This is a genomic window from Ponticaulis sp., assembly GCF_029210165.1.
GTDB lineage: Bacteria > Pseudomonadota > Alphaproteobacteria > Caulobacterales > Hyphomonadaceae > Ponticaulis.
Genome location: NZ_JARGNT010000001.1, coordinates 764,494 through 991,720 on the forward strand (window position 1 = coordinate 764,494; position 227,227 = coordinate 991,720).

The 227,227-nt window shown below is 55.2% G+C and carries 227 protein-coding genes and 2 tRNA genes (2 of these 229 running past the window's edge); 110 read left to right on the forward strand and 119 right to left on the reverse strand.

The annotated features are described in order from the left end of the window. The 3 genes from P1U45_RS03815 to P1U45_RS03825 all read left to right on the forward strand — a co-directional run. Positions 1 to 122, forward strand: partial view of an Lrp/AsnC family transcriptional regulator gene (locus P1U45_RS03815; protein ID WP_293609267.1) — the 3' end only. 346 nt of this gene lie to the left of the window's left edge; only the last 122 of its 468 coding nucleotides appear in the window; the start codon falls outside the window, past its left edge; the stop codon is at positions 120 to 122. Between the two features lie 112 nt (positions 123 to 234). Beyond that, positions 235 to 522, forward strand: a complete 288-nt coding sequence (locus P1U45_RS03820; RefSeq protein WP_293609266.1) for a DUF1330 domain-containing protein — start codon at positions 235 to 237, stop codon at positions 520 to 522. Positions 523 to 562: 40 nt separating this feature from the next. Beyond that, a complete protein-coding gene (locus P1U45_RS03825) occupies positions 563 to 1,759 on the forward strand; it encodes an NAD(P)/FAD-dependent oxidoreductase (RefSeq protein WP_301057573.1) in 1,197 nt (398 codons plus the stop codon). 108 nt (positions 1,760 to 1,867) lie between these two features. Here P1U45_RS03825 and P1U45_RS03830 read toward each other — a convergent pair whose 3' ends face one another. Genes P1U45_RS03830 through P1U45_RS03840 form a run of 3 tightly spaced genes read right to left on the reverse strand, consistent with a single transcriptional unit; the run spans position 1,868 to position 4,200 of the window. Continuing rightward, complete coding sequence (locus P1U45_RS03830) at positions 1,868 to 2,515, reverse strand: isochorismatase family protein (RefSeq protein ID WP_301057574.1); 648 nt, start codon at positions 2,513 to 2,515, stop codon at positions 1,868 to 1,870. Between the two features lie 6 nt (positions 2,516 to 2,521). Then, positions 2,522 to 3,439 (reverse strand): polysaccharide deacetylase family protein, encoded by a 918-nt coding sequence (locus P1U45_RS03835; protein WP_301057575.1) that lies wholly within the window; start codon positions 3,437 to 3,439, stop codon positions 2,522 to 2,524. Positions 3,440 to 3,453: 14 nt separating this feature from the next. After that, entirely contained in the window at positions 3,454 to 4,200 is a 747-nt protein-coding gene (locus P1U45_RS03840) for a hypothetical protein (RefSeq protein WP_293609262.1), read from the reverse strand. Between the two features lie 227 nt (positions 4,201 to 4,427). Between P1U45_RS03840 and P1U45_RS03845 the strand changes: the two genes are divergently transcribed. From P1U45_RS03845 to P1U45_RS03855, 3 genes are all read left to right on the forward strand, one after another. Then, complete coding sequence (locus tag P1U45_RS03845) at positions 4,428 to 5,945, forward strand: aldehyde dehydrogenase family protein (RefSeq protein WP_301057576.1); 1,518 nt, start codon at positions 4,428 to 4,430, stop codon at positions 5,943 to 5,945. A 12-nt stretch (positions 5,946 to 5,957) separates the two neighbouring features. After that, positions 5,958 to 6,818 carry an isocitrate lyase/PEP mutase family protein gene (locus P1U45_RS03850; protein WP_301057577.1) on the forward strand — a complete coding sequence of 287 codons (861 nt, stop codon included), beginning with the start codon at positions 5,958 to 5,960 and terminating at the stop codon, positions 6,816 to 6,818. Between the two features lie 331 nt (positions 6,819 to 7,149). After that, positions 7,150 to 9,435 carry a TonB-dependent receptor gene (locus tag P1U45_RS03855; protein ID WP_293609259.1) on the forward strand — a complete coding sequence of 762 codons (2,286 nt, stop codon included), beginning with the start codon at positions 7,150 to 7,152 and terminating at the stop codon, positions 9,433 to 9,435. Between the two features lie 146 nt (positions 9,436 to 9,581). Here the strand turns inward: P1U45_RS03855 and P1U45_RS03860 are convergent, their stop codons facing one another. Then, a complete protein-coding gene (locus P1U45_RS03860; RefSeq protein WP_301057578.1) occupies positions 9,582 to 10,805 on the reverse strand; it encodes a serine hydrolase in 1,224 nt (407 codons plus the stop codon). 191 nt (positions 10,806 to 10,996) lie between these two features. Here P1U45_RS03860 and P1U45_RS03865 point away from each other — a divergent pair, with 191 nt between their 5' ends. The 5 genes from P1U45_RS03865 to P1U45_RS03885 all read left to right on the forward strand — a co-directional run bounded on the left by P1U45_RS03865 (position 10,997) and on the right by P1U45_RS03885 (position 15,946). Then, positions 10,997 to 11,938: a hypothetical protein gene (locus tag P1U45_RS03865; protein ID WP_301057579.1), complete on the forward strand. Its 942-nt coding sequence runs from the start codon at positions 10,997 to 10,999 to the stop codon at positions 11,936 to 11,938. Next, the gene (locus tag P1U45_RS03870; protein ID WP_301057580.1) at positions 11,935 to 13,314 is read left to right on the forward strand and encodes an MFS transporter; all 1,380 of its coding nucleotides are present in this window, start codon (positions 11,935 to 11,937) and stop codon (positions 13,312 to 13,314) included. Before P1U45_RS03865 ends, P1U45_RS03870 begins: the two co-directional genes overlap by 4 nt. After that, a complete protein-coding gene (locus tag P1U45_RS03875; protein WP_293609255.1) occupies positions 13,307 to 14,362 on the forward strand; it encodes a class I SAM-dependent methyltransferase in 1,056 nt (351 codons plus the stop codon). Before P1U45_RS03870 ends, P1U45_RS03875 begins: the two co-directional genes overlap by 8 nt. Then, positions 14,359 to 14,646, forward strand: coding sequence for a hypothetical protein (locus tag P1U45_RS03880; RefSeq protein ID WP_293609254.1), 288 nt, complete (start codon positions 14,359 to 14,361; stop codon positions 14,644 to 14,646). Before P1U45_RS03875 ends, P1U45_RS03880 begins: the two co-directional genes overlap by 4 nt. Before the next feature lie 97 nt (positions 14,647 to 14,743). Then, positions 14,744 to 15,946 carry an MFS transporter gene (locus P1U45_RS03885; protein WP_301057581.1) on the forward strand — a complete coding sequence of 401 codons (1,203 nt, stop codon included), beginning with the start codon at positions 14,744 to 14,746 and terminating at the stop codon, positions 15,944 to 15,946. 33 nt (positions 15,947 to 15,979) lie between these two features. Here P1U45_RS03885 and P1U45_RS03890 read toward each other — a convergent pair whose 3' ends face one another. Continuing rightward, positions 15,980 to 17,155 carry a CaiB/BaiF CoA-transferase family protein gene (locus P1U45_RS03890; protein WP_301057582.1) on the reverse strand — a complete coding sequence of 392 codons (1,176 nt, stop codon included), beginning with the start codon at positions 17,153 to 17,155 and terminating at the stop codon, positions 15,980 to 15,982. Between the two features lie 227 nt (positions 17,156 to 17,382). Here P1U45_RS03890 and leuC point away from each other — a divergent pair, with 227 nt between their 5' ends. From leuC to P1U45_RS03920, 6 genes are all read left to right on the forward strand, one after another. Next, complete coding sequence (gene leuC, locus P1U45_RS03895; protein ID WP_301057583.1) at positions 17,383 to 18,801, forward strand: 3-isopropylmalate dehydratase large subunit; 1,419 nt, start codon at positions 17,383 to 17,385, stop codon at positions 18,799 to 18,801. Continuing rightward, on the forward strand, positions 18,798 to 19,403 hold the full coding sequence (leuD, locus tag P1U45_RS03900) for a 3-isopropylmalate dehydratase small subunit (RefSeq protein ID WP_301057584.1): 606 nt from the start codon (positions 18,798 to 18,800) through the stop codon (positions 19,401 to 19,403). Before leuC ends, leuD begins: the two co-directional genes overlap by 4 nt. 1 nt (position 19,404) lies before the next feature. Further along, positions 19,405 to 20,781 (forward strand): FAD-dependent oxidoreductase, encoded by a 1,377-nt coding sequence (locus P1U45_RS03905; protein WP_301057585.1) that lies wholly within the window; start codon positions 19,405 to 19,407, stop codon positions 20,779 to 20,781. A gap of 23 nt (positions 20,782 to 20,804) precedes the next feature. Continuing rightward, the gene (locus tag P1U45_RS03910; protein ID WP_301057586.1) at positions 20,805 to 22,004 is read left to right on the forward strand and encodes a serine hydrolase; all 1,200 of its coding nucleotides are present in this window, start codon (positions 20,805 to 20,807) and stop codon (positions 22,002 to 22,004) included. A gap of 104 nt (positions 22,005 to 22,108) precedes the next feature. Beyond that, positions 22,109 to 23,053, forward strand: a complete 945-nt coding sequence (locus tag P1U45_RS03915; RefSeq protein ID WP_301057587.1) for a hydroxymethylglutaryl-CoA lyase — start codon at positions 22,109 to 22,111, stop codon at positions 23,051 to 23,053. A gap of 22 nt (positions 23,054 to 23,075) precedes the next feature. Continuing rightward, positions 23,076 to 24,488 carry a sodium/proline symporter gene (locus P1U45_RS03920; protein ID WP_301057588.1) on the forward strand — a complete coding sequence of 471 codons (1,413 nt, stop codon included), beginning with the start codon at positions 23,076 to 23,078 and terminating at the stop codon, positions 24,486 to 24,488. Between the two features lie 6 nt (positions 24,489 to 24,494). Here the strand turns inward: P1U45_RS03920 and P1U45_RS03925 are convergent, their stop codons facing one another. The 8 genes from P1U45_RS03925 to P1U45_RS03960 all read right to left on the reverse strand — a co-directional run bounded on the left by P1U45_RS03925 (position 24,495) and on the right by P1U45_RS03960 (position 35,116). After that, entirely contained in the window at positions 24,495 to 25,367 is an 873-nt protein-coding gene (locus P1U45_RS03925) for a helix-turn-helix domain-containing protein (RefSeq protein WP_301057589.1), read from the reverse strand. 204 nt (positions 25,368 to 25,571) lie between these two features. Beyond that, positions 25,572 to 26,345 carry a GntR family transcriptional regulator gene (locus P1U45_RS03930; protein ID WP_293609244.1) on the reverse strand — a complete coding sequence of 258 codons (774 nt, stop codon included), beginning with the start codon at positions 26,343 to 26,345 and terminating at the stop codon, positions 25,572 to 25,574. Positions 26,346 to 26,395: 50 nt separating this feature from the next. Next, a complete protein-coding gene (locus tag P1U45_RS03935; protein ID WP_301057590.1) occupies positions 26,396 to 27,298 on the reverse strand; it encodes a polysaccharide deacetylase family protein in 903 nt (300 codons plus the stop codon). Continuing rightward, entirely contained in the window at positions 27,295 to 28,248 is a 954-nt protein-coding gene (locus P1U45_RS03940) for a polysaccharide deacetylase family protein (RefSeq protein ID WP_301057591.1), read from the reverse strand. Before P1U45_RS03940 ends, P1U45_RS03935 begins: the two co-directional genes overlap by 4 nt. Continuing rightward, positions 28,248 to 28,925 carry an isochorismatase family protein gene (locus P1U45_RS03945; RefSeq protein WP_366144979.1) on the reverse strand — a complete coding sequence of 226 codons (678 nt, stop codon included), beginning with the start codon at positions 28,923 to 28,925 and terminating at the stop codon, positions 28,248 to 28,250. Before P1U45_RS03945 ends, P1U45_RS03940 begins: the two co-directional genes overlap by 1 nt. Before the next feature lie 330 nt (positions 28,926 to 29,255). Further along, positions 29,256 to 30,659 carry a TolC family protein gene (locus P1U45_RS03950; protein ID WP_301057593.1) on the reverse strand — a complete coding sequence of 468 codons (1,404 nt, stop codon included), beginning with the start codon at positions 30,657 to 30,659 and terminating at the stop codon, positions 29,256 to 29,258. Next, positions 30,656 to 33,862 carry a multidrug efflux RND transporter permease subunit gene (locus tag P1U45_RS03955; RefSeq protein ID WP_301057594.1) on the reverse strand — a complete coding sequence of 1,069 codons (3,207 nt, stop codon included), beginning with the start codon at positions 33,860 to 33,862 and terminating at the stop codon, positions 30,656 to 30,658. The genes P1U45_RS03950 and P1U45_RS03955 overlap by 4 nt, the downstream gene beginning before the upstream one ends. 63 nt (positions 33,863 to 33,925) lie before the next feature. Further along, positions 33,926 to 35,116, reverse strand: coding sequence for an efflux RND transporter periplasmic adaptor subunit (locus P1U45_RS03960; RefSeq protein WP_301057595.1), 1,191 nt, complete (start codon positions 35,114 to 35,116; stop codon positions 33,926 to 33,928). Positions 35,117 to 35,253: 137 nt separating this feature from the next. On the opposite strand from P1U45_RS03960, the gene P1U45_RS03965 reads away from it, so the two are divergent. From P1U45_RS03965 to P1U45_RS03985, 5 genes are all read left to right on the forward strand, one after another. Then, a complete protein-coding gene (locus P1U45_RS03965) occupies positions 35,254 to 35,823 on the forward strand; it encodes a TetR/AcrR family transcriptional regulator (protein WP_301057596.1) in 570 nt (189 codons plus the stop codon). A 156-nt stretch (positions 35,824 to 35,979) separates the two neighbouring features. Continuing rightward, complete coding sequence (locus P1U45_RS03970) at positions 35,980 to 37,089, forward strand: YaiO family outer membrane beta-barrel protein (protein ID WP_301057597.1); 1,110 nt, start codon at positions 35,980 to 35,982, stop codon at positions 37,087 to 37,089. Continuing rightward, the gene (locus P1U45_RS03975; protein ID WP_301057598.1) at positions 37,089 to 38,141 is read left to right on the forward strand and encodes a HEAT repeat domain-containing protein; all 1,053 of its coding nucleotides are present in this window, start codon (positions 37,089 to 37,091) and stop codon (positions 38,139 to 38,141) included. The genes P1U45_RS03970 and P1U45_RS03975 overlap by 1 nt, the downstream gene beginning before the upstream one ends. Beyond that, positions 38,141 to 39,559, forward strand: coding sequence for a glycosyltransferase (locus P1U45_RS03980; RefSeq protein ID WP_301057599.1), 1,419 nt, complete (start codon positions 38,141 to 38,143; stop codon positions 39,557 to 39,559). Before P1U45_RS03975 ends, P1U45_RS03980 begins: the two co-directional genes overlap by 1 nt. 163 nt (positions 39,560 to 39,722) lie before the next feature. Further along, positions 39,723 to 40,127, forward strand: coding sequence for a response regulator (locus P1U45_RS03985; RefSeq protein ID WP_301057600.1), 405 nt, complete (start codon positions 39,723 to 39,725; stop codon positions 40,125 to 40,127). A gap of 55 nt (positions 40,128 to 40,182) precedes the next feature. On the opposite strand, the gene P1U45_RS03990 is transcribed toward P1U45_RS03985, so the two are convergent. Beyond that, positions 40,183 to 40,272, reverse strand: a tRNA-Ser gene (locus tag P1U45_RS03990). Positions 40,273 to 40,414: 142 nt separating this feature from the next. Here P1U45_RS03990 and msrA point away from each other — a divergent pair. Beyond that, entirely contained in the window at positions 40,415 to 41,062 is a 648-nt protein-coding gene (gene msrA / locus P1U45_RS03995; RefSeq protein ID WP_301057601.1) for a peptide-methionine (S)-S-oxide reductase MsrA, read from the forward strand. A 6-nt stretch (positions 41,063 to 41,068) separates the two neighbouring features. Here msrA and P1U45_RS04000 read toward each other — a convergent pair whose 3' ends face one another. Further along, positions 41,069 to 42,160 (reverse strand): hypothetical protein, encoded by a 1,092-nt coding sequence (locus tag P1U45_RS04000; RefSeq protein WP_301057602.1) that lies wholly within the window; start codon positions 42,158 to 42,160, stop codon positions 41,069 to 41,071. 147 nt (positions 42,161 to 42,307) lie between these two features. Here P1U45_RS04000 and P1U45_RS04005 point away from each other — a divergent pair, with 147 nt between their 5' ends. Further along, entirely contained in the window at positions 42,308 to 42,871 is a 564-nt protein-coding gene (locus tag P1U45_RS04005; RefSeq protein ID WP_301057604.1) for a carboxymuconolactone decarboxylase family protein, read from the forward strand. Between the two features lie 140 nt (positions 42,872 to 43,011). Beyond that, positions 43,012 to 43,173: a hypothetical protein gene (locus P1U45_RS04010; protein WP_301057605.1), complete on the forward strand. Its 162-nt coding sequence runs from the start codon at positions 43,012 to 43,014 to the stop codon at positions 43,171 to 43,173. 142 nt (positions 43,174 to 43,315) lie between these two features. Here the strand turns inward: P1U45_RS04010 and P1U45_RS04015 are convergent, their stop codons facing one another. Continuing rightward, positions 43,316 to 43,720: a hypothetical protein gene (locus P1U45_RS04015; RefSeq protein WP_293609236.1), complete on the reverse strand. Its 405-nt coding sequence runs from the start codon at positions 43,718 to 43,720 to the stop codon at positions 43,316 to 43,318. A gap of 279 nt (positions 43,721 to 43,999) precedes the next feature. Here P1U45_RS04015 and P1U45_RS04020 point away from each other — a divergent pair, with 279 nt between their 5' ends. Then, positions 44,000 to 45,076 (forward strand): hypothetical protein, encoded by a 1,077-nt coding sequence (locus P1U45_RS04020; protein ID WP_301057606.1) that lies wholly within the window; start codon positions 44,000 to 44,002, stop codon positions 45,074 to 45,076. 138 nt (positions 45,077 to 45,214) lie between these two features. Further along, positions 45,215 to 46,372: an MFS transporter gene (locus P1U45_RS04025; RefSeq protein WP_301057607.1), complete on the forward strand. Its 1,158-nt coding sequence runs from the start codon at positions 45,215 to 45,217 to the stop codon at positions 46,370 to 46,372. A gap of 48 nt (positions 46,373 to 46,420) precedes the next feature. On the opposite strand, the gene P1U45_RS04030 is transcribed toward P1U45_RS04025, so the two are convergent. The 4 genes from P1U45_RS04030 to P1U45_RS04045 form a co-directional block, all read right to left on the reverse strand. After that, on the reverse strand, positions 46,421 to 46,594 hold the full coding sequence (locus P1U45_RS04030) for a hypothetical protein (protein ID WP_293616405.1): 174 nt from the start codon (positions 46,592 to 46,594) through the stop codon (positions 46,421 to 46,423). A 124-nt stretch (positions 46,595 to 46,718) separates the two neighbouring features. Further along, positions 46,719 to 47,777, reverse strand: coding sequence for a hypothetical protein (locus tag P1U45_RS04035; RefSeq protein WP_301057610.1), 1,059 nt, complete (start codon positions 47,775 to 47,777; stop codon positions 46,719 to 46,721). 338 nt (positions 47,778 to 48,115) lie between these two features. Further along, positions 48,116 to 49,186, reverse strand: a complete 1,071-nt coding sequence (locus P1U45_RS04040) for a hypothetical protein (protein ID WP_301057611.1) — start codon at positions 49,184 to 49,186, stop codon at positions 48,116 to 48,118. A 106-nt stretch (positions 49,187 to 49,292) separates the two neighbouring features. Then, complete coding sequence (locus tag P1U45_RS04045; RefSeq protein ID WP_301057612.1) at positions 49,293 to 49,850, reverse strand: hypothetical protein; 558 nt, start codon at positions 49,848 to 49,850, stop codon at positions 49,293 to 49,295. Between the two features lie 221 nt (positions 49,851 to 50,071). Here P1U45_RS04045 and P1U45_RS04050 point away from each other — a divergent pair, with 221 nt between their 5' ends. Further along, on the forward strand, positions 50,072 to 50,464 hold the full coding sequence (locus P1U45_RS04050; protein ID WP_301057613.1) for a hypothetical protein: 393 nt from the start codon (positions 50,072 to 50,074) through the stop codon (positions 50,462 to 50,464). A 67-nt stretch (positions 50,465 to 50,531) separates the two neighbouring features. Next, positions 50,532 to 51,089, forward strand: a complete 558-nt coding sequence (locus tag P1U45_RS04055; RefSeq protein WP_301057614.1) for a hypothetical protein — start codon at positions 50,532 to 50,534, stop codon at positions 51,087 to 51,089. 6 nt (positions 51,090 to 51,095) lie between these two features. Here P1U45_RS04055 and lepA read toward each other — a convergent pair whose 3' ends face one another. Then, positions 51,096 to 52,901 (reverse strand): translation elongation factor 4, encoded by a 1,806-nt coding sequence (gene lepA, locus P1U45_RS04060; RefSeq protein WP_301057615.1) that lies wholly within the window; start codon positions 52,899 to 52,901, stop codon positions 51,096 to 51,098. A gap of 135 nt (positions 52,902 to 53,036) precedes the next feature. On the opposite strand from lepA, the gene P1U45_RS04065 reads away from it, so the two are divergent. Beyond that, a complete protein-coding gene (locus tag P1U45_RS04065) occupies positions 53,037 to 53,897 on the forward strand; it encodes a hypothetical protein (protein WP_301057616.1) in 861 nt (286 codons plus the stop codon). Here the strand turns inward: P1U45_RS04065 and P1U45_RS04070 are convergent. The 11 genes from P1U45_RS04070 to P1U45_RS16640 form a co-directional block, all read right to left on the reverse strand. Beyond that, positions 53,894 to 54,508: a LysE family translocator gene (locus P1U45_RS04070; protein WP_301057617.1), complete on the reverse strand. Its 615-nt coding sequence runs from the start codon at positions 54,506 to 54,508 to the stop codon at positions 53,894 to 53,896. The genes P1U45_RS04065 and P1U45_RS04070 overlap by 4 nt on opposite strands. A 17-nt stretch (positions 54,509 to 54,525) precedes the next feature. Further along, positions 54,526 to 55,362, reverse strand: coding sequence for an ion transporter (locus P1U45_RS04075; protein WP_293609225.1), 837 nt, complete (start codon positions 55,360 to 55,362; stop codon positions 54,526 to 54,528). A 67-nt stretch (positions 55,363 to 55,429) separates the two neighbouring features. Next, entirely contained in the window at positions 55,430 to 57,823 is a 2,394-nt protein-coding gene (gene pheT / locus P1U45_RS04080; protein WP_301057618.1) for a phenylalanine--tRNA ligase subunit beta, read from the reverse strand. Then, positions 57,820 to 58,467, reverse strand: a complete 648-nt coding sequence (locus tag P1U45_RS04085) for a hypothetical protein (protein WP_301057619.1) — start codon at positions 58,465 to 58,467, stop codon at positions 57,820 to 57,822. The genes pheT and P1U45_RS04085 overlap by 4 nt, the downstream gene beginning before the upstream one ends. Before the next feature lie 9 nt (positions 58,468 to 58,476). Further along, positions 58,477 to 58,926, reverse strand: coding sequence for an ASCH domain-containing protein (locus P1U45_RS04090; protein WP_301057621.1), 450 nt, complete (start codon positions 58,924 to 58,926; stop codon positions 58,477 to 58,479). Then, on the reverse strand, positions 58,923 to 59,930 hold the full coding sequence (gene pheS, locus P1U45_RS04095) for a phenylalanine--tRNA ligase subunit alpha (protein WP_301057622.1): 1,008 nt from the start codon (positions 59,928 to 59,930) through the stop codon (positions 58,923 to 58,925). The genes P1U45_RS04090 and pheS overlap by 4 nt, the downstream gene beginning before the upstream one ends. Positions 59,931 to 60,397: 467 nt before the next feature. Next, complete coding sequence (gene rplT / locus P1U45_RS04100) at positions 60,398 to 60,763, reverse strand: 50S ribosomal protein L20 (protein WP_022693633.1); 366 nt, start codon at positions 60,761 to 60,763, stop codon at positions 60,398 to 60,400. Positions 60,764 to 60,790: 27 nt separating this feature from the next. Then, on the reverse strand, positions 60,791 to 60,994 hold the full coding sequence (gene rpmI / locus P1U45_RS04105; RefSeq protein WP_027441417.1) for a 50S ribosomal protein L35: 204 nt from the start codon (positions 60,992 to 60,994) through the stop codon (positions 60,791 to 60,793). A 132-nt stretch (positions 60,995 to 61,126) separates the two neighbouring features. Further along, positions 61,127 to 61,978 carry an acyl-homoserine-lactone synthase gene (locus P1U45_RS04110; RefSeq protein WP_301057623.1) on the reverse strand — a complete coding sequence of 284 codons (852 nt, stop codon included), beginning with the start codon at positions 61,976 to 61,978 and terminating at the stop codon, positions 61,127 to 61,129. Between the two features lie 146 nt (positions 61,979 to 62,124). Then, positions 62,125 to 62,889, reverse strand: coding sequence for an SDR family oxidoreductase (locus tag P1U45_RS04115; protein ID WP_301057624.1), 765 nt, complete (start codon positions 62,887 to 62,889; stop codon positions 62,125 to 62,127). Positions 62,890 to 63,005: 116 nt separating this feature from the next. Beyond that, positions 63,006 to 63,221 carry a DUF465 domain-containing protein gene (locus tag P1U45_RS16640; RefSeq protein ID WP_366144963.1) on the reverse strand — a complete coding sequence of 72 codons (216 nt, stop codon included), beginning with the start codon at positions 63,219 to 63,221 and terminating at the stop codon, positions 63,006 to 63,008. Between the two features lie 139 nt (positions 63,222 to 63,360). Between P1U45_RS16640 and P1U45_RS04120 the strand changes: the two genes are divergently transcribed. Together P1U45_RS04120 and P1U45_RS04125 are read left to right on the forward strand one after the other, a co-directional pair. Then, a complete protein-coding gene (locus tag P1U45_RS04120) occupies positions 63,361 to 63,582 on the forward strand; it encodes a DUF465 domain-containing protein (protein WP_301057625.1) in 222 nt (73 codons plus the stop codon). A gap of 242 nt (positions 63,583 to 63,824) precedes the next feature. Continuing rightward, positions 63,825 to 65,552 carry a hypothetical protein gene (locus tag P1U45_RS04125; RefSeq protein ID WP_301057626.1) on the forward strand — a complete coding sequence of 576 codons (1,728 nt, stop codon included), beginning with the start codon at positions 63,825 to 63,827 and terminating at the stop codon, positions 65,550 to 65,552. A gap of 154 nt (positions 65,553 to 65,706) precedes the next feature. Here the strand turns inward: P1U45_RS04125 and P1U45_RS04130 are convergent. The 5 genes from P1U45_RS04130 to P1U45_RS04150 form a co-directional block, all read right to left on the reverse strand. Next, a tRNA-Gly gene (locus P1U45_RS04130) sits at positions 65,707 to 65,781 on the reverse strand. Between the two features lie 88 nt (positions 65,782 to 65,869). Then, on the reverse strand, positions 65,870 to 66,925 hold the full coding sequence (gene holA, locus P1U45_RS04135; protein WP_301057627.1) for a DNA polymerase III subunit delta: 1,056 nt from the start codon (positions 66,923 to 66,925) through the stop codon (positions 65,870 to 65,872). A gap of 1 nt (position 66,926) precedes the next feature. Continuing rightward, positions 66,927 to 67,430: a hypothetical protein gene (locus tag P1U45_RS04140; RefSeq protein WP_301057628.1), complete on the reverse strand. Its 504-nt coding sequence runs from the start codon at positions 67,428 to 67,430 to the stop codon at positions 66,927 to 66,929. Beyond that, a complete protein-coding gene (gene leuS / locus P1U45_RS04145) occupies positions 67,430 to 70,021 on the reverse strand; it encodes a leucine--tRNA ligase (protein ID WP_301057629.1) in 2,592 nt (863 codons plus the stop codon). The genes P1U45_RS04140 and leuS overlap by 1 nt, the downstream gene beginning before the upstream one ends. Positions 70,022 to 70,055: 34 nt before the next feature. After that, positions 70,056 to 70,481 carry a DUF3576 domain-containing protein gene (locus P1U45_RS04150; RefSeq protein WP_293609203.1) on the reverse strand — a complete coding sequence of 142 codons (426 nt, stop codon included), beginning with the start codon at positions 70,479 to 70,481 and terminating at the stop codon, positions 70,056 to 70,058. A 110-nt stretch (positions 70,482 to 70,591) separates the two neighbouring features. Here P1U45_RS04150 and P1U45_RS04155 point away from each other — a divergent pair, with 110 nt between their 5' ends. Together P1U45_RS04155 and P1U45_RS04160 are read left to right on the forward strand one after the other, a co-directional pair. Further along, entirely contained in the window at positions 70,592 to 71,773 is a 1,182-nt protein-coding gene (locus P1U45_RS04155; protein WP_301057631.1) for a porin, read from the forward strand. Between the two features lie 61 nt (positions 71,774 to 71,834). Then, on the forward strand, positions 71,835 to 72,272 hold the full coding sequence (locus P1U45_RS04160; protein ID WP_301057633.1) for an NtrZ family periplasmic regulatory protein: 438 nt from the start codon (positions 71,835 to 71,837) through the stop codon (positions 72,270 to 72,272). A gap of 9 nt (positions 72,273 to 72,281) precedes the next feature. Here the strand turns inward: P1U45_RS04160 and P1U45_RS04165 are convergent, their stop codons facing one another. The 4 genes from P1U45_RS04165 to rpsO form a co-directional block, all read right to left on the reverse strand. After that, positions 72,282 to 73,031: a uridine kinase gene (locus tag P1U45_RS04165; protein ID WP_301057635.1), complete on the reverse strand. Its 750-nt coding sequence runs from the start codon at positions 73,029 to 73,031 to the stop codon at positions 72,282 to 72,284. Next, a complete protein-coding gene (locus P1U45_RS04170; protein WP_293609199.1) occupies positions 73,012 to 73,941 on the reverse strand; it encodes a CAP domain-containing protein in 930 nt (309 codons plus the stop codon). Before P1U45_RS04170 ends, P1U45_RS04165 begins: the two co-directional genes overlap by 20 nt. Before the next feature lie 24 nt (positions 73,942 to 73,965). Next, a complete protein-coding gene (pnp, locus tag P1U45_RS04175; RefSeq protein WP_301057636.1) occupies positions 73,966 to 76,089 on the reverse strand; it encodes a polyribonucleotide nucleotidyltransferase in 2,124 nt (707 codons plus the stop codon). Between the two features lie 70 nt (positions 76,090 to 76,159). Continuing rightward, a complete protein-coding gene (gene rpsO / locus P1U45_RS04180; RefSeq protein ID WP_301057637.1) occupies positions 76,160 to 76,429 on the reverse strand; it encodes a 30S ribosomal protein S15 in 270 nt (89 codons plus the stop codon). A 294-nt stretch (positions 76,430 to 76,723) separates the two neighbouring features. On the opposite strand from rpsO, the gene P1U45_RS04185 reads away from it, so the two are divergent. Further along, the gene (locus P1U45_RS04185) at positions 76,724 to 78,514 is read left to right on the forward strand and encodes an ATP-binding protein (RefSeq protein ID WP_301057639.1); all 1,791 of its coding nucleotides are present in this window, start codon (positions 76,724 to 76,726) and stop codon (positions 78,512 to 78,514) included. A 274-nt stretch (positions 78,515 to 78,788) separates the two neighbouring features. Beyond that, positions 78,789 to 78,959: a hypothetical protein gene (locus tag P1U45_RS04190; protein WP_301057641.1), complete on the forward strand. Its 171-nt coding sequence runs from the start codon at positions 78,789 to 78,791 to the stop codon at positions 78,957 to 78,959. A gap of 126 nt (positions 78,960 to 79,085) precedes the next feature. Here the strand turns inward: P1U45_RS04190 and truB are convergent, their stop codons facing one another. The 11 genes from truB to P1U45_RS16645 form a co-directional block, all read right to left on the reverse strand. Further along, a complete protein-coding gene (gene truB / locus P1U45_RS04195) occupies positions 79,086 to 80,039 on the reverse strand; it encodes a tRNA pseudouridine(55) synthase TruB (protein ID WP_301057643.1) in 954 nt (317 codons plus the stop codon). 114 nt (positions 80,040 to 80,153) lie between these two features. Next, entirely contained in the window at positions 80,154 to 80,543 is a 390-nt protein-coding gene (locus tag P1U45_RS04200; protein ID WP_301057645.1) for a hypothetical protein, read from the reverse strand. A 12-nt stretch (positions 80,544 to 80,555) separates the two neighbouring features. After that, the gene (locus tag P1U45_RS04205) at positions 80,556 to 81,608 is read right to left on the reverse strand and encodes a glycerophosphodiester phosphodiesterase family protein (protein WP_301057647.1); all 1,053 of its coding nucleotides are present in this window, start codon (positions 81,606 to 81,608) and stop codon (positions 80,556 to 80,558) included. 1 nt (position 81,609) lies between these two features. Beyond that, complete coding sequence (rbfA, locus tag P1U45_RS04210) at positions 81,610 to 82,023, reverse strand: 30S ribosome-binding factor RbfA (protein WP_301057649.1); 414 nt, start codon at positions 82,021 to 82,023, stop codon at positions 81,610 to 81,612. Positions 82,024 to 82,067: 44 nt separating this feature from the next. Beyond that, positions 82,068 to 82,742 (reverse strand): SOS response-associated peptidase, encoded by a 675-nt coding sequence (locus P1U45_RS04215; RefSeq protein ID WP_301057650.1) that lies wholly within the window; start codon positions 82,740 to 82,742, stop codon positions 82,068 to 82,070. Between the two features lie 54 nt (positions 82,743 to 82,796). Beyond that, on the reverse strand, positions 82,797 to 83,408 hold the full coding sequence (locus P1U45_RS04220; protein WP_301057651.1) for a YcxB family protein: 612 nt from the start codon (positions 83,406 to 83,408) through the stop codon (positions 82,797 to 82,799). 72 nt (positions 83,409 to 83,480) lie between these two features. Further along, a complete protein-coding gene (gene infB, locus P1U45_RS04225; RefSeq protein ID WP_301057652.1) occupies positions 83,481 to 86,090 on the reverse strand; it encodes a translation initiation factor IF-2 in 2,610 nt (869 codons plus the stop codon). 57 nt (positions 86,091 to 86,147) lie between these two features. Then, a complete protein-coding gene (locus P1U45_RS04230) occupies positions 86,148 to 86,843 on the reverse strand; it encodes an RNA-binding protein (protein WP_301057653.1) in 696 nt (231 codons plus the stop codon). Beyond that, positions 86,821 to 88,599 carry a transcription termination factor NusA gene (nusA, locus tag P1U45_RS04235; RefSeq protein ID WP_301057654.1) on the reverse strand — a complete coding sequence of 593 codons (1,779 nt, stop codon included), beginning with the start codon at positions 88,597 to 88,599 and terminating at the stop codon, positions 86,821 to 86,823. Before nusA ends, P1U45_RS04230 begins: the two co-directional genes overlap by 23 nt. After that, complete coding sequence (gene rimP, locus P1U45_RS04240; protein ID WP_301057655.1) at positions 88,596 to 89,177, reverse strand: ribosome maturation factor RimP; 582 nt, start codon at positions 89,175 to 89,177, stop codon at positions 88,596 to 88,598. Before rimP ends, nusA begins: the two co-directional genes overlap by 4 nt. 213 nt (positions 89,178 to 89,390) lie before the next feature. After that, a complete protein-coding gene (locus P1U45_RS16645) occupies positions 89,391 to 89,735 on the reverse strand; it encodes an endonuclease domain-containing protein (protein ID WP_366144964.1) in 345 nt (114 codons plus the stop codon). Positions 89,736 to 89,924: 189 nt separating this feature from the next. On the opposite strand from P1U45_RS16645, the gene P1U45_RS04250 reads away from it, so the two are divergent. The 3 genes from P1U45_RS04250 to P1U45_RS04260 all read left to right on the forward strand — a co-directional run bounded on the left by P1U45_RS04250 (position 89,925) and on the right by P1U45_RS04260 (position 93,127). Next, positions 89,925 to 90,716: a Bax inhibitor-1/YccA family protein gene (locus tag P1U45_RS04250; protein ID WP_301057657.1), complete on the forward strand. Its 792-nt coding sequence runs from the start codon at positions 89,925 to 89,927 to the stop codon at positions 90,714 to 90,716. Between the two features lie 132 nt (positions 90,717 to 90,848). After that, positions 90,849 to 91,409: a LemA family protein gene (locus tag P1U45_RS04255; RefSeq protein WP_022693667.1), complete on the forward strand. Its 561-nt coding sequence runs from the start codon at positions 90,849 to 90,851 to the stop codon at positions 91,407 to 91,409. Between the two features lie 5 nt (positions 91,410 to 91,414). After that, the gene (locus tag P1U45_RS04260; RefSeq protein WP_301057658.1) at positions 91,415 to 93,127 is read left to right on the forward strand and encodes a DUF2207 domain-containing protein; all 1,713 of its coding nucleotides are present in this window, start codon (positions 91,415 to 91,417) and stop codon (positions 93,125 to 93,127) included. 64 nt (positions 93,128 to 93,191) lie between these two features. Here the strand turns inward: P1U45_RS04260 and P1U45_RS04265 are convergent, their stop codons facing one another. Beyond that, a complete protein-coding gene (locus P1U45_RS04265) occupies positions 93,192 to 94,565 on the reverse strand; it encodes a M17 family metallopeptidase (RefSeq protein WP_301057659.1) in 1,374 nt (457 codons plus the stop codon). 151 nt (positions 94,566 to 94,716) lie between these two features. Here P1U45_RS04265 and P1U45_RS04270 point away from each other — a divergent pair, with 151 nt between their 5' ends. Then, entirely contained in the window at positions 94,717 to 95,532 is an 816-nt protein-coding gene (locus tag P1U45_RS04270; protein WP_301057660.1) for a tetratricopeptide repeat protein, read from the forward strand. 3 nt (positions 95,533 to 95,535) lie between these two features. Here P1U45_RS04270 and P1U45_RS04275 read toward each other — a convergent pair whose 3' ends face one another. The 10 genes from P1U45_RS04275 to P1U45_RS04320 form a co-directional block, all read right to left on the reverse strand. Beyond that, positions 95,536 to 95,958 (reverse strand): hypothetical protein, encoded by a 423-nt coding sequence (locus P1U45_RS04275; RefSeq protein ID WP_301057661.1) that lies wholly within the window; start codon positions 95,956 to 95,958, stop codon positions 95,536 to 95,538. Between the two features lie 129 nt (positions 95,959 to 96,087). Further along, on the reverse strand, positions 96,088 to 97,062 hold the full coding sequence (locus tag P1U45_RS04280; protein ID WP_022693672.1) for a type II secretion system F family protein: 975 nt from the start codon (positions 97,060 to 97,062) through the stop codon (positions 96,088 to 96,090). 12 nt (positions 97,063 to 97,074) lie between these two features. Continuing rightward, positions 97,075 to 98,091: a type II secretion system F family protein gene (locus tag P1U45_RS04285; RefSeq protein WP_301057662.1), complete on the reverse strand. Its 1,017-nt coding sequence runs from the start codon at positions 98,089 to 98,091 to the stop codon at positions 97,075 to 97,077. A gap of 2 nt (positions 98,092 to 98,093) precedes the next feature. Next, positions 98,094 to 99,575, reverse strand: a complete 1,482-nt coding sequence (locus P1U45_RS04290) for a CpaF family protein (protein WP_301057663.1) — start codon at positions 99,573 to 99,575, stop codon at positions 98,094 to 98,096. A gap of 9 nt (positions 99,576 to 99,584) precedes the next feature. Then, positions 99,585 to 101,024: an AAA family ATPase gene (locus tag P1U45_RS04295; protein WP_301057664.1), complete on the reverse strand. Its 1,440-nt coding sequence runs from the start codon at positions 101,022 to 101,024 to the stop codon at positions 99,585 to 99,587. 21 nt (positions 101,025 to 101,045) lie between these two features. Further along, on the reverse strand, positions 101,046 to 101,732 hold the full coding sequence (locus P1U45_RS04300; protein WP_301057665.1) for a CpaD family pilus assembly lipoprotein: 687 nt from the start codon (positions 101,730 to 101,732) through the stop codon (positions 101,046 to 101,048). Positions 101,733 to 101,746: 14 nt separating this feature from the next. After that, positions 101,747 to 103,393, reverse strand: a complete 1,647-nt coding sequence (locus P1U45_RS04305) for a type II and III secretion system protein family protein (protein WP_293609175.1) — start codon at positions 103,391 to 103,393, stop codon at positions 101,747 to 101,749. Beyond that, positions 103,390 to 104,229, reverse strand: a complete 840-nt coding sequence (gene cpaB, locus P1U45_RS04310) for a Flp pilus assembly protein CpaB (RefSeq protein ID WP_301057666.1) — start codon at positions 104,227 to 104,229, stop codon at positions 103,390 to 103,392. The genes P1U45_RS04305 and cpaB overlap by 4 nt, the downstream gene beginning before the upstream one ends. Positions 104,230 to 104,296: 67 nt before the next feature. Next, entirely contained in the window at positions 104,297 to 104,824 is a 528-nt protein-coding gene (locus tag P1U45_RS04315; protein ID WP_301057667.1) for a prepilin peptidase, read from the reverse strand. Positions 104,825 to 105,018: 194 nt separating this feature from the next. Then, on the reverse strand, positions 105,019 to 105,180 hold the full coding sequence (locus P1U45_RS04320; protein ID WP_022693680.1) for a Flp family type IVb pilin: 162 nt from the start codon (positions 105,178 to 105,180) through the stop codon (positions 105,019 to 105,021). Positions 105,181 to 105,431: 251 nt separating this feature from the next. Between P1U45_RS04320 and P1U45_RS04325 the strand changes: the two genes are divergently transcribed. From P1U45_RS04325 to P1U45_RS04335, 3 genes are all read left to right on the forward strand, one after another. Then, a complete protein-coding gene (locus tag P1U45_RS04325; protein WP_301057668.1) occupies positions 105,432 to 105,899 on the forward strand; it encodes a pilus assembly protein N-terminal domain-containing protein in 468 nt (155 codons plus the stop codon). Between the two features lie 150 nt (positions 105,900 to 106,049). After that, entirely contained in the window at positions 106,050 to 106,562 is a 513-nt protein-coding gene (locus P1U45_RS04330) for a TadE/TadG family type IV pilus assembly protein (RefSeq protein ID WP_301057669.1), read from the forward strand. A 3-nt stretch (positions 106,563 to 106,565) separates the two neighbouring features. Next, positions 106,566 to 107,111 carry a TadE/TadG family type IV pilus assembly protein gene (locus tag P1U45_RS04335; protein ID WP_301057670.1) on the forward strand — a complete coding sequence of 182 codons (546 nt, stop codon included), beginning with the start codon at positions 106,566 to 106,568 and terminating at the stop codon, positions 107,109 to 107,111. Positions 107,112 to 107,114: 3 nt separating this feature from the next. Here P1U45_RS04335 and P1U45_RS04340 read toward each other — a convergent pair whose 3' ends face one another. From P1U45_RS04340 to dnaK, 9 genes are all read right to left on the reverse strand, one after another. After that, entirely contained in the window at positions 107,115 to 108,626 is a 1,512-nt protein-coding gene (locus P1U45_RS04340) for an MFS transporter (RefSeq protein WP_301057671.1), read from the reverse strand. 85 nt (positions 108,627 to 108,711) lie between these two features. After that, on the reverse strand, positions 108,712 to 109,488 hold the full coding sequence (locus tag P1U45_RS04345; protein ID WP_293609167.1) for a tyrosine-protein phosphatase: 777 nt from the start codon (positions 109,486 to 109,488) through the stop codon (positions 108,712 to 108,714). Positions 109,489 to 109,512: 24 nt separating this feature from the next. Further along, entirely contained in the window at positions 109,513 to 110,973 is a 1,461-nt protein-coding gene (locus P1U45_RS04350) for an amidase family protein (RefSeq protein ID WP_293609166.1), read from the reverse strand. Beyond that, complete coding sequence (dapB, locus tag P1U45_RS04355; protein ID WP_301057672.1) at positions 110,970 to 111,788, reverse strand: 4-hydroxy-tetrahydrodipicolinate reductase; 819 nt, start codon at positions 111,786 to 111,788, stop codon at positions 110,970 to 110,972. Before dapB ends, P1U45_RS04350 begins: the two co-directional genes overlap by 4 nt. A gap of 46 nt (positions 111,789 to 111,834) precedes the next feature. Next, on the reverse strand, positions 111,835 to 112,329 hold the full coding sequence (locus tag P1U45_RS04360; protein ID WP_301057673.1) for a TerB family tellurite resistance protein: 495 nt from the start codon (positions 112,327 to 112,329) through the stop codon (positions 111,835 to 111,837). Positions 112,330 to 112,449: 120 nt separating this feature from the next. Continuing rightward, positions 112,450 to 113,394, reverse strand: a complete 945-nt coding sequence (locus P1U45_RS04365; RefSeq protein WP_301057674.1) for an MBL fold metallo-hydrolase — start codon at positions 113,392 to 113,394, stop codon at positions 112,450 to 112,452. Between the two features lie 136 nt (positions 113,395 to 113,530). Beyond that, positions 113,531 to 114,670 carry a molecular chaperone DnaJ gene (gene dnaJ, locus P1U45_RS04370; protein ID WP_301057676.1) on the reverse strand — a complete coding sequence of 380 codons (1,140 nt, stop codon included), beginning with the start codon at positions 114,668 to 114,670 and terminating at the stop codon, positions 113,531 to 113,533. Positions 114,671 to 114,699: 29 nt separating this feature from the next. Next, positions 114,700 to 115,047: a hypothetical protein gene (locus P1U45_RS04375; RefSeq protein WP_301057677.1), complete on the reverse strand. Its 348-nt coding sequence runs from the start codon at positions 115,045 to 115,047 to the stop codon at positions 114,700 to 114,702. A gap of 33 nt (positions 115,048 to 115,080) precedes the next feature. Beyond that, a complete protein-coding gene (gene dnaK, locus P1U45_RS04380) occupies positions 115,081 to 116,997 on the reverse strand; it encodes a molecular chaperone DnaK (RefSeq protein ID WP_301057678.1) in 1,917 nt (638 codons plus the stop codon). 243 nt (positions 116,998 to 117,240) lie between these two features. On the opposite strand from dnaK, the gene P1U45_RS04385 reads away from it, so the two are divergent. The 3 genes from P1U45_RS04385 to P1U45_RS04395 all read left to right on the forward strand — a co-directional run bounded on the left by P1U45_RS04385 (position 117,241) and on the right by P1U45_RS04395 (position 118,818). Further along, on the forward strand, positions 117,241 to 117,846 hold the full coding sequence (locus P1U45_RS04385; RefSeq protein ID WP_301057679.1) for an alpha-ketoglutarate-dependent dioxygenase AlkB: 606 nt from the start codon (positions 117,241 to 117,243) through the stop codon (positions 117,844 to 117,846). Positions 117,847 to 117,930: 84 nt separating this feature from the next. Beyond that, a complete protein-coding gene (locus P1U45_RS04390; protein ID WP_293609159.1) occupies positions 117,931 to 118,143 on the forward strand; it encodes a DUF2061 domain-containing protein in 213 nt (70 codons plus the stop codon). A 54-nt stretch (positions 118,144 to 118,197) separates the two neighbouring features. Beyond that, positions 118,198 to 118,818, forward strand: a complete 621-nt coding sequence (locus tag P1U45_RS04395) for a VanZ family protein (protein ID WP_301057680.1) — start codon at positions 118,198 to 118,200, stop codon at positions 118,816 to 118,818. Here P1U45_RS04395 and P1U45_RS04400 read toward each other — a convergent pair. The 6 genes from P1U45_RS04400 to hrcA all read right to left on the reverse strand — a co-directional run bounded on the left by P1U45_RS04400 (position 118,815) and on the right by hrcA (position 124,695). Then, positions 118,815 to 119,621, reverse strand: coding sequence for a class III extradiol ring-cleavage dioxygenase (locus P1U45_RS04400; RefSeq protein ID WP_301057681.1), 807 nt, complete (start codon positions 119,619 to 119,621; stop codon positions 118,815 to 118,817). The genes P1U45_RS04395 and P1U45_RS04400 overlap by 4 nt on opposite strands. A 78-nt stretch (positions 119,622 to 119,699) precedes the next feature. Further along, positions 119,700 to 121,052, reverse strand: coding sequence for a Na+/H+ antiporter NhaC family protein (locus P1U45_RS04405; RefSeq protein ID WP_301057682.1), 1,353 nt, complete (start codon positions 121,050 to 121,052; stop codon positions 119,700 to 119,702). Positions 121,053 to 121,158: 106 nt separating this feature from the next. Next, on the reverse strand, positions 121,159 to 121,548 hold the full coding sequence (locus tag P1U45_RS04410) for a VOC family protein (protein ID WP_301057683.1): 390 nt from the start codon (positions 121,546 to 121,548) through the stop codon (positions 121,159 to 121,161). 104 nt (positions 121,549 to 121,652) lie between these two features. Beyond that, positions 121,653 to 122,858 carry a hypothetical protein gene (locus P1U45_RS04415; RefSeq protein WP_301057685.1) on the reverse strand — a complete coding sequence of 402 codons (1,206 nt, stop codon included), beginning with the start codon at positions 122,856 to 122,858 and terminating at the stop codon, positions 121,653 to 121,655. A gap of 163 nt (positions 122,859 to 123,021) precedes the next feature. Beyond that, positions 123,022 to 123,627, reverse strand: coding sequence for a nucleotide exchange factor GrpE (locus tag P1U45_RS04420; RefSeq protein ID WP_301057686.1), 606 nt, complete (start codon positions 123,625 to 123,627; stop codon positions 123,022 to 123,024). After that, positions 123,628 to 124,695 carry a heat-inducible transcriptional repressor HrcA gene (hrcA, locus tag P1U45_RS04425; protein ID WP_301057687.1) on the reverse strand — a complete coding sequence of 356 codons (1,068 nt, stop codon included), beginning with the start codon at positions 124,693 to 124,695 and terminating at the stop codon, positions 123,628 to 123,630. Positions 124,696 to 124,841: 146 nt separating this feature from the next. Between hrcA and rph the strand changes: the two genes are divergently transcribed. After that, positions 124,842 to 125,558, forward strand: a complete 717-nt coding sequence (gene rph / locus P1U45_RS04430; protein ID WP_301057688.1) for a ribonuclease PH — start codon at positions 124,842 to 124,844, stop codon at positions 125,556 to 125,558. Between the two features lie 129 nt (positions 125,559 to 125,687). Here the strand turns inward: rph and P1U45_RS04435 are convergent, their stop codons facing one another. From P1U45_RS04435 to P1U45_RS04445, 3 genes are all read right to left on the reverse strand, one after another. Beyond that, positions 125,688 to 126,185, reverse strand: coding sequence for an asparaginase domain-containing protein (locus tag P1U45_RS04435; RefSeq protein WP_301057689.1), 498 nt, complete (start codon positions 126,183 to 126,185; stop codon positions 125,688 to 125,690). Positions 126,186 to 126,306: 121 nt separating this feature from the next. Next, positions 126,307 to 126,546, reverse strand: a complete 240-nt coding sequence (locus P1U45_RS04440) for a helix-turn-helix transcriptional regulator (RefSeq protein ID WP_022693704.1) — start codon at positions 126,544 to 126,546, stop codon at positions 126,307 to 126,309. 6 nt (positions 126,547 to 126,552) lie between these two features. Continuing rightward, a complete protein-coding gene (locus P1U45_RS04445) occupies positions 126,553 to 127,023 on the reverse strand; it encodes a DUF2975 domain-containing protein (RefSeq protein WP_301057690.1) in 471 nt (156 codons plus the stop codon). Positions 127,024 to 127,437: 414 nt separating this feature from the next. Between P1U45_RS04445 and rdgB the strand changes: the two genes are divergently transcribed. Together rdgB and hemW are read left to right on the forward strand one after the other, a co-directional pair. Continuing rightward, the gene (rdgB, locus tag P1U45_RS04450) at positions 127,438 to 128,040 is read left to right on the forward strand and encodes an RdgB/HAM1 family non-canonical purine NTP pyrophosphatase (RefSeq protein WP_301057691.1); all 603 of its coding nucleotides are present in this window, start codon (positions 127,438 to 127,440) and stop codon (positions 128,038 to 128,040) included. Then, the gene (hemW, locus tag P1U45_RS04455) at positions 128,040 to 129,203 is read left to right on the forward strand and encodes a radical SAM family heme chaperone HemW (protein ID WP_301057692.1); all 1,164 of its coding nucleotides are present in this window, start codon (positions 128,040 to 128,042) and stop codon (positions 129,201 to 129,203) included. The genes rdgB and hemW overlap by 1 nt, the downstream gene beginning before the upstream one ends. 2 nt (positions 129,204 to 129,205) lie before the next feature. Here the strand turns inward: hemW and P1U45_RS04460 are convergent, their stop codons facing one another. Continuing rightward, positions 129,206 to 130,516 carry a penicillin-binding protein activator gene (locus P1U45_RS04460; RefSeq protein ID WP_301057693.1) on the reverse strand — a complete coding sequence of 437 codons (1,311 nt, stop codon included), beginning with the start codon at positions 130,514 to 130,516 and terminating at the stop codon, positions 129,206 to 129,208. A gap of 66 nt (positions 130,517 to 130,582) precedes the next feature. Between P1U45_RS04460 and rsmI the strand changes: the two genes are divergently transcribed. The 6 genes from rsmI to gshB all read left to right on the forward strand — a co-directional run bounded on the left by rsmI (position 130,583) and on the right by gshB (position 135,717). Next, a complete protein-coding gene (gene rsmI / locus P1U45_RS04465; RefSeq protein WP_301057694.1) occupies positions 130,583 to 131,464 on the forward strand; it encodes a 16S rRNA (cytidine(1402)-2'-O)-methyltransferase in 882 nt (293 codons plus the stop codon). Beyond that, the gene (locus P1U45_RS04470) at positions 131,464 to 131,847 is read left to right on the forward strand and encodes a YraN family protein (protein WP_301057695.1); all 384 of its coding nucleotides are present in this window, start codon (positions 131,464 to 131,466) and stop codon (positions 131,845 to 131,847) included. The genes rsmI and P1U45_RS04470 overlap by 1 nt, the downstream gene beginning before the upstream one ends. Positions 131,848 to 131,890: 43 nt before the next feature. Next, complete coding sequence (locus P1U45_RS04475; RefSeq protein ID WP_301057697.1) at positions 131,891 to 132,550, forward strand: BON domain-containing protein; 660 nt, start codon at positions 131,891 to 131,893, stop codon at positions 132,548 to 132,550. 97 nt (positions 132,551 to 132,647) lie between these two features. Beyond that, positions 132,648 to 133,613, forward strand: a complete 966-nt coding sequence (locus P1U45_RS04480) for a hypothetical protein (RefSeq protein WP_301057698.1) — start codon at positions 132,648 to 132,650, stop codon at positions 133,611 to 133,613. Positions 133,614 to 133,625: 12 nt separating this feature from the next. After that, entirely contained in the window at positions 133,626 to 134,663 is a 1,038-nt protein-coding gene (locus P1U45_RS04485) for a hypothetical protein (RefSeq protein WP_301057699.1), read from the forward strand. Between the two features lie 100 nt (positions 134,664 to 134,763). Beyond that, the gene (gene gshB / locus P1U45_RS04490; RefSeq protein ID WP_301057700.1) at positions 134,764 to 135,717 is read left to right on the forward strand and encodes a glutathione synthase; all 954 of its coding nucleotides are present in this window, start codon (positions 134,764 to 134,766) and stop codon (positions 135,715 to 135,717) included. Here gshB and P1U45_RS04495 read toward each other — a convergent pair. Both P1U45_RS04495 and P1U45_RS04500 read right to left on the reverse strand, forming a co-directional pair. Beyond that, entirely contained in the window at positions 135,702 to 137,141 is a 1,440-nt protein-coding gene (locus tag P1U45_RS04495) for a hypothetical protein (protein WP_301057701.1), read from the reverse strand. The two genes, gshB and P1U45_RS04495, sit on opposite strands and share 16 nt — an antisense overlap. Then, positions 137,138 to 137,551: a TadE/TadG family type IV pilus assembly protein gene (locus P1U45_RS04500; protein ID WP_301057702.1), complete on the reverse strand. Its 414-nt coding sequence runs from the start codon at positions 137,549 to 137,551 to the stop codon at positions 137,138 to 137,140. The genes P1U45_RS04495 and P1U45_RS04500 overlap by 4 nt, the downstream gene beginning before the upstream one ends. 422 nt (positions 137,552 to 137,973) lie before the next feature. Between P1U45_RS04500 and P1U45_RS04505 the strand changes: the two genes are divergently transcribed. The 3 genes from P1U45_RS04505 to P1U45_RS04515 are packed head-to-tail and all read left to right on the forward strand — an operon-like array spanning position 137,974 to position 142,439. Further along, complete coding sequence (locus P1U45_RS04505; protein ID WP_301057703.1) at positions 137,974 to 139,503, forward strand: YifB family Mg chelatase-like AAA ATPase; 1,530 nt, start codon at positions 137,974 to 137,976, stop codon at positions 139,501 to 139,503. Between the two features lie 54 nt (positions 139,504 to 139,557). Further along, the gene (locus P1U45_RS04510; protein WP_301057704.1) at positions 139,558 to 141,027 is read left to right on the forward strand and encodes a response regulator; all 1,470 of its coding nucleotides are present in this window, start codon (positions 139,558 to 139,560) and stop codon (positions 141,025 to 141,027) included. Beyond that, positions 141,024 to 142,439: an MFS transporter gene (locus P1U45_RS04515; RefSeq protein ID WP_301057705.1), complete on the forward strand. Its 1,416-nt coding sequence runs from the start codon at positions 141,024 to 141,026 to the stop codon at positions 142,437 to 142,439. The genes P1U45_RS04510 and P1U45_RS04515 overlap by 4 nt, the downstream gene beginning before the upstream one ends. 55 nt (positions 142,440 to 142,494) lie before the next feature. Here the strand turns inward: P1U45_RS04515 and P1U45_RS04520 are convergent, their stop codons facing one another. After that, complete coding sequence (locus P1U45_RS04520) at positions 142,495 to 144,792, reverse strand: NADP-dependent malic enzyme (RefSeq protein ID WP_301057706.1); 2,298 nt, start codon at positions 144,790 to 144,792, stop codon at positions 142,495 to 142,497. Between the two features lie 146 nt (positions 144,793 to 144,938). On the opposite strand from P1U45_RS04520, the gene mutS reads away from it, so the two are divergent. From mutS to P1U45_RS04620, 20 genes are all read left to right on the forward strand, one after another. Further along, a complete protein-coding gene (mutS, locus tag P1U45_RS04525; protein ID WP_301057707.1) occupies positions 144,939 to 147,623 on the forward strand; it encodes a DNA mismatch repair protein MutS in 2,685 nt (894 codons plus the stop codon). 49 nt (positions 147,624 to 147,672) lie between these two features. Beyond that, positions 147,673 to 150,528, forward strand: a complete 2,856-nt coding sequence (locus P1U45_RS04530) for a [protein-PII] uridylyltransferase (protein WP_301057708.1) — start codon at positions 147,673 to 147,675, stop codon at positions 150,526 to 150,528. 32 nt (positions 150,529 to 150,560) lie between these two features. After that, positions 150,561 to 152,129 carry a murein biosynthesis integral membrane protein MurJ gene (gene murJ / locus P1U45_RS04535; RefSeq protein ID WP_301057709.1) on the forward strand — a complete coding sequence of 523 codons (1,569 nt, stop codon included), beginning with the start codon at positions 150,561 to 150,563 and terminating at the stop codon, positions 152,127 to 152,129. Positions 152,130 to 152,139: 10 nt separating this feature from the next. Continuing rightward, positions 152,140 to 153,174: a tryptophan--tRNA ligase gene (gene trpS, locus P1U45_RS04540; protein ID WP_301057710.1), complete on the forward strand. Its 1,035-nt coding sequence runs from the start codon at positions 152,140 to 152,142 to the stop codon at positions 153,172 to 153,174. Positions 153,175 to 153,224: 50 nt separating this feature from the next. Beyond that, positions 153,225 to 153,692 (forward strand): copper chaperone PCu(A)C, encoded by a 468-nt coding sequence (locus P1U45_RS04545; protein ID WP_301057712.1) that lies wholly within the window; start codon positions 153,225 to 153,227, stop codon positions 153,690 to 153,692. 112 nt (positions 153,693 to 153,804) lie between these two features. Continuing rightward, positions 153,805 to 154,710, forward strand: coding sequence for a hypothetical protein (locus tag P1U45_RS04550; RefSeq protein WP_301057714.1), 906 nt, complete (start codon positions 153,805 to 153,807; stop codon positions 154,708 to 154,710). Positions 154,711 to 154,757: 47 nt separating this feature from the next. After that, positions 154,758 to 155,333, forward strand: coding sequence for a NifU family protein (locus tag P1U45_RS04555; protein WP_301057716.1), 576 nt, complete (start codon positions 154,758 to 154,760; stop codon positions 155,331 to 155,333). Between the two features lie 14 nt (positions 155,334 to 155,347). After that, entirely contained in the window at positions 155,348 to 155,950 is a 603-nt protein-coding gene (locus P1U45_RS04560) for a malonic semialdehyde reductase (RefSeq protein ID WP_301057718.1), read from the forward strand. A gap of 6 nt (positions 155,951 to 155,956) precedes the next feature. After that, positions 155,957 to 156,610: a tRNA (adenosine(37)-N6)-threonylcarbamoyltransferase complex dimerization subunit type 1 TsaB gene (tsaB, locus tag P1U45_RS04565; protein ID WP_301057720.1), complete on the forward strand. Its 654-nt coding sequence runs from the start codon at positions 155,957 to 155,959 to the stop codon at positions 156,608 to 156,610. Next, positions 156,579 to 157,052, forward strand: coding sequence for a GNAT family N-acetyltransferase (locus tag P1U45_RS04570; protein WP_301057722.1), 474 nt, complete (start codon positions 156,579 to 156,581; stop codon positions 157,050 to 157,052). The genes tsaB and P1U45_RS04570 overlap by 32 nt, the downstream gene beginning before the upstream one ends. A gap of 63 nt (positions 157,053 to 157,115) precedes the next feature. Continuing rightward, the gene (locus P1U45_RS04575) at positions 157,116 to 157,535 is read left to right on the forward strand and encodes a Fur family transcriptional regulator (protein WP_022693740.1); all 420 of its coding nucleotides are present in this window, start codon (positions 157,116 to 157,118) and stop codon (positions 157,533 to 157,535) included. A gap of 14 nt (positions 157,536 to 157,549) precedes the next feature. Beyond that, the gene (miaB, locus tag P1U45_RS04580) at positions 157,550 to 158,911 is read left to right on the forward strand and encodes a tRNA (N6-isopentenyl adenosine(37)-C2)-methylthiotransferase MiaB (RefSeq protein ID WP_301057725.1); all 1,362 of its coding nucleotides are present in this window, start codon (positions 157,550 to 157,552) and stop codon (positions 158,909 to 158,911) included. Then, positions 158,908 to 159,915 (forward strand): PhoH family protein, encoded by a 1,008-nt coding sequence (locus P1U45_RS04585; RefSeq protein WP_293609123.1) that lies wholly within the window; start codon positions 158,908 to 158,910, stop codon positions 159,913 to 159,915. The genes miaB and P1U45_RS04585 overlap by 4 nt, the downstream gene beginning before the upstream one ends. Next, the gene (gene ybeY, locus P1U45_RS04590) at positions 159,905 to 160,387 is read left to right on the forward strand and encodes an rRNA maturation RNase YbeY (RefSeq protein ID WP_301057727.1); all 483 of its coding nucleotides are present in this window, start codon (positions 159,905 to 159,907) and stop codon (positions 160,385 to 160,387) included. Before P1U45_RS04585 ends, ybeY begins: the two co-directional genes overlap by 11 nt. Positions 160,388 to 160,400: 13 nt before the next feature. After that, the gene (locus P1U45_RS04595; RefSeq protein ID WP_293609121.1) at positions 160,401 to 161,288 is read left to right on the forward strand and encodes a hemolysin family protein; all 888 of its coding nucleotides are present in this window, start codon (positions 160,401 to 160,403) and stop codon (positions 161,286 to 161,288) included. A 23-nt stretch (positions 161,289 to 161,311) separates the two neighbouring features. Beyond that, the gene (lnt, locus tag P1U45_RS04600) at positions 161,312 to 162,982 is read left to right on the forward strand and encodes an apolipoprotein N-acyltransferase (RefSeq protein WP_301057729.1); all 1,671 of its coding nucleotides are present in this window, start codon (positions 161,312 to 161,314) and stop codon (positions 162,980 to 162,982) included. Positions 162,983 to 163,072: 90 nt separating this feature from the next. Beyond that, a complete protein-coding gene (locus tag P1U45_RS04605; protein WP_293609119.1) occupies positions 163,073 to 163,525 on the forward strand; it encodes a helix-turn-helix domain-containing protein in 453 nt (150 codons plus the stop codon). 86 nt (positions 163,526 to 163,611) lie between these two features. After that, complete coding sequence (gene metK / locus P1U45_RS04610) at positions 163,612 to 164,784, forward strand: methionine adenosyltransferase (RefSeq protein ID WP_293616510.1); 1,173 nt, start codon at positions 163,612 to 163,614, stop codon at positions 164,782 to 164,784. Positions 164,785 to 164,800: 16 nt separating this feature from the next. Continuing rightward, positions 164,801 to 165,493, forward strand: coding sequence for a tRNA (guanosine(46)-N7)-methyltransferase TrmB (gene trmB, locus P1U45_RS04615; protein ID WP_301057730.1), 693 nt, complete (start codon positions 164,801 to 164,803; stop codon positions 165,491 to 165,493). Between the two features lie 36 nt (positions 165,494 to 165,529). Then, positions 165,530 to 165,955: a hypothetical protein gene (locus tag P1U45_RS04620; protein WP_301057732.1), complete on the forward strand. Its 426-nt coding sequence runs from the start codon at positions 165,530 to 165,532 to the stop codon at positions 165,953 to 165,955. Between the two features lie 3 nt (positions 165,956 to 165,958). Here P1U45_RS04620 and P1U45_RS04625 read toward each other — a convergent pair whose 3' ends face one another. Then, positions 165,959 to 166,741 (reverse strand): 3-hydroxybutyrate dehydrogenase, encoded by a 783-nt coding sequence (locus P1U45_RS04625; RefSeq protein WP_301057734.1) that lies wholly within the window; start codon positions 166,739 to 166,741, stop codon positions 165,959 to 165,961. Positions 166,742 to 166,827: 86 nt separating this feature from the next. On the opposite strand from P1U45_RS04625, the gene P1U45_RS04630 reads away from it, so the two are divergent. From P1U45_RS04630 to P1U45_RS04655, 6 genes are all read left to right on the forward strand, one after another. Next, entirely contained in the window at positions 166,828 to 167,262 is a 435-nt protein-coding gene (locus tag P1U45_RS04630; RefSeq protein WP_301057736.1) for a DUF350 domain-containing protein, read from the forward strand. 11 nt (positions 167,263 to 167,273) lie between these two features. Next, complete coding sequence (locus P1U45_RS04635; RefSeq protein ID WP_301057738.1) at positions 167,274 to 168,101, forward strand: serine protease; 828 nt, start codon at positions 167,274 to 167,276, stop codon at positions 168,099 to 168,101. Between the two features lies 1 nt (position 168,102). After that, entirely contained in the window at positions 168,103 to 168,993 is an 891-nt protein-coding gene (gene pyrF / locus P1U45_RS04640) for an orotidine-5'-phosphate decarboxylase (protein ID WP_301057740.1), read from the forward strand. Positions 168,994 to 169,029: 36 nt separating this feature from the next. After that, positions 169,030 to 169,566 carry a TerB family tellurite resistance protein gene (locus P1U45_RS04645; protein ID WP_301057742.1) on the forward strand — a complete coding sequence of 179 codons (537 nt, stop codon included), beginning with the start codon at positions 169,030 to 169,032 and terminating at the stop codon, positions 169,564 to 169,566. Between the two features lie 133 nt (positions 169,567 to 169,699). Beyond that, entirely contained in the window at positions 169,700 to 170,179 is a 480-nt protein-coding gene (locus P1U45_RS04650; protein WP_301057744.1) for a hypothetical protein, read from the forward strand. Positions 170,180 to 170,251: 72 nt separating this feature from the next. After that, on the forward strand, positions 170,252 to 171,070 hold the full coding sequence (locus tag P1U45_RS04655) for a sulfotransferase domain-containing protein (protein ID WP_301057746.1): 819 nt from the start codon (positions 170,252 to 170,254) through the stop codon (positions 171,068 to 171,070). Here the strand turns inward: P1U45_RS04655 and P1U45_RS04660 are convergent. The 5 genes from P1U45_RS04660 to P1U45_RS04680 are packed head-to-tail and all read right to left on the reverse strand — an operon-like array spanning position 171,067 to position 173,804. Then, positions 171,067 to 171,351 carry a YciI family protein gene (locus tag P1U45_RS04660; RefSeq protein WP_301057747.1) on the reverse strand — a complete coding sequence of 95 codons (285 nt, stop codon included), beginning with the start codon at positions 171,349 to 171,351 and terminating at the stop codon, positions 171,067 to 171,069. The genes P1U45_RS04655 and P1U45_RS04660 overlap by 4 nt on opposite strands. Then, positions 171,351 to 171,815, reverse strand: a complete 465-nt coding sequence (locus P1U45_RS04665; RefSeq protein WP_366144980.1) for a VOC family protein — start codon at positions 171,813 to 171,815, stop codon at positions 171,351 to 171,353. The genes P1U45_RS04660 and P1U45_RS04665 overlap by 1 nt, the downstream gene beginning before the upstream one ends. Before the next feature lie 2 nt (positions 171,816 to 171,817). Next, entirely contained in the window at positions 171,818 to 172,312 is a 495-nt protein-coding gene (locus P1U45_RS04670) for a hypothetical protein (RefSeq protein ID WP_301057749.1), read from the reverse strand. Between the two features lie 26 nt (positions 172,313 to 172,338). Next, the gene (locus tag P1U45_RS04675) at positions 172,339 to 173,244 is read right to left on the reverse strand and encodes a bifunctional helix-turn-helix domain-containing protein/methylated-DNA--[protein]-cysteine S-methyltransferase (RefSeq protein WP_301057751.1); all 906 of its coding nucleotides are present in this window, start codon (positions 173,242 to 173,244) and stop codon (positions 172,339 to 172,341) included. A 56-nt stretch (positions 173,245 to 173,300) separates the two neighbouring features. Then, positions 173,301 to 173,804 (reverse strand): DUF2244 domain-containing protein, encoded by a 504-nt coding sequence (locus tag P1U45_RS04680; protein ID WP_301057752.1) that lies wholly within the window; start codon positions 173,802 to 173,804, stop codon positions 173,301 to 173,303. Positions 173,805 to 173,930: 126 nt separating this feature from the next. Here P1U45_RS04680 and nth point away from each other — a divergent pair, with 126 nt between their 5' ends. Beyond that, the gene (nth, locus tag P1U45_RS04685; RefSeq protein WP_301057754.1) at positions 173,931 to 174,614 is read left to right on the forward strand and encodes an endonuclease III; all 684 of its coding nucleotides are present in this window, start codon (positions 173,931 to 173,933) and stop codon (positions 174,612 to 174,614) included. Here nth and P1U45_RS04690 read toward each other — a convergent pair whose 3' ends face one another. Genes P1U45_RS04690 through P1U45_RS04700 form a run of 3 tightly spaced genes read right to left on the reverse strand, consistent with a single transcriptional unit; the run spans position 174,615 to position 178,645 of the window. Continuing rightward, positions 174,615 to 177,194 (reverse strand): HWE histidine kinase domain-containing protein, encoded by a 2,580-nt coding sequence (locus tag P1U45_RS04690; RefSeq protein WP_301057756.1) that lies wholly within the window; start codon positions 177,192 to 177,194, stop codon positions 174,615 to 174,617. Continuing rightward, entirely contained in the window at positions 177,187 to 177,753 is a 567-nt protein-coding gene (locus P1U45_RS04695; protein WP_301057758.1) for a hypothetical protein, read from the reverse strand. Before P1U45_RS04695 ends, P1U45_RS04690 begins: the two co-directional genes overlap by 8 nt. A gap of 19 nt (positions 177,754 to 177,772) precedes the next feature. After that, on the reverse strand, positions 177,773 to 178,645 hold the full coding sequence (locus P1U45_RS04700) for a hypothetical protein (protein ID WP_301057760.1): 873 nt from the start codon (positions 178,643 to 178,645) through the stop codon (positions 177,773 to 177,775). Positions 178,646 to 178,719: 74 nt separating this feature from the next. Here P1U45_RS04700 and P1U45_RS04705 point away from each other — a divergent pair, with 74 nt between their 5' ends. Continuing rightward, positions 178,720 to 179,715, forward strand: coding sequence for an adenosine kinase (locus P1U45_RS04705; protein ID WP_293609100.1), 996 nt, complete (start codon positions 178,720 to 178,722; stop codon positions 179,713 to 179,715). Here the strand turns inward: P1U45_RS04705 and P1U45_RS04710 are convergent. Then, complete coding sequence (locus tag P1U45_RS04710; RefSeq protein WP_301057761.1) at positions 179,712 to 180,314, reverse strand: 2-hydroxychromene-2-carboxylate isomerase; 603 nt, start codon at positions 180,312 to 180,314, stop codon at positions 179,712 to 179,714. The genes P1U45_RS04705 and P1U45_RS04710 overlap by 4 nt on opposite strands. 122 nt (positions 180,315 to 180,436) lie before the next feature. Between P1U45_RS04710 and P1U45_RS04715 the strand changes: the two genes are divergently transcribed. Beyond that, positions 180,437 to 180,895 (forward strand): MarR family transcriptional regulator, encoded by a 459-nt coding sequence (locus P1U45_RS04715; protein ID WP_301057762.1) that lies wholly within the window; start codon positions 180,437 to 180,439, stop codon positions 180,893 to 180,895. A gap of 363 nt (positions 180,896 to 181,258) precedes the next feature. After that, entirely contained in the window at positions 181,259 to 182,425 is a 1,167-nt protein-coding gene (locus tag P1U45_RS04720) for a PepSY-associated TM helix domain-containing protein (RefSeq protein WP_301057763.1), read from the forward strand. 5 nt (positions 182,426 to 182,430) lie between these two features. Here the strand turns inward: P1U45_RS04720 and hslU are convergent, their stop codons facing one another. The 4 genes from hslU to P1U45_RS04740 all read right to left on the reverse strand — a co-directional run bounded on the left by hslU (position 182,431) and on the right by P1U45_RS04740 (position 187,716). Beyond that, the gene (gene hslU / locus P1U45_RS04725) at positions 182,431 to 183,735 is read right to left on the reverse strand and encodes an ATP-dependent protease ATPase subunit HslU (RefSeq protein ID WP_301057764.1); all 1,305 of its coding nucleotides are present in this window, start codon (positions 183,733 to 183,735) and stop codon (positions 182,431 to 182,433) included. A gap of 123 nt (positions 183,736 to 183,858) precedes the next feature. After that, entirely contained in the window at positions 183,859 to 184,953 is a 1,095-nt protein-coding gene (locus P1U45_RS04730) for a hypothetical protein (RefSeq protein ID WP_301057766.1), read from the reverse strand. A 1-nt stretch (position 184,954) separates the two neighbouring features. Further along, positions 184,955 to 185,515 (reverse strand): ATP-dependent protease subunit HslV, encoded by a 561-nt coding sequence (gene hslV / locus P1U45_RS04735; protein ID WP_027441440.1) that lies wholly within the window; start codon positions 185,513 to 185,515, stop codon positions 184,955 to 184,957. Positions 185,516 to 185,592: 77 nt separating this feature from the next. After that, the gene (locus P1U45_RS04740; protein ID WP_301057768.1) at positions 185,593 to 187,716 is read right to left on the reverse strand and encodes a GGDEF domain-containing phosphodiesterase; all 2,124 of its coding nucleotides are present in this window, start codon (positions 187,714 to 187,716) and stop codon (positions 185,593 to 185,595) included. A gap of 135 nt (positions 187,717 to 187,851) precedes the next feature. On the opposite strand from P1U45_RS04740, the gene hisB reads away from it, so the two are divergent. Genes hisB through P1U45_RS04765 form a run of 5 tightly spaced genes read left to right on the forward strand, consistent with a single transcriptional unit; the run spans position 187,852 to position 190,964 of the window. Further along, complete coding sequence (gene hisB, locus P1U45_RS04745; RefSeq protein ID WP_366144981.1) at positions 187,852 to 188,442, forward strand: imidazoleglycerol-phosphate dehydratase HisB; 591 nt, start codon at positions 187,852 to 187,854, stop codon at positions 188,440 to 188,442. Positions 188,443 to 188,468: 26 nt separating this feature from the next. Then, positions 188,469 to 189,110, forward strand: coding sequence for an imidazole glycerol phosphate synthase subunit HisH (hisH, locus tag P1U45_RS04750; protein WP_301057772.1), 642 nt, complete (start codon positions 188,469 to 188,471; stop codon positions 189,108 to 189,110). Further along, on the forward strand, positions 189,107 to 189,838 hold the full coding sequence (gene hisA / locus P1U45_RS04755) for a 1-(5-phosphoribosyl)-5-[(5-phosphoribosylamino)methylideneamino]imidazole-4-carboxamide isomerase (protein WP_301057774.1): 732 nt from the start codon (positions 189,107 to 189,109) through the stop codon (positions 189,836 to 189,838). Before hisH ends, hisA begins: the two co-directional genes overlap by 4 nt. Beyond that, a complete protein-coding gene (hisF, locus tag P1U45_RS04760; protein WP_301057775.1) occupies positions 189,832 to 190,599 on the forward strand; it encodes an imidazole glycerol phosphate synthase subunit HisF in 768 nt (255 codons plus the stop codon). Before hisA ends, hisF begins: the two co-directional genes overlap by 7 nt. A gap of 2 nt (positions 190,600 to 190,601) precedes the next feature. Beyond that, on the forward strand, positions 190,602 to 190,964 hold the full coding sequence (locus tag P1U45_RS04765) for a phosphoribosyl-ATP diphosphatase (RefSeq protein WP_301057776.1): 363 nt from the start codon (positions 190,602 to 190,604) through the stop codon (positions 190,962 to 190,964). Here the strand turns inward: P1U45_RS04765 and P1U45_RS04770 are convergent. From P1U45_RS04770 to P1U45_RS04805, 8 genes are all read right to left on the reverse strand, one after another. Further along, complete coding sequence (locus P1U45_RS04770) at positions 190,961 to 191,569, reverse strand: Smr/MutS family protein (RefSeq protein WP_301057777.1); 609 nt, start codon at positions 191,567 to 191,569, stop codon at positions 190,961 to 190,963. The two genes, P1U45_RS04765 and P1U45_RS04770, sit on opposite strands and share 4 nt — an antisense overlap. Continuing rightward, complete coding sequence (locus tag P1U45_RS04775; RefSeq protein ID WP_301057778.1) at positions 191,566 to 192,795, reverse strand: MltA domain-containing protein; 1,230 nt, start codon at positions 192,793 to 192,795, stop codon at positions 191,566 to 191,568. Before P1U45_RS04775 ends, P1U45_RS04770 begins: the two co-directional genes overlap by 4 nt. After that, entirely contained in the window at positions 192,765 to 193,352 is a 588-nt protein-coding gene (locus P1U45_RS04780) for a Tim44/TimA family putative adaptor protein (RefSeq protein ID WP_293609086.1), read from the reverse strand. The genes P1U45_RS04775 and P1U45_RS04780 overlap by 31 nt, the downstream gene beginning before the upstream one ends. A 138-nt stretch (positions 193,353 to 193,490) precedes the next feature. Further along, complete coding sequence (gene dnaQ, locus P1U45_RS04785; protein ID WP_301057780.1) at positions 193,491 to 194,210, reverse strand: DNA polymerase III subunit epsilon; 720 nt, start codon at positions 194,208 to 194,210, stop codon at positions 193,491 to 193,493. A 2-nt stretch (positions 194,211 to 194,212) separates the two neighbouring features. Further along, positions 194,213 to 194,815, reverse strand: coding sequence for a dephospho-CoA kinase (coaE, locus tag P1U45_RS04790; RefSeq protein ID WP_301057781.1), 603 nt, complete (start codon positions 194,813 to 194,815; stop codon positions 194,213 to 194,215). A gap of 60 nt (positions 194,816 to 194,875) precedes the next feature. Next, a complete protein-coding gene (locus P1U45_RS04795; RefSeq protein WP_301057782.1) occupies positions 194,876 to 195,715 on the reverse strand; it encodes a shikimate dehydrogenase in 840 nt (279 codons plus the stop codon). After that, the gene (locus P1U45_RS04800; protein ID WP_301057783.1) at positions 195,712 to 196,308 is read right to left on the reverse strand and encodes a Maf family protein; all 597 of its coding nucleotides are present in this window, start codon (positions 196,306 to 196,308) and stop codon (positions 195,712 to 195,714) included. Before P1U45_RS04800 ends, P1U45_RS04795 begins: the two co-directional genes overlap by 4 nt. A gap of 3 nt (positions 196,309 to 196,311) precedes the next feature. Beyond that, complete coding sequence (locus P1U45_RS04805) at positions 196,312 to 197,154, reverse strand: pyruvate, water dikinase regulatory protein (protein ID WP_022693785.1); 843 nt, start codon at positions 197,152 to 197,154, stop codon at positions 196,312 to 196,314. Positions 197,155 to 197,479: 325 nt separating this feature from the next. Here P1U45_RS04805 and hemE point away from each other — a divergent pair, with 325 nt between their 5' ends. From hemE to P1U45_RS04845, 8 genes are all read left to right on the forward strand, one after another. After that, the gene (gene hemE / locus P1U45_RS04810; RefSeq protein WP_301057785.1) at positions 197,480 to 198,526 is read left to right on the forward strand and encodes a uroporphyrinogen decarboxylase; all 1,047 of its coding nucleotides are present in this window, start codon (positions 197,480 to 197,482) and stop codon (positions 198,524 to 198,526) included. A gap of 9 nt (positions 198,527 to 198,535) precedes the next feature. After that, positions 198,536 to 198,964 carry a CopD family protein gene (locus P1U45_RS04815; protein WP_301057786.1) on the forward strand — a complete coding sequence of 143 codons (429 nt, stop codon included), beginning with the start codon at positions 198,536 to 198,538 and terminating at the stop codon, positions 198,962 to 198,964. A gap of 123 nt (positions 198,965 to 199,087) precedes the next feature. Further along, complete coding sequence (rho, locus tag P1U45_RS04820; RefSeq protein WP_301057788.1) at positions 199,088 to 200,374, forward strand: transcription termination factor Rho; 1,287 nt, start codon at positions 199,088 to 199,090, stop codon at positions 200,372 to 200,374. Positions 200,375 to 200,422: 48 nt separating this feature from the next. Then, positions 200,423 to 201,760 (forward strand): tRNA uridine-5-carboxymethylaminomethyl(34) synthesis GTPase MnmE, encoded by a 1,338-nt coding sequence (gene mnmE / locus P1U45_RS04825; protein WP_301057789.1) that lies wholly within the window; start codon positions 200,423 to 200,425, stop codon positions 201,758 to 201,760. Positions 201,761 to 201,781: 21 nt separating this feature from the next. Continuing rightward, complete coding sequence (mnmG, locus tag P1U45_RS04830; protein WP_366144965.1) at positions 201,782 to 203,686, forward strand: tRNA uridine-5-carboxymethylaminomethyl(34) synthesis enzyme MnmG; 1,905 nt, start codon at positions 201,782 to 201,784, stop codon at positions 203,684 to 203,686. Next, positions 203,686 to 204,303 carry a 16S rRNA (guanine(527)-N(7))-methyltransferase RsmG gene (gene rsmG / locus P1U45_RS04835; protein WP_301057792.1) on the forward strand — a complete coding sequence of 206 codons (618 nt, stop codon included), beginning with the start codon at positions 203,686 to 203,688 and terminating at the stop codon, positions 204,301 to 204,303. Before mnmG ends, rsmG begins: the two co-directional genes overlap by 1 nt. Next, entirely contained in the window at positions 204,296 to 205,102 is an 807-nt protein-coding gene (locus tag P1U45_RS04840; RefSeq protein WP_301057793.1) for a ParA family protein, read from the forward strand. The genes rsmG and P1U45_RS04840 overlap by 8 nt, the downstream gene beginning before the upstream one ends. A gap of 1 nt (position 205,103) precedes the next feature. After that, positions 205,104 to 205,994 (forward strand): ParB/RepB/Spo0J family partition protein, encoded by an 891-nt coding sequence (locus tag P1U45_RS04845; protein ID WP_301057795.1) that lies wholly within the window; start codon positions 205,104 to 205,106, stop codon positions 205,992 to 205,994. 11 nt (positions 205,995 to 206,005) lie between these two features. On the opposite strand, the gene P1U45_RS04850 is transcribed toward P1U45_RS04845, so the two are convergent. After that, entirely contained in the window at positions 206,006 to 206,569 is a 564-nt protein-coding gene (locus P1U45_RS04850; protein WP_301057796.1) for a GNAT family N-acetyltransferase, read from the reverse strand. A 2-nt stretch (positions 206,570 to 206,571) separates the two neighbouring features. Beyond that, complete coding sequence (locus P1U45_RS04855) at positions 206,572 to 211,443, reverse strand: NAD-glutamate dehydrogenase (RefSeq protein ID WP_301057797.1); 4,872 nt, start codon at positions 211,441 to 211,443, stop codon at positions 206,572 to 206,574. Between the two features lie 545 nt (positions 211,444 to 211,988). On the opposite strand from P1U45_RS04855, the gene P1U45_RS04860 reads away from it, so the two are divergent. Next, positions 211,989 to 213,497, forward strand: a complete 1,509-nt coding sequence (locus P1U45_RS04860; RefSeq protein ID WP_301057798.1) for a helicase HerA-like domain-containing protein — start codon at positions 211,989 to 211,991, stop codon at positions 213,495 to 213,497. Here the strand turns inward: P1U45_RS04860 and P1U45_RS04865 are convergent. After that, complete coding sequence (locus P1U45_RS04865) at positions 213,451 to 214,338, reverse strand: YihY/virulence factor BrkB family protein (RefSeq protein ID WP_301057800.1); 888 nt, start codon at positions 214,336 to 214,338, stop codon at positions 213,451 to 213,453. The genes P1U45_RS04860 and P1U45_RS04865 overlap by 47 nt on opposite strands. Positions 214,339 to 214,512: 174 nt before the next feature. Continuing rightward, on the reverse strand, positions 214,513 to 215,250 hold the full coding sequence (locus tag P1U45_RS04870; protein ID WP_301057802.1) for a VWA domain-containing protein: 738 nt from the start codon (positions 215,248 to 215,250) through the stop codon (positions 214,513 to 214,515). Between the two features lie 166 nt (positions 215,251 to 215,416). On the opposite strand from P1U45_RS04870, the gene P1U45_RS04875 reads away from it, so the two are divergent. The 6 genes from P1U45_RS04875 (at position 215,417) to mnmD (ending at position 221,323) form a co-directional block, all read left to right on the forward strand. Beyond that, entirely contained in the window at positions 215,417 to 216,643 is a 1,227-nt protein-coding gene (locus P1U45_RS04875; protein WP_301057803.1) for an argininosuccinate synthase, read from the forward strand. A gap of 8 nt (positions 216,644 to 216,651) precedes the next feature. Continuing rightward, positions 216,652 to 217,266 (forward strand): trimeric intracellular cation channel family protein, encoded by a 615-nt coding sequence (locus P1U45_RS04880; protein ID WP_301057805.1) that lies wholly within the window; start codon positions 216,652 to 216,654, stop codon positions 217,264 to 217,266. A gap of 165 nt (positions 217,267 to 217,431) precedes the next feature. Further along, the gene (gene ppa / locus P1U45_RS04885) at positions 217,432 to 217,965 is read left to right on the forward strand and encodes an inorganic diphosphatase (protein WP_293609066.1); all 534 of its coding nucleotides are present in this window, start codon (positions 217,432 to 217,434) and stop codon (positions 217,963 to 217,965) included. A 23-nt stretch (positions 217,966 to 217,988) separates the two neighbouring features. Then, positions 217,989 to 218,645: a LysE family translocator gene (locus P1U45_RS04890; protein ID WP_301057806.1), complete on the forward strand. Its 657-nt coding sequence runs from the start codon at positions 217,989 to 217,991 to the stop codon at positions 218,643 to 218,645. A 139-nt stretch (positions 218,646 to 218,784) separates the two neighbouring features. Next, a complete protein-coding gene (locus P1U45_RS04895) occupies positions 218,785 to 219,390 on the forward strand; it encodes a TetR/AcrR family transcriptional regulator (protein WP_301057808.1) in 606 nt (201 codons plus the stop codon). Between the two features lie 43 nt (positions 219,391 to 219,433). Continuing rightward, complete coding sequence (mnmD, locus tag P1U45_RS04900) at positions 219,434 to 221,323, forward strand: tRNA (5-methylaminomethyl-2-thiouridine)(34)-methyltransferase MnmD (RefSeq protein WP_301057810.1); 1,890 nt, start codon at positions 219,434 to 219,436, stop codon at positions 221,321 to 221,323. Here mnmD and P1U45_RS04905 read toward each other — a convergent pair. The 6 genes from P1U45_RS04905 to P1U45_RS04930 are packed head-to-tail and all read right to left on the reverse strand — an operon-like array spanning position 221,320 to position 223,347. Next, positions 221,320 to 221,559 carry a hypothetical protein gene (locus P1U45_RS04905; protein WP_293609062.1) on the reverse strand — a complete coding sequence of 80 codons (240 nt, stop codon included), beginning with the start codon at positions 221,557 to 221,559 and terminating at the stop codon, positions 221,320 to 221,322. The genes mnmD and P1U45_RS04905 overlap by 4 nt on opposite strands. Positions 221,560 to 221,595: 36 nt before the next feature. Continuing rightward, positions 221,596 to 222,081 (reverse strand): envelope stress response membrane protein PspC, encoded by a 486-nt coding sequence (gene pspC, locus P1U45_RS04910; RefSeq protein WP_293609061.1) that lies wholly within the window; start codon positions 222,079 to 222,081, stop codon positions 221,596 to 221,598. Then, on the reverse strand, positions 222,081 to 222,341 hold the full coding sequence (pspB, locus tag P1U45_RS04915) for an envelope stress response membrane protein PspB (protein ID WP_293609060.1): 261 nt from the start codon (positions 222,339 to 222,341) through the stop codon (positions 222,081 to 222,083). Before pspB ends, pspC begins: the two co-directional genes overlap by 1 nt. Next, on the reverse strand, positions 222,334 to 222,465 hold the full coding sequence (locus tag P1U45_RS04920) for a hypothetical protein (protein ID WP_022693809.1): 132 nt from the start codon (positions 222,463 to 222,465) through the stop codon (positions 222,334 to 222,336). Before P1U45_RS04920 ends, pspB begins: the two co-directional genes overlap by 8 nt. A 5-nt stretch (positions 222,466 to 222,470) precedes the next feature. Beyond that, on the reverse strand, positions 222,471 to 223,172 hold the full coding sequence (gene pspA / locus P1U45_RS04925; RefSeq protein WP_301057813.1) for a phage shock protein PspA: 702 nt from the start codon (positions 223,170 to 223,172) through the stop codon (positions 222,471 to 222,473). Positions 223,173 to 223,197: 25 nt separating this feature from the next. Continuing rightward, a complete protein-coding gene (locus P1U45_RS04930) occupies positions 223,198 to 223,347 on the reverse strand; it encodes a hypothetical protein (protein WP_022693811.1) in 150 nt (49 codons plus the stop codon). Positions 223,348 to 223,548: 201 nt separating this feature from the next. Between P1U45_RS04930 and pspF the strand changes: the two genes are divergently transcribed. Continuing rightward, positions 223,549 to 224,634 (forward strand): phage shock protein operon transcriptional activator, encoded by a 1,086-nt coding sequence (gene pspF, locus P1U45_RS04935; RefSeq protein WP_301057816.1) that lies wholly within the window; start codon positions 223,549 to 223,551, stop codon positions 224,632 to 224,634. 432 nt (positions 224,635 to 225,066) lie between these two features. Then, on the forward strand, positions 225,067 to 225,843 hold the full coding sequence (locus P1U45_RS04940; RefSeq protein ID WP_301057819.1) for a WecB/TagA/CpsF family glycosyltransferase: 777 nt from the start codon (positions 225,067 to 225,069) through the stop codon (positions 225,841 to 225,843). 49 nt (positions 225,844 to 225,892) lie between these two features. Here P1U45_RS04940 and P1U45_RS04945 read toward each other — a convergent pair whose 3' ends face one another. Then, positions 225,893 to 226,225 carry a DUF2853 family protein gene (locus P1U45_RS04945; RefSeq protein WP_293609056.1) on the reverse strand — a complete coding sequence of 111 codons (333 nt, stop codon included), beginning with the start codon at positions 226,223 to 226,225 and terminating at the stop codon, positions 225,893 to 225,895. Positions 226,226 to 226,321: 96 nt separating this feature from the next. Continuing rightward, positions 226,322 to 227,227, reverse strand: the 3' portion of a protein-coding gene (locus P1U45_RS04950; protein WP_301057820.1) for an aldo/keto reductase. It continues 138 nt past the right edge of the window; only the last 906 of its 1,044 coding nucleotides appear in the window; its start codon lies off the right edge, out of view; the stop codon is at positions 226,322 to 226,324.

A 227,227-nucleotide genomic window follows, 5' to 3' on the forward strand; every position in this document is an offset into this window, starting at 1 on the left:
ATTTTGAAAAGCTCCTGATGGAGCAAATCCTCTCTCATAAGAGCGTGGCGTCGGCGACGTCACAGATCGCACTTCGCCAGCACAAATACTCTACAGAGCTTCCCATTCGCGAACACGACTAAATAGCGCCCGGGGCGGCGCTCTATCCACCCACCGAACACTCTTTGATTTATCGCTGAACCGGTTCGCGAGACCCGTAGTGTGCATGGCAAGCACCCACCTACGGAGCCTTTTATGCCAGCATTCATCGTCGCCACCGTCTCCATTTCGGACATGACCGCCTTCAAGGAATATTCGAAGACAATCGAAGGCGTTTCAGAAAAGTATGGCGGTGAGAGCATCGTCAAAGGCTCCATCACGGAAATGCTTGAGGGCAGCGCACCTGACGATCAGCGCGTCGTCGTCAGCAAGTTCCCTGATGCGGACTCTGCAAAAGCCTATGTGAACGATCCGGTCTATCTGGACGGCAAAGCCAAACGCAAAGGCGCTGCTATCGTCGACATGCGCCTGATCGTCGTCTGATCTTCTCCCCGTCACCACTTAAAACAAAGGTCGTTCTGTCGTGACCAAAACTGCAAAAGTCATTGTTGTAGGCGCCGGCCCTGTGGGCAGCGTCGCCGCCTGGCGTCTCGCTGAAATGGGCGTGGACGTCATCCTGCTGGAAGCCCATCCGGATTGCCCGGAAGACCTTCGGGCCTCCACACTGCACCCGCCCACACTCGAAATGCTGAATGAGTTTGGCATTGTAGACGACCTGATCGACATGGGCCTGAAAGCGCCTGTCTATCAGTATCGAAACCGCCAGTCTGGTGAGACTTTCGCCTTTGACCTGACCGAACTTCAGGACATGACGGACTATCCCTACCGGCTTCAGTGCGAGCAATTCAAACTCGCCCGTCTGCTAACCGCGAAACTCGCCGATCATCCAAATGGCGAAGTCCTGTTCTCACGCCGCGTTCTGACAGTCGAGCAGGATGGTTCTGGCGTGACACTGAAGGTGGAAACAACACGCGATATCGAGACATATCGCGCCGACTTCGTCATCGCTTGTGATGGGGCAGGCTCAACCGTACGCAAATGGCTGAATACCGGATTTGAGGGTTTCACCTATCCCGAAAAGTTCGTGACCTTCAGCACGACACGTCCGCTTGAGGACTATTTCGAAAATCTGGCGTTCGTGAACTATGTCGCCGATCCGGATGAATGGATGGTCCTTCTCAAAGTGCCGTCCGTCTGGCGGGTGCTCGTGCCTGCACATGATGGCGATGACGGTTACATCGTCTCGGACGAGAAAAAGCGTGAAGTCTTCCAGCATCTGATCAATGATCCCGAGGTCGTCACTGAACACCGCACGATTTATCGCGTGCACCAGCGCGTCGCCGAAAGCTATTTTACCGACAGGATCATTCTGGCCGGCGATGCCGCACACCTGAACAATCCTCTGGGCGGATTCGGAATGAACTCAGGGATTCATGATGTCTGGAATCTCACCGATAGGCTACGCAACGTCTTGCTGTCGGGCGGTGACCATATTGCCCCGCTTCAGAAATATGAACGCCAGCGTCAGGGCGTCATGCGCGCCTTCGTTCAGGCACAGACCATCAAGAACAAAAAGGCGCTCGAAGACAAAGACGCCGATGGCCAGAAGCGTTACCAGCAGGAACTGACTGATATCCTCGCGGACGATACACGTCGCCGCGACTATCTGCTGGGCCAGGCCATGTTCCAGAGCCGCGCTCTCGAAGCCAGCATCGACTGACCGGCGCTTCACCTCCCCCAACTCCCCACCCCCAATAAGAAAAATGCCGGATCCATCAGGATCCGGCATTTACTGCTAGCGCCGCAGTTTCTTGGGGATAGGGAAACGCTAGCGGGAGGGCCTCTCCGAACTGCCCACCATCAGAGACAATGCCTCTTCCGTGCTGACAATTTCGGCATATTTGGATTTTAGATCGAAGATGTTGGAGGCGTGCGGCCCCTCGGCGCGGTCAGCACAGGCATCCTCGACAACGAAGGGCACAAAGCCGTTTTGCAATGCATCCAGAACGCTGGCGCGCACGCAGCCCGAGGTCGAATATCCCGTAATGAGCAGGGTATCGACATGCATAGCGGTCAGCATTGCCGCCAGCGACGTTCCAAAGAATGCAGACGGATATTGCTTGGTTACCAGAATATCCGCCCCCTCAGGCGTCAGCTCTGGCTGAAACGCAGCCATAGGATGACCGGCGACGAAATGCTTCAGCGCCGGAACCTTTTTGAAGAACAGACCACCATCCACGCCGGATGAATGATACTTCACCTCGGTAAAGATCACCGGCAAGCCAAGCTCGCGTGCACGGTCACGTAAGGCGACATTGTTCTGCAGGGCCGTTTCAGCGTCCGGCCCCGCATAGAGGGGCGACGCCGGATCGACATAGGCACGGCAGACATCAACGATCAGCAGCGCCGGGCTGGAACCAAATTCCAGCCTGCCGCCAAATCCCGCCTTTTTGTAATCATCATCCAGCGCTGACATCTGAGACTAACCCAGCTGACCTGGAATGTGAGTCTCATGGACCTTCATGTAATGATCTGCGATTTCCTCTCGCGTCGCGAACCACACACCCGGAAGAGACTTCGCATGAGCAATGAACTCACGAAGCGCGCGAATGCGGTGAGCGCGGCCAGACACGTGCGGGTGCAGGCCGACATTCATGATGAGGCCTGTTTCCGCGGCTTCAGCATAGAGCACGTTCAGTTCTTCAATGAGAACGTCGCGATATTCTGTCGTCGTATAGCTACGGCGGGACAACAGCGTGAAGTCATTGATCTCGTTTGAGTAAGGAACAGAAACGATTGGACCGGCTTCCGTGCGAATGAGGAATGGCTGATCGTCATTCATGATGTCGCAATAGAATTTGAAGTCGTGCTCTTTCAGAATGCCCGCTGTGTGCAGCGTGCCGCGTAGAGACGAAGACAGCCAGCCTTTAGGCTTCTTACCGACATGCTTCTCATACATCGCAATAGAACGGTCGATGATGTCACGTTCTGCCGGTTCGTCATGCGCGTAGTCTGTCAGCAGCTCGCCCTGCTCCCAGTTGTGAGCCAGAAGCTCCCAACCGCGCTCAAGCACAGCATCTGTCATGTCCTTGCGGCGTTCAAATGTTACCGCATTGGTCGTGCAGCTCGCTGGAATGCCCATCTCGTCAAACAGTTTGATGAGACGCCAGATACCGACACGCTGGCCGTATTCGCGCCAGGTATAGTTCGGATAGTCCGGCTTATTGCCCGGTAGAACGGCCGGAAGGTTTGGCGGACCACCTGCATAATATGGCTCATCGGTATCTTTGATGAGATCCCAGGTTTCCATATTGAAGGTCAGGATCAGCGCGACGCGCGCACCATTTGGCCATTCAAGTTTGCCGCGCTTTGGAAGCGGGACATAATCATATTCCAACATGTCTTGTCTTTCGATCAGCAGTTTTCGAGGAGGTGGCCAAAGCCCGGCATACGGTCATTGATGCCGTTCGTGCGCAGGGCGTGCCAATAAGTGGCGGTGTTGATTGCGATAACCGGCTTTTCCAGCCAGAACTCGGCCATTGTCGCGACCTTGCCAAAGGCGAGGTTTGTGCCAGCCTGAATAATAGCGTCCACACCTTCAGAGACTTCGATCGCAGCATGCTTCAGCTTTTGCGGCGGCTCGTGCGCGATAAGCATAGGAGATGGTGAAGCCAGCCCCTTAATGTGGACCACTTCATAGCCCAGATCTTCAAAGAAGCGTTTTACGTTGGCATCACCAACAGGGGCGTATGGCGTCACGATGCCGAGCTTTTTGATTCCGCCATAAGCCTTGATCGCCGCTTCTACCGCGTGAGAGCCCATAACGACCGGCACGCCGCCTGTCTTTTCTTCCATCTTCTTCTGGAGACGTTCAGCGCCATCCGCGCCATCCCAGAAGGTTTCCGCTGACATGCCCATGACCACGCAGTCCGGGTCCATCGTCATCGCGGTATCAACACTATCCATCGTCGCGTTGCGGATGTTGTTGATCATTTCCATGAAGGAATCGTCGTCGAAAACCTTCGTGTCCGGGATATGAATACGCTCGAAGTGATTGGTCACACCATATGGGCGCATATCATCATATTCAGGCTGAACGCTCGTATTGGTCGACGGCGCGATGACCGCAAACTTTTTTCTGAAACCGAGAGAATCTGTCATCTGCTTGCTCCAATCCTTGCAGACCAATGCCGCTCCATGAAGCGACTTGATTGGCGTCACTATTGCGCTGATCAGACGGGATGTGTGCGGCGAAGCTGAGTTTGTTCGCCAGCTGAATAGCAACGCCGAGAGACGAAATTCGGCAGGCGAACATCGACAGAATCCGGGGCGCTTATCCGCAGAGAAACTGGCTCATTTTGCTTCAAATCGACTGATGAAGGGATGAGATGAGCACCGTGACCAGCATACTGCCCGCCAGCGCGCCAGAAACACCATTCGTATCCGCCCTTCTGGAAAAGCCGCAAACTCAGAAAATGCTGATCAACGGCAATTGGGTCGAAGCCAGCCAGAGCGAAACCATTGACGTACTGGACCCGGCCAACGGCACGACCATCGCTTATCTACAGCGCGGCACAGAAGCTGACGTGAACGAGGCGGTAAACTCTGCACGCGCCGCACTGCCTGTCTGGGGCAAGATGACCCCGCGCCAGAAGGCCGAAGTTCTGCACAAGATCGCCGACCTCATTGATGCAAATATTGAAGAATTGTCGGAGCTTGAAACCCTTGATCAGGGCAAGCCTTATTCCGTTTCCCGCTGGGCCGAGATTCCAAGCGCCGCAAAACAGTTTCGGTTCTTTGCGGGCCTCTGCCATGCGGTAGAAGGCAAGACCATCAACAATTCGGTCGAGTATCAGCCGGAAGGACGCGACGTTCACAGCTGGACTTTGAAAGAGCCGGTCGGCGTTGTCGGCGCAATTGTCCCATGGAACTCGCCACTCGTTCTGACCGCAATGAAAATTGCACCAGCCTTGGCAGCGGGTTGCACAGTTGTTCTGAAACCGTCTGAGGAGACCTCTCTCACAGCTATCAAGCTAGGTGAGATGGCGCTTGAAGCAGGCCTGCCACCGGGCGTTTTGAATGTGGTCACCGGTTATGGCCATGAAGCTGGCTCAGCCCTCGCATCGCATATGGATGTCGACAAGATTGCATTTACCGGCTCCACGCAAACCGGGCGGGCTATTGTTGACGCCAGCAAATCTAATCTGAAACGCATCTCACTGGAACTGGGCGGAAAATCACCCGCTATCGTGATGAAAGATGCAGATCTTGATCTGGCTATCCCCGGCCTTGCAAACGGCATTTTCTTTAATGCCGGTCAGGTCTGCGTCGCTAACTCGCGCGCCTTCATTCACGCTGACATTTATGATCAGGTGATCGAAGGCATCGCCGCTTATGGCGCAGAAATGCAGCTTGGACACGGGCTGAACCGTCAGACGGCTATGGGTCCGGTTGTCTCTCGCAAACAGGCAGACCGGATTGAAGCCTATGTTGAAGGCGCCCGCAGCGATGGCGCACAGATTCTTGGCGGCGGCCGCTGCGGTGATAATGGCACCTTCATAAAGCCAACTGTCGTCGGCAATGTCAGCACCAGCTCACCGATCGCACAGGATGAAGTGTTTGGCCCCGTACTCGTAGCGCAGAAATTCACCGAAATGGACGAGGCTCTGAATTGGGCAAATGACACAAGCTTCGGCCTCGCCTCCAGCATCTGGACACGCGATTTCTCGACGGCGCACAGAGTGTCCCGCCAGTTGCGCGCCGGTACGGTATGGATCAACACACACTCCATGTTTGATGCGGCCCTTCCTATCGGCGGCGTGAAACAATCAGGCTATGGCCGGGATAGCGGCATTACCGCGCTCGATAATTACCTCGAAACCAAAACCGTCTGCGCGGTCGTATAAAAAGAGGCCTCGATGGCAGACCCGATCCTCCGACAGAAAATTTCTGAAAACGACTGTCTTATTGTACCCGGCCTTCAGGACATGATCGCCGCCAAGATCGCCAATAAGGTAGGCTTTCCAGTCGTGTTCGGGTCTGGCTACTGGCTTACCGCCTCTTCCATGGGTTTGCCGGATGCCGGTCTGGCGACATATTCGGACATGTTAAAGAGCATGCAGACGCTCGTTGATGTCTGCGATGGTGCAGTCATTGCGGACGCGGACACCGGATATGGCGGTTTGTTGAATGTTCAGCACACGGTGCGCGGATATGAACGCGCAGGCGTCACCGCCATTCAGCTGGAAGATCAGGAGTTTCCAAAACGCTGCGGCCATACGCCCGGCAAACGCATCGTGCCTGATGCAGATATGGCCGACCGGGTTCGCGTAGCCGCCGACACAAGACATGACAAAGAAAACTTTCTGATCATCGCACGCACCGATGCCCGCCAGATCGAGGGTCTGGATGGCGTGCTCCGCAGGCTGGACGCTTACGCCGAAGCTGGCGCGGATATTCTGTTCGCTGAAGCGCTTCTGGATGAAAAGGAAATGCACAAAGTGTGCGCGACCTTTGATCTGCCCATGATGGTCAATATGGCCAATGGCGGGTCAACGCCGCTGCTGAAAGCGTCCGAACTTCAGGACATCGGATATTCCATCGCTATTTTTCCATCCCTCACCAGTCTGGTTGCCGCGCAGGCAATGGAGCGGGCACTGCAACACTTAAAAGAAACAGGTGACGGAGAGGCTGATGACATTTTCAGCTTCAGGGAATTCGGATCAATGATCGGTTTTGATGACATTCATGCTTTCGAGCGAAAATGGGCCCGTGACTGACAGGAACGCCTGAGCGACAAATCCGGTTCCGCTCGCCTGCATTCAATACCCGGTTTTTAAGTCGTCATGACTGATAGATGATCAGCGCGCTGAACAAATGCGCGCCGAATACTCTGTTTTGAACCTCCACAAGCGTCTCAGCTCGAGAAAATGTTCGCATGTCGATAAAACGAAACATGTCTGCATGCAGTTTCTCAATTTCTGACAGTCTTTTTTCCAGATCACACGATCTCGCCTTCTGTTCTCAAGTAACGGCAAGGCCAACGGGACAAACTTTGTTACAGGGCGAACGTCAATGAAGGAAAGACTAAGTAAAATTTGCCAAAAAGCTATGTTGCTTTCGGCTGCTGCATTGAGCGTAATGGTTGCAATACCTCAGGTTGCTCATGCGCAGGAAAACACAGCTTCCGAGGAAGAAACGCCTCGCCAGATGAACACCATCATGGTGACCACTCGTGCCCGCGCAGAGAGCATTCAGGACGTACCACTGTCCATTACCGCTCTCGATGAAGACGCGCTGGATGCAAAAAGCATTGGAAGCCTTGAAGACGTTGCACGCTTCACGTCCGGCTTTAGCTTCGAGAACTTCTCCGGCGGTTTTGCGACACCGGTCATTCGTGGTCAGGCTCAGACACGTGTCACAGCACTTGAGTCGAACGTCTCCACCTTCTTCGATGGCATTTACATGCCGCGTTCATGGGCAACGGATGTTGGCACATCTTCCATCGCACGGATTGAGGTCGTCAAAGGCCCGCAATCAGCGCGTTATGGTCGCAACGCGTTTGCGGGCGCCATCAACTATGTCCCGCGCAAAGCAGAGCTTGGTCTCGACGCGCCAACGGGCAACATCTTTACGACTATCGGTGATGATGAGCGTTTTGACGTCGGCATGACGGGCATTGTCCCGATTGGCGAGCGTTTCGCGATGGGCGCCTCTATCATTCACTCAGAATATGACGGCTCCTGGGAAAACTCCCACCCGTTTGCTGACGCAGGCATCAGCCCGGGCACAACCGGAAACTCCGGCGGCTGGGACAATGAGTCTGTCTCCTTTACTGCGATTGCTGAGCCGATTGACGGCTGGGTCACAGAATTCGGCTATTACAACTTCACGATCAGCCGCGAAATGGGCGCAAACAACCAGTACGCTGAAAACGCGTTCCAGATGAATTGCGGCGCGACACGTAACTTCCAGGAAAGCCTGCTCTGTGGAGAGCTTCCGGGCCCGACGGACAGTGTTGCTATCGATCCGCGCGCTTACAGCGTTCAGTCAGACACAGACATTTTCCGCTTCCGGACAGCTTACGATCTGACAAATGATCTGGAACTCAGCTACATGTTCGGCCGTGTCGAAGGTGAAGTTGATATCGCCAACATGACCGTGCCAGATCAGACCAATTGTATCGGTCCTTGTACGTTCCAGAACGCACCTATCGGCGCAATTGCCTATGACTCCCACGAGCTGAAGCTGGACTATACTGGCGACTCTTTCCGCGGTGCTCTGGGCGCGTTCTACACAGACGGTACAGATGATTATCTGTTCGAATACGTACTGGTTCCAAATCTCACAGCGGGTTCTACGTTCAGCCTCGGTGAAGACCCGAACGCAGTTCGCTTCCCGCTGACTGACTCCACAACGGAAACAGAGGTCACCTCATTCTTCGCTGAAGGTCAGTATACACTTCCGGGCGGCGCGACACGCGTCGGTGCAGAAGTGCGCTGGTCTGAAACAACTCTGACAGCGACCAACAATGCAAGTGGCCTTCAACTTGAAGAAACCTTCACTGCGGTCACACCACGCTTCACTGTTGAGCATGACCTGACAGACTACTCTCTGGTCTATGCTTCTGCGGCGCGCGGCGCGAAAGCAGGTGGCTTCAACCCGACAGCGGTTGCACCTGAATTCCAGGTCTTCGACGAAGAGTTCAACTGGACTTACGAGCTTGGCGCGAAGAACACCTTTATGGATGGTCGCCTCGTTCTGAACGGCGCCCTGTTCTACACAGACTGGACTGACGTTCAGATCAACTCTCCTGACCCGAGCTCTGCGGATCCGGACGCTGTCTCGATCACGCTGAACCTTGGTAATGCGGAAGTTCTGGGTGTCGAGTTTGACGCTGCGTTCTACGCAACGGACAATCTCAGCTTCGACGGTACATTCTCTCACGCTGACGGCACTTACAGCGATGGCACGATTGATGCGCGCTTCCGCCGTACGCCGTCTCCGTGTGACAATGTTGTCTGTACGTCTGATGGCGACGTTGGTGGCAACGACATTGAACGGACACCGCAGACACAGGCATCCTTCGGCGCACAATGGGAAGACACTCTGCCAATGTGGGGCGGTCCAACCTGGTCTGTTCGCGGCGACCTGACATGGCAGAGCGAATTCTACGCAACGTCTGCCAATCTCGCGACAATTCCAGAACGTACACTGCTTGGTGCACGCGCTGGTCTCGACTGGGATAACGTCAATATCAGCCTCTGGGCGAAGAACCTCACCGACGAGTCTTATGTCTCGAACGCCTATGTGGTTCTCATCCCGTTCGGCAACACATACCAGACGTTCTACGGACCACGTCGTTCCTTCGGCATGACTGCACGCTACTCGTTCTGATACTCCTTCCCCAGGTCATCAGAACAGAAAGCCCGCCTAACATGGCGGGCTTTCTTTTGTCTGCGGTTCAGACCTCCAGCATTTACAGCCAACAAAAAAGCCGCCCCAACGGGCGGCTTTTTCAATTAGATAGCAAGGCTGGAAACTTAGTCCTCAAGGTCGCCAAGAAACAGGTTTGGCAGCACCGCATTATCCCAGCCCGGTTCTTCCGGTGGCCATGAGCCTGTGCGCAAGATCACCAAATTCTCGGACGGCACCATATAGGCCACCTGATTGGAGTTTCCGTCGAAAAAGAAAACGTCGTCACGAAGGAACGGCTCTGACTGAGGCGTACCGTAACCACCTTCTTCAATGTCGGGGCCACCCGGGCTCAGACGCGGCGAATAAGGTGTACCGAGATAAAGACCCATGCCCGCATTCGGAAATCCCGGTCCCGGCGCTTTGATCTCTGCAATAAATTCAGGAGACAATAACGCCTCACCTTCCCATTCTCCGTTCTGAACCAGCAGAACTGCCAATCTCAGATACGTGTCGGCTGGCAGCATCGCACAACAACCGGAGTGTGGAACTCCGCCATCACGGTTGAACCAGATCTCACCGCCTTTTGCGCCCAGCGGCTCGAAGACAGCTTGCGTCAGCCAGTCCGCATAACCCATGCCCGTCGCGCGCTCGATCAGAGGTGCGATGAGATCACCATTGGCATTGGAGTAGGCGTAAACCTCACCCGGCTCGGCCACCATCGGATAATCTTCGATGATTACGCGGTCATGATACGGATGCAGATACGCACGGTTCAGAACATTGTCAGCTTCAAAGGCGGCCGCTTGCGGCAACAGACCGGAATGCATGCCCAACACGTCCCGGATACGGATCGTCTCTTTGGGTGTGCCCTGCCATTCGTGGATGAAGTCCGCCATAGGCTGGTCAAGCGAGGTAATATAACCTTCTTGCAAAGCGCGCCCGACAGCGACCACGCTCAGCGGCTTGGCCAGCGACTTCGACACTAAAAGCGTATCTGCATTCGCATCACCAAAATATGTTTCGGAGACAATGGCACCATCTTTCCAGATGATCAGGGATGATGAGTTGTTTGCCGCAGCATAGCTCGTTGCGGCTTCGAGCGTATCCGACCCGAAAACCGTTTCCGCAGAAGCCCGAGCGAGTGGCTCGAACTCGGCGGCGCCAGCCATTGGTTTCAGATTGTCATAAGCCGGCAAACCGGAGGTGCCCGTTCTGTCGCGTAGCGCATCAAAACGTTGCAGATAGATCGCCTCAGCGGCCTCTTCGCTAAGTCCGGTCTCCGGCTCGACATGTGTCGCACAAGCGCTCGCAATCAGGCAGCTGGCCATCAAAAATCGTTTCAGCGTCATATCGCCTCCTATTCTGTCCAGACCATCAACCTACGCGATCCCGAGGCACCGGACTCATGGGGTAACGGGGGAGTTCGTCAGGCGAATACTCATGAAAAGCACATTCGTATCGCCCGCAGTAATGCGAAGTTGTTGTGAGAATAACAAGGGTCAGGCCTGGCCGGCTCTGTTTACGGTGAAGGAGCAGGAAATTGCAGCGAGCAGGCACCAGTTTGATCGGATGTGCTACGGCTCTACTGCTGGTCACCACCAGCTGCACAGCTCCCGCGTCACCAATTGCCGAGACCGCACAAAGCTCCGCAGGCTACGCCTATCTCGATCGCACTGAGCTGGCGGCAAATGGCCGTGAAATTCCGTATCGGGTATTTCGCCCGACGGCAGACTGCACACCCTGCGACGTCATCGTCTTCTCCCATGGCAATCTTGCAACGTATGACCGATATGACGTGCTGCTCACAGATTGGGCCATTAACGGGTATGTCGTGGTTGCGCCCCAGCATGTTGATTCTGAAGAACATCCGGACCGCGAAGCCTATCTGACAACAGATAGCCAGCCGCTCCGCGTGGAAGATTATCTGGTGCTCTCAAACCGTTTTGCTGAAGACGGCTTCGAATTTGACGGGTTGAATTTTTCGGGACGTCAATTTGCAGCAGGTCACTCCTATGGCGGGCTGATCGCGCTGCTGGCAGGCGGTGCAGAAGCTGCAGATAACGCAAGCAATTTTCCGGAAAATGCCATCGATCCGCTCGCCGTAATTGCGATCTCTCCACCCGGAGAGTTAGATGGCCGCATTGATCAGAACGGATACTCAAAAGTCGACAGGCCGACGCTGTTTGTGACCGGCACCACCGATATTCTTCCCGGCTTCATTGATGCCTGGGAAACCCATCTGGACGCCTTCGAGGTTAGTCAGGAGGGACTCGGATACGCGCTCGTTTTCGAGGGCATGAACCATTACTTCAACGGCGCTTTTGGCCGGATCACGCCCGAGGGCGCCCAGTCGCAAAACGCTGTTCACACGCTGAATACGCAGATTCTTGCGTTTCTGGCTGCCGCCGCTTCAGGCGAAGCCCCCGTCGGCGACGACTGGGCGCAAACAGATAATCCGATTGTAAGGACGCTGACCAAATGACCTCGATCACAGACGATGTACCGATGCAGAGCGACAATCCTTCACCCGTTTCCGACATCACTCGAAAAGTGAAAGTCGGCTGGGCGAGCGGCGCGCTTGGTGTGGCGATCCTAATGAACTCTATCGGTGGTCTGGCGCTGTTCTACATGATCAGCGTTCTGCATATTAATCCGGCTCTCGCCGGCGGCCTGATCTTCGTAACTAAAATCTTCGATGTCCTGTCCGACCCGATTGTCGGGCGCTGGAGTGACTCTCTGCGTTCGGGCAAAAGCCGCCGCCGTCCGTTCCTTCTCTGGGGCGCGCTGATCTCGGCCGGCTCTTTTGCGCTGATCTTCACGACACCGCTATTCGATAGCGAGTGGATGCGTGCAGGCTATGTCTTCATCGCCATGCTGATTTACACGCTCGGCTATACAATCTTCAACGTGCCTTACATGTCCATGCCGTCAGAGATGACCGAGGACTATCACGAGCGGTCCTCCATCCACAGCTACCGGATGATGTTCATCTCGGTTGCCAATCTGGTCGCTGGTGCACTGACGCCCTGGATTCTTGAAAAAATGGGCCGTCTTGAATGGTCTTCATACGCGCTGATCGGCATGGCCGGCGCGATCATCATTCTGCTCAGCATGGTCAACGCATGGCGCACGACAGCAGATGCCAAATTCACAGAAGCAGGCACGCACACACCGCGCATGCTGGACGAATTGAGCCATGTCTGGAGCAACCGCCACTTCATCCGTCTTCTCGGTGTAAAAGCAGCTCAGCTGATTGGTATCGCCTCCGCCGCAGCTGCCGGTATGTTCTTCCTATTGAACGTCCTGCAGAAAGACCTGAACCTGATGGCCCTGACCGGCCTCGTTGTGGGCCCGATGTCGCTGCTGTTTGCACCGGTCGTCGTCTGGATTTCCAAACGTATCGGCAAAAGCCGGACCTATATGCTCGCTGCGGCCAACTATGTCATCATTACTGCAACATGGGTGATCGCCGACGCGAACGAGCCAGACTGGGCATATCTGCTGCGTATGGCGCTCGTATCATTCTCGGCCAGCGGCAACATCATCATGGCCATGTCGATGCTCACTGACATCATCAACCATGATGCCAAGAAAACCGGTGTTCGCCGCGAAGGCGTCTACACAGCTTTTTACAGCTTCACTGAAAAATTCACGTTTGCATTCGGCCCACTGATTGTCGGCCTCGCACTCGGCTTTGCCGGGTTCGACAAGAACATTGCGCCGGAAGCGATGCAAACCGAAGAAATTCGCCAGGCCCTCCTGCTTGGCAACTGCTATATCCCCGTCGTCATGGGCTTCCTCGCGATTTTCCTGCTGTCGGGATATAAACTGAAAGAAGAGGATCTGAAAAATGAGTGAAGAACTGCATGCCCGACTACGGCAGCGCGGCCGCGCTTCTGTAGATTTTCTCGCCAATTTCGGGTTTGGCATGTCAGACCTGCGTGACTCGGTCGAGGAAGAAATCCAGAGGATCGTTCCTGATCCTGACGCCCTGCCGGACGACCTTGACCAGCGCGATGCACGTATGCAGCAGAGCCTCGGCGCCAGCCAGGCCTATCGCGCAACGCAAGCGGTTGGCGAATGGATGGCGACCCATCACGGTCTCGTTGCCAAGCACGCTTTCGAAGAAGTGCGTGAGGAAATGGAACCGATCCTGAAAAAGTTCGAACAAGGTGGTTCTACCGTTGAAGCCAATCCAGACAAAGAAGCACCAGCTTACTGGGACGGCGTAGATTTCCACCGCACCGCAGGTGGTTGGGACGAACACGATTATCAGGGCTATATCCACGCCGATATCGTCCACACACGTCTTGTCGCGAAGACCTTCCCGGGTGGCATTTTTGCCCAGCGCCGCATGGTCGCTGCGCTCCCGCCAAAAGATCACTATGACAAGATCATCGACATGGGCTGCTCTACGGGGCACTTCACCCGTGCGCTGCAGGAAACCTATCCGGATGCAGAAATCTATGGCGTCGACCTGTCTCTGAAAACCATTCAGCAGGCGCAGCGCCTCGGCAATGCAAACGGCTGGAGTTGGAAGCTCTTCCAGCGACCTGGCGAAGACACTGGATTTGAAGACGAAACCTTCGACCTCGCCACGTCTTACATTCTGCTGCACGAAATTCCAGCGGACACGATCAAGGCGCTCTTCAAGGAAGCCTTCCGTGTGCTCAAGCCGGGCGGCGATATGATCATGAGCGACGTGACCCGCTATGCCGATCTCGACAAGCTCGCCCAGTGGCGTGCCGATGCCGGCGCAAAATACGGCGGCGAACCGCACTGGCGTGCCTCAGCCAGCCTCGATCTTGCGCAAATCGCGCGTGATGCAGGGTTTGTCGACGTAACGGCCAAAGCCTTCGATCCATTCAAATACCCTTATGTAGTTCAAGGACACAAACCGGAATGAGCGCCGACCCTAAATCCTACAACAAGCCGCAACGGAACATGCTGCTTGAGACCGACGTAAACGGTCTGGCACAGGCTGTTGTGACACTCACGCAAGAAGTGTGGGTTCTGAACGACCGTCAGATGGTGACCGAAGCGGTTCTGGCAAAGCACGGTATCGATATCGCTGAAGAGATCGACACCTTCACACCAGACGAAACGCTTCAGTCAAAGCTCGATGAGCGTAGCCGTGCCATCATGCAGCGCGTTTTCAATTCGCTCGGTGGAATTTCGTCTGACGAGTAGACGGTAAATCAACCAATCCGAAAGCCGCCATTTTCTGCAAAGAGAATGGCGGCTTTTTTTTGTGCCGCGTTCCATTTTTACAAATCGCGGTGACTTCATGACGTTCAACACCAAAGCTCTGATCGCAATTATTGCCGTCAACTTTGTAACGATTGCAGGGTTTGGCTTCCTCTTTCCCATTTTTGCAGTCTACGGAAAGGCCATTGAGGCGAACGCCACCGAAATCGCGCTCTCAATCGCGTCTTTCTCCCTTGGCAACCTCATCGCCAATCCGATCTGGGGCAAAGCATCCGACCAGTTCGGACGCAAACGCCTTCTGGTCATCAGCCTAGCGGCGGGCGCCGTCATCACCGCGCTGAACGTGCTGGCCGTAACCCCATGGGCGCTGATCTTTGCACGCTTTGTGGCGGGCCTTGCTGCCGGTAGCTTCTCCATCGCATTTGCCGTAGCCGCGGACATCTCAACACCTGAGAACCGCACGCGCGTTATGGGAACAGTTGGCGCCGGTTTCTCGCTTGGCTTCATTATGGGGCCGGCCATTGGCGGCTTCGTTGCAGGCGGTGACCCTGGCCCTGAAGCCTTTGCCCGCGTCTGTTATGCAGGCGCCGCTCTGATGCTGATCGGCGCGGTAATCACCCAGATTTTCCTGCCGGAAACACGACCAGAAGATGACGGCTCGGCTGAGGGCGAGAACGCGCCGCAGCAAATGAGCCGCTGGGCCGTCCTGCGTGACCCTGTACTGGGCATTATTATTCTTCTGTCGCTGGTCTCTTCAATCGCCATGGCCAAGATGGAAGCCACATTTGCCATCTTCGCGGACGATGTGCTGAGCCTCTCCCCGTTCGGGATCGGGCTATACTTCGCCGCTATGGGCGGAATTGGTGTAATCGGTCAGGCGGGTGCCGCGGGCTTCCTGTCGCGTAAAATCGGCGAGCGCGGCATGCTGTTTGTCTCACTGGGGTTTCTGAGCCTCGGCATGTTCGTTCTCGCGACGTCACAGGAGAGAGTTCAGGCCTTTATCGGCATGTGTACGATTGCGATCGGCTTTTCCATGATCACACCAGCCATGTCCGGCCTGACATCGCTCTCCGCGCCGCCGCGTGCGCAAGGCGTCTCTCTCGGGTTAGTCCAGTCATCTGGTAGTCTGGGCCGGGTCATCGGACCGGCGTTTGCAGGAGTCATTTATGACATGGCAGGCCCGCCAGCACCGTTTTACGTCGGTAGCGTTATCCTGCTCATATGCCTGATTGCAATGGGTGTGTGGATGCGCGTTGTACCACCGCTGGCCAAGCCGACCTGATAGAACACCGGTCGGCTCGGCTTTCGGAGGTAATCAGATCACCCCGGAAGCGGCCAGACACTGAATGTCTTTTGAAGACAGTCCCAGCCCATCCAGTAATTCAGTAGTGTGCTCGCCGACTTTCGGCGGGTTGAGACGCAGGCCCGGACGCGCGCCATCCATCTCGACCGGAAGCGCAGGCAGTTTCACCGGCGTTCCGTCAGGCAGTTCCAGATCAAGCAAGCCGCCTTTCGCATTCAGATGCGGATCATCAAACAGGTCTTCGGGCTTAGAGATCGGAGCAAACGGCAAGCCTACCTCTTCAAGAATCACCATCAGGTCATCCTTGGAATAGGTTTCAAAGAGCGCGCGCAGGACAGGCATGATTTCATCACGGCGCGCAACGCGCTCATTGTTCTGCGCCAGAGACTCATCGCCTGCCCATTCGGCAAGACCGAAGGCTTCACAGAACTTGGCCCACTGGCCGTCAGATACCACGCCAACAAACACTTTCTCGCCATCGCGGACATCGAACACGTCGTAAACAGCCCAGGCAGAGATACGCGCAGGCATAGGCGCCGCAGGACTGCCGGTGACTCCATACTGAGCCATATGTTGACCGACCAGAAAGGCGGTTGTCTCGAAGAGTGAGGCCTGCACACGCTGGCCTTTGCCGGTCACGTCACGCTCACGCAGTGCCGCAAGAACCGCGATCGCGCCGAACATGCCACCCGTCACATCAATAACAGACGCACCTGCGCGTAAAGGTCGGCCAGGAGGGCCCGTCATATAGGCCAGCCCGCCCATCATCTGCGCGACCTCATCTAGCGCCGTCCGGTTTTCATACGGACCGGCCAGAAAGCCTTTTTCAGAGCAATAAATCAGCTTCGGGTTCAGCTCACTCAGCGCCTCATATCCAAAGCCCATCTTATCGAGCGATCCGGGACGGAAATTCTCAACAAACACGTCGGCATCTGCGATCAGGCTGCGCGCAATCTCTGCCCCGCGCTCTGATTTCAGATTGAGACAAATGCTCTTTTTATTGCGGTTATACATGGCGAAATAACCAGCGCCCGAACCCTTGAGTTTGCGGGTTTTGTCACCACCAATCGGTTCCACCTTGATGACCTCGGCCCCCATATCGGCCAGCATCAGTCCGACTGTTGGCCCCATAACCATATGGGCAAACTCAACAACTTTAAGTCCCGTCAGGGGTCCGTTCTTCAACACGGTGGCACTCCGATTTTCTCGTTATTCGTCAGAGTAAAACTCGTCGGTTTTGACGGGTTTTTCCTGCCGTGAATCACAGCTGGTCGACTGACGAGCATCCAAAACCGGGGTGAGCCTGAAGTTATTCGTTCCTCGAACAGCTTGGTGAAATCCGATGCGCACAGACCAGCCAACGTGCTCATTTTGAGCTCAAGCCGGATAAACCGCACATCGGGAAAGTTGTGTTTATGGGTAAAACTGCATTCGAGAAGATCTGGGACGCGCACCGTGTTAGCGAGATTGGCGACGGAACAGATCTTATTTTGATCGATCGCATTCTGCTTCATGAACGCACAGGCGGTGTAGCACTGAAAAGCCTTCATGCGTCAGGGCGGCAAGTGAACGATCCGGCGCAGGTTTTTGCGACCATGGACCACATCGTCGATACGCTGCCCGGCCGCTCGGATAACACACTCATGCCAACAGGGCGGGACTTCATCCTTGCGACGCGCGAAGCCTCCAAAGAGGCTGGCATTTCCCTGTTTGATCTGAATGACAGGCGGCAGGGAATTGTACACGTTATCTCGCCAGAGCTGGGCATCATTCTACCCGGTGCCACTCTGGTCTGCCCGGATAGTCATACCTGTTCTCAGGGCGCACTCGGCGGCCTTGCCTGGGGCATTGGGTCATCCGAGGCAGAGCACGCGCTTGCGACCTCCACGCTGCGCGTCAACAAGCCCAAAACCATGCGCATTTCGATAGATGGCGAGCTTGCAGCCGGCGTGACCGCTAAAGATCTGGCGCTTTATATCGTTTCAGAGATCGGCTCGTCTGGCGCCGTCGGCCACATGATCGAGTATGCAGGCAGCGCTGTGACGGCTCTGGATGTTGAAGCCCGCCTGACACTCTGCAATATGGCGACAGAACTTGGCGCTTTTTCAGCGTTCATTGCGCCCGATGAGAAGGTGTACAAATATCTTAAGGGCCGCGATTACGCGCCTAAAGGTGAAGATTGGACGGCCGCACTCGAGCAGTGGAAGACCATTTTCACCGATGCAAACGCGCGCTTTGACAAGGACGTCATGCTGAGCGGCAGTGACGTTCCACCCATGGTTAGCTGGGGCACGAGCCCGCAGCAATCCATGCCGGTTACCGACGACGTGCCGCTTTACTCTGAAGTTTCGAGCCGCGACTCACGTGACAGCTATGATCGCGCCATTGCCTATATGGACCTGGAACCGGGTGAACCGCTGCGATCATTCAGCATAGATGCCGCATTTATCGGCTCCTGCACGAATAGTCGCCTGTCAGACCTGCGACGCGCGGCAGACATACTGATCGGCCAGAAAGTGGCTCCGCATGTCAAAGCCATTTGCGTGCCCGGCTCCACGTCTGTGAAAGCCCTCGCAGAAGCAGAAGGCCTCGACAAAATTTTTCTGGATGCAGGCTTTGAGTGGCGGGAATCAGGGTGCTCCATGTGCTTCTTTGCTGGCGGCGAAAGCTTCGGCGCAGAAGAGCGGGTCATCACCTCCACGAACCGGAATTTCGAGAGCCGACAAGGCCCTAAAACGCGCTCGCATCTCGCCTCTCCGGAAACCGTCGCCATGTCAGCCATCATGGGTCATATTGCAGATGCGCGCATGCTCGCCGGAAAGGAAAGCTTATGAAACCGCTTAAAACCGTCCGGTCTCTGGCGGTACCGCTGATCGTCGATAATATCGATACCGACATCATCATTCCATCGCGCGAAATGAAGTCGGTTTCTAAAACCGGCCTGTCAGACGGACTATTTGCAGGCTGGCGCTATACGGCTGTCGGAAGCCGCGAGATCAATCCTGACTTTGTGCTCAATGACGCAAAGTATGCAGATGCGGAAATTCTGCTCGCAGGCGATAATATGGGCTGCGGCTCCTCGCGCGAACACGCCGCATGGGCACTCGCAGAATATGGCTTTCGCGTCGTTATCGCACGGAGCTTCAACCCGATCTTTCGTGGCAACTGTATCCGCAACGGAATCCTGCCCGTAAAGCTCTCGCCTGAGCCAATTGCGAAAGCTGAAGGGCCGATCACCGTCGATCTCGAAGCCATGATCATCACCTCCGAAGCGGGTGATAGCTGGAGCTTTGAACTTGAAACCGAAGCACGCGAAATGCTGCTTGAAGGGCTGGACCCGATTGATCTCACCCTCAAGCGTGCTGCGGACATCGCAGCCTTTCGTGAAGCTGATCGGGCGCGCCGCCCGTGGATATACAATCTGAAAGCTGGATAAGATGAGCGATATTCTACATTTTCCTGTCATCGTTATTGGCGCAGGTGGCGCGGGCCTGACCGCTGCGCTTGCAGCCTCCGACCTCGGCGCAGACGTACTGGTGCTTGAACGGGATACCGTTCCAATGGGCTCAACGGCTATGTCGACAGGTCTCATCCCTGCCGCGGGTACGCCGGAACAGGCTGAAAAAGGCATTGAGGACAGCCCGGAACGGTTTGCCGCTGACGTCATGGCGAAAACCAAAGGCAAGACCGATCCCGATATCGCACTCAAACTCGGGCAGGAATCTGCCGAGACCATCACCTGGCTTCGCGACAAACATAGCATCCCGCTGAGCCTGATTGGCGGCTTCCTCTATCCGGGCCATACCGCCATGCGCATGTATGGCACACCGCTCAGAACCGGCGGCGAGCTGATGGCTTCGCTTCAGACAGCTTGTGAAGCGGCTGATATTCCAGTCCTCACCGATGCGACGGTCACACGTCTTGCGTCAGAAAAAGGCAAAGTGACACTCGTCGAGTACACAAGGCCTGACGGAGTGACAGAAAGCGTCAGCTGTGACGCAGTTATCCTCGCTTGCTCCGGCTTTGGCGGAAATGCCGACATGGTTCGCGAATGGATCCCTGAAATGGCGGAGGGCTTTTATCATGGCCACCCGGGCAATAAGGGCGATGCGATCCGCTGGGGTCAGGAACTGGGCGCTAAACTCTCCGATATGAGCGCCTATCAGGGACATGGCGGCCTCGCTGCGGGACACGGCATTCCAATCCTCTGGCCACTCATCATGGAAGGCGGCTTTCAGGTAAATCGTGAGGGCAAGCGCTTCTCCAACGAGGCATCCGGCTATTCAGAACAAGCTGCCAAGATTAACGGCCAGCCTGGACAGGTCGCATGGTCTATCTATGACGAACGCCTGCACACGCTGATGCTCGATTTTGACGATTATCAGGATGCGCTGAAAGCAGGTGCGGTACAGTCAGCCCCGACAATTCAGGAGCTGGCAGCCAAAGCCAACCTGCCTGCTGACGCCCTCGAAGCGACGCTCTCGAACGTCATGGCGCTGAATGCCGGCGAAACAACTGACGAGTTCGGTCGCGACTTCACTGGCAAAATCCCGCTCGCCGGGCCTTATTATTGCGCAAAAGTGGTTGGCGCACTCTTCCACACGCAAGGCGGACTATCTGTCGATGGTGACGCCCGCGTCCTTGCTGAGGACGGCTCTCCACTTCCAAACCTTTATGCGGCAGGCGGCGCCGCACGCGGCATTTCCGGCGATGGCGCTGATGGATATCTGGCCGGCAATGGACTGCTGACGGCCACCAGTTTCGGCAAGCTTGCTGGCCGCGCGGCGGCTGAACAGGTTCTGAACGAGAACTGAAACCAATCCTGAAAGAGGCAAACATGAAATTCCACCTGATTTCGGGCGTGGCCCTTATTTGCCTCTCTGGCTGCGCACAAGACCTGACGCCGCCAGCGATCGAAGCCGAGCAACCACCGGAAGCCGCAGCGTCAGACCCTGCGGCCATGCCGACCAATGCCACGATTGTAGAGACGTACTTTCCACGATCACTGGTCGAAGGCGCGCCGGAGCCGCTACCTCAAAATCCTGATGCCCGCCTTGCAGATGCCGACGTTATCTTCGCTGACGCCATCGACTATGCTGAAGAAACAACAAGCTACGCTTTACTCATCTGGCATGATGGCACGCTCCAGCTTGAAACCTATTTCCCGCCGCACACCGAAGAGGTTCGGTCAGAACCGGCCAGCATGCACAAATCTGTGGTCGGTCTTGTTACGGCCAAAGCGATTGCAGACGGCCTCATTGAAAGCGCCGATGCGCCGATTTCGACCTGGCTGCCTGAATGGGAAGACGATCCGCGCGGCGAGATTACACTGCGCCAGCTTCTGACTATGTCGGCCGGACTCGCCCCACTCTCATATGAGGGCGGCGCGGCGTCACCGGCCGTGCGCTTTGCCTCAGGTGAGGATGATACGGTTGAGACCCTGCTCAACCTGCCGCTGGAAGAGGCAAGCGCGCCCCATTTCCATTATCAGAACACAGTCAGCCAGCTTCTGATGCTGGTCATGACCCGCGCACTTGGCGAGCCGTATCAGGACTATCTCTCACGTGAAATCTGGCAGCCGATCGGTGCAGCAGAGGCCTACACCTATGATTTCAACGAAGAAGGCTTCCCACGCGGCTATGCATCCTTTCTGGCGCGCCCGCTGGACTGGCTGCGTCTGGGCCTGCTGATCAAACAGGACGGCGTTTATGACGGCGAACAGATCGTTCCGGCAGAAGCCATTGAAAACATGACTTCACCTTCCGCACTCAACCCGAACTATGGCTGGCAGATCTGGCGCGGTGCGGATTTCGAAGCCGAGCGCTATTATAATTTCGAAGGCATCGGCTTTGCTGCGCTCTCAAGCGAGCCCTACCTCACCGACGACCTCATCTTCTTTGACGGGTTTGGCGGTCAGCGCGTCTATATCAGCCAATCGGAAGACCTTGTGATTGTTCGCCTCGGAGATTCTCAAACCGGCTGGGACGATTCACGCCTTCCGAACGCCGTCATCAGAGCGCTCCACGCGCAGGACTGATCGCACGCCCCATCGTCGCTCTACGGACACTTCCGGAAGACCGAATGTTTTTCGCATCCGGTCGCCCTAGAGAAGATCAAAGTCCAATTTTACGGAGTAAGGGTGTGAGCAGCAAAGTTCTGATCAGCGAAGTCGGGCCAAGAGATGGCCTTCAGAATTGCAAGGCGATCATGCCGACGGCCGAAAAGGAACGCTGGATACGCGCGCTTTATGATGCCGGCATTGAGGAAATCGAAGTCGGTAGTTTCGTCTCCCCAAAACTGTTGCCGCAAATGGCAGATACGGGCGAAATCGTGCGCTTTGCGAAAACCCTTCCTGGTCTGACAGTCGCTGTTCTCGTTCCGAATATGAAAGGCGCGCAGCTGGCGATTGAGGCAGGCGCAGACAAGCTGACCATCCCTCTCTCAGTCAGCGAAACACACTCCATCAAAAATATTCGCCGTACCCATGATCAAGTCATTGAAGAAGCGCAGAATATTGCAGCCCTTGTCGCCGAACAGCCAGAAGGCGCGCGCCCACATCTGGAGGGCTCCCTCTCGACAGCGTTTGGCTGCACAATTGAAGGCGCTATTCCCGAAGCCGTTATTCTGAAACTCGCCACGCGCCTTATGGGGGCTGGCTGCGATGAAGTCGGCCTATCCGACACGACCGGCTATGCAGACCCGGCCTCAATCCGCCAGCTTATCCGCTCGGTCCGCGCTGAAGTCGGCGCAGAGAATCTGACCGGCGTTCACCTTCACAACACGCGCGGGCTGGGTCTTGCGAATGCACTTGCTGCCTATGAAGAAGGCATCACCACTTTTGATGCATCACAGGCGGGTCTTGGTGGATGCCCGACCTCACCGGGCGCGAGCGGTAATATCGTCACCGAGGATATCGTCTTCATGTTCGAATCCATGGGCATTTCAACAGGTGTAGACCTGGAAGCGCTGATGTCGTGCCGTGAAATTCTGGCCGCTTCACTGCCCGATGAAGAACTTTACGGCTTCACACCGCATGCTGGACTTCCACTTGGCTTCAAGCAAGAACCAGTCGCCGCTATTTCCTGATTTCAACTGACGACATACTCACATGGCAAACCTCGACGCCCTGATTACGCTTATCATTTATTCTGCTGGTCTCGTCGGGATCGGTTTCTGGGCCTCTAAAAATGCCCAGTCCGAGGACGCGTTCATTCTCGCCGATCGAAGCCTCGGCTCGGTGGTTGCGGGACTAGCCTATGCGGCCTCAACGTCATCAGCCTGGGTGCTGCTTGGCTTTTCAGGGTTTGTCTATGCAATCGGCCCGTCTGCCATGTGGATGGTGCCGGGCATTCTTGCGGGTTATGCTGTTGTCTGGTTCTGGTCCGGCAGAGTGCTTCAGGAAGATACAGCCGAGCATGACCATCTGACGCTGACAGACTTTGTCTCCCAGCACACAGACTCGCCGACGATTGGAAAACTGATCCGGATCGCGGCCTCGCTGATCATTGCCTTCAGCTTTTCATGGTATATCGCGGCCCAGCTGCAAGGGGCCGGTCAGGCCTTTAACGATCTGTTCGATAGCAGCCTCGCGCTTGGCGTCGTCATCGGGGCGGCATTGATCCTCGTCTACACATTCCTTGGCGGATTTGTGGCTGTCTCTATCGCCGATACGGTTCAAGGCGCGCTTATTGGCATCGTCGCGATCATCCTGCCCACTATCGCCTTCTTCCATGTTGGCGGCTTTTCGGCGTTCTCCGAAATGCTCGCGGAAGCGCCACCATCATTCTCAAGCGCTTTTGGAGATCGCGCAGGTCTGGCGGCGCTCGGATTTGTCGTCGGTCTGTCAGCGACAGGTTTTGGCGCCCTCGGCCAGCCTCACCTTGTGGCATGGATTATGGCTGCACGAGACAAGCGCGCCCGTATTGAAGGCGGCGCCATTGCCTGCGCGTGGGGCGCCGTTGTTTACACCGGCATGGGCGTTCTGGGACTTGCCGCGCGCATCATGTTTGGCGAGAGCGGCGTCAATGAAGGCGTTTTCTTCGGCTCTGCAACCGAGCTTCTTCCCGGTATTTTTGCAGGTATCGTCGCCGCAGCGACCCTGTCAGCTATTATGTCGACGGTAGATAGCCAGCTTCTCGTAGCTGGCGCAGCCCTGAGCCATGATCTGGGTCTTGCGCGGCTGGCACCGAAACGAAAAGTGCTGATCTCGCGGCTGGCCATTATTCTGGTGTGCGTCGCAGCCGTAGGCGTCACGCTGCTTTTGCCGTCCTCGATTTTCGAACGTGTGTTGTTTGCCTGGGTCGCGCTGGGTGCCACATTCGGCCCGATTGTTGTGGCAAGAACGATTGGCTGGACGCCACGTAATGGCTATTTGCTTGCGTCCATGCTCACCGGATTTTTCCTGAGCCTTGCACTCACCTTCCTGCTGGCGAGCGGACCGGGCGGTATCTGGACAACCATCGCCCCATGGGTCGGGTCGTTCGCCATTCTGACATTTGAACGGCTCACGACCCGTAAGTGAGATGGATCAGGCAACCGCGCTGAGGTGCGAACCCGGCTTCTCTGCCGAAGCCGTTTTGCCAGAGAGCGCCTGATTGATCTTATGCTGCGTATCCTGAAGGGCTGGCAGCAGCTGGTTCACAGCTTCCTTGTGGTTCATGGTCGATGCGAAGAAAGCAATCGTTGCGACACCTGCGACGCGGCCATTTCTATGGAGTGGAACAGACACGCAGGATGTTTTGCCCGGTGTCACTGTATGTGGAACGCGTTCAACAACCGCATAGCCCTGACGACGTACCTCTTCGAGGTCATCCAGCGGATCGAGCACACAGTTCGGGTCGCCAGGCACCGGAATACGCGGGCCAAGATTGGTTTTGATCAGCTCCAGCTCTTCTTCAGGCAATGCCGCGAGGAATGCTTTACCATCTGCGCAGTACGCGATTGGCAGGCTGTAGCCAGGATAATAGCGGGCAAAAGTGAGCGACGTCATGGCGTGGGTGCTGTCACGAAGGACCATCTGGTTGCCAATGCGCGTGACAATAGAAACCGGCCAGCCAATCTCGCGTGTCAGATCTTCAATGAACGGGCGCGCGATGCTCACCAGCTCATCATCATCCTGATATCCGTATGACAGCGACTGCACGCTAGGCGCAGGGCGGTAATATTTGCGGCAGGTTTCGCGTTCGATCATGCCTTCATGCACCAGCGTCTGTACGATCCGGCACGCGCTTGGATAAGGTAGGTTCGCTTGCTTTGCGATATCCATCAGACAGATCGAACCAGCTCGATTGATGATCTGAAGAATGTTCAGCGCGCGACTGATCGAGCGGATAGGAATACCTTTCTGAGACTCCTCAGTGTTGGTGGCCTCTGGCTTTTCGACGACAGCAACATTACTCATAACCGGCTCCTAAGATATATTGATATACCAATTGGGGCTCAGAAACGTCTTATCGTCAAGCGCAGTGCCAAATACCTATGGCTCAAAGGGGTTTTGTTTAATTGTCAGGCGAATACAGCCCAGGAGTCGGTCAGGAATCAGGCAGGCCAATCAACCATTCTGGTGCGACTGAACGCGATTTAAACCAGTGAATGCAGTGGTCGCTCAATCAGACCCGGATTTTACATCCGCGTTCTCGATGACCATGTGATACTGATACCGGTCAGCGCGATAATTTGAGATGGTGAACTGAACCGCTTTCTTGTTCGCGTCCCGTAGTACGCGTCGGATGGTGAGCACCGCCGCACCTTCCGCCAGCATAAGCGCCTGCGCAACGGCGCCGCTCACCGAACGCGCCTGAATGGTTTGCTCCGCACTCTCAACCTCATGACCTGCGCCAGCCAGAAGCTCGGTAAACGGTCTGTAGGCGATCTCGGCATCATCAATTTTCGAGGCAACGTCGAGCGGCGTATAATTGCGAATGTGCGAGAACGGCGCATTTTCGAGGTGGCGCACGCGCTCAACATACTGAACTTCCGTGCCTGGCAGGATGCCGAGTTCGGTGGCGACATCAATATTCACCGGCACAATGTCCAGAAATTTGAGTTCAATCTCGGTTTCAAACCCCAGACGCCTCAAATGCTCCATCGATGTCGAAAAGTTACCGAGCACGGGCGGTGTCCGGTTACTATAGGAGACGATTGTACCACGACCGCGAAAGCGTTTCACAAATCCGCTTGCCGCCAGCTCGTTCATGGCACGCTTCACGGTGATACGTGACACACCCAGTTCAACGGCCAGCGTTTCCTCGGCGGGAAGCTTGGAGTTGAACGCAAACACGCCCGTCTCAATCCGCGACCGCAGCAGCGTATAGATCTGCTTGTAAAGCGGCGCTGAATTATGAGAATCGAGATCCTGCGCCTGCAGCTGGGAAGTCAAATTGGTTCGCCCCGTCGAAAAAGCGCCTGAACCTGCCGCGAAGTCCGGCTTCATTTCTGAAGCCAGTCACTCCGGATCAGGGATGGCGTGCTCACCCTAACCTTGTTCAATTTTTCTATCGCGGCAAGGGCTTTGCGGAGCGCATGAATGCGGAATGGCAGGCCGGCAATATAAGGCGTGAGCGTGAAACCCATTACGCGCGGGCCATATGCCTCGGCTTCATCTGCCAGATAATTCGCGCTTTCAACCAGCTGATCGCTCCATTCATCTTCACTCTGGCGCTTGGTGAAGAGGAGATTGAAGTCATTCAGCTCGAAATGGTTTGGCAAACAGGTGAGCGGACCATTTTCGGTATTCATCGCGACCGGCACCTGATCCATTTCCCAATCAAGACAGGTTTCAAAGCCGAACTTTGTCAGCAAATCAGGCGTCCGATAGGACTCATTGCGGGCGGGGCTCATCCATGTCTTTGGTTGGAGGCCTTTTTTCGCAAAGAGTTCACGCGTCTGCTCGATATAGCCTGCCTCATCGGCTTCGCTCAGCCCGTCATAATGGATATGATCGGTCGAGACGCCATGTGCCGCAATTTCGTGACCCGCCTCGGCAATGCGTTCGATCAGCGGCTGGCATCGATCAAGCAGCATCCCATTCACCGGAAAAACCGCGCGCATGCCCGCAGCTTTCAACGCATCCAGAATTCGGAACACGCCGACGCGATTGCCGTAGTCGCGCGTGGAGAAGTGGCGGAGATCAGGATATGGCGTCACCATCGCGCCCGGATGCTTGAATGGCTTGCCGGATGGCGTGAGCGGGAAAAATTCGAGCGGCACGACGATGAACACATCAAGTTTGCCGGGGCCCTCTTTCGGACGCAGCGCGCTATAGGACCAGTCATACCGGTCATGGTCATTGCCATATCGGCGCAGCGGATAATCTGGATATGAGCTGCTCATGCTGTCACCTGCCCTGAAAATCCTGTACCGCCAGTGCTCAGCCCTCGCCGTTCGATATCGGCCACGGTCTGATCCCAGTAATTATCCCGATAATAACCCGCAATTTCGGCGCCCGTCGCAAACCAGACATCGTCGCTATGCGCCGTGATATGCTTCAGAGCTTCTTCGAACGGACGGATACGGTGCGGCTGTGAAACCAGATAAGCGTGGAGCGGAATACACATCACCGTGCCGCTCTTTTCGCCCTCTTCCAGAAGCTGGTCGAAATGGCGCTTCAACACATCGGCATAACGCGACGCCGACTGCGATAGCGATCCGTAAGTGATCACGTCATTGACTTCGAGCGAGTATGGGAGAGAGACGAGCTTGCCTGTTTTCGTCTTCAATGGCTGCGGCTGGTCATCCTGAAACAGGTCGCAGGAATACCAGAAGTCATATTCCGCAATGAGATCAATCGTGTCTTCGGTATGCGTCAGCGCGGGAGCGAGATAACCGCGAATGCGCTGGCCGGTTTGCTTCTCAACGCTGGAAATACAGTCTTCAAGAACCGCGCGCTCTTCGGCTTCGGTCATGCCGTAGGAATATCGCGTATTGTAAATGCCGTGAGAGAAGAACTCCCAATTCCGTTTCACACAGTCCTCAATGATCTCCGGATGGTGATCCAGAAGCGCAATGTTCAAAGAGACCGAACCACGCAGATTGTATTTGTCGAGCAGCTCCATAAGCCGCAAATGCCCGACCCGATTGCCGTAATCGCGCTGGGAAAAGCCGATAATATCCGGATTGCCGCGCGGCCATGGCTGGCGCTGCGCATTCGCCGGCGGCTGAAACTCATAATATTCGATATTTGGCGCGATCCAGAAGGCCAGCTTCTTCCCACCCGGCCAGACAATTTTCGGACGGTCTTCATAGGGCCAGTAGTCGTAGAGGTTAGGGTCTGCGAAGGGCATTATTTCGCCCCCTCATATGCGTCGAGCCATGCGATCACATCGGCGACCTTCACCACGTCTGCATATTTCAGATGCAGGTCGGTGAGGTTCGCAAAGTGATAGCTTTCATGCTTATCCGCAACGCATTCCATCGGCACAATCGTGCGATATCCGCGAGAGAGGCTGTCGACCGCCGTCGCGCGAATACAGCCCGACGTCGAGCCGCCGGTAATCACGACCGTGTCGATCTTGTGCCAGACGAGAAAGCTCTGCAGCGGTGTTTCAAAGAAAGCCGACGGCATGCGTTTTGTGTAGACCGCGTCGACCGATGGATCGATGTTGAGACGATCATCAAACTCTGTACGCTCTGAACCGTATTTGATGTTCTGCAAGCTATCAGGCGTGTCGGTGCGTGTGCCCCAAATGCCCGCATCGGCGGCATTGTCCATATAGGCAACATGGGTCCAGACGACGGGTAGCCCCTTTTCGCGAGCCATGGACGAAATCTGGTCCGTGTATTCCATCTGCTTCGGGTCGGTCACATAGGCCGTATTCGGATAGAGGTCCGGGCGGGTATAGGCTTTTTGCGGATCGACATTCACAATCGCCATCCGCTCGCCAAAGCCAAACGCTTTACGGGTCGGACTGACCATCACATTCTCAAAGATCTCGCGCGCGGTTTTATCTGAAAGAACCATTGTCGAGCCCGTTGGGGCCGTATTCGATGTCATGCTTACCCGTCCTTTGCAGAGCGTCCCTCGACGTCCAGCCAAAACGGGCGGCAAAGCCTCGCCAGAACTGAAGCGTCATGTCTTCAGTTTCGACCTTAAAAGCTGCGCGCGCAGCGTCTCATTGCAATTACAGAGTGTTCGAGGAACGAATAGGATCGTGAACGACTGGCGTCGAACCATGCTCTAAATCAGAGCTTTTTTTTACCACGGCAGCTGACGACTGCCGTCTGTCAAGCGGGTGAAGCCTTCGCCTCACCCATATCCTGCAGTGTCAAAGGCTAGCCCATGACGCGGCGGCTAGTCAGTCCAGCCACCGCCCATCGCCATGAAGACGTTGATCTCCGCACTCGCCTTTGCAGCACCTGACTGTGCAAGCGTTGTACGTGTTTCAATCAGCGTCCGCTCGGCATCGAGTACTGCAAGGAAGTTATCCGCCCCGATCCGATACCGCGTGGTCGCAAGCTCGGCAGCCTGCTCTGCAGCGGCCAGCGAAGCTTCCAGAGCCCCATAGCGTTCCGTCTCGGCGGCATAGTTTGTCAGTGCCGTTTCAGCTTCTTCCAGTGCAGCAAGGAAGGTTTCATCGAAATTAGCCAATGCCGCATCGACACCTGCTTCTGCCGCCCTGAGCTGCGCACGCGATGCGGCGCGGTTTGGAAAATTCCAACTGATCAGCGGCCCGATCCCGAAGCTCAATCCATCACTGTCAACCAGATCACTCATGCCACCAGCAGAGGCTGTGCTGATCGACCCGCCAAGACGGACGGAGGGATAAAGATTTGCCGTCGCGATTCCGACCCGTGCTGCCGCACCGGAAATCTGAATTTCGGCCTGGCGAACGTCCGGACGACGCGCGATCAGCGCTGCGCCTTCACCCGCAGGCAACAAAGACGTGAGCTGTGGCAGATTTGCGCAAGCTGGCATTGACGCGCTCAGCGCTTGTGGCGTCCGGCCGGTCAGGCGGGCGAGACGAAAAACAGCTGAATCGCGTGCTGCGCGCACAATTGGAATATCAGCTTCTGCGCGACGAAGCGCGGCTTCTGCCTGCACGACATCAAGCCGGATACCGCGCCCCGCATCGAACAATGTCTGGGTCAGGTCCAGCGTGTTTCTCTGAAGCTCGAGATTGGACTCAGCGGTATCGAGCAGAAGATTGCCGGAGCAATAGTCGATCCATGCTCGGGTCGTCTCGCCAGCCACCAATAATGAAGCCGCCTGAAATGCCATTTCGGCGGCCGCTGCATCCTGAGCGGCGGCGTCGATGGATGAAGCCACCCGACCGAAGAGATCCACTTCATAGGCCATTTCGAAACCGAGCGAATACATATCGGTTTCGATATCACGAGGCGCGAGGGCAGGGTCTCGAACATACTGTCCACCCGCTGACGCCGTCGTCGATGGCAGCAGGGCTGCGCGAGCTTCAGTGAGCCCTGCGCGTATCTGCTCTAAATTTGCTGCCGCCACAGCAAGGCTTCGATTATTCGCGAGCGCCGATTCAACAAGCGCGTCCAGTTCAGGACTATTATAAAGACGCCACCAGTCTTTCGGAGCCGTCTGATCTGAAACGCCGGCAGCTGCAGCGGAAACAAGCTGTCCTTCAGCCTCCGAGGGAAGCGAGCTGACCGGAACCGTTGGGGCTGTGGCGCACGCGCCAAGCGTCAATGCGACCAGAGCGGTGAGCGTTTTGAACTTAAGATTGGTCATGCCTCGCCTCCTTCGACCGGCATAGAAGATTGATCATCCTGCGTTTTGTGAGGTTCGGGCAAAATCCGGGAGATAAGCCGCCCAATCACATAAAACGCAGGGGTAAAAATGAGGCCGAATACGGTCACACCAATCATGCCCGAGAAAACAGTGATGCCGAGTGATTGACGCATTTCAGCGCCCGCGCCTGTAGCAAATGCCAGAGGCACAACACCGAAGATGAACGCAAACGACGTCATCAGGATTGGTCGCAAACGCATTCGAGCACCCTCAACGGCTGCCTCACGCGGAGACACGCCGGTTTTCTCTTCAGTTTGCTTGGCAAACTCGACCAGCAGAATGGCGTTCTTCGCCGCAAGCGCGACCAGAACAATCAAGCCGACCTGAGCGAGGATATCATTCGCCATACCCGCAATATTGATCCCGATCGTCGCCGCGAGAATACACATTGGAACAATGAAGATCACCGCGAATGGAAGCGTGAAGGCTTCGTACTGGGCCGCGAGCACCAGGAAGACGAAAACAACAGCCATTACAAAAATCAGGGAGCTGGAATTGCCTACGGCTTTCTCCTGATAAGCCATTTCCGTCCACTCAAAGCTGATCCCTTCCGGCAGCACCTGAGCAGCGATCTCTTCCATCGCGATCAACGAGTCACCCGTGGACACACCCATAGGGGTCTGGCCCTGAAGCTCGATAGCGGGGAAGTTGTTGTGTCGAACCATGCGCACCGGGCCTGAGGCATTGATAATCTGTGCCAGCGCAGAAATCGGCACCATTTCACCCGTTGATGACCTCACCTGAAAACGACCAATGTCAGCGGCCGTCTCGCGATATTGTGCATCGGCCTGAGCGGTTACGCGGAAGGTCCGGCCTGCGAAATTGAAGTCATTCACATAAGTGGAGCCGAGGTAGGTGCCCAGCGTCGAGTAGACATCTGCAGGCTCAACACCCAGAAGCTGAGCACGGTCGCGATCAACCTCTACTCTGACGGTTGGCGAGTTGGTATTAAAGGTCGTGTAGACACTGGTGACACGCGGGTCCTGAGCTGCCGCACCCATCATGGCAAATGTCGCCTGCTGGAGCGCTTCAGTACCTGCACCCGAGCGGTCTTGGATCATCATTTTAAAGCCACCACCGGACCCCATGCCCTGTACAGCCGGCGGCGCAATGATGAACGCATTACCCTCAGGCAGGCTGGTCATCAGCTTGCCAGTCAGCGCCTGCGAAATGGCGACCGCTGTGAGATTTGGATTACCGGCACGCTCTTCGAAAGGGTCGAGACGGATAAACATGGTTCCGGCGTTTGATGCGGACGAGAAGCTGGAGCCATCCATACCAACCATAGACGCAACACCAATCACGCCTTCGGCCTGCATCAGCTCTTCACTGATTGACGTCATGACGGCGTCAGTACGGTCAAGCGAAGCACCCGGCGGCAATTGAACCACGCCAATCAGGAAGCCCTGATCCTGCTCCGGAATAAATCCGGTAGGCGTTTCCTGCAGGCGCCATCCGGTCGCCGCGAGCAGCCCCACATAGACCACCATGACAATGACGAGCATGCGGACAAGCTTGGAAACCACACGTCCGTATGTGTTCGACAGCCAGTCGAATCCTGTGTTGAAGATATTGGCCGCAAAGCGGAACGGCGCCATCAAAACACTGCGTTTCTTGTACTCATCTTCTACGTGCGGCTTCAGCAGCAGCGCGCAGAGCGCTGGCGACAATGTCAGAGAGACCAGAAGCGAAATCACCGCAGCAGAGGCGATCGCGACTGCGAACTGCGCATAGAAAATGCCCGGAATGCCACCAATAAAGAGCGTCGGTACGAACACGGACACGAGAACAAGGTTCATGGCAATCAGCGCGCCACCGACCTCTTCCATGGACCTGATCGACGCCTGCATCGGGCTAAGGCCCTCGCGAATGGATCGTTCCACATTCTCCACGACGACAATCGCGTCATCGACCACGATGCCGACAGCCAGAACGAGCGCGAACAAAGACAAAGAGTTGATGGAGTATCCAAGCGCCAGCTGGACGGCGAAGACACCAATGATCGACACAGGAATAGCGATGATCGGCACGATGGCCGCACGCCAGGTCTGCAGAAAGATCATGATGACGATCATCACCAGAAACACAGCTTCAACCAGCGCATGTTCAACAGCCGAGACCGACGCTTCAACAAATTCTGTCGGGTTGTAGGGGATCATATAATCCAGACCATCCGGAAATTCGGCTCTGGCCAGTTCCATTTCTGTCAGCACGTCATGGGCCGCATCAAGCGCATTCGAACCAGGGAGCTGGGAAATCGCGAGCCCGATACCGGGTTGCCCGTCGAAATAGGCGCGCATCAGGTAATTTTCTGCACCCATATCTGCACGCGCAACATCGCGCAGATGAATGACCGAACCATCCTCGCCGCGGCGGATGACGACATCTCCGAACTCGTCTGGTTCAATCAGACGGCCCTGAACCTGCACCGGGATCTGAAAAGCAGGTGAGCCCGCCTGTGCAAAAGGCGGCTGCCCAAGCGTACCGCCCGCAGCCTGAATGTTCTGCGCGCGCAGGGCACCTACAATGTCATCTGCCGTTAGATCGAGTGCAGCAGCGCGCTCCGGATCAATCCAGATACGCATGGAATAATTGCCCCCACCGAACACTTCGATGCCACCAACACCGTTAATACGCAGCAGTCGGTCCTTCAGGTTTGTGGACGCATAGTTCGCCACATAGTCCTGATCGAGCGTTCCCCCCGGTGATGTCAGCGCAACAAGAAGAAGAAAGCCGGATGATTGCTGGCTTACAGACACGCCGGTCTGGCGAACCTGTTCAGGTAAACGTGGCTCGGCACGCGCGACACGGTTCTGAACCTGAACCTGTGCTGTATCCAGATCTGTCCCCGGAGCAAATGTAACCGTCAGCATGACCACACCGTCTGCGGTCGACGACGAGGTCATATAGATCATATTCTCGACGCCATTCACCTCCTGCTCCAGTGGTGCAGCGACCTGGCTGGCGACATCGTTAGCAGATGCGCCGGGATAAGACGCCATCACAACAACCGTTGGAGGCGCAATTTCAGGATATTGCGCAAGTGGCAGACGCGGGAAGGCAAAGGCACCGAGGAGCGTGATGATAATGGAGATCACGGCCGCAAAAATAGGTCGGCGGATGAAGAAATGGGACAAGCGCATGTATTCGTCTCTCTGGGAGGAGCGGCATCAAAAAGATTGGCGGGTAAGGTTTCTCAGCGGACGTCAGTTGATCCGACGTGCCGCCATAGCTGGCCTGCTTTGAACGGCAGCCGGATTTTCGGGCTCGGCCTGATAATCAAGATCCACGGCTGCCGGAGTTACCGGAGTTCCCGGTTGGGCACGAAGCAAGCCGTTGACGATCACGCGGTCGTCCGCGTCAAGTCCTGTCCGGATGACCTGCATATTGCCGCTCACAGGACCTAGCTCCACGGGCGAGGCCTGAACCATGTTCTGATCATTGACGAGCAATAAGGTCCGCCGGGTGCCATCAGTCTGCACCGCTGTCTGCGGAACCATGAGCGCCTGATACGGTGCCGAGCCGTTAGTCCGCACCTCGCCGGTCATGCCGGGACGGATAAATCCATCCGTATTCTCTATAAGCGCACGCACGCGGATTGATCCGGTCGTCTGCCCCATCCGGTTGTCTGCAAACACCACGTCACCCGGGCGCGAAAAACTGATCTCGTCCTGAAGCCGGACATACGCCGCGACCGCGCCGTCGGCCTGCTCGGCACGCATATAGCTCAGATAATCTGCCTCTGAGACATTAAACGTGAAATACAGATGATCATCGCGAACGATTGTTGTCAGAATGTCCCCAGCCGAGTTTCCACCTGCAACGAGATTACCGGGATCGACATTTCGCGCGGACACGCGACCTGAAATCGGGGCAGAGACACGCGTAAAGCTGAGATCGAGCCGCGCGGCTTCTACCCGGGCCTGTGCCGCCTCTACACTCGCGTTCGCGCTTGCGACACGCGTCCGGCTCTGCTCGAGTTCTTCCAGCGAAACCGCACCAGACTCGCGCAGCTCCTGAGATCGGCTCAGATCAGATTCGGCTTGTTCAAATTCCGCCCGGGCCAGTGACAGCTCAGCTTCGGCCTGAGCAAGAACGGCCCGAAACGGACGGGCATCGAGCGTGAAGAGGAGATCGCCGGCCTCGACAAGCGATCCATCCTCGAAGCTGACAGATTCCACATATCCACTGACACGCGCCCGAACATCGACACGCTCGATCGATTCAAAGCGCCCCGTATAATCATTCTGATCGGCGACCTGCGCCGAAATCGGGTTCGCTACTTCGACGTGGGGAGGCGGCATACCACCCTGCTCTTGCGCTTGAGGTGCTCCGCAAGCGGCAATCACGAGTGCCGTCGCCAGAGCGGAAGCGGTGCCAAAATTGCGTACGCGCATTTTTAAATCCTTCACAAACGGGGCGAAATGAGAGAAATTTTACCCTAAGTCATCAGCTGTTGACCCGCATATGCTGCTGCGCAACATATAAGTCAACAGGTGATGACAAAGATAATTTTGTCCGCTAGGGAGGACACATGACCAAGGAACCAAACGTCCGGCGCCGCGATGCTGGCGCGACAAAAGCTGCAATTCTTGAAGCAGCGCACGCACTCTTCGCCCGGGGCGGTTATGAGAATGTAGGGGTACGCGAGATCGCCTCTAAGGCGGGCGTCGATGCTGCGCTGGTCTCACGTTATTTCGGATCAAAGGAAGAGTTGTTCGCAGAAGTTTTGCGTTCCGGCGAACGGGGAGATGATGTCATTGGCTCAGAGCTGGATGGCCTGACCGACCGCGTCGCCGATCTGATGCTGGATCCGGAAGAGAAGAAATCGCTCGACGATATCCTCATCATCCTCAACTCCTGTGCCTCACCAATTGCCGGGCGGGCTGTGCGTGACTCGATCAATGAACGGTTTCACTGTCCGTTTGCGAGCGTGATTGGCGGTGATCACGCCATGGTCAGAGCTCAGTTGCTGGGTGCCATGCTACTTGGCATCTCAATCAGCCAGCAGACGAGCGGCGATTTCAGCGACGATCCTGAAGTTCGTGCCCGGCTTAAGCAAAGAATTGCAGACATTCTCGCCCTCGCGATCAAACCTCTCTGAGAGATAAGATCGACGCAGCGAGGGGCCAGTAAGGCGACCGAATCCAAAAGTTAAGCTGCATTTTCACAGACCGGTTTAACCGGATGTTTCCTGCTCTACTCCACTCTTAGGCGAATAAATTTCAGCCCGACAGTGAGAGTATCAGGCCCGCCACATATGAGCATTCTGTACGCACCGGTTCTACTAATCTCCGCCAGCCTGATCGCTGCCGCGCCTGCATGGGCGCAGGCCGATTTCGAGCAAGGCGTAGAAGCCCGGTACGCAGGCGACACAGCAACGGCGCTACAGATTTTCAATGACTTGCTCGAAGCGGACCCTGAAAACGCTGACGTCTGGGTTCAACTCGGCTTTATCTATCTTGGCATGGAGGCCCGCGAGCAAGCGCGGATTGCTTTTGAAACTGCCCTCTCACTCGCCCCCGATTACAATGATGCAAAGCTCGGCCTTGCGCGGCTTGCCTGGTATGAAGGCGAGCCAGACCGCGCTCTTGAATATCTGAATTCAGCCGGCGGCACAGAGGAAGCTACCGCTCTTCGCGCACAAATCCTGTCCGCGCCGCCACGCGACACGCCACAAAGGTGGCGAACCGATTTCACACTCGCATATCGCGATCTTTCACGGGGCCTGCCGCCCTGGACCGAGACAAATTTTGCGCTCGGATATCGCTTGTCAGACACCACCGCTATCACGGGCGAAATCCAGTATGCGGAACGATTCAACACTTCGAACACCTATGTAAGCGCCACCCTGTCGCGCGGGCTCACCAATGGAGGCGAATTGTTCGGCCTGATCGGCGGCGCGCCTGATGCCACTTTCAGACCGGAAGCGCAGCTTATTTTGGGCGGCGTTTTTCCTCTGACGAACACGACAAATGACGACATACAAATCTGGGGCCGCCTGATCGCCAATGCCTCACGTTATGCGACGGGTAATGTTGAAAGTGCTGCCTTAGGAGGCCAGCTCCGTTTGCTTCAGGATCATGTCCGTATCGGATCGACATGGTCTGTCTTGTCAGACGAGACCGGCAACACACGAACCGGTCTTGCCTTCGACGCCGAATGGCAGGTGCACAATCGGGTAAGGCTGCTGGCCGGTTATTCAGATGCACCAGAAACCTCGGACGGGTTCACTCTGGATGTCCGAAGCATGCAGCTGGGTGCTCGCATTGCGCTCGACCAGATTCAACTCGGCCTGACTGCCGTAAGAGAAGAACGACGCTCCTATGATACCGGCGGCATAGTCCTCAGCGTGACCCGCCGCTTCTGATGATCCATATCGAACTCGCTATCATCTGGTACTCATCACTTGTGCTGGCCGCGTTTTCGATCGCCTGCATGCTGACGCTTATTCTGAACAGGCTGATCACCAACAGACAAACATTGAAGCGACGATCCCGTCAGGCGGTACTGACAGAGTATTTGTTGACCAAAGATACCGATGAAGATGGTGGGCAGGAGCTTCGCGCCTTCACTCAGTCCCCTATTGTTCTGGCGCTGACGATTTCAGAAATCTCAACCATGATGCGCGGTCCTGCATTCGACGGTATTCTCAGTCGCCTTAAAGCTCTAGGCGCGGAGCCCCGGCTGATCAGACTGCTGTCCAGCGGTGCCCCGCAGTCAAGAGTCGTCGCCGCTGAAGCACTCGCCTATTTTCCGAGTGACGCTGTGCGCGCCGCGCTCTGGAAAGCATATGCCAGGCGCGCACCTGCCAGTCAGCGGATCATTATCGCGCAGTCATTGGTTTTGGCCGGCGCACGGCCAGAGCTGGCAGACTTTTTCGCGCATCTCGATCTCACCCGCAGCGAAGATCTGGCAGACATGACGGCGCTGTTCACTTCCATTGCGATGCAAAATCCCGAGCCCGTCATTCGTCGTGCCAAAATCGCTTACGATCCGCCAGAAGTACGCGCCGCACTCTTGCGAACACTGGGCAATTGCGGCGTTGTTGAAGCGATCGAACTGCTGATGCGAGATGCCCGCGACGCCTCGCCGGTTATTCGCGCAGCCGCGCTCGATGCCATTGGCGAGATCGGTTTCCTGCCGGACATATCCGCGCTTTCCGAGGCATTGACCGATGACGCCAGTGAGGTACGCGCTGAAGCTGCCCGTACTGTCGGCTTGTTAGTTGAGCAATCCCATCTGCCGGACCTGATCAGGATGACATCGGATACCGACTGGGAGGTCCGATTCAGGGCGGCTAAGTCAATCGCCGTGTTCGGAGAAGACGGCATCGCTGCATTAAAGCAAATCGCAGCGAAGACAGACAATCACCACGCCGCAGCAACAGCCCAGCTCGCTCTGGACGAGGCAGCCGCCTGATGACAGGGCAAGCCTCAGATATTCTGATAGCCTCCGCTCATTATGTGACGCTCTTCATTATCAGCGTCGGGCTGCTGCAAAACGCAATGTATTTCGCACAGCTCATCCTGTCCGGTCATGAACTGTCCACCAACCCGCCTGTGCGCAGAACGGCTCTCCTTTGGAAGCGCTATGCCGATCTGGCTCCTCCAATCGCCCTGCTCTCGCCGGCATATAACGAAGAACTCACCATTATTGAGAGCGTGCGCTCCATGCTCTCGCTCGAATATCCTTCTTTCGAAATCATCGTGATCAATGACGGTTCAACCGACAAAACGCTTGAACGGCTCAAAGAGGAATTTGATCTCAAACCGGTTTCCCGGGCGTTCCCGCAGACTGTTGATCACGCGCCTGTTCGCGGCATTTATAAATCGGCCCGCCAGTCACGCCTTATCGTGATCGACAAGGAAAATGGCGGCAAGTCAGATGCGCTGAATGCCGGTATCAACATTTCCCGCGCCCCGATTTTCTGCTCCATGGACGCAGACTCAATCCTTGAACCTGATGCGCTACTGCGTGCTGTTGCGCCCTTCGTAGATGACCCGTCTCGCGTGATCGCAGTCGGCGGGACAGTGCGCCTCGCCAATGGCTGCCGCATTGAAAACGGGCGGCTTATTGAGGTCGGCATGCCCCGAAACCCGCTCGCCTTGTTTCAGGTCGTCGAATATTTACGCGCATTCCTGATGGCGCGCCTCGCCTGGAGCAAGCTGGGTGCAATCACCATCATCTCGGGCACGTTCGGCCTGTTCAAACGGAGTAGCGTGCTTGCCGTTGGCGGATACTCCAAAGACACGGTAGGCGAAGATATGGAGCTTGTGATCAAACTCCACCGCCACTTCCAGCGTGCGGATAAACCCTATCGCATCGCCTATGTGCCACAGCCGGTTTGCTGGACGGAGGCGCCAGAGACACTGAAAGTGTTAGGCCGCCAACGCTCTCGCTGGCATCGTGGCTCGCTGGAAACCTTTTTCCGTCATACGGACATGTTTATGAACCCACGCTATGGACGCGTTGGTGTGCTAGGGTTCGGGAACATTTTTTTCGTCGACATATTGGGCCCTTTGGCAGAACTGCTCGGGTACATTCTGATCCCGCTTCTGACTTTCACCGGCCTGCTTTCCATTGACTATCTGCTGGCCTTTCTCGCCGTCAGCTTCACCTTTGGTATCGCCGTCAGTGTCGGGTCTCTGGCGCTGGAGGAGGTCGAGCTGAAACGCTTTCCCCATGCGCGCGATCTGGTGCTCCTCATGTGCATGGCGATCCTCGAAAACTTTGGGTACCGACAACTGAGTAATATCTGGCGTATAGTTGGCACGGTTGAGTTCCTGCGGCGCAAAAAAGGCTGGGGCGTCATGACCCGTAAGGGCTTCAAAAGCTAACGGGTTAACCACACAAACCCGGCGGAAACTGAAATCTCCCGCATATTGCCCTGCAGTTTTTGCAGTGAGACCGCCTAATTCAATAAGATTTCACGTAATCGATTAATGCCAAATTGAGTTCGCAAACCCTATTCTCACTACTAATAGAGGTATGGATACGCTAATGACCAAAGTAATTGTTGCAGATGATGATGAGACGATCCGCATGTTGGTTCGTGTTCTGCTTCAACGCGCCGGTTTCGAGGTAAGCGAAGCGAAGAACGGTCAGGAAGCACTCGCACTTGCCGAAGAGCTTCAGCCAGCCGTCGTCATCGTGGATTCTATGATGCCTGTCATGGACGGTATGGAAACCATCACCCGTCTGCAGGCCAACCCAGCCACTAAAGACATTCCTACGCTCATGTTGAGCGGTCGTCGCGGCTCTGAGGATATTGTCAGCGCGCTCCGTGAAGGCGCGGATGATTATATCACCAAGCCATTCGACCGCGCCGAACTGATCGAACGTGTTCGCCGCCTTGCTGCAACAACCCAGCCGGATATGACAGACGGCGCACGCGCCGTTTCCTGATCACTCGTCACGTCTGACCCAATTGTCCTGAAAATAATTGTCAGAGAGAATTCTCTGGCGGTGAGACAGGGATTCGAACCCTGGAGACAGTTTCCCGCCTACACGCGTTCCAGGCGTGCGCCTTCGACCACTCGGCCACCTCACCGGTCAGAGGTAAGCGCCGGAATATAGTCGGCAATTTCGCAGGCGCAAGTGTTGTTTTGCTTAAAACAACGTGATTTCGCACACCCCTGTTTTTTCGGCCCGAAAGCCCCTATTTTACGGGTCAGCAATTAAGGTGAAACTCCATGTTCCTTTCCAAGCGTCCGACAACGCTGCCAACGCGCGACGAAGCCCTGCCGGGCCGCGCAGAGCCGCTGCCGACAGCCGATAAACACTTCGTCACAGGTGAGCCGATCAAAGGCCCGTATCCTGACGGATTTGAAACCGCCGTTTTTGCACTGGGCTGCTATTGGGGTGCCGAGCGCCGCTTCTGGCAGACACCCGGTGTCTGGGTCACCGCGGTTGGCAATGCTGGCGGCATTACCGAAAACCCGACTTATGAAGAGGTTTGCTCCGGCAAGACAGGCCATGCCGAGAGCGTTCTGGTTGTCTATAACCCCGACATCATCAGCTATGACGTCCTGCTGAAAGTGTTCTGGGAAGCCCATGACCCGACACAGGGCATGCGTCAGGGCAATGATCAGGGCACGCAATACCGCTCCGCCGTGTTCACAACGAATGACGAACAGGCCGCGATCGCGAAAGCGTCACGTGATGCGTATCAAAAGGGTCTCGATGAGGCCGGATACGGTAAAATTACCACGACGATCGAACCGTTGGATGAATTCTACTTCGCAGAAGAGTACCACCAGCAATATCTGGCGAAGAACCCGAGCGGTTATTGCGGCATTGGCGGAACAGGCGTGTCCTGCCCGGTGGGCCTCAACGTATAGAGCGCTTTAAGCGTTCCAGCGAATGGAGAAGCGCCGGCGGCTCTCAAGGATCTGCTCGGCGCGCTTCATGGCCGCAACGCCCATTTCAGCCTGCGCGCGGCCTTCACCGGCCTGACTTGCATTCACGCCATCGCGGATATGCGCCATGGCTTCCTGCAGTTTGGCAGATTCAAACTTCTGTTCGCACTGATAGCACATGGCCCGGCCGAGATCGATTTTCGCCCGCGCCCAGCGCATGAGATTATCTTCCGGATTGAGCACAGAAAGAGCAGTCGCGAGGCGGGCAACCGACTTATCGAGCCATTCGGCATCTTTAAACTGTTCGCCCAGATGTAGCGCGCCTGCCGTGTAATCGCTTTCAATTTCTGTAAGCGCCTGCCCGGTCAGAACGCTGTCGGCGAGCAGGATTTTCTCCATCGCTTCAACGATCGGCGACAGACGGTCAGCACGGAAATCTGCCGGACGGCCAAGTGACGGACGCAGACGACGACCGGCCACATAAGCAATCGCGCGCATTTCGCTTTCGGCCCATTCGGACGGCTTGCCCGTCATGGTCAGCGTAAAGAAGCCCTTCGGATTACCGCCAGCCAGCATGTCGCGTGTACAGAAGCAGATACGCTGCAGCTTTTCCTTCACATCCGCTGCGCCCCAGACGATGAGGTCTGCGCCGGATGTCGCAAAAATCTGCTCCAGATTTTGGAAGTCTGTGCGCGTCAGGGCGAAATCGGCGGCTTCAATCTCTGTCGCCGAATAGCCAAGGTAAAATGGCGAACCGAAATTGAACTCCGGCAGATAGTGCTCCAGCGCATTCGTGACGGCGTGGCGTGTCGCACGTCCATTGGCCCCACGAAAGCGCACCATCATGATCTTATTGCCTGGCGTCGTGTCGGCCGCCATCGCACGGGCCGCAGACACCTGATTGAGGTGCTTCGATGTGATCAGCAGTCCGCGCACGATCAATGCCATAACAACAAGGCCCAACAGGACCAGTGCGACAGCGCCCATCACCGCGAAAAGATCGCGGTCTGGCAGCGAGGCAGCAAACTCTGAGATTGCCGTTCCAAACGCGCCGGTAGTTGAAGTCACTGACTGAGCCATGGATTGATCCATCCAAAAATATCTAAGGTGCTGGCGAGGCCCTGATTTGGCCCGTTATCATTTGGGTTGCAAGCCCATTTCACTCGACGCGCGACCAGAAACGCCTTTTCATGTCGCAATCAGAGTTTTCACAAAGCGGAATCTACCATGTCAGTTTTCCCATCCCTGCCAGACCGGGCAACGCTGGAGCATCTTTTCTCTGCCTTTCCGGCTGGCGCGCAATCGCTGATGAAGCTTCACGACGACCTGCTTCGCACGGATGGCCCTTTGACGGTTGGGCAGAGAGAGCTCATTGCCGCTTACGTGTCATCGCTTAATGCCTGCGAATATTGTTTCGGTGCACACCGGACGATGGCGCTCGCCTTTGGTGTTGATGCCGATCTGATTGATGCGCTGATCCAGGATTTCGACGCAGCGCCGCTCGACCCGCTCATGCGGGCCATTCTGAGCTATGCGCGTAAAGTCACCGTGAGAGACTCTGTGCTGCCATCCGATATCCGCGCCATTATTGAGGCGGGCGGTACAGAAGAGATGGCCAATCAGGCGCTCATGGTGACGGCGCTTTATAACTTCATGAACCGGCTGGTGGATGGCGCAGGCCTTTCCGCAAAACTCTCTTACACTGCGCCCACAAACGCCGATCTGGAGAGAAGACGGAACGGCACATATACTGGTTGGGGAATCGATGCCGGTTTCATTAGCGAATACTGATCAAACTGGCAGAATATTAGCCAGAACAGGTCTTTTCAAACCGAAGGACCGTGCTAGCTTTGCCAAACAAGATCTCGGAAAAGAGACTGTTTGAAGTGCTCGCCTAGTAGCACATGTTTCGGGTAGAAGAGTGGTGTACAGTGTTTGACAATGAGAACAATGACGCGATTGCGTCATCTGAACTGAGCAATTCAGGTCTCAAAGAGCGCGCAATTTTCATTGCAAAGACAGGCTTTCTGGTGATGACAGGTTTTCTGGCCATCCAGATTTTGATGAAAGCCGTCTATTTCGCGCATCTGTAAGCAGATCAATTCTGCAGGCAGAAGGCTGGCGGGTTTCCCAAAATTTCAAAACAAATATGCGCGCGGCTTAGAGGCCAGCGCGCAGTGTTTGTGACTGATGCAAGTATAAGCCCGGCGCATCAGCGTCGGGCTTTTTTTGATGTTATTGGTCGCTGAGTACCGCTGAACACAGAATGTCCAGTTTCTCAGTCGCGCCGCCAGACAGGCGATAATGGATCGTTTCCAGACACTCACGCACAGATGATTGCGTGGTGTATTCAGAGATGGTCTTCCCTATTGCGGATTTCACTTTATCGCGCTGATTAATCAGGCTGTGAGGCGTAATGGCGCCCGTATTTTCCGGAATGGTAATGCCCGCCACATCAATCTTTCGCTCTTCCAGAGCAGATTCGAGGGCACAGCTCATATTGCGCGTTTCGGCGTGGAGTTCACCGAAAATATCCCGCTCGACGCGGTGGATACTATTCTGCACATGAGCAATTGCATTCTCGTGTTGCTTCAACAGACCAAATGCCTCTTCAAGCGATGCGGTACGGGCTACGGTCATAGCGACTTCCTTTCCAGTTACGCTAACAGCCAGTCTGGCCTTGTGTTCCTTAATGAAAACACTAACGCCAGCATATCGTTCCGAATTGGACTGAAAGAGGGCAATAAGTGTGCAGTTCGATGACCCAAGGTGACGATTTTGTGCAGCGCAGCATTTTCATGCGGATCACGAAATTGTTTCACCTTTTAGCAAGCGAATCTGTGATCTGGCCTCTTTACCGGTCTGGCAATCTGATAAACTCTGATGTCAAAACCTGCCCGTTCTGACCGGAATTCCTGAATGTTTGCCCGCCTATTCTGCCTGCTCGCCTGCCTGACAGCCCCGCTCGTTTCGGCAGAAGACCGCATTCTGAACACCGAAATGTGTGGCACATACTTCTTCATCAAAGTCGTTCTCGATCGTGATGATGGCCGCAGCGAAGAAGACCGCACCTTGCGCATGCTGTATGACACGGGCGCGTCTTCCAACTTTGTCGACCAGGCAGCCTTGGCCCGCGCCTCAGGTGTTCAGGTCGCCACAGGTGAGATGGCCCGCATTCACGAAGCAGATGCGGGCGATATCCATTTCAACTTTATTCGTGCCCGCGTGCGTGATCTCAGCCATCTGACGACCTCACTCGGCTACCCGATGGATGGAATTCTCTCTCATGACGCCTTTGAGGACTTTACAATCGTCCTCGATTATCAGGCTGAGACGATCACGCTGACCGAAGCCGCCCTTCCGCACCCTGACGGAGAACGCATTTTCAATACAGCGCGCGGCGATGACCGCCCCTGGCTGAATATGCGCTTTAATGGCCGACAGCGCCGCGTGCTCGTCGATTCCGGTGCCGGCACGACACTCGCGATGAACCGCCTTGGCCGGTATGACACCGTGAGCGACCCCATCCACACCGGCTATGCAACACGCCTCAACCGGCTGGAACCACGCCGCGCCGCGCGGTTTGACGGCGATGTGACCTTCGGCAACATCACCTTCAGCCAGCCAATCCTGACAGAAACCCCGTCTAACCAACTGTTTGGTGGTGCGCTCCTCAGCCAGTTTCGCATTACCTATGACCCGAGCGAAGAACGCATGATGTTCGAGCCATATGAGCCCGGCCCCATCGCTTCGCCGCCCTATACCTCCATCGGCGTTGCCCTTGCCCCGCGGGAGAACGGGCTGGAAGTGATTGCCCGCCTGACGGAGAACGCGCCGGACCTTCAGGAAGGCGATCTGATCACGCATCTGGATGGCATGCCGGTCGGCACACAAGGCTGCCGCGCAACAGGCGATACAAGCCCGCGCGAGATCACCCGCCTGCGCGACGGCGTTATCGAAACGCTGACCGTACCAATTATAGATCTCGTGCCATAAAGGTTTGAGGCTTTCCGTTTACGGAAACAGCGTTATGCTACTCTCATAAACTGGGAGACAATCATTTCTGGCACTGAAGACGAGCCGTCCGCCAAAGCAGCGGACGCGCCAAAGCCTTTATCGGAAACCGGCCTTTTAATGTTTGCGCTCGCTTCGGCGGCGGTGACAGCGAACGCGTATTATATTCATCCGATCATCGCGACGGTCGCAGACCATTTTGGCATTTCCGATGCCATGATTGGCATGGTGCCAAGCTTCAACCAGCTGGCGCTGGCGGTAGGCGTCTTTCTGCTTCTTCCGCTGGGTGACCGGTTTTCAAATCGTACGCTGATCCTGATCTTCGTCGCCTTTCAGGTGGTGAGCCTGCTCGCCATGGCCGTTTCCAGCGAATACTGGATGTTCCTGACGGCCTCGACCGTGCTCGGTTTCTTCACCATCGCGCCTTATCTCCTGCCCGCTTATGTCTCCAAGCGCGTAGCAGCAAACCGGCTGGGACATTCCAACGCCATTCTGACCGCCGGGATTATGTTCGGCATTCTGATCGCTCGCGCTGGCGCAGGCGTGATCGCCGAATGGCTTAACTGGCGCGTGGTCTATTTCATCGCCGCAGGATTCATGCTGGCGGTTACGCTGCTGCTTCTGGCCATTATGGAGAACCGCGCTGAAGAAAAGAGCGATGCCTCGCATCTGCCTTATCCGAAGCTTCTGGCATCCATTTTTCCGATCATTCGCAAAAACCCCGACATCCTGATCGCGGGCTCTATTCAGGGGCTGGGCTTTGGTATTTTCCTCGCCATCTGGATGGGCATCGGCTTACACCTCACAAGCCCTGAAATGGGCTATGGCACAGACACAGTTGGCTACCTCGCCATTCTGACCATCACCAATCTGTTGCTCACACCGTTTCTGGGCCGCGTGGCAGACAGGATGGGCGCACGCCGGGCGCGGTTCTATTTCTCCATCCTCTACGTCTTCGGCATGTCACTTTTCAGTCTGACCGGGCACTCGCTCTGGCTAATGATCATACCGATCTTCCTGACCAACACATTCGGACCGGTGATGGACATCACCAACCGGATGACATTTCTCACCGCGCCGCCAGCAGAACGCACGCGCCTGATGACGGTCTATATCATTTTCATGTTTGTTGGCGGCGGCATTGCCAGCTGGGCCGGCACAGCCGTCTATGATTTTGCGGGCTGGTTCGGCACATCCATGCTGGCGCTCGGTATGGCCCTGATTCTGTTTGCGCTGACCTTTATCGGATGGCGCTGGAAGGGCGATGGCGCCCAATAGAAAAGGCGACCGAAGCCGCCTTTTCCTGCCCGTATAACTTTACGTTATTTAAGCCGAGACTACGCCGCGATACAGCGTTTGCTGGGTGCCGGATTTACGGCAACGCACCATGCGATCTGTGGGCATGAAGGTTACACCACGATAAATTCGCGGCGACTTATCCTGTTTGCCCGTCTTCTTGTCAGCAATGACGTCAAATCCACGATAAATAATCTTCTGCATAATGCCCTCCATCTGCATGCTGCGCCCCGCGCGCAGCCTTCCTTCTCCCTATTCTTGAATGCAAGTTACACGATATGTGTAACTTTGTCAAATTAATTAGGTATACGACTTTGGTCCAGCATGCTTACCAGCGGGTCTCAACGAGCGGCACAAGGCTTTCCAGCTCTGCCTTTGAAACGAAATGGATATCGCCGCCATTGTGAAGGGTGTGGAGGACCACATCGTCCAGTCGTTCCTCGCCGTCCTGATTCACACGGCGCAGGCTGAGATGCTCGTCCGTCGCGCCTTCGTCGGCCATTTCCAGAAGGTCCGATCCGTTCGACATATAAATACTGGCAATACGGCCCTGCTTTGCGGCCTCGGAGAGATCATCGGAATTCATCGGCCTCAGTTGCTGATCATCCGGCAGAGCGCTCGTCTCACCAAACACGCTCGCCAGATCAAGACCGGCGATACCATTACCCGCCTGATGCTGGACGACATTCCAGTCTTCCCGCGGGCTGAGCTTGGAAAAATGGCCCACCGTGCCGCGTTCGCCAACGATATGGACATTCTGCGACTGGGCCGGAATGACATGTTGCAAGGCCGACCAGACGTCCCGGTAATAGGCTTCTTCCGTCCGATCTTCTTCCTCGCTCTTGTCTGTGCCCAGCGAGTGGAATTTAGACTGGCCCACACCGCCGCGCGATGCCGAGTGAAAGAAAACATCATCCATAATCTCGCGGCGCTCGACCACCTCTTCAAATTCGGGCGCGTTCAGGCGCTCTGAAAGATCGTGCACGTTTTGGCCATCATGGAAAAAGAGGCCCGGCGTTTCGCGATTAATCTCGACAATCCAGCCCTGCGCCTTGTTATCAATGTCCGCAATCAGCGGCGATACAAATGCAGCGTCCGGACCGGCAATCATCGCTTTCGGGCGCGCATTCAGGTCAGCGGTACGCAATGTATCGTCTTTCTGGAATGCGGCCTTACCAAGCCCCAGAAAGTCAGACAGTTCCAGACCTTCAAGCCAGGCTTCAATACGGTCTGTGCGGCCCTCAAATTCGGCGAGCTGCTGCTGAAGGTTCTTCTTCAAAATGCGCCATTTTTCACCGTTGGCTTCAATTGCCGGGCGCGGCACATAGAGGCTCACAACGTCTTTATCGAATTCGGTGCTCAGCTTTTTAATGTCCGCAAGGGCCATGTCTGTCTATCTCCCAGTCTTGTGTTTCAGTTGAACAGAAACAACGGACTGGACCGGCGGCATGTTCCGAAACTGTTTGGAGAAGCGCCTGCGACGTAGAGTCATTGAGCTTGCTCGGGTGCGTCGTTCGCTATGCTCACCACCCTGCGCCTGCGCCGTCGCTTGTGCGGGCAACACACGAGCAACGCGATGGCGGGTTTTGTCTGAGTTTGCTCGGGTGCGCTGTTCGCTATGCTCACCACCCTGCGCCCGCGCCGTCGCTTGTGGAGGAGAAGCCACGAGCAACGCGAAGGCGCAGCACCGCCGAGACAAAGTCGAGGCACCGGTGCGAGCAGAAACTAAAGAGACCTGACCCTAGGCGGATCGGGCGGGTCAACGCAGGACAAGTCCGGCAAGCCCGCATAAGGGTCCGGCCTTATGCCATAGCCGATCTCTTCCAGCTTTGCGGCGGCCATATAGTGGATGAAGTTCACATCGCGCCGCTCCACCTCATCATGGGCAGACGCCCATAAATCTTCAGGCGGGCAGAAGTGCGCAAGCGGTTCGTAATAGAGGGGATTGGGAAGCTCATGTTTGTTTTGTTCTCGTGATCCAGTCGGACCACATAGAACGCGCTCAGGGCTGGCTTCACCTGTTTGACCGCCCGCTCGTTCGATTTGTTCCCGCGACCCTGTTGGCTCGCATGGAACGCGCTCAGGGCTGCTCACAGGGATGAGCGAAGGCCGCAAAGCCCGCGCGGCGAGTGACATCGCCATTTTATCCACGCGCGTGAGCACGGACGACAGGCGATTAAACCGCGCCAGAAGATGCCCCGCATCTACCAGCCTCAGACTATCTGGCAGGAAGGTGTAGCTCCGCTTGTAAGACCGGCCGCGCCCCTTACCCTCAACCACCGGCGTCAGAACAGAAAAGCTGTTGAGCCGTGGCAGGTCTCGCAGTTGATCGCGCAGCGTCTCATCCTGCTTCTGGACGAGTGATTTTTCTGCGGGTTTCGCACGCGTGCGCGGCGCAGATGCTGTCACACGGCCAAGCGCAATCAGTTCGCCCGCAAGAAACAGAATGAAGCAACGCAGCACATATTCCAGTCGCTTTACATGCTCCATCATGGCGGTGTGATAGCAATGCTGGATCATTTTGGTTTGTTCTCGTGATCCTCTCGGATCACATAGAACGCGCTCAGGGCTGACTTCACTCGTTTGACCGCCCGCTTGCTTGTTTTGTTCCCGCGGCCCTGTCGGCCCGCATGGAACGCGCTCAGGGCTGCTTGCCCCTTCACTATGACGCACGTTCTGGGCGGGTTCCTCAAAATGAGCTTCAGCCAGAGACGCCGCACGGCAGATATACGCCTTCAGCCGCTGCGCAATATCGCGCGGCTCGTAAGACTGAATTTCGGTGGCGGTCTCTGACATGCTGTCAGGATAGGGTCAGGTGGAGTGAGTTGGATTAAAACCGTCGCCGAAGGGCATACGCAGAGAGATCGTGGAAGCATCTGATGGCCACAATCTCAGAGTGTCGCTATTGCTGGGCCGTCTGGACTTCACGCAGCCCGCCGATGACAGCATGCGCCTGCCTGAGGAGTGCCGAAAGATTGCCAGCATCCCACATATCTTCTTCCACAAACTCTTCAGATCGAAACACGCCGGTACGCCGTACGACGTAGAAATGAGCCATTCCGGCCGATGGGCGGCTCCGTGTGCCGGACTCCGAAAAATGGTTTGCGAACTGGTCTACCATCCCAAGCAGCTGAAAGACTTCAGCCCGAACGAAATCATATTCCCCACCGCCGATCATGCCGCCGCCATCGCTGAAATATATGCTGGTGGTGCCTTCGGCGACCATTATCAGCGTCATCGTTTGACCTTCAATGTCGGTTTCCATGATCACGGCGAGCGGAAGGTCGGCGTCGACGAACGCGTGAAACTCTTCGTTGGTCTCCAGATCGAACACCATGTCCCTAAGACTAAGATAGGCTTCATCCTGCGCCGTCCCGGGCAAAGGGCTCAGGCTCATCAGAAACGCTACGACCGCGGCGCGCACCATGGGAGCAAAATTGAAAAAACGGAACTTAAGCATGAATGACGTCAACTTGCGGAACGGGATTGATGAGGCAATGCTTGCATGAGATTCTCCAGCTCGTCACCCTCCATTGTATGAATGGGCGCGTGGCATCAGCGGATAGCGCGGTGCACCAGTCAAAGAATGTCAGACGTTGCTGAATAAGCGCTTGGATGCCCGAAAGTTCGCGTTTAAGCTGTTTAGCGTACAGAATTCGAAACCTGAGCTTTTTGCCCGTAATGAAAAACCGTCTTGTATATGTCGAACTTAAGTCCGGGTATGGCGACAATGGCCCTGCCTGGATCGGCCGCGCGGGTGCGTCCAAAACAGGCGCGACCGTATATTTCAATGGTCAGGCCTTCAGAACCCTCAAAGGCAGCGGTATTGGCGGGAATTATTTCAACGTCGAGACGGGCGAAGAATACTGGATTTCAGGCATCAAGAAAAACAATCAGGACCGGCACTGGGCGGGTGGCGGCAAGATTGAAATCGACCGGTCTGTGATCCCTGCCTATCTCGAGGAAACGGGCCGAAGGGCTCTCCCACCTAACCTCATTCCAACCGATCTCGCGCCGTCTGAACCAGACGAGAACATTCTCGTTCGCGAGCATGAACGGCTTCCATCTGCATAGCCAGATTATCGTGTCACACGTCAGGTTATGATCAAACAAAAGGGCTGATCGCTCGCGGAGTGCTACATTGCGAATTACGTGGATTCTTCTGGTTGTCTCTCTTGCCTGCACGAGCCCAGCTGCCCGTGCTCAAGAGGACCACAAATCCGATCGGAGTTTCAACGAAGCCGTTGATGTCGTCATCGGCATTAGCTGCCTCGTTCATGCATATGATGGAACGCCATATTCCGCGCTTAGTACAGAAGCGGGTCTCGAGCCGTTTTCGCAGGATGAAACCCAATACTGGCTGGGCGCTTTCAACGGCGGCGCCATTACGCTGCATTCAATCCCGTCCGATCTGCCCAATTGCACGGCTGCAATTTTTGGTATCGAGTCCGATCTCGCGCTCGAGACCATCGACCAGATGATCGCAGGTCCGGATCAGCCGGACTTCATCACTTTTGAACGACAGGCGGACTTTGAAGCCTCGCGCATTTATCATCAGCGAGGCGAGCCATTTCTGGACGCAATTATCTCAACACAGCCCGGCAGTTTTGGTCCCGAACAGCCGTCTGTATTGGTCACGTTTCACTGGGGTGAACGCTCGATTGCCGCGATGAACGACCGCAACAATAACGGAGATTAGGCGCCCCTAATCCCCGTCCATGCGAAGGGCTGCAACAAACGCTTCTTGAGGGATTTCCACCTTACCGAACTGGCGCATACGCTTCTTACCAGCGGCCTGCTTATCCAGAAGCTTACGCTTACGCGTCGCGTCACCGCCGTAACACTTCGCCGTCACGTCTTTGCGGACCGCAGAGATGGTTTCCCGGGCAATAACCTTCGCGCCAATCGCCGCCTGAATCGGAATTTTGAACTGCTGGCGCGGAATAAGCTCTTTCAGGCGTTCGCACATCTGACGGCCACGGCCTTCAGCACGGTCACGGTGAACCAGCATGGCGAGCGCGTCGACCGGCTCGTCATTCACCAGAATGTTCATTTTCACGAGGTTTTCAGCGCGGTGTTCGACAATTTCATAGTCGAAGCTCGCATAGCCGCGTGAGATGGATTTCAGGCGATCATAAAAATCGAACACCACTTCGTTGAGCGGAAGTTCGTATTTGATCATGGCGCGGCCACCCACATAGGTGAGCTCTGTCTGAATACCGCGGCGGTCCTGACACAGCTTCAGGATAGCGCCCAGATACTCATCCGGCGTGTAAATCGTCGCGTTGATCCACGGTTCGCGTACTTCCTTGATCTTCGTGACCTCTGGCATGTCTGCCGGGTTGTGAAGCTCGTAATCGGTTCCGTCCGTCATGGTCAGCTCATAGACCACGCTTGGCGCTGTCGCGATGAGATCGAGGTCAAACTCGCGGGAGAGACGTTCCTGAATGATCTCAAGGTGGAGAAGACCGAGGAAGCCACACCGGAAGCCCATGCCGAGCGCAGCTGAGGTTTCCATTTCCCACGTGAAGGAAGCATCGTTCAGGCGGAGCTTGCCCATAGCGGCGCGAAGATCGTCAAAATCGCCAGCATCGACCGGGAAGAGACCACAGAAGACAACTGGCTGAACGTCTTTATAGCCTTTCAGCGCGGTCGTTGCCGGGTTTTTCTCCGTGGTGATCGTGTCACCGATCGCGCAGTCAGCCACCTCTTTGATGGAGGCAATCATGAAGCCGACTTCGCCCGGGCCAAGCTCGTCTACATAGGTTGGCTTCGGTGCAAACACGCCGACATTATCAAGCTCATATGTTGCGCCGGTGCGCATCATTTTCACTTTTTGCTTCTTCTTCATCACGCCATCAATGATGCGCACGATGACGACGACACCAAGATACGGGTCGTAATAAGCATCAACGAGAGACGCTTTGAGCGGCTTATCGCGGTCGCCATCCTGCGGGGCTGGCAGGCGCGTGACGATGGCTTCGAGGACATCCTCAATGCCAATGCCGGTTTTGGCAGAAATCTGGACCGCATCAGACGCATCAATGCCGATCACATCTTCAATCTGTTCGGAGACGCGCTCAATGTCTGCGGCTGGCAGGTCGATCTTGTTGAGGACCGGAACGATCTCATGGTCCTGATCAATCGCCTGATAGACGTTGGCCAGCGTCTGGGCTTCAACGCCCTGAGAGGCATCAACAACCAGAAGTGAGCCTTCGCACGCCGCAAGGCAGCGCGAGACTTCATAGGCGAAGTCGACGTGGCCCGGTGTGTCCATCAGGTTCAGAACATAATCCTCGCCATCCTTGGCGGTATAGTTCAGGCGAACCGTCTGCGCTTTAATGGTAATGCCACGCTCGCGCTCGATATCCATGGAGTCGAGCACCTGCTCTTTCATCTCACGGTCTGTGAGGCCGCCACACTTCTGAATGAGGCGATCGGCCAGGGTAGATTTACCGTGGTCAATGTGAGCGATGATGGAAAAATTACGGATGTGGGATTTGTCTGTCATTTGAGCGATCTACCACTGGCGAACACAACCGCCAAGCGGCTATACCTGCGAATACGAAAATACAATCTTGAAGATTGTCATACACGGCCAAAATTCAATGTTATGACAGCTTCAGATGACTTCAGGATGGGACATATGACAAAGCTATTCCGACGCGCCGCTCTGGCCAGTGCTTTCGGCCTTACTTTTATGGCTTTGCCGGCCTTTGCGCAGGATGATGCCGACGCGCATTCCGCCGAAGACGTGATGCACGAAGCTGAAATGCATGAAGAAGCTTCTGCCCCGGAAGCTGTAGCCGCTGAAGAAGAGATTTCAGTCGCGGGTCAGGCGGAACTCACCGCCCTCATCTTCGAACATATGTCACGCGGCGTGCTCGCCATGGATGGTGACCGCGATACGGCAGAGCTGCGCCGGGATGTGTCCGTCTGGCTCGATCGTCTGGCAAGCAAGCTGGAAGGTGATGTGAGCGGCGTTCTGCGTTCAGAGGCTGCGCTGGCGACAGCGATTGCCCGTAATGCTGAGGCCCGCACCGAGATGGAAGCCGCGCTCTCCAATACGCTCTCACAAGCTCTGGAAGACCTCGCTGCGGTTCGCGCCGAAGGTGTGCCGGATGAAATGGCGCTGCGCCTTGAAGAGGTTGAAGACCTTCTGGATGCGCTCGAAGAAGCCTCTGCTGATACCGTTCAGATGCGCGAACTGATCATTGATCTGCATTTCGAAGATCCGCTGGAAGAAGATGTGCGCCTTGCACTGGTTGAGCGCCTGATCGCCTTCCAGACCGCCCATGGCGTTGTGCTGGACTTTGACGGCGCAGACCTCTCCCAGAACATCCATCTGGAAGGCGAAGCACCGGTTACGCTCTCCACGCTGGAGCTGCGTACAGCGCTCAACTCCATATACGAAGAGAATATGGATGTGCTGACTCCGGAAGGCGAAGAAGCAGAGCCAATCGTAGACGTGCCGACGCCGACCTTTATCGGCATCACGCTGAATTAATGCACGGACAGATCGGCCAGTAACAGGCCGATCACCGTCAGCACGAGCAAGCCCGCCATAACGAGGCTGAAAATCCGGAAGCGCAGCGGGGTCGACAGAAACCGCTGTATTCCCACGCCGAACAAGACCCAGCCATGCGAGCTCAGCATGCCTGCGGCAAGGATCACCAGTGAGATGACCAGCGGCGGATACCAGAACGGCTCCTGATCCGGCAGCTGCCCCGCAAACGAAATCGCCATGATCCACGCTTTCGGGTTTACCCATTGAAAGGCAGCCGCCTGAAAAAACCCCCAGGGCTTTGAGGCTTTCACCTCATGCGGCGGCTCGAACTTTGATGTGCCGATTTTCCATGACAGCCATAACAGGATCGCCGCGCCGGCCCAGCGCAGCACCTCACGCAGAAGCGGGAACTGAACGAATACGCTGCCAAGGCCAAGGCAGATGGTGAACACCATGAAGGCAAAGCCGATATTCACGCCCATAGAGTGCGGCAGCGTAAGCACCAGCCCGTGGCGCGCGCCTGAATTGGCGAGCAGCGTGTTATTCGGGCCCGGCGTCCATACAAGCGTGGATGCCAGCAGGAACATGCCCAGCAGGAATTCGGTTGTCATGCGTCAGAAGCTTTCAGTCAGGCCGGTGTATTCTCATCGTCATCATCAAGACCGGTGAGCTTTTCGCGAGCCTTTTCTTCGGCTCGTTTCTCACTTTCCTCGCGAATGACGTCTGAAAAGGCACTGGCAAACACGCCCGCAGGCAGCGCGACCAGACCAATACCCGCCAAGGCAATACATGAGGCTGCCACACGGCCAAGCGGCGTGATCGGATAGACGTCGCCATAGCCAACGGTCGTCAGCGTCGCGATGGCCCACCAGATCGCCCGCGGAATAGACCCGAACGCCTCAGGCTGGATTTTACCTTCAATCAGATAGAGCGCGACAGCCGACACATAGACAAGCACCAGCGCCAGAAACAGGCTGGTGAGCAGCTGGCTTCCGGCCTTGCGCAAGGCATCGCCAAGCAGGTTGAACGCAGGGATAAAACGCGCCAGCTTGAACAGGCGGAAAAGACGGAAGGCTTTCAGAACCGCCAATACCTGCGGGTTCACTTTGTCTGCCGCGAAAATCATCAGCAAAAGCTCTGGCAGGAAGGCGGCAAGATCTGCCACTGCATAGAGCGTTGAGGCATATTTCAACCGCCCCATCAGCCCGCGATATTCCGGGTTTTCACCGGCCACCCACAGACGCAGCCCGTATTCAATCGCGAATATGACAACGATAATGACGTTCAGAATGCGCAGAAAAGACTGGGTCTGGCCTTCAATGTCCGGCTCGGTTTCCAGAGCCAGAAGCACAAGGCTGGTAAGCACCAACACCACGAGGATGCGGTTGATCGTGGAAAGCTTTTCCTTCCCACTACTGCCTTTTTCCATCGCCCTGTAGAGACGCGCCCGCACTGCGTTCACCATCTGCCCAACCTCCGTGAAAAGAGGTTAGAGCAGATTGAACCAGTTTGTCAGTCCCCAAATGCGGGGCCTAACCGCGCAGCGTGCCGCCGAGCTTTTCCATGTTTGCGATGATCTTTTTGGAGATCGCATCGATTTCGGCGTCTTTGAGCGTTTTCTCGCCCGGCTGGATGGTCACTTCCAGCGCAATAGACTTATGGCCCTCTTCCACGCCTTTGCCGACATAGACGTCAAAGACGTTCACGGCCGTGATCATCTTCTTGTCAGCGCCCTGCGCGCCCTTGATGAGGTCACCGGCCGCGACTTCGTCTTTCACAACAAATGCAAAGTCACGGCGGATTGGTGTGAGGGCCTGCTTTTCAAGAACAGGCTTGGTCTTCACGCCGACCTTCTTAGGCAGTGGTAGCGCGTCCACATTGACCTCGAAGCCGACCATATTGCTGTCCACGCCAAGTGCTTTCAGAGCGCGCGGGTGCAGCTCACCGAATTCAGCGACGACATTCTTCGGCCCAAGACGCAGCGTTGCAGAGCGGCCCGGATGCCAGTGATCAGACACCGGCTCCATTACCATCAACTTGCTTGCATCATGACCAAGCGCATCAATCAGCGCCATCACGTCAGCTTTGGCTGCGTAAATGTCATACGGCTCGGCCTTACCAACCCAGTTGCGGACCGTTTCAGGGCGCGCAATCGCAGAGATATAGCGGCGCTGGTCTTTCGGGCCGTCACCCAGATAGACAGGTCCAGCTTCAAACAGGCGGATATCGCGCTGGCTGAAGTCTGCGTTTTTCTGTGCAGCCTTGATCAAGTTCGGCAGAATGCTCGGACGCATACAATCAAGCTCGGACGCGACAGGGTTGTCGACGACCATCTCTTTCGCGCCGCCGCCAAAGGCAGTCGCTTCGGCTTTAGAGACGAAGCTCCATGTCACGGCCTCGAAGAAGCCACGTGCCGCCATAACGCGGCGACCTGTACGCATACGGCGCTGCGGCTCTGTCAGCACCTGACGCACACCGCCTTCCGGCTGCGGCATGGATGTGAGCGGAAGCGCGTCATAGCCTTTAATACGGATGATTTCCTCAACCATATCAGCAGACTGTTCCAGATCGCGGCGCCAGCTTGGCGGCGCCACATACCAGGCTTCACCCGCATCTTCGATGTCACCGCCAAGGTCTTTGATGATCTGGCGGATTTCAGCGGTTTTCAGCTCAACGCCGGTGAGGCGCTTCACATCATTCAGATAGAACTGAACCGGCTTTTGTGGTTTCGGGTTTGCGCCAGCCACTGTCACGTCAGACGCTTCGCCGCCGCATGTCTCCAGAATGAGCATGGTTGCAAGCTCAAGACCTTCAAGACAGCTTTGCGTATCAACGCCGCGTTCGAAACGGTAGCGCGCATCAGAAATGATGCCCGTCGCGCGGCCTGTGCGTGCTGTACGGAGCGGGTCAAACCATGCAGACTCGATGAACACATCAACCGTCTCATCAGATACGCCGGTAGACGCGCCGCCCATAACACCGCCAAAGCCGACAACGCCGCTATCGTCAGCGATCACGCACATGTCTTCGGTAGCCGTGTACTCCTTGCCATCGAGCGCGAGGAAGGTTTCGCCTTCGCGGCCAAGGCGCGCGGTCAGCCCGCCCTGAAGCTTGGCAACGTCATAAACGTGCAACGGACGGCAGCGATCGAGCGAGATATAGTTCGTCACATCGACGAGCATGTTCTTTGGCGAGATGCCAACCGCTTTCAGGCGCGCCTGCATCCAGTCTGGTGACGGACCGTTCTTCACGCCTTTAATCACGCGGCCTGCAAACACAGGGCATGCGTCTGGAGACTCAGTTGTCACCGTCACCGGGCAAGGGTGCGTGCCGTTTACCGGCTTCACCTGCATTGGTGCGAACTTGCCGAGACCGGTCGCCGCCAAATCACGCGCGATACCAAGAACGCCCAGCCAGTCCGGACGGTTTGGCGTGACTTCGAAGTCGATGACCGGATCGTCAAGCTTAAGCGCTTCAGCCAGCGGCATGCCAACCTTCACCTTGCCCTGAAGGTCCATAATGCCCTCATTGGCCTCACCCACACCGAGCTCTTTGGCAGAACACATCATGCCATAGCTCTCTACACCTCGGATTTTGCGAGGCTTTTTGTCGAGAGAGAAATCAACGCCCGGAATATACGCGCCGAGCGGTGCGTAAACCGCAAACATGCCCTGACGCACGTTCGGCGCGCCGCAGACAATCTGCTTCTCGCCATCAACCGTGTCGACCGTGCAGACATTCAGCTTGTCCGCGTCAGGGTGTTTCTCGAACGATTTGATCTGCGCCACGGTGAATGTGGACAGCGCCTCAGCCGGATTCTCAACGCTTTCGACCTCAAGGCCGGCGCGCGTCATCGCCGCAAGGATCTCGTCCGTGCTGGCTTTAGTGTGAAGATGGTCCTGGAGCCAGGAAACAGTGAACTTCATGATTGAGACTCTTCGGTCGATGGTGAAATGTGTGTGTGTGGTACGATCTGGTCAACGATGTCTGGCAGAGCTTCGCAGCTGCTTACTTCTATCGGGCGGAGCGCGTGGCCCGCGCTGGTAGAGACCCAGCAATCATCCAGAATGGAACAATAGCAGACGAAAACCTCGGCCGGCTGGCGTGTTCCGTCGAGAAAGCTTTGCACAGCGCTCAGAAAATCACGCTCAAGGCCCTCAGCGCCGGGCCATTCCGCGCCAATGGTGCGAACACTATCGCCCTGACGGATGACACGGCCACGCAGCGCCTGATTGGAATAGGCTGGTAGCCCGTATGTTTCTTCCAGACTGTCAGTGATGAAATAGCGGACCATCTCATCAAACGAGCGTGTGTCTTCGCGGCCCGGAATACGGATCAGATAGTCTTCGATCAGCGCAGGGCCGACGCCCGCGTTCTGAACGTCGAATTCGTAAAGCGCGCCGCCAGCGGGCGTGGAGGTGTTGTGCTGAAGCTGCAGGATCGGCCAGACGTCTGCCTTCTCCTGAGAGCGCATGACGCGCGCCTGATCCCAAGCAATGAAAACCGCCGCAATCGACGATATCACCGCGCAGATAGCGATCAGCATTTCAGCCTTATTACCTTTGCCCATTGCCGCCCCCTAAACCGTTTCGCCAGCGCGTTCGCGGCGAAGATGATCTGCAGCGCCCGCGGCAAAATCATCATCCAGAATAGAGAGAACACGGAAGGTCTCAAACACGACCTCCATATCCTCGGCGAATGTACCCTCACGGGTGAAGTAGGCTTTGTGCGCGTCCTGCCAGTATTTAAGCGACAGATCGCCCTCGCCTTCCAGCGCGGCCATTTCCTGCGTCATCTCGTTATAGCGCAGATGCGTCACTGTTTCGGTTTCCAGCACGGCAACAGGGCGGTCCGCCCCGTCAACCAGAACGCCGCGTTCGCCCGGATGGCTCCACTCATTGTGGACCCTGGCAGAGCACGTACCGGTTTTGACACCCGCCACAATCAATGCAGCGAGCCTGTCTGCCAGTTCAGGACTATCCCCGAATGGCCAACGCGGCAGCGTCTCGATATCCGGGCTTACGCTCAAGAAAGTCCTCCGGAGAGGCTCGGCAGGAGCCAAGGCGTGAAGCCATAGTGTGAGAGCCAGCGGACATCGCTTTCGAAGTAAGGGCGCAGATCGGGCATACCGTATTTCAGCATAGCCAGACGGTCGACACCCATACCAAAGGCAAAGCCCTGATATTCATTCGGGTCGAGGCCGCAATTGCGCAAAACATTCGGGTGCACCATGCCGGAGCCGAGCACCTCAAGCCAGTCTTCACCCTGACCAACCTTCACCGTACCGCCTGAGCGGTCGCATTTCACATCCATCTCAGCGGATGGTTCAGTGAACGGGAAGAAGTGCGGGCGGAAACGGGTTTCTACTTCGTCGACCTCGAAGAAGGCGCGCGCAAAGTCGGTGAGGCAGCCTTTGAGGTGCCCCATATGGCTGACCTTATCAATGACGAGGCCTTCCACCTGGTGGAACATTGGTGTGTGGGTCGCATCCCAGTCATTACGATAGACGCGGCCCGGAATGATCACACGGATTGGCGGCTCCTGGCTCATCATCGTGCGGATCTGCACCGGCGATGTGTGCGTGCGCAGGACTTTGCGCTCACCTTCAGCGTCCGGCGTCATGAAGAATGTGTCGTGATCTTCGCGCGCCGGGTGACCGATCGGGAAGTTCAGCGCGGTGAAGTTGTGGAAGTCATCCTCAATGTCCGGGCCTTCAGCAACGGCAAAGCCCATTGCGCCGAAGATTTCCTCGATCTCTTCAAACACCTGCATGACAGGGTGAAGCGTGCCGGTGCGGTATGGGCGTGGCGGCAGGGTGAGGTCAGCTTTCTCGCTGGCAAGCCGCGCATCGAGCTCTGCATCTTCAAGTTTTTCTTTTTGAAGCTCTACCGCTTGAACCACCATGTTCTTCAGGACATTCAGCTTGGGACCCATTTCTTTCCGAGCTTCCGGGTCCATTTTTCCGAGCGTTTTCATCATGTATGAAATCCGCCCCTTCTTGCCGATCGCGCGCAAACGCAAATCTTCAAGCATTTCGCGGTCTTCTGCTTTGACGATCTGATAACACAGCTCTTTTGCAATCGACTCCGGCTCAGATTGCAACCACGGAAAAACAAATTGTCTTAGCCTATCTTTTTGAGACTCCGTAGAATCTGAATTCCACGACTTCTGTTGAAGCAGAGCCTCAAAATGTCCTTCAACATCGGCCCAAGTCTTACCGCTTTCAATCAGTGCATCTAAATATTTATTTGCTCTCTGTTCGTCCGCTGCATGCATCGCGAATTGCGCAGAACCTGCCGCGAAGCCACCATTCAGCAGTTGAACGAACTCATTGTGATCAATATCGGACATGGGTTCTCTCAGATATCCAGCAAAGTTTAGCTGGCCTTTCATTAGCAATCTCTCTGCGCATTTCCAGAGAAAGTCTTATCCAAATACGAAAACGACCGCTGCTGAAAGGCAACGGTCGCTTTGTAGGAACAGTCCTGTGCGCGGTCTGATTAAGCAGCCAGCGCAGCCTTGGCCTGTTCCATTACAGCTTTAAACGCAGCAGGTTCGTTGATCGCAAGATCAGAAAGAACCTTGCGGTCCATGTCGATGCCAGCCTTGTGAACACCGTCGATGAAACGAGAGTATGTCATCGTATCGTCGAGTTCACGAACAGCAGCGTTCAGACGCTGGATCCAGAGAGAGCGGAAAGTACGCTTCTTCTGCTTACGGCCAACATATGCGTACTGACCAGCCTTCTGGACGGCAGCATTTGCTGTGCGGAAAGTGTTTTTACGGCGGCCATAATAGCCTTTTGCCGCTTTGATGATTTTCTTGTGCCGAGCGTGCGCGGGCACCTTGTTACGGGAGCGTGCCATGTGTCTAAATCCTTCTCAGCTTACGCGTTATTTCGTGCCGTATGGCAGCCAGCTCTTCACACGAGCCTCGTCTGCTTTTGCAGCAACAGATGTGCCGCGGTTCTGGCGGATATATTTCGCGTTGTGGCTGATCAGGCGGTGACGCTTACCAGCAACACCATGCTTGAGCTTGCCCGTAGCAGTGATCTTAAACCGCTTTGCAGCGGCCTTCTTGGTTTTCATCTTCGGCATTTTCATCTCCTTGCGCAAAGCGCATCTGATAGTTTCTCCTGGAGGCAATGCCTTACGCCTCTTTGGAGCAAACAGCGCTTATACGCAAAAAGAGGGGAAATTCAAGTCCGGAATCGGCCCTGAACTCCGCTTTTACGAGGCCCGGCGACCTGCCGCATCTTCACGAATCGGAATGAGGGTTTTGGTGAAGGCCTCAATTGCAGAGATAGAGGCATCCACATTGCCGGTTTCTTTTACCGAATTCAGCTCGTTGACGAGCATATCGGCTGCAGTACGCATACGATCAAGTTCGATCTGATTCATTGGTTGCTCCTTACGCATCGCAGCTTCGCGACGCTTCTTCTCAAGTTCGGTCAATGGAGGTGGTGGCTCGATTTCGAACAGGACCTGTTCGTAAATCTCCATCTTGTTTCGGGTATCGATCAGCACGTGCGGGCCAGCCTCGATCATCACGGCGACAGCATCACCATCGCCATCGTCAAAGTGCTGTGGATCGCCCAGATATTCGACCGGCCAGACCTTCGACATACGGTCGACAAAGACCGTATCCATCAGGCAGGTGAAGTCGGTAATGCCGCGATCGACCGCGAATTCCATAATCCCGCACAGAAGGGTTTTCTGTGCATCAGCGATCACACCTTCATGACGACGGCGCGCATGTGGCGCAATCATCCAGCGGGTGAGGTCCCAAATCGCTTCATCACGTGGCGGCTCACCGTTGATATACTCGGTCAGCTTATCGCCCATGAGGTATGGCGTGTCTGTCGGATTGAGGCGAAACGTCGCCAGAATATTCCCATGCCGGTCGAGGTTCATGAGATAGACCGCATGTTCGTTATCGAACTCGTCCGTCTCACGACCATCTGCAGAGGTGAGATTGGTCCAGCCACGCTGTTTTACATAAAACTCGTGGCGCATGCGGAACATCTCATCGAGCTGCTTCGCATAGAGGTGTTGGTTTCTGATTGTTACGACGTGTATCACGTACGACCCCCATCATTTCCTGTAGGGATAGAACGACACAAAACGAGAACATCTGAAATGATGGAAATCCACCAATTGGGCCATCAATCCATCAAAAAAATACAATTTAAAGAGTGATCAAGCCGGCGTTTGCAGCTTAAACGCGCTTAGCTGGACGGCATGGTTCCGTTCAGAACACTGCGTCCGCCATCAAGCTCCAGCGCATGTCCGTTTACATAAGCGCCCTCTGAAGACGCCAGATAATAAGCTGCCTCTGCGATCTCAGATGCGCGCGCGGCACGTTTCAGCGGGGTACGCTCTTTCAGCCAGCCTTCGGTGTCCTCGCTGTGAGGACGAACGGCAACAATCGCATTCGAACGGATTTTCCACGGCGCATATTCCAGCGCTAGAGCTTTCATGACCGAAAGCACAGAGCCCTGCGTCACCGTGTTGAGCGCACTGCCCGGATTACCTGCGATCGCCGCACGACTGAGAAGTTGTATGAAAGACTTTTTGTAAGGCACGCGCTCTGCATTATCTTCATGCGCGCGCAGCTCGGCCACCATTTCGCGGCCGAAAACCTGCCCGGCCATCAACGCCGTGGTCGTCGTTTGCTTGAGTTCCTGCGTCACCCGTTCGAGGGTGAGGTCATCCATATCAATCGGATCAGACAATGGCGGAATATTGAGAACAACATCAACGCCGTCAAACTGTTCGAGCATACCCGACAGGGCGTTTTTCAGCCCGAGCCGGGTAGACTGGTTTTCAGAGAGATAGCTGGCCAGATCACCGAGGTCATCCTTAGCGCGACCCAACGCCTTCTGGTCGTCCTCCACAATCATGACGGACCAACCGGATTCAGCAAACTTACGCGCACAGCTTGCGCCAACGCCTTTTCCAAGGCCCAGAATAACAATTGCCGGCGCGCGCATCTCTCTATGCCTTCCGTTTCCAGCTGAGTTCAATCGGCCATTTCATGCCACACTCAGGCGGTCAAGCCAAAGCAGGCCGCCTGAACGTAAAGGTCTCTGCCGGACCCGGAGTATATTTAACTGTTGAGATCGCCTCGAAGAGACTGGATCTCTTCCTTCAGTTTCAGCTTCTCTCGTTTCATGCGCGACATTTTGAGAGAGTCAGAGGAAGGTCTTTTCGACTCTTCCTGCAGTGCATCGTCAATCTTCTTATGACGGGTGGAAAGTTCCTGCAGATGATTTTCTAAACTCATCGCTTCGAGCCTCCTTTGCTGAGCAATACATGAAAGCATGAAGTCACAAACTCGTCACGTATTGACTCTCCGAAAAAGTGCATTTGCGAGACGTTTTTTCGCGCGTCCGTAAACGTTTCACTTTTATCCACAAGCAAAATTTGTTAATGAACCGGCCTCTTTCTTAAAGGTTAAGGCCATGGACGGCACACATTTCGATTTTGATGAGACAACGCGTCAGTTGCAGGCGCGCCTTGATCAGCTCGAAGCCGAGCACCGCCTGCTTGATGAACAGGTCACAGCGCAGCAACTGGCTGGCGCGGACATGATCACCCTTCAACGCATGAAGCGCGAAAAGCTGCGCCTGAAAGACGAGATTTCCCGCGTGCGGGGCCTGATCCGCCCGGATATCATCGCCTGATCGAAGGCCGCAAAGCGCTAAGCACAGCCATAACGGCACCAAACGCCCGCAAAAGCAGCGCTTTTGCACACTCTGCCATATTCTCGACATGCTGCCCGTTTTTACAGAAGCAGTCTGTTTCATTTGATGTTTCGGGCGGCTGACCATTCTGAGAGCGGGCGCTGACCTGCTCACGGGGCTAACGACCACAAACTGGCACACAGAATGCACAGCCGGAGCTGTATTCAAAACCGGGTGAAAAAATGAGCCACTCTAACTACACACCGCGCCAATCGCTGGGCTTTCGAAGCGCCGTTATTGCGAGCCTTGTGCTGTCGGTCGTCTCATTTCTGACAACCTGGAGCGGCCTTCGCGCGGCTGACCCGATCCAACAGCTCATGACATCCGGCGGTAGCCTTGAAGGCATTTCCTGGTGGGACCGGGCCGAAAGCCTTGCCATCACGCTCGGCCTTGCTTTCGGCATTCAGGCTCTGATGCTGGCGCTTGCATGGATTGCGAGCCGCCTTCTCATGGTCGAGGACCGTAAACGCTGGGGGCTGATTTCCGCTATTCTCGTTGGCTATCTGGCCGCAACGACCATCTCTGTCACCTTCTCTTATATCGACCTGTTCGACCGTATGTTCAGCGCCCAGAAATCTGACTGGTCCGCAGAAACCATTCGCGAGCGCGGCGATGTGATCGTTGAAGAGCTTATCGAAGCGCTGGAAGATGAAGTCCGCGATGCGCGCGGAGATTTCTCTACGCAACAAGCCGAATTTCAGGCCCAGATCAACGTACTGGCCTCTGCTTCCAATGAGCAGCGCCAGTCCATCCTCACAGAACTGGACGAGCGCCGCAGCGAACTTGCAGATTATCGCCGTCAGGTCGGCAATGCGCAGGCTGAAGCCCGCAGCGCCGCGGTAAGCCGCCAGGCCCGCGCCGCAGAACTCGAAACAACGGTCGCAGATTTTGAACGTCAGGTCCGCCAGCTCACGCCGGAACAGGATGAGTGGGAAGCAGAAACCGCGCGGCTTCTGGCCCAGTCTCAGGCACTCTCTGATCAGAAGCTGCTGGAAGAGCGCGGCGCGCAGGAAAGCGGACAAGTCGGCCGTGGCCCGCGCTGGCGTGAACTCGATCGCCAGCACGATATTGTACGCGCCAATCTTGAAGTCGCGCAAAATCGTCTGAGCTCCGTCACCCGGGAACTTGATAACGCAGAAGAAGCGCTTCTTTCCAGCCGTCAGCAGCTTGCTATCGTACAGAGCGGCGGCGACGCGCAGGATGTCGAAAACGCGCTGAATGCCGGAAATGATGTTCGCATCGGTTTCCTTGAAGCAGAGATTTCTGCGCTTACAGCGCAATCAGATGCATTGGAAATTCCGCAGATCGATTTCTCATCAGAAGAGATCAGCGAAGATGAAGTCGATCAGATCCTGACAGCCTGCACGACCATCAAATCAGAGCTGATCGCAGCGCAGGCGACGTCATTCGATGAAGACACGCTTTCTGACTTTGTTCCATCCAGCATCGACTGCACTTCCGGCGGCGCGTTCGAGGCGGCGCGAACACTGTCAGAGCTGCAGTCCAGCCTGCGCATGGTTGAAGAAAACTGCCGCGCCACCTCTTCAGAGGCTTATGCCGGTGCACGCGGTTCAGAGCTTCTTCAGTATATCCGCAATGAATGCGTCAACAGCTCAGCGCTGCGTGCCAGCGTGAAGTCCAACTTTATGGAAGACCTTCGCCGCGTGGCCCGTACGCGTGACCCGGAAGCCGCCCCGATCGCGTATTCCTTCGTTGCGCTTCAGGACCGTGAGCCACAGGCAATCTTCGCCCTGACGCTCGCGCTTGCAGCCGACCTTCTGATCCTGCTGGTCAGCCTGTTCGGTAATGCCGGTCACCACCATGTATACGGCTCCGGCGCAGGCAATGGCACGGCCCCGCCAAGCCGTCAGATCGGACGCCGTGAACCTGCCCTCTTCGAAGACGAGTAGGGCGGGCCTTGAAACACCGAAATTCCATTTAGTCCTGTCCAGCCTCAGCGGGCATGCGTGACGCATGCTTGCTATTTGATTGCTGGTACGAAGCTCGTTTGTGAACGGGCACGCCCATTCAGAGAATTTGGCTACAGCTTCAATGTAAGGAGAATGGAGCGGGCGAAGAGATTCGAACTCTCGACATCAACCTTGGCAAGGTTGCGCTCTACCCCTGAGCTACGCCCGCTCACAATGGGTAGTCCGGCAGCGCCGGAAGCGGTGATAAAGCGCATCTCTGCCTCGGATGCAAGAGGAAAATTGCTAAAAAATGCACTTCATGCACGACGACGTCCGGCATGGCTCGCAACCTGCGCCACATCAAGCAGAAGCTTGCCCACCAGAGCCTCCTGCGGACTGCCTGCTGTACGACATTGCGCGTCTGTCTGCGCGACCAGAGTCATCAGGGTGAGGATGCGATCTGGCGGCCATTTCTGCATACGACGCTCGAATGCTGGCCATTGGCGATCAAACACGCGCGGACTGAGCCGCTCGCCGATTTTCGGGCCGTGAATGCCCTCACCAGACACTTCATGCGCACGGTTGAGACGCTTGAGCTGGTTCATCAGCCCGATCAGAACCGGAATGGCGCCTGAGCCTTCTTTGAGTTGATCACCCATCAGACCGGCCAGATCATTGAGCTTCCCATCAAGGGCAAGATCAACAAGATCAAACCCCGTCGACTGGTCTTCCAGAATGATGAGGTTGCGAATGTCCTGTTCTGTCAGCGGACGATCCAGATCAACGGCATAGAGAGAGAGCTTTTCAATCTCGCCCGGCGCGAGTGACTGGTCTTCAAGAAGCGTCCGCAGAAGCAGGATTTCTGCATCCGGCTCGAGGCGCAGGCCGTTGGCGGAGAGCTGGTCTCTTACCCAGTTCTCAAAATCCCGTTCGGACCGTTCAAAAATCTGAAGCGCGATGGCCGATTTATGGTCTTCGAAGGTTTTGCGCAGTTTAGAGCGCGGCGTCAGATCTCCTGCCACAATCAGAAGCTTGCCACTTGGCGGCTCTGACATGTTTTCGATTTCTGTCAGCGCGTCGAGAAAAGGCCGCGCCTCTGTTTCGCGCGCAATACTGACCTGTAAAAGGCTCGCGCCACCGAAAAGGCTTTCAGAACAGAGCGCATCCAGAATACCGCCCGGATCCTGTTTTGCTTCTTCCGGGGACATGCGTCGCCGGTCGAGCGCAGGCTGCGTGCCCTTGATCCATTGCTTTGCAAGGTCTTCGGAAAGTTCGGAAACGGGCGCGCCGGTTTTGCCGAACACCAGTGCAGCGAACACACCAGATGTCGGGTCAGAACAGAAGCTTTCTGCCTGACGCCCCGTCTTCTTCACTTTAGTTGCTGCCCGCGGGCTGGCGATAGGCGCTTTCATCCTGCGCGTGGAGCTGAAGCTGTTCTGCGATCAGATTGGCAGCTTCCATGGCGGCGCGCGCGGACATATCGCGGCGGACTGCAATGTCGTCATAGGCCAGATCACCCGGCGCTGAACTAACCGAGCTGTTCACAACACCAGACAGAATACCGCGCGGCGTTTCGAGGCGATATTGAGCCTCGCCCTGCACGTTGACACGCGCAGACTGACCGGCCGCCAGAATGGCGAAATCGTTCACATCTTCTTCGTAAGCAATTGTCAGCGCACCGCTTTCAACACCCGGAAGACCCGGGCGCAGAAGCATGAGCAGCTCGCGGCGCAGAATATGCCCCGAATAGCCGTCAATCTGGGCAATCTGGATAGAGCCCTGCGCACCATCAGACTGGGTAGAATAGACCGGCGAGAACCCGCAAGCCGAAAGGCCAAGAGCAGACGCTGCTAGGAAAAGGCTGGTCAGTTTCTTCATCATCCCACCACAATGTTTACGATGCGTCCCGGTACTACAATCACTTTTCGTACCGTTTTGCCAGACGTATAGGCCGTTACCTGCTCGTTTGAGAGGGCGATTGCCTCAATGTCATCCTTGGATGCATCAGCCGCCACCTGAATTTCAGCACGCTTTTTGCCATTCACCTGAACAGGCATGGAAATTGTGTCATCCTTGAGGAGGCTGCCCTCAACAACCGGCCATGTGCCCGCAGATACGAGACCTGTGCCGCCAATGCGCGCCCAGCATTCTTCTGCAAGGTGCGGCATGAACGGCACCAGCGCATGAGCGAGGAAACCGGCCGCTTCGACACGCGCAGCCAGGACCGCAGGTGTCGCCTCAAGGCTTTCAGCCTTGCGAAGCGCGTTCACCCATTCATGCACGGTCGCAATCGCAGAGTTAAAGCGGAAGCTTTCAATCGCGTCTTCAATCGCCTGAAGTGCACGGTGCGAGGTTTTACGGATTTCAGTCGCAGCGTCATCCATGTCTGGCAGGGCGACGCCATAAGCAGGCGCGTCTTCCGGAAGCTCGTCAACAACGGCCCAGACTTTCTGCGCAAAACGCCAGGAGCCCTCAACACCGGACTGCGTCCATTCAACGTCGCGCTCTGGCGGAGAGTCAGACAGAACAAACCAGCGGGCAACGTCTGCGCCGAAATCAGAGATGATCTCGGTCGGGTCGACGGTGTTCTTCTTCGACTTGGACATTTTCTCAATCGGGCCAACCGCAACAGGCTTGCCTGTCGTGATTTCGATGAGCGCAGTGTCCTTCTGCTCGATCTCTTCCGGCGAAAGCCATTTGTCATCAGCAGATTTGTAAGTTTCGTGCGTCACCATGCCTTGCGTGAAGAGCGACGCAAACGGTTCGCCGCTTTGCAGAGGCAGCAGATCGCAGTCACGCATCGCACGCATGAAGAAGCGCGAATAAAGAAGGTGGAGAACCGCGTGCTCTACACCGCCAATATACTGGTCGACCGGCAGCCAGTAGGCCGCAAGATCGGCATCAACCGGCTTGTCATCAGATGGCGCTGCAAAACGTGCAAAATACCATGATGAGTCGGCAAACGTATCGAGCGTGTCCGTCTCACGAAGCGCTTCACCGCCACAGACCGGGCAGTTTGTGTGCTTCCATGTCGGGTGACGTTCCAGCGGGTTACCGGGCACGTCAAAGGTCACATCGTCTGGCAGGCGCACTGGAAGCTGATCGTCCGGCACAGGGTTTGTGCCGCACTTTTCACACTTCACGACAGGGATCGGGCAGCCCCAATAGCGCTGACGGGAAACGCCCCAGTCGCGCAGACGGTATGTGGTGGCGCCCTCACCCAGCTTCAGCTCTTCCAGCTTTTCGATTGCCGCGTTGATCGCATCTTTCGTGGACAGGCCGTTCAGGAAGTCTGAGTTATAGATCGTGCCCGGGCCGGTATAAGCCTCGGTGTCGATAGCATGTGTTTCGGCATCCGCATCTGGCGGCAGAACCACCGGATTGACCGGAAGACCGTATTTGCGCGCAAAATCGAGGTCGCGCTGATCTCCCGCAGGCGAACCGAACACCGCGCCAGAGCCGTAAGTCGACAGAACGAAGTTTGCTGCGAAAACCGGAATTTCCCAGTCAGGGTCGAACGGGTGACGCACCTTGATACCCAGATCAATACCGAGCTTAGGCGCTTTCTCGATCGCTTCTTCAGACGTACCGAGCTTTGCGCACTCTTTCTGGAAGGCGGCAATTTCTGGATTGTCAGCCGCCAGTGCTTTGGTGATCGCATGATCTGGCGCAATCGCAAGGAAGCTTGCGCCGTAGAGCGTATCCGGACGGGTGGTGAAGACTTCAATCGCTTCGCCATGCGTCGCAGCCGCATCGCCGACGATTGGCCAGCGAATGGTCGCGCCGCGTGACTTGCCTATCCAGTTTGCCTGCATGAGGCGCACTTTTTCAGGCCAGTTCTCCAGCTTGAGAACTTCGTCCAGCAGATCGTCTGCATATTCGGTGATTTTGAAGAACCATTGTTCCAACTCGCGGGTTTCAACTTCCGCGCCGGACCGCCAGCCCTTGCCGTCAACAACCTGCTCGTTCGCCAGAACCGTCATATCGACAGGGTCCCAGTTCACTTTGGACGTTTTGCGATAGACGAGCCCCTTTTGCATCATCGCAATGAAGATGCGCTGCTGCTGGGCATAGTATTCAGGGTCACAGGTCGCAAACTCGCGCGACCAGTCGAGCGACAGACCCAGCAGTTCAAACTGCTGTTTCATCGCTGCGATATTGTCATAGGTCCAACCCTTAGGGTGGACACCGCGCTGCATAGCAGCGTTCTCAGCCGGCATACCAAACGCATCCCACCCCATAGGGTGAAGTACGTTGAACCCTTTCAGCATTTTATAGCGGGCTACAACATCGCCCATGGCGTAGTTGCGCACGTGACCCATGTGGAGACGCCCCGAAGGATACGGAAACATCTCAAGCACAAAGGACTTTGGCCGGTCGTCCGGCTCGCCTGCTTCAAAAATACGGGCTTCAGACCACGCAGCGCGCCATTTGGGCTCCGTGGTCCGATGATTATAGCGAGACGCCATGAGGCGCCCTCCTTCCGGATCTGAGTTTTAAAACTTAGCTGAAATCGCCGACGCGCAGTTCACGTGCGCGGGTCAGGATCGCATTTTCGAGCTGAATTTCTGTGTCCGGGCTGACAGCTGCGTCTTCCCATCCAGTTGCGCCGCGAACCTGACGGAACGCAGACACATTCACACCGTCAGCGCGAAGGCGTGTATCAAGGATATAAACAGTCAGCTTGAAACGCTCGTCAGGCGCTTCCGGCGTAGAATACCAGTCAGTGATGATCACGCCGCCCTGTGGGTCAGCGCTTGCCAGCGGCATGAAATCAACCGTGTCGAGCGTTGCACGCCAGAGAAATGCGTTTACACCAACGATAGTCGCCTGCGTATCTGCCTCTGACTCACGGCTGGAGGAGCTACATCCGGCAACCGTCAGTGCGCATGCCCCAAGAACAGCTGCTAAAGCTCTAAATTTACTCATGATCACTCCCGGCATTCACGCCAAACTGTGTCTTCAAAACGTTTTCCGCTTCGGTGTATAGCATGCACATCGTAAGCTGAAAGTCCCGATCAGCAATCAACAGGTCGAAAATGCGTATCTTCTTTTTAATGTTCCTCGCAGGTATGCCGCTGGCAAGCGCCGCGGTCGCAGAAACTGAGTATGATTTCGACACGGATCTGACCCTTGTGGCGTCCATTCTTTCAGACGAAAGCCAGGGTGTTGAGACCGAAGGCCTGTTGGGGGAATTATCCTTTGGCGGCTCTGCCAGTCAGGTTCTGGAGAACGGGGTTGAGGTCAGCGGAAACTTTGCATTCCGGCTGCAGTCAGATCACCCGAACCGCGCAGGCTTTTCAGGGAATATAATAGAGTGTCCACCTGCATTTGCAGGCTGTCCGAGCCTCAACGGACAAGGCGTTCGCGGCGCGTTTTCTCGTATCTCGACGCTGTCTTTCACCGATGAAGCCGGGCCACGCGGCAGTCTTGAACGCGCCTATATCGAAATAGATGGCGGCTGGGGCGCGCTGGGCATTGGCATAGACGAAGGCGTGGGCGCTCGCTTTTACGAAGGCGGCCCGACCGTCTTCACGCTTGCGCGCGATCATGACCCGATCCTTGATCCGACGGGCATAAACGGTGTGCGCGTTCGCAATGATATCTCCTCCATCGGCGCGAAGGTCAGCTATGTCACTCCGCGCATTCTGGGGCTGCGCGCTGGTCTCTCCTATACCCCGGATGCAGGCACACGCGGTCTGGACCTCGATACAGACAGACGCGCACCCGGCCTGATCGAACCCGAACTTGATGACGTGATTGAAGTCGGCCTGCAGTTTTCCCGCCTGTTGCGTAGCGCAGACCTTCGCGTCCGCAGCTCGCTGACCTGGTCGCAAGCCAACAGCGCCTCGTCTTTTTATAGCGATACATCGACCACCAGCTTCGGTCTGGAATTCGAACGCCGCGATGTTTTCCGCGTCGGCTTTAGCCTTTTATCCTCGGACAATGGCGGTTTTGGTGACTATTCGGCCGTCAGCGCAGGCGGTGAATGGTATGTCGATGGCTGGGCGATTGGTGTAAACGGCGTTCGCGCCGAAGACGACACGATAGGCTTTACCTCGCAATCTGTGACTGTTGGCGCCTCTCACGAGATCAACGACATGATCGATTTCACCATCGGCTATCGCGATAGCGAGACCGACTTCGACCTCGTTAACTTTTCTGCACAGAATTCAGCCACTCACAGTGGAGTGTTGCTCGAAGTCCGCATTCAAAAATAATTCAAGATTCATATGGTAGGCTGACCTTTCAATTAACCTGAAAGTCGGCATAAATATCATTATGAAAACGCATATGCTCATCTGTGCAGGGATTACCCTGATATTCTGTGGCTCCGCCGCAGCACAGAACGCGTCTGCAATTTCACCTGACGAGTCCAGCTATCTCACACCGAACAGCTGGACACGTAACTTCACCCTGTCCGACACGACACCTAGCCCGAGCGATCCGGTCCCGAGCGTTACGCTTCAGGAACGGTCTCAGGATTTCCAGATTATTGGAACCAGCCGCTGGGCCATGAACCTCAACGTCACCACACGTTCGGAAGATTCTCCGCTGCCACGCGAAGAATACCGTGCAGGCGCGACCTATCAGTTCACGCCGCGCTTCAGCTTTGGTGGTTCTGTGAGCGTTGGTGCTAACGAGCTGGACGACGTGTCCCGCTGGCAGGAACAGGAAGTTGAAGCAGGCGTTCGTCTCGAAACGACCTTCCGCTTCTAAGCTTTTCCCTTAATCCGTATCATCCGGATAACGCGAGAAATCGTCTGACTTGACGATTCCGTGGTCTTCCAGCCAGTTGCGAACCGGCGCAAGCATACGCATGACCGCATGGCGGGTCGGCCGCGATGTTGTAAACGCCGGCAGCCCCTCATCTGCAATCACCAGATCAGCGATATATTTGTGAGGGCCGGTCACGCGGTGATGGGTCGGGCGCACAAAATTCAGATACTGGGAAATCACGCGGTCCACACTACGGCCACGCCCGCCCTGATCTTCGGGCGCGGTGTCACGCAGGATACGGCGCGCAAGGCGCAGATCATCCGGCGTATCGACATAGACTTTAAGGTCAAAAAGCTCAGCAATCGCCGGATCAGACAGAACGTGGATACCTTCAACAATCGTTACGCGCTTCGGAACGACAGTCTCGAACTCACCCTTTTTGCGGTCATGCGCGGCAAAGTCATACACCGGCTGGTCGATGGTTTCGCCGCGCTTCAAAGCTGCGATATCGCGATACATCATCGCCATGTCTTTGGAGCTGACATCGTCGAAGTTGATCGTCGCTTCGACTTCTGCGGCCGGCATGCCGACAATGCCGTTCTCTTCGCGGGTCTTGTAGTAATTATCCTCGCCCAGCACGACGCACAGCTCATCGCCGAGAACGCAGGCGATAGCTTCAGAAAGTGTGGATTTACCGGAACCCGATCCGCCAGAGACAGCGATCAGGCAAACAGTCTGTTCAGGGGGCGTGTGTGGCAAGGTCTGACACCGGTCCGTTCAGCATGAGGAAATGTGAGCGGCTTGCCTGCACGAGAACGACAAGACGGACAAGCCCTTCGCCATCAACTTCGGGCACTATGACGCGGTTTGTACGCCCGCGCGCAAGCATCTCGCCATTTTTGCGCTCGAGAATCCAGCCACCGACCGGGCGGCCATTAAGTTCAGTCGGAAGATCAAATGTGAGGCCCGGAAAAATGCGCGACGGCCAGTTTTCATCCAGATAGCCCTCTGCCGAGAGGAACACCTGCACGCCAACATACGTGTTGCCATGGCGGACAATCGCAGCGCCGGCGTGGGAATAATCAGCATTGATCATCACATCGAAGTGACGCGGGCTGAGCTCTAACTGCTCCTGCAACAGGCCCGGATTATAAGTCTCCGGCCAGCCATCGCGGTACCAGGCAAGGTTCTCACCGGCATAACCGAAAATCTCATTCCGGCGGAGGCGGCGCAGACGGTCATCATTGCGAAGACCTTCCAGAGACTGGTGAGAGAAATAGTCTCGCCGCAGCATATCAATGCCATGCAGACGCGCGACTTCGGCGGCGCCCGGATGCCAGGCAACCGGCGGAAGGCCCTGCTCTACGCGAACTTCATTGAGGCGGTGAAACATGACCAGCACATCACCATCCAGCATCTGCATTTCGGGCGCATTCTCGCCAAGGCAGCGGGCCGCATATTGCAAATAGGAGGAGACATCGGTCGGGAGGGTCTGCGTATGCGCACAGCGCTGGGCAGCCGTCGTGTAGGAAATGTCCACCGGAGCAGGCACCAATTCATCAGCCCCGAGGGACCGGTTAGGCATCTGCTCCAGCAGGATAAAAACGCACAGGAATGTTACGCAGAAATTCAGGGCTCCTGAGAGACTATCCCATCGAGAACCAGGCATTCAGAAGCCCCTGTTAAACTGCGATCACTCTTCGGAATCAGAGGCTTTCTCTTTACCGGTTTCCTGATCAACGACCTTCATAGACAGGCGCACTTTGCCACGATCGTCGAAGCCAAGCAACTTGACCCATACAGTATCACCTTCAGAAACAACGTCCTTCGGGTGTTTCACGCGCTCTTCAGCCATCTGGCTGACATGCACGAGACCGTCTTTAGGGCCAAAGAAGTTCACGAAAGCACCGAAGTCTTTGACGGCAACAACCTTGCCTTCATAAACTTCGCCGACTTCCGGTTCAGCAACGATAGAGTGGATCCACTTGCGAGCCGCATCGATGGACGCCTTATCGAGCGCAGACAGGGTAACCTTGCCGTCGTCTTCGATATTGACCTTCGCACCTGTGGTCTCAACGATCTCACGGATGACCTTGCCGCCAGAACCGATAACTTCACGGATCTTGTCGGAAGGAATCTGCATGCTTTCCATTTGTGGCGCGTTTGCAGAGAGTTCACCGCGGCTTTCGCCGAGCGCTTTGTTCATCTCGCCGAGGATGTGCATGCGACCGCCGCTCGCCTGAGCGAGAGCCGTTTTCATGATGTCCTCAGTGATACCAGCGATTTTGATGTCCATCTGCAGAGACGTGATACCTTCAGATGTACCCGCCACTTTGAAGTCCATGTCGCCGAGGTGATCTTCGTCGCCCAGGATGTCAGACAGAACAGCAACGCCGTCTTCGTCTTTGATCAGACCCATAGCGATACCGGAAACCGGACGCTTGATCGGAACACCAGCATCCATGAGCGCCAGAGATGTACCGCAAACAGTCGCCATGGAAGACGAACCGTTAGATTCAGTGATCTCGGAAACAACGCGCAGAACGTAAGGGAATTCGTCCTTAGTAGGCAGAACTGCCTTCGTTGCACGCCATGCCAGCTTACCGTGACCGATTTCACGACGACCTGCACCGCCCATACGACCTGTCTCGCCGACAGAATATGGTGGGAAGTTGTAGTGCAGCATGAACGATTCTTTGTAGAGACCGTCCAGACCGTCAATCATCTGCTCGTCGTCAGCTGTACCGAGTGTCGCCACACAGATCGCCTGAGTTTCACCGCGGGTGAACAGGGCAGAACCGTGTGTACGTGGCAGAATGCCAACTTCGGAAACAATCGGGCGAACCTGATCAAGGGCACGGCCGTCAATACGAACGCCGGTCTTGATGATGTCGCCACGAACGACTTTCGCTTCAGCTTTCTTGAACACGTCTTTGAAGATGAGAGCATCCATGCCCTCTTTCTCTTCAGTCGCAACCAGAGCTTCAGCCGCTTTTGCGCGTGCTTCGCCGACAGCTGCCTGACGTTCAGCCTTATCCTTGATCTTGTAAGCAGCAGAGAGGTCTGCGCCAACGAGGTCCTGAACCTGCTTCAGTTCTGCAGAGCGATCTTCCGGCTCATAGTCCCAAGGCTCTTTCGCAGCGCGTTCGCCAAGGTCGATGATGAGGTCGATAACTTCCTGAATCGCTTTGTGGCCCGCCATAACAGCGCCCAGCATAATGTCTTCGGAAAGTTCTTTCGCTTGTGACTCAACCATCATGACTGCGTCCTGAGTACCCGCAACGCAGAGGTCGAGGTCGCTCTCAGGAAGTGCCTGAATAGTCGGGTTGATGATGTACTCACCGTCTTTATAGCCAACGCGGCAACCGCCGATCGGACCCATGAACGGTACACCTGAAATGGTGAGCGCCGCAGATGCAGCAACCATAGCAACCATGTCAGGATCGTTTTCACCGTCATAAGACAGTGCAGTCAGAACGACTTGAACTTCGTTTTTGAAGCCATCAACGAAAAGTGGACGTATCGGACGGTCAATGAGACGTGATGTCAGCGTTTCTTTTTCGGTCGGACGACCTTCGCGCTTGAAGAAACCGCCTGGTATGCGGCCAGCAGCGTAGTATTTTTCCTGGTAGTTTACGGTCAGCGGGAAAAAGTCCTGACCTGGTTTAGCCTCTTTTTGGGCTACGACAGTCGCGAGAACCGTTGTCTCGCCATAGGTTGCCAGCACGGCACCGTCGGCCTGACGCGCTACGCGTCCAGTCTCCAGTACAAGCGGACGACCCGCCCATTCTGTCGACACTACATGTTTATCGAACATATATCTCTCTTTTCATACAAAAACCCGCCAGTAGCCGGATTGCCGCTGGCGGGTATTTTCTCGGTTTGCCTTAGCGGCGGAGACCGAGCTCTCCAATGAGCGCCTGATAACGCTCTCCATCACGGGACTTTACATAGTCCAGCAGCTTCCGGCGTGTTGCGACCATTTTCAGGAGGCCACGACGGGAGTGATTGTCTTTTTTGTTGTCTTTGAAGTGCTCTGTGAGGTTTGTAATGCGCTCTGTGAGGATCGCAACCTGGACTTCAGGTGAACCTGTGTCACCTTCTGAACGAGCAAATTTCTTGACCAGCTCTTGTTTCTTTTCAGCCGTAATCGACATCGCAATACTTTCTTTCTTCGCCCGCTTTTGGGGAGGGCGTGAGTTATAGCCATATTGGCATTGGAAACAGGTCGCTTGCCTCAGTTCAGCGCATGCCGAGATGTCGTCCAGCAGGGCTAAGTGGGACACAGGTCGACCCGTGGCGCGCTTATGACAGAAAATGCCCTTAAAGGAAAGACCTGTTGGGCCGTGGCGCGCGCCCCTGCGCATTACCTTCGAATTATTTTTTCCGGTTAATCCGCGGTTAAGGTCTCAATAGCTTCCGTTAACCGATTTGGCCGTAACTTTCACGCCATGCTCAAGATTTCCCGCCGCGCTCTGCGCTTCTATTTTATCGGTATCGCGCTGATCGCTCTGATGACGACGGCCGGTCATATGCTGATCACCCGCGTTGTGGGTGACCAGCAAGCCTATGCGTCCGTCATCAATCTGTCGGGTCGCCAACGCATGCTGTCTCAGCGGATCGCACTCAATGCGCAAGGCCTGCTGCTGACGAATACGCAACGCGATTATGACGCTCTGAGCCAGTCTCTCGATGAATTCGAGTCCGCACACGCAGCCCTGATGACCGGATCACCTCATCCGCGCCTCACATGGAATGCACCGGTTAACGCATCTACAGAGGCGATCTATCGCGGCGAAACCAATCTTGATGAGCAGGTGCAGACGTATATCCGTCAGGGACGCATGATGCTGGCCGACGAGACACGCTCGCAAAGCGTTGCTGATGCGCTGCGCGATCAAAGCGCGGGCGAGCTGATCGATGGCCTTGAGCTTGCCGTCAGCGAATATCAGAGAGAAGCGGAAATTGCGAGCGACCGCGCTATTCAGATTGGCGCTGTCCTCTGGATCGCGACCCTCGTCATGCTCGTCATAGAATGGGTGTTCATCTTCAAGCCGCAGAATGACCGGCTATATCGTCTGATCAGAATGCTTGTGAGGCAAAAGCGCCGTATTGGTCAGGCTCGAGAACGATTTCTGCTCGCGGCGACATCCGTTCGCTTCGGCGTCTGGGACAGACCAGACACGTCTAAAACCCGAATAGAGTTCACAGAGTCATTTCTGCGCGCGATGAGCATTCGAAATGCCTCCGATATCGAGCAAAGCTGTGATGGATTTTTAGATCTCGTCCACCCGGACCATAAGGAAGACACTCGCAATTGCCTGTTCTCCGACGCAGCCTATCGGAAAAAGGATGCGACTATGGTGCATCTTCTTCGGATCGGGCCAGATGAATATCGATGGTTCCAGACCAAGCTCCGCAATCTGGACTATGACAAGAACGGTGTTCCGCGCCGCCAGGTCGCCTGTATCTTTGATATCCACCGACAAAAACTCGCGGAACAGATCAAGAGCGAATTCGTCTCGACGATGAACCACGAGCTGCGTACCCCGCTCACCTCGATCAAAGGCTCACTTCAGCTCTTATCCTCTGGCAAGCTGATGGAGCTAAACCCGTCAGCGGGTCATCTGGTCGGCATGGCGATGACGAACACCGAGCGGCTATCTGCGCTTGTTGAAGGTATTCTCGATCTTGAGCGCCTCGATGCAGGCCGTATGCCTGCGGCGCCGGAAACCCTTGCGCTGAAAGAGGTGCTCGGCCAATGCGTCCAGAATGCCGAAGGCTATGCCAGCGTCCATGGAATTGAGATTGTCAGGGGCTGCTGCGCGGGCGCAGACGCGCTCATACATGTAGACCCGGCACATCTGGCCCGCGTCATGGACAATCTTCTGTCAAACGCCATCAAGTTTTCCGGTGACTCTAAGCAGATCACCGTCTCCTGCGAAGCCAATGATGATCATGTCTCCTTCAGTGTCGCCGATCAGGGCATTGGTATTGATCCGGAATTCCGCGAGCGGATGTTCGACCGCTTTACGCAATTTGACGGCAGCTCCACCCGCGCCCAACAAGGCTCGGGCCTCGGGCTGGCCATTGCTCGGGAGCTGGTAAACCGTATGTACGGCGAGGTGAGCTGCACATCTGTTCCAGGTGAAGGCTCTACATTCACAGTCACCCTGCCCCGCGCGCATGCCGTCACGAGCGCAAAGATCATTGAGCTGGCTTCGCAGCACACGGCAGCCTGACCCGGATCGCGCGGAACGGATCAGCATCGCCTCATAGCGCAATTCCAGCGTGAAAATGTTGCGACATAATCTAAAAAAGTTTTGCGCCCTCACGCCCTCGCATCAGTCGAGGGCGTTTTTTTGTTCTAAAAATCAAGGCGAAAGTGCGAGATTCAGGGTTTTCTGAATTATTTGGATAGGTATGTTGACAAACTTACACACCTTGCATATATTGATCTCAACAAAGGAACACAAACGGCGCCTCCCCAGACGCCGAAACAGAAAGGAGCTTATTATGAAAAAGCTTGTTTATCGTGGTTACGAAGTTCGCGCTGCTAACGACAATGCAGCTTCGAAAAAAGACGCAAAACTCTTCTATCGCGGCGCACCAGTCGCAGCAAAAGCAGACGCGCCTGCACACAAGAACACCGCACGCCTCATCTATCGCGGCAATGCCGCTGCATAATTAGAAAAATTAGAGGCGAACCTGGACTGCCCCCCAATCTTTCCAGGTTTTCTAAAGGGCTGCCCGTCCCCAATTTCCCGGCAGCCCTTTTTTCTTGCCTGCCGTTTCCCTCGACAGCACGTCAGGTCAGATCTGGAACACGCGAAACGGCTTGAAAAAGCCCGCGCGGATTTCACCAAGCGCCAGCGCCGTACCGTCAGCCATGGCGAGCGCGACCCGATCATCAGAATCTTCACCCTGTAGTTCGGCCCGTAGCGTCTGGAACTTGCTCATTTCATGCGGCAGCAGGCGGAACTCATTGCCATTGCGCAGCTTCATCTCTCCCTCAGAAGAAATCTCGATCGACGGAATGTCATCCAGCGCAGCCTCGATTGGGACGAGCAGGCGCCTGCGGGTTTCAAGATCGCTGACGGCCTCGAGAAGTTCCGGCGTATTACCTTCAGAGATTTCAAAATTACCGACGCGGGTGCGTTTCAAAGCGTAGACATGCCCTTCAAGGTCCAGCTTTGCTGCAAGGTCGCGCACGAGCGAGCGAATGTAAAAGCCCTTGCCGCAAGTGACATGGATGATCGCCTCATCGCGGGTGGAGGCCTCATCAAGGCGCGCTTCATACAGCGTCACCTGACGTGATTGCAGCTCAACCTCTTCACCGTCGCGTGCGAGATCATAGGCACGCTCGCCATTCACCTTGATGGCGGAGAATTTTGGCGGAACTTGCTCGATATCACCTACAAAAGTTGCGAGCGCCGCCGCAATATCTTCCATGCTGGCGCGCGCGCCTGATTGCGCCACCACATCGCCTTCGCGGTCCTGCGTGGTCGTGGATGAGCCCCATGCAATCGTAAACGTGTAGTCTTTGTCTGCATCCATGGCGTAGGCAGACGTTTTGGTCGCCTCACCAAACGCAATCGGAAGCACACCGTCAGCCAGCGGGTCCAGCGTGCCGCCATGACCGGCTTTCTGGGCATTGAACAAGCGCTTTACGAGGCCAACGGCCTGCGTCGATGTCATCTCCACCGGCTTGTTGAAATTGAGCCAGCCATGAACCGGATCGCCCTTACGGTTTTTCTTGCGTGCCAAAACACATACCTCTCAGATCACCGCCGGATCGGACGGCGTATGATCACTGCAGACCTGAACAGGAACGGGATGTTCCATTTTAGAATTTGGTGATTGGGGCGCTTGTCTAGCCCGTCAGTTATGGGGCGTAAACCCGAAATCCGGCGCTTCTTTTACATAGAGGTGGCTGTGGCTATCGACCATTCGGCCATCATATCCCGATAGCATGCGGCAGACAGGTGCCTCTCCGAACAGCTGCGGCTCTGTATAGGTGAAGGCCACACAGCCGAGAAACACTTCGCAGGCGATTGCGCAGTCCATAGGCGTCTCAACCGCCCATTCCTCATTTCCATCCCGCAGTACCGTGACCTCTTCCAGATCCGATACATTCACGCCGGCATTCCAGCTGAAATTCTCGATCCGACGCGCAGGCTGATAGTCCTCGCCATCAGGCGAGACAGATTGCGCTGCGGCTGGCAGGGCGAAGAGTGCACCAAGGCAGAAAAGAGCGATCCGAAATGTCATCAGAAACGATCTTTAGTCTGATGCCCATTCATCTGCAACGGCGCGGCCTGTATCCGGAAAATCAGTGAAGAATCCCGTCACGCCTGCATCGAGGATGGCGCGGATTTCGTCTTCAATGGTTTCAAAGCCGGGCGCGATATCATCGTCGCGGAACGTCCATGCGTGTACCTCAAGACCAAGGTCGCGTGCGCGCTGCGCATAACCGGTTGGCTCCTGCGTGCGATAGTCCAGAACAAGCGTTTTGAACGGACCGACGCCATCTGCGTATTCAGCAATGTCTTCCAGCTGATAGCTCGGTGCGCCGTCCATCGCATAGCCTTCAGGATAAACAAGCTGAACAAGCGGAATGTTGTCGAAGGCGTGCCTGTCATTCAGGTCGCGCAGAATACCGTCCTCGAAAGACTGCACGTAGATGGGCAGGTCGCAGTTATAATCTTTCAACGCAGTCAGCAGCGCGGTTTCCAGCGCTCCGGCCATATCGAGACCGCGCGTCGCATGGTGTTCAGGCCATTTCGTTTCTGGATAGACACCGAACGCTGCATAGCTTCCCTGATTGATGTCCGCACTATCGTATGGGCGGCAACTACGCATAGCGAGCGCCAAAACGCGATCAAACCGAGGTATTGGCAGAATGTCATTATGCGTATGGTCGCGGCCCGCGCGGACCTGCCGGGTGCGTAGTGTGCTCAGCTCTTCATAGGTAAAATCCCAGACGAACCAGTCTGTAAGCTCAGTGCCGTCCGGACCGGTGACCGTGGTGCGGCGGTCTGCAAATTCAGGATGATCGGCAATATCTGTCGAGTCTGACAGCCATGGATCATGGCGCGCCACAAGCACGCCGTCAGAGGTCATGACCAGATCGGGCTCGATAAAGTCGGCCCCCATATCAATGGCAAGCTGATAGGCGTCCAGCGTATGTTCAGGCAGATAGCCGCTCGCCCCGCGATGGGCGATCACCGTGATATCGCTGCGATCAACAACCGTTTCAGCGACCGGCGAAGGCGTTGCTGAGCAAGACGCCAGAATGCCTGCCAGTCCGACAGAAACGATTGAAAGATTGCGCATTTTACTCTTCTTCGCCGTCTTCAAAGCCTTCGCGTTCGGCGACTTTGTCGAGCAGTTTGTCCATCGCAGACGCTTCGTCATAGCTCTCATCGGCAAGGAAGCGTAGCTGCGGGGTGAACTTCATATCGATATTGCGACCGAGCTTGCCACGAATGAAGGCGGACGCGCGGTTCAGCGCCTCAGCAACGGCTTTAACGTCATTGCTGCCAACCAGCGGCGAGCAGAAAACCGTTGCGTGCTTCAGGTCCGGAGAGGTCCGTACCTCGCCAACGGTCACAGACACGCCCTGAAGCGCCGGGTCGCGAAATTCCTCGCGCGCGAGAATATCGACAAGCGCGTGGCGCACGAGTTCTCCGGCACGGAGCTGGCGCTGGGATGGCCCCATCGGGCCGGTAGATTTGTGTTTCTTATTCATGCGGCCTCTCTAACAGAGAAATAAGGCGATGTGCAGACAGAAGATCACACTTCTTCGATGAGTTCCGGCCCCTGATTGCGGACATTCCCAACCTTCGGGTCGACCACCCAGGCATGCATCTCATCAGTCGGGTATGGCTCGAACAGATCGTCCATCTTGCGATAATCACCATCAATCCAGCGCGCATAATTGTCCGGATGAATTATCACCGGCATGCGCGTGTGAATGCCCGCCATCAGATCATTCGGCTGGGTTGTGAGAATGGTGAAGGTATTCAGCTCGGATCCATCAATATGTGCGCAGTCCCAAAGCCCGCCAAAGCAGAACCAGCGACGGTTGCGTAACCCGATCGCAAAGGGGATTTTAGAATTGCCCTGACGCGACCATTCATAAAATCCGCTTACCGGAATGAGGCAGCGCTTATGACGGAACGCGCCGCGATAGCTCGCCGCTTCATGCGCGGTTTCCACGCGTGCATTAAAGGTCGAAAACTTCTTCTCAGACAGAGGCTTATTCCACCAACTGGGCACCAGCCCCCAAAGGGACGGAAACATCTCCATCTCATGCGTGTCGAGATTTCGACGCACGACCGGGCTGATCGTCATAGGCGCGATATTGTATTTGGCTTCTGGTGGATCGACGTTCTCAGGCGGAATAATGTCAAGGCTGTCGCGATATTCTTCCCAGCTCACACCATGTCTGAAAAATCTGCCGCACATAGACTCGCCTCCTGTCAGGGCGCGAGTGTAGCGGGGATCGGAAGAAAGAACAGATCAGGCAGCCATATCTGTGGCGTCGCCGGACGCGCGGTCACGATATTCCTGAAGCACAGCGATTGCGGTTTTACGATCTTTGCGCTGCTCGAACCAATTCGCCGGAATGAGCACGTCGTCGCCATCCATCACGTGAACACGAATGAAGTTCCTGTCGGCGGTAATGTCGCTAATCCCATCCCACGAGATACGGGTTCGGATATGGCCTCGCGTCCAGAAAATACCGGCCTCATCGACTTCAACATCGGTATGTTTGCCGACCTCGGATGTACGCCCATAGCTATGGCGATACGACCAGCGCATGAAAATGAGATACCATGTGATGCCGGCCATGGCCGCAACGAGGCTGGCGCTCAGAAGCGTCCAGTAGGGATCAACGCCTGCACGCTCCAGCGAAGCAGACACAATAGTCGACATGCCGGCCGCAATCGCAGGCGCGGTGACACCCGCATAATAAACAGATGTCGGCCCGACACGTCCGGAACGAACCCGGCGCGCAAGCTTCTTCATTTGTTTCTGGGATACGGTCCCGCCAACCCGTAAAGTTGGCAGCTCAGATGCGTTCAAAGCGTCGGCATCTGCGAGATCAGACTGAATCAGGGTTGCGGTCATACCTTACAGGTTAACCGCAACACCTGTTTCTGTAGTAATTCAAAAGCGTGAAATTTCACGCTTCTGCAAATTTTATACGTTCACTTCGAGTTCGCGCTCGATCATTTCGACCTGGAAGCACTCGATAAGGTCGCCAACGCGCATGTCTTCATAACGCTCGAACGCCATACCGCACTCAATGCCTTCTTTGACTTCAGGCACTTCGTCTTTGAAGCGCTTGAGCGTGGAGAGCATGCCTTCGTGGATGACCACGTCGTCACGCAGAAGACGCACACCGCAACCACGTTTCACAACGCCTTCGGTTACGCGGCAACCAGCAACCTTGCCGACCTTGGAAATGTTGAACACTTCGAGGATCTGCGCGTAGCCGATGAATGTTTCGCGTTTTTCCGGAGCAAGCATGCCGGAAAGCGTGTCGCGGACATCGTTGATCAGGTCGTAGATCACTGAGTAATAGCGAATTTCTACGCCTTCTTTCTCAGCAAGCTCACGCGCCTGTTTGTTCGCACGAGTGTTGAACGCGATGATCGGCGCGCCGGAAGACTGAGCAAGAAGCACGTCGCTTTCGGAAATACCGCCCACAGCGCCATAGATGACACGTGCACGAACTTCTTCGTTCGACATTTTCTCGACGGCCTGCGTGATCGCCTCAACAGAACCCTGCACATCGCCTTTGACAACGAGTGGCGCTTCCTGAGTTTCAGCCGAACCGTCTTTGAGGCGGTTGAGCATCTGCTCGAGGGAGGCTTTCGCTGTAGATGTACCGCGAGCCTGTTTCTTCATGCGGATACGATAGTCGGTAATTTCACGAGCACGCGCTTCAGAATCGACCACAACAAACGGATCGCCCGGATCCGGCGCACCGTCGAGGCCAAGAACCTCTGCCGGAACCGTCGGACCAGCTGATTTCAGCTGTTGGCCGCGTTCGTTAGTAAGCGCACGGACTTTACCCCATTGCGAGCCGGCAACGACAATGTCACCGCGTTGCAGTGTACCGCGTTTGACGAGGACAGTTGCGACAGGACCACGGCCCTTATCAAGCTGGCTCTCGACGACAACGCCGTCAGCGTCACGGTCAGGGTTAGCCTGAAGCTCGAGGATTTCCGCCTGAAGCGTGATCGCCTCAGTCAGTTCATCCAGACCCATTTTCTCTTTCGCAGAGACTTCGATCGCCTGAACTTCACCGCCCATAGCTTCGACCTGAATGTCGTACTGAAGAAGCTCTGTGAGAACTTTCTGCGCTTCGGCATCCGGCTTATCGATCTTGTTGACCGCGATGATGATTGGCACGCCGGCCGCTTTCGCATGGCTGATCGCTTCAATCGTCTGAGGCATCACACCGTCATCGGCTGCAACAACGATAATACAAATGTCTGTAATATCGGCGCCGCGAGCACGCATGGCAGAGAACGCCGCGTGGCCCGGAGTATCGAGGAAGGTAATTTTGTCGCCGGATTTCAGCTGAACCTGATACGCACCGATATGCTGAGTGATACCACCCGCCTCGCCAGCGACCACGTCAGTTGAACGAAGCGCATCGAGAAGAGACGTCTTACCATGGTCGACGTGGCCCATAATGGTCACGACCGGTGGACGGCCTTTCAGATCAGCTTCGTCATCGTCCGGTCCTTCAAGACCGATCTCAACGTCCGCTTCGGATACACGTTTCACAGTATGGCCGAACTCTTCAACGATGAGTTCTGCGGTATCGGCGTCGAGCACGTCATTCGCGCGCATCATCTCGCCCTGCTTCATCATGTACTTCACGACGTCCGCAACACGCTCTTTCATGCGGTTTGCGAGGTCTGAAAGCGTGATGGTTTCTGGTACGATAACTTCGCGAGCAGATTTCTCGGACTTGTCGCTGCCACCCATACGGCGTTCGCGTTCGCGCTCACGGGCACGGCGAACAGACGCAAGTGAACGTTGACGATCCTCGTCACCATCAAGCGCAGCTGCGATAGTCAGCTTGCCCTGGCGGCGCTTAGGTTCGCCACGCGTCTGACGCGCAGGTTTAGCCGGTTCGATTTTCGGCTTCTTGCTCTTAATGCGACCACCAAGCTCGCCGAGTGCACCAGCACCAGAAACTTCCTTAGGTGGTTCAGGGCGACGTGGACCTTCTTTCGGCGCACGTGCTTCGACAGGCTCTTCAGCTTTTGCCGGTGGCTTCTTGGTCTTGTTGGTTTTCGCTTCCTGAGCAGCAATCGCAGCGGCTTCTTCAGCCTGTTTGCGTGCTTCTTCTTCAGCCTTCTTACGGGCTTCAGCTTCTTCACGCTCCTGCTCTTCGCGCTGGAGACGGTCCTGCTCTTCTTTCAGGCGGCGTTGCGCATCCTGTTTCACAGCATCTTCAGCCTGACGCTTCTGTACGTCTTCTTCGCGCTTTTTCAGCGCGGCCTGACGTGCACGCAGCTCGGCTTCGGTAATACCAAGTTTCTTGGCAAGCTCGGCAGCTTTCGACGGACCAGCGGGTTTGGCCTTTGTCGGTGAGCTCGCATCAGCACCAGATTTCGTTGCCTTGGTCGGAGCCGCAGAAATACGCTTCTTCTTTTTCTGCACGACGACCTGTTTGGAACGCCCATGTGAGAAGCTCTGCTTGACTACGCCCGTGTCTTTCCCACGCCCGAGGGAAAGCTGCTTACGGCCACCATCTGAATCTGACTTTGTTTTATCTGTATCGCTCATCGACCACCAAATCTAAATACATACTCGCTTCGCACCGGGGACCAGCACGAAATCTCTCTACTCGACCGCCCCAGAATACCATACGTCGCCAGAGATCTGGCGAAACTCGTACAGCCTACGATAGTCACTTGTCCACATGTCTGCGAACCGACCGGTTTTCAGCAGACCATGTACCACATTGTCACGGCCTAAGGCCATGCCCAATTCCGAAGAAGACAGCCCTGAGGCGACGCGTACCTTTTCCCATAGGCCTACAGCGAGGCCCATGATCTTGCGTCGGCCATCTGATGCGCCATCCGACGCCTCCAGAAGCCAGCCCGGAGAACGCCCTTCAAGCGCGCCGCGGACCTGATCAAATCCTAAGATAAGTGCGCCCGAGCGTTTTGCCAGCCCCAGAGTGGACTGACAGCGCTGCAAGAGCTGATTTTCGACCTGATCAACAAGGTCTTCCGGCAGTTTTACCTGACGCTTGAAACCGCGCGCAAAGCCGCCTTTGGAGCCAACCAGCTCTTTAAGCGCATCACGGTCGCAACGCACCCAGACACCACGGCCCGGCAGTTTTCCGGCAATATCCGGCACGACCTCACCATCCGGCGACAGTACGAATCGGATCATGCGCGACGCAGGAAGTTTCTCCCGTGTCGCGAGACACATGCGGAAGGGTGACCCGGTTTTCTTCGCCGGGCCAGCATCCATAAGGTCCTGATTGTCGTCTACGCTATGTTCGGACTCATTGAGGATCTGCGTCTTCATCGGCGCCCTCCTCACTGCTCTCTTCAGAGAAGTCAGACTCATCAAGGTCTGCCAGCTCTTCCAGAGCGTCATTGCCGATATCATCAAGCGCCATCAGTGCGCGCTCTTCTTCGGTCAGTCCAAATTCGTTCACAGCGCCTTCTTCAGCTTCGTCGTCATCAACGAACTGCGCTTCCAGCTCTGCAAGTTGTTCGTCATCGATCCAGCCAACCTGGTGACGCGCACGCATCACGAACAGTTCAGCTTCGTCAGCGGACAATTCGCCCTTCGGCAGAAGACCCGCCTGGAAGACAGGCTTGCCATCCGGGCCCGGCTCACGCCAGCCAGTCAGATCGTCCGGCACGAGACCCGCAACGTCTTCGACTGTTTTGATGTCGTTCTCGCCAAAGATCACAGCCAGCTGCAGCGATACGCCGTCCATTTCCAGAACCGCATCATCAACGCCAAGCTCGAGACGTTTTGCGTTAAGCTCTTCGTTCTGACGCTCGAGGAACTCGCGGGCACGTGTCTGAAGCTCTTCAGCGATCTCATCGTTAAAGCCTTCAATGCTCGCCAGATCGTCATGTTCGACGAAGGCAATCTCTTCGACAGACTCAAAGCCTTCTGTTGCCAGAAGCTGCGCCAGTGTCTCGTCCGCATCGAGCGCTTTCATGAAGAGCGCTGTACGTTCCTGGAACTCGCGCTGGTAACGCTCGGAGTCCTGAGTTTCTGTCATCAGGTCGATCTGCCAGCCGGAAAGCTGTGTCGCCAGACGAACGTTCTGACCACGACGGCCAATCGCGAGCGGGAATTGCGCATCCGCAACAACCACTTCAACGCGCTGCTCGTCTTCGTCCAGAACAACCTTGGTGACTTCGGCAGGCTGAAGCGCGTTGACGATGAATGTCGCCGGATCTTCAGACCATGGAATAATGTCGATCTTCTCGCCGCCAAGCTCGCCTACAACGGCCTGGACGCGCGCACCGCGCATACCCACACACGCACCGACAGGGTCGATAGAGGAGTCGTTAGACCAGACACCGATCTTCGCACGTGAACCCGGATCACGGGCACAGGATTTAATCTCGATCACGCCTTCGTAGACTTCAGGCACTTCCTGCGCGAACAGGGCAACCATGAAGTCAGGGTGTGCGCGGGAGAGGAAGATTTGCGGACCTTTAACCTCGCGGCTCACCTTATAGAGGTAAGCGCGAACGCGGTCGCCATTCTGATAGTTCTCACGCGGGATAGAGTCGCCGCGGCGGATAATGCCTTCAGCGCGGCCAAGGTCGACAATGATGTGACCATGCTCGACGCGCTTGACGATGCCGTTAATGACTTCACCGACGCGGTCTTTGTATTCGTCATACTGACGGTCGCGCTCGGCGTCGCGAACCTTCTGCATGATAACCTGTTTCGCAGTCTGCGCGCCAACACGGCCAAACTCGAACGGAGGAAGCTCTTCACGGATTTCGCCGCCGATTTCGATTTCAGGGTCGATCTCGCGCGCCTGATCGAGTGTCAGCTGCTGGATTTCGTCTTCCAGTTCTTCGTCGGCAACAACCGTCTGAACACGCCAGAGTTTCTGCTCACCCGTTTTCGGGTCGATCTTCGCACGAATGTCGTGCTCCTGACCGTAACGCGAGCGGGCAGCTTTCTGGATCGCCTCTTCCATCGCCTCGATGACGATCATGCGGTCGATATTTTTCTCAGCTGCAACTGCGTTAGCAATCTGCAGGATTTCAAGCCGGTTCGCTGAAACGCCGATAGCGCTCATGACTGGTTTTCCTCTTCCGTATCGGGCGCATCGCCCTCTTCTTCAATTTCGTCGAAGCTGCCGTCTTCCACATCGGCCAGTTCACCCTGAGCCTGAGCAAGATCGATCAGTTCATCAGTGAGCACGAGGCTCGCTTTGCTCATATCGGCAACGTTTGCTTCCAACTCAGTATCGTCATCGAGTTGGAGCTTCACAACGCCATCAGCCTCTTCCGTGATCACGCCCTGAAAACGGCGACGACCATCGATTGGCATAGAGAGTTCAACTTTTGCCAGATGGCCGGCCCAGCGCGCGAAATCCTTCGCGCGTGTCAGCGGACGATCAATGCCCGGCGTTGAGACCTCGAGATGGTATTTATTGTCGATGAAGTCATGCACATCGAGCGCCGGCGAAATGGCGCGTGAGAACTTGGCGCAGTCTTCAACGTCCGTTCCGCCATTTGTTTTCTCGACCATGATCTGCAGCGTAGGTGTACGCCCGCCCATCATACGAATACGCACGACCTCAAGCCCCAGAGCCTCGGCTTCAGGTTCGATGGATTTCAGAATGCGGTCTTCAATGCCTTTGATGGTAATCAAGATTGACTGACTTTCAGGAACGAAAAACGGCGACCCGGTTTTCCCCGAGCCGCCGCCAACTATTTAGCGATTTGAGGCCCTTATAACGCTTAACGATGATCTTGTCGAGCATTTGTGTGAGGCGGCGTAAAACGCCTCTGTTTTCCGAGCAAAGTAATATCGGTGCGCGGATAAGCCCTTCTCCCTCACAGGGAGAAGGGTTTGGGATGAGGGTTAATCCAAATCCTGTAGCGCTGAAGTCACTAGCCGGTGAAGGTGTTCAGGATGAAACGTTTCATCGTTAGGGATGCGCAAAATTCGCCATCCTCGTTCCTTCAGGTCCGCTTCACGTCTCTCATCTCTCGCTTTTACGGTCGGCAGGTTGTGAATACCTCCGTCGATCTCGATTGCCAGCCGAACGGTCGTTATGGCGAAATCGACAATAAAGTCTCCAATCGGATGCTGGCGGCGCACCGGATATCCTAACTTTCGAAAATGCCGGAGCGTCTGCCAGGCAGCCTCCTCTGCCGAGGTCGAAGTCCTGCGCAGATTTCGCGCTCGTTTCGTCGGTTCACTCATCCCCTCACCCTAAATCCCTCTCCCCCAAGGGGCGAGGGACTTTGCAGACCGAAGCTTTACGCCGTAAGACCAACACTCAAGGTCGGTTATTCGATGTGCCGCATGCCGGTTTTTCTTGCAAAACGATATGCTGGCTTCCATATTATCGGCAATCCGCAATAGTGCGGGCTGACCTAATAAGGTGGAATTATGAACGATTTCAATTTCGCTCGTGCAGGCCAGATGCCCGCCGGCACCATGGACACGTCGACCGATGAGGGCCTGCGTAAGTTCATGCTCGGTGTGTACAACAAACTGGCGCTGGGAATTCTCCTCGCCGGTGTTCTGGCCTTTGTGGCTGGTACTGTGCCGCCGGTAACCCAACTGATTTTCGGCACTCCATTCCAATATGTCGTACAATGGGGTCCTATTGCACTGATTTTCGGCTCCATGTTCTTCATGCGAAACCCGTCTCCAGTCGGCTCAGCTATCCTGTACTGGTCCATTGTGACGCTTCTCGGCCTTGGCCTTGGCGTATGGGTTGTCATGGCTGAACTTCAGGCCCAGGGCACACCTCTCGCGGCTGAAACCCGCGGCGGCATCGAACTGGTGAACGCTGGCTATGCCACAATCATGAAAGCCTTTCTGATTACGGCGATCGCGTTTGGCGGCCTGTCTCTCTGGGGCTACACCACGAAGAAGAACATTTCCGGCTTCGGCAACTTTATGATCATGGCGATGATCGGCGTATTTGGCCTCTCAATCATCAACATGTTCATGCCGCCTAGCTCTACGATGGAATGGATCATCATGGGCGCTGTTTTCGTTCTCTCTGCTGGCATTGTTGCCTGGCAGACCCAGGAGCTGAAATTCAGCTATTATGAGATGGCTGGCAATGAACGTGGTCTCGCAGTGATGACCAACTTCGGCGCTCTGAACTTCTTCATCTCGTTCGTGAACATGTTCCGCATCATCATGATGTTCCTGTCTTCACGAGAATAGACAGAGCATTCTTTCAGAACATCAAACCCCGGCTCCGGCCGGGGTTTTTTATTGCGCGCAAGACACTGCTTGTCGGCACACCTCACTCCGCGTTAGATTCAAATCCGGTATGGGGCGAGAACGGGGCGAAACATGATTTCCTACATTTTTATTGGCCTGGCGGCGCTTTGCGTGACGATCACCGTCATCATCTACAACACGCTGACGGCCAAAAAGCTGATGGTCGACAATGGCTGGTCTGACATTGATGTGCAGCTGAAACGCCGCGCCGACCTTATCCCGAACCTTGTCGAGGTGGTGAAAGGCTATGCCGAACACGAGCGCGGCACGCTGGAAGAGATCATCGAGACACGCAACCGCGTCCTCACCGCTCCGGACGAACCAACCGCAGAACGTCAAGCGGGCGAAAGCGAAATCAGTCAGGGTCTGACACGCCTGTTTGCGCTGGCAGAGGCCTATCCAGACCTGAAAGCCAATGAACAATTCCTCTCTCTTCAGAAAGAGCTTTCGAAAACAGAGGACGAGATTTCCTATGCCCGCCGCTTCTTTAACGGTGCGGTGCGCGACTATAACACAGCGCGCGAAAGCTTCCCGTCCAACATTTTCGCCGGCATTTTCAACTTCGGCCCACGTGAGTTCTTCGAGATCGAAGAGGTCGACCGCCTGAACCCGAATATCTCTCTGAACGGATAAACCCCATGGTCCGCGCCTTTCTTATCAGCCTTGCCGCGCTGTTGTTCACGCTTCCGGGCTTCGCGCAGGAACGTATTCACGATTTTGATGTCGATATCGAAGTCCGCACCGATGGCGACTTTGTTGTCTCCGAAAGCATTGCAGTTACCGCGATGGGCCAATCCATCCAGCGCGGTATCTTCCGCGCCCTGCCCCGCTATTTCGGCGATGAGGAAAACCACCGGTTCGAGTATCGCTATGATGTGATGGAGGTGACGCGAAACGGGCGCGAAGAACCCTACGAGACTTATAGCGAAGATAACGCCTATTATATCCGGATCGGTGACCCCGATATCTTTCTGCCGCGCGGTGAGCGGCAGACTTACGAAATTCGTTATCTCGTCAGAAATCAGGTCCGCTATAATGAAAGCTTTGATGAGCTTTACTGGAACGTCACCGGCTCCTACTGGGATTTCCCGATTGAAAAAGCGAGCGTGACCGCGCGCTTTCCAGACGGGGTAAGCTTTCAGGATGTCAGCCTTTATACAGGTCCGCAGGGATCGACACGAAGCGATGCCCGCGCAGACATTCTGGACAACACGGTTCAAGCGCGCATTACCCGCGCTCTGGGCCGTCAGGAAGGCTTCACCATGTCGGTATCCTTCGACAAGGGCCTGATCGATCCACCATCAGCGGCAGACAAGTTTGACCTCTGGCAGCAGCTCTGGCTCGGCCTCGTGCTTCTGGCCGCGTCTCTTTTTGGAGTGGTCTTCTTCTATTACCAGTCCTGGCAACGTGTCGGGCGGGATGCATCCCGCCTGCCGGTCTTCCCGCATTATCACCCGCCAAAAGGCATTTCTCCAGCCGCCGCGCACTATGTCTATCACCGCAGCTTCAAGGGCAATAAAGCCTTCACCGCGAGCCTGATGGACCTTGGCGTAAAAGGCTATCTGGAGATCGATTCCGAAAAGAAGGAAGTTACGTTCACGCGCAAGGATGGGGATGCTGAAGGCCCATTGCCGGAGATTGCACCTTACCAACGCGGGCTTCTCAATAAGCTGATGGGCACCTCTGGCAGCAAGACCATTGGCAAGAAATATGACTCCGGTTTTGCGACCGCGTACAAAGATTTTAAAACCACAGTGTCCAAGGATTACGGCAATCCGTATTTCAAATGGAACACCGGCTATGTGCTGTTTTCCATGGTGGCCAGCCTTATCGCAATTGGCATTGCGCTCGCGGTCACGATCAATTGGACAGTCTGGCATGCCGTGGCGATTGCAGCCCTGATCATCGTCAATCTGGTCTTCATGTATCTCATGCCCGCGCAGACCAGGAGGGGCGAGAAAGCGCGTTCTGAAATCGCCGGTCTGAAGCTCTATATGGAGAAAGCCGAAAAGGCGCAGATGAACTCGGTCGACCCGCATGGCGACCGTCTGCCGCCTATGTCCAAAGCCCGATATGAAGAGCTCTTGCCCTATGCGATTGCGCTTGATGTCGAAAAGCCGTGGACGAAATACTTTGAAGACGTACTGCCGGAAGAGGCCCGGAATTATAATCCCGGCTGGTATACCGGTCATATGATGGGCCACTCGCTCCATTCCATGAACCGCGCCATGGAAAGCTCGATCAGTTCAGGCGTCGCAACGGCATCCGTTCAGCCATCCTCCAGCTCTGGCGGTGGTGGTGGCGGATTCTCCGGCGGCGGCGGCGGTGGTGGTGGCGGAGGCGGCTGGTAAGTTATTCGCTCCGGTTCGTCTCTGACAAACACGGAACGAACTCAAGGCCGCAGCCACCCAAAGATCAGCTATAGCGCGTCTTCAACACCTCGAACATCGCGCGAAGGCCTTGCGCGGCAGCGCCTTCAGGGTTGCCGAACTTGGCATGACGCCATGCCCACACATCCCAGTGCACCCAGCTTGGCGCGTCCACGAATTTCTTCAGGAACAGGCCAGCTGTGATGGAGCCGCCCATCGGGCCTTTGGCAGAGTTCTGGCAGTCGGCAATATCGCTTGAGAGCATGCTCTCATACGGCATCCAGAGCGGCATACGCCATGCAGGGTCTGCCACCGCAGACGAGGCATCAGCAATGCTGGCAGCCAGCGCATCATCATCAGTGTAGAATGGCGCAACTTCAGGGCCCATCGCGACACGCGCAGCACCTGTCAGCGTTGCAAAGTCGATCAGCAGGTCAGGTTCGCCGTCTTCCTGCGCGCGGGTGAGCGCATCAGCCAGAACGAGGCGGCCTTCAGCGTCTGTATTGTCGATCTCTACCGTCAGGCCTTTGCGCGAATCCAGCACGTCGCCCGGACGGAAGGCACCGGCACCAATCGCGTTTTCAGCAGCTGGAATGCAGAGCTTCAGATTAACTGGCAAGCCGTGCGCCATAACCAGACGCGCAAGCGCAATCGCGTGCGCGGAGCCGCCCATATCTTTCTTCATGAGGCGCATATAGCCACCGGTTTTCAGATCGAGACCACCGGTATCAAACGTGATGCCCTTACCAACGATTGCCAGCTTCGGCTTGGACGCATCACCCCATGTCAGCTCCATGAAGCGCGGCTCATCATCTGCTGCGCGGCCAACCGCATGGATCATCGGGTAGTTCTGCTCCAGAAGCTCGTCACCCACTACGGATTTGAGCTCTGCACCAAACTCTTCAGCGAGGCTCGCAATCTCGGCCTGAAGAATGGACGGAGACAGATCCTGCGCCGGTGTGTTCACCAGATTACGAAGCAGCTCGATGCTATCTGCAAATTTTACAGCTGCATCCAGCTCACCGGCATCCGGAATGACCAGCACGGGCGCGTCAGCCGAACGGGCCTTGTAGCGGTCGAATTTATACGCGCCATCTGCCCAGCCGACATGAAGCACGGATGTCTCAAGGCCATCTGCGATGAAGTCGAACCGGTAAGTGCCGCCTTTCAGAGCCGCAGAGAGCGCCGCCACGCCCAGAGGCGCTTTGCCATCGCCCATGCCGAAGGCGATGCGGGAGAGATTGCCCGTCATATCAGGCAGACGGACCAGATTGCCCGCTGCAGCCTTGAAGCCTTCAGCGTTCAGAACTGCGCGCGCATACTCAGACTGCGCCGACAGATAATCTTCCAGAATGTCACTCGTCACGAGATCGACAGGGATCGGGGCGGCGTGTGAGGCGGTGAAGTAAGCTGTCGGCATAAATGGCTCCCTTGATTCTCGTTCAATCTAGGGGGCGCCGCGCCCTCTTCCAATCCGTGAGGCAGGGAAAGAGCGCAGAAATCAACAGGTCTTAACCAATCCTTGACGCAAATCGTCGATTTTTACGGAATTAGATTCCCTGGAGTCCGCTATGTTTGCCGTAAAGACCTCACGTGCAGCCCTATCTCTTCTCTGTGTTGGCGCACTTGCCGCCTGTGCGCACGGCCCGACCGACGAAGAGCTCGCCTATCGCGAGTCCGTTGCCAATGAGAGCCTTCTGCCTGCGACAGAAGAAGAGCGTGAGGCCATCCGCAATCAGGACCCGATCACGCAAGCGACGTTCTGGGGTATGGAATTCGAACGCAGCCCTGGCGACATGGAAGCGGCTGTTGAATTTGTCGGCGCACTTCGCGCCATTGGCAGTGAACAGCGCGCGCAGGAAGTCGCGTCTCAGGCGCTCGCTATGGCACCGAACAATGCGGAGCTTCTGTCTCACTTAGGTAAATCGCTTCTGACCAGCGGAGATGCCAACGGCTCTGTAAACATTCTGCGCCGCGCTATGGTTGCCGCGCCGGATGATCTTTCCATTCCGGTCGCGCTGGGCGTTGCCTATGACCAGACAGGCCGTCACCGTGAAGCACAGAATACCTATCGCCGCGTTCTGGAACGTGATCCGAATTCGGCTGCTGCTTTGTCTAATCTGGGGCTGTCACTCGCGCTGACAGGCAATCCGGAAGAAGCCGAAATCTATCTGCGCCGCGCGGTGGACCAGCCGGAAGCCGGTGCGCGCGAACGCCAGAATCTGGCGCTTGTTCTGAGCATTCAGGGTAAATTCGATGAGGCCCGCGATGTCGGCGCTGCAGATTTGCCGGACGAACTGGTCGACGCCAATATCGATTATTTCCGCGCCATGCTCACACCGCGCCAGCGCAATTATTCTACGCTACGCGGCACGACGGACGAATAGGACTTAAATAACAGTCTCTGGCAGCATGCGGTCTTTTCGGAAGAAGCGCATAACAGGCGGCAAAGTAATCGCCAGCACGACCATTGGCACAATCACATAAGTCACAAATGGACCGCGAATTGCCGGATCTGAAAACGGGATTTGCAGATCGTAATACATGTTACGGATCAGCCAGTTAAAGCTGGTGAATGGCGCAAGCGCCGCAAACGATGCGACCATGGAAATCAGGCTCGCCATCACCACTCTTTCAAACCGTGAACAGGCATAAAGCGCAGCCGAAACCGTCAGCGCGACAAGGCCAATCATGAAGGTACGGTCCCCCAGCCACAGGCTATGGCTGTAGGCGGCTGCCTGCAGAAAGATCGCCATCACGCCGGTCGCGAAAATTCCGTACACAGCACGAAGGTGGGAAGCAAACTTATCCAACGGAGTGTCCTTCTAACAAATCCCGTTCCTGTCAGCTTCACATCCTAACGGACATTTCCACACAAACGTTTATAGAGCCGGTTCAAATTTTAACCGGCGTCTTTACCAAATCAGTAAGGGCGTAAAGCCCTACTGCTCCATCTCGGTGAATTTGATGTAAGCCGGGCCGAGGATGACGAGGAAGAGCACCGGCAGGAAGAAGACAATCATCGGGACTGTCAGCTTGGCCGGAAGCGCTGCAGCTTTCTTCTCCGCCTCAGCAATACGCAGATCACGGTTTTCTTTCGCCATAACACGCAGAGAAGACCCTAGCGGTGTACCGTATCGTTCAGCCTGAGCGAGCGCCATACACACGGCTTTCACGCCCGGATGGTTGGTCCGTTTGGCAAGATTGTCATAAGCTTCGCGGCGATCTGCCAGATAAGAAAGCTCTGCGTTTGTGAGCTTCAGCTCTTCGGCAAGCTCGGTCGATGCTGCACCGATCTCACCACCGACACGGTCAAACGCCATCTCGATGGACATACCCGCTTCCACGCAAATGAGCATCATATCGAGCGCATCCGGAAAAGCGCGCATAATGGACGCCTGACGCTTCTTGGCGAGGTTGGAGAGGTAAAGGTTCGGCGCGTAGAAGCCCGCAGCAGCCGCAAAGACGACAATCGCGATGCGCATTTGCGGCGCGGCCTGAACCATGCCGAGCACAAACACATAGAAGAAAGCTGCACCGGCAAACGCAAATGGAAGCGCGAAACGGAAGAAGTAGAATGTCGCAAGCGGACCGCCGCCACGAAGACCTGCCTGAACCATTTTGTCCTTAACGTTCGGATCTTCGAGAAGCTTTTGAAGGTCCAGCTTGTCCACTGTGTCCTTCATAAAGCCCGAACCCTGGTTCTGCTTCAGACCTTTTTGTTCAAGCTGCGCACGGCTCTGACGTCTCAACTGTTCGCGTCGGTTCGTCACCGCCTGCAAACGTGTTTCCAGCTTGTCACTCTGAAAGGCAGGCAGGGCAATTGTCAGGATCGTGGCAAAACATGCAACGGCTGCGAAAACAGCGGCCAGCATGCCCGGGTCTGTGACGTATTCTGCAATGTCGGTCAGTTCCATGACGCCGGCCTTTTAGAAGTCGAAGTTGATCATGCGCTTCATGACGTAAATGCCGAGCCCCATCAGGCCAACGCCGATCAGAAGGATCAGGTTACCCATAGGCTTCAGGAACAATTCCATCATGTAAGCTGGTGTTGTGATGTAGACGAGCACCATCACGGCAATCGGAAGACAGCCAATGATCATCGCAGAGGCTTTCGCCTCGGATGAAAGCGCCTTGATCTTCTCACGCAGCATTTTGCGCGAACGGATCACCACGGAGAGGTTGTTCAGCGCTTCAGAGAGGTTACCACCCGTCTGCGCCTGAATACCCAGAACGATGTTGAAGAAGTTCACTTCCTGCAGCGGAACGCGGCGATAAAACTTTTCAAGCGCCTGAGAGATGGACTGGCCCATAGAGAGGCCGTCCGTGATCTGTTTGAACTCAGACCGCAGCGGCTCAGGGCTTTCTACGGCAATAATACGCAGGCATTCATTAAGCGGCAGACCGGATTTCACACCACGGACGATGATATCAAGCGCGTCCGCAAACTGGTTGGTGATCTTTTTGTGGCGGCCAGCGATCATGAAGCCGAGCACCCAGCGCGGCAGACCAAGAAAGCCGGTGAAACCGAACAGCGCAGCGATCAGAACACGCGCGCCTTCACCCAGGAATGTCGTCGTGACGCTGGCAGGTGCGAGGATAAAGCCGAGCGCGCCGAGGCCGACACCAACACCCAGAGAGGCGAGATAAAATGTCGTCGCATTCATATCGAGACCGGCCTGTTTCAGGCGGGACCCAATATCCTGCGGAACGAGAGATTTCTTTTTCTTCTGCTCGCCTTCACGCAGGTTTTTGAGCATGTCCTGCGTCTGACGACGACGTGCGGCGAGCGGGTCATTGGCTTTGCCGTCGACGCGGCCTGTCGAAGCGAGCGCTTTCGCACGCTTGCTGGCCTTGCCGGAATCCTGTCCGCCGGAGAACGCAAAGCCGATGCCTGCAATGGCGAAAAAGGCGAGCGCCGCGATGATGATGGTTTGTGTATCCATGATCAGCTGCCCTCGAGCGCATCAAGTGCGTCTGCCAGTTCACGCTCCATATTGTAATAGCGTGCGCGTTCCCAGAAGCGTGGACGACCGACCCCAAGACCACGGTGAGCCCCTTTAATCTTGCCGTCAGCATCTTCGCCATCAACTTCGAATTTCATGATGTCCTGCGTGACGATCACTTCGCCCTCAAGGCCCATGACTTCAGTGATGGAGATGATTTTACGCGTACCATCGCGCAAGCGGGACGCCTGAACGACAACGTCGATCGAGCCCACAATCATTTCACGGATGGTTTTCGCCGGCAGAGAGAAGCCGCCCATCGTAATCATCGATTCCACACGGCTAAGTGCCTCACGCGGCGTGTTCGCGTGGAGAGTACCCATGGAACCATCGTGACCTGTGTTCATGGCCTGCAGGAGGTCAAACGCCTCCGGGCCACGCACCTCGCCCACGATGATGCGGTCAGGACGCATTCGCAGACAGTTCTTTACCAGATCGCGCATGTTGACCGCGCCCGAACCCTCAAGGTTTGGTGGACGCGTCTCAAGACGCACAACGTGCGGCTGTTGCAGCTGAAGCTCGGCCGCGTCTTCGCAGGTAATAACACGCTCGCTTGGCTCGATGAACGCGGTCAGCGAGTTCAGAAGCGTTGTCTTACCAGAACCCGTGCCGCCGGAGATCAGGACGTTACAGCGACATGCACCGATAATACGCAGGATTTCAGCACCCGCTTCAGAGATCGACCCGAAATTAACGAGGTTCTCGAGCTTGAGCTTGTCCTTCTTGAACTTACGAATGGTGAGCGTCGGGCCATCCAGCGCCAGTGGCGGGGCGATAACGTTCACACGTGAGCCGTCCAGAAGACGCGCGTCACAAATCGGGGAGCTTTCATCGACGCGGCGGCCGACCTGGGACACGATGCGCTGACAGATATTCATCAGCTGGGCATTGTCACGGAAGCGGATATTGGTGCGTTCAATACGGCCGTCGACCTCGATATAGGTCGTGCCCGCGCCGTTCACCATGATATCGGCAATGTCATCACGCGCGAGCAGAGGCTCAAGCGGACCATAACCCAGAACGTCGTTACAAATGTCTTCGAGCAGGCTTTCCTGCTCGGCAATCGACATGACGACATTCTTGATCGAGATGATCTCGACGACGATGTCACGAATTTCTTCACGTGCGCTGTCTGCGTCCAGCTGGGCGAGTTGCGCCAGATCGATTGTGTCGATCAGCGCGTTAAACACCATGGTTTTGACGCGGTAATATTCATCAGAGCGGTCATCAATCTTGGCGACCGCCTCTTTGGCTTTTTTAGGCTTTTGCTTCGGTTCAGGCTTTGGCGCTGCTTTTGGCTCAACGCGCTGCTTAGCACGCGGCGGCTCAGGCGCCTTGGCAACCGGCTTCACCTTTTCAGGTGGCGGCGCTGGCGCTGCAGCCGGTGTTGCCTTTGTTGGTCCGTCAGTGCGTTTCCCGAACATTCAGTCCGCCTATTTTCCAAGCTTGATGAGTTTTTTGAGCAGGCTGACCTGCTGCTCCACGACCGTACGGCCCGTGAGAAGACCCGCCAGATGGTCGATGCCAACGGACGATTTCGATGTCGGGTCCGTCTCTGAGATCATCTGACCATTATTGGATGCCTGACCGAACAGGTTCGGCTCGAACGGCAGAACCAGGCTCGGCTCGACACCAATCGCCGCGGCAAAATCTTTCACTGGAATTTCCGGACGCTTCGGCACGCCAACCATGTTGAGAACAACTTTTGGCGGCGTATCATTGCTGCGCGCGTTTTTCAGGAAGTCGACAATGTTCTTACCGTTTCGCAGAGAGGCAAGATCCGGCTGACAGACAACGACGACATCGTCTGCATTTGTCATTGTTGCGCGGCTCCAGTCCGACCAGATGTGCGGCATGTCGAGCACCACAAACGGTACATTACGACGAACGCGGTCGATGACTTCATCATAAGCTTCTTCGTCGAAGTCGAAGTCCGAGTTCAGAGAAGACGGCGCCGTGAACAGAGACAGGCGCTCTGTCGCTTTGGTCAGAAGACGGTCGAGAACCGTATCATCAACGCGTTCCGGATCTCCGAGCGCGTCTACAATCGTCTGATTGCCTTCCTGATTGAAATCGAGCGCTGTCGTGCCCCAGGAAAGATCGAGGTCAACAAGAGACGTGTTGATCTGGATGTTCTCTGAAATCGACCATGCAAGGTTGTGTGCAATCGTAGACGAGCCAACGCCGCCTTTTGCACCAACAACTGCAACCGAGCGGCCCATAAACGGACGCTCCGGGTCGACATAAAGCGCGGAAATTGACTGGATGAGCTGTGTCGGCTGGAATGGCGGGACGAGATACTCGCTCACTCCGCGCGCAACGAGCTGACGGTAAAGCTGAACATCATTCATCGCACCGATCACAAGCACGCGAATATTCGGATCGCAAAGCTCTGCGAGCGCATCAATCTGCGCCAGCATTTCGCGGGCTGGCAGGCTGGATTCAACGATCAGCAGGTCAGGCGTCGACTGTTCCTGATAAACCTGAATTGCGCGCGCAAGGCCACCATCTTCGACTTCGAGATGGACTTTCGCGAGACGGCGGTCACGGGAGGCTGCATCAATCGTTTTAGCCGTACCTGCACGTTCGCAGAAGGCATGGATCGAGATGCGCGGAACCGTGATGTGGCCCGTCAGGCCCTCATCAGTGAATGTAGATGGTCCTGTGTCGACAGAAACCGTCGCGCGATACTCGTCATCATCAGACGCTGGCGCCGGAGACGCAGAAGCAGGCTCGAAGCCCATATCGTCGCCACCGAAGTCATCGCCGAAGTCGGAGCTTCCGCTATAACTCTTATCCGGCACGAAGCTGTCATCCGCACCGAAATCATCGTCAAAGTCAAAATCGTCGATAAGATTGCTTTTGTTAGACATCAACCGATCCTCACCTAAACCCTATTCCACAGCCGTGCTGACAGCGCCGCTTTCGCTATCAGACCGCTCCGTTGCCGTGCTCTGGCCAGCACGATAAAGATCCAGCACCTCAATCCGGCGCAGCGTATCTGCCGGATCAGACCGACGCGCACCAAGAAGGTCTGCCGGATCAGAAACCATTGCCGCGAGATTTGCCCGCATAGAGCAGCCAAATGACGGGTGAGGGTCATTCGAGCTCGTTGCCGCAAGGTTCAGCGTTGCAAGCGAAGGACAATCCGGCGCAATCGCGCGGTATGCGGTGAAGGCCAGAACCATTGGCGCTTCCGGTGACCCGTTGGAATTGTAGTCACTGCGTTCAATGTCGCGGATATTGTATTCAGCTGCGAGGTTCAGCATCTGGTTCACGCTCGCCTCATAGCTTGACGCATACGGGCTGCCCTGAGGCACTGATACGACCAGCGGGCCATGACGGCGGCCGCGGCGCGCATACTCAGACAGGAAATAGCGAACATCGCCCTGACGGTATTGCGGAATGCCATGCTGGCCGGAATGGGCCTGAAGCTCGAGCACTTCTGTGTCTTCGACCACTTCGATATCGTGGTTATAGCGACCATTCGTGCCGGAAACCGGAACGATCGGGTCATACGACGCGCATCCAGCGAGTGCGGAGAGGGCGGCAGCGCCGATGAGATAATGTGAAAATCGCATCTTTATGTCTCCAATCACTCGATGATGAACCCGACCGGCGCGTCGAAGTTTTCACCTTCAACAGAAGCGCCAGGGACGGAGTAAACGTCGTTAAGACGGCCAAGGAAGAAGCCCGCAGCCGGACCAGCCGTTGAATAGCCTTCATCAGGCGTGCGCAGACGGTTCGGGTCAGTCGGGTCGACCAGATAAGGCGTCACGATGACAACCAGCTCAGTCTCGTCATTCTGGAAGTCGCGCGAACGGAAGAGCGCGCCGAGAACCGGAATGTTGTTAATGCCAGGAAGCGAGTCCATGGACTGCTTGGTTTCTTCCTGAATGAGGCCCGCAATCACGGTTGAACCACCAGAAGGAAGCTCGACCGTTGTTTCCGCGCGGCGAACGCTCAGCGCCGGAATGTTGATTGTCTGAACTGTTGTGACATTGCCGTTCGCATCGGTACCGGCAACAGATTGCGGCGCGAACGCACCTTCCTGTGTCAGCTCAGAAACTTCTGTAGAAATACGAAGCGAAATACGGCCCTCGGAGAGGACAACCGGTGTGAAGGCGAGGCCAACACCGAACGGTTTGAACTCGAGCTGCACGTTACCTGTTTCGTCCTGACCGACCGGAACCGGATACTCACCACCCGCAAGGAAGCGTGCAGATTCGCCGGAAATCGCAGTCAGGTTCGGCTCGGCAAGCGTGCGCACAAGGCCGATACGCTCAAGCGCCTGAATGTTTGCGCCAATAGAGTTCTGAAGCACTTCAGAGCCACGTGGGCCAACAAAGTTTGCAAGGCTGCCTGCCATAGCAAGACCGCCAAGCGCGCGACCGGCCACGTTAAACGCGTTGCTTGTAGAGGTAGACGAACCGCCAGTGAAATAACCGTCATAGACCGTTTGGCCGATAGGATTGCCACTAGTGTCGAGCACCAGATTGCCATTGCCGTCGGTCATAAACGTCTGAACCGGGTCAACATAGTCGCCATAATTGTGCGTGCTGTTGAGATTCACACCGATCTGACGGGTCAGCGTGCGCTGCATCTCAACGATGCGAACCTGCAGCATAACCTGGTCATTGGCGTCGATATTGAGAAGGTTGATGACCTGACCGCCGCCAGTGTCTCCAGACGACATCATCATACCGCCTTCACCGCCCGCAGCCGCTGCACCGCCCGCTGGCGACTGAACGATAAAGTTCTGCGCAAGCTCAACCGCGCGCTGGGCCTCAGACAGGCTTGATACGCGGCCTGTCAGAATGATCGCGCCATTAGACGCTTCAGCGGTGATCGACGCATCTGGAAGCAAACGTGTGTAGAGATCAGCGAGACCGGACAGGTCCTGTTCGACGCGAATTTGCAGGTCCAGAAGCTGGTTACCGTGAATATCAAAGAAGAACGCGTTCGTTTCGCCTGTGCTCACGCCGCGGAAAATCACGCGCTGCGGTGTACGCACGACTGCGTCAGCGATATCCGGGTTTGTGATGATGACATCCGCAGCAGGGATGGACAGTTCCACAACCGAGGATTTGTTCACTGGCAGGAGAAGGTCTCGCGTTACTGGGTTTGCGCCGGACTGCGAGATGTTTACCTGAACGACGTTTTGTGCCGCAGCAGGCGGCACAAGTGGAAGGCTGATGGCGATGAGGCCCGCGAGTGCAGGCCAGATAGACTTCCCGATCATTGAGAGCCCCCGATATTCATGTGCTCGGTATTGCCGCTTCGGTATATTCGGACGCTGCCGGAGGCGTCCTCCGCGGCTTGAATGTTATTTGTTGCGATGACGCCCTGGCCTGATCGCTGTGCTTCAGCGACACCGCGAAGGGTGAGCGAGATATCGCCCATTCGGGTTGCCAGCATGAGAACTTCTGCGTGGCGCGGCTCAAGTTCCAGCGTCGCGGTCGTGCCGACAACGACGCTTTCATCTTCGGTTTCAGCAAAGTTCTGGTCGATCGCAAGAACGCGTACGTTCTGGAGGACAGTTTGCGTGGATGGGCGCTCTACAAGAATGTCACCTTCGGCAACCTCGATGTCGTAAGTCAGAATGACATCAACGCGGTCATTCGGAAGAATAAAGCCACCAGCAGCTGTCTCGACCGAAATCTCAACGGCGACAGCGCGCATGCCATCATTCAGGATTGCAGCCATGAAGCCGTTTTCACCCGGACGAACGATTTTGCGCTCGATCATCGGCTCACCGGAGTAAATCGGTGTACGCACGATAGAGCCTGCGAGCTCTGTGATTGCATCCGGCGACATTTCAGAGACGAAATATGTGTCGTTGAGGTGTGCTTCCGGCCAGTCCTGCCATGTCAGATCGTTTGGTGCGATCCGGTGACCGAGCGGCATATCGCTGGACGCGACGAGAATCTGTGTCAGAGGAATTTGCGGCTCAGGCTCTGCCAGCTGTTCGACAACCTGCACAATCTGAGGCGGAGCTTCTTGCTGTCCCATCCCACGAACGAGCATTGCAGCAACCAGCGCAGCGCCGCCTGCCACAACCAAAATCAGAATTCGCATTAAGGACACAGAGACCACTCCTTACGGGCAATTTCCCGAAAACTTCACCAAAAAGAACACAATGCAGCTAAAGCATGGTTAACGAATTGAGCGCCGAGGCACTGAAAATTTGAAACAGAACCGGGCTGGCCGGGATCGCCCAGACGCCGCCGAACGCAATTGCGACAGCATATGGAATGCCAGGGCCTTCGACGACCGACCTCTGAAGAAAGCCCGGAACCGCCTGAGCGGGCACAAACCGGCGTGACATGAGAATCAGTATTGCTAGCAGGCCGCCTGTCAGCGCGAGGCCGTAAACAAAAGCCATTGCGCCGGCCGGACCGACCCAGACCATCACAGCCGGGATAAGTTTTGCGTCACCGCCACCAAACACGCCGATCGAAAACAGGCCGAAACAGATGAGGAGCGCAATGAAACCGGCAAGTATATGCCAGCCAATTGTTACCAGAGGCACGCCGAGAATTAACGCTCCCACCGGAAAAAGAACTGCAAAAGCAATTGAGAGCCAGTTTGGAATGGTCATGCTCGCTACATCGTGCAGCGCACCAAAGATAAGTCCCGCAAGAAAAAGCGCGATTAATACCGAAGCCAACATGTCCTATCCCTGTCGTTTCAAAGAATAAGGTGACAAGAATTACTGAATGAATTGTTGAGGCTTTCGAACGAGTTCGCCGCGCTTCTTAGCCATGTTCAGTTCGAGCCAGATAGCGCGCAGCAAAAAACCGCCGGGCGAGATGCCCGACGGTTTCCTGTAAACCTGCGAAATTCACAAATTTGACTGCCTGGCTATTAAGCCATTTCAGCAGCAACTGTGCTGAATGTCGTACCAGCGTTTGTACCGAGAGCGGTAACGCCAGAAATAACAGCAACAGCGATGAGCGCAGCGATCAGGCCATACTCAATTGCAGTTGCACCAGATTTGTCTTTAAGAAAACGTACGATGTTTTTCATTTCTATCTCCCACATAGGCAAGGATGGCCCGTCAACGTGTGTTCGTCCCCGGGTCGAAAATCAGACTATGCGATTGAGATGAAAACGAAGTTCACCGGACCAGAAAGTTTCAGGGGGTCCGTTAAGCTTTTGGTTTACCATAAAACCGGCACACCAGACGCCTGCACATACAGAGCATCACACCCATTCTGTTAGTATTCGGTCAATGCTCTCAGTTTATTCTCGCACGCGTGTAATGGGAGCAGTGCGTTATGAAGCACATTCTGATGACGGTTTTACTCAGTGTTGCAGCGCCTCTGGCAATTGCAGGTGAAGGCGGCCCTGTTCAGCAGGTTATCGAAGCACCACGACAGGAAGTCGGGCCGGTTATCGTTCAGCTTGAAGAATCCATTCCTCTGATCATGTCAGACAATATTGCTGGCATCTCCATCGGCACATCGCGCATTGCGGACGTCATCGTGCACGACCAGAACACTCTGTTTGTTACAGGCAAGGCGTATGGTTCAACCAGCCTGCATGTCATCGATACGCTTGGTAATGTCGTGGTCGACACCACCATCCATGTTGTCGATGCGTCTCCGACACGTCTTCGCGTGAACCGCGCGGGCAGCGATTATTCCATGGACTGCACGCCAAATTGTCAGGCCTCGCCAAACATTGGTGACAATGCTGATTACTATCAGTCAATCATCTCTCAGGCGCGCGACGCGGGTCAGTAATTTCGGGCTTTCCCGTAAATTTCATCAATCGACGAAACCCGGCGCAAAACAAGTTTCGCTAGGCTGAACCCTCAACGCTAGGAGGACGTTCAGTTGCGCGTAAGCGGGATACTTTCAAAAACCGGATCTAATAGACTGGCGAATAGCGCATTGCTACGCCGGTTTGCCGGTGATCGCTCAGGTGCAAACGCAGTTGAGTTCGCGCTCGTTGCCGCGCCATTCTTCGTGCTGCTCATCGGTCTGTTTGAAATCTGCATGATCTTCATCGCCATGACGACACTTGAACATGGCGCCGCCGAAGCTGCGCGCCGCATCCGTACAGGTGAACTTCAACAATCCGGCGCAAGCGCGGACTCGTTCAAAGCACTCGTCTGCGATTCCACGTTCGGCATTCTCGATTGTGACGACCGCCTGAAGGTGGACGTACGTGTGTTCGACGATTTTGGTGGGGCGCAAGGCAATGACCCGCTTCAGGATGGCGACGTGAATGACGACGATCTTCAGTTCGACGCCGGTCAGGGCAATGACATCGTGCTCGCCCGCGTCTTCTATGAATGGCAGATCATTACGCCGGTTATCGGCGCCCCCCTGTCCAACATGAATGGTGACCGCCGCCTGCTTCAGGCCAGCGTTGCCTTCCGCAATGAGCCGTTCGGAGACTAGACCATGAAAACGACCGGTTTCCTTTCCCGTCTCCGCAATTTCTGCCGCAATCGCGACGGTGTGTCCGCTGTCGAGTTCGCGCTGATCCTGCCTGTCTTTGCGACGCTCTATTTCGGATCAATCGAGGTTTCATTCCTGATGGCCGTAGACCGTAAGGTGACGCACACAGCGAGTGCGCTCGGCGATCTGACAGCACGCGGCACAGTTCTCACGCCAACAGAGGTGAACGATATCTTCGCCGCCTCACGTGCCCTCTTCCAGCCTTATGATGGCACACAGGCGCAAATGCGTGTGACCAGCATTCAGCGCATTAATGGCAAGAATGAAGTCATCTGGTCAGAAGCACAAAATATGACGGCCTATGCGCCAGGAACGAATGTCGATGTACCGAACAATCTTCTGCAAAACGGCGACAGCATCGTCATGGCAGAAGTGCTCTATAATTATAATTCGACACTCGGCTATTTCCTGCCATCGGCGCAGAACCTGAACGAGACGTTCTATCTGCGTCCGCGCCGTGTGGATGTTGTCGAACTGGATGCCGACTAAGCCTTAATCGTTCTGCTGGCCCTTCTGATATTTCACGGTCAGCATAACGACGATACCAAACAGGAAGAGCACGCTGATCGTTGCCATGCCAATGCGCTGGGAATTGAACATGCGCGTGAAGGTTTCCACGAGCAGCGGGCCGAGCCAGACAGTGATCGTGCCCGCAATCGCGTACAGGCCGAAAAATTCCCCGATCATCTTCTTCGGCGCCATTGCAACAAGCATGGAGCGCGAGGACGAGATGCAGGCTGTTGCGAACACAGCCAGAAAACCGGCTACGCCCAGATAAGCCCAGTCATGCAGATGGGAATATACCGGCCAGTCGACGAGCTGACGCGACTCTACCAGGCCGAAGAAAATAGATTCTTCGGTGATAGAAATCAGGCCGACTAGAACGATCACAAGCGCGATCAGCTCGATCAGAAGAGAGGTTTTGACACCCAGTCTGCGATCCATCATTCCGCCAAGGAAACCGCCAAACGTGCCGAAGATTGAGAGCCAGATCGCATAGCCGACCAGCTCCTGAAAATTCCAGTTCAGTGCGCCGGCTACATAAACGGCACCAAGCGCAAGAAGTGCCGCCATGCCGTCTGCATAGATCATGCGGGCAATCAGAAACTTCATCGTCTCTTTGTAATGGCTTGCCCGTTTCAGCGTCTGAAACAGTCCGGCAAGACCTTCTTTGGCAGCCTTCGACCAGCTCGCGCCTTTCTTGCCTGCGTCCGGCGACCAGAGGAAGAATGGACCGACAAACACAAGGAGCCAGATTGCGGCGAGCGGACCTGCAATACGGAACTGGTGCTGTTCAGACACATCGAAGCCGAAGATTGGCGCAGAAAGCGGCCAGCCGAACTCGCCCGGCATCGCGATCAGGAATACAATAAGCAGCATGGCAATTGTGCCGCCCAGATTGCCCAGCGCCAGACCATTACCCGATACGTTTGGCAGAAGCTCCGGGCGCGCCGCATCTTTCAGCATCGCGTTATGGGTGACCTCTGAATAGGTATAGCTGACCGCAGCAACGATCAGCGCCAGACCGACCGCCCAATATGGCAGGCCAGCTTCACCTGGCATTGTCCACCAAAGACTGAAGGACATGAGCGCCAGAAGGCCCAGAAACACCATCATGATCGGTTTGCGACGCCCGCCCCGATCCAGCGTGGCACCTAGAATGGGCGCAGTGATCGCAGCGGCAAATCCGGCCCATTTGGTCACGCCTGCCACAAAGGCCTGACCATACGCGCTGGCGGCGTCGCCAATCTGCGAGGTATCCAGACCGGCAAACTCACCGCGCGCAACGGCATCAGCCGCGACGATACCCGCAAGATAAGGCGCGAAAATGTAAATAATGACGAGGAGATAATAAGGATTGCGGGCGAACTCGAAGATGACCCAGCCAAGCGCTGGCTTGTCCCAGACACCACCGCGATCTTCCGGCGCGACCGAACTTGGCAAATCGCCATCCACGGCAGCCGCCATTGCAGGGCGGACGCCCTCCTCTTTCATCTCGGTCATGTCTTCTCCCTCGGTAGCGGTTTTCCGCTTTTCAACAAGGAGACTACAAATTGTAAGGGATGACCAGAATTATATCGCTGCCCGATCAGGCCTCAATGTATTTGCGACGGATCGTGTCTGCGCGTTCTTCATTCACACCCAGAACTTCGGTCATGTAATTGCGCGGCGAGCCATGCGCATCGCTCATCACTTCCAGCGCATTCTCAAGATAGACATTGCGCACCCCCATGAATGGCCGGAACACGTCGGTTTCGTGATTGGTGCCGAGCATTTTGTTGAAGCGCTCGCTCGCCAGAGGCAGGAATTTCTCAATGTCTACAGCGCGATTGGTGAGGTCATAATCCTCAAACATATCGCGCTCGTTCACGCCGAACAGAATGTGGGTGAGCGCACAGATAATGCCCGTCCGGTCCTTACCGGCTGCGCAGTGAACAACAGACGCGCCATCAGCCTTTTCGATCCCGTCAAACCATTGTCGGAACAGCTCGATATGGTGATCCTTGAACGGCGCCTCACGATAATAGTTGGTCATATAGGTTTCGATGGAATCAGGCGTCACGTTATCCTGCGTAAGCGCTGCGACATGAGCGGGTGTTTCCTGGCGTCCGCCATCTGTTGAGACCCGCAGCACATGTTCAGCCGGCCATTTATTCGGCTGGCGGTCGCGCTCGTCGGGGCGTCGGAGATCTACGTGGAAGGTGACATTCAGCCCGTTCAGAAAGGCAAGATCGTCATCCGTCGCTTCGTTATAATGGCCGGAGCGAAACAGCAGACCGGAACGCACACGCCCTGTCGGGGTGTCATACCCGCCAAAGTCACGAAAATTGCGAACACCTTCGAGCGGCTTTACACGGTCCTGCATGATCTCTCCCCTGATCTGTCGTTTCTAATAGACACCTAGATCAGTCGTGGGCCTTCGGTAACCCCCGAGAAGCCCTTCAATTGCTTCGGCGATATCAAGAAGACGCGCATCAGAGTTTTGCGGGCCAATAATCTGAATGCCGACCGGCAGACCTGACGGCGTACGCCCGGCAGGAATAGAGACAGCCGGAAGGTGGAGCGCCGACGCAAGCGAAATCCAGTTCAGATGCGTCGCATAAGGGTGCGACTTCCCATCAAAGGTGATGAAGCGCTCCAGCACCGTGCCGCGCGTATTGTGCGGAATCGCAGGCGTCGCAGAAATCGGCATGATGAGCGCGTCATAGGATTTGAAGAAGTCACGCAGGATACGTTTCAGCGCGGCACGGCGACCATCGATTTGCATCCACTCATGATGGGACAGCGTCGCCTTAACCGCCCAGTTGCCATCAGTGAATTGGGATTTCTCATACTTCTGAAGTCGTTTCAGGATCGGTCGAAGCAGCTTCAGGCCGACGGAACGAAGCTGCGGCATATCCATCGCGACAACCGGTATGAGCAGCCCCAGATAAACGTCCATCAGCTCTTTAGGATCGACATCAGGCTTCACGCGCACAACTTCGGCTTCGGAAGCTTCAAGCTCACGGACCGCGCTGGAAATCACCTCCTGCACAGCAGTCGACAACGGCCATTCTTCCTGCTCGGACCAGACGGCGAGCCGCTTGTTTTCAAGTGACAGCGCAAATCCGCTCTGCGTGGCCGTCGCACCCGCCTGAATGACAGAGCGCATGATCTTAAGGTCACGCACGGTGCGCGCCATCGGCCCGACAACATTCAAGTCCACTTCACCGGCATATTCAGGCGACGGCGGCACATGGCCATGCTGGGAGACAAGACCGAAAGTCGGCTTTAGCGCGCAAACACCGGTAAAGTGAGACGGAATACGCAGAGATCCCCCAATGTCAGAGCCAATCTCGACCGGCGTAATGCCGGATGCGAGCGCGGCGGCCGATCCGCCAGATGACCCGCCTGGCGTTACATCCAGATTGTAAGGATTGTTCGTCTGCCCGAAGAGGCGGTTAAACGACTGCCACTCTCCCGCAAGATAAGGCACGTTGGTCTTGCCCCAGATGAGACCACCAGATGCCTTGACCCGCATGACAACATTCGCGTCTTCTACAGGGCGTGCGCGGTTTGCAAATTCGGGCGCACCGGCAGTCGCGGGCATATTATCAACGTCAAACGTGTCTTTGATCGTCATGGGTAGGCCGTGCAAAGGGCCTAGAATTTTGCCATCCGCGCGCATCCGGTCCAGAGCATTAGCGTGCTGACGCGCGCGCTCCAGATCAGTCTTGATAACGGCGTTGATGGTTTTGTTGACGCGATTGAACTGATCCACATGCAGATTAAGAAGCTCGACGCTCGTAATCGTACCGAGGTTCAGCGCCTCCATCTGGCGCCATGCCGGCTGGAAGCAGATATCACTCACAGGCCAAGAACATCTTTCATGGAATACCAGCCTGCCGGTTGGTCCGCGCCCCATTTAGCGGCTTTCAATGCGCCGCGCGCAAACACGTTCCGGTTCAGTGCAGAGTGCGCGAGCGTAAGCGTTTCTTCTTCAGAGCCGAAGCTGACTTCATGCTCACCGATCACGCCGCCAGAGCGGCGTACAGAAAAGCCGATCTTGCCTGCAGGACGCTCGCCAGTGATCCCGTCATAGGGCGCAAGGCGCACATCCTTCAGATCAACATCGCGGCCATCAGCAGCAGCTTCGCCGAGGAGAAGCGCGGTCCCGGACGGCGCATCAACCTTGTGACGGTGGTGGGTTTCAAGGATTTCAATATCCCAGTCTTCACCGAGAGATTTCGCCGCGCGCTCGACAAGCGCCGCGAGCATATTCACACCGAGCGAATAATTCCCCGAATAGATGATCGCGTAGCGATCAGAATACCCCTGTAAGGCGGTAATTTCCTCATCCGACATGCCGGTTGTGCCAACGACGACGCAACGGACACGCGTTCCCTTAAGCGCGTCCATCGCTGCAAGCGTCGCTTTCGGGCGGGTAAAGTCGATAAAGCAGCTTGCATCGCCTGCGGCCGCATTGACGTCAGACATCAGCGCAACGCCGGTTGTGCCCTTGCCCAGAAGCTCGCCAATATCCTTACCAAGGTCGTGGAATGCAGGTGCTTCGGTTGCACCAACCAGCTTCAGAGACGGATCGTCAATCGTAAGCATGGAAAGCGCGCGGCCCATGCGGCCAGCGGCGCCAGATACAGCGATATGTACAGGGGCAGTTTCAGACATGGCGCTATAGAAGCCCAGCCTCAGCGCAAGTCAATCAGACGTTTGATCAAAACAGCTTCGTCTCAAAGGCACGTTTGAGTGAGCCCAACAAACCGTACTGGCTCGCCCACTCTTTGATTTCATCAGATTCTTTCTTACGCAAGCGTGCCTGCTCTTCAGAGAAGCTTTCAAGGTCAGCCGTGACCGAGCCGATATCAATGCTCGCGAGATGTTTGATCTGGAAGCGCTCGATAAGATCACGTTCAGCGTCGGAAAAGTCATTGTCCTGCTGGAAGATGACATTCGACATATCAATCAGGCGGGCGCGGTCCTGCGGATCGGTAATGTCCGGCCAGACGCTGGATAGCTTAACCGGCTGATCCACTTCACCGTGAAGCTGGGTGCGATCTTCAGCGCTCAGACCGTGATGATTGTCGATGATCTCGTGGAGTGTGGATTTCTCATCCGGATGCAGCTCGTGATCAGCCCATGCCAACGCAATCAGGCCACGATAAAGTGCCAGCTTGCTCACATATTGGTTCTGAATAGCGGTATCAGCCACGGTCACACTCCTGATGTCTGGTCAGAATTTTAGGCTGAGAAGCTTAATGTCCGGCGAATCGGACTGATGGAAATGACCGGATCGGCACTCCCATCAGCCCTAAATTCAAGCGTTAAGCGCTTAGTCTTCTACGAAGACAAAGCCATCATCGCTCGTTTCAATATGGCCAATGCCCGGGAACGGGAAGTGATAGGCAAAGATGGTTTCACCTGTCTCTGCCAGTTCGGCGAGCAGCGCCTCACGGCTTTCGCGCGCAACCGGCTCGTTCATATCAAACGCAATTGTCCAGCCCGGATGACCGACAGACAGCACAAAGTGGTGCATGGAATCGCCAACATAAAGCAGCGTTTCCTCGCCAGAAGTGATGCGGAAACCGGAATGGCCCGGTGTGTGGCCATGCGTATCAAGCGAAGTAATGCCCGGCAGAATGTCTGCTGTGCCGGCCTCGAAGGTTTCAACCATCGGAGACACCGCAGCGACAATTGCCGCCTGTTCTTCATTCGTCTGCATGAAGTCCCACTCTTCAACAGACATACGAACTGTCGCGTTCGGGAAGGCTGGCTCACCCTCGGAGGTGATCAGCCCGCCGACATGATCAAAGTGCGAGTGAGAGATGAAAATGTCTGTGATATCAGCTGGCTCGACGCCTGCATCAGACAGAGACGTCATCAGACCGCCAGCAGGCGGACCACCTGTGCCCGTGTCGAACAGGATTGTGCCATCAAGCAGCATTGGGTGGAGAGAGAGGCTAAGCGTATCGCTTTCAAGACCAGCCTCATCGAGCGCTTCAACCACATCTTCAAGCGGCTGCGCACCGAATGGCGACTGATCGACCGGCATGGTGAACTGGCCGTCTGTCAGCGCAAGCGCATTGATCTCGCCAATTTCGAACGCCAGCACATCGTCTGACATGACCTCTGACGCTTCGGCTTCTGCCACTGCTGGCTCAGCAGCTGGTTCAGCTTCAACAACAGCTTCCGGCGCAGGTGGCAGCGTCTCTTCGCCTGCACAAGCCACTACGGAAAGTGCCAGCGCGCTGACGGATAGTTTTGTGAGAAGGTTCATCTGATGCCCCCTTAGGCTTTGAACGACGTAGAAATCTAGTCAGACAAACGCCTCAACGCCAAGCGGGTTCATTTGAATTTTTCGCGAATGCAAAGTGAAAGGGCAGCACGAACCGGCCGCCCTCCTGACTGACATTCTAACGGGCTTCGTCAGCGTCCGTCAGATCGTCCCAGAACCGTTTGACCTTGCCAAGGAAGCCGTTGCTCTCAGGGTTACAGTCTTCACCGGATTCATCGCAGAACTCGCGCATGAGTTCTTTCTGACGTGCTGTCAGCTTTTGCGGTGTTTCCACGAACAGTTCGACATAGAGGTCACCGCGCGGGCCACCACGAAGCGATGTCATGCCCTTACCGCGCAGGCGCATACGGCGGCCTGTCTGCGCGCCTTCCGGGATGGTAATACGCGAACGGCCCCCTTCAACGGTTGGGATTTCAATATCGCCGCCAAGCGCCGCGGTGACCATTGTCACCGGTGCACGGCAGTAGAGGTTTGGTCCGTCACGTTCGAAGATTTCATGGTCGAGGACTTCTACGAAAATGTAGAGATCGCCCGGCACGACGCCCGGTCCGCCCGGATCACCCTCGCCTGAGAGACGGATGCGCTGTCCGCTTTCAATACCCGCTGGAATATTAATGGAAAGCGTCCGCTCTGTCTGAACATAGCCCTGGCCCGCACACTGGCGGCACGGATCTTTGATTACGGTTCCACGGCCTGCACATTTCGGGCAGCCACGTTCCATTGTGAAAAAGCCCTGCTGCACGCGGACGCGGCCACGGCCATGACAGGTCGTGCAGGTTTCTGGCTGTGTGCCCGGTTCAGCGCCCTGCCCGTCACAACGGTCACACGCTTCCTTGCCCGGCAGCGTGATTTCCATATCGCGGCCGTTAAAGGCATCTTCCAGTGAAATTTCAAGGTCGTAACGCAGATCCTGACCGCGTGCCTGAGCGCGTCCGCCGCCTCGGCTTCCGCCAAAGAATTCAGAGAAAATATCGCCAAAAATGTCGCCCGGGTCGACACCCTGACCGAACGGATTGCCGCCCCCGCCGCCTTGTTCAAAGGCTGCTTTGCCATAACGATCATAGGCTGCGCGCTTATCGCCATCCGACAGGATAGAATAAGCTTCGCCTGCCTCTTTGAACTTCGCTTCAGCTTCAGGATCATCCGGATTGCGGTCCGGGTGAAATTTCATGGCCAGCTTGCGATAGGCGCTCTTGATCTGCTTTTCGTCGGCATCCTTGGCTACGCCGAGAATGTCATAATAACTCCGGTCAGACATTGGTCATTCCCTGATGGAAACGAGGCCGATCAGTCGGTACGGCTCGTATCGTAATAAGTCTCACATCCCTCGACGACCGTACGAAATTGCGTGTCGCCGGAGTCGCGCGCTTCTGTCAGCGCTGCGATGTAGAGTTCGAGTTGATTCTCGAAATAAATCTCATTTGCCGCGATACCCTGCGTCTGAAACCAGTCCGAAGCCTGAACATATTTCGCGTGCTGCGAAATCATCATGCCGGGCCAGCCGCGCGCGAGATCGAGGGCCGCCGAACACAAGGCGGCATCATCTGCATCCAGCGATCGTTGAGCCATCGCTGGCTGGAAAAATGACAAGGCCAGCACCGGAACAATGAAGGTCACATGTTTCAGGCTGGCCATGTCGTTTTCCTATTTAGCGTCAGCTAAGGCAGGTTAGGCAGACTTCTTGTCGTCGCCGACATCTTCGAAGTCAGCGTCGATGACATCGTCATCTGCCGCGTCGCTTGCTGCGTCTGCAGCCGCTGCCGCTTCACCCTCAGACTGTTGCTGAGCGTAAATCGCTTCACCGAGCTTCATGCTTGCCTGCATCAGCGCCTGAGTTTTAGCCTGGATGTCTTCCAGATCTTCGCTCTCAGCGGCTTTTGTCAGGTCAGCCATAGCGGCTTCGATGTCGCTCTTGATAGATGCGTCTACCTTGTCGCCATGTTCAGCGAGTTGTTTCTCGGTAGAGTGGACCATCGCTTCAGCGTTGTTTTTCGCTTCAACAAGTTCACGACGTTGCTTGTCCGCGTCAGCGTTTGCTTCCGCTTCCTGCATCATCTGGCTGATCTCGTCGTCAGAAAGGCCGCCATTCGCCTGAATGGTGATCTTCTGCTCTTTGTTGGTCGCTTTGTCTTTCGCAGACACGTTCACGATGCCGTTGGCGTCAATGTCGAACGTAACCTCGATTTGCGGCATGCCGCGCGGTGCTGGCGGGATACCTTCAAGGTTGAACTGGCCGAGCATTTTGTTGTCGGCAGCCATTTCACGCTCGCCCTGGAAGACGCGGATCGTCACAGCTGGCTGGTTGTCGTCAGCTGTAGAGAAGACCTGAGACTTCTTCGTCGGGATTGTCGTGTTACGGTCGATCAGACGTGTGAAGACACCGCCAAGTGTTTCGATACCAAGGGACAGAGGTGTGACGTCGAGAAGAACAACGTCTTTCACATCGCCCTGCAGAACGCCCGCCTGAATTGCCGCGCCGAGCGCAACAACTTCGTCAGGGTTCACACCTTTGTGCGGCTCGCGACCGAAGAATTTCTTCACCGCTTCCTGAACCGCTGGCATACGCGTCATACCGCCAACGAGAACCACATCGTCGATTTCGCCAGCGGATTTGCCTGCGTCAGCAAGCGCTTTCTTGCATGGCTCGATTGTGCGCTTCACGAGGTCATCAACAAGGCTCTCAAACTTCGCACGGGAGAGTTTGATGTTGAGGTGTTTCGGACCTGTTGCGTCAGCCGTGATGAACGGAAGGTTCACTTCGTACTGAGACGCAGAAGACAATTCTTTTTTGGCTTTCTCCGCTTCGTCTTTCAGACGCTGAAGCGCCATTTTGTCAGCTTTCAGGTCGATGCCGTTCTCTTTTTTGAACTCATCAGCCAGATAGTCGACGATACGAATGTCGAAGTCTTCACCGCCAAGGAAAGTGTCGCCGTTTGTAGACAGAACTTCAAACACGCCGTCACCGATCTCGAGGATGGATACGTCGAATGTACCACCACCGAGGTCATAAACTGCGATCGTTTTGTTTTCAGACGCTTTGTCGAGGCCGTAAGCCAGCGCAGCGGCTGTCGGCTCGTTGATGATGCGCAGAACTTCAAGACCGGCAATTTTACCAGCGTCTTTCGTAGCCTGACGCTGAGCGTCGTTAAAGTAAGCTGGAACCGTGATCACGGCCTGCGTAACTTTCTCACCGAGATAAGCTTCTGCTGTCTCTTTCATCTTTGTCAGAATGAAAGATGAAACTTCCTGCGGGGAGTAGTCTTTGTCACGACCTTTGACCCATGCGTCGCCGCTTGGACCTTTTGTGATCTCGTAAGGAACGAGCTTCTTGTCTTTCTCAACAGTCGGATCGCCGTGTGCACGACCGATCAGACGTTTGATCGCAAAGAAGGTCTGCTCAGGGTTGGTGACGGCCTGGCGCCGTGCAGGCATGCCGATCAGACGTTCACCACCTTCAGCGAAAGCGACAACGGATGGCGTTGTGCGTGCACCTTCAGCGTTTTCAATTACCTTGGCATCCTTGCCGTCCATAACGGCGACACAGGAGTTTGTCGTACCAAGGTCGATACCAATAATTTTTCCCATTCTACAATCCTCTGGTTAGCCGTCATCCGGCCTGTTGGATGGCCTGCAAGCAGCGCCTAAGCCCGATGACTCTACGGATACGTGAAGAGCGAACTCCTCAGGCTTCTGGCTGGATATGGGAAAAGATTCGAAAGGCTCAAGGCGTCAATGCATTTTGACCTCGCGAAATTGTGAAATTTCCGGGTGACGGCTCGGTAGAGCGCTCTATCTTTATGAATAGCGATAAAAATCAGCGGAAAATCCATGGAAATCCGGCCAAACGGAACACAATTTTTTTCACAACACGTGAGCACAAAGGATCAGAATCTGCTGCTGGAAGACATACGCGCCCGGATTCCCGAAGCCCCGCTTTATACACCCACAATGCCTCGTACGGGAAAATCCATGTCTGTGCGCATGACTAATTTCGGCGCTGCAGGCTGGATGAGTGACGCCAAAGGCTATCGCTATCAGCGGGCCCATCCTGAAACCGGCAGTCCATGGCCGGATATTCCGCAAAGCATCCTCAACGTCTGGACGGGCCTCTTACCCGACGCCCCTCTGCCGGATGTCTGCCTCTGCAATTATTATCCTGCGGACGCCAAAATGGGGCTGCATCAGGATAGAGACGAGCAGGACCTGACCATTCCGGTGCTGTCTATCTCTCTGGGAGACACCGCCCTCTTCCGCCTTGGCCAGACAACGCGCGGCGGCAAAACCCAGTCATTCAAGCTGAGATCCGGCGATGTGATGATCCTTCGCGGATCAGACCGTCTCGCCTATCATGGCATAGACCGGATTTATCCCGGCACGTCCTCGCTTCTTAAACAGGGCGGGCGGATCAATCTCACACTAAGAAAAGCTTTATAGCTGGTATCGCAATTATCAATTTGAGAATTATTCGCAACTAACCCACATTCAGTTCGTTGCTTTATCATGCAAGGACGAACCAGAATGTTGAAAACAATTACCTATGGCCTGATGCACCTGACCGTCGCCATTGCCGTTGCCTTTGCATTAACCCGCAACTGGCATGCGGCCTTAGCCATCGGCCTGATCGAACCCTTCGTGCAGACCATTGCCTACACTGTGCATGAAAAGCTCTGGTCGCGTGCAAAAAACCGGCTTGAACCGCACGCCGATCATCATCTGATCCCTGCGCCTTGATAGCGCCTCAAATTCCGTCCAAACGACTAAACGGACAGGCGGGATGAACGGCGTTTGAAGCTCTATTTCTATATATTTGTGGCAGGAGTTTTTGCGGCATCACTGATCATGCTCGCAATTGCGGTTGCGTGGCGCGTCCTTCCTCAGCATCGCGACCGCGCAGAGCCTCACCTGCGCAAGCTCGCCTGGGCGGGATTGGTTGTAACGCTGTGCATGGTCATCTTTGTCACCCATTTTCCTATTCCGGATGACTTCGAGGCATATTGCGAGTTTCCTTGGCGGGCACGGCGAAATATGGACGTCCTCCACACTTGGAACCAGTTGAACCTACATATCGAGCGTCGCGGCGAGATTGATCTTGTACGCATCATCACCTCCGGCACGGCGGTGCAATTCGGGCTCAACCTGTTCATGCTCGCCCCGTGCGCATTCTTCCTGCGGGCGGGCTGGCGTCATGGATTATGGACAGCGCTTGCGATTGGCTTTGGAACATCTATGGCGATTGAGACCAGTCAGCTTACAGGCATTTTCGGGATTATGCCGTGCGCCTATCGCACCTTCGCGACCGAAGACCTCTGGGCAAACACGCTCAGCGCTGTGATGGGATGGTTTGCCTTCCACCACATTGTCTCCCCGCTTCTGAAGCGGGAAGACAAGGAAGACACAGCCAGCTAGCCGAAGCGATAACCGGACACTGCTTTGCCGAGCACGATGTCAGAATAGATCTGCTCACCCTGATCACCCGTCGCAGCGCCTGCTGCGATCATCATCGGTAAAAGGTGCTCAGAAGTAGGGTGCACGGCGCGTGCGGTTGGCACTTTCAGCCATTGCGCCAGCTTGTCATTACGGCCGTCCGTATCGGTTGCCGCATCAGTCAGCCATTCATCGAATGCTACTGAATCCGGGTTTGTCACCAGCGGCTGGTGATAGAACTGACGCAGATTGTGATAACTGAGGCCAGACCCGATGATCAGAACGCCCTCATCACGCAGCTTTGTCAGCGCCTGACCATAACGGATCTGCTCTGCCGCATTATCCGTGTTCAGCATGGAAAGCTGCAGGATCGGCACATCAGCATCCGGATAGATCAGCTTGAACGGCACGAACACACCATGGTCGAGGCCGCGCTCTGTTTCCTCAGCGACGCGGTAACCGGCATCGTTTAAGAGCTCTTTTGTCCGCGTTGCCAGCCAGCCGGACGTCTTCGCAGGCCATGTCAGCTCATATGTATGCGGCGGAAAGCCGTAATAATCAAAATAGAGCTCTGGCGCTTCGGTGGTGATCATTGTCGGCACATCGGTGAGCCAGTGTGCTGAGATAATCAGGACCGCTTTTGGCGGCTCCGGCAGGTCTTCCGGCAGCTTTTTCAGAAAGTCTGCCATACGGTCCCACGTGTCCGCAGGTGTGCCAGGACGCGGATCCATGAAGAAACACGGACCACCGCCATGCGGGATAAAATAAGTTGGCATACGGGTCATGTTGTATCTCCGTTTCGTTACGTGAGGTCAGAAATGACGGTTCACGCACTAAAGCGCAAGTACACACCTTTTGGTAACCTATACAACAGCCAAACCGGCCACAAGATAGAGCACACACGCTATGCCTGCTGTTGTCAGCGCATAAGGAAGCTGAGTTCGCACGTGAGACAGGTGTTCTGAGCCGGAGGCGACACTCGCAATCAACGACGTATCGGAAATCGGAGAGCAGTGATCGCCAAACACACCGCCGCCAAGTACGGCTGCGAGCGCCAGTGATGGCGGAATACCAAGCGCGGCGGCCAGCGGCATGGCGATTGGCACCAGAATGCCATATGTGCCCCAGCTTGTGCCCGTCATGAAACTGGTGAGCGCCGCGGCGATGAACATCACCACAGGCACGGTGAATGGCGGAATGGATTCAGCTGCAATCGACGCGATATAGGCGCCTGTTCCAAGCTCTCGCAAGGAGCCGCCAAGCGCAATTGAGAACCAGAGCACGGCGACCATCGGCACCATTTCACCCACGCCTTTAAAGGCTTTTTCCTGAAGCTCCGAGCCGGAATAAACCTTGTTGAAGAAGAGCAGGCCTGCAGCAACCATGATCGCCAGACAGATTGCCCAGAGGATGGAGCCCGCACCGTCACCATCGGTAATATCGCCATTGCCCGTCCACGCCATGAAGCCAAGCGCCGCACCAACCATGATCACCAGCGGCAGCCACATATAAAGCGCCTTGGTCGGTTCCGGCCCCGCCTCGGTAATGGCATTCACCTTCTGGTCTGCCGTTTTCATCGGGCCGAACACTTTGCCGGAAATGGCAGTGAAATATACGCCGATCAGGGTCAGGATTGCATAGAAATTCCACGGGATAGAGCCGAGCACCACATCCAGCGGGCGGTCGAACCCATAATCTGCGACAAGGCTCAACGCATACGCGCCCCAGCCATTCAGAAGGATAATCACGCTCACCGGCGCCGAGGTGGAGTCGATGATGTAGGCAAGCCGCTCACGCGAGAGCTTATGCGCATCATAAAGCGGTCGACCAAGAACACCGGAGGAGAGCAGACTTACATTCGTCTCGATGAAGACAACCGTACCCGTCGCGGCCACGGCGAGTTCTGCCTTACGGCGGCTACCGGCAATGCCCGAACGGATCAGCATATGCGCCATCGCAGAGACGCCGCCAGAATCCCGCATATAGGCGATGAGCGCGCCTATCAGCAGACAGAAGACCAGAATATGCGCGTTATAGCTGGAGGCGAAGACCTCCATGTTCCGGTCGGCAACGCCCAGAAGACCCATGCCCGGATTGAATGCCGCAATCAGGGTTTCAGACAGAAACAAAGCGGTCAGCAGCGCCGCATATACATTGCGCCAGACAACGGCGACGATAATCGCCGCAACCGGTGGAATGATTGTCAGAATGTCCATGCGCCTGCCCCGCTTCGATACCGACTGAACGTGTGACAGAAACAGATGGAAAGCCAGACCTGCGATTAAAAATCACTATTTGGTCAACGCGGTGAGACCAAACCGGTCACAAATCGCCAGCACTCGGCAACCGCCAAGCCGGAAAGCGCCGGTTCTGCCCCGCATGAAACAGGCAGAGCTCATTTCCGGACGGGTCTTTGAAGCGGGCTTCACGCCAGCCCCATGCTTCATCGCGCGGCGCATTCAGAAATTCGACGCCCCGGGCGCATAAAGCCTCATAGCGTGCATACACATCATCGCATTCGAAATAGATCACCATGCCCGGCGGCATGGCGTGATCAGCCACATGTAACGAAAGCGTTGAACTGCCGGACGGAAGCTCAAAACGGGCATAACGCCCTTGCGAATACACAATCGGCTTGAGGCCGATCTGCCCGTAAAACTGATAGGCGGTTTCAAAGTCCGTGACCGGCAAAGTCACCTGATTGAGGTCCATATCTCATCCTTTCATGGAGAAAGGCGCATTTATGGAATCTCAAGCGCAGTTGAGATCAAGAGCTAAACGGCAGGTCGTCAATTGCGCGCTAGGCAGACGCAGACCTACTCTTCATTGTCCTCTCTGATGAGCTCATAAATTTCGGATAGCGCAAATTTCTCATCCGGATTGGAAGAAAAGAATCTCGGGGTCAAGATTGCCCTAATCTTCTCCTGCACTTCTGATGGCAATGTGGAAAGGTAAGGTCCCAATGCCGCTAGTTGAAGTTGCCTCTCTCGCGAAGTCTCAGCGGTTCTTTTCAGTCGACGAGCCTGTGCAATCGCGTATGCTGCAGGCGCGAATAAGACAGTTGAAGTTGGCACTCTGGCGAGCACCTGCAGCCAGTCAACATTGGTAAACCCAGACTGAAAATAAGATGCTAAGCTTGGTCCAACGAGCATTATGATGCCCAACGTCATAAAAGCGTAAGCAACTACATCCCAAAAAACAGCCGATCTTTCGGAAATCTTCGCGCGCTGCACATAGCCACCAATTAGAGAATTTTCCCCGACCAGATTATATAGTTCTAGAATGGCCTGATGTTTCAGAGCGGCGTCACTCTCTATCTCATCAAATTTCTCTGTTCTCCGGGCCGTCTCAGACTCAATTCTCTCACGGTTCTTTTTTAAAAATTCGCTCAATTCATCATTGAAAGCATCAATGACTTTTTCACGCGAAATCCTCATCTCGTCTAAAAGCTTTTGAAACGCCTCACTTCGAGTCGCCTGAGAATTTGTGAATTGAGTTTCAACGTTACCCAATCCAGCGGAAATCCGAGCTTGCTCTTCCGTAATCCTAGCTCGCAAAGTGTCAGTTTCGGCCTTTAGTTCGTTCAACGTGTTTTTGTTGGTATCGATTTCTGAACGCAGCTCTTTGATGATCTTCTGAGAAACATCGCCGACCTCATCCAGAACACTTCGATAAACGTTCTTTCGACCGCTTCTAAATTTTGTCGGGAAAGCCGCTAAAGCTGAGCTCAGGTGGTTTTGGGCATTCGACAGATGTCCCAAGTCTCGGCTAGAGTTAAATGAGTTAATTTGAGATTTGCAGCTCGATAATTGCTGATGCGCATTCTGGAGAGACTGAGTTGGAATCTGGTTTCGTTCGGAACCGCTAACGTTGTCCCGCAGCAGCGCAAACAAAGCGAACAACCTATCAAACCTGAGGGTTTCAGCTTCAGGTATCGTTTCTTTGAGTTCCGAAAATGAACTTTCCAAAGATTCGAACAGCGGAAAAATCGGATGCTCCGCTATCTGTTTTACAGTATCCAAAACACTATCCTCTGAGACAAACTCAGGAATAGAACTCTGATTCGATGACTTCTTGAAATTGCAAGAATATCACTTGATACAACAGTAATTGCACCAATTCACACCCAAACCAAAACACCCCCGCCGCAGCGAGGGTGTAAAAACCTTGGATCGAGTGCTCCGGCTAGCCCGCGCTAACGGCCACCATAGCGGCGCGGAGCGTGCGGTTACCGATCTTCCAACCTGTCTGGAAGGTCGCTGCAACTTTGCCAGACGGATGCTCTGAAGGGATCTGGCTGACTGCCTGATGCAGGTTCGGATCAAAATCAGAGCCCGGTTCTGCATGGATCGCTGTGATGCCGTGACGAGCAAACGTCGCGTGCAGCTCTTTCTGGATCGCTTCTACACCAACGAGCAGGTTTTTACCCGCGTCGGAAAGGCCATCCCGTTCGCCTTCCGGCAGCGCGTCAAGCGCGCGCGCGAAGTTGTCGGACACAGGCAGAAGATCGCCAGCGAATTTCTCAACGGCATAAACGCGTGTGTCAGCGACCTGACGCTCGGCACGCTTGCGGATGTTGTCCATCTCGGCATGCGCGCGTAGCACCTGATCTTTCAGCTTCGCGTTCTCGTCGGCCAGCATCTGGAAACGCTGCTCCATAGAGATTTCGTCTTCTGAAGCCTTGCCGTCCATCTCGTTAGCCGCCGCTTCCATAGCGTCAGCCATTTCCTGTGCAGCTTCGCTCAGCTCCACATCGTCCTGGATTTCTGATGGGTCTCTGCCGTCACTCATTTACTGTCCATCCCGTTTCTGGCGGCCATCCAGTATCTGGCCTACCACTTTGGCTGTGTAATTTACCATAGGTATCACCCGGGCATAATTCAGACTCGTCGGTCCGATCACGCCCAGAGCGCCTACAACTTTTCGGTCGCTGTTCATATAGGAAGAGACGATCATGCTGGAACCCGAAAGTGAAAAGAGAGAGTTCTCAGAGCCGATAAAAATGCGCGCTCCGGCAGCATCTCTTGTAGAATCAAGCACTTCCAGCATGCTTTTTTTCCGTTCCAGCTCATCGAAAAGATGGCCGATCCGGTCAAGATCTTCCTTTGCGCTGGCCGTTTCGAGCAGATTTGCACGCCCGCGCACGATCAAAGACCGTCCGCGGTCAGGTTCTTCGCCCGACCATTCCACAACGCCAAGGCGGATAAGATTGGCCGCCGCGGCATCCAGCTGGGCGCGTTTTTCGCTGAGTTCGCGCTCAATCTCCATGCGCGCTTCGGAGAGGCGTCGCCCACGCATGCGGGCTGTGAGATAGTTAGACGCTTCCATCAACGTGGTCGGCCCGATCTCCGGTCCAAAATCGATAATGCGGTTTTCAACATCACCGCCATCAGAGACGAGAATACACAGCGCGCGCGCAGGCCCGAGCGGAATAAACTCCACCTGACGGACCGGATCATCGCTTTTCGGAGACGAAACGAGGCTCGCCCCGCCTGTGAGGCCGGACAGAACCTCAGATGCTTCGTTCAGAAGCTCATCCATGTCGCGGCTGACGGCTGCAAGGCGGGATTGAATCTGGTCGCGATCATCCTCACCGACTTCACCGACTTCCAGTAGGCTATCTACAAAAAAGCGAAGGCCCGCATGGCTTGGCCTGCGACCGGCACTGATATGCGGTGCATCGAGCAGCCCGAGTGAGACAAGATCCGCCATCACATTACGGATAGACGCAGGCGATAAGTCCACGCCGCGCTTGGAAATCGTCCGCGAGCCAACCGGCTCACCTGTTTCAAGGTAAGCTTCTACAATCGTCTTGAATATATCCCGCGATCTACGGTCGAGCGCTTGCAGGCTGGTCATAACTGAAGGGTCCGAACGTTTAAGGTCTTTCGCGCCTCAAGATTTGAGGTCATTGCCAGAAAATACAAGTCTTTCCTGCAGGCCATGATAGACGAACCGTCCGGTGATGATTAGACCGGCACCCAATTTCATCTGGAGATAATATTATGCGCCCATCCGGACGGCAGGCAGACCAGCTTCGAACCATTTCACTCGAAACCAATGTAAACGCGTATGCGGAAGGCTCATGCCTTGCCAAATTCGGCAATACGCATGTGCTTTGCACAGCAAGCTGGGAGCCGCGCGTTCCAGGCTGGATGAAGGGCAAAGGCGAAGGCTGGGTGACGGGCGAATACGGCATGCTGCCACGCGCGACACACACACGCGGCCGCCGTGAAGCTGCCGCTGGCAAACAGTCTGGCCGTACGCAGGAAATCCAGCGTTTGATCGGTCGTTCGCTTCGCGCCATCACCGATCTCAAAGCGCTTGGCGAAAACCAGATCACAATTGACTGCGATGTCATTCAGGCAGACGGCGGCACACGTACAGCCTCTATTACTGGCGGCTATATCGCGCTGGCGCTGGCGTGCAAATACCTCGTCAAAGAAGGCGTGATCGACAGCTTCCCGCTGACAGCGCAGGCAGCAGCCATTTCGTGCGGCGTCTATAAAGACGTTCCAGTTCTGGACCTTGATTATCCGGAAGATTCAGAAGGCGAAGTCGACGCAAACTTCGTGATGACCTCTGACGGCAATATCATCGAAATTCAGGGCACAGGCGAAGAGCGTAGCTTCACACCGGACGAATTCGCAGAACTGATGCGTCTGGCGCAAAAAGGCTGCGGCGAACTGTTTGAAGCGCAGCGCGACGCTATCGGGGAATAAGTCCCACACCCTTCTAAACACATCAGACCCCTGTGGCGTGGGGGTCTGAGCTCCGTGTGCCCTCACAAGCAAGGCGCAGGCGCAGATCGCCCGAGCCTTCAGCGAGGAAGTGCGATCGAGCACAAAATATCACACATCAAACCGGCCGGACTTAACGTCCTTTGAAACCTCACCGGCTTTGAAAACCCGGCCATTCATGACCGCATACACGCCAGCCGGCAGAGCCTGCGCCGCAATCACTGCACCGCCGACGTTGAAGCCAGCATCCGACTTTCCAAGCGCAAACGGGCGAAGCGCGCCGGTGAGCACAACCGTCTTGTCACCGGTCTTTCCATCCAGAAACCGAGCCGTCTCACCCATCGTACTGGTACCATGCGTGATGACGATATGCGCTTCAGGCACGATCTTCACCGCGCTTAGAATGTGGGCGCGGTGATCTTCTGTCATATCAGCGCTATCGAGGCTCATAATGGGCTGCACACGCGGAAAATGAGTTTTCCCGACCCGCAGCAGTTCCGGCACATTGGTCACGTTCTCGGTGTTCAGAACCAGACTCTCGGTGAAGGTGTCATGATCCTTATCAAGCGTTCCGCCTGTGGTGAGGATAACGAGTTTTTCCATAGACATAGCGTGGTGCCGTCCTGCCAGGTGTCAGACATAAAAAGAACGCGGGAACAGGTTTTCCGCGCGTCGCTTAATTGAAGAAATATCAGAAATGGTCATGTCCGGACAGAGTCCGGGCGTGAATTCACTCGGCCGCGGCTTGCTGGCCGTCCTCATCCTCTTCATCATCAAACACAAGAAGATCTGCCGGCTGACAGTGCAGCTCGCGGCAAAGCGCTTCCAGCGTTGAGAACCGGACGGCTTTCGCCTTACCGGTTTTAAGAATGGACAGGTTGGCGAGTGTCACACCGACCCTATCACTGAGCTCCGTCAGTGACATGCGGCGGTCCAGAAGGACGCGATCTAGGGTAACGCGAATCGGCATATATTATCAGATTGTCATTTTTTCTTCTTCGCGCAAGCGCGTGCCTTCGGCAAACACCTGGCTCAGGACCATAAGAGTGATCACCGCGACCCATGCGGCGAGGTTAACAGAGAAGTTCACTGATGTATTCACCAGGAACATTTTAGCTGCAAAACCAATGGCGTGGCGACAAAGTTCCATTCCCGCGACAATCAGCGCAAGCTGTGTAAGTCGGCGCGCGTTTTCCGGGACGAATGGATCGCCATCAATAAGAGTTTTGAGAATACGCTTGAGCTGGCCGGCCATAAGAATGAATCCGACCAGAATAACGATGAGACTTGCAAAGCCGATCAGATAAGTCGGCGTATCAACGGAGATATTGCCTTCAAGCACAGGCAATTGCAGTGCGCCGCCGGAGAGATCAGTGGCCATTGCGATCACGAGAACCGTGACGCAGATACCCAGAACCAGCCAGCCGAGGCTGGTGATAACGCTCATCAGCACATGCAGTGCCGAAGCGATTGATCCTTTTCCTAAAGCCTTCAGCGGCATTGTGTCGTCAGCTCCAGTTGTTCGTTGCAAGGGTGGAGGCCATATGCTCACCACCCTGCCTAAACCGCAACTACTATACGCTCAAGGGCGAAAGTGCGGTGAGGTAACCGGTTAGTACTACCATGGGCGCGCCAAAATAAACCAGCCCGATCATGAGACCCGATACGCCGGATTTGAGAGTACGCATTTTAAAAAAGTCCTTCTTGCTCTAGTTAGAAAGCCGTTCAACGAACCGTGACACTATGTCGGGAGGAAAGTGGCTCGCCTCGGCTTGTCCATAAACAATAATGTTTTATCGAAAAACAATCAAGCATAAATTTATCGAAAAACATAAAATCGATGTGATGAAGGTGTGATCTGATGACCAGAAAGCTTGCTCCCGGCAACCTGATTGCCGCCACCCAAAACTCCGGAAAAGTCAAAGAATTGAAGGCGCTATTTGAGCCTTTGGGGTTCCAGGTACGCTCCGCAATCGAACTTGATCTTGAAGAGCCGGAAGAGACCGAAAAAACTTTTGCAGGCAATGCCGCTTTGAAGGCTTTGGCAGCCGCAAGGACCACTGGCGAGCCTGCTTTGTCAGATGATTCAGGCCTGGAAGTGTTTGCTCTTGATGGTCAGCCAGGCATTTATTCAGCACGCTGGGCCGGTGAGCCGCGCAGCTTTGAAAATGCCATGAAAAAAGTTCAGACCGCTCTGGAAGAGAGAAACGCCGATGATTATTCGGCGCGATTCGTCTGCGCCCTCGCTATTGGCTGGCCGGATGGCCATACCGAAATCTTTGAAGGCGAAGTTCGTGGCCATCTGGAATTCCCCGCCCGCGGCGATAAAGGCTTCGGCTATGATCCCATTTTCGTCGCTGAAGGTGAAACCATCACATTCGGCGAAATGGATCCTGACCGGAAACACGCCATGAGCCACCGCGCCGATGCTTTTGTGAAGCTGAAGGCTGCGCTGGAGATTTAATGTCGGGCTCGCCGCGCCTTCCTGACGAGCTGTTCGGCATATACGTCCACTGGCCGTATTGCGCGAAGATTTGTCCGTATTGCGATTTCAACGTCTATGCGGCGAAATCGCGGGACAATTCAGCTCTGGAAGCGGCGATCCTGAAAGATATAGAAGGATATGCGGCCAGCCTGACGGGCCGCACACTCACATCTTTATACTTTGGCGGTGGTACGCCTTCTTTGTGTACCCGGTCATTTCTATCCGAGGTGATAGAGACATCCGCCGTAAGGTTTGCCCCGGATGGCGATATCGAGATCACTCTGGAAGCCAATCCCGAAGACATTACGCCTGAACGTCTGAAAGCGTGGAAGGGGGCAGGTGTGAACCGGCTTTCACTCGGAGTGCAGGCTTTGAATGATGATGCGCTTCGCTTTCTTGGGCGCAATCACACCCGCGACGAAGCCCGCACAGCAATTGATGCAGCGCTAAATGTTTTTCCGAACACATCGATTGATCTGATTTATGCGCGGCCGGGCCAGAGCATTCCCGATTGGCTGGAAGAGCTCGATAGCGCGCTTTCAACGGGCGCGCCGCATCTATCACTCTATGAACTGACCATCAAAGAGAAGACTGCGTTTGCCAAACAGGTCGAGCGCGAGCAATTCATTCCGCTCGATGAGGATGCGCAGGCTGACCTTTATATAGAGACACTCAAACTAACTGCTGAGCGAGGCCTGCCTGCCTATGAAGTCTCCAACCATGCGCGTTCGGAGAACTATTGGTCGAGGCATAACCTTACCTATTGGCTGAACGGCGAATGGCTTGGCATCGGCCCCGGCGCAGAAGGTAAGCTGGAATTACAGGACGGGCGCACGACGACGATCGCTGAGCAACGCGTTCCGGATTATATCAGCGCCGTAGAAGAGCGCGGAACCGGCTCCGCTGAGACCTTCTCTCTCACCGGCACTGAAGCGGCTGAAGAAGCTGTCATTCTGGGCCTGCGTTCAAAGCGCGGCGTAGAGCGCGCCAGTGTCGAGGCCCTACTTGGCGCACCGCTGAATGCGCGAAAGCTTGAGAGCTTTAAAGAAAACGGCCAGCTCCTTGAAGAAGCTGGCCGCATATCATTGACCGAAAAAGGCTGGTTGCTGGCCGATTATATTGCCGGCGAAATCCTGCCCTGAGCCTAGCTGCCACCGACCACAAAACTGTCTGGCGCATCTTCGACAAGCACCGGACCGCTCGGGCGGATCGACATGATAGACAGACCGCGTTCGATTGTGCCGTCTTCGCGGAAGCGGAAGAGACCATTCACACCGCGGAAGCCGTCAGCTTCAAGAAGTTCGTCTTCTGATACGCGGCCATCAGCGAGGAAAGATATAGAAAGCGCCGCAGCGTCATAGCCAAGGCTGGCAAGCGATGCAGGTTCGCTATTGTAAACGCCCTGGAATGCATTGCGGAAATATTCGGTGTCCTGCGGATCAGGCATCGCAAAGTTGGCATTTTCCAGAACCGGCTCGCGCCAGATTTGCGGATCGTTCCAGATGGACGTGCCGATATACTGAAGCTGGCGCAGATTGACTTCATAATAAGGCAGCAACGGAGCGACAGCGCGAAGCTGAACGCCATTATCCGGGATCATTACCGCAACGCGTTCGGTCCGGTTCAAAAGTGAACTATTGATACGACCAGCCAGACGGCGCGCCTCATCTACAGGCGCCTGATTGTCTGATGCGTAGAATTCCGACGCAATGACAATGCCGCCGCGACGGGCCGCTTCAAAACGCAGAGCCGTTTCCACGCGGCGCGAATAAGTAGACGCCGGCCCCATAAAGGCAAACTTGCGAATACCCTGAGCCATTGTGTGATCCACAATGCGGGCGACTTCTTCTTCCGGCGGGAAGCTCATCAGATATGCGCCGCCACCTGCGGCAGACCGGTCATTTGAAAACGCGATGACAGGAATGTCTGCTGCACGCGCCGTTGTCGCAACCGATTGAACGCTCGTCGCAAAAAGCGGACCGATAATGACGTCAGCGCCTTCATTGATCACTTCAGTTGCTGCAGCAGCCGACTGACGTGCGTCACCAGCCGTATCCTTCGGAATAATCAGAATGTCTGTGCCAGCCTGATCAAACAATGCCATCTCGATAGCGGCAAGAAGACCCGAGGCTTGCGAACGCACACCCGCGCGCGAGTGAGAGAAAGGCAAAAGCACGCCGACGCGGCGGATCTCGCGGCCTTCCATGAATTCTGGTGTAAGGAAGAGGCGGGCATCCGGACCGGTTTCTTCAGGCTCTTCCGGCAAAACCTCTTCAGGCTCTTCCGGCAGCCCACCGGTTGGCGGAGGCGGCGGCTCAGGCTCTGTGCGCGGCTGACCTGTAGAGATCGGCGCAGGCGGACGCGCAGGCGCAGTTGCACAGGATGCCACAAGCAATCCCGCCAGAAGCAGGCTTGGCACCACAGAAAACTGCCTTAAAGCTAGAACCGGTTTCATCGTCTACTCTCCCAGGTCCCCCAGATCGGACCGTCATACCTTATGGACGCTATCGAGGTAATGCCCGTGACACAACTTATTCGCTCAGTCGATTTGTCATCGGCTTTGTATGTGGTGGCAACACCAATTGGCAATCTCCGGGACATAACTTTACGCGCGCTCGATACGCTTACCGCCGTGGATGTGATTTACGCAGAAGACACCCGCCAGACACGGCGCCTGCTGGATGCTTATGGAATTAAAACCACCCTACGCACCTACCATGACCATAATGGGGCGCAGATGCGGCCTGTTATCATCGAAGCGCTGGAGAAAGGCGAACGCCTCGCCCTTGTTTCAGATGCAGGCACGCCGCTTATTTCAGACCCGGGCTTTAAACTGGTCCGCGATGTGCGTGAGGCGGGCTTTGATGTCGTCCCTATTCCAGGCCCGTCTGCGCTGACCGCAGCCCTGAGCGCTGGCGGACTACCCACCGACACCTTCACCTTTGCAGGCTTTCTGCCGGTGAAAACCGGCCAGCGTCTGGAGCGCCTGAAATCCTTCGCAGACCAGAAAACAACTTTGGTTCTCTATGAAAGCGGCAATCGGCTCGATGACACGGTTGAGGCAATCATCGAGGTATTTGGCGCCGAAACCGAGCTCGTCATGGCGCGCGAGCTGACTAAAATGTTCGAAACGATCATCCATTCAGAGGCCGGCGCCTTTCTCAGCCAGCTCAAAGAGGATGGCCCACCAAAAGGTGAGATCGTCCTCATGGTGTCACTCACGGGTGAGGGGCAGGTTGAGGTCAGCGAAGAGGATATCGACGCCTATCTGATCGACCGTATGGCCAATCTCGGTGCCAAGGGCGCCGCCGCCGAAGCATCCAGAAAGTTTGATCGCCCCAAGCGCGAACTTTACGCCCGCGCTGTATCTCTTCAGGACAAAGCGCGCGGTGATAACGGATAATGGCGCAGAATAAGAGGCAGAAAGCAGAAGCTGCAGGCCGCTGGGCCGAACGCTATGCCTGCCTCATCCTCGCGCTGAAGGGCTATAAAGTCCTCGCCACACGGCAGAAGCTATCGTCCGGAGAGCTCGACATTGTCTGCCTCAAAGGCGCGCTGGTCGTCATTATCGAAGTGAAGAAGCGCGCCCGCCTGGACGACGCAAAAGAAGCCGTCTCCATGCAAAACTGGATGAGAATTGGCCGTGCCGCAGACCTCTGGCTGTCGCGCCATGGCGATCTTTACAATGCAAACCGGCGCTATGACCTGTTCGCAATCGCGCCCGGTTTAACCTTTTGCCACATTCGCGACGCATGGAGACCCGATTTTCCCCTAACTCATGGTTAAGAGACAATGAGTAAATTAGAGTAGATTACTCAGGGAGACACACATGTCCGTTCGCGCCTTTCTACTGGTTGCCTGCATACTGCCGCTCAGCGGATGCGTTGCAGGTGTTGTTGGCGCAGCAGGCGCTGTGAGTGTCGCCGCTGTTCAGGATCGCACGCTCGGTCAGAGCCTTGATGATGCAAACGCCTCCAACGAGCTGAAAGCCCGGCTTCTGGCCGCTGGTCCGCGTCGCTATAATGAAGTCGATGTTGAAGTCGCCGGACGTGTCGCGCTTCTGACAGGCCGCGTCGAAACCATTGAAGACCGTATGGAAGTCGAGCGCATCGCCTGGACGGTTGGTCTGATTGAAGATGTCGCCAACGAAATTCAGGTCCGTGAAGCAGGCGGCGTACGCCAGAACCTCAATGATGAATGGATCACGGCGCGCGTCCGCACACGCCTGTTCACCGATCAGGAAGTCAAAAGCGTCAATATCAATATCGAGACCTATGACGGCGTCGTTTACCTGATGGGAATTGCGCGCTCGTCTGACGAACTGCGCCAGATTGCAGAACATGCGAGCGTTGTGAATGGCGTGCGTGAAGTGGTCTCTTACATCCAGATCCGCGAACCAAACTCTGCCAGCCCAGACCGGGAGCAGAATTCCGGTAACAATGATCGATATGATCCGGATTCTGGACTCCTCGGCGGACCGTCCAGCTAACAGGCCCGCGCCCCGTTCAACCAAACTTGCCAGCCCAGAGCAGTAAAAGTACGCTGCGTTGAAAAAGCGGCACTTTATGGCTGCGCTCGGGGGCGGGATGGTCATTTTCATTTGTTTTCTGATTGCGTCTGTATCGGCAATCCTCGCTTATTGGATTGCTGGCCCGATCTGGATCCGTGAGCACGGCATCCGCGTTAAAGCAGGTGCCATCGATATTCGCCTGAGCGGCGCAATTGGCGAGATTGTCCTGATCGGTGCGGCCGCGCTGTTGCTCTATCTGGTCGATTTCGTTTCGGATAAATCCAGCATCGCCGATCTGTTCAGTGAATATGGCACATTGCTCTGGGCAGGCGTGGCTGTCGTCAGCGCAATTGTCATTCTCTACGGCATTTATACCGCTGTGACGGCGCCTGCCGGTGAGAAACGCCCGCTCTTCTTCACCTATCTGGTCTATAACGCCTATTCGATCATCTTCTTCGTCGGTGGCTTTCTGCTGGCCCTCATCATCATCCAGCAAACCTCGCGCAACGGACAAGCCTTTGAGGCGCGCGGCGCAGATATTCTGGCCTATTTTGCGAGCAATCCATCATCACCCCGCGCGCTGGAACTGTCGTTTATTGATCTTCAGATCCTGCTGGGTCAGGTGGAGCTCTACATGGTACCTGCCTTCATCTTCATGGCCGGTATTTTCGTGATCAATATCGTCATCCGCTATACCCCGATTTACGGCGTCTTCCGCGAAAGCGCCCGAAACATCACCCATGCGACCACGGCAGTGGGTGTTCTGACGGTGCTCGGCGTGGCGGGCTGGGTTTATGTCGACCAGTATGCCCGTCTGATCGATGATTTTCTGGCGCAGATGTATGTCATGCGGGAAGGCGCATTGCCGGAGGACCCTGATTTTCTGGAACGCTATGGCACGATCTACCTTACGCTGGACGATCAGAAATCCATTCTGGGATATATTGGCAGGCTCGCGAATGAATGGGGTGGACTTGCCGCTATACTTGGCGTCATGCAGTGGGTTGGACGCCAGATGATCAGCAAGAAATCAAAAGCTTAAAGGACAGCGCGTATGAAAATGATGATATACGGCGTGCTGATCATTCTTCTGCTGATCGTGCTTTATCTCGCGGTCGCGATTGGCAGCACATACTTCAACCGCTCTATCAAAACGGTGTTCCGTAAATCTGATACTGCGCCGCAAACTCTGGCCTCGGCTGAACTCACCGTGATGACCTGGAATCTCGGCTATGCGGGGCTTGGCGAGGAATCCGACTTTAAAGCAGACGGCGGCGACATGCTTTTACCGCCATCGGTTTCCGTGGTTGAGAAAAACCTTGCCGGTATTCAGGCAACGCTGTCTGCCAATCCGGTAGATGTGTATCTGCTGCAGGAGACCGCCGCAGCTGGGCTTTTAACACGCGGCATCGATGTGCGCGCCGCTGTCGCTGCCACGCTCTCCGACTGGACGATGTTTTTCTCTTCCGATATCGGCTCGCGCATGCTGCCAGAGCCTTTACGTCTGGAGCACGGACCATCCATGTTCACACGCCTCACCGATCAGGAGCCGGAACTGGTACGTCTGCCGAGTGAGCCTGAACCGATTATGGGCTTCATACCCCGTCATTATCACATGCAGGTCTCTGAATTGGAGGTCGCAGGCACGCCATGGGCAATAATCAATCTGCATCTGGCCGCCTTCGATGAGGGCGGGGACACGCGGAACGAACAGCTGCGCGCCGTGATCGACTTTGCCGAACAGCTCCATGCGGAAGGCAAAAGCGTCGTGATCGGCGGTGACTGGAATATGCGCCTGACGCAGACAGACTTCCCGTCCACATCGACTGAAGATGCACTCTTCTGGATTCATGACTTCCCGCAGGAAGAACTACCCGAAGGCTGGCATCTGGCATTTGATGCACGCGTTCCGACCGTGCGCACGAATGAACGCCCCTTCCAGCTCGACGAGAACTACCGCACGATTATCGACGGCCTGCTACTTTCACCGGATGTCGAGCTTGTGGATGTTCGCGGCATCGATCTGGCGTTTGAATATACCGACCATCAGCCCGCCGTTTATAGACTACGCCGGCGCACCAATAGTGAATAACAACGCACCTGACAGATAAACTCACTATGAAGTGAGGCCTCTACTCTGGTGAATTGCCAGAGAAATACATATGTCTGTCGGCAGTTATGGAGACGCACCTATGAGCCTCAGAATTGCCATTCAGATGGATCCGATGGAAACCGTGGATATCAATGCGGATACCACTTTTGCCATGGCTGAGGCCGCAGAAAGCAGAGGCTATCAGGTCTGGACCTATCATCCGAACGACCTCTCCTGTCTTGATGGCCGGCTGTACGCCAAGGCACGCCGCACGAAAGTGCAGCGCGTTCCGGGCACGCCAGCTCTGTTCGAAGACTATGAACGCCTCGATCTTGAAGATGATGTTGATGTGGTTCTCATGCGTCAGGACCCGCCTTTCGACATGGCCTACATTACGGCCGCACACCTTCTGGAGCTTCTAAAAGGCAAGACGCTCGTTCTGAACGACCCTGAATGGGTCCGCTCATCGCCAGAAAAGCTCTTCCCGCTTCTGTTCCCGGGCCTGCTGCCGGAAACGCTGATCACCCGTAATCCGGACGAGATCGCAGCTTTCCGCGAAAAGCATGGCGATGTGATCATGAAGCCGCTTTACGGCAATGGCGGCGCGGGCGTTTTCAAAGTGAACGCAAAAGATTCCAATTATGGATCCCTTCTTGAAATGTTCACCGAGCGCAACCGCGAACCTTTCATCGTTCAGGCCTTCCTGAAGGACGTTTCAAAAGGTGATAAGCGCGTCATTCTGATTGATGGCGAACCGGCGGGCGCGATCAACCGTGTACCCAAAGAAGGCGAAGCCCGTTCCAACCTGCACGTTGGTGGCACGGCGCATCCGGTGGACCTCACTGAAACCGACCTGGAAATCTGTCGCCGCATCGGACCGTCCCTGAAAGAGCGCGGACTTGTGCTCGTCGGCATTGATGTCATTGGTGACAAGCTGACCGAGATCAACGTCACCTCCCCGACAGGCGTTCAGGAGATGAAGCGCTTTACCGGCATTGATGCCGCGCAACTCTTCTGGGATGCGGTGGATCGCAGACTTCAGTCGACCAGATAAGGCAGGCGGCAGCTGGCATCGGTCACACGCAGGTCAGCTTCGCCAACATATATGCCGAGCTCTTCCAGAATATCGTTCACCAGAACGACCAGTGGACGATAAAGAAGCGGCGTGCGGTTCAGATTGACGCCCAATCCGGACGATACGGTCTTCGTGGTGCCGGCTTCAATTTCAGCTGAGGAAAACTCGACCTCCACAGTGTCACCAGCTGACAGGTCTAACGTAATATCCCTGAGATTTAACGGGTTGAGCGTCAGGGTGGTCGGCGACGTTTCCGCCTCTACGGTTACGGTTTGGACGTTTCTTCGCGCATCACATTGAACATCTTTGATGCGTGCTGATGCTGAACCCAGCTGCAAAGACGTGTTTAGAAGATTCAGCCCGCTTCCAATATCGAGCTCGATATCGACCTGGCTGGACTCCATCTCGTCAAACCCGTCAGCGGCATGATCCCAATGGAGAAAGCGGCCCGGGTCACCAATATCAACTCTCGCAGCCACGAAGTCACCCAGAACTTCCAGATCAGCTTCAGCCTGACGGTCTCCGTTGGCCAACGCTGCCGAGGCAAAAAGTAATTCGCCTGCTGAAATCATGAAGGCACGCGTGGCCGGAAGCTCCCCAATATCCAGTCCACCGGTGCGGCCCAGATCCAGTATCTCGCTCAGCACGAGCGTTTGCCTCGCCGCGCGCCCTGGCGGCTGAAGATTGAAAGGGAGCGCTGCCGATAAATCAGAATCCTTGATGGCCGATGTCACGTCGCCCAGCGTTATTTCCGCGCCGAGAACCTCATTATAAGTGAGCGCATCGAGATCGAGGTCGGTATTTATGATTTCCAACGCCTGAAAAATATCAAGTTCGATATCCAGAAGCTGCTCATAGTCGGCAACCGTAATCCGGCCATTATATCCGACGAGCGAATCCAGCAGCGCCGCAGGCAGACCGCCCTCAAGACGCAAAAGCCGTGACCCCATCCAGAGTGACGCGCTACGTCTGAGCGTAGCTGTTGAATGAACACTCAGCGAGTTATCGTTCTGGACGGCACCGCCCATAATGCGTTCCTCAATCGGAAAGGTGATCTCAACCCGAACGGCGTTCCAGTTCAATTCGGATTCTTCAAATCGCTGATCGTGAGGAATTGTTTCGTCCTCGCGATAAATGCCAGTGATGAGGCGCGCCTCAACACCGTCATCATCAAACCCCTGAAGATCGAGATGCGCCTGCAACGCCGACACTTGTGGATTGGCGCTTTCAGCCAGCCTGAGCGCCGCCACATCTGACGCTGACTGGTATTTCCGCTTATCCAGATAGGCGAGGCCAAGATTGGCCCCGACGGCAACAAGCACACAAATAGCGCCCAGAAAGAGCGCTGTCAGGATGAGGGATGTTCCCCTTGTATCTCGCGAATACTCCCGGAATGATCTCATGTGGTCCGTTCCGAGATACTCTGGCGCACCGTGAATGTGTTCGCCGGCATTGGGATAAGACCGCGGAACAACTCGACCGGATGACCAGTCGTGTCATAAGCGATTTCGACAACGGTCGTCTCCGTGTCCGTGTCATAGACCACATTTACGGCGACCTGATCATTGTCGATCAGGACATACTCCCTCCGCGCAACAGCAAGGTGCTCGGCGGCGAGCTCCCGTTTCTCGGAAACGGAGAACCCGCCAATCGTCGCGCGCGTCACGTCCGCGCCGAGCTGCTGAAGGCTTATCGCGGTTAGAAATACCATGCCGTAGCCGACAATTGCCGCGAGTATGAACATCAGCACCGGGGCGACCAAGGCAAATTCAACCGCAGATGCCCCTCTTTTATCTTTAAAAAAGTGTCTCATAAAAAATCACGTCTAAAATAGCTCGATAATTACGCGCTAATGACCAAAAATATGACATAGGCCCGTAGCCAATTCGTTAACAAAACAGCCCGGATTTTTTGGATTTATCCACAGCCGATAACTTTTAATTATTATAATTATTCGTAATAGGGATGTCGTAATTCCATTCCGATCAGAGATAACATTGATTTAATTGCTTTTATTTTAAACACGTTCAAAAAAAGTTGAGTTGTATCTGACACTTACCTTGGATATCCCCGAGCCACAGAGTGGGACTATTCGTTAACAACTTTGACACGCTAGCCTGTTCTGTTTCGGAACTGATTTGTTAACGCAAAATCCGGTCGCGTTAACGATTCACACTTGTTCTTGTATTGTTCGCATTTTATTGTCTATCTTCAGTTGCACGACAGGAGATCAGAATGGTCAGCCGGATTACAACTTTTGCATTTGACGGAATCGAAGCGCGACCAGTGGATGTTCAGGTGCAACTTCTCGGAGGACAGCCTCACTTCTCCATTGTAGGCCTGCCAGACAAGACAGTTGCCGAGAGCCGCGAACGCGTTCGCGCGGCATTTTCTTCTATCGGCCTCGCCCTTCCACCCAAAAGAATCATTGTGAATCTGGCTCCGGCGGACCTTCCCAAGGAAGGAAGTCATTATGATCTGGCCATCGCGTTAGCACTTTTAGTCTCTATCAACGCCATTCCGTCCGATGCTCTGGAGCGTATGGCTGCGATCGGCGAGCTGTCCCTGGACGGGCATTTGCAACCGACCTATGGCGCGCTGCCCGCGGCGATTGGCGCGGAAGCTATGGGCCTCTCTTTAATATGTCCGGAGCTTTCCGGCGCCGAAGCGGCATGGGGCGGCGGCAACGTGATCGCAATTGAAAGCCTGATGGCCTTCATCAATCACTGCGCGGGGCGACTGCAACTCAAGCCACCAGAGGCCGGAAGCACCAAAGCGCTGCCTCCACCGCCAGACCTTCGCGATGTGAAAGGTCAGGAAGGCGCCAAGCGCGCGCTGGAGATCGCGGCAGCAGGTGGGCACAATCTGGTCTTCTGTGGCCCGCCGGGATCAGGCAAGTCCATGCTTGCAACGCGTCTGCCGGGTTTATTGCCGGACCTCTCCCCGAAAGAGCTTCTGGAGATCAGCCAGATCCAGTCCATTGCCGGCCTGTTGGAACGCGGCGAGCTGTCCCGTCGCAGACCTTATCGCGCGCCCCACCATTCTGCCTCAATGGCTGCACTGGTCGGCGGCGGTGCACGGGCCCGCCCGGGAGAAGTGTCTCTGGCGCACCATGGCGTTCTTTTTCTTGATGAATTGCCCGAGTTTCCGACGCAGGTTCTGGAAGCGCTACGCCAACCGCTTGAAACCGGCGATGCGGTGATTTCACGCGCCAACCGGCATGTCAGATACCCTGCCCGCTTCCAATTGATCGGCGCGATGAACCCGTGCCGGTGCGGCGGAGGTCCTGCAGAAGGCAATTGCCGTAAAAAGCCAAAATGCCTGCAGGACTATCAGGGGCGATTATCCGGCCCTTTCCTCGACAGAATTGATCTCTTCTGTGACGTGCCACCCGTTACCGTGGCCGATCTTAATCTGCCACCACCTGCTGAGGGCACTAAGGAAGTGGCAGCCCGTGTTCTGAAAGCGCGTCGTATTCAGGCCGAGAGGTTTGCAGGCATGGAGCATGACACCCGCGCGGTAAATGCCGATCTCTCCTCCAAACAGATTGAAGAGGTCTGCGTGCTGGATGATGCCAGCCGAAAACTTCTAACCGATGCAGCCGAGCGGTTCTCCCTCTCTGCCCGCGCTTATCACCGCGTCCTGAAACTTGCCCGCACGATTGCTGATCTTGATGGCGAACGAAATATCGCGCGCCATCATCTGGCTGAGGCACTGACCTATCGCTGGCGTGACCCTGCTGTTTCGTCACTTTTAACGGCGTAATCATATCTCTGTGCGAGAACCTGTTTCGGGATATCCGATCGGGACAAGAGAGATATGAGCGAAGCTGAAACGCAACCAATCGAGCAGCGCTTTCTGGCATCAGTCAGCCATGAAATCAGAACGCCTCTGAACGGCATTCTGGGCATGGCCTCTCTTCTTGCCGAGACCGAACTCACGCCCGCGCAAGCTGACTATGTCTCTGCCATTCGCCGAAGCGGCGCGCGCCTGCTCGATCTTCTCAATAATGTGCTCGATTATGCACGCATGGATGCAGCGGGCGTCGAGCTTGAAACCGCTGAAACCGATATTCGCGGTCTGGCGCAGGATGTGGTGGAGCTTCTCAGTCCGCGAGCGCACGAAAAAGGCATTGATGTCTGCGTTCGCGCGGCAGACGATCTTCCTGAAAAGGTGGTTCTGGATGATGGCCGTGTCCGGCAGATCCTGTTCAATATTGTTGGCAACGCGATCAAATTTACCGAAAAAGGCGGCGTACTCGTCGACCTCTCAACGCTGAAAGACAAAGAGCTTTGCATCGACATCATCGATTCCGGTCCCGGCCTGACCGACGAAGCGCAAGCCCGTCTGTTCAATGCGTTCGAACAGGCAGAAGCAGGCCATCGCGGTATTGATGGCGGTGTCGGCCTTGGACTGACCATCGTGAACCGTCTGGTCGAAGCCATGAATGGCAGCGTCACGATCACCAGCGCGCCGGGCATTGGTGCTCGTTTCAGAATTCTTCTGCCGCTCAACATCGCCGCGCACGCCAAACCGGCCGAACGTGCGGGCCAGCCAAAACGCATCGGCCTTGCAGGCATGTCCACGCCGCTCATGCTATCGCTTGCCTCTATGGCGGACGCAGCGGGCCACACCATTCTGACCGACGCAGACGGTAGCGAGGTCGATATCTGGCTGGCTGATGCCCGCCTCCCGCCGAGTGAACTGAAACGCCTTGGCCGCTCAGCACCTGTCATTGCCCTGATCCGCCCCGAGGATCGCGATCATATTGAAAACCTTCGCGCCAATGGATGCGCGGGTTATCTGATGCGTCCGGTGCGAGAGGCCTCGCTCATGGAACGCCTTGCCGTTTCAGGCAGCACCGCAGAGCCTGAGGCCACCGAGCAAACAAGCCAGTTCGAGACGGGCCGGATCCTGATCGCTGACGACAATGCTGTAAACGCGCTCCTGGCGACCCGGGTTCTTGAAAAAGCAGGCCATGCCTGCACGACGGCTGCCACCGGCGCCGAAGCGCTCGAGGCCGTCCAGTTCTCTCATTTTGATATCATCCTCATGGACCTTCGAATGCCCGTAATGGACGGTTATGAAGCGATGAGACAAATCCGAGCCCTGCCCGGCGCTGAAAAAAATAACACTCCGATCATTGCGATTTCTGCTGAAATCAATCCAGATGTTGAAAAAGCCGCGAAAGCCGCGGGTGCAGATGCCGTCGCGGCCAAACCGCTCGACGCTCATACGCTCCGCTCGATCGTGGACCGCTGGACTGACAGGCAGAAGGCGCAGGCATGAGCGAGACACGAGTATCAACGCCCCATAAGCAGACCTTCTTCGAAAGTTTTCGGGTCTATCTGAAGCCCATCATGCTCGCCATGCTGGTGCTTGGCTTTGCATCCGGTCTGCCGCTGATGATGGTTTTTTCCAAACTGTCGACATGGCTGCGCGAAGTTGGCGTGGACCGCACCACGATTGGCGGCATGTATGCGGTTTCACTTGCCTACTCTCTGAAAATGTTTTGGGCCCCGCTCGTCGATAAAATGAAAGTACCCATTCTGGGTGACATTCTGGGCCAACGCCGAAGCTGGATGGTCGTTGCTATCTCCGGCACAGTCGTCGGCCTTATCACCATCGCAACATCGAATCCGGAAGTGTCTCTGACTCAAACCGTGATCGGTGCCCTCATTCTGGCGTTTTCCGGCGCGACACTGGATATCAGCGTGGATGCATGGCGAATTGAATCGGCTCCCAATGATGAACAGGCCAACATGGCTGCGGTTTATAATCTGGGTTACCGTTTCGCGATCATGTTTGCCGGATACGGGATTGCTATCGCGGGCCTTACAAGCTGGCTAATTGCGTACGGGATCATGGCAACCGCCATGTTACTGATCATGGTCGCAGTGATCTTTTTCATCTCCGAACCGGAGCATGAAGTCGATGAAACATCAGATGATCTGAATTTCATTCAGCGGTTCGGAAAGTCCGTCGCGACACCGGTCCGCCAGATTGCAACACGTTTCGGCCCCTGGGTTCTGGTCGTTCTTGGCATTGTCGCCCTGTATCGCATCAGCGACTTCACAATGGGCGTCATGGCCAGCCCATTCTACATCGATCTTGGATATTCCACCGAAACCATCGGTCTTATTCAGGGTACGTTCGGGCCCTGGCCAATTGTCGTAGGCGGCTTCCTTGGTGGCTTTGTTGCAGTGAGATATAGCCTCCTGCCTGCGCTTCTGGCGGGCGGGATAATCACAATTCTGACCAATGGTGCCTTTGCCCTACTCGCGCTGGCCGCTGGTCCGGGATTGGACGCCCACGCTAACGGAGACCTGAGCGCAATCGTCAACACGCCCTCAAGCATGGCGCTTCTGGGCGTTATCGTGGCTGACAACCTTGCTGCCGGTTTCGTGGGGTCCGTCTTCATCGCCTATATGTCTGCAATGGTGGATCGAAAATTCGCAGCGACACAATACGCAGTGCTTTCTTCGACCTATTCCATTTTCTGCAAAATGGTCGCGAGTACCACGTCAGGACCGCTTTCCGAGGCGATCGGCTGGGCGGGCTTCTTCTCCGTTACGGCGCTATACACCATCGTACCAATGCTGCTGATCATCATCGTCATGATGTTTGGACCAAAAGCTGCCCAGGGAAAGCTCGAAGAAGAGCCGGAAGAACCCGTGCCAGAAACGCAACCGGCGAGTTGATATTAAAAAAGCCCGGCCATAAAGCCGGGCTTTCTTTTATCTCTGTAGCGAAAGCCTATTGAGCTTTCAGCGCCGAGTGAGCGTCTTTCTCGTTCACATCATAAGCCGAAATCGTCGCCATGTTCACAATGTCGGAGACGGTAGCGCCGAGTGAACAAATCTGGACGGACTCTTTCAGGCCCATCAGCATCGGACCGAGAACCGTCGCGCCGCCAATGCTGCCAAGCAGAGACGTTGCAATGCTGGCCGAGTGAATAGCTGGCATGACAAGCACGTTTGCTGGACCTGTCAGACGCATGAACGGATAGGAGCGCTTGGCCATAGGGTTCAGCGCAACACCCGCCTGCATCTCGCCTTCATATTCGAAGTCGATGTCGTCACGGGCATCCAGAAGCGCCACAGCTTCACGGACCTTCTCAGCGCGCTCACCCAGCGGGCTGCCAAATGTCGAGTAAGACAGGAACGCCACGCGCGGTGTCGCACCAAGACGACGCGCCGCGTGTGCTGCTTCCACAGCGATGTCAGCCAGTTGCTGCGCATCCGGAAGCTCAACAATGTTCGTGTCGGCGATGAAAAGCGTCTGACCTTTGCTGACAACCACCGACATGCCCATCACAGGGTCATGGTCGACTTTGTCGATTACCAGACGCACATCAGAGAGAGCCGACTCATAGCTACGGGTCACACCCGTCACCATGCCGTCTGCATCACCGAGCGCGACCATGCACGAACCGAAGACGTTACGGTCATTATTGACGAGACGCTGAACGTCACGCTGCAGATAACCTTTACGCTTCAGTCGCTCATACAGGTAATCGAAATAGTCCGGGTTACGGTCAGAAAGCGCCGCATTGACGATTTCGAGCGCGTCTTCCGGCACACCAACCTGTTTCATGGTGCGGCGAACACGCTCTTCACGACCAATGAGGATCGCTTTGCCGAGTTCCTGATTTTCAAAGCTGAAGGCTGCGCGAATGACCGCCGGCTCTTCACCCTCGGCGAACACAATACGCTTTGGCTCTTCAGAGCGAACCGCGCCCTGAATACGCTGCAGGAAGGAAGCTGTCGGGTCGAGACGACGCGCAAGCTCTTCCTTGTAAGCGTCCATGTCTTCAATATTCTTACGCGCAACGCCTGTATCCATCGCAGCCTGAGCAACGAATGGCGGAATGTAAGAGATAAGACGCGGGTCAAACGGAACCGGAATAATGTATTCCGGGCCGAATGTCGGGCGCGCACCGTGGTAGGCCGCAGCAACTTCGTCCGGTACGTCTTCACGTGCAAGCTGGGCGAGAGCGCGCGCGCAAGCGACTTTCATTTCTTCGTTGATTGTACGGGCACGTACATCGAGCGCGCCGCGGAAGATGTATGGGAAGCCGAGGACGTTATTGACCTGGTTCGGATAGTCCGAACGACCGGTCGCAACAATCGCGTCGCCACGTACTTCGCGAATTTCTTCCGGGCGAATTTCCGGATCCGGGTTCGCCATAGCGAAGATGATCGGGTTTGCCGCCATGGACTTGATCATGTCTTTGTTGACCGCGCCCTTAACAGACAGGCCGAGGAAACAGTCAGCGCCTTCCATGGCTTCAGCCAGCGTGCGCTTGTCCGTCTCAACCGCGAAGCCGGACTTGAACTGGTCCATGCCTTCCTGACGGCCCTGATAGATTACGCCGTTACGGTCGCACATCAGAATGTTCTCAGCCTTCACACCGAGATGACGGATAAGACCTGCGCAGGAGAGACCCGCCGCGCCCGCACCTGAGATCGCGACTTTGACGTCTTCAAGTTTGCGGCCTGTAATTTCGCACGCATTGAGCAGACCGGCTGCGGCGATGATCGCTGTACCGTGCTGGTCATCATGGAAGACAGGAATGTCGAGCTCTTCGCGAAGGCGGGATTCAATGATGAAGCATTCAGGGGACGCAATGTCCTCAAGGTTGATGCCACCAAATGTCGGGCCGATATTGCGGACCGTGGTGATGAACTCTTCGATCTCTTTCGTGGTCACTTCCACGTCGATGGAGTCAACGTCAGCAAAACGCTTAAAGAGAACCGACTTACCTTCCATCACCGGCTTGGAAGCCATCGGGCCAAGATCGCCCAGACCAAGGATAGCCGTACCGTTGGAAATTACGGCGACCATATTGCCTTTGGCAGTGTAATCATATGCGAGGTCTTCATCCTCTGCGATCGCCAGAACCGGCACCGCAACACCCGGCGAATACGCAAGCGAAAGATCGCGCTGAGTGGCCATAGGTTTCGTCGCGATGACGGACAATTTCCCTGGCACCGGATACTTGTGAAACGCTAAGGCTTCTTCGTCGGTGAAGGACGGACGTTGATTACTCATTTGAATGGCGTTCCCTGCTCGCACTATATTATGAATTGTGTGTAGAACTCTGCGTAGGCGGTAACAACTCCCTACTTTGGTATTTCAGGCCTACACGCTCAGATTTTTTGACTTGATGCGCGAATTTTCTCATGTGACGTCAGATCATGTCCAACGCTGTAACGCCTTTCATGGCGCAATACCTCGAAATCAAATCCCGAAACCCGGATACAATGCTGTTTTTCCGGATGGGGGACTTTTACGAGCTCTTCTTCGAAGACGCAGAGCTTGCGGCCGAAGTGCTGGACATTACGCTGACCAAACGCGGCCAGCATAATGGCGATCCGATCCCGATGGCGGGTGTGCCTCATCACTCTGCAGAACCCTATCTCGCCCGTCTGATCCGCGCCGGACATCGCGTTGCTATTTGCGAACAGACAGAAACACCTGCTGAAGCGAAAAAGCGCGGCTCGAAAGCCGTTGTGAACCGCGACATTGTAAGGATTGTGACCCCGGGCACACTGACAGAAGATACACTGCTCGAAGCGCGATCAGGAAACTTCCTCGCAGCAATGTGCGCTGACGACACGCTGGAAAACTGCGGCGTTGCGCTGTGCGACATCTCCACCGGCCAGTTCATTCTGTTCAAGGTTTCGACGGGTGAGCTTATTGCGCGTCTGTCCGGCTATCGCCCGAACGAACTGGTCATGAGCGAGGCGCTTAAATATTCGCCGCAAATGACCGCCGCGCTTGAAGGCGCGCCAGTCCCAGTCACCACCTTCCAGACCCGTTCGGCAAGCGCGAAAGGCGGGGCCGAAGCGCTGAAAGAAGCCTTTAACCTCTCTTCGGTTGATGGGCTTGGCCAGTTTGAAGACCTGCATCTGTCTGCGGCAGGGCTTCTTCTGGGTTATATTGAGCTGACACAGGCCGGGCTTCCGCCAGAGCTTGATTATCCGGTGCTCGCGAGCGTCGATGTCCATCTCATGCTGGACGAGACAACGCGCCATGCGCTGGAAATCGACCGCACCCAGACCGGCGCGCGCAAGGGCTCGCTCCTTCATACAATTGACCGCACGCTTTCAGCGGGCGGCGCACGTCTTCTGGCTGATCAGGTCTCGCGGCCACTTACCGCACGCACAGCTATTGAAGCGCGCCTTGATGGCATTCAGCTGCTTCTGGAAAATAGCGAGCTTCGCGAAGACCTGCGCGAAGAGATGAAAGGCCTGCCGGATCTGGAACGTGCGCGTTCGCGACTGCGACTTGGCCGTGCGACCCCCGTTGATCTGAAATCCATTCGTATTGGCCTTGAAACCTCGGCGCGCGTGCTTTCGCTTCTTGAAGATACCGACCTCTCGGCTGCACCAATTATTGCCAGTGCGGCAAGCGATCTGGCCGGAACCCTGTCCGCCGGTCTGACGGCGCTTCGCGAGCAGATTTCCTCCATCCTTGTTGATGACCCGCCGGCCATCATGTCCGATGGCGGGTTTGTACGCACCGGCGCCAATGAGGACCTCAACCGCCTGCGCACGCTGCGCGATGACAGCCGGAAAATCATTGCAGGGCTTGAAGCAAAATATCAGCAGGACACTGGCATTTCGGCCATACGCATCAAGTTCAACGCGATGCTTGGCTATTTCCTCGAAGTCCCGGCAAAACATGTCGAGCCGTTCGAGGCGCTGGAGAACGCCAGCCTCTTCCACCGCCGTCAGGGGCTTGCCAACGCAACGCGCTATTCAACTGAAGAACTCGCCAATATCGCCCGCGAGATCGATAGCGCCACCACCGATGCAAAAGCGCTCGAATTGAAGCTGTTTGCTGAGCTGGTGAACGCCGTGCTCGAACAATCTGACGGAATTCGTCAGGCCGCCAGCGCCCTGTCACAATTAGATGTTTCGGCTGCAGGGGCTGAATGGGCGGATGAGTTTTCTGCCTGCCGGCCGCAGATTTTTGACGATAAGCGCCTTCATGTAACAGATGGCCGTCACCCTGTTGTTGAAGCGGCGCTTCGCAAAACGGGAAATGGGTTTGTGTCCAACTCGCTGAATCTCGGGAATGGCGCAGATAAAGACACTCGCCTTCAGATCATCACCGGTCCGAACATGGCCGGTAAATCAACCTTCCTGCGCCAGACCGCCCTTCTGGTCATTCTGGCTCAGGCTGGCTGGTATGTGCCTGCTCGCGACATGGAGCTTGGCATTGTGGACCGCGTCTTCTCCCGCGTTGGCGCATCGGATGACCTTGCGCGTGGCAAATCGACCTTCATGGTCGAGATGCTTGAGACAGCCAGCATTCTCAATCAGGCCAGCGACCGCGCGCTGGTCATTCTGGACGAGGTTGGCCGTGGCACATCCACCTATGACGGCCTCGCCATCGCGTGGTCATGCGTCGAGTATCTGCACGACACTGTTCGCTGCCGAGGCCTCTTCGCGACCCACTATCACGAGCTGACCAAGCTCGCGACACGCCTGCCATTTGCCGGAAACCTGTCGCTACGCGCCCGCGAATGGCGCGGCGATCTCATTTTTCTGCATGAAGTTCAGGACGGACCAGCGGACAAATCCTATGGCGTGCAGGTCGCTCGCCTCGCTGGCCTGCCAAAACTTGCGGTTCAGCGTGCCAAACAGGTGCTCGATCAGTTGGAAACCGTTCAGGAGCGCGGCGTTCCGTCCGACGACCTTCCGCTTTTCAGCTTCTCTGAAGAAGGCCCTGCCGCCGTGGCGGATACACCGTCCGACGAAATTGCACCCGAGAGTGACGCCATAAGCGCGCTGGCCGAAATCGATCCGGACGAGATGAGCCCGAAAGAGGCGCTCGATGCTCTGTATCATTTGAAGGGTCTTATGCGGCAGTAATCTTCTAAAGCGCTGGCAAAACACCCTGAAATCGCGATAGAAGCACCTCATGCCGACACTTCCTCTCAGTAAGACCGAAATTGCAAACCAGTCCAAGCCTTTCGGAGGCGCGCCAAAACCCTGGCGGATCGACTCGGTCATCGAAACACGCAAGCTAAAGGTTCAGCTGGAAGCTGCCGCGCTCGATCACCTGCCGCAGAATAAAGAACTGCGTGACCGCGCGATGGACCTGTTGCACGGCGCACTGTTCCGCGGACGCATGATTGCTCAGGAACGCCTCAATGCCGGCATTGATGGACTTGATGTCGCGCGCATGCTGGCCGCCGTTCAGAATGAAGTGATCGCTACGCTCTACTGGTTCACCACCACGATTGTTTACGGCGACTCCAACCGCACCGAAGGCGAAAAGCTCGCTGTACTGGCCGTTGGCGGTTATGGCCGCAACGTGCTTGCGCCGTCATCCGACATCGACCTCCTCTTCCTGCGAAACTACAAGCAGACGCCATGGGCTGAGAACGTCATCGAGTATATGCTCTATATGATGTGGGATATGGGCCTGAAAGTCGGCAATGCCTTCCGCAATGTCGACGAATGTATCCGTCTCGCCAAAGAAGACCTCAACACAGAGACCGCTCTCCTGGATGCCCGTTATATCTGCGGCGACGAGCAGATTTATGAAAATCTGCGTAAGCGTTATCATGATGATCTGATCAAAGGCCGCGCGAGCCAGTTCATCGCAGCCAAACTGGACGAGCGCGATAAACGCCATAAAAAGCAAGGTGATAGCCGTTACGTTGTCGAGCCGAATGTCAAAGAAGGCAAAGGCGGACTGCGCGATCTGCAAACCCTGTTCTGGCTGGTACGCCATGCCTATGGCGGCACGACACTGGAAGACATGCTGGCCCAGCGCGAAGTCTTCACCGAAGACGAAGCACAGGCTTTCCGCGATGCCGGTCGTTTCCTGTGGACCGTGCGCTGTCACATCCACTATCTGACGGGCCGTCCGGAAGAGCGGCTGAGCTTTGACCTTCAGCCCGAAATTGCCTCACGCATGGGCTTTGAGGATGTCGGGGAGCGCATGGGCGTCGAGCGCTTCATGAAGCGCTATTTCCTCGAAGCCAAAACCGTGGGCTCTCTCACCCGCATTCTCTGTGCGCGGCTTGAAGCTGACCAGCAAAAGGCCAAACCGAACCTTTTGCACTTCCTGCCCTTCACGCAGGGCCCGAAAATCTCCGAAGACGGGTTCGTCATGGATGCCGGTCGCCTGAACGTAGAGGACGAAACCTTCTTCCAGCAAAAACCGGTCGAAATGCTTCGCCTGTTCAAGCTGGCCGAGGACAATAATGTCGACATTCACCCGCGTGCGCTGTCGGCTGTCACGCGCTCGCTTGAATGCTTCAATGATACACACCGGACCGATCCTGAAGCGGCTCAGCTTTTCATCGATCTCCTGATCAATACGTCAGATCCCGGCCCGATCATGCGGATGATGAACGAAGCCGATGTTCTGGGCACGATGGTACCGGAATTTGGCGATATCGTCGCGCAGACACAGTTCAATATGTACCACCACTTCACCGTGGACGAGCATACGCTGCGCGCCATTGATGCGCTGGCAGAAATGGAACGCGGCGAAGATAAGGGCCTCTTCCCGCTTGGCCATAAACTCTTCCCGCTCCTGAAACATAAGCGCGCGCTTTATCTCGCCATGCTCCTGCACGACACGGGCAAAGGCCTGGGCGATCAGCAGGTTGAAGGCGAAAAGACGGCTATGGCAGCTTCCAGACGTCTTGGGGTCGGTGAAGCCGAGTGTGAGCTGATTGGCTGGCTGGTGCGCAACCACCTTGAAATGAGCGATTGTGCGCAGAAACGGGATATTTCAGACCCGCGAACCGTCACGCAATTCGCAGAGCGTGTCGGTTCACTGGAACGCCTGCGCCTGCTGCTCATCCTGACCGTTGCCGATATTCGCGCGGTTGGTCCGGACGTATGGAATGGCTGGAAAGGCCAGCTCCTGAAGGAACTTTACGAACTAACAGAGGCCGCACTCGGTCAGGACGATGTGGAAGAGACCCATATCGTATCCGATCTCAACGCACGGGCGGACAAGGCGCGCAAAGCACTCATTTCCCGCAAGGGCGAGCTGCCAGAGCTTATGTCTCAAATGGAAGCCGGTTACTGGACCAGTCAGGTGCCAGACGAACTCGACTGGCAGCACGACCTGCTCACGAATGCGGGCGCTGAAACGATTGTGGAGTGCAAAGTCTCACCGCAATCTTCCAGCGTGGAGCTGATGGTCGCCACAACCGACCGGACCGGCCTGTTCTCTGACATCGTCGGCGCACTCGTAAACGAAGAAGCCCATATTGCTGCGGCGCAGATTTACACCGGCAGTGAGGGCGGCGTGCTCGACCTCTTCGTCCTGCAGGATGAAGATGGCCGCATGTTCGGCCTTGGCGAAAGCCCGCGCCTGAAGCGCTTGCAGAAAAAGGTTATGGATGCGGTCCTCAAGGGTGTCAGTGATGTCCGTGAGCGCAAATCCATCAATGCCCGCCGCGAGGCCGCGTTTGTGGTCGAACCAGACGTCATTTTCGATAATTCCGGCTCTGCCGAATACACGATTATCGAAGTCACCGGCAAAGAACGTGCCGCACTTCTGTACGATCTGGCGCGCACGCTGGCGAATAAAGAGCTGAAACTCCATTCTGCCCATGCAGGGGCTTATGGCGAACGTATTCACGACACGTTTTATGTGCAGACTGCAGACGGCGACAAGCTGACCGAACAAACACTGGTCGACACGCTCGCAACTGATCTTCTGGATGTACTCGGCGCAGATGAGCAGAACGCGCCGCGCACACCGGCACATACACTGGCGCAGGCTCGTTCAGCAGACAGTTTCTGATACAGCCATAAGCTTGGCTCACGGGGGATGATTTGAGTCTGGTTCGTAACACGCTCGTACAGTCGAGCCTGACACTGGTGAGCCGTGCGCTCGGCTTTACGCGGGACGTGCTTCTTGCCGCCAGAATTGGTGCCGGTCCGATCGGTGATGCGTGGACAACCGCGCTGATGTTTCCAAACCTGTTCCGCCGAATTTTTGCTGAAGGCGCGTTTGCATCGGCTTTTGTGCCCTCCTACTCTCGGACACTTGAAGCTGAAGGGCCGGAGGCTGCCGCCAAAGTGGCGGAAGAGGCGATGCGCGTCCTTTTCGCAATCACCGCCGCGCTCACCATTCTGGCCCAGTTCGCAATGCCATGGCTCTTGCTGCTGGTGCATGGCGGACAGGCAGACGATACCGAGAATTTCAATCTGGCAATCCTCTTAACGCGCATCACCATGCCGTATCTGACCTGCATGTCGATTGCGGCGCTTCTCTCAGGCGTGCTGAATTCAAGCGGCCGGTTTTTCCTTTCGGCCTTTGTACCGACGCTTCTGAACATCTGTCTGATCGGCGCAGCGTTTGTCAGCACGTCTCCGGATGTGACAGCAAAAGCGGCAGCGGTGGCGACACTTCTAGCCGGCATCCTGCAGATGCTGCTTCTTTATTGGGGTGTACGTCGCCAGAATGTGCGCCTGTCCATCATAGGTCTTCCGCGCATTACGCCCGGCGTCAAAAAAGTCATGGCACTCGCCCTGCCCGGCACGATTGCCGCAAGCGGCACTCAGATCAACATTATTGTCAGCCAGTCTCTGGCGAGCTTTGAAGTCGGCGCGAAGACATGGCTTTATTATGCAGATCGCCTCTACCAGCTGCCGCTTGGCCTTGTGGGTGTGGCTGTGGGTGTGGCGATTCTTCCGCGCCTGTCGCGGGCTGCCCGCTCTGATGACAGTAAAACGAGCCGCGCGACCATGGATGAAGGCATTGGTCTTGCGCTTGCGCTTACGCTTCCAGCGGCAGCGGCGCTCGGTGTTGCGCCGGGCTTTCTGATCGAAGGCTTCTTTACACGCGGCGCCTTCCTGACCTCAGATGCCAATAATGCAGGGCTTGCGCTCATGCATTATGCGTGGGGCGTTCCGGCGTTTGTTTTGATCAAGGTGCTGGCCCCTGCCTATTTCGCGCATGAAGATACCAAAACGCCGATGGCCTTTGCGCTCTGGTCGGTCGTGATCAACACCGTTCTGGGCGCTGGCCTGTTCTTCTGGCTGCAATCAAACGGCGCTTACGGATTTCCGGGCCTTGCAATCGCCACCAGCGTCGCGGCCTGGGTCAATGTGATCTTTCTGTTCAGCGGGCTGATGAAGCGCGGCTGGTACACGCCGGGCCCACGTCTGGTGTCACGCCTCGTTCGCGCCCTGCTGGCAACCATGTTGATGGCCGTCGTGCTGGTGGCCGTACTGCGTTATCGCGCGCTGATCGAAACGCATATTTACGATAGCAAACTCGTCGTCACCATGATCTTCATCCTGTTTGGCATGATGACTTACGCAATTTCCGCAATAATCACCGGCGCAGTCCGCATCTCTGACCTAAAAGGGCTGGTGCGACGCCGCGCTGTCGAGTAGATGACCCGCCATGACTGATACCACATCGACATATTCCGGACCGGAGCTTGTATTCTCCGGCGTACAGCCAACAGGTAACCTCCACCTCGGAAACTACCTTGGCGCGTTGGTGAAGTTCGTCCGCCTGCAGGAAACACATAACTGCGTTTTCAGCGTGGTCGATCTTCATGCCATGACGATCCCACAGGAGCCGGGCGCGCTGCAAGCCAATACACGTCAGATCGCAGCGGCATTCCTCGCGGCAGGCGTTGACCCTGAAAAGGCTGTGATCTTCGCCCAGTCCGCCGTTCCGGCACATGTCGAGCTTTGCTGGTATTTCAACTGTGTCGCCCGTATGGGCTGGCTGGAACGTATGACGCAGTTCAAGGAAAAAGCCGGTAAGGACAAGGAACGCGCCAGCGTTGGCCTGTTCGACTATCCGGTTCTGCAGGCCGCTGACATTCTGGCCTATAAGGCAACTCACGTGCCTGTAGGTGAAGACCAGAAGCAGCACCTTGAGCTCTCTCGCGACATCGCCGAGCGGTTTAACCGCGAATATGATGTGCCGGATTTCTTCCCGCAGCCGGAACCCCTTATTCAAGGGCCGGGCGCGCGTATTATGAGCCTGAAAGACGGCACGAAGAAAATGTCGAAGTCAGATCCATCCGATCTGTCACGCATCAACCTCACCGATGATGCAGACACGATGGCGCGCAAGATCAAAAAGGCAAAGACAGACCCTGAACCTCTGCCGGATACGGTTGAGGGCCTGAAGGGTCGCCCGGAAGCTGAAAATCTGGTTGGCATTTATGCGGCGCTGGCAAATTGCTCTTCCGAAGATGTGATCAACCAGTTCGGCGGTCAGGGCTTTGGTGCCTTCAAACCAGCGCTGGCTGAAGTTGTGGTGGACGGCCTCTCGCCTGTCACAAAATCCTTTAATGAATGGCTGGCTGATCCGGCAGCGATTGATGCCGTGCTCGCGGCGGGCGCAGAAAAAGCGTCAGCGATTGCGCAACCGGTTATGGAAGAGGTCCGCGACATTATAGGCTTATGGAAAAAAGGCTGAGTCACGTTATGAAGGCGGAAAGTCACCGCCTTCATAAAGGATTCCCTCCCATGCTCCGCAAAATACTCCTCGCGACAGCCATTCTTGGCCTTACAGCATGCGGCAACTCCACACCGTCGGAAACCGCTCAGGAAGCGACCGGTCCGGCATTCGTCGTCACTGACGCATTTGTCCGTGCACCTGCCGGAGGACGCAATGTCACCGGCGCTTACCTCACCGTGACGTCGAACTCGTCCGAGGACGCGCAGATTGTTGCAGCATCGGCCGACCGTGCCGGCACAGCCGAACTTCACACCCATTTGATGGATGAAGGCGTAATGCGCATGCGTCAGGTTGAGTCTGTCGCGCTGCCAGCTGGCGAAACGGCAGAGTTTGCGCCGCTGCATGATCACATAATGCTGTTTGACGTCGAAGATGGCCTCACCGAAGGCGACACCGTCACGCTCACACTGGAAATCCAGTATGGCGACTCGGTCGAATTCGTTTCAACTGAAGCTGAAGTACGCCTGCGTAACTAGCGCCCGCGCTTAACTTCAAAAGAATCGCAGTCTCCGGCCTTGTGCCCGCCGCAAGGGGTATTCATTCTTCACCTCAATGTCTCGAGACGGGGCGAAGAAGGCCGGAAGCAGCATGTTTGGATGGTTGCGCCATTGGAAACCGATAGGCGGCGGGATGATCATCATCGCGCTCCTTGGCTCCTATCCGGCAACCATGGTGCTCTCTCATAAACTGCCCGACCAGATAGCTGATAGTAGCCGCGACGAAGTCTGGGCCGATCAGCGTATTGGCGCCGCCATCGAGCTTATTCAGACAGAATTCGAGGTCCGACACTGGTCCGACGCGCTTCCCGAATGGCATCCGCAAAACCAGTTGATCGCGGTTCCGGCTTTTCAGGACGGGCTGAGAGAAACGCTGGCGCTGTTTGCAGATCTTCGCGCCGATACCACACGGGCAGGACGCACCCGCAATGAGGATCTCTCAATCGCCGCCACTTTGATCCTGAATGCGACAGGTGAGGGCTCGGCAGACCAGCTATCTGCCGCCGCGCAGGCACTGCGCCGGTTTGATGGACTGATCGCCCGCGCAGTGCTGGACAATGACGCGATGGCGGACCTCATGCGCGCCGAGGCTGCCCTCTATGCCGATATCCTATCGGAAAGCGTCTCAGACATTCGCCGCTCCGTTCAATCCGATGACCATAAAATCTTCAATCGCGCGCGAACGGACCGCTATTACCGGATTATAGGCAAGATTTACGCCGTTGGAACGCTGCTCAATGCTGTTCAGTCTGATGATATTGTTCACCCTGGCTTTCGCGATGCCCGTGAGAAAGCCAGAAACACCCTGGCGCGCGCCTTTGCGCCGCGACCGCTCATTGTTTCAAATCCGGAACCTGGGGACTTCTCTCTGGGCGGAAATGACATGATGACGCTCGCCTATCTGATGGAGGACGCCATCTTCGCGCTGCGCGAACTGGAAGCTGTTCTGGAAGAAAATCACCTTGCCAGCACAACAGATATCCGTGACAGGAGTTGATTTGGAGCCAATAGACCTCCATTTCATGGCTCGATAAGGAGTCTCAAATGTTCATTCAGACTGAAGCCACCCCGAATCCGGACACGCTGAAATTTCTACCGGGAAAACCGGTACTGGAAGACGGCGTGCGTGACTTCGCAAATGCTGAGGAAGGTGAGGTCTCACCGCTCGCGACACGCCTGTTCAACGTTCAGGGCGTCGCGCGCGTCTTTCTTGGCCCAGATTTCGTGTCGGTCACCAAGACCGCCGAGTCCGACTGGCGCCATGTAAAAACCATGACACTCGCCGCGATCATGGACCATTTCATGTCCGGCATGCCCGTAATCGATGAAGCAGCTGATCAGGCCGCGACCAGCGAAGAGATTGTCTATGAAGGCGACACGGCAGAGATTGTGGAGGAAATCAAGCAATTGATCGAAACACGTGTTCGCCCTGCTGTTGCACAGGATGGCGGTGACATTGTGTTTGATCGTTTCGATCCGGAAACTGGTGTTGTGACACTTCACATGCGCGGCGCGTGCGCCGGCTGCCCATCGTCCACAATGACCCTCAAACAGGGCATTGAGAACATGATGCGCCACTATGTTCCGGAAGTAACTGCCGTCGAGCAGGCGCTCGGTTAAACAGGAAATCTTACATGTCATCTCAACTCCCTGCGGAAAGTCTGGACCAGATCTTCCGCGACGCTCGCACACATAATGACTGGACCGACAAGGACGTCGAAGAAGCGCTGATCCGTGGCACATACGATCTGATGAAGTTTGGCCCGACCAGCGCAAACTGCTGTCCGGCGCGCTTTGTCTTTATCCGTTCTGAAGACGCCAAGCAGCGCCTCGCTCCATTCATGAGCGAAGGTAACCGCGAAAAAACGCTAAAAGCGCCATGGACCGTGATCATCGCGCACGATCTGAATTTCCCGGAGAAGATTCCAGAGCTCTTCCCGCACAATCCGGGTGCAAAAGACTGGTTTAACGATCCGCAAAACCGCGCTGAAACTGCATTCCGCAATGGCACGCTGCAAGGCGCTTATTTCATGCTCGCGGCACGCTCTATGGGTCTTGATTGCGGACCAATGTCCGGCTTCGATCGCGGCGGCGTTGATAAGGAATTCTTCCAGTCCAACCCGGAAACAGAACAATGGACAGCGAATTTCATCTGTAGCCTCGGCTATGGCAATGAAGATGCGCTCTTCCCGCGCTCACCGCGTCTGGCGTTTGAAGACGCCTGTCAGATTCTCTGACCCTCAATGAGCCTTAGCCTCGGCATACATACGGCTGGTCCGTTCTGCGGCGTAGCACTTCTGAAAGACGACGCGCTTCTGGCGTTTCGCGAAGACAAGATGCGCCGCGGTCATGATCAGTTTCTGCCGGGGCTTGTTCAGTCGGTTCTTGATGAAACCGGTATCGCCATGGGCGCGATTGACCGGTTCTCGGTTTGCGTCGGCCCGGGCAGCTTTACAGGCATTCGCATCGGCGTTGCCTTTGCGCGCGGTCTCGCGCTCGCAAACGGCAAACAGGCCTTCGGCATTACAAGCCTTGAAGCCTTAGTGAGTACGCCGCAGCAGGGGCCGGTTCTGGCGCTCATCCCTGCCAAACTAAGACCACCGGATCAGACCTTCTGGGCGCAGCGCCTTGAGGGAACGGAGCGTTCCGAGCCGTTCGAACTGAGCGCAAACGATCTGATGGATTATGTCAGCGCAGATATTTCTGTTGTCTGCACGCCGGATGCAGTCGACAACATTCGAAACTTTCTACCGGACCAGCCTCTGGATGTATGCGAGATGACGGCTGCAGGTGTGCCGCGCTGGGCAAAGCTCATCCATGCTGATGACATCCGCGCACCAAGCCCGCTTTATGTGAGAGATCCGGATGCCATTCCCGCCAAGTCTCCGCTTCTCTGATCTCAACACGCTGTCCGGCGCAGACCTCACAAAACTGGCAGACTTGCAGGCTGCGAGCCTTGAAGAAGCCTGGTCATTACAAACCCTGACTTCGATGATTCAGACCCAGTCTGCGTTCGGGCTCGGCGTATTCGATGGTGAGGCGTGCGTCGGGTTGACGGTCTATCTGCCCTGCGTTGATGATTGCGAACTTCTATCCATTGCCACAGCGCCCGTCTTGCGCGGCAAAGGGCTGGCAAAACATATGCTCGATGAAGGCGAAAAGGCCGCCCAGGGATCGGGCTTTGACCGAATTCTTCTTGAAGTCGCTGACGACAATCTGGCTGCGCGCGCTCTATATCAACATCACGGCTTTTCAGAAGATGGCCGTCGTAAGGGCTATTATACCCGCGCGGATTCACCGGCCCGAGACGCAATTCTCATGTCAAAGCCGATCAAATAGGTCAGGATACTGGACCTCACGCGCCAATATGGTCATAAGTGATTTACTATCAGGAAGGTGACTATGAGCAGGATCGAGAAACTCTGCCAGGAAAACGGGCTTAGACTTACAGAACAGCGTCGCGTCATCGCGCGCATTCTGTCAGAGGCCGATGACCACCCCGATGCGGAGGAACTTCACCGCCGCGCGGCAGGTGTGGACCGGAATATCTCGCTTGCCACTGTCTACCGTACTGTGAAGCTGTTTGAAGAAGCTGGCATTATTGAACGCCACGACTTCCGTGACGGCCGTTCGCGCTTCGAAGAAGCCACCGATGATCACCATGACCATTTGATCGATGTACGCACCGGCGACGTCATCGAGTTCGTCAATGAAGAGATTGAGCGGCTGCAAGTTGAGATCGCACGTAAACTGGGGTACAAGCTCGTCGATCATCGTCTGGAACTTTACGGAGTTCCGCTGGACGACTCCGAAAAATCCTGACTGAACGAGCGAAAATGAACGCGGCGACCAAACGCCTCTTTATCAAAACCTATGGCTGCCAGATGAACGTCTATGATTCCGAACGGATGAAAGACGTGCTTGCACCATTGGGCTATGTGACCACCGAAACAGCAGACGATGCCGATCTGGTGCTTCTGAACACGTGTCACATCCGTGAAAAGGCAACCGAAAAGGTTTTCTCAGAACTTGGCCAGCTAAAGCGCCTGAAACAGAAGTCCGGCGGCAAAATGCTGCTCGGCGTGACAGGCTGCGTCGCACAGGCTGAAGGCGAAGAGATTATGCGTCGCCAGCCAGCTGTCGATCTCGTGCTCGGCCCGCAAGCCTATCACAAGCTTCCGGAAATGATTGCGCGCGTTCACCGCGCAGCAAACGAGCGACTTGAGACCGACTTTGATGTCGAAGAAAAGTTCGATGCGCTGCCGCTGGATCGACAGGTCGATGGTCCATCAGCTTTCCTCTCCGTGCAGGAAGGCTGTGATAAATTCTGCACATTCTGCGTGGTACCGTACACACGCGGCGCGGAATTCTCGCGCAATGTCGACGCGATCGTCGCCGAAGCACGTGCGCTGGTGCATAAGGGTGTGCGCGAGATCAATCTGCTCGGTCAGAACGTCAACGCGTATCACGGTGACGCGCCTTCACTTGAGGGCGGCGATAGCTGGACGCTTAGCAAGCTCATTCGCCACCTCGCAAAGATTGACGGACTGGACCGCATTCGTTTCACCACGTCTCACCCGCGCGATATGGATGATGACCTGATCGAAGCATTTGGCGACACTGAAAAACTGATGCCTTACCTGCATCTTCCAATTCAGGCCGGCTCTGATGCCATTCTGAAAGCGATGAACCGCGGCCATACGGCTGAGCGCTATATCGAGATTATTGATCGCCTCCGTGAAATCCGCCCTGATATGGCGATTACGTCTGACTTCATCGTCGGCTTCCCGGGTGAACGTGACCAGGATTTCGAAGACACAATGAAGCTGGTTGAGCGCATTGATTATGCGGCAGCCTATTCCTTCAAATATTCGCGTCGACCGGGTACACCGGCCTCTGACATGTTCAGCCAGGTGCCTGAAGAAGTGAAAGACGAACGTCTGCAACGGCTTCAAGCTCTGCTTCGCGAACAGCAGACACGCTTCAACCAGTCTCAGATTGGCAAAACCCTGCCTGTTCTCGTCACGGGCAAAGCCCGTAATGAGGGCCAGATGGCCGGACGTACGCCTTATCTTCAGGCCACTCACTTTGAATGCTCTGAAGACCTGACAGGCCAGATCGTGAATGTGACGATGAATGCCGCAACGCTGAACTCTGTTGGCGGACATCTGGCATCCAAAGTGGAGCCAGTCGCTTGAGCCTGCCTCCACGCTCGCCCGCATCTCCGATAAGCCGGATTTTCGCGGTCTCAGATACAGAAACCCTGCAAACGATTTGCGGGCCGCATCACCGTAATCTGGAACGGCTTGAACAGCGTCTGGAAGATTATCAACTCCGCGCGGAAAGTCAGGGCGGCGGCATTATGCTGTTTGGCCTCGCTGAAGGCGTTTCCATCGCTGAATTTGCGCTGGGCGCATACCTTCAGAAAGTTACATCCGGCACTGCGCCGGGCGAGCTGGAATTTGATGGCGCAATCAATGGCGCGCTGTCCCGCCTGATGCAGTCGGCTGGTCCGATTAAAGGGCTGAAGGTGAAAGTGCAGGCGCAAACCGCCGGCCAGACCGCCTATCTCTCTGCCCTGCAGAATGAAGAGGCTGGCCTCGTCTTTGGTGTTGGTCCAGCTGGTACAGGTAAGACCTTCCTTGCCGTGGCTATTGGCGCAGCCGAACTTGCGACCGGTCGACGCGACCGCCTGATCGTCGCGCGACCGGCTGTTGAAGCAGGCGAAAAGCTCGGCTTCCTGCCGGGCGATCTGGAAGACAAAGTCGACCCGTACATGCTGCCGATCTGGGATTCACTGCGTGAACTCTTCGGTCAGGAACAGCTAGACCGTCGCCGCCTTCGTGGAGAGATCGAAGTCGCACCTCTTGCCTTCATGCGTGGCCGCACACTCAAAAACGCGTTCGTCATTATTGACGAAGCGCAGAACGCGACCATTCCGCAGATGAAAATGGTGCTGACCCGCCTTGGCCGTAATTCCCGCATGGTGGTGACAGGCGATCCATCTCAGGTCGACCTGCCAAGCAAACAGCCATCCGGTCTTCGTCACGCGCTGAATATTCTCAAAGGCGTGGATGGCGTGCGCCAGATGTATCTGTCGCGTAGCGATGTGGTACGTCACGACCTCGTCTCACGCATTGTTGATGCCTATGATAAGGCCGAGAAACAGTCCCCTCCGGACGGGCAGGCCGATGAGCGCTGATCTTCCGGAGATCGATCTGCGCATTGATGCAGACAACTGGTTATCCGACGGCGATGAATCCCGGCTTCTTTCACTCGCACACACCGCTATGGCGGCCGCCGCACAGCACACACGTGGCGGACGCGTCGACCTACTGTTGACGGACGATGACGCCATGCAGGTCCTGAACCGTGACTGGCGCGAGAAGGACAAACCGACTGATGTTTTGTCCTTCCCGTCTGACGATGATGCATTCGAAGACGGATTTTTAGGTGACATCGCCCTTGGATACGGGGTGGTGCATGCCGATATGGACAAACTCGAACGTCCGTTTGACGCGCATTACAGTCATCTTCTCATTCATGGATATCTCCACTTGCTGGGATTTGATCATGAAACCGAAGACGACGCTGCGGAAATGGAACCGCTCGAAACCAAAATTCTTGCAGAGCTGGGTTATCCTGACCCATACTGCCTGAACACCGAACCTTGAGGATACCGTCCAAGTGGACACGTCAGAACCATCGCCCAGTCAGGGTTTGATTTCTAAACTCGCTACGGCCCTGTCTCGAAATTCCGCTCCCGAGCATGAGGTTTCTACCTCATCCGAGACGACTTCTACTCCATCTCCTGCAGAAATCCGCCTGCGCCTCGCTGAATTCGAGCGTATGCGCATTGATGACGTGATGATCCCGCGTGCAGAGATTGTTGCTGTGGAAGAACAGACGACCCTACCGGATCTCGTCCGCTTGTTCGCTGACACCACGCATTCCCGTCTGCCGGTTTATCGCGAAACGCTGGATGATCCGATCGGTCTTGTTCACATCAAGGACCTTGTTTCTGTTCTGGCAGACCAGTCAGACGGTGAAGAAACAGATGCGTTGCGCCCACTGACAGGTCTGCGCCGTGAAATCCTCTATGTTCCACCGAGCATGCGTCTTCGTGACCTGCTGGTGAAAATGCAGTCCACCCGTATTCACCTTGCTCTCGTTGTCGACGAATACGGTGGCACGGATGGTCTTGTGTCTCTGGAAGATCTCGTTGAACAGATTGTTGGCGAGATTGAAGACGAACACGATGATGACGCGCCTCTGATCACAGCAAAAGGTCGCGGCATCTTCGAAGCAGATGCGCGCGCCGAAATCGACGACTTCCTGGAAGATTCCGGTTTCGACATGTCGCTGTCTGAATACGAAGACGAAATTGACACGCTTGGCGGTGTTGTGTTCGCGATTGCAGGCCGTGTGCCTCAACGCGGCGAGATCATTCGCCACCCGAATGGCGTGGATATGGAAATCATTGATGCAGACACGCGCAGAATTCGTCGCATCCGTGTGCGTTGCCCTGTTGATACGGCGCCCAAATCCGGCAATTCAATCGGGTACGATATTTAACGCCACGCGCCGGAGACCAGCTTTTGGACCGCTCTGAATCTTTTTCTGTCGGAACACTCCACGCGGCAATTGCAGGTCTCTCCCCCTTTAAAGCTTTTATGCTCTCGCTCGTCTGCGGGATTTTGACTGTTTTTGCGTTTGCACCGTTCTATTTCTGGCCGGTTTTTATTCTTGTGATCAGCCTGCTTGTCTGGCTGGTTGATGGCGCACGTACGCGCGAGAAGTGGGGCAAGGCTGTCTTCATGCGCGGCTGGGCGTATGGCATCGGCTTTACGCTCGCCAGCATGCACTGGACCGCCCAGCCTTTCCTTGTGAACCCCGAACAACATCTGGCCTTCATCTGGATGCCGCTGATTTTGCTGCCGGCTGGCCTCGGGCTTTTCTTCGGCCTTGGAACACTTCTGGCAGGCCGGTTCTGGAGCCGCACACCAGCGCGCGTATTCGCTTTTGCGACCGCGCTGGCGTTTACAGAGCTTCTTCGCGGAACAGTGTTTGGGGGGTTTCCATGGAACTGGTCCGGCATGGTCTGGGAGCCAGGCTCGCCTGTCTCTCAAATGGCGTCATTGTTTGGCCTCTGGGGCCTGTCCGCCCTCACCTTCCTGCTCGCTGCAGCACCTGCTGCCATGGCGGACTATCGCCGTGAAGGTAGCGATTTCAATCGCATCTTCCCGCTCATGGTCAGCGCCGTCATCTTCGCATCCGGTTGGGCGTGGGGTACCGGGCGGATCATGACCAACCCGGCCACCGAAGGCGCGGCCGTGCGAATCGTCGACGTTGAAGTGAGGCAGGACGATAAATATCCGACCGACCCTGAAGGGCGACCGGTTGTCACACAACAACTTCGTAGTGAGGCGGCGACAAATATTCTGCGCGCCTACCTCATCGGAACCGGCGACGACTTTCAGGATGAACCACGTCTGGTTGTATGGCCCGAGGCTGCCCTGCCACTTCCATTGCTTCAGGACCCGAATGCGCTCGACGCTGTTGCCCTGAGGCTTGGCGAAAGATCACTCATTGCGGGAACGGCGCGCGTCGACCGCTATGCCGAGCCGCAGCCGGAATGGTACAACAGCCTCGCCATTATAGATGCCCGCAGCCGGATGCGCGGTGCGAACGCGATTTATGACAAAAACCGTCTAGTGCCATTCGGTGAACTTTCAGCCGCCGACATCATACCCTTCGGACATTCCATCAGCGGCATCCTGCCTGGCGCGCTACAACAAATGGCGACCGCCGGTTTCACGCCCGGCCCCGAAGGTAGCCCGCTGGAGCTGAATGACGGCCGTAGCTTCCTGCCTCTGATCTGTTACGAGGCCCTGTTTCCGGGCCTGGTTCAGCGAACATTGGGCGAGGCAGATTTTCTCGTGAATATATCGATCGACAGCTGGTTTGGTACGGGTATTGGCCCCGAACAGCATTATTCTCAGGCCCGCTACCGTGCAATCGAGACAGGGCGCCCACTCGTTCGTGCAGCAAACCTTGGGTATTCAGGGGTAGTTGACGTCTACGGAAGGGAAGTGCAGTCGAATATTAGCGCTAACATGGTGGAAGACCTGCCAGTAAAGGTCATCGACACTATAGTTCCCGACTACACGGTCGTTACGCTTTTCAATCAGTGGTCATCGTACTGGACTTGGTTAATGCTGATTTTGATGAACATGGTCACGTTCTTTTATTACAGAATCAGCGCTTGACAGGGCATGTTAGGCGTAACAAAGAAGTGTACATACAAAGTGTGATAAAGAAAAAAACAACCCCAATAACTGAGCGAAAATAAAAACAAAATGAGCGAAAATAAGCTTCCAAATCTGATCGACAAACACGTCGGTCGTCGTATCCGGTGGCGTCGGCGCGAGCTGAAGCTGAGCCAGGAACGTCTTGGCGAAATGCTGGGACTCACATTTCAACAAGTCCAGAAATACGAGAAGGGTGTAAACCGTATCTCGGCTGGACGTCTATTTGACGTGGCTAAGGTTCTCGAAGTCACCATCAATTATTTTTATCAAGGCGTAGATGAAGTCGGTGACCTGGCTGCACTTGGCGTTGCCGAGGACGGTGACGAGGGTGATCTGGCTGGCATGATCGACGCAAACGCGATCGACCTTGTGACTGCATATCAGTCCATTCCTGATCCACGTCTTCGCAAATCCCTCCTCGACGCAGTGAAAGCAGCCGCTGAATCTTTCAGTCGCAATGCAACGTTCCGCGCCGAAGACGAGAGCGAAAAATCCGATTAACCACGGGTAGACGTTCGGGCTATAAACAAATAAAGAACGCCCCGTGTTGCGGGGCGTTTTTTGTTATCTGCTGATGGAGACTTTGGGTGATCCGAAAATCTTACAATTTCACAAGTGAAAGTGTTTCTGAGGGACACCCGGACAAAGTCTGCGACCGGATCTCGGACTCTATTGTCGACCTGTTCATCGGTCGCTTCCCAGAAGCGCGTGTCGCGTGTGAAACGCTGACAACGACGAACCTTATCGTTCTGGCTGGCGAAATGCGCATGCCGGAAGACCTGATGCCGTCTCTGGAAGAGATGGAGCACACCGCCCGTCAGGCAGTGAAAGATATCGGCTACCACCAGAAAGGCTTCCACTGGCGCACGGCTGAACTCATCAACCGTCTGCACGGACAGTCCAACGACATCGCCATGGGCGTTGACGAAGGCACTGACAAGGAAGAAGGCGCGGGCGACCAGGGCATTATGTTCGGTTACGCGACGAATGAAACGCCAGAGCTGATGCCTGCGCCAATCATCTATTCACACCAGATCCTGAAGCGTATGGCAGAGCTCCGTAAATCAGGTGAGCAGCCTGAATTCGAGCCGGACGCAAAATCTCAGGTGACACTACGCTATGAAGACGGCCGCCCGGTCGGCGTTGAAAGCGTTGTTGTCTCTACACAGCACAAATACGGTTTCACCCCGGACGATATCCGCGAACTGGTTCGTCCGATCGTGACAGAAGTTCTGCCTGAAGGCTGGTTCCCACCGGAAGAAGAATTCTACGTGAACCCGACCGGCAACTTCGTCATTGGTGGTCCGGATGGTGACGCAGGCCTGACAGGCCGCAAAATCATCGTCGACACATATGGCGGCGCCGCCCCACACGGCGGCGGCGCGTTCTCTGGTAAAGACCCGACCAAGGTTGACCGGTCAGCAGCTTATGCCTGCCGTTACCTCGCGAAGAACGTGGTCGCTGCCGGTCTTGCAGACCGTTGCACCATTCAAGTCTCTTACGCGATCGGCGTTGCAAAACCTCTGTCGGTTTATGTGAACTGCGATGGCACAGAGAAAGTCGAGCCGGAGAAGATCGAAAACGCACTGCGTGATCTGATGGATCTGTCTCCTAAGGGCATCCGTACCCACCTGCAGCTCAACCGTCCGATCTATGCGCGTACAGCAGCTTACGGTCACTTCGGTCGTACACCTGAAGCAGATGGCGGCTTCTCCTGGGAGAAAACCGACATTGCTGACCAGCTGAAGGGCCTCCTCTAGAGGTTAGACCCGACAGATGACACAGGACGATCGTCCTCTGCGAGAGGTCAGAACATTCGGGCGCCGCGATGGGCGCCCGCTCTCAAAGAAGCAAAAGCATCTTTATCAGACGCTGTTTCCCGAGATTGAAGTTCCCAAGGAAGGCCCGCTCACCAGCGAGGGCCTTTTTGGTGATGCGCGCCCGCTATGGCTGGAAATCGGCTTTGGCGGCGCTGAGCATCTTATCCGCCGGGGCCGTCTGAACCCTGATGTCGGGCTGATTGGCGCTGAACCGTTTCACGACGGTGTCGCGAAAGCGCTCACCGGCATTGCGGACAATGATCTCAAAAACATCCGTCTGCATGATGATGACATCCGCCTTGTCCTGCCGAACTTTGGCGAAGCAGCTTTCGAGCGGTGTTTTATCCTGTTTCCAGATCCTTGGCCAAAGCGTCGCCAGCAAAAGCGCCGTCTGATCCAGCCGGCCTTTCTGGATGAACTCGCCTATGCCCTGAAGCCGGGCGCGCAGGTACGCTTCGCTACCGATGTTATGAGCTATGCCGATGAAGCGCTCTGGCGTTTCCTTCAGCATGGGGCATTCGAATGGCATGCCGAACGCGCTGATGACTGGCGCAATCAGCCGGAAGACCATGAACCAACACGCTATCAGCTGAAAAAGCTTGGCGATTGCGAACCGGTCTGGCTCGAGTTCACCCGCCGAGCAAATTAAGGCATAGCTGGACCTGAAAAGGTCGGGGGCTTAGCCGTGCTGGATAATCTTCAAAACATTCTGACGAGTTTTGCCGCCTTGTTATGTGGCTTTGCCGTTGGCGGCACATGGGTTGGTGTCGTCGTCGTGCCAAATGAGTCTTTCGACCATATGGATCACACCCGCGCAGACCGGAATGTGCGCGAAACACTAATTGCCACGTCTACCCCGATAGCCATCATGCTGGTGGCCGCATCTGCGCTAGCCGTACTGGGCGGCGCTTTGGGTGCAGGCATTGTCGCGGCCGTGTCAGCGTTCGGATATTTTACCAACCGTTGGACGCTTGCGCCTCGCAAACCGCGATCGGCCCCTCCCGGTGCCCGTCAGCGCAAAAAAACACAGCGCGTCGTTGCCGTCGCGCTGTCTCTCATCTTCGGATTGGGATCAATCGCAGCCGGTGTCATGGCCGCGCTACAGATTTGAGTGTTACTGGGCGACCCAGCCGCCATCCATCTGCATCATTGTGCCGTTGATCTGGTCTGCTGCTGGTGAGCAGAGGAAGTAGGCCATTTCGGCGACCTGCTCTGACGTCACAAACTCTTTCGTCGGTTGCGCAGCGAGAAGCACATTCTCTTTGACTTCCTGCTCGGAAATACCGCGCGCTTTCGCTGTATCTGCGATCTGGTTCTCAACGAGCGGCGTGTAGACATAACCCGGGCAGATTGCGTTACAGCGAACACCTTTCGTTGCGCCTTCAAGCGCAATCACCTTCGTCAGACCCGCAATGCCGTGCTTGGCCGCGACATAAGCCGATTTGAACGGCGACGCGACGAGCGCGTGTGCCGACGCAGTATTGATGATGCGGCCCCAACCTTTTTCTTTCATGTAAGGCAGCGTCAGGCGCGTTGTGTGGAAGCTGGATGTGAGGTTCAGACCGATGATCAGATCCCATTTTTCGACCGGAAACTCCTCGATCGGCGCGACGTGCTGAACGCCGGCATTGTTCACCAGAATATCTACGCCGCCGAACGCCTCATTGGCTTCAGCAATCATGGCTTCAATCTGGTCAGGTTTGGTCAGGTCGGCACCCGAATAAAGAGCCTTGATGCCGTACTCTTTTTCTAGTGATTGGCGAAAGTCTTCGATCTCTTTCGCGTCTCCGAACCCATTGACTACGACATTTGCTCCGGCCTGCGCCAATCTGGTCGCAATCGCCTTGCCAATTCCGCTCGTCGAGCCTGTAATCAGAGCGGTTTTTGCTTGAAGCATGGCGCAATCTCCTGAATTGTTGCTACAACCAATCTGAACGTGACAGTCCACGGGTTGTTTCACGGGTTTCTTCTAAGGGGAGTCAAATGGACGCGGCAATCCAGTCCTTCGCTCACGGTTTCGATAACTTTCTGATCAGCACGCTCACTGCGGGCGCAATGTTGGTCGTGAGCTGCGTAATTTATGTTCTGCTTACCCCGATGAAAGAGCTCGAGCTCCTGCGCAATGGCAATGCGTCAGCTGGTCTCGGCCTTGCTGGTGTAATCATTGGTCTGGCTATCCCAATTGCGTCGGCTCTCGCAACAAGTGTTTCGCTATTTGACCTGTTAATCTGGGGTGTTGTCGCACTTTTAATTCAACTTCTGGCCTTCCGTTTTGTAGATCTGATCCTGAAAGACCTTCCGCAGCGTATCCAGAATGACGAAGCCGGTGCGGCAATCCTGCTGATTGCCGTTAAAATCTCCTCTGCCATGATCATTGGCGCGGCGCTCTGGGTGCCCGCACCGCCGCCACTTGGATAAGGTCATTTCCGGTGAAGCTGCCTGACTGGTTCATATATACAGTAGCTCTGGCCGCCGTGCTCTACACGCTCTTCTCAAACTCGGAGAGCGATGACGCACCGCCCGCAGTGCCCGAAGAAATCCAGCTTCCGGATGTCACGCTCCCACTTCCATCCATGTTCGATGAAGAAGTTCTGGTCGAGCTCGAAGAAACCGACAGCCCGAGCATTGGCACTGCTTTTTCCGTAGGCCGGGAGGGCATGTGGCTAACCGCGCGACACGTCGTAGACGGCTGTTCCGATCTTGCCGTGCAGGTCGGCAATAGCCGTATCGTGCCGGTCACACGCTATGAAACTGCACAATCAGCTGATCTGGCCCTCCTCTACACCGATGGCGGACCGGAACCGACTGTGCTTGATCTTGAAGAAGAGCTACGCGTTGGTCAGCAAGGCTATCATATCGGCTACCCGCAGGGGCGCGCCGGTGAAGTCAGCTCCCGCCTTCTTTCACGGTCGGTCCTTCGGACATCCGGTCGCTATCAGGCATCCGAACCGGTTATCGCCTGGGCTGAATCAGGGCGCACCAGAAACCTGGTCGGCACACTAGGCGGCATGAGCGGCGGACCGCTTTTCAATGAAAATGGCGAAGTGATTGGCGTCACCGTGGCGGAAAGCCCGCGACGCGGCCGGATTTACACCGCGGCGCCGACCTCACTGCAGTCTTTTCTGAACGCTGAAGCCGATTTAATGCTCGACGGGGAGCAGACACGCAGCCTCAGCCCCGATAACTATGGCGGCGAAGGCGACCGTCTGCGTCGCAATCTGACCATTGTTAAAGTCCTTTGCAGAGCCAGAGATTGATATGACCCGACCATTTGCTGACAGGCTGATTGAGAAAACTCGTGAGTTCGGCCCGCTCTGTGTCGGCATTGACCCTCATCCGCATATGTTCCCGGAACTGTTCGGCAATCCAAGCGCGGGCAGTATTGCGGTCTGGGCGGACGGCATTATCGAAGCGGCCGCAGGCAAAGTGGCCTGCATCAAACCGCAAGCGGCCTTCTTTGAAATCTGGGGCAGCCCAGGCATGGCTGCGATGGAGCATATCTGTAAGACAGCGCGTAATGCAGGTCTTCTTGTAATCATGGATGCCAAACGCGGCGATATCGGCTCCACCGCACAGGGCTATGCGACGGCCTATCTGGGTGAGAACGCGTCATGTGCGTGCGATGCGCTTACCGTGAACCCGTATATGGGCCTTGAGACGCTCGACCCGTTCGTCAATACGGCGGCAGATAACGGCCGCGGCATTGCTGTGCTCACGCGCACATCCAATCCGGGCGCAGCGGACATTCAGGAAAAGATTGTTGAGGGCGAGCCCGTCTTCATGCGTATGGCGAAAGCCTTCCATGAAAAGGGCCAGAAGCTGAAGGGCAAATCGACCGACTGGTCCGGCATGATGCTGGTGGCTGGCGCAACTGCGCCTGAAGAAGCCCGCCAGATCCGCGAAGCGGCTCCTGACAATCTGCTGCTCGTTCCGGGTTATGGCGCGCAAGGCGCTGGCGCAGCCGAAGCCGTGGCCGGTTTTGTGCCCGTAAACGGCACTCTTGAAGGCGGCGTCGTGAACGCTTCGCGCTCGGTTACCTTCCCCGAGGCAGCCCAGAAGGCGGGCACCGTAGAAGAATGGCAGCATGCGATTTCCGAAGCGATTAAATTTGCCCAAGATGATCTGTTAAAAGCTACCCAGAATTGCTAAACAGTTTCCTTTCCTGATTGGGGGAGGGAAATTCACATGCATATTCTTCTAGCCGTGCTTGGCGGACTTAGCGCGCTCGGTGTTCTGCTCTGGCGCATTCAGTCGGGCATGCATGCAGCCCGTGAAATCAAGGACTTTGCAGAAGGTGCTATAAACCTTCCCCGCAAACTCGCCTTTCGCAGAAAATCCGGGAAATCAGGCTCCAGTCTCGTTGAGGACCCGCGCGAAGCCGCCACAATCCTAATGTTGGAAGTCGCGCGCGCTGGCGGAGACGTCACGCGTACTCAGAAAGACGTGATCGAGCGCCTTGTGTCAGAGAATTTCGGCTTTTCTGCCAGTGATGCAGAAGAAGTTATCGTGCAGGCGGCGTGGGTTAGTGAAAAAGAAGCCCGGACCGATGCGCTTCTACGCCGGATGGCACGGGTTGTGTCTAACGCGGTGTCCCGCCAGGAACTGATCGAACTGAAAGATATGATGGTTGAAGTGGGCGCAGCAGACGGTGGCCCGAACCAGAACCAGTTCGATACCATCACGGAATATCAAACTCTCGTTGGGCTGACGCGCCAAGCCTGATTGTCTCCTTTTCCTTTCGAAGCGCCTGTCCTACATTGAAAGGACTAAAGGCCGGATCAAAGCTGGACATGATGAAGCACACAATCACTTCACATTTGACGTATTCCGTATCGCAAGACGGGTGCGACGTCTGATGCAGGTCTGGTTCGCCATTATTGCCATTGCTGCATTCGCCTTTCTGATTGCCCGCGCCATGCGTGAAAAAGCCGAAAAACAGCGCGTTGAGAACTCACATGAGAGCGAAGTGACCCACCATATAACCGAGCCGCTAATGGGCATTCTCGGATTCATGATGGCCATTATCTGGGCCGATGGTGAGCCAGATAACGCACAGATTGATGCCACCTTCTCCATTCTGAAAAGCCGCTTTCGCCTTGATGATGACGAGGCCCCACAAGCTATGGGCGCCGCATCCGGACTGTTGCATACCGCCAAAGACAAAGACGCCCTGCTCCGTGACCTTGGCCGTCTGATCCGTCGGAACTATTCGGATCGCGAGATTATCGATTTCGACGAAGTGCTGGTTGAACTGACCGAGGTGAAAAGCGAGCCAACGCGCGCCCAATTGCGCATTCTACAGGTCTTCCGCACGCAGACAGGTGTGACCGTTTAGTCGGGCCTTCCCTAAAGTGACGCCATGTTCTAATCGAAGGCAGTCGACCTTTGAGCAAGCAAGCGTAGTTTCATGTCTGATCCCTATAATTCCCGCGTCTGGAAAGATAACTGGCTGAACGGATCAGTCTTCCGTCACGGTCGCCTGCAAGGGTGTCTGGTGACGTCGAAGAATTCCGGCACGCACTGGATCAAATACATGCTGAGCGTTGCGCTGGCTGAAACGTATGGCGTGGAACCACCGCCATACTTCTCAGAAGCTGCGACCCAGCCCTATATCGGCAATCCGAAAAAGGTATCACCGTTCACGGAGCTGCCAGCGCTGGCGTTCGCACACACGATTCCGCATGCCCTGATGGACCAGAAATGGTCACACAGCCTTTTTAACCTGCCGCCTTATGTTCTGCAGGTGCGCCATCCGATGCAAATCCTCGCATCGCACTTCACCAAGTGGAATTACGAGCTGCAAACCGACTGGCTGACTTATCTGAAGGGCGACCCGTCAGGTGAGATGTATCGCTGCGATCTGTTCTGGCTGGCGCGCTTCTGGAATCGCTGGGGCGATCTGAAACAACGCTTCCCGGAAAAGATTCTGCGCGTGCGTTATGAAGAGGTGCAAGCCGATACGCGCGGCCGCCTGCAAGCGATCTCAGATCATTGGAAGATCAACCTCACACCGGCCTCTATCGAAATGGCGATTGAAGCAGGCACAAAAGAGGCTATGGCTAAAAAGGTTGACCCGAGCGCAGAAAAGAACGTGCTTCAGAAGCGCAAAGACGATCTGAGCGAGCTCTTCACCGGCGAAGCGCTCGCAATCTATCAGGATATTGTTGGCGAGTATTTCCGCCATGATCTTGGATATGACCTTCTGGCCATTCCGCAAAAAAGCTAGTTCGAGATCACCAGTTTGAACGGGCGGATATCCACCGTCTGGAAGAGGCCGGCCTTTATATAAGGGTCTTCAGCCTGAAACGCTTTGAGCGCCTCTTCGCTTTCCGCCTCGATCAGAAACACCGAGCCGACAAAGCTCTCACCATCGTCAGCCAGCAGCGGGCCCGCCATGCGGACGGTGTCGCCAGCGGCTTTGGCCCACTCAAGGTGAGCAGCGCGGTTTTCAAGGCGAAGGTCGAGCGCGTTCGACTTATCGAGCGCCATCACATGAAACAGTGCCATTACCAGCTCCCGATATTCTCTGCGCTTGCCCAAGGCTCTTTAGGCGCCTGCGGCTTGCCCTTCTGAAGAAGTTCTACGGAGATACCGTCCGGAGAGCGGACGAAAGCCATATAGCCATCACGTGGCGGGCGGTTGATCGTCACGCCCATAGCGGACAGGCGCTCAACGACTTCGTAGACATCACCGACCTGATAGGCCAGATGCCCGAAATTGCGGCCGCCTGCATATTCTTCAGGGTCCCAGTTATGGGTCAGCTCGACCATTGGAATGCCCTCTTTGAGCGGCGTGCCGGAGGTATCAAACTTCACGCGGTCGAGATCTTCGGGGGCCGCCAGGAATACCAGCGTAAAACGTCCGGCCTCATTATCGATCCGGCGGACTTCCTTCAGCCCGAGCCCCTCACAGAAAAATTTCAGCGTGTCATCCAGATTGGTCACGCGAACCATGGTGTGAAGATACTCAATGCTCATTGTTCGGAAACTCCCCAGGAATTCAGTGTTGCAGGATCAGGCGCTTTTTCCTGCGCCCATTCCACGTCAAAGTTAGCAGGACGGCCTTTATGGTAACGGTGCGCGTAAATACCTGCGACCAGCACAAGCGACGCCATAGTCGTCACAGCCAGATAGAATGAATGGACCAGCGTGCCTTCGGCGAAAACATCATTTGCGCCGTTAAAGTAATAGAGCTTCACCCAGATTGTACTGAACAGCCAGACAGCCAGCGGCATGACAATGGTCGCCGTCAGACAAGCGAGCCAGCGATAAATCGAAACACGCAAAACGCTGGTGCGGATATGCGCTTTTTCGAACGGTTCATATGGTTCGTCAGCGGGAAACTCTCCGCGCTGACGGGCAGCGTCATACACAATGCGCGCCTCTTTCTTGATGCCGGTAAAGCTCCACGCGATGAACGCAGCCCAGACGGCGTAAAAGCCGATGATGCCAAGGATAATCCAGGTCAATAAACGCTACTCCTGATCGGGCTCGGTCAGGAAGGCGCCTCTGCCTCCCGATAACCGGCTTCCATCGCCAACATGGCGCGTTTTCGTCTTACGCCCCAATGATAATTATGTAACCGACCATCAGAAGCCAAGGCCCGGTGACACGGAATAAACCAGGAAATCGGATTTGCGCCCACCGCCGTGCCGGTTGCGCGGGCTGCGCCTTCCCTGCCTGCGGAACGCGCAACCTCGCCGTATGTACGCGTTTCACCCACCGGGATCTCAAGCAGAGCCCGCCAGATTTGCCTGCGAAACGGCGTACCATAAAGCGCGAGCGGCACACGCGCACCCGGTGCAAAAATGCGATCTGCGAAAACAGCCGCCTTTGTGTCATCGCGGAGAATGTCTGCCTTCGGATAGCGCGACGCCAGATCGGCAAACGCAGCCTGTTCTGGCCTGCCGACATGCTCCCCCGCACGGCCGGCTGTTTCAGGCTGATCATCTATAAAGCCAAGCCCGCTCAATCCGCGATCTGAGAACAATAAAACGCCAGTTCCGAACGGTGTCGGCCCTTTGCCGATGGTCAGCGTGACATCGCGGCCTCCAGAGCCCGCCTCGCCCGGGGTCAAAGCCTCATGCGCGATAAAAAGGTCATGCAGGCGAGATGGGCCGGAGGCTTCGACCTCATAGCTCGCTTCCAGAACGCTGGCGCCTTGTCGGAGCAAGGCTCCTGCTTCGGCATGTGCGAGGGACGCCATATACTGTTTCGGAGAAATGCCGGCCCAGCGCGTAAACTCTTTCTGGAAATGCGTCGGAGACAGACCAAACTGCGCAGCAATTTCATCAAGGCCCGGTCGCGCCTTCCAGTTTTCACCTAGATAAACGAGCGCATCAGCCATGCGATCATAAGCTTTGCAGCGGTCATCAAGGGAGAGAGCGGTCTTCATCGTCATGAGATCAATGTGACGCCGCTAAGCATTCCGCGCCACCTGAATCTTGTGGTCGGGCCCTACTCAACCTCACCGGCATAACGATGTGTCCGAGCGCGCTGGATCGCATCCCGCATCGCCTCGACCAGAGATTTGCGCTCGTCGACCGTCAGAAACCGGCCAATCACATAAGCTTGGCGCTGATAGGATAAGGTCACCCAGCTATGCACTGTCACCGGCTCTTTCAGCTCAACACGGGCAAACGCTGTTGGCAGCTCGATATGGGTTTCAACGCCTTTCGGATTGCGGTGATCGACCCGAAGCGTCTCGGGCGAAATACGGACGCGCGTCCATTGGGTCTGTTGTTTGAAGCAGACTTTAAACGCCAGCCAGACGGCAAGGATATCGAGACCCAGAAAGCCTATTATTGGAAACGCGCCGCGGGATAGAAAGCCGATCATCGAGAACACGTTAATCGCAATGATCACGCCCATAATCACCCAGAAGCCCGAGCGCGACAAAGACGCGTTCGGCTTCATCAGCGCATCAAAATAGAGCTCTTTATTCAAATCAGCGTCAGTCATGGGCCTGTGAGGTTCTGCGACTTGTCTCTCTCTCTCAGGCAAACTAATCAGTTCCTGCGAAATGAAAATGGCGCGGGTGATATTTCCTGCATTCCAAGGGGCTGACATAAATCGTCAGAACGTCAGATGGCCGAAAAAAAGAAAAGAAAATCAGCGCCAAGGCGTTTTCCAAAAGCGAAGGCCGAAGAACTCTTCCGTATTCTGGCGGAAGACCGCCCAGACCCCCACACAGAGCTGAACTTCGTGAACCCCTATACACTGGTTGTCGCTGTCGCCCTGTCTGCGCAAGCAACCGATGTCGGCGTGAACAAGGCCACGAAGAAGCTTTTTGAAATCGCCGATACGCCGGAAAAAATGCTGGCACTCGGCGAGGAAGGTGTGGCCGATCACATCAAAACGATCGGCCTCTGGCGAAATAAAGCCAAGAACGTCATCGCCTTGTCGGACATGCTCATCAAGGATTTCGGCGGCGAAGTCCCCAAGACGCGCGAAGAACTGGTGAAGCTGCCCGGAGTCGGCCGTAAAACCGCGAATGTCGTTCTGAATGAAGCCTTTGGCCAGCCAACGATCGCAGTTGATACGCACATTTTCCGCGTGTCCAACCGTACCGGCCTTGCGCCCGGTAAAAACCCTGATCAGGTTGAAGAACAGCTGGAGAAAGTGGTGCCGGCCGAATACAAGCTCGGCGCCCACCACTGGCTCATCCTGCATGGCCGCTATTGCTGCCTCGCACGCACGCCAAAATGCTGGCTTTGCCCGATCATTGATCTTTGCAAGTACAAGCCGAAAACACCCGGCCCGCGTGACTAGCTAGCTTTCAGACATTCCGGCAATCGCCTTTTGAACCGCTTTCTGGTCGTAAGGCTTCTGGATGAAGGTCACACCCTCAAACTGATCGGCCAGAGCTTGCGATTCTCCATATCCGGTGGCGAACACAAACGGGATTCCAGACGCTTTCACCTTGTGTGCGATTGGCTCGCTCGTTTCGGAGCCGAGATTCACATCCAGAATCGCAAACGAGAAATCGTACTTTTCAATAAGCTGAAGCGCTTCTGAAACAGATGACGCAATCTCTACGCTGTCCGCGCCCAAGGCTGTCAGCATATCTTCAGCATCTAGCGCAATAATCATATTGTCTTCAACGACAAGAGCCGGGCCGCTAAGGCTTGCGCTAGCCGGTTTGGCTTCTTCTTTTGCTTCAACAGCAGCCTCAGCAGCGGTGACCTCGCGCTCGGCAAACTCAACAAACTCAGCCGGAATACGCATTGAGGCTTCAAGACCGCTCACGTCAAACCGGACATTGGCTTCGCCTTTCAGCTCGAACGGAATGGACCGCTCGATCACTGTGCTACCAAAGCCCGACCGGGTAGGCGCCTGAACTGCTGGACCACCCGTTTCCTTCCAATTGAAGATGAGGTCGCCATTGTCCGCTTTCTGGCCCGATAGCATCAATACGCCTGAGTCATTCGACAGACAGCCATACTTTACCGAGTTCGTCGTCAATTCGTGGATAACGAGCGCCAGCGTCGAGAATGCAAAAGGTGTCAGCAGAACTTCAGGACAATCGCATTGCACGCGACCGCTTTCGAGGCCGATATATGCCTCAAGCTCTGTGCTCACCAGCTCACGGAGCGGAGTTGAATCCCAGTTCTGATTTGTCAGCTGGTCGTGAGCGCGCGCAAGTGCGTGGATCCGGCCGCCAATGATTTCCGTAAACTCTGAAATCGAGCCCGCCGACTGTTTGGATTGAGATACCAGGCTTCGAATCAGGTTTAGAATATTGCGAACACGGTGATTGAGTTCCGCAATGAGAAGCTCCTGCCGCTCCTGCGACCTCACACGTTCGCGGCTCGCCGCGTCTGAAATACGAAGCACAACTTCCAGAAGCGTTACACGCAGAGCCTCTGCACCGGCGATCTCGCCCGCCGTCCAATCAGCTGATTTGCCGGAAACAATCTCTTTCCACGCCGCAAAGCTGCCGCGAGGCGTCAGGCGTACACCGTTTGGACCGACAGTGACCGGCTTTTCAGGATTGCCAGCCCAGCGGACTTCCTGAACCAGCTCGCGGCGGAAAAACACGATATAATCACGCGGTGTTCGAGACACAGGTAGCACAAGCATACCGGCAGCTTTGTCCTGAAACTGAACCGCGTCAGGATAGTCATCCGCGATGCAGTTCGTGGCGATAATCTGGCTGCTCGGATGGACATTCAGATGCCGCGCCAGGCCAGAGAACTGGTCTTTTGAAGGCGTATGGCCAATATTGAGAAACTCGCCATCAACCCACAGGGCCGCACCGTCACTTTTGATCAGGGCCCGCATAGCATCTGAGATAACCTCGAAATTCTGAGCAAGCGACTGACCTTCGGCTAGCTGGCTCATAAGCTGATCGTGGAGAATGCGTGCGCGGACCGCCTCTTCGCGTTCAATATCGTTTTCGACCCGCTCGAGCACGAAGGAAAACATCTGCGCAAGCAGTTCCGCAGCAGACCGGATTCCATAATTCAGAATACGTGGCTCATAATGATGGCAGGCAAACATGCCCCAGAGTTTTCCGCGAATGACGATGCTGATCGACATGGACGCCTTCACGCCCATATTCCGCAGATATTCGAGGTGGATCGGCGACACGGCCCGCGACGTGGACAAAGACAGGTCCAGAGGTCCGGCATTGTTAGACTGCTGAAGAATCGGAGAAACTTTATCGTCTACATCCGAAATGATGCGCAGCAGGTTCCTCTTATAGAGGGCCCGCGCCTGTTTCGGAATATCACTGGCCGGATAACGCAGCCCAAGAAACGGATCGAGACCGGCACGTGCCGTCTCGGCAATCACTTCACCTGACTCATCCGGCCGGAATTTATAGACCATGACACGGTCAAAACCGGTGAGTGACCTGACAAAGCGCGATGCCTGCTGACATACCGCGTCGACAGAGCTTTCATTTTTCAACCGCCCGATGATTGGACGAATGACACTACCCTGATCGGTATTCCGGTTCAGGTCAGACTTTTGACATTCCAGCACGATTTCCGCGCCAGACCGGTGGATTGCGACGTCAAATTTTTCGTCGCTGTCCGGTAATAGCACGACATCAAATGCACGTTCGACTGCATCTTCATCCCACATGAGCTGCATGCGCGATCTCAGGTCGTGAATAGCTTGTTCACTGAAGAATTCTGTCAGCGAGCGCCCGAAAATGCTGGCTGGCTCAAGGCCCAGAAAATCTTTGGTGTTCTGAGACGCCCGCGTAATCAGCCAGTCGGATGTGACGGCGATCAGACAGGCAAAGCTCTGAACATGCCCGAGTAAATGGATCGGCTCGCGATCACAGTTTGTCAGGTCCAGGCTACCGTCATTATAGCCAGGAATCTGGGTATCTTTAGTCATTCTTTCCCGTAGTCCCCACGATCTGTTCGGCCGCCAATCCAAACAGCAAAAACGTTTCTGCGGCAGCCTTTATAGACGCAAGATTTTCCTGCCTCAAATAGCCCGCGGTTAAACTTGGCAAAATATTTTTCCAAACGTTTTTCAGGTGCGAAGACTCAAGATAGCGGTAGCATCCCTCTTCAGGCAGATCGCGAGAACTACGCATTTTCTTCCGGAGGAACTGAGACCCGAAATGAGACCCTGACACCACATAACTCACCCCGAGAGGGTCTGTCGGAATATGGGTTTTCAGGGGAGCGTAAAGCGGCGGTGCGTTTATCGCTTCAAGATCTTTCAGAATTTCATTTTCCAAATGCTGGAAATCGAGCCCGTAAATGTTCGGCTCGGCGTGGACAGATTTCATTGTCGAGAGTGAAAGCAGATGAGATCGGAGGAATCCGGTATAACCTGCGCGTGTTGTCAGATCGAAAAGCTCAAAAGCAGCTTCAGTATTGGCATGATGGCCATCTAGTTCTGATCGCAGCGCGTCGCGCAGCGATACCGTCTTATCTGTCGTCAAATATTCTGTCCGCACACAATCAACGCACCCTGTTACACAGGGCGCGGCACAATAGAACGCCCAGCTCGTCTGATTGTTCCGGATAAAGATAGGGTTCGATCAATTCGAGCTCCATGAGCAGAAGATGCCCGTTGTTTCCACGAATCATATCCACCCGGGCATAGAGCGGAATCTCGTCCAGCGCTGCCAGAACCGATTTCGCCGCAGCAAGATCGTCAGCAGATGGAACAATGACCGTTTCGTATCCACCATAAGCAGATTGAATACGATAATCGCCGGATTTAGCACGTTTGATCAAAGCGTGAGAAAATTCGCCATCAATCATGATGAAACTATACTCGCCTTCATCCTGAATAGACGGCATGAAAGGCTGGATCATGGCCGGATGTGCGTAGTCTGAGAGCGCGTCATTACGGTTAATCAGAATTTGGCCGCCTGCTCCCGCGCCGACCTGCCTCTTAACCACAATACGTTGAGACTTCAGTGTATCGAAAGCGGTCTTCAGCTCATCCGCTGTCGGGCCGTCAGCCCATATCGTCGGGATGCAGGCGATTCCCTTATCTTCAAGCTCTCGCAAATAGGTTTTCCGACTATTCCAACGCACCAGAGATGACGGATTGAAAACCGGCACGCCAAGCGCCTCAATCTCCTCCAGCCGCGCGAGAAAGGCGTCAGGCTTATCGGTATAATCCCATGTCGCACCTATGAGCGCAGCATCAAACTGCGCCCAGTCCACATTGCCTCTGTCCCACTGCACAACGATCAGCTCATGGCCTGCTGCCGTCAAAGGCGCCGACAGGCAGGCAAACTGCAAATCATGCTCGAAAGCATCACTGCGACGGTTCGGGTTTTCTGGAAGTACCGAATACGCAGAAAGATATGCGATTTTCATGGTTTCTTGAGTCATTCCAGCCTAAGCTGCCCGTTAACGTTAATAATTTACGATTTTTAGGGCAGGCTCTCAGTATGAGTGGTGATTTGGATGTTGTTGGCGTTGGCAATGCCATCGTCGACGTTATTGCATCAGTTCCAGACGGATTTCTCACAGAACACGACATCCGCAAAGGCGGAATGACGCTTATCGACCAGATGCGCGCGACTGAACTGGCGCGGGCCTTCGGCGATAAAGGCCGCTTTGTTCCGGGTGGATCGGGCGCGAACACAATTGCGGGCATTGCCAGCCTGAGCGGTCATACGGGCTATATCGGCAAGGTCGCAGAAGATGCGCTTGGCAAATTCTTCCGCAAGGAAATGGGCCGCGTTCAGATCGAATTTCCGACAGAATCTCTGGTAAACGGACCCGCAACAGCACGCTGCATGATCGCGGTAACGCCAGACGGCGAACGCTCCATGAGCACCTTCCTCGGCGCGTCGACCGAATTCACACCTGAAGACGTCGATGCTGACCTCATCAAACGTGGCAAAATTCTCTATCTGGAAGGCTATCTCTTCGACAAGGAAGAGGCCAAAGCCGCATTCGTCCATGCCGCTGAAATCGCGAAGGCCGCAAAGCGCCGTGTTGCGCTGACACTATCTGACAGTTTTTGCGTCGACCGCCACCGCTCAAGCTTCCGCCACCTGATCAAGGGCCATGTCGATCTCGTCTTCGCGAATGAAGCAGAGCTGCTCTCGCTTTATGAAACGACTGACTTTGACGCCGCCGTTCAGATGCTGCGCGAAGACGCATATGCTGGGGCAATCACGCGGTCTTCCAAAGGCTCTGTCGTGGTGACACCTGACGAGATTATCACCATGCCAGCCGAGCCTGTTAAAAAGGTCGTGGATGCCACAGGCGCTGGTGATCAATACGCCGCCGGCTTCCTTTTCGGCTATGCGCGAAACCGTCGTATCCGTGATTGTGCCAAGCTTGGTCATATCGCGGCGGCAGAAGTGATTTCACATTACGGCCCGCGTCCGGAGACCAGCTACCGTCAGCTGGCTGCAAAAGCCGGTCTTCTTTAGCGGACCCAGCTTTTTTTGGTCAGGGCATCTTCTACAAAGTCGATCCTGTCCTGACCGAAATACATTTCATTTCCGACGACAAATGATGGCGCGCCGAAAATGCCGTGCTCCAGAGCCATTTTGGTAAATTCGGAGATGATCTCCGTGTTTTCTCTAGCATCTGCGCGCGCGATAAACTGATCGGTGCAGAAGTCTTCACCCGTCAGCACGTCGCGGAGCACCGCCTCATCCGCCAGATTCTTCGGCTCACCCCAACTATGATGGAACATTGCCTTCATGAACGGGATCAACGCGTCATCCTCCAGCAAACTGGCCGTTATGTTCAGCGCTTTACGTGAATCGAATGGAAAATGCGGATTGAACGAGAATGGCAGATCAAACCGTTTAGCGTGACGAACCGTGTCGACGAAAAAATAGTTCCGTTTAGCCTCAACGACTCCCGGCGGACGGTTGCCTGTGGCCTTCATCACGGCGCCCAGAAACATTGGTCGCCAGATGATTTCGCATCGGGTACGCGCCTGTAGATCCAGAACCCGGTGAAACCCGAAATAAGACATCGGACTTACATAATCGAAATAGAACTCTACCTGGCCAGCCATATGAATCTCCGAAATTGTATATACAATATATAAACTGAAATTCAGATAACCACCCCAAACAGCGCTCAACTTGCCGTGAAATGCGACTCCATTTACATGACATAGCATATTATGGAGTCATCATGACGCTTCCCAAGAGGTTCCGCGATACGATTCTCGCCGCACAACGCAGCGGTCATCGCGTCTTTGCTGACATGTTGAGACCATTGGGCCTGACGCCCGCCTGGGCGGAAGTTCTCACGACGCTCCAAGAGAATGGACCTTTATCCATCAGGGAGCTCAGCCGCTTTCTGATTTGTGAAGCGGATCATCCCTCCCGCCTTATAAAGCGAATAGAAGATAAAGGGCTCATCACCCGCACCCCTGACCCAACCGATAGACGGGCGGTCAAACTGGCCCTGACAGATTCTGGCGAAGGCGCAGCCGACAAGGTTGCGGGCATTGAAGCGGGCTTTAATGAGTGGATCGAGCAGCGCCTCAATGCTGATAACGTCGACACGACCATTCAGACGCTCGAGCGTCTGATGAAGGGTACTCCAGAGGCAAGAAGCCTCGAAAACCGCTATACAGACAAACAATAACGCTCCGCCTGTTGACAATCATTCTCAACAAATGCAAGGCCATTATTGAGAATAATTATCAGTTGCATTGGAAGTGTTATGTGCCGCTCTTCTTCGCGCATCCCGAACGCGCGCAGTCAGTCCGTCCATCCGCACTGCGGTCATTTGGTCGCAGATGATATACGACGGAACGCTAAAGCCATAACGTTTATATGGTTATAAAGATCAGCCTGCAGCTATCTCAACAAATCACAGTCGGCCCCGATGCGCATGTCATGTCACATAGTTTCGTCAGATCTATAACGCATTTCAGGCGGACTGAGGCCCCAGCCAATCCATAGACGCCCATTCGCGCCGTTTAATCTGTAAAAGGGTGAAACCCCCATGTCATTTCGTCGGATCATTTTCTGGAGCCATCTTGCAACCGGCTGCGTTGCAGGCCTGTTCGTACTTCTCATGTCGGTCACCGGCATTCTTCTGATGTATGAACACCATCTGCCGCTCGCGATTCTGGACAGCGTCGAGGTCGAAGCTCCCGAAGGCGCGACACGCATGACTGTGGATGAGCTGGTACAGACAGAAGCGGTTCAGGCAGCTGGTACTAATCGCGTGTCTCTGGCGATTGATAACCGCGAAAACGCGCCCGTGATTCTTCAGGCAGGGCGCTCAGATGCCGTTCTGTTAAATCCGTTTACGGGCACACCAATCGAGAACCCTGCGCTTTCGACAGAAGACTTCATGCACACAATGATGGGCATCCACCGCTGGCTTGGTGCAGAAGGTGAAGCCCGGTCTACGGCTCGCGCCGTCACCGGCGCAGCTAATCTCGCCTTTCTGTTTCTGGTGATTTCGGGCTTGTACCTCTGGTTTCCAAAGGCGATGCGCTGGACCTTCTTCAAACTAAACCTGTTCTTCCGCGGATCTTATCCGAATGCGAAAGCCCGCGACTATAACTGGCACCATGTATTCGGCTTCTGGGCGCTGATCCCGCTCTTCTTCATCGTCATCTCGGGTGTCATGATTTCATACCCGTGGGCATCCCAGCTTATTTACACAGCATGGGGTAAAGACATGCCTCAACGCGGCGGGCCACCTCCGTCAGGCGGAAACGGGCCGGACACCGCAGAAGCAGAAGAAACGGTAATCGAACTGATGAGCCTTCAGGCTGCAGTCGACGCTGCGATCGCGGAATATGACGGAGACTGGAAGCGTATGTCTATTTCGCTACCGTCAGAGCCGGATGCAGAGACTGTTAGCCTGACGCGCGATTTTGGAAACCGCATCACGCCTCAACAACGGACAAACCTCACTTTTGACCGCAGCGCCGGCGAGATTACACAAGTTCGCGAATATGCGGAAAACTCACCAGCCCTGAAAACCCGTATGTTCCTGCGCTTTATTCATACAGGCGAGCGTTATGGCGTGATCGGGTCCACCATTGCCGGCCTCGCATCACTGGCTGCCTGCTTCCTTGTCTGGACGGGCATGGCGCTGTCCTGGCGCCGCCTCGTGCTTCCTGCATGGCGACGCCGTAAGGCCAAAAAAGCCTGATCAGATCAGAGAATGTATTTTGAAAGGTCGGCGTCCTGAGCAAGGTCGCCGACTTTTGTTTTTACGTCCTGCGCCGTCAGAACAATTGTTTCGCCTGAGCGGTCTGGCGCCGTAAAGGAAATCTCGTCCAGCAGGCGTTCCATCACCGTTTGCAGACGACGCGCACCGATATTCTCTACGCTCTCATTCACGCGCACGGCGAGATCTGCAAGCTCATCAATAGCATCTTCAGAAAACTCGAGCGTGACGCCCTCAGCTCCCATAAGCGCAGTATACTGCTTGATGAGGCTCGCCTCCGGTTCTGTCAGGATGCGGCGGAAATCATCTCGAGTGAGGGCTTTCAGCTCGACACGAATTGGAAGACGGCCCTGGAGCTCCGGCAGAAGGTCGCTCGGCTTGGCCACGTGGAACGCGCCTGATGCGATGAAGAGAATATGGTCGGTTTTCACCGCGCCGCGCTTGGTTGTAACCGTTGTACCTTCAATAAGCGGGAGTAGGTCACGCTGCACGCCTTCGCGGGAGACATCGGCGCCGCGGCGATCACCACCGGAAGCAACCTTGTCGATCTCATCCAGAAAGACGATGCCATCCTGCTCAACAGAGCGAACAGCCTCACGAATAATGCTTTCCTCGTCGAGCAGCTTATCGCTTTCCTCATTCAGGAGCGGCTCATAAGCGTTCTTGACCTTCATGCGGACCTGTTTGGTGCGCCCGCCCATCGCCTTGCCGAATATGTCGCCAAGATTGATCATACCCATTGAGCCACCGCCGCCGGGGATGTCCATCATATCCATAGGCGAAGACGTATCAGCTATATCGATATCGACTTCGCGATCATCGAGATCGCCGTCTTTCAGCTTCTTGCGGAAGGTTTCGCGGGTAGACTGGCCTGCGTTTTCACCGACAAGCGCGCTCAGCACACGTTCTTCGGCGGCAATCTCAGCGCGTACACGTACGTCCTGACGTTTGCGCTCACGGGTGATGCCGATTGCAGCTTCCACAAGATCACGAATGATCTGTTCAACATCGCGGCCGACATAGCCAACCTCGGTAAACTTGGTCGCTTCAACTTTCAGAAACGGCGCATTCGCCAGCTTCGCAAGCCGGCGAGAGATCTCTGTTTTACCGACACCGGTGGGCCCGATCATCAGGATATTCTTAGGCGTAATTTCTTCGGCCAGCGGTGGACCGACCTGTTTACGTCTCCACCGGTTGCGCAGCGCAATCGCGACTGCCCGTTTCGCGTCAGCCTGACCGACAATATACCGGTCGAGTTCAGATACGATTTCGCGGGGAGAAAACTCGGTCATAAATGCAAAGGCTCCGGATAATTCTGGCAAAACGCGCCACTGGTCTCACTAGGAGTTAGGAAGAGAGCTGAAATCTCCAAGAAAAAATCCCAGCCCGTCTTCGGATTCTATTTTTCGAAAGCCTCAGACTTCTTTCGGGAAGACACGCCCGAGCAGCCCTGTCGATGGCACCCAAGCCAGAAGAATCTTCCGCGCTGTCTTCCAGCCGGCGCCAAGCAGAACAACGATCGCACCGATGAGGAGGAAAGGCGCGGCAAACTTCATCAGAATGGAGTCGCCGAATGCCTGGAAAAGATTCCAGATCGCCCATCCGAAAGTCACAAGGCCCGAGATAATGAGCGCGCGACGGTTCAAAGCCAGCGAAAGAATGGTCAACACAGCAAGCACAGAGACGAGTGCGACATGGACCATGGCACTTCCTTCTGGCACAGAGCCTTCAACAATACCCCGAATGCCATAAACCAGCTGCGGAGCCGCAGCCACATGCAGCCAGAAAGCATTATCAGACAGGCGGGAAGAGCGGTGAGGGTCGCGCGCATCGAAAAAGATGGCCAGCAAGAGCGAGACGACGCCCATAGCCACCAATGTTTCATAGCCCGGCATCAGAATGAACGCGATGAGCGACAGCGTGATCATCATCAGGAATTGAGAGAAGGGCAGGCGGAAGCGGATGTAATACGCAAGCGCCGCACCCGTCGCGACCAGAATACCGAGAATAGCCGACGTCCGCGACTGCGTTGCCAGATCTTCAAAGAAACTGTCGCTTGGCTCGCTTCCCGTAAAGACAGAAGACGCAATCTCGCCGCCATGCTCCTGAAACACGTTCCAGACGAGCAGGAAGTAAGCAGCAACGCCAACACAAACCGACCAGATAATCGCGAGAACAATGCTCGGCAGGAGCAATTTCCGGCGGGCGCAGAAATATTCCGACAGGCCCCAGGCAATCGCCGCCAGAAGACCGAAAATTACCGGTGCGAAATGCTCGAACCGCACCGTGCCGGATGTAAAAATTGAGATGGAAAGGCCGGCACCAAGGCCGACAAACAGAATGACGAGACCAATTGAGAGGAAAACGTCATTCAGATTGGAAAGAAAGCGTAACGGCTCGGATTCGGCCTCTTCGCCTTCTTTTCTTGTAAACATCGCTTCAAGCCGGGCGGCCTGATCGGCAGAAATTACATCGGCTTCAATTGCCGCCTTCAGCTTGTCGCGATCCATATCATGTCTCCGATGGCAGAGATTCCAGTGTGAAGCTGGAATTTGTGTAGACACAGATATCTGCCGCGATCTCCATCGCTTTACGGGCAATCACTTCCGCGTCTGGTTCATATTCATAGAGCGCGCGCGCTGCGGAGACGGCGTAATTGCCGCCAGAGCCAATCGCCAACACGTTATGCTCCGGTTCGATGACGTCGCCCTGGCCGGAAATGAGGAGAGTGACATCCTTGTCAGCCACGATCAGCATGGCTTCGAGTTTCTGAAGATATTTCTCGGTACGCCATTCCTTGGCGAGCTCGACAGCGGCGCGCTGAAGCTGGTCGGGATAGCGTTCGAGTTTGCCCTGAAGGCGTTCGAACAACGTGAAGGCATCCGCCGTCGCGCCTGCAAATCCGGTCAGCACCTTGCCTTCAATAAGCTGGCGCACCTTCTTCGCATTGCCCTTCATCACTGTCTGGCCAAGGGAAACCTGACCATCACCGATGAGGGCGATTTTACCGTTCTTGCGCACAGCCAGAATTGTGGTTGCACGCCATTTATTGTCCTGGTGGGTATCATTCATCATGCTGGCAATGTGGCGAAGCTATCGCCAAAACGCAAGCAAAATTTCCGTTTATCGATAAATCTGGTATGTCGAGCCTAAGCTGCACCGTCCAGAGAGGCGAGGAAATCCTCAGCCAGCGTCTCACCAAAAGGACGCCAGTTTTCAAGGAACTTCATGAATTCGTCCGGTGGAATCGGCTTCGCATAGAGGTAGCCTTGCGCCAGTGTACAGCCGCGTCGACGCAGGAAGTCGCTCTGGGACGGTGTCTCAACACCTTCAGCTACTGTCTCAAGACCCATAGTCTCAGCCATAGCCAGAATCATCTCAACAACAGCAGGCGCCTGAGAATCAGAATGGAGCGCGCTGACGAACTGCTGGTCGATCTTGAACACGTCGAATGGAAGCTTGGTAAGCGTCACGAGGTTTGAGTGGCCCGCACCGAAATCGTCAATCGCGAGGCGCACGCCCATAGCCCGCAGCGGACGCATGATCTCCGATACGCGATCAGTGTCTGCAACAGCCATGGTCTCGGTGATCTCAAGCTCGAGACGACCCGGCGGCAGGCCAGCATCACGAATAGAAGAGAGAACTTTCTCAGAGAAATTGGCTTCTTCAAACTGAAGTGGGGATACGTTCACCGCGACTTTGCAGTCATGACCGGCTTTCATCCAGCGGGTCGCCTGCACACAGGCCTGTTTCAGGACGGACTCGCCAATGCGAGAGATCAGACCAAGCTGCTCTGCCATTGGAATAAAGATGCCCGGCGAAATGATATCGCCATCTTCACGCTGCCAGCGCACCAGCGCCTCGGCACCGGAAATCTGGCCCGTTTTGAAGTCCACCTTCGCCTGAAAATACGGAATGAACTCATCGCGCTCAATACCGCGACGCAGATCAGCTTCGAGGTGAAGCCGGTCCATCGCAATTTTATTGAGCTTGGTAGAGTAGAAGCGGGCTTTAGAGCGGCCTGCACGGCGCGCTTCTTTCAGAGCGAGGTCAGCATTTTTGACGAGATCTTCGCCTTTAACGCCATGGATTGGCGCAAGCGCGATACCACCCGACAGGCCAAGCGTGATCGCCTGACCGCCAATCTCAAGCGGCTGACGCATGCTGGAAATCACCATCTGCATGAGACGGGTAATGTCAGATTTTGCGTCAATATTCGGAACAACGACGGCAAATTCATCACCACTGAGACGCGCCACCATTGATGGCTGGGCCTGAGCATCAGCAAGCCGTACTGCTTTATCAGCCGCCGCAAGCGCTTTGCGGATGCGCATGCCGATAAGTGACAGCGCTTCATCGCCCTTTTGCGGGCCAAGCGTTTCATTCACCCAGCGGAAGCGATCGACGTTCAGAATAATGACGGCCGTGAAACAATCATCTGTACGGTCATGAAGGGACTTATTCAGAACGCGCAGAAAGCGTTCGCGGTTCGGCAGGTCGGTAACAGAATCCACAAAAGCGAGCTTCTGGATGTGGCGCATGGTGTTTTCCATACGCTGCATCATCTTATTGAAGGACTCGCCAAGCAGATCGAACTCGTTTCCGGAATTCAGTTCAACGCGGGCCGACAAATGCCCTGCATTCAAGCCGGACGTGAAGTCTATCAGGCGATAAAGCGGGTCTGTAAATTTATGGACGAGAAGCAGTACCAGAGGAATGCAAAGCGCACAGATCAGCGCGCCTGTTGCGAGACTCCACATAAGTGTACGTAGCCAGGTATTCGGCAGGGCTGAGAACGGATACTCGATCGCAAAATGACCGGTCAGCTCGCCATTTGTGTAAATTGGCTGAGCCAGAACAATACCGTTTTCGCTGCGAAGAACTTTGCGTTCGTCCCCGAGCTTTGAAAGCGCCAGCGCTTCCATAATCACGCGGTGGGAACTTTGCTCCTCGATCACATCGAATGCGATCTCACCGTCAATATCGATGACACGCAGCGCAGATACGGTTTCAGACACACGAACCAGCTCGGTCACGCGCTCTTCATTTGTGATGCTTGGGCGCGGCAACATGGTCGGCATGACCGGGTTCCACGTATTCGCGCTCGCTTCGATATTTGATGTGGCTTTGGCCTCGCGCGTGAAGTGATCCAGCGCCAGATTGGACAGTGCAAACCCCAGAGACGCAAGCACAATAAGCCCGATCACGAAACCGATCAGGCTCGCTCTCAGGCTGTACTTTACGCTTCCTTTTGGCGTTTCCTGCCTAGCCATTTGCTCCTCAAAGGATTATGGGCAGACCTGAAATCAGGCTCCCATCAGACCTCTGTTAAGAGAATTTGTTTAGAAATCGGTGAATAAGCCCCTAAATCTTTGTAGAAACCGACAAAAAAGTCGGCAGGGAATGTGATCATGCGCACTGCAGAAGTTTATCGCGAAACGAAAGAGACCCAGATCCGCGTCAGTGTAACGCTGGACGGTAAAGGAAAGTCTGAAATTCAGACCGGGATCGGCTTTTTCGACCATATGCTGGAAGCGTTTTCCAAGCACAGCGCTATCGACCTGAAAGTCGAAGCCAAGGGCGATCTTCACATCGACATGCACCACACTGTTGAAGACACCGGCATTGTGATGGGTCAGGCCATCACAAAAGCGCTCGGTGATTTCAAAGGGATCAACCGGTTCGGCCATGCTTATGTACCGATGGACGAGACGCTCAGCCGCGCCGCAATCGATATGTGCAACCGCCCGTATCTGATCTGGAATGTGAGTTTCACGCGTGACAAGATTGGCGATTTCGACACTGAGCTATTCAAGGAATGGTTTCAGGCCTTCGCAATGAATTCCGGTGGCTGTGTCCACATCGAGAACCTTTACGGCGAGAACTGTCACCATATTGCCGAATCTTGCTTTAAAGCGCTTGCTCGCTCGCTTCGTCAGGCAATTTCCTACGATCCGGTATTTGCAGGTGAAGCTGTCTCTACTAAAGGGTCTCTCTAGAAACGAGACAGACTCAGTAAGGCTCTATGCAAACCGTAGCTCTGATTGACTATGGCGCAGGGAATATTCCATCTGCGCAACGCGCGCTCGAGGTTGCCGTCGAGCGCTCGGGCCTGTCCTGCGAACTGATCGTCACCGACAGTCCTGAAAAGGTCGCCGCCGCTGACCGCGTCGTTATTCCAGGCGTTGGCCACTTTAAAGACTGCCGCGAAGCCATGTTCGGTGTTTCAGGTCTGGTCGAGGCGCTCGAAGACAGCATCCACAAAAAGGGCCGTCCGGTTCTCGGTATCTGTGTTGGCATGCAGCTTATGGCTGATCTTGGCCTTGAAGACGGTGAAACATCCGGTTTTGGCTGGATTCCGGGCAAGGTTGAGCACATCCCGACCGATGCGGGCCTGCCAATTCCTCACATGGGCTGGAACGAGCTGGTCGTTCGAACAGAGCATCCGGTTCTGGCTGGTATCGAGACGGGCAACCACGCCTATTTCGTCCACTCTTATCACATGCACTGCGCAAATCCGTCCGATCTTCAAGTCGAAGTCGATTATGGCGGTCACATCACAGCAGCCATTGGGCGCGACAATGTTTTCGGCACTCAGTTCCACCCGGAACTCAGTCAGGAGACCGGCCTTCGCCTGCTCACCAACTGGATCAAATGGAACCCATGACCGCTTTTACTCTCTATCCGGCGATTGATCTGAAAGACGGCCAGTGCGTGCGCCTCATTCAAGGCGACATGAAACAGGCGACTGTGTTCAACAACACGCCCGCTGATCAGGCCAAACGCTTTGAAGATATGGGTTTTGAATATCTCCACGTCGTCGATCTGAATGGCGCCTTTGCGGGTGAGAGCAAAAACCGTCAATCGGTTCAGGAGATTCTCTCAACGGTAAACATGCCGGTCCAGCTTGGCGGTGGCATTCGAACGCGCGAGCATGTCGAAAGCTGGCTTGATGCTGGCATTTCACGTCTGATCCTTGGCACGATTGCTGCGCGCGACCCTGATTTCGTCAAAGAATGCGCCGCAGCTTACCCGGGCAAGATCGCGGTCGGTATTGATGCGCGCGATGGCTTTGTTGCTGTTGAAGGCTGGGCAGAGGTCTCAACTCTAAAAGCTGTCGAGCTCGCTAAAGCCTTTGCAGACTCCGGCGTTGCTGCGATCATCGTGACAGATATTGGCCGCGATGGACTGAAAACAGGCGTGAATGTTGATCTGACAGCAAGTCTGGCTGACGCAGTTTCTATTCCCGTCATCGCGTCAGGCGGTGTGAAAGCCGTTGAAGACATTACGAATTTGCGCTCGTCCAGCGCGCCGATCTCAGGCTCCATTCTGGGCCGCGCGCTTTATGACGGCGATATTGATCCCGTCAAAGCTCTGGAGGCTGCACGGTGCTAAAAACCCGGATTATTCCCTGCCTCGATGTGAAAGACGGACGCACTGTTAAAGGCGTCAACTTTGTCGATCTGCGCGATGCGGGTGATCCGGTTGCTCTGGCCAAAGCCTATTCAGAGCAGGGCGCTGACGAGATTTGCTTTCTGGATATCTCCGCGTCCGAAGAAGGTCGCGGCACGATGCTGGATGTCGTCAATAAAACGGCCCGCAATTGTTTTACACCGCTTACCGTTGGCGGCGGCGTTCGTTCACCTGATAATGTGATCGCACTTCTTCGCGCGGGGGCCGATAAAGTTGGTATCAACTCGGCGGCAGTTGCCGATCCGGACCTGATTGCCCGGTGCGCGGCCCGTGTTGGCCGCCAATGTGTGGTCGTCGCGATTGATGCGCGCCGCACAAGCGATGGCAAATGGGAAGTCTTCACCCATGGCGGCAAACGCGGCACAGGCATTGACGCAATCGAATATGCCGAGCTCGCCTGCGCCAAAGGGGCAGGGGAAATCCTCCTCACCTCAATGGATAAAGACGGCACCAAATCCGGCTATGACATCGAACTCACCAGGTCGGTCGCATCCCGTGTGACAATTCCCGTCATTGCGTCAGGCGGGGCAGGGACTATTCCTCACCTGATTGAAGGCATTCAGGAAACCGGCGCGACGGCCGTACTTGCTGCATCCATCTTCCACTTTGGCGAAATTGCTATTGAAGATGCAAAACGTGAGATGCAGGCCGCCGGCATTCCTATGCGGATCGAGGAGAACTGATCATGAGTGATACACCTCTCGGCTATGCCGGTTTTTTCGGAAAAGTTCTTCAGGAAGTGGCTGCGACCATCGATGAGCGCGCCAAATCTGCAGACGGAGGCACAAGCTATACAGCCAAATTGCTGTCGAAGGGTCCTGAGCGTACGGCAAAGAAGCTGGGCGAAGAGGCTGTAGAGCTTGTCATTGCGCTCACATCTCAGGAAAAAGAAGAAGTTGCGGGCGAGTCTGCCGATCTTCTTTATCACTTCCTCGTCGCGCTCCGCTCTCGCGGTATCAGCCTGGAAGAAGTTGCAAATGTTCTCGCCGAACGTCAGGGCATTTCAGGGCTAGTCGAAAAAGCCAGCCGTGAAGGTGACGGCATTTAAAGCCGTCTCAGAAACACGTAGAACGCACCGTCGCCGCCATGTTTCTGGTTAGCGCGAGCATATCCGCCGATATGCATGCGAAAATCAGGTTCGCCGATCCACTCAAGGAAGCGCGAGCGTAAAATACCGCGACCGCCACGGCCCTTACCTGTAATCACCAGCACAGACCGCTCACCCGCATTACGGTGAGAGACGATAAACCGAAGCAGGTTTGAGCGCGCGCTTGCCTGCGTCTCGCCATGCAAATCAAGGCTTGGACCAATATCAAACTTGCCGCGCTGAATACGCTTTTCTCCGCCGCGATCGGCGACGCTGGCACGCGGGGACGCCGGAGTAGGCCGCAATTGTTTTGTCAGGCGCTCATGAATGCGCGGTCCGGTATGCTCGGACAGAAGCTTTTCCAGATCCTCGCGTGAGGCTTTCGGTCGTTCATAGGATTTCGGCGCGTGATGGGTTTCACGTGAAACAGCCGGCGGCGGCGCTTCCGCATCTTCGTCCGGTTTGACGTCCGGTTCCGGGTGGCGATCACCCAGGCGACGGATAGACTTCGTCACTCTTTGCCACATCCGCTCTTCGCGCGGGCTCAGAGGACGTTTCCGGCTCATTCCGCGTCTCGCTCAACCGGTTGCGGCAGCATGATGAAGAACTCACCCGGCTGGTTCATAGAACCTGCAAGCGCGCCAGCCTCATCACCGGAACCGAAGAAAATATCGCCGCGGCGTACACCCTGAATGGCGCCGCCCGTATCCTGCGCAATCAGCACAAGGTTTTGTACATCGCCCGCACGGCCCGGCTCAGTGGGAATAGGCGCACGAATGAGAAAGGGCACACCCATCGGATGATGGTTGAGATCAACTGCCATACTACCCATCGGCGTCAACGGAATAGCTGCAGCGCCTTGCGGGCCCTCATTCGGGTTCGTGATGTCAGACAGCCCGAACCAGACATAGCGCGGATTCACATTCATCGCGTCTTGTGCACGTTCGACACCGACGCGCTCCATCCAGTCGCGAATGCCTTCCATACCTGCTTCGGAGCGTGCGATCTCGCCGGTTCGAATGAGATGGTTGGCAAGCGAGCCGAACGGACGGTGATTGTGCGCGGAAAAGCCTGCGCGTTTTAACGTGCCATCGGGAAAGCGTAGGCGCCCGGACCCCTGAATTTGTAGGAAGAACACATCGGTTGGATGCGCATAGGCGAGGGCGTTTTCATTGCGGCGCTGAATATCTTCGCGCGCATAATAGAGGTCAAGCGTCTGACCATCGACACGGCCCCAGACACGGCGCCCCTGAAGCGACGGATCGAATTGGCCAAGATCGACCTGAATAAGATCATCTGGCCTGCCGGGAATAGGCTGAGTCAGCTCTCCGCGCGGACGCGTGCTCACGTCGATTTCAGGCTCGTAATAGCCGGTCAGGCGATTCGTCTCTTCCTCGGTCTCAATCGCATAGAGATCAAAATAGTCCTCAAAGAAGCGATGGAGTTCACCAACCTCGATATATCGCGGCAGGATTTCGCAGGCTGGAAGCCAGTCACCCACCGTGCCGCCATAGCTAGCCCGCTCGGACAAAGCCTCTTCAGGATCACGGGAAGCTAGCCGTTCGCAATGCGCGGTCAGGGCAGAAACAGATGGCTCTACAGGAGTCGTTCGCCAGTCTGGTACATCAGAAAAGGCGATCTGCGACAAATCAAACGCCTGAGGAGACACATCCTCAGGCGGCGAAGTTACCTCAACGGTTTCACAAACGGGGCATTCCGGTGCGGGCTGCTCGCACGAAGCAAGCAGGGCCGCAACGCAGATCAGGCCGCCGAGACGTCTGCGAGTCGCCAATTCGGATCCCTGCTTTTCGTGTCGCGTTCAAATGTCCAGATTTCGCGAGTCGACATGATGCGTTCTTCAGTTGCGAGCTCTGCAGAAAACAGAACGCTGACCTCAGCAACAGAGCCATTCAGCTCACCGCCTTCAATCTGGGCATCACGAATACGCTCGAAATCAGGGGCTGCTTCGCCGGATGTCTCACGCGCATCAATCGCCGCTTCGTAATCACCATAGACATCGTCTGTCAGAAGCGTGCGGAGCGTTGCCCGATCACCAGCCTCAAAGGCCTTAACAATCATTTCATAAGCAGATTTTGCACCCGCCAGGAATTCACGCTGGTTAAAGGACGGATCCACACGGGCGATTTTCTCAAGACCGGATGCCTCTTCAAAGTCGTCCTCGTCCTCATCGTTTGAGTCAGAGTGCACGAGCACAGGCTGCGGGCGTTCGCCATTTTCCTGACGGCGGAATTCTGGCGGAGGCGCACCCTTTTGTTTCCCCATGACGGAGAACAGCCGCGCAAGCACGAACACTGCAACAGCTGCAAGGATCAGAATTTCCATACTCATCGTGTTATATATCCAGTCCCGATATCTATTCTTTCAAACCATATATGGTGGTTTGTCGTTTTCCCCAATCAATGTAGCAATGTCGCCGCCGCTTACAATGCGAACCGGGGCGTTCTTGCAGCATTATCGGGCCGGATATCAGCCCTGATCAGCTTCGGCTTTATCCCAGGTCGACTGCAACCAACGCGACTTGGCGCCAAATTCGGAAATAAATGCGAGATGGGCTGCCCGTTCTTCCTCGGTAATTAGGGAAGAAAGTGGTTGAGGTCGTTGCTTGGCGGGCTTTCTGCGCCCGCCAAATTCATCGTCACCATCACTGGCATCGAATGAAAAGGTCCGGTGTCGACCACCATTCAGCTCCAGATACACTTCGGCGAGAAGTTGGGAGTCGAGCAAAGCGCCGTGAAAGGTTCGTGCGTCTGAATTGATGTTGAACTTTTTGCACAGCGCATCAAGCGACACAGGCGATCCGGGAAATTTGGTTCGTGCCATTGCTGCGGAGTCGAGCCAGCGATCATATGGGATCGGATCATAGCCGCAGCGCTTAAGCTCCATATTCAGGAAGCCGTGGTCGAACTTTGCGTTGTGCGCGACGATGCGAGCGTCCCCGAAAAAGGCGAGGAGCTTGTCGACAATCTCAGGATCTTCGAATTTCGGCTTACCTTCCAGCATATCGTCGGTAATACCTGTGATCTCGATCGTTTCCTTAGATACCGAACGGCCCGGATCGACATAGGCCTGAAATGTCTCGCCAGTCGGCATGAAGTTCACGACTTCGACCGCACCAATCTCGATGATCCGATCACCCTGATCATGAAAAAGGCCCGTGGTTTCAACGTCGAACATGATTTCACGCATGATCATTTACTCCCATGTTTGCGGCGGATTGCAGATAGTAAGGACCGTACCTGCTCACGCGCATAATCGATATCAATCACCGTATTGATGATAAAATCCGCACGTGCGCGCTTTTCGGCGTCAGGTGTTTGTTTGGCAAGTATGGCTTCAAGTATGGCCTCGGTCATACCCTCTCTGGCCATAACGCGTTGGCGCTGAATGTCAGCCGGAGCCGTAACAACGGCCACATAATCGACACGCTCATTACCGCCGGTTTCGAAAAGCAACGGAATATCGAGCACGGCAATGTCTGCACCGCTGTCTTCAGCGTGTTTGCGAAATTCCTGCTGGGTTTCGCCGACGAGCGGATGGACGATGGATTCCAGTTTTTTCAGAAGGTCTGCATCATCAATGACGATCTCGCGGAGAGCCGCCCGATTGACGCGGCCATCTTCAATAGCGTGAGGAAATTCCACGGCAATTGCTTCAACGGCGCTGCCACCTGGCTCGTAAATCCGGTGAACCGCGGCATCCGCATCATAGACCGGCACGCCTTCATCACGGAAAAGCTGCGCGGTCGCGCTTTTCCCCATGCCAATTGACCCGGTTAGTCCGAGATAGATCATACCTCACACCCTTTCTGAGCTGACTATGAGACAATTTTCGCAAATGCGTCCAGCCGGTGACTAATCCAGCTGAAGAGTTTCCTGTGTACCAGTCCATTCGCGGCAGGCTTTCAGCGCTGCGAGCCGGTCCGGATCAATATCAAACCAGAGTTTGAACGCGTCAGCGGCCTGACCGACCAGCATCGGCAACCCGTCGAGAACGCGCCATCCGGCTTGTCTGGCATTTTCGAGCGTCGCTTCGACGGCTGCGCCATAGCTGATATCTACGAAAGCCCCGCCCTCGTTTTTCGGCAGGTCCAATGACCCGCCTGTATGCCCAAGGCTGATTGTGTTTACGACGAGCTGGCTTTCAGCGGCAAAATCAGAAAGCGCCTCAAGCGGAAAAACGCGCGCGCGGGTCAGTTTGAGGTCTTCGACCATTTCTTCAGCTCGCTCGACAGTGCGGTTCAGAATGATCAACCGGTATCCACGTTCGTTGAGGCCAGCTGCGACAGCGCGCGCTGCACCGCCCGCGCCAATCAGCACGGCTTCTTCGGTTTCAGTCGGGCCAAATTGATCAAGTGACCACAAAAACCCTGTAATATCAGTATTATGTGCCTTCCAAAGCGCTTTACCTGACACGCTATCATTTCGCGTCAGTGTGTTAGCGGCACCGATTTTCCGCGCATTGGAGGACACTTCAGCGGCGCAAGCCAATGCTTCGGTTTTATAGGGCAGGGTGATGTTCAGACCTGAAAAGCCGGATCGCGCGAGACCGCGCAAATCATCGACAGGGGAATCAGCCGCCATTTCGAGCGCCACATAGCGCGCATCTAGCTCCAGCTGATCATACCAGAACTGGTGAAGCTTCGGAGAGATGGAGTGCTTTACCGGATTTCCGACAACGCCAAAAAGTTTCATCGTGCAATCACGCTACGTTCGCGCAGATAATCGAGAATCTGCAGAAGCGGCAGGCCCAGAATCGAAAAATAATCGCCCTCGATCGACGAAAACAGCTGAACGCCAAGCCCTTCCAGTTGATAAGCGCCAACGCTTTCAAACGCGGCATAACCGATTTGATCGAGATATGAATTGATGAACTCGTCTGAGAGCCTGCGCATGGTGAGTTTCGGACGCGCAATATAGCGCCAGACCGCTTCGCCATTCTCTGAAATGACCGCTGCACACTCCAAGTGATGGGTTTTGCCGGAAAACTCTTTCAGACGCTCAAATGCTTCTTCTCGGGATTTAGGCTTATCAAAGCCGCGTCCTTCGAGTGACAGCATCTGATCGGCGCCCAGAACGAGACCGCCAATCTGCGAGGACACTTTTTCAGATTTCATCTGTGCGAGATAGTCAGCCTGATCCATTGGCGACATGCCTTCAGCGCGCATAGATTCCTTGAATGCGTCTTCATCAACGCGTGATGTTTGCACGCGGAATTTTACACCTGCATTTTTAAGAATAGTCGCCCGGATTTTACTTCCGGAGGCAAGAATGATCTCGTCGGACATGATTTAGCTTTCGCGGCGCAGAAGATTGAGGATGGCTGCGGCCGTTTCTTCAACAGAGCGACGCGACACGTCAATGGTTTTCCATTTCTGACGCAGGAAGAGACGGTTCGCTTCGGTCGCTTCGTGTTTTACCGCGTCATCGTCAGCATAACTGGTCGTCGATTCCTCGTTGAGCGAGAGAAGACGCTGCTGGCGGATCTGAACCAGTCGCTCTGGCGAGATCTTCAAGCCAATCACCATTGGCATTTTACCGTCCAGCTCTAAAAGCTGGCGCGGCGGAGGTATACCAGGAACGAGCGGAACGTTCGCCGCCTTAATCCCGCGGTTTGCCAGATACACACAGGTCGGCGTTTTAGACGTCCGGCTAATGCCCACCAGAATAACGTCAGCATTTTTCAATCCGTCGGGACCAGCGCCATCATCATGCGCAAGCGTATAATTGATGGCTTCCATACGCTCGAAATACTCGTCATTCAGCGCATATTGAGCTGCCGTTTTATCAGACGTTCTGAGGCCAAGGTGCCGACTCAGCATGTTCACGGACGCATCGAGAACTGGTAAAGTCGGATGTCCCTGTGAGCGGCAGTGATTTTCCAGCTTCGTGCGGAGCGATTCATCCGTAATCGTGAACCACACAACGCCCGGCGCACCGTCGATTTCTTTCAAGACGCGATCGAGCTGCTTTTCAGACCGGACAAGATAATAATTGTGCTCGAGCGGCATGATGTTTTCAAACTGTGCGCATGCCGCACGCATTACCGCATTCAGAGTTTCACCGGTCGAGTCCGAGACCAGGTGAACGTTGAAATAGATATGTAGTTTCGATTTCAGATCACTCTGCGACACAATTTACCCCTGAAACTCCACAGCCCCTGTGGAAAATATGTGGAACGAATCTTTTCCCATATTTAGTCCACAGCACAATTCACAGGCTGGCTTTTTCCTCGATTTTGTTCGCTTTTTATCCGACATCTGTGGATGAATTTGTCGATGCGACGTCTTGAAGCCTGTTACAAACGGCAAATTTCATTTTCTAAAAGGATTGCAGTCTGTGGATGAACTGTGATTAGCCGGATGAAAACCGCCGGACATGTGGAAAGTTAATAGATTGTTAACCAACCACACTGGTTAAGAAATAGTAAATAATTGAATCTTATATAAGGATTGGGTCATGGCTGGTGCGGAAAACTCCCTTTTCATTAAAACCTTGAAGGGCGAAAGATCGCATAGGCCTCCGGTATGGTTGATGAGACAGGCGGGCCGATATCTGCCTGAGTACCGGGAGATACGTGCAACTGCGAAAGACTTTCTGGATTTTTGCTACACACCATCTTTGTCAGTGGAAGCAACTCTGCAACCTTTGAGACGCTATCCGTTCGATGCAGCCATTCTTTTCGCAGATATTTTGCTCGTCCTCGATGCAATGGACCGTGGTTTGCGTTTTGAGGCGGGTGAGGGGCCGATTCTGAACCCTCTTGATAGGGCGAGTGACCTCGAAGCCGTTTCGCTCTCCAAGGTCATGCAGCGCGTTTCTCCGGTTATGGAGACAGTCGAGCGTCTGAAAGCGGCACTACCGGAAGGATTCCCGCTTATCGGGTTTGCCGGCTCACCCTGGACAGTGGCGGTCTATGCAATCGAAGGCCGGGGCGGCACAGACAAGAAAAATCCTAAGCTCTGGGCATATACACGGCCGGATGATTTGAAGGCAGTTCTGGACTACCTCGTTGTTGTTACAACAGAATATCTGAAAACTCAGGTCGAGGCGGGCGCTGATGCGCTTATGCTGTTCGATAGCTGGGCTGAAAATCTTCCAGATCACGTTTTTGACTGGTTAGTCATTGAACCAACCCGTAAGCTCGTCGACAACCTGCGTAGTGCCGGTGTGACCGTACCAATTATCGGCTTCCCTCGCGGCGCCGGCGCTAAACTCGCTGATTATGTCGCTCAAACCGGTGTAAATGCTGTCGGGCTTGATACCGGACAGGTTCCAAGTTTCGTGAATACTTCACTACCGAAGGGTTTTCCGGTGCAGGGACACCTTGATCCACTGTCTGTGATCGCCGGTGGAAAACAAATGCTTGATCGGGCCGATCAGATCATAGAAGCTTATCGCGCTGATGGGCGTCCTCATGTGTTCAATCTTGGTCATGGCATTACGCCAGATGCAAAACCGGAACACGTGGAAACGCTTATGAAGCATATTCAGGCGATGGGATAAGACAGATCAATGCTGTACGATTGGGTCAGAGCGTTTCACATTATTTTTGCGATCGCCTGGATGGCGGGGCTTTTAATGTTGCCGCGCCTGATGGTGTATCGTCTGGAAGCAACGCCGGGCGGTGAAACCGATCTGACGATGCAAAAGGCGATCTCCCGCCTGAAAGCCATCATCCTGACCCCGTCTATGATTATTGTCTGGTTGCTTGGCCTGACAATGGCGTTCATGCAGGGCCAGATTATTCTTACATTCGGCTGGTTTCATCTGAAGCTTCTTATGGTCGTTGGTATCTCGGCCATGCATGGTGTGTTCGTTGGTATGAACAAAAAAATTGGCACGGAAAAAGCGCCGAAGCCAAAAACACTTCGAATGATCAATGAAGTACCGTTTGTTCTGATGATTGTTGCGGTCATTGCGGTTGTCGTTCAGCCATTCTGACCTTGACGTTTAGTCGGTTTGATGTCTTTTACTCACAAGCCTCATTCGTAGGCGTGTGATAATCTTCACCTTGTATCCCCGACATTGCTGGCGCATTCGCGCTGCAACCTTTGGCGTGAGTCCATGACAGAACAAATTGCTGAACAGCAACGGGTCGCTCTTCGCGATCTAAAACTCAAAAATCCGACAGAACTTCTCGAAGTCGCTGAAAAGCTCGAGATCGAGAACGCGTCGTCTCTGCGTACGCAGGAGCTCCTTTTCGCGATCCTGAAAGAATATGCCGAAAACGGTACCGAGATTGTCGGCGCCGGCGTTATGGAAGTTCTTTCCGATGGCTTCGGTTTTCTCCGGTCACCGGAATCCAACTATCTTCCAGGGCCGGACGATATTTATGTTAGCCCGCAGCTGATCAAGAAATTTGGTCTGCGTACGGGTGACACGGTGGAAGGTGAAATTCGCTCACCGCGTGACGGCGAACGTTATTTTGCGCTGGTCAAAGCGACGACGATCAACTTCGAAGACTTTGAAAAAGCGAAGCACAAAATTCACTTCGACAATCTGACGCCGCTCTATCCGGAAGAGCGTTTGGTTATGTCGCCGAAAGATCCGACAAAAAAGGATCGTTCTGGTCGTGTGATCGATATTGTTGCGCCAATCGGTAAAGGCCAGCGTGCGCTTATCGTTGCGCCGCCGCGTACCGGTAAAACAGTTCTGCTTCAGAACATTGCGGCGAGCATCGAAGCGAACCATCCGGAATGTTATCTCATCGTACTTCTGATCGACGAACGTCCGGAAGAAGTGACAGACATGAGGCGCTCTGTAAAAGGCGAGGTTGTATCTTCTACCTTCGACGAGCCGGCGCAGCGCCACGTTCAGGTCGCTGAAATGGTAATCGAGAAAGCAAAGCGTCTGGCAGAACATGGCCGCGACGTTGTTATTCTGCTCGACTCGATCACCCGTCTTGGTCGTGCGTACAACACGACAGTTCCTTCCTCTGGTAAGGTCCTGACAGGTGGTGTTGATGCGAACGCGCTTCAGCGTCCTAAACGGTTCTTCGGTGCCGCGCGTAATCTGGAGCAGGGTGGATCTCTGACTATTATCGCGACAGCTCTGATCGAAACCGGTTCTCGTATGGACGAGGTCATCTTCGAGGAATTCAAAGGTACGGGTAACTCTGAGGTCGTTCTTGACCGTAAGGTTGCTGATAAGCGTGTCTTCCCTGCGATCGACATTCTCAAATCCGGTACGCGTAAAGAAGAACTCATTACGCCGAAAGAACACCTTACCAAGGTTTACGTTCTGCGCCGTATTCTTAACCCAATGGGTACCGCAGACGCGATCGACTTCCTGCTCGATAAACTCCGTCAGACGAAAGACAATGACGAGTTCTTCTCAAGCATGAATAACTAAACGCCCGTCAGGGATTGTTTCACGTGAAACAATGATCAGGTTAGAGCGATGACACATCAGGAAACTGACACCATCATCGCTCTATCGTCGGGCCATGGCCGCTCCGGAATTGCGGTGGTTCGGGTATCCGGGCCGAAATCCGACAAGATTCTCAAACAACTTACGCACTTCAGATTGCCGGCGCCGCGCAAAGCCGCGACGCGTTGGCTTCATGATTCTGATGGCGTTCGTTTTGATGAAGCGCTCATTCTGCGATTTTCAGCGCCGAACAGCTTTACCGGCGAAGATTGCGCAGAGATTCACTGTCATGGCAGTCCTGCAATCGTCGAAGCTATTCTCATTGAAGCGACCCGTCTGAAAAAGGTTCGCCTTGCAGAACGGGGAGAGTTTTCCCGCCGGGCATTTGAAAATGGCAAGCTCGATCTCCTCCAGGCTGAGGGCATTGCAGATCTGATCGACGCCAATAGCATTGCGCAAATGAAACAGGCTGCACGTTTTGTTGGAGGAGATGCGTCCGAACGTATTGAGACCTGGCGAAAAATCATTCTTGAAGCCTCGGCGTTTCTGGCAGCATCTATCGACTTTTCAGACGAAGGTGATGTGGGTGAAGACGCCCATGCGCCGGTGGTTGGCTTGATCGATGAGTTAGTATCGGAATTTAATGCGGCGCTGACAGATGCAAAGTCTGCGTCCCGAATTCGCGATGGACTTCGGATAGCAATTCTTGGGAAGCCGAACGCCGGGAAATCCACACTGATTAATGCACTCGCGAAACGGGATGCAGCAATCGTCTCTGATATTCCCGGAACAACGCGGGATGTTTTAGAGACGCATATCGTTCTGAACGGAGTGCCTGTAACTGTTGCAGATACGGCTGGTCTTCGGCTAACGGAAGATCCGATCGAGGCGGAGGGCGTTAAGCGGGCCCGCCGATGGGCTGAGGATGCCGACATCCGAATTTTTCTAACCCGCGCTGATGATGACATCGGTGATCGTCCGACAGAGCTCGGTCCGAATGATATCTGGGTGATAAGCCAGGCCGATCGCGCCGATGGTGAGCTCTTCCCGAACGATGTTGATCTGTCGCTTGCCGTGGCAACGGGGCAGGGCATGGACACTTTGGAGTCCATTCTTCTTCAGAAGGTTGTCGGCCTCACAAGCTCCGAGGAAGCGCCAACGGTTGTCCGATTGAGGCATATTGAGAGCCTGAACGAAAGCCTTTCCGCTTTGCAGCGCGCAAAAGCACTTCTTATGGAAATTGGGGATGTTGATCTCGCTGCTTTTGAGTTATCAATCGCGAGAACTTCACTCGATCAGATCCTGGGCCATGTAGATGTTGAAGACATTCTTGGCGAAGTGTTCTCCGGATTTTGCGTCGGGAAATAGTGTTTCACGTGAAACATATTAATGGGAGACAGGCTCGTGACCGAGTTTGATGTCATTATTGTTGGTGGCGGACATGCCGGAACGGAGGCCGCAGCGGCGTCTGCGCGTATGGGCGCACGCACGGCTCTGGTAACCTATAAGGCCGATAAGATCGGTGAGATGTCCTGTAATCCGGCCATTGGTGGACTGGGCAAAGGTCACCTTGTTCGTGAGGTTGATGCCCTTGATGGCATCATGGCGCGCGTGGCGGATCAGGCGGGTATTCAGTATCGTCTCCTTAATCGATCCAAAGGACCAGCAGTGCAGGGCCCTCGGTCACAGGCGGACCGGAAGCTCTATCGCGAAGCCATGCAGCTCGAGATCGAAGGCACTGAGAACCTCACCGTCATTGAAGACGGCGTGGATGATCTGATTGTCGAAGACGGTCGTGTCGCTGGAGTAGTCTGCGAGTCAGGCCCGAAATTACATTCCAAAGCGGTTGTTCTGACGACGGGCACATTCCTGCGTGGTTTGATCCATCGCGGTGAAGAACGCATTCCAGCAGGCCGTGTCGGTGAAGCCCCGAGCATGGAACTCTCTAAACGTCTTATGGCGCTAGAGCTCCCGCTTGGCCGCCTGAAAACTGGAACGCCGGCGCGTCTCGATGGCAAAACGATAGACTGGGAAAAGCTGGAAATGCAGAACGCCGATGAAGAGCCGGTCGCATTTTCCTTCTTAACTGAGAAGGTCGATGTGCCTCAGATTGCCTGCGGCATCACCTGGACCAATGCGGAGACCCACAAAGTCATTCAGGAGAACCTCTCAAAGTCGGCGGTATATTCTGGAGCGATCGAGGGGCGGGGACCGCGTTATTGTCCGAGTATTGAGGATAAGGTCCATAAGTTCGCAGACCGTGATCGCCACCAGGTCTTTCTTGAACCGGAAGGACTGGACGATGATACGGTTTATCCGAACGGTATTTCTTCATCTCTACCAGCTGATGTGCAGGATGCCTTCATCCGAACCATTCTAGGCCTAGAGAATGTTCGCATCATCCAGCCGGGCTATGCCATCGAATATGATTATGTCGACCCGCGCGCACTCACACGTACTCTCGAGGTGAAAGCGCTTCCGGGGCTATATCTGGCGGGTCAGATCAACGGCACCACAGGCTATGAAGAAGCAGCGGCACAGGGGCTAATGGCTGGCCTTAACGCTGCACGCCAATCTGCCGAGCCGGGGGCGGAGTCAATCGTATTCGATAGAGCTGAGGCTTATATCGGTGTGATGATCGATGATTTGACCACGCGGGGCGTTACTGAGCCCTATCGTATGTTCACATCGCGTGCGGAATATCGTCTCCACCTTCGTGCAGACAACGCCGATCAAAGATTGACTGAACGCGGCCGTGAAATCGGCTGTGTGAAGGACGCGCGCTGGAATGCCTTCAGTGATAAACGGGCGAAGCTGGATGCTGCGCAGGACATGCTGTCGTCTCTCGCACTGACGCCGAATGAGGCTCAGGCTATAGGCATTGAGATCAAGCTGGACGGGCGTCGCCGCACAGCCTTTGAGCTCCTGACTTATCAGGGCGTCACTCTGGATATGCTTTCAGCAAAATGGCCCGAGCTTAAATCGATTGAATCCAAGATACTCGAGCAGGCAGAGATCGAAGCCCGCTATGCGAGTTATCTTGAACGGCAGGCGTCGGATATCGCGTCTCTGCGAAAAGATGAGAAGCGGAGCATTCCGGCGAATATCGTCTACGAAGAGGTTGGCTCTCTCTCTAATGAGATCCGTGAGAAGCTTAACCATATTCGGCCGGAAACGATCGCTCAGGCTCAGCGCATTGAAGGCATGACGCCGAGCGCCATTCTGGCCATTCTCAGTCATATGCGAAAGCGTGACAAAGCGGCTGACGTCGCTCAGCAGGCGTCGGGCAGCTGATGAACTACGATAAATTTCTCGACCGCATCGGCTTCGATGTTTCACGTGAAACATATAAAAAGCTCTGCCGATATCACGATCTGCTTCTGCTCTGGAGCAGGACGCACAACCTGATTGGGCCGAGAGAGCGCGGCGAATTATGGGATCGCCACTTTGTCGACTGCATACAGGTTTGGCCGTTAGTTCGTGAGGGGCGGGTTATTCTTGATATTGGAACCGGGGCAGGATTGCCTGGCATTGTCATGGCATGTTGCGCCGATCCAGCGGCGCACGAGATCGTCCTGGTGGAGTCTCTCTCTAAGCGATGCGCCTTTTTGAGAACCGTAATCCGTGAACTGGATTTGCCCGCCACCATCGAGAATTCGCGCGTCGAGGATGTTTCACGTGAAACAGTGGATTTTGTGACTGCGCGCGCTGTGACCGATCTGACCGGATTGATCCAATATTCCGAGAAATGGCTCAAAAACTCGGCAACAGGGGTGTTTCTCAAGGGGAAAAACTGGAAAATCGAATTGACCGAAGCCTGGTCTTATTGGACTTTTAAATCTGACGTTACGCCGAGCGTGAGCGATTCCGACGGCGTCATTCTTTCTGTATCGGAGGTCCGCCGTGACTAAATCCCGCATCTTGGCTGTTGTTAACCAGAAGGGTGGAGTTGGTAAGACAACGACTTCGATCAACCTTGGCACCGCGCTGGCGGCTGTTGGCCGCAAGGTTCTGATCGTCGATTTTGATGCTCAGGGTAACGCATCCACCGGCCTTGGTGTCGGCGTTCGCGACCGTAAAATCACGTCATATGACGTGGTGGTTGACAAGGTTCCTCTGGAAGACGCTGCCGTTAAAACGCTTGTGCCGGGTCTTGAGTTGGTACCAGGCGATGAAAACCTTGCTGGCGTTGAGACAGCACTCGCTCATGATCCAAAGCGATCTTTCCGCCTCCGTGACGCGCTTCGCAGCTATCGCGAGCGGGCAGGGGCTGACGGCTATGATATCATCCTGATCGATTGCCCACCGTCTCTCTCATCCCTGACGATCAACGCTATGACGGCAAGCGACTCTTTGCTCGTGCCGCTTCAGTGCGAGTTCTATGCGATGGAAGGCCTGTCGCAATTGCTGCGCACCGTTCAGATCGTCAAAAGTGGCCTCAATCCCGATCTCGACATTCAGGGCATTATCCTGACCATGTTCGACAAGCGAAACAAACTTTCTGGCGAAGTGGAACAGGAAGCACGTGAAAAGCTCGGCGGTAAGGTCTATATCTACGACACAGTTATTCCGCGTAACGTGAAACTCTCCGAAGCGCCGGGCTATGGTAAGCCGGCACTTCTTTATGATTACAAGTGTTCCGGCAGTGAGGCCTATATCCGCCTTGCGTCTGAGTTGCTTCACCGTGAACGAGCATTAGTGGCAGCCTGAAATGAGCGAAGAGCGCAAAAATAGTAGACTTGGCAAGGGGTTATCGGCTCTCATCGGTGAATACGACACCTTTGAAGCACCTGAGGGTGCGTCGGATTCCGTCAAAGAAATTCAAATGTTGCGCATGGCTCAGGTTCGCGCGAACCCGCAGCAGCCACGTAAGAAGTTTGACGAAAAGAAGCTCGCAGAACTGACTGCTTCGGTTAAAGTGCATGGTGTGCTGACGCCAATTCTCGTGCGCGAAGTCGATCATCAGGATTACAAGTTTCAGATCATCGCTGGTGAGCGTCGTTTTCGTGCGTCCAAAGCCGCTGAACTTGAAGAGATTCCGGCCCGTATTCTGAAAACGAATGATCTCCAACTGCTGGAGATTGGTCTGATCGAGAACGTTCAGCGTGAAGATTTAAATGCGATGGAGGAAGCCGAAGGCTATCAGGCTTTGATGTCTCGCTTCGGTAAAACCCAAGAAACTGTCGCAGAATCGGTGGGTAAGAGCCGTGCGCACGTCGCGAACATGCTTCGTCTCCTAAATCTGCCTGAGTCTGTCCGTGATCATTTGCGGGCAGGGGATATCACTGCGGGCCATGCGCGTGCTGCGCTTGCATCTGATGATCCTGATGCTGTTGTCGAACAGGTTATGGCCCGAAAACTGTCCGTGCGTGAGACAGAAGCGCTTGTTCGTAAGATGGCTGCTGGCGATATGCACGGTAAGGGTGGCTCGAAAGCTATCGATGAAAAAGATGTCGATACCGAAGCGCTCGAAGCTGATCTCTCACGCGCCCTGGGACTGATGGTCGATATCAAAGCCAAAGCGAATGGCGGAGAGATCAAGATCAAATACCGCGATCTGGAACAGCTCGACGATATTTGTCGCCGTCTCAGCCGTAATTAATTTTCACAAAATCAAGCACTTAGCTTGGATTTAGCCTCGGCCTGCAGAGGAAGCGTCATCATGAGCTCTTCATCACGGGCCGAGCCGACATCAATTTCATGAGTGCCGCACGCGCTGAAGCCTCGGCTCTCATAAACTTTGATCGCGCGCTTATTATTTGAGGATACGCCGAGACAGATTTCATCTGCCCCGCGTTCTTTTGCGCGTTCAATTGCCCAGCTGAGAAGAATACCGCCCACGCCAACGCCCTGACGTGCGCCACGAACATAAAGGCGGTGCAGTTGTAGGCGGTTTGGATCAGGTTCAGCCAATGGCAGGGTTGCCGGACCAATCTTCGCATAACCGACAAGTGTGTTTCCTGCAGCCGCTATACGATAATCGAAATCCGGAACCTGAAGATCTTTGCGAACTTTCTCGACGGAGAAATAGCGATCCATATAAAGATCGAGATCAGAGCGCTTGAACTGGCTTCCAAAATGTTCGGCAAACGTCTGGCGGCCAAGGTCTGCGATGCGTTCCGCATCATCGACCGTGCCATCTCGAAACCGAAGATTTATGTTAAGCGCCTGAACCACTACTAAGCCTTCACTTCTGTTTCTTCTATAAAGCTACGCATTGCGTTCTGATAGAGAACAAGTTTCGCGAATGTCCATGCACCAGACTGATCGAGTTCAGCAAGGTTAATCTGAAGTCTATCATGAATATCTGCATGGATAGAAACAAATTCATCAACTCTGCTTTTTGCGGAGTCAAAATTGCTCCACTCCGAAAGCTCTGAATTTGCTGAAATACGCTCAGCGAGTACTATTTGTTGGCTCAAGAGAGATTCAACAAGGCCGCGTACCGCCAGTCGATCCCAGTGTTGATCCAGGTCAAGATTTAAAGCGGTATGCCTTAATCTATCGTAACCGAAGGCTGTGCCTATTGCGTTGAACAGCGTAGCCATTTGCTTCACATCGCGGTTTGTTCGGTGCGCCAGGTCAACAATGTCTGTAGCCGTCGTCATCGATAGCACCGTAGCTACCTTATCCGAGACCTCACTTGGCGCGCCGAGATCGCGATACTCAGCGTCTCTGCTATTGAGAAGATCACACTCGTAAGGCGAAAGTGTGTCTTTGCCTGCGGTAATGAGCTCTGTGACGCCGTCTTTATAGGTGCTTACGAGCGTTTCGATCTTGCCATCCAGCGATCGGGTTCGTGCAAGCCAGAATACGAGGCGTCGCATTGCGTTGATCAGATCAACGCGCAGACGGATCTGGACATCGGTCGGCACGAGGTTATCGAGCTGGTCGATACGTTTCAGCAGAGGTTTCAGCGAGAAGATCGCCAGAGCCGCGGTAAAGGCGCGAACAATCTCTTCAGTTTCCACGCCCGCACGTTCTTTCACCCGGTGAACGAATGTAATGCCCCCCAGATTTATGACGTCATTAGCAAGCTGGGTCGCGATGATCTCGCGCTTCAGCCTGTGATCCTGCATGGCGTCATCAAACTCACGGAGTGGATCCGGGAAGTAATTGCGGAATTGTTCGGTTAGATAAGGATCATCAGGAACATTGCTTGCCACGAGCTCGTCGAAAAGCGTGATTTTAGCGTAGGCCAGAAGAACCGAGAGTTCAGGCCGTGTGAGACCCTGATGCGTTTCATGAAGCGCACGCACATCTTCGGGCTTAGGAAGGCCTTCAACAGAGCGGTTCAAGAGGCCGGCGGACTCCAGGCGTTCCATCATGCGTTCATGGGAATCAAGATCGTCTGCTGCCGAAGCCAGCGCCACACTCAGTGCGCCCGTCTGATCATAGTTATGAACGAGAACCTTCTGGGCCACTTCGTCTGTCATCGATGCAAGAAGATCGTTGCGATCCTCAGATTTGAGAGCGCCGGAATCGATCGCATTTCGCAGAAGGATTTTGATATTCACTTCATGGTCTGAACTGTCGACGCCCGCGGAGTTGTCTACCGCGTCTGTATTGATACGACCACCATTGCGCGTAAACTCGATACGGCCGGCTTGCGTGACGCCAAGGTTCGCGCCTTCACCCACAACGCGGACGTTCAGCTCGTCAGCGCTGACGCGGATGGCATCATTGGCGCGGTCGCCAACCTGCAAATCGGTTTCCGACTGGCTTTTGACATAAGTTCCGATACCGCCGAACCAGAGAAGGTCAGCCTCCGCTTTCAGAATAGCGGTGATCAGCTCATTCGGCGTCATGACGTCTTTATCAGACCCGATGAACTTTTTGATCTGAGGTGTCAGTTCAATGCGTTTGGCAGACCGTGAGAATACGCCACCGCCTTCGGATATGAGGGAGGTGTCATAATCCTCCCAGCTGGACCGCGGCAGTTCGAAGATGCGTTTGCGCTCTTCCCAGTTCCGTTCTGCGTCTTCCGGGTTTGGGTCCACGAAGATATGCATATGGTTAAACGCAGCTTTCAGCTGGATCGTTTTCGACAGCAGCATGCCATTGCCGAATACGTCGCCCGACATATCGCCGACGCCGATGACTGAAAATTCTTCGGACTGAATATCCATATCCAGTTCGCGGAAGTGACGTTGTACAGCAACCCAGGCGCCACGCGCGGTGATGCCCATTTTCTTATGGTCGTAGCCAGCGGAGCCACCCGACGCGAAAGCATCGCCCAGCCAGAAGCCGTATGACTCACTGATTTCATTCGCAATATCAGAGAATGTCGCTGTGCCTTTGTCAGCGGCAACAACCAGATATGGATCAGGCTCATCCCAGATCACGGTGTTCTTCGGCTGCTGCACATCGCCGTCTACAAGATTGTCTGTGAGCGAGAGAAGCGAGCGGATGAACGTCTTATAAGAGCGAATTCCTTCATTTATGAAGGCTTCGCGTCCACCGTCTTTCGGGAGCTGTTTCGGGTAGAAACCACCTTTTGAACCGACAGGTACGATGACCGAGTTTTTAACCTGTTGAGCCTTCACAAGGCCCAATACTTCAGTTCTGAAGTCATCACGTCGATCCGACCAGCGAAGGCCGCCGCGCGCGACGGCGCCAAAGCGCAAATGGACACCTTCAACATGCGGCGCGCACATGAAAATCTCACGGAACGGCTTCGGCTCCGGAATATGCTCCAGTTCGCGGCTGGCAATTTTGATCGCGATATAGCTGTGCGGCTGATTGTTCTCACCCAGCTGATAGAAGGAAGTACGCTTCACTGCGCTGACAAGTTCGGACAGGCGCTGAAGGACGCGGTCTTCATCAAGGCTCTGAACCTCTTCCAGTTCGGCGCCAATTTGTTGAATGATTTCAGAGAGTTTTTCGCCCCTTTCGTCCATGGAAAGTTCCAGAGACGGCGAAAACTTCACTTTAAAGGCTTCCAGAAGAAGCGATGCAATTTTCGGATTATTGGCCAGCGCATTGATTTGAGTGGACTGTGCCAGATCCATACCGGTCTGTTTGCGATAGCGGCAAAGCGTGCGGAAAAGAGCGGCTTCACGCCAGCTCGCGCCGATCGCCAGAACCAGCCGGTTAAAGCCATCATTTTCCGTCTGGCTGGTCCAGACCGCTTCAAATGCAGCTTCGAAATGGTCTTTCACATCATCAAGCGCAATCGGGCAGCCATCAGCGGCTCGCATTTTAAAATCATGAACCCAGAAGACGTCATCATCTTCAGAGCCAAGTTCGACCGGATAGCCGATCTCCGTGATCACATAGAGGCCCATATTTTCGAAGACGGGCACACAGGCTGAGAGCTGAACCGGATTTGTGCGCGTGTAGATTTTGGTCCGTAGAACATTCTCTGCGTCATCGAGATCCCGAGATACGCGGCTGGTGACCACATAATCTTCGTTCAGTGAGGCAATGTATTCCAGGTCATCCATCGCCTCTGAAGGCGTGAAAGCTTCTTTATAGCCGGCAGGAAAGGCACCTGCGATGGACTGGAAGTCGAGCTTTTTCGGAATGCGGTGGCGCTGGGATCGCGCAAGTGTGCGCAATTCGTCATTCCAGCTTTGCGCAAGGCGTGTGATTTCAGCGTGAAGCTTGTCGAGATCAGGCTCTTTGTGACCCTGATTGAGATCCATCAGGAAATGAATGCGCGCGAGCGGGGCTTCACCATATTGCGGATAGAATGCGGTTTGTTTTGCGTCGAATGCGCGCTCGATTGCACGGCCGATCTTGCGGCGAAGTTCTGAATGGAATGCTTCTTTCGGAATATAAACGAGCGCTGACATATAGCGGTTAAAGCGGTCTTTCCGGATGAAGATACGCGTTTCCATACGGTTCTGCAGTTGCAGAATGGAATTGGCATGTTCCAAAAGTTCTTCATCAGAAATCTGAAACAGCTCGTCGCGCGGATAAGTCTCGAGGATGTGACGCAGCGCATTTGAATCATGGCTGTTTGGTCGCTTGCCCGCTGCGATCAGGACGCGACGGACCTTTTCACGGATCAGCGGCACGTCCTTGGTCATGGAGTTATAGGCATCAGCCGTGAACAGGCCGACAAAACGGATTTCGCCAACAACCTGACCTTTATCGTCATACTGTTTTACGCCGATATAGTCGGCGCGAACACGGCGGTGCACCCGTGACTTCAGCGTTGCTTTAGCGATGATCAGCGGGTCGGCTTCATTCAGGAAGTCCGAAATCTGGTCGGTGACAATGGTCGGTTCGCTACCACGCTTGAGGATATAGCGTGTCTCATCGCGCAGAATGCCGAGGCTGGAGCCTGGAATGATTTCCGGCTCCTCTGCCGCCAGGGCTCCGTCTTCATTTCGAGCAAATGTATAACGGCGGCTTCCGAGGAAGGTGAAATGGTCATTGGCGAGCCAGCGAAGGAAATCTTCGGCTTCTTTGGTGCGCTGGCTGTCCATATGGGCGTTCATGCCCACTGTACCTGCAGCATCTCTCATGCGGGTCTGCATGGTTGCAAAATCAGCTACGCAGCTTCGCACTTCGCCGAGTGTTTTCTGGATTTCTTTGACGAGCTTATCGGCAGAGTCTGCGTCAATCTCTTCCATATAGATCTGGATGTAGGAATCGCGCGTTTCACCCGGCGACAATACGCGTTTGCCATTGCTATCGCGGCCATGCTCCAGAATAGGGTGGATCACCATATCAGCGTGCAGGTTGGCATCGCGGCAGGCGCCCAGAATGGAGCCGACGAGGAAAGGCATATCCTCACCAATCACTTCCAGAACTGTGAAACAGTCATCGCGATTATCGGTCGGATCGATCAGGCGCGTACGGACGAGGCTGGTTTTGTCTTCGCGGGTTTCGCCCCACAGCCAGAAGTCTTTCAGAAGGGTCGCGAGAAGGTCGGGAGAAATGCGTGCGAGCAGATCGCCGTCCAGAGCAGAATGGCTCTGTGTCAGAAACTGAGTGATCAGGGGTTCTGATGTTGGCGTTGGACCTCCCCAGTCCAGGCCATTTGCTTGATCCACCAGTTCAGCAAGGGAAATGTTTGTCGATTTGGATTGCGCAATCATTATTACGTGCTTCTACGAAAAAGAATTTCAAAACAGACCCATTATGTAGGCAGAGTCTGCTTAATTTCTTGGAAATTTTTGTGAAGACTTTGTGAGGTGCGGACCCGTCAGACGGGGACGTGTCTGACGGGCCCTTAGGACCTCAATCCGCAGGCTGGGTGGGGGACGCACGCGGAGGCCCATTCTGTATCCTGTAACATGTCTGTCACAGACGCAAAGCCCTATATGGAATTCAAATTAAGGTTTGCCAAGTGAATTTAGCAGGCTCTCACGATCAATTTGAGTAAGCATGTGATTTTACTGGGGAAAACAACTTTAGTTTGAGCCAACTATTTAGATTTTGCTGTCTGCTTGCCTCTCTAAGCGAGCATTTACAGTTAATTTCGCTCAAAATTGAAATATTCAGCGTAGGCGAAAGCCGTATGACGATAGATGTCAGCGCCTAAACTTGTTTATATTAAGGCAATCAACGGTGTGTGACGTATAAGCCGATTTGCAATCCACGCAGCTCCGGCTAACACTTTGCTATCCGGAGGAGGGCAGGCATGAGCAATTCAATCTTCATTGGTGGTGGCGGTGAAACGCAGGACGAAGCGCAGACGCTTCTTTTAAATCGAGCCAATCGCCATGGACTGATTGCGGGCGCGACCGGCACTGGCAAAACGGTAACCCTGCAAATTCTGGCACAAGGCTTCTCTGATGCGGGTGTTCCTGTCTTCTGCGCCGATGTGAAGGGCGATCTTTCCGGCATCTCCCAAGCAGGCAGCGAGACACATAAGCTGCATGACGCGCTGCATAAGAGAGCGGGCACGATCGGCCTTGAGCCTTATGACTATTACAGTGCGCCGACTGTGTTCTGGGACGTGTATGGCGAGCAGGGCCATCCGGTTCGCACGACGATTTCCGAGATGGGACCTGTTCTGCTGTCCCGCCTGATGGAACTCAATGAAACACAGGAAGGCGTTCTGACGATTGCGTTCGAATACGCGGACGACAACAATCTTCTGCTGCTCGACCTCAAAGACCTGCGTAAGCTTTTGATCCACCTGTCAGAAATACGCGCTGAGATTGGCCGTGAGTACGGAAATGTCTCGCCAGCAAGTATTGGCGCAATCCAGCGACGTCTTCTGGTTCTGGAGCGAGAAGGCGCTGATAAGTTTTTTGGTGAGCCAGCGTTGAAACTGTCTGATCTTTTGCGCACCGATCTTAATGGCAAAGGCTATGTGAACCTTCTGGACTCCACAAAGCTGATCAATAGCCCTCGTCTTTACTGCACCTTCCTGCTCTGGCTGCTGTCAGAGCTGTTTGAAGAGCTTCCGGAAGTTGGCGATCCTGACAAACCAAAGCTCGTTTTCTTCTTCGATGAAGCGCATTTGCTGTTCGATAGCGCCCCGAAAGCGCTGCTCAGCAAGATCGAGCAGGTGGTGAAGCTGATCCGTTCTAAAGGCGTTGGCGTGTTTTTCGTCACCCAGAATCCGCGCGATATTCCTGATAGTGTTCTGGCCCAGTTGGGTAACCGTGTGCAGCATGCCCTGCGCGCCTATACGCCTGCTGAACGCAAGGCCGTGAAAGCGGCCGCTGAGAGCTTCCGCGAGAATGATCAATTCGATACCGAAGATGTCATTACAGACCTTGGTGTGGGTGAGGCGCTTGTATCCACGCTGGATCGAAAAGGCGTTCCAACGGTGGTCGCACGGACGCTTATCCGTCCTCCATCTTCGCGCCTTGGACCAGCAACCGATGCCGAGCGTGAGGTCGTAAGATCGGCCAGCCCTGTCGGCGCCCAGTATGACGAGGCCATCGACCGCGAGTCTGCTTATGAAGTCCTGCTCGAGCGTGAGGAAGAGGCAGCAGAGGCGGCTGAACGAGAAGTCGAACGCCTGGAAAAAGAAAAAGAGCGCGAGCGGAAAGAGAAAGAACGATCCTCTTCGCGTCGTCGCCGCTCTACACGCCAGTCTCCGGGCGAGGCGGCATTGAAATCAGGGCTTCGAACGCTTGCGAATGAAGTTACGCGTTATCTGGTTCGAGGGATTCTTGGTGGTCGACGCAGGTAGGTCCTGCCTGCCTGCAGTGCAAAACCGCATTGATCTGCGCGCCGAGTAACAGACACGCCGCGCAGGCATAGAACCATAACAGCACATTGATCAGAAAGCCCGGAGATCCGTACCATTCGCGGTTTACCGGGTTGATCTGGAAGTAAAGCGACAGGCCAATGGTCACGACAGAGATCATGGCTGCCGCGACGCTTGCACCCAGCCACCCGTGAATTGGTAAATTCTGACGCCCGATGAGACCGGACGCGTAAACACCGTTCAAAAACCCGATAAGCACCACCGTCACTAATAGCCAGAGCAGCGGCGTCACCAGCCAGCCGGACTGAATAATCCCTGTCAGCGTGATCACGACATAGCTGATCACAGCGACGAGAAAGGATGCGATAAAGACGAAGAACAGGACGGGAATGACAAAGGCAATCGAGCGCCAGGCGATTGCGAATACGCCGATCACCGCATCCGCGCGTGAAATTTCCCGAAAGCTGAACATCATGGAGCGAAGGGCTGCACCCGCGCTCAGCATGACCAGAAACAAGTGAAACGCCGCGAGCCATGCGGACTCCGCGCCTGATAGTTCAAGCCGGTGATTTACCTCATCATAAATCAGCTCGACAAAATCATGCGGCAGGAAGGTTGAAAACTGCAGAACCATGTCTTTTGCAGAATAGGTGCTACCTGCAAACGTGCTCATCCAGACGAGCAGGGCGACGAACGGGAACACCGACAGGATTGAATAGAAGGAGAGAGCTGCCGCGCGCGTTGGAATGTCATTTTCACCAAAAGCGACCATGACATCTTCGGCAAACGAGCCGTGATATACCTCTTTCAGACGATCCAGCATGTTCAAATTCCGTGTCCCCGCCTGAACATGCGGTGGACCTTGTCATTTGTCATCTGCAAACTGGTCAGGTGGAGAGGGTTTCATCCTTGCTGAAACAGAAACGGGCGAAGCCCGTAAGGCTCCGCCCGTTTCCCGACGTCGCGTCCCAGTTCGGGCCGGACCACTTTCAGCCCGTCACTGCGTCCCCCGACGCTGAATGACGTCGTCCTCCTGCGCCAGCGCGCGGTCTTCTTCATCGAATTCCACGCTGTCAGAGCGCCCTTGCGCGTAAGCGCGATTATGTTGCGCGAGATTTTCCATGGTCGCGCCCAGCCGTTCACTCGAAACGGCCATCTGGTTGGAACGGGCAACACCTGCCGCATCGGCGTCTCCAAAGCTTGCGAACTCGGCCCCGAGAAACACGACGGCCCAGCCGCGCTTCTCAACGCGGTCCAGCACTTCGCGAATATTATCACGGCTGAATTCGCGGCTGGCATTCTCGTGCCCGTCCGTCATGATGACGATGACTGCTTTGTCGGGGTTATCCTCTTCGGCGAGGGCGACCATCCGGCCGATCGCATCAAAAAGGGGTGTCATGCCGCGCGGTTGCACTTCGTCAGATGTGATTGTCTGCCAGTCGTCACCTGTCACATTACGCCGGAGCGTATCGAACTGGAGGCCGTCCTGCGCATCGAATACGGAGAAGGTGATGTCATTGGCGACATCCGGGCCGTCATCCGGCGTAATGACGCTATCAACATAGGCATTCACCGAGCCCAGCGCCTCATCCCAGATGGAGTTCATCGAACCCGTCCGGTCGAGCAGAATGTAGGAGTTTAGCTGAACACTCTCATCTGAAGCGGGTGTGGCGTGCGCCTGCGCCGCTGTACTGACGGCTAAAGTCGCGCCAAAAAGGTATTTCAGGATGTTCATTCGGCCCTCCATTCCGCTTAGACCGCGGTGGCGAACACGTTCAGCGAAAAATATGGCGCTAAATGGCCGCTAAAGGGGCAATTTACTTGCGTGATTGTGGCCGATGGATATTGTGCGCGCAAAATTTTGGCGTGATTGCCATAATCCAACTTAGAAGTAGGAAATAATGTCTAACCGCACCGTCCCGAAAAAAGTCGTCCTCGCCTATTCCGGTGGTCTCGATACGTCGATCATTCTGAAATGGCTTCAGACAGAGTTCGGTTGTGAGGTCGTTACCTTCACAGCAGACCTTGGTCAGGGTGAAGAGCTCGGTCCGGCACGAGACAAAGCCCAGCTTCTCGGCATTAAAGACGAGAACATCTATATTGAAGATGTGCGCGAAGAGTTCGTCCGCGATTTTGTCTTCCCGATGTTCCGCGCGAACGCTGTCTATGAAGGCACATATCTGCTGGGTACCTCTATTGCGCGCCCGCTGATCACGAAGCGTCTCGTTGAGATCGCAGAAGAAACCGGCGCTGACGCAATTGCGCACGGCGCGACCGGCAAGGGTAATGACCAGGTTCGTTTTGAACTTTCTGCTTATGCGCTGAACCCGGATATCCGTGTTGTAGCACCTTGGCGTGAATGGGCTTTCAAAAGCCGTGAAGCGCTTCTGGAATTTGCTGAACAGCACCAGATCCCGATCGCTAAAGACAAGCGCGGCGAAGCGCCGTTCTCAGTTGATGCGAACCTGCTTCACTCGTCTTCTGAAGGTAAAGTTCTGGAAGACCCGTGGGAAGCAGCGCCGGAATACGTCCACCAGCGATCTCTGTCGCCAATGGATGCGCCTGACGAACCGACTGAAATTGTCATCGGGTTTGAAAAAGGCGACGCAATTACGCTTAACGGCAAAGAGCTATCCCCAGCTGAAATGCTGACTGCGCTGAACAAGCTTGGCCATGACAATGGTATTGGTCGCATCGATCTGGTTGAGAATCGTTTCGTGGGCATGAAATCTCGCGGCATTTACGAGACACCGGGCGGCACAATCCTGCTGCAGGCACACCGTGCAATGGAATCCATCACGCTCGACCGCAATGCAGGCCATTTGAAAGACGAGCTGATGCCGCGCTATGCAGAGCTTATCTATAATGGTTTCTGGTTCGCGCCAGAGCGTGAAATGCTTCAGGCGCTGATCGATAAGAGCCAGGAGAAAGTGGCCGGTGAAGTCCGCCTCGTTCTCTACAAGGGCAATGTCATCGTGTCTGGTCGTCGCTCTCCATACTCTCTGTACGATGATCTGCTCGTTACCTTCGAAGACGATGGCGGCGCATACGACCAGAAAGACGCTGAAGGCTTTATCCGCCTGAACGCGCTTCGTCTGCGTACACTTGCAGCGCGTAACCGTCGCTAGACGGCGCCATGGATATGTCTCCTGATCTGATCCTCACCTTTGCGGACCGGATCGGCGTATTTGTATTCGCTGTCTCAGGAGGCATAGCCGCGGTCCGTAAGGATATGGACCTTTTCGGTGTGATCACGCTCGCGTTTCTGCCGGCTGTTGGCGGCGGAACCCTGCGTGATCTCATCCTCGACGCGCCGGTATTCTGGCTCGAAGATACGCTGTCGCTCTGGCTTGCTATTGCGGGCGGGTTGGCAGCGTTTTTCTTCGCCAATGCGCTGGAAGGCTTCAAACCGCTCCGATGGGCTGATGCCGTAGGTCTGGCGCTATTTGCGGTAACGGGCGCGGCTAAAGCCGCTGACCTCGGCCATGATTATCTGATCATTCTGATTATGGGTGTGATGACGGCGTCGGCGGGCGGTCTCATTCGTGACGTCGTTGCGAACCGTGATCCGCTGCTGCTGAAGGAAGACATCTACGCGACAGCAGGTCTTCTCGGGGCGGCGGTGTTTGCTGCGCTGATCTATTTCAATGTGAATGAAAGCATTGCGTTTGCCGCAGGTTTCGCGGCGGCATTTACACTGCGCGCGCTGGCCATCATCTTCAAATTATCTCTGCCAAAGGCGCGGCTTTAAGTCCGGTGTATCGGGCGCGTTAACGAGCTAGGGTGCATTTACTGGCGCAGAATTTAGACAAAGCCTGAATAAACTTCCCTCTACGCCTTTTGTTGCGCTTGCACACGACCTGCTGCGCGGCTAGAGGGAAGCCATATAGACAGACGCGTAAAAGAGGGACGCATTATGGATCTTTCCAAGATTTCCAGCGGGGAAAACCCACCAAAAGACGTAAACGTGGTGATTGAGGTTCCGCTGGGTGGTGAGCCGATCAAATACGAGATCGACAAGGATTCCGGTGCGATGTTCGTCGACCGCTATCTCTACACCTCCATGCGTTACCCGTGTAACTACGGTTTCGTGCCACACACGCTGAGCCTTGATGGCGATCCGATCGACGTCATGTGCTATGGCAGCCGCGCTCTGGTTCCAGGTTCCGTTCTGCGCGTGCGCCCGATCGGCGTTCTTCTGATGGAAGACGATGGCGGTCCGGACGAGAAAATTCTCGCAGTTCCACACACGAAACTGACGCGTCTCTACGAAAAAGTTCACGAAAAAGAAGACCTGCCAGACGTCATTCTCGAGCGCATCACGCACTTCTTCGAGCACTATAAAGACCTTGAGCCAAACAAATGGGTGAAGGTTGATTGCTGGGACGGCCGTGAGAAAGCTGAAGAGCTGATCGCGCAATCCATCGCGCGTTACGCGGAAACCAAATAAGCTCTGATACCTGAGGGGCTGACATGGAATTCGGCCTCTGGGCATCCATGATTGTATTGTTTGCGGCCGGCGGGTTAACACCTGGTCCGGCCGTAATGCTTGTTATTGCAGCGTCGCTTCGTTACGGCTTCTGGCTGTCTCTGGTGAGCGGGCTCGGTATTTGCGCTGCGAATGTCGTCTGGATTACGCTCGCAGCCTCCGGCGCCGGCGCGCTGGCCGAACAATTTCCAACCGGATTTTTCGTTCTCAAACTTGTCGGGCTGGGCTTTGTGCTCTGGCTTGCCTGGTCGACGGCAACGCAGCCCGTCGATACAAACTTCGAAGATGAAGTAACTGATGTGTTCAAGCCGAAGGGCCAGAACTTCATCAAAACGGGCCGCATCACCGGCCTCTTCCTGCGCGGCTTCGGGCTACAGCTAGCCAATCCGAATGCATTGGTCTTTTTCGGCGGTCTTCTGCCGGCATTTTTCAATGTCGAAGCACCCATCATTCCGCAAGTGGTCATTATGGTTCTGACGGTCACGGCGACTGAGCTGTTTGGCCTGAGCATTTACGGCAGCGGCGCACGTCTGTTGTCTCATAAGTTCTCTGAACCGAAATTTGCGCGCGTTTTCTATGTGTGCGCCGCCACCCTTATGGCAGGTTCGGTCGTCTGGGCTCTGGTCAGTCCGTACGTATAGCTGCCTTGAATGAGTGCAATTTTGCCACGCTAATCCCCTGAAACGAGAATCTGCTGCTGAACAGACTCAGTTAAGCAGCTGTTTGTATGATATATTGTGCAGGTTGGCTTGGGGCAGGCCATACGGGGCAGGGCGCAATATGAAATCTGACGGACCTACTGAAACGACTTCCGTTCGGCGCGAAGGGCCGAAGCGTAGCGAAGCCTCTCGTCAGGCCATTTTGTCTGCTGCGCGTGAAGAGCTGATTGAGCATGGCTGGCGCGCTTTCAGTCCCGACCGGCTGTCTCGCCGCGCCAAAGCATCCAAACAAACAGTGTATCGCTGGTGGCCTTCCGTGGCGGCTATCGCAATCGATGCTGCAATCAGCATGATTGAAGAGCCGCTGATTAAACCGGACCAGCCGGTCGACGTGCAGCTTGCGGCCTTTATCGAGCCCTTCTCAGAACTTGCACGTGTTGGCGATGGCGCTCACCTGCTGCGTAGCGCGCTGCTGGCTGCCTCCGACGATCCTGCTGCCGGTGAGATTTTCCGCACCTGGTTCAACAACACTATTCGTAAGCCGATGAAGAACGTGCTGGCTCAGGCGGCATCCAAGGGCCATATCCGAAGGGATTATGACCCCGATGCGGTGTGTGAGACATTGTTTGGCGCCGTTTGGCATCGGTTGATCCTTATGCGCGGGCCGCTTCCACATGTTCTGGCTATGAAATCGGCTCAGGCTGTTCTTGCGTCGCTTCGTCCTTAAACCTCATCTCCCGGTTTTCAGATTTCTCTGATAAAGGGGCGGCATGACACGCCTGCCTTCACGCCCGAACCTTGACTGGAAAGACGACGGAACCCCCGTCGCGACCGCGTTTGATGATGTATATTTCTCGCGTAGCGATGGGTTGGAGGAGACCCGCGCGGTTTTCTTTCGCGCTTGTGGGCTTCCCGAGCGTTGGCGCGACCATAAAAGCTTCACTATTGCAGAATTGGGATTTGGAACCGGGCTGAACTTCCTCGCGCTGGTCGATCTCTGGCTTGGTTCGGAGCGGTGCAGCGATGGCTGGCTCGACTTTCTGACGGTTGAGAAGCATCCAATGGCGGCTGAAGATGCGCGTAGATCGCTGGCGCGCTGGCCGGAATTGAAGACCTACGTTGATCAATTGCTTGCGAGCTGGCCTGAACAGACTATGGGCCTGCAGCGTATCGTATTTCCGCAATGGCGGATTAGCCTTAGCATCTTTATCGGCGATGCCGCTGACTGGTTCAGCACAGTCAATTTCAAAGCGGACGCCTGGTTTCTGGACGGGTTTGCCCCGGCAAAGAATGAAGCCATGTGGTCTGAGGATATTCTCAAGGGTCTCGGCGACCACGCAAAACCCGGTTGCCTCGTTGGCACGTATACGGTGGCAGGCCATGTCCGACGCGGATTGGCCGCTGCCGGCTTTGAGGTGTCTAAACAGCCGGGATTTGGCAGAAAGCGCGAACGCCTTGAGGCGATTTATCCGGACAACGCTCCGCGCGACCCCCAGCCGGATATATTCTTGCGTGATGCGCCGAGGCGCGAGTTTGAGCGCGTCATTGTCGTGGGTGCGGGAATTGGCGGCGCGTCGGTTGCGCGCCAGTTTGCTGAGGCCGGTTTACCTGTATCAGTGATCGATAAGGCTGAAGGGCCTGCCTCTGGTGCCAGCGGTAATCCCTATGGCCTTGTCATGCCGCGACTTGATGCGGCGGACACGCCTCAGGCGCGCTTTCTCATTCAGAGCTATCTCTACGCGCTATCCTTTTATGCGCGATATGCGCCAGACTTTGCGCATGAGGTCAGTGTAACGCAGGCCCCTCAGAGCGACGTGGAAGTTAAACGCTTTTCAAAGCTCGCCGAAGATCCCCCGCTTAATGACGGACGCCTGTCATTCAGTGATGAAGAGCGAGTATCCCTGATCCACCATGGCGCCGCTTTGGTGGAGCCGGCCAGGCTCGTGGCAGCATTGCTCGATCACCCCGGTATTGATTGTCGCTGGTATCAGTCTGTTGAAACGCTTGAGGCGATCTCTGGTAAATCTGACGAAAAAACGCTGACTGTCATTTCAACAGGACACCTGATTTCAAGTCTGTTGCCGGAAATGGCTGAATGGATTGCCGGAAAAGCCGGGCAGGTGGAGCTCGTTCAATCTGTATCTGAGGACAATGAGGTTAAAGCAATTGCATCCGGCAGTTATGCGCTCAGGAAAGATGGTGACCTGCTGTTTGGCGCGACGTTTGAGGCCTTTGAGGGCGATGCGCCAGCCGTAACTGATGGGGCCCGCGCTCATAATATTGAAGCGCTTGGGTCGCTTGCGCCTGACTGGGCGGACAATCTGGTCGAGGCACAGCTTGTCTCGCGGGCGTCAGTCCGAGCGACAACGCCGGATCGCTTTCCAATTGCGGGATGTTGGTTTGACCGGTCTGAAACGCTCTTAAATCTCGCGCCGCTTCAGCATGGCGCACCCGTTAAGGGGGGAGCTGTTTCTGACGGTAAGGTGTATGTGATGGCGGGGCTTGGTGCCCGCGGTTTCACATTTGCGCCCTTTCTGGCGGACCTGATTGTATCTCAGGCGCTGGGGCGGCCGCTTCCTCTCGCCCGGTCAGAGCAGGAGATTGTCTCTCCTGTTCGTTTCCTGGTCCGGGCGATCCGGAAGGGGCAGATAACTGACTAGCCGCGCGTTGCGAGCGACCAGTCGAACGCGAACGCTGGGCAATCAGCACCCGGGCAATCGAGCCCGTCAATCTGGACCACGAAGCCGCGGTCTATATGTGTGCCCATTGTCACGTCCAGTCCTGCAGCCTGAACATGGAAACGTCCTGAGAGTACGGCTGCGGCGGTGAGAACTATGGCGGCGCCCATTATGAACATGCCCGTCATTGTCCCGTTTGATGATCTTCCCGTAAACATTGTTTGCCCCTTCGATACAAACGGTGGTGATTTAGGTTACTGACCTTTTTCGAGGTCACGGAACTGGCGGCGAAGACGCCACTCGTCCGAAGTAACTGCGCGTTCCATGGATTGAAGGCGATCTTCGAGATCCATGAATTTGTAGCGTAGATTGGAGAATGTGATCGTTGGTCGATCCGAAACTCCGCGCCAGAATGTTTCCTCATCCGGGCTGAGTGATGGTGCATTCCTTGGTGGTGTAGGCAGGATGACCCACATCACCATGTAGGCGATGATGATCAGCGGCCCTGCAAACAGGAAAAAGGAAAGCACGGCGGCGATACGGACCAGGGATGGTTCCCAGCCGAACCGGTCAGCAATGCCGCCGCACACACCGCCAATGACCTTGTCGCGAACAGACCGGTAGAGGCGTTTCGGGTTAGGTGACCCGTTATAGTCGTATGGCTCATCACGTTCCGGACCACGGTGGAAAGTGTTTCTCCACTTTCCGTAGTCGTCATCATGTTGTCTGCGATGTGGCATTAGTTCTTCCTGTAAATGTCATCGCGGAGATTGTCAGAGCGGCTGCTAGTCCGCTCAACTTCACCCTCGATGATGGCTTCAAGGCTCTCAATGCGGCGCTCCATAGCGCGTGCTGATCGCCAAAGGTCTTCCAGCATCCGCTCATCGTCCGGCTGGAGCGTCTTCTGCTTCCGCCAGATCGTGATGTAATGAAACAGCACGGCCGGGAAACCTATGAAGAGCATGCCGACGATGGCGATTGCGATAAATTCCTCAGGCATTGAGTTCGCCCTTTTCGGTGGTTACTGCAGTCCGCTCACGGCGGTCCTTCAGATAGTTTGCGATGAGACCAGGTGCTGTCAGCACTGTCATGATCCCGGTGAGGACAAGAAACGGCATTGCCATAATGATTACTCCTCAGAGTCTTTTTTCTTGGTTTCAGGCGTCGCTGTTGTCTGAACACCTTTGCGGCGCTTCAGCTCAGCGAGCTCTTTTTCGACTTCGTCAGATTGTGCGAGGTCGGCGAATTCCTGCTCGAGCGAAGGCTCATAGCCTTTGATCGTGTCAGCATAGGCTTCCATCTCGTCGACTTTACGCTCTACGGCAGAGTAACGTGCCAGCGCGTCATCAACGCGGGAGTCATATGTGCGCGAGCGGGCGCGGATGCGATGCTCGGCAGCTTCACGACGCATCATAAGTGCGCGATGCTTGGCTTTCGCTTCATCAAGCTTGGCCTGAAGCTTTTCGAGATCGGAAGAGCGCTTTGCGAAAGCTTCCTCTGCAGCAGCAAGACCTTCCTTGCGTGCGGCAATCTCTGAAGTTGCTTTCTGTTTTGCCTGCAGCGCGCCGCGAGCCAGATCTTCACGACCTTTATCAATAGCGAGTTCTGCTTTGGCGTCCCATTCAGCGGCAACCGTTTCGAAATGCGCGATTTCGCGTTCCATTTCTTTCTTGTCTGCCATTGCGCGGGCAGCACCAGTGCGAACCTCGATCAGCGTGTCTTCCATTTCCTGGATCATCAGACGCGCGATTTTTTCAGGATCTTCCGCCTTGTCGAGCATGGCGTTGATGTTTGAGTTTACGATGTCTCCGAAGCGGGAAAACAGTCCCATAGTCGGTCTCCTTGATAAATTACGTTTAGAAGAGAATGCGTGCGACGATCACACCGGCGATGAAGAAGCCCCAGCTTTCCATCGGACGACGTGACAACCAGCCTGTGAAACGGCTGAAGCGATCTTGCAGCGTGTCATCCCGTCGGGATTGGCTGTTTGCTTCATAGTCTCTCATGTCTCTCTTCCTTTTCTTGCGGCCCCCTTAGCCGCTGAGCTGTCCTACAAACTGCAAAGGGCGTGCCAGTTTTGAATTAATGTTATAATACGCTGTATTTATTGAATTAAAAAATTCGCTAGTGCGTTTCGCTGCGGATATTTAGTAAATTCAACGAAAAATAATTAGCTATCTTGCCGATAATTATGGTATTATTGACGAATGATTGAGCCTGTTTCACCAATTGGCGAAAGCCCTGAATGGCTGGAGGCGCTGGAGAAAGCGTCTTTCATTGCCCCGCTGGACAGATCTATCCTCATCATTGGAGAGCGAGGTACGGGTAAGGAGCTGATTGGCGAGCGCGTTCACTTCCTGTCGAAACGCTGGAATGGGCCGTTCATCAAAGTGAATTGCGCGGCGCTTTCCGATGAGTTGCTGGATTCAGAACTGTTCGGGCATGAGCAGGGCGCGTTTACAGGGGCCAGTTCAAGACGGATTGGGCGGTTCGAACAGGCAGATGGCGGCACGATCTTTCTGGATGAGATCGCCACGGCATCCGATCGTGTGCAGGAAAAGCTGTTGCGCGTCGTGGAGTATGGCGAGTTTCAACGCCTTGGCGGCGAGCATGTGCTCAAATGCGATGTCAGGGTGACGGCAGCGACGAATATCGACCTTCCAGCGGCGGTGGAGGCCGGTAAGTTTCGCGCCGACCTTCTGGACCGACTGGCCTTCGACGTGATCACTCTTCCGCCTTTACGGGTTCGGATCGAGGACATCTCGCTTCTCGCTGACCATTTCGGTAGCCAGATGGCTCGCGAGATGGGGCTTCCTTTCACCGGCTTTTCACCTTCAGCGATTTTGCAGCTGGAAGCGCATGACTGGCCGGGCAATGTCAGGGAGCTTAAAAACGTTGCCGAGCGCATCACGCACCGTTCGCTTCATATGGATCCGGAAAGCTATATAGAGTTTTCAGAAGACGCCATTGATCCGTTTTCATCGCCCTTTCGCCCGCAAGCCAGGCGAGCGGCTGCCAAACCGGTCCAATCAGGCCCGGTTCAGGACCTTCGCCTGGATGTGCCGCCCGTAGAGGACGGCCTCGAGTTTGAAACGGAAATACGGCTGTACGAGGTGCGTCTGGTCGAGGCAGCGCTCAAAGCGAGCGAAGGTCATCAAGGCAAAGCAGCCGATTATCTTGGCCTCACCTATCACCAGTTCCGCGGCCTTCTTCGTAAGCACGGCATGGACAACAAAAAGAAGCGCGGCGAGGTAGATGAACCGCTGGACCGTCAGCCTATTCGCGGCATGTAACGCGGATATTGATGGGTGCGGATGCTCATTCTGTAAATAACCACGACCGGAAGTGTTAACGGATCAAGGAAGTTTATTAATTTCCTTTGCTTTCAGAGGGTTTTGAAGCCTTCTTAGAGGATATTAGATCTGCCGCCTCGGGTGACGAATTAACTATAAAGCAAGGAAATCGGTCCGCGAAATTTGTCGCGCCCGATATTTCAGGTTTTACCGCTGTCTTTAAGTCAGAGCGTTCTGATACCCAAGAAATTACAATAATTCAGTATGTTAAGGGCTGATTTGTTCAAATCTGGACATCAGAAGTGTCTTGAGGGCGCGGTGGGCCTCATTGGCGAAAAAACCGAGTTTCCTGATGTTTATGCTTAATCCGTGCCGCGAAATTGCGATGTGGAATGAAACGCGAAATTGCCGGTTTTTTGCGAAACCGGATGCATGTCACTTTCTACTGCATCTGCGACAGACTTTGTCTTCGAATCTGACCGGGTTCTCTTCATAGGACTCGAATTCGATCCGTATGATACCGATCAGGCTGTAGCGGCCCTGTTGAAGATGGTGGATCGCGGTTGCGACTTCACCTATCTGGTCACACCGAATGTCGATCATATGGTTCGCCTCGATGCGGAGCCTGATCTTCGTCCACTTTATACAGACGCAGGCATGCTGGTCTGTGATAGCCGCATCCTTGAGCTGTTCGCGAAGTTTGAAAGTAAGGAGCTTCCTGCTGCGCCGGGCGCGGATATTGTTGAAGCTCTCATCCGTGATCACGTAAAGTCCGATGAAAAGATCGTTGTGATTGGCGGTGATGAAGGGATTATTGAATCTTTAGCGCGTGACTATGGCATTGCGAATGTCGCCTGGCACAATCCACCTATGGGTCTTCGCAATAAGCCTGATGAAGTCCGTAAGGCCGCAGAGTTTCTTGTCAGCGAAAACGAACGTTTCGCCTTTCTGTGCGTCGGGTCCCCGCAACAGGAGATGGTCGCCCGTGAGGCGCTGCGTCTTGGTCGCGGTAAAGGTGTGGCCCTGTGTTGCGGTGCCAGCCTTGAGTTTCTGGCGGGCCGGGTCGAGCGCGCACCGCTCTGGATGCGTAATGCGCGTCTTGAATGGCTTCATCGCCTGCTGAGCGAGCCGAAGCGCATGTGGAAGCGGTATCTTGTTGACGGGCCGCGTATCTTTGCGATCTGGCGAAAACACAAATCGGAACAATAAAAAAACCCCCGCGCTTGCGGGGGTTTTCTTTGATCGATGCGATGCAAGCTTAGCCAGCGAGCATGTCGATCTTGCCGTATTTCTCAGCGAGAATGTAGTAGAATGTGACGCGGGACTTATTGCCCTTCTCGTCTTTCATCGCTGTGCAGACTTCCTGAATTGCAGCGTCCAGATCAGCGTCGGAATCAGTCAGTTCAAACTTTTTCTTCAGCCACTTTTCGCGCACACGTTCCAGCTCGGAAGGATCAGAGCAGGAAACCAGAGACGAGTCGCGGTTGCGAAGTGCGATACCAAGATGGTTCACAATCTTCTGCAGTGCAGTTTCGTTATATGCTTTCGCATACTTTTTTACGTTGTCCACGTAAGGTGCAATATCGGCCATTTGGATCACTCCCCGTCTAGCCCGTACCAAGTTGAGCGATTGCCCAATCACCACCTTATCCAGCATTGGAAAGTCGGCAAGTAGGCAGGCTGCGATTTATGGACACGGGTTCGGCTGGCGTGCGTGCAGTTCGTTCACGCTGTTTTCCAGATCGTCGGTCCAATCAAGATCAAACGCATCGATACACGTCTTCAATTGTTCCATCGTCGTGGCGCCGATAATCGTTGAGGCCATGAAAGGCCTTGTGTCACAGAACCTTATCGCAAGCTGGCCCGGATCAATGCCTTTCTCCGCCGCCAGATCGACGTAGGAATTGATCGCCTCTTCGGCATGTGGCTTCTCATAACGGCTAAGGCGCTGGAACAAGGCTTTGCGTGAGCCTTCAGGCAGTGCGCCGTTACGATATTTGCCGGTTAGATAGCCCTGCCCCAATGGCGAGTATGACAAAAGCCCGACATCTTCATGCATGCAGACTTCTTCCAGGCCTTCTTCAAAGGTGCGGTTCACCAGATTATAGGCGTTCTGGATAGATTGAACGCGCGGCAGGCCGCGCTTTTCGCTTTCGGCAATAAAGCGCATCACGCCGAATGGCGTTTCGTTAGATAGACCAATATGGCGTATATTGCCCTTCTTCACATGGGCATCGAGCGCTTCGAGAATGTCTTCAAACGGCTCGTATGAGATGTCGTAGTGCTTGGCTTTCAGTTTGCCGCCGAAAATCGGTGCAACACGGTCAGGCCAGTGCAGCTGGTAGAGATCGATATAGTCGGTCTGTAAACGCTTCAGGCTTTTCTCAACCGCTTCGTCAATTTGCGCCTTGTTGATGCGGCACATGTCGACGTCATCGCGATACCAGGTGTTGTCAGACCGGCCGACAATTTTGGTGGCGAGAATGACTTTGTCGCGATTGCCGCGCGCCTTCATCCAGCTGCCGACAATTCGCTCTGTCGAACCTTGCGTTTCCGGCTTTGGCGGAATGGCATAAAGCTCGGCGGTGTCGAA

Excerpts from the sequence above, each read along its gene's own strand:
- P1U45_RS03820 (WP_293609266.1), top strand. The coding sequence starts at position 235 with ATGCCAGCATTCATCGTCGCCACCGTCTCCATTTCGGACATGACCGCC.
- P1U45_RS03830 (WP_301057574.1), bottom strand. The coding sequence starts at position 2,515 with ATGTCAGCGCTGGATGATGATTACAAAAAGGCGGGATTTGGCGGCAGG.
- P1U45_RS03835 (WP_301057575.1), bottom strand. The coding sequence starts at position 3,439 with ATGTTGGAATATGATTATGTCCCGCTTCCAAAGCGCGGCAAACTTGAA.
- P1U45_RS03840 (WP_293609262.1), bottom strand. The coding sequence starts at position 4,200 with ATGACAGATTCTCTCGGTTTCAGAAAAAAGTTTGCGGTCATCGCGCCG.
- P1U45_RS03845 (WP_301057576.1), top strand. The coding sequence starts at position 4,428 with ATGAGCACCGTGACCAGCATACTGCCCGCCAGCGCGCCAGAAACACCA.
- P1U45_RS03850 (WP_301057577.1), top strand. The coding sequence starts at position 5,958 with ATGGCAGACCCGATCCTCCGACAGAAAATTTCTGAAAACGACTGTCTT.
- P1U45_RS03855 (WP_293609259.1), top strand. The coding sequence starts at position 7,150 with ATGTTGCTTTCGGCTGCTGCATTGAGCGTAATGGTTGCAATACCTCAG.
- P1U45_RS03860 (WP_301057578.1), bottom strand. The coding sequence starts at position 10,805 with ATGACGCTGAAACGATTTTTGATGGCCAGCTGCCTGATTGCGAGCGCT.
- P1U45_RS03870 (WP_301057580.1), top strand. The coding sequence starts at position 11,935 with ATGACCTCGATCACAGACGATGTACCGATGCAGAGCGACAATCCTTCA.
- P1U45_RS03875 (WP_293609255.1), top strand. The coding sequence starts at position 13,307 with ATGAGTGAAGAACTGCATGCCCGACTACGGCAGCGCGGCCGCGCTTCT.
- P1U45_RS03880 (WP_293609254.1), top strand. The coding sequence starts at position 14,359 with ATGAGCGCCGACCCTAAATCCTACAACAAGCCGCAACGGAACATGCTG.
- P1U45_RS03885 (WP_301057581.1), top strand. The coding sequence starts at position 14,744 with ATGACGTTCAACACCAAAGCTCTGATCGCAATTATTGCCGTCAACTTT.
- leuC (WP_301057583.1), top strand. The coding sequence starts at position 17,383 with ATGGGTAAAACTGCATTCGAGAAGATCTGGGACGCGCACCGTGTTAGC.
- leuD (WP_301057584.1), top strand. The coding sequence starts at position 18,798 with ATGAAACCGCTTAAAACCGTCCGGTCTCTGGCGGTACCGCTGATCGTC.
- P1U45_RS03905 (WP_301057585.1), top strand. The coding sequence starts at position 19,405 with ATGAGCGATATTCTACATTTTCCTGTCATCGTTATTGGCGCAGGTGGC.
- P1U45_RS03910 (WP_301057586.1), top strand. The coding sequence starts at position 20,805 with ATGAAATTCCACCTGATTTCGGGCGTGGCCCTTATTTGCCTCTCTGGC.
- P1U45_RS03920 (WP_301057588.1), top strand. The coding sequence starts at position 23,076 with ATGGCAAACCTCGACGCCCTGATTACGCTTATCATTTATTCTGCTGGT.
- P1U45_RS03925 (WP_301057589.1), bottom strand. The coding sequence starts at position 25,367 with ATGAGTAATGTTGCTGTCGTCGAAAAGCCAGAGGCCACCAACACTGAG.
- P1U45_RS03935 (WP_301057590.1), bottom strand. The coding sequence starts at position 27,298 with ATGAGCAGCTCATATCCAGATTATCCGCTGCGCCGATATGGCAATGAC.
- P1U45_RS03940 (WP_301057591.1), bottom strand. The coding sequence starts at position 28,248 with ATGCCCTTCGCAGACCCTAACCTCTACGACTACTGGCCCTATGAAGAC.
- P1U45_RS03945 (WP_366144979.1), bottom strand. The coding sequence starts at position 28,925 with ATGGTTCTTTCAGATAAAACCGCGCGCGAGATCTTTGAGAATGTGATG.
- P1U45_RS03950 (WP_301057593.1), bottom strand. The coding sequence starts at position 30,659 with ATGACCAATCTTAAGTTCAAAACGCTCACCGCTCTGGTCGCATTGACG.
- P1U45_RS03955 (WP_301057594.1), bottom strand. The coding sequence starts at position 33,862 with ATGCGCTTGTCCCATTTCTTCATCCGCCGACCTATTTTTGCGGCCGTG.
- P1U45_RS03960 (WP_301057595.1), bottom strand. The coding sequence starts at position 35,116 with ATGCGCGTACGCAATTTTGGCACCGCTTCCGCTCTGGCGACGGCACTC.
- P1U45_RS03965 (WP_301057596.1), top strand. The coding sequence starts at position 35,254 with ATGACCAAGGAACCAAACGTCCGGCGCCGCGATGCTGGCGCGACAAAA.
- P1U45_RS03970 (WP_301057597.1), top strand. The coding sequence starts at position 35,980 with ATGAGCATTCTGTACGCACCGGTTCTACTAATCTCCGCCAGCCTGATC.
- P1U45_RS03975 (WP_301057598.1), top strand. The coding sequence starts at position 37,089 with ATGATCCATATCGAACTCGCTATCATCTGGTACTCATCACTTGTGCTG.
- P1U45_RS03980 (WP_301057599.1), top strand. The coding sequence starts at position 38,141 with ATGACAGGGCAAGCCTCAGATATTCTGATAGCCTCCGCTCATTATGTG.
- P1U45_RS03985 (WP_301057600.1), top strand. The coding sequence starts at position 39,723 with ATGACCAAAGTAATTGTTGCAGATGATGATGAGACGATCCGCATGTTG.
- msrA (WP_301057601.1), top strand. The coding sequence starts at position 40,415 with ATGTTCCTTTCCAAGCGTCCGACAACGCTGCCAACGCGCGACGAAGCC.
- P1U45_RS04000 (WP_301057602.1), bottom strand. The coding sequence starts at position 42,160 with ATGGCTCAGTCAGTGACTTCAACTACCGGCGCGTTTGGAACGGCAATC.
- P1U45_RS04005 (WP_301057604.1), top strand. The coding sequence starts at position 42,308 with ATGTCAGTTTTCCCATCCCTGCCAGACCGGGCAACGCTGGAGCATCTT.
- P1U45_RS04015 (WP_293609236.1), bottom strand. The coding sequence starts at position 43,720 with ATGACCGTAGCCCGTACCGCATCGCTTGAAGAGGCATTTGGTCTGTTG.
- P1U45_RS04020 (WP_301057606.1), top strand. The coding sequence starts at position 44,000 with ATGTTTGCCCGCCTATTCTGCCTGCTCGCCTGCCTGACAGCCCCGCTC.
- P1U45_RS04025 (WP_301057607.1), top strand. The coding sequence starts at position 45,215 with ATGTTTGCGCTCGCTTCGGCGGCGGTGACAGCGAACGCGTATTATATT.
- P1U45_RS04030 (WP_293616405.1), bottom strand. The coding sequence starts at position 46,594 with ATGCAGAAGATTATTTATCGTGGATTTGACGTCATTGCTGACAAGAAG.
- P1U45_RS04035 (WP_301057610.1), bottom strand. The coding sequence starts at position 47,777 with ATGGCCCTTGCGGACATTAAAAAGCTGAGCACCGAATTCGATAAAGAC.
- P1U45_RS04040 (WP_301057611.1), bottom strand. The coding sequence starts at position 49,186 with ATGTCAGAGACCGCCACCGAAATTCAGTCTTACGAGCCGCGCGATATT.
- P1U45_RS04045 (WP_301057612.1), bottom strand. The coding sequence starts at position 49,850 with ATGCTTAAGTTCCGTTTTTTCAATTTTGCTCCCATGGTGCGCGCCGCG.
- P1U45_RS04050 (WP_301057613.1), top strand. The coding sequence starts at position 50,072 with ATGAAAAACCGTCTTGTATATGTCGAACTTAAGTCCGGGTATGGCGAC.
- lepA (WP_301057615.1), bottom strand. The coding sequence starts at position 52,901 with ATGACAGACAAATCCCACATCCGTAATTTTTCCATCATCGCTCACATT.
- P1U45_RS04065 (WP_301057616.1), top strand. The coding sequence starts at position 53,037 with ATGACAAAGCTATTCCGACGCGCCGCTCTGGCCAGTGCTTTCGGCCTT.
- P1U45_RS04070 (WP_301057617.1), bottom strand. The coding sequence starts at position 54,508 with ATGACAACCGAATTCCTGCTGGGCATGTTCCTGCTGGCATCCACGCTT.
- P1U45_RS04075 (WP_293609225.1), bottom strand. The coding sequence starts at position 55,362 with ATGGTGAACGCAGTGCGGGCGCGTCTCTACAGGGCGATGGAAAAAGGC.
- pheT (WP_301057618.1), bottom strand. The coding sequence starts at position 57,823 with ATGAAGTTCACTGTTTCCTGGCTCCAGGACCATCTTCACACTAAAGCC.
- P1U45_RS04085 (WP_301057619.1), bottom strand. The coding sequence starts at position 58,467 with ATGGGCAAAGGTAATAAGGCTGAAATGCTGATCGCTATCTGCGCGGTG.
- pheS (WP_301057622.1), bottom strand. The coding sequence starts at position 59,930 with ATGCTTGAAGATTTGCGTTTGCGCGCGATCGGCAAGAAGGGGCGGATT.
- rplT (WP_022693633.1), bottom strand. The coding sequence starts at position 60,763 with ATGGCACGCTCCCGTAACAAGGTGCCCGCGCACGCTCGGCACAAGAAA.
- rpmI (WP_027441417.1), bottom strand. The coding sequence starts at position 60,994 with ATGCCGAAGATGAAAACCAAGAAGGCCGCTGCAAAGCGGTTTAAGATC.
- P1U45_RS04115 (WP_301057624.1), bottom strand. The coding sequence starts at position 62,889 with ATGCGCGCGCCGGCAATTGTTATTCTGGGCCTTGGAAAAGGCGTTGGC.
- P1U45_RS16640 (WP_366144963.1), bottom strand. The coding sequence starts at position 63,221 with ATGCTTTCATGTATTGCTCAGCAAAGGAGGCTCGAAGCGATGAGTTTA.
- P1U45_RS04120 (WP_301057625.1), top strand. The coding sequence starts at position 63,361 with ATGGACGGCACACATTTCGATTTTGATGAGACAACGCGTCAGTTGCAG.
- P1U45_RS04125 (WP_301057626.1), top strand. The coding sequence starts at position 63,825 with ATGAGCCACTCTAACTACACACCGCGCCAATCGCTGGGCTTTCGAAGC.
- P1U45_RS04140 (WP_301057628.1), bottom strand. The coding sequence starts at position 67,430 with ATGAAGAAACTGACCAGCCTTTTCCTAGCAGCGTCTGCTCTTGGCCTT.
- leuS (WP_301057629.1), bottom strand. The coding sequence starts at position 70,021 with ATGGCGTCTCGCTATAATCATCGGACCACGGAGCCCAAATGGCGCGCT.
- P1U45_RS04150 (WP_293609203.1), bottom strand. The coding sequence starts at position 70,481 with ATGAGTAAATTTAGAGCTTTAGCAGCTGTTCTTGGGGCATGCGCACTG.
- P1U45_RS04155 (WP_301057631.1), top strand. The coding sequence starts at position 70,592 with ATGCGTATCTTCTTTTTAATGTTCCTCGCAGGTATGCCGCTGGCAAGC.
- P1U45_RS04160 (WP_301057633.1), top strand. The coding sequence starts at position 71,835 with ATGAAAACGCATATGCTCATCTGTGCAGGGATTACCCTGATATTCTGT.
- P1U45_RS04170 (WP_293609199.1), bottom strand. The coding sequence starts at position 73,941 with ATGCCTGGTTCTCGATGGGATAGTCTCTCAGGAGCCCTGAATTTCTGC.
- pnp (WP_301057636.1), bottom strand. The coding sequence starts at position 76,089 with ATGTTCGATAAACATGTAGTGTCGACAGAATGGGCGGGTCGTCCGCTT.
- rpsO (WP_301057637.1), bottom strand. The coding sequence starts at position 76,429 with ATGTCGATTACGGCTGAAAAGAAACAAGAGCTGGTCAAGAAATTTGCT.
- P1U45_RS04185 (WP_301057639.1), top strand. The coding sequence starts at position 76,724 with ATGCTCAAGATTTCCCGCCGCGCTCTGCGCTTCTATTTTATCGGTATC.
- P1U45_RS04190 (WP_301057641.1), top strand. The coding sequence starts at position 78,789 with ATGAAAAAGCTTGTTTATCGTGGTTACGAAGTTCGCGCTGCTAACGAC.
- P1U45_RS04200 (WP_301057645.1), bottom strand. The coding sequence starts at position 80,543 with ATGACATTTCGGATCGCTCTTTTCTGCCTTGGTGCACTCTTCGCCCTG.
- P1U45_RS04205 (WP_301057647.1), bottom strand. The coding sequence starts at position 81,608 with ATGCGCAATCTTTCAATCGTTTCTGTCGGACTGGCAGGCATTCTGGCG.
- rbfA (WP_301057649.1), bottom strand. The coding sequence starts at position 82,023 with ATGAATAAGAAACACAAATCTACCGGCCCGATGGGGCCATCCCAGCGC.
- P1U45_RS04215 (WP_301057650.1), bottom strand. The coding sequence starts at position 82,742 with ATGTGCGGCAGATTTTTCAGACATGGTGTGAGCTGGGAAGAATATCGC.
- P1U45_RS04220 (WP_301057651.1), bottom strand. The coding sequence starts at position 83,408 with ATGACCGCAACCCTGATTCAGTCTGATCTCGCAGATGCCGACGCTTTG.
- infB (WP_301057652.1), bottom strand. The coding sequence starts at position 86,090 with ATGAGCGATACAGATAAAACAAAGTCAGATTCAGATGGTGGCCGTAAG.
- P1U45_RS04230 (WP_301057653.1), bottom strand. The coding sequence starts at position 86,843 with ATGAAGACGCAGATCCTCAATGAGTCCGAACATAGCGTAGACGACAAT.
- nusA (WP_301057654.1), bottom strand. The coding sequence starts at position 88,599 with ATGAGCGCTATCGGCGTTTCAGCGAACCGGCTTGAAATCCTGCAGATT.
- P1U45_RS16645 (WP_366144964.1), bottom strand. The coding sequence starts at position 89,735 with ATGAGTGAACCGACGAAACGAGCGCGAAATCTGCGCAGGACTTCGACC.
- P1U45_RS04250 (WP_301057657.1), top strand. The coding sequence starts at position 89,925 with ATGAACGATTTCAATTTCGCTCGTGCAGGCCAGATGCCCGCCGGCACC.
- P1U45_RS04255 (WP_022693667.1), top strand. The coding sequence starts at position 90,849 with ATGATTTCCTACATTTTTATTGGCCTGGCGGCGCTTTGCGTGACGATC.
- P1U45_RS04260 (WP_301057658.1), top strand. The coding sequence starts at position 91,415 with ATGGTCCGCGCCTTTCTTATCAGCCTTGCCGCGCTGTTGTTCACGCTT.
- P1U45_RS04265 (WP_301057659.1), bottom strand. The coding sequence starts at position 94,565 with ATGCCGACAGCTTACTTCACCGCCTCACACGCCGCCCCGATCCCTGTC.
- P1U45_RS04270 (WP_301057660.1), top strand. The coding sequence starts at position 94,717 with ATGTTTGCCGTAAAGACCTCACGTGCAGCCCTATCTCTTCTCTGTGTT.
- P1U45_RS04280 (WP_022693672.1), bottom strand. The coding sequence starts at position 97,062 with ATGGAACTGACCGACATTGCAGAATACGTCACAGACCCGGGCATGCTG.
- P1U45_RS04285 (WP_301057662.1), bottom strand. The coding sequence starts at position 98,091 with ATGGATACACAAACCATCATCATCGCGGCGCTCGCCTTTTTCGCCATT.
- P1U45_RS04290 (WP_301057663.1), bottom strand. The coding sequence starts at position 99,575 with ATGTTCGGGAAACGCACTGACGGACCAACAAAGGCAACACCGGCTGCA.
- P1U45_RS04295 (WP_301057664.1), bottom strand. The coding sequence starts at position 101,024 with ATGTCTAACAAAAGCAATCTTATCGACGATTTTGACTTTGACGATGAT.
- P1U45_RS04300 (WP_301057665.1), bottom strand. The coding sequence starts at position 101,732 with ATGCGATTTTCACATTATCTCATCGGCGCTGCCGCCCTCTCCGCACTC.
- P1U45_RS04305 (WP_293609175.1), bottom strand. The coding sequence starts at position 103,393 with ATGATCGGGAAGTCTATCTGGCCTGCACTCGCGGGCCTCATCGCCATC.
- cpaB (WP_301057666.1), bottom strand. The coding sequence starts at position 104,229 with ATGCGAATTCTGATTTTGGTTGTGGCAGGCGGCGCTGCGCTGGTTGCT.
- P1U45_RS04315 (WP_301057667.1), bottom strand. The coding sequence starts at position 104,824 with ATGTTGGCTTCGGTATTAATCGCGCTTTTTCTTGCGGGACTTATCTTT.
- P1U45_RS04320 (WP_022693680.1), bottom strand. The coding sequence starts at position 105,180 with ATGAAAAACATCGTACGTTTTCTTAAAGACAAATCTGGTGCAACTGCA.
- P1U45_RS04325 (WP_301057668.1), top strand. The coding sequence starts at position 105,432 with ATGAAGCACATTCTGATGACGGTTTTACTCAGTGTTGCAGCGCCTCTG.
- P1U45_RS04335 (WP_301057670.1), top strand. The coding sequence starts at position 106,566 with ATGAAAACGACCGGTTTCCTTTCCCGTCTCCGCAATTTCTGCCGCAAT.
- P1U45_RS04340 (WP_301057671.1), bottom strand. The coding sequence starts at position 108,626 with ATGACCGAGATGAAAGAGGAGGGCGTCCGCCCTGCAATGGCGGCTGCC.
- P1U45_RS04345 (WP_293609167.1), bottom strand. The coding sequence starts at position 109,488 with ATGCAGGACCGTGTAAAGCCGCTCGAAGGTGTTCGCAATTTTCGTGAC.
- dapB (WP_301057672.1), bottom strand. The coding sequence starts at position 111,788 with ATGTCTGAAACTGCCCCTGTACATATCGCTGTATCTGGCGCCGCTGGC.
- P1U45_RS04365 (WP_301057674.1), bottom strand. The coding sequence starts at position 113,394 with ATGAACCTTCTCACAAAACTATCCGTCAGCGCGCTGGCACTTTCCGTA.
- dnaJ (WP_301057676.1), bottom strand. The coding sequence starts at position 114,670 with ATGTCTGACCGGAGTTATTATGACATTCTCGGCGTAGCCAAGGATGCC.
- P1U45_RS04375 (WP_301057677.1), bottom strand. The coding sequence starts at position 115,047 with ATGGCCAGCCTGAAACATGTGACCTTCATTGTTCCGGTGCTGGCCTTG.
- dnaK (WP_301057678.1), bottom strand. The coding sequence starts at position 116,997 with ATGGGAAAAATTATTGGTATCGACCTTGGTACGACAAACTCCTGTGTC.
- P1U45_RS04385 (WP_301057679.1), top strand. The coding sequence starts at position 117,241 with ATGGAAATCCGGCCAAACGGAACACAATTTTTTTCACAACACGTGAGC.
- P1U45_RS04390 (WP_293609159.1), top strand. The coding sequence starts at position 117,931 with ATGTTGAAAACAATTACCTATGGCCTGATGCACCTGACCGTCGCCATT.
- P1U45_RS04400 (WP_301057681.1), bottom strand. The coding sequence starts at position 119,621 with ATGACCCGTATGCCAACTTATTTTATCCCGCATGGCGGTGGTCCGTGT.
- P1U45_RS04405 (WP_301057682.1), bottom strand. The coding sequence starts at position 121,052 with ATGGACATTCTGACAATCATTCCACCGGTTGCGGCGATTATCGTCGCC.
- P1U45_RS04410 (WP_301057683.1), bottom strand. The coding sequence starts at position 121,548 with ATGGACCTCAATCAGGTGACTTTGCCGGTCACGGACTTTGAAACCGCC.
- P1U45_RS04420 (WP_301057686.1), bottom strand. The coding sequence starts at position 123,627 with ATGAGTGACGGCAGAGACCCATCAGAAATCCAGGACGATGTGGAGCTG.
- hrcA (WP_301057687.1), bottom strand. The coding sequence starts at position 124,695 with ATGACCAGCCTGCAAGCGCTCGACCGTAGATCGCGGGATATATTCAAG.
- rph (WP_301057688.1), top strand. The coding sequence starts at position 124,842 with ATGCGCCCATCCGGACGGCAGGCAGACCAGCTTCGAACCATTTCACTC.
- P1U45_RS04435 (WP_301057689.1), bottom strand. The coding sequence starts at position 126,185 with ATGTCTATGGAAAAACTCGTTATCCTCACCACAGGCGGAACGCTTGAT.
- P1U45_RS04440 (WP_022693704.1), bottom strand. The coding sequence starts at position 126,546 with ATGCCGATTCGCGTTACCCTAGATCGCGTCCTTCTGGACCGCCGCATG.
- P1U45_RS04445 (WP_301057690.1), bottom strand. The coding sequence starts at position 127,023 with ATGAGCGTTATCACCAGCCTCGGCTGGCTGGTTCTGGGTATCTGCGTC.
- rdgB (WP_301057691.1), top strand. The coding sequence starts at position 127,438 with ATGACCAGAAAGCTTGCTCCCGGCAACCTGATTGCCGCCACCCAAAAC.
- hemW (WP_301057692.1), top strand. The coding sequence starts at position 128,040 with ATGTCGGGCTCGCCGCGCCTTCCTGACGAGCTGTTCGGCATATACGTC.
- P1U45_RS04460 (WP_301057693.1), bottom strand. The coding sequence starts at position 130,516 with ATGAAACCGGTTCTAGCTTTAAGGCAGTTTTCTGTGGTGCCAAGCCTG.
- P1U45_RS04470 (WP_301057695.1), top strand. The coding sequence starts at position 131,464 with ATGGCGCAGAATAAGAGGCAGAAAGCAGAAGCTGCAGGCCGCTGGGCC.
- P1U45_RS04475 (WP_301057697.1), top strand. The coding sequence starts at position 131,891 with ATGTCCGTTCGCGCCTTTCTACTGGTTGCCTGCATACTGCCGCTCAGC.
- P1U45_RS04480 (WP_301057698.1), top strand. The coding sequence starts at position 132,648 with ATGGTCATTTTCATTTGTTTTCTGATTGCGTCTGTATCGGCAATCCTC.
- P1U45_RS04485 (WP_301057699.1), top strand. The coding sequence starts at position 133,626 with ATGAAAATGATGATATACGGCGTGCTGATCATTCTTCTGCTGATCGTG.
- gshB (WP_301057700.1), top strand. The coding sequence starts at position 134,764 with ATGAGCCTCAGAATTGCCATTCAGATGGATCCGATGGAAACCGTGGAT.
- P1U45_RS04495 (WP_301057701.1), bottom strand. The coding sequence starts at position 137,141 with ATGAGATCATTCCGGGAGTATTCGCGAGATACAAGGGGAACATCCCTC.
- P1U45_RS04500 (WP_301057702.1), bottom strand. The coding sequence starts at position 137,551 with ATGAGACACTTTTTTAAAGATAAAAGAGGGGCATCTGCGGTTGAATTT.
- P1U45_RS04505 (WP_301057703.1), top strand. The coding sequence starts at position 137,974 with ATGGTCAGCCGGATTACAACTTTTGCATTTGACGGAATCGAAGCGCGA.
- P1U45_RS04510 (WP_301057704.1), top strand. The coding sequence starts at position 139,558 with ATGAGCGAAGCTGAAACGCAACCAATCGAGCAGCGCTTTCTGGCATCA.
- P1U45_RS04515 (WP_301057705.1), top strand. The coding sequence starts at position 141,024 with ATGAGCGAGACACGAGTATCAACGCCCCATAAGCAGACCTTCTTCGAA.
- P1U45_RS04520 (WP_301057706.1), bottom strand. The coding sequence starts at position 144,792 with ATGAGTAATCAACGTCCGTCCTTCACCGACGAAGAAGCCTTAGCGTTT.
- mutS (WP_301057707.1), top strand. The coding sequence starts at position 144,939 with ATGTCCAACGCTGTAACGCCTTTCATGGCGCAATACCTCGAAATCAAA.
- P1U45_RS04530 (WP_301057708.1), top strand. The coding sequence starts at position 147,673 with ATGCCGACACTTCCTCTCAGTAAGACCGAAATTGCAAACCAGTCCAAG.
- trpS (WP_301057710.1), top strand. The coding sequence starts at position 152,140 with ATGACTGATACCACATCGACATATTCCGGACCGGAGCTTGTATTCTCC.
- P1U45_RS04545 (WP_301057712.1), top strand. The coding sequence starts at position 153,225 with ATGCTCCGCAAAATACTCCTCGCGACAGCCATTCTTGGCCTTACAGCA.
- P1U45_RS04550 (WP_301057714.1), top strand. The coding sequence starts at position 153,805 with ATGTTTGGATGGTTGCGCCATTGGAAACCGATAGGCGGCGGGATGATC.
- P1U45_RS04555 (WP_301057716.1), top strand. The coding sequence starts at position 154,758 with ATGTTCATTCAGACTGAAGCCACCCCGAATCCGGACACGCTGAAATTT.
- P1U45_RS04560 (WP_301057718.1), top strand. The coding sequence starts at position 155,348 with ATGTCATCTCAACTCCCTGCGGAAAGTCTGGACCAGATCTTCCGCGAC.
- tsaB (WP_301057720.1), top strand. The coding sequence starts at position 155,957 with ATGAGCCTTAGCCTCGGCATACATACGGCTGGTCCGTTCTGCGGCGTA.
- P1U45_RS04570 (WP_301057722.1), top strand. The coding sequence starts at position 156,579 with ATGCCATTCCCGCCAAGTCTCCGCTTCTCTGATCTCAACACGCTGTCC.
- P1U45_RS04575 (WP_022693740.1), top strand. The coding sequence starts at position 157,116 with ATGAGCAGGATCGAGAAACTCTGCCAGGAAAACGGGCTTAGACTTACA.
- miaB (WP_301057725.1), top strand. The coding sequence starts at position 157,550 with ATGAACGCGGCGACCAAACGCCTCTTTATCAAAACCTATGGCTGCCAG.
- ybeY (WP_301057727.1), top strand. The coding sequence starts at position 159,905 with ATGAGCGCTGATCTTCCGGAGATCGATCTGCGCATTGATGCAGACAAC.
- P1U45_RS04605 (WP_293609119.1), top strand. The coding sequence starts at position 163,073 with ATGAGCGAAAATAAGCTTCCAAATCTGATCGACAAACACGTCGGTCGT.
- trmB (WP_301057730.1), top strand. The coding sequence starts at position 164,801 with ATGACACAGGACGATCGTCCTCTGCGAGAGGTCAGAACATTCGGGCGC.
- P1U45_RS04625 (WP_301057734.1), bottom strand. The coding sequence starts at position 166,741 with ATGCTTCAAGCAAAAACCGCTCTGATTACAGGCTCGACGAGCGGAATT.
- P1U45_RS04630 (WP_301057736.1), top strand. The coding sequence starts at position 166,828 with ATGGACGCGGCAATCCAGTCCTTCGCTCACGGTTTCGATAACTTTCTG.
- pyrF (WP_301057740.1), top strand. The coding sequence starts at position 168,103 with ATGACCCGACCATTTGCTGACAGGCTGATTGAGAAAACTCGTGAGTTC.
- P1U45_RS04645 (WP_301057742.1), top strand. The coding sequence starts at position 169,030 with ATGCATATTCTTCTAGCCGTGCTTGGCGGACTTAGCGCGCTCGGTGTT.
- P1U45_RS04650 (WP_301057744.1), top strand. The coding sequence starts at position 169,700 with ATGCAGGTCTGGTTCGCCATTATTGCCATTGCTGCATTCGCCTTTCTG.
- P1U45_RS04655 (WP_301057746.1), top strand. The coding sequence starts at position 170,252 with ATGTCTGATCCCTATAATTCCCGCGTCTGGAAAGATAACTGGCTGAAC.
- P1U45_RS04660 (WP_301057747.1), bottom strand. The coding sequence starts at position 171,351 with ATGGCACTGTTTCATGTGATGGCGCTCGATAAGTCGAACGCGCTCGAC.
- P1U45_RS04675 (WP_301057751.1), bottom strand. The coding sequence starts at position 173,244 with ATGACGATGAAGACCGCTCTCTCCCTTGATGACCGCTGCAAAGCTTAT.
- P1U45_RS04680 (WP_301057752.1), bottom strand. The coding sequence starts at position 173,804 with ATGACTGACGCTGATTTGAATAAAGAGCTCTATTTTGATGCGCTGATG.
- nth (WP_301057754.1), top strand. The coding sequence starts at position 173,931 with ATGGCCGAAAAAAAGAAAAGAAAATCAGCGCCAAGGCGTTTTCCAAAA.
- P1U45_RS04690 (WP_301057756.1), bottom strand. The coding sequence starts at position 177,194 with ATGACTAAAGATACCCAGATTCCTGGCTATAATGACGGTAGCCTGGAC.
- P1U45_RS04700 (WP_301057760.1), bottom strand. The coding sequence starts at position 178,645 with ATGAAAATCGCATATCTTTCTGCGTATTCGGTACTTCCAGAAAACCCG.
- P1U45_RS04705 (WP_293609100.1), top strand. The coding sequence starts at position 178,720 with ATGAGTGGTGATTTGGATGTTGTTGGCGTTGGCAATGCCATCGTCGAC.
- P1U45_RS04710 (WP_301057761.1), bottom strand. The coding sequence starts at position 180,314 with ATGGCTGGCCAGGTAGAGTTCTATTTCGATTATGTAAGTCCGATGTCT.
- P1U45_RS04715 (WP_301057762.1), top strand. The coding sequence starts at position 180,437 with ATGACGCTTCCCAAGAGGTTCCGCGATACGATTCTCGCCGCACAACGC.
- P1U45_RS04720 (WP_301057763.1), top strand. The coding sequence starts at position 181,259 with ATGTCATTTCGTCGGATCATTTTCTGGAGCCATCTTGCAACCGGCTGC.
- hslU (WP_301057764.1), bottom strand. The coding sequence starts at position 183,735 with ATGACCGAGTTTTCTCCCCGCGAAATCGTATCTGAACTCGACCGGTAT.
- P1U45_RS04730 (WP_301057766.1), bottom strand. The coding sequence starts at position 184,953 with ATGGATCGCGACAAGCTGAAGGCGGCAATTGAAGCCGATGTAATTTCT.
- hslV (WP_027441440.1), bottom strand. The coding sequence starts at position 185,515 with ATGAATGATACCCACCAGGACAATAAATGGCGTGCAACCACAATTCTG.
- P1U45_RS04740 (WP_301057768.1), bottom strand. The coding sequence starts at position 187,716 with ATGGCTAGGCAGGAAACGCCAAAAGGAAGCGTAAAGTACAGCCTGAGA.
- hisH (WP_301057772.1), top strand. The coding sequence starts at position 188,469 with ATGCAAACCGTAGCTCTGATTGACTATGGCGCAGGGAATATTCCATCT.
- hisA (WP_301057774.1), top strand. The coding sequence starts at position 189,107 with ATGACCGCTTTTACTCTCTATCCGGCGATTGATCTGAAAGACGGCCAG.
- P1U45_RS04765 (WP_301057776.1), top strand. The coding sequence starts at position 190,602 with ATGAGTGATACACCTCTCGGCTATGCCGGTTTTTTCGGAAAAGTTCTT.
- P1U45_RS04770 (WP_301057777.1), bottom strand. The coding sequence starts at position 191,569 with ATGAGCCGGAAACGTCCTCTGAGCCCGCGCGAAGAGCGGATGTGGCAA.
- P1U45_RS04780 (WP_293609086.1), bottom strand. The coding sequence starts at position 193,352 with ATGAGTATGGAAATTCTGATCCTTGCAGCTGTTGCAGTGTTCGTGCTT.
- dnaQ (WP_301057780.1), bottom strand. The coding sequence starts at position 194,210 with ATGCGTGAAATCATGTTCGACGTTGAAACCACGGGCCTTTTTCATGAT.
- coaE (WP_301057781.1), bottom strand. The coding sequence starts at position 194,815 with ATGATCTATCTCGGACTAACCGGGTCAATTGGCATGGGGAAAAGCGCG.
- P1U45_RS04795 (WP_301057782.1), bottom strand. The coding sequence starts at position 195,715 with ATGAAACTTTTTGGCGTTGTCGGAAATCCGGTAAAGCACTCCATCTCT.
- P1U45_RS04800 (WP_301057783.1), bottom strand. The coding sequence starts at position 196,308 with ATGTCCGACGAGATCATTCTTGCCTCCGGAAGTAAAATCCGGGCGACT.
- hemE (WP_301057785.1), top strand. The coding sequence starts at position 197,480 with ATGGCTGGTGCGGAAAACTCCCTTTTCATTAAAACCTTGAAGGGCGAA.
- P1U45_RS04815 (WP_301057786.1), top strand. The coding sequence starts at position 198,536 with ATGCTGTACGATTGGGTCAGAGCGTTTCACATTATTTTTGCGATCGCC.
- rho (WP_301057788.1), top strand. The coding sequence starts at position 199,088 with ATGACAGAACAAATTGCTGAACAGCAACGGGTCGCTCTTCGCGATCTA.
- mnmE (WP_301057789.1), top strand. The coding sequence starts at position 200,423 with ATGACACATCAGGAAACTGACACCATCATCGCTCTATCGTCGGGCCAT.
- mnmG (WP_366144965.1), top strand. The coding sequence starts at position 201,782 with ATGGGAGACAGGCTCGTGACCGAGTTTGATGTCATTATTGTTGGTGGC.
- rsmG (WP_301057792.1), top strand. The coding sequence starts at position 203,686 with ATGAACTACGATAAATTTCTCGACCGCATCGGCTTCGATGTTTCACGT.
- P1U45_RS04845 (WP_301057795.1), top strand. The coding sequence starts at position 205,104 with ATGAGCGAAGAGCGCAAAAATAGTAGACTTGGCAAGGGGTTATCGGCT.
- P1U45_RS04855 (WP_301057797.1), bottom strand. The coding sequence starts at position 211,443 with ATGATTGCGCAATCCAAATCGACAAACATTTCCCTTGCTGAACTGGTG.
- P1U45_RS04860 (WP_301057798.1), top strand. The coding sequence starts at position 211,989 with ATGAGCAATTCAATCTTCATTGGTGGTGGCGGTGAAACGCAGGACGAA.
- P1U45_RS04865 (WP_301057800.1), bottom strand. The coding sequence starts at position 214,338 with ATGCTGGATCGTCTGAAAGAGGTATATCACGGCTCGTTTGCCGAAGAT.
- P1U45_RS04870 (WP_301057802.1), bottom strand. The coding sequence starts at position 215,250 with ATGAACATCCTGAAATACCTTTTTGGCGCGACTTTAGCCGTCAGTACA.
- P1U45_RS04875 (WP_301057803.1), top strand. The coding sequence starts at position 215,417 with ATGTCTAACCGCACCGTCCCGAAAAAAGTCGTCCTCGCCTATTCCGGT.
- P1U45_RS04880 (WP_301057805.1), top strand. The coding sequence starts at position 216,652 with ATGGATATGTCTCCTGATCTGATCCTCACCTTTGCGGACCGGATCGGC.
- ppa (WP_293609066.1), top strand. The coding sequence starts at position 217,432 with ATGGATCTTTCCAAGATTTCCAGCGGGGAAAACCCACCAAAAGACGTA.
- P1U45_RS04890 (WP_301057806.1), top strand. The coding sequence starts at position 217,989 with ATGGAATTCGGCCTCTGGGCATCCATGATTGTATTGTTTGCGGCCGGC.
- P1U45_RS04895 (WP_301057808.1), top strand. The coding sequence starts at position 218,785 with ATGAAATCTGACGGACCTACTGAAACGACTTCCGTTCGGCGCGAAGGG.
- mnmD (WP_301057810.1), top strand. The coding sequence starts at position 219,434 with ATGACACGCCTGCCTTCACGCCCGAACCTTGACTGGAAAGACGACGGA.
- P1U45_RS04905 (WP_293609062.1), bottom strand. The coding sequence starts at position 221,559 with ATGTTTACGGGAAGATCATCAAACGGGACAATGACGGGCATGTTCATA.
- pspC (WP_293609061.1), bottom strand. The coding sequence starts at position 222,081 with ATGCCACATCGCAGACAACATGATGACGACTACGGAAAGTGGAGAAAC.
- pspB (WP_293609060.1), bottom strand. The coding sequence starts at position 222,341 with ATGCCTGAGGAATTTATCGCAATCGCCATCGTCGGCATGCTCTTCATA.
- P1U45_RS04920 (WP_022693809.1), bottom strand. The coding sequence starts at position 222,465 with ATGGCAATGCCGTTTCTTGTCCTCACCGGGATCATGACAGTGCTGACA.
- pspA (WP_301057813.1), bottom strand. The coding sequence starts at position 223,172 with ATGGGACTGTTTTCCCGCTTCGGAGACATCGTAAACTCAAACATCAAC.
- P1U45_RS04930 (WP_022693811.1), bottom strand. The coding sequence starts at position 223,347 with ATGAGAGACTATGAAGCAAACAGCCAATCCCGACGGGATGACACGCTG.
- pspF (WP_301057816.1), top strand. The coding sequence starts at position 223,549 with ATGATTGAGCCTGTTTCACCAATTGGCGAAAGCCCTGAATGGCTGGAG.
- P1U45_RS04940 (WP_301057819.1), top strand. The coding sequence starts at position 225,067 with ATGTCACTTTCTACTGCATCTGCGACAGACTTTGTCTTCGAATCTGAC.
- P1U45_RS04945 (WP_293609056.1), bottom strand. The coding sequence starts at position 226,225 with ATGGCCGATATTGCACCTTACGTGGACAACGTAAAAAAGTATGCGAAA.